Annotated in this window: 190 protein-coding genes and 2 riboswitches (2 of these 192 running past the window's edge); of the genes, 112 read left to right on the forward strand and 78 right to left on the reverse strand. The window is 67.3% G+C overall.

Translation table 11 applies throughout. The features are described 5' to 3' along the window. From GQ674_RS19870 to GQ674_RS19900, 7 genes are all read left to right on the forward strand, one after another. Window positions 1-655, forward strand: the 3' portion of a protein-coding gene (locus tag GQ674_RS19870; protein ID WP_159498654.1) for a TRAP transporter large permease. 629 nt of this gene lie to the left of the window's left edge; 655 of the gene's 1,284 nt are visible here — the last part of the coding sequence; the start codon falls outside the window, past its left edge; its stop codon occupies window positions 653-655. Continuing rightward, entirely contained in the window at window positions 628-1,785 is a 1,158-nt protein-coding gene (gene pelA / locus GQ674_RS19875; RefSeq protein WP_159498656.1) for a pectate lyase, read from the forward strand. The genes GQ674_RS19870 and pelA overlap by 28 nt, the downstream gene beginning before the upstream one ends. 83 nt (window positions 1,786-1,868) lie before the next feature. After that, complete coding sequence (locus GQ674_RS19880; protein WP_201290291.1) at window positions 1,869-3,404, forward strand: family 43 glycosylhydrolase; 1,536 nt, start codon at window positions 1,869-1,871, stop codon at window positions 3,402-3,404. Window positions 3,405-3,447: 43 nt separating this feature from the next. Continuing rightward, the gene (locus tag GQ674_RS19885) at window positions 3,448-4,506 is read left to right on the forward strand and encodes a LacI family DNA-binding transcriptional regulator (protein ID WP_128095341.1); all 1,059 of its coding nucleotides are present in this window, start codon (window positions 3,448-3,450) and stop codon (window positions 4,504-4,506) included. 219 nt (window positions 4,507-4,725) lie between these two features. Then, window positions 4,726-5,574 (forward strand): 5-dehydro-4-deoxy-D-glucuronate isomerase, encoded by an 849-nt coding sequence (gene kduI, locus GQ674_RS19890; protein ID WP_159498660.1) that lies wholly within the window; start codon window positions 4,726-4,728, stop codon window positions 5,572-5,574. 66 nt (window positions 5,575-5,640) lie between these two features. After that, window positions 5,641-6,396, forward strand: a complete 756-nt coding sequence (gene kduD / locus GQ674_RS19895) for a 2-dehydro-3-deoxy-D-gluconate 5-dehydrogenase KduD (protein WP_038691455.1) — start codon at window positions 5,641-5,643, stop codon at window positions 6,394-6,396. Between the two features lie 178 nt (window positions 6,397-6,574). After that, window positions 6,575-7,678: a GDSL-type esterase/lipase family protein gene (locus GQ674_RS19900; protein WP_159498662.1), complete on the forward strand. Its 1,104-nt coding sequence runs from the start codon at window positions 6,575-6,577 to the stop codon at window positions 7,676-7,678. A gap of 30 nt (window positions 7,679-7,708) precedes the next feature. On the opposite strand, the gene GQ674_RS19905 is transcribed toward GQ674_RS19900, so the two are convergent. Then, on the reverse strand, window positions 7,709-8,398 hold the full coding sequence (locus GQ674_RS19905) for a DUF4375 domain-containing protein (RefSeq protein ID WP_236546134.1): 690 nt from the start codon (window positions 8,396-8,398) through the stop codon (window positions 7,709-7,711). A gap of 429 nt (window positions 8,399-8,827) precedes the next feature. Next, a complete protein-coding gene (phhA, locus tag GQ674_RS19910) occupies window positions 8,828-9,724 on the reverse strand; it encodes a phenylalanine 4-monooxygenase (RefSeq protein WP_128095351.1) in 897 nt (298 codons plus the stop codon). 127 nt (window positions 9,725-9,851) lie between these two features. Here phhA and GQ674_RS19915 point away from each other — a divergent pair, with 127 nt between their 5' ends. Then, window positions 9,852-10,334, forward strand: coding sequence for an Lrp/AsnC family transcriptional regulator (locus GQ674_RS19915; protein WP_038691453.1), 483 nt, complete (start codon window positions 9,852-9,854; stop codon window positions 10,332-10,334). 191 nt (window positions 10,335-10,525) lie between these two features. Here the strand turns inward: GQ674_RS19915 and GQ674_RS19920 are convergent, their stop codons facing one another. Both GQ674_RS19920 and GQ674_RS19925 read right to left on the reverse strand, forming a co-directional pair. Continuing rightward, window positions 10,526-11,524, reverse strand: coding sequence for a patatin-like phospholipase family protein (locus GQ674_RS19920; RefSeq protein WP_159498664.1), 999 nt, complete (start codon window positions 11,522-11,524; stop codon window positions 10,526-10,528). Between the two features lie 117 nt (window positions 11,525-11,641). Further along, window positions 11,642-12,667 (reverse strand): TIGR00266 family protein, encoded by a 1,026-nt coding sequence (locus GQ674_RS19925; RefSeq protein WP_159498666.1) that lies wholly within the window; start codon window positions 12,665-12,667, stop codon window positions 11,642-11,644. Between the two features lie 223 nt (window positions 12,668-12,890). On the opposite strand from GQ674_RS19925, the gene GQ674_RS19930 reads away from it, so the two are divergent. Continuing rightward, window positions 12,891-15,158, forward strand: a complete 2,268-nt coding sequence (locus GQ674_RS19930) for a TonB-dependent receptor (protein ID WP_159498668.1) — start codon at window positions 12,891-12,893, stop codon at window positions 15,156-15,158. 127 nt (window positions 15,159-15,285) lie between these two features. Here the strand turns inward: GQ674_RS19930 and GQ674_RS19935 are convergent, their stop codons facing one another. Beyond that, entirely contained in the window at window positions 15,286-16,128 is an 843-nt protein-coding gene (locus GQ674_RS19935; protein ID WP_159498670.1) for a phosphatase PAP2 family protein, read from the reverse strand. Between the two features lie 259 nt (window positions 16,129-16,387). On the opposite strand from GQ674_RS19935, the gene GQ674_RS19940 reads away from it, so the two are divergent. Beyond that, window positions 16,388-17,269, forward strand: a complete 882-nt coding sequence (locus tag GQ674_RS19940; protein WP_159498672.1) for a hypothetical protein — start codon at window positions 16,388-16,390, stop codon at window positions 17,267-17,269. A 10-nt stretch (window positions 17,270-17,279) separates the two neighbouring features. Continuing rightward, window positions 17,280-18,485: a DUF4785 domain-containing protein gene (locus GQ674_RS19945; protein ID WP_159498674.1), complete on the forward strand. Its 1,206-nt coding sequence runs from the start codon at window positions 17,280-17,282 to the stop codon at window positions 18,483-18,485. A gap of 71 nt (window positions 18,486-18,556) precedes the next feature. Here the strand turns inward: GQ674_RS19945 and GQ674_RS19950 are convergent, their stop codons facing one another. Then, a complete protein-coding gene (locus GQ674_RS19950; protein WP_201290189.1) occupies window positions 18,557-19,387 on the reverse strand; it encodes an ATP-binding cassette domain-containing protein in 831 nt (276 codons plus the stop codon). Between the two features lie 149 nt (window positions 19,388-19,536). Here GQ674_RS19950 and GQ674_RS19955 point away from each other — a divergent pair, with 149 nt between their 5' ends. The 6 genes from GQ674_RS19955 (at window position 19,537) to GQ674_RS19980 (ending at window position 27,202) form a co-directional block, all read left to right on the forward strand. Then, a complete protein-coding gene (locus tag GQ674_RS19955) occupies window positions 19,537-20,739 on the forward strand; it encodes a fatty acid desaturase (protein WP_159498676.1) in 1,203 nt (400 codons plus the stop codon). A gap of 84 nt (window positions 20,740-20,823) precedes the next feature. Continuing rightward, window positions 20,824-21,111: an EF-hand domain-containing protein gene (locus GQ674_RS19960; RefSeq protein WP_159499603.1), complete on the forward strand. Its 288-nt coding sequence runs from the start codon at window positions 20,824-20,826 to the stop codon at window positions 21,109-21,111. Window positions 21,112-21,164: 53 nt separating this feature from the next. Next, a complete protein-coding gene (gene mutM, locus GQ674_RS19965) occupies window positions 21,165-21,977 on the forward strand; it encodes a bifunctional DNA-formamidopyrimidine glycosylase/DNA-(apurinic or apyrimidinic site) lyase (RefSeq protein ID WP_159498678.1) in 813 nt (270 codons plus the stop codon). 65 nt (window positions 21,978-22,042) lie between these two features. Next, window positions 22,043-22,606, forward strand: a complete 564-nt coding sequence (locus GQ674_RS19970; protein ID WP_159498680.1) for an ECF-type sigma factor — start codon at window positions 22,043-22,045, stop codon at window positions 22,604-22,606. Between the two features lie 67 nt (window positions 22,607-22,673). Then, window positions 22,674-25,505, forward strand: coding sequence for a serine/threonine-protein kinase (locus tag GQ674_RS19975; RefSeq protein ID WP_159498682.1), 2,832 nt, complete (start codon window positions 22,674-22,676; stop codon window positions 25,503-25,505). Window positions 25,506-25,600: 95 nt separating this feature from the next. Next, complete coding sequence (locus GQ674_RS19980; protein WP_128096474.1) at window positions 25,601-27,202, forward strand: glucan biosynthesis protein D; 1,602 nt, start codon at window positions 25,601-25,603, stop codon at window positions 27,200-27,202. Window positions 27,203-27,730: 528 nt separating this feature from the next. Here the strand turns inward: GQ674_RS19980 and GQ674_RS19985 are convergent. Continuing rightward, window positions 27,731-28,351 carry a thymidine kinase gene (locus GQ674_RS19985; protein WP_159498684.1) on the reverse strand — a complete coding sequence of 207 codons (621 nt, stop codon included), beginning with the start codon at window positions 28,349-28,351 and terminating at the stop codon, window positions 27,731-27,733. A 130-nt stretch (window positions 28,352-28,481) separates the two neighbouring features. On the opposite strand from GQ674_RS19985, the gene GQ674_RS19990 reads away from it, so the two are divergent. Together GQ674_RS19990 and GQ674_RS19995 are read left to right on the forward strand one after the other, a co-directional pair. Continuing rightward, window positions 28,482-30,458, forward strand: a complete 1,977-nt coding sequence (locus tag GQ674_RS19990) for a UvrD-helicase domain-containing protein (RefSeq protein ID WP_159498686.1) — start codon at window positions 28,482-28,484, stop codon at window positions 30,456-30,458. 220 nt (window positions 30,459-30,678) lie between these two features. Continuing rightward, entirely contained in the window at window positions 30,679-31,212 is a 534-nt protein-coding gene (locus tag GQ674_RS19995) for a GNAT family N-acetyltransferase (protein WP_159498688.1), read from the forward strand. A gap of 56 nt (window positions 31,213-31,268) precedes the next feature. Here GQ674_RS19995 and GQ674_RS20000 read toward each other — a convergent pair whose 3' ends face one another. Further along, on the reverse strand, window positions 31,269-31,931 hold the full coding sequence (locus tag GQ674_RS20000) for a DUF480 domain-containing protein (protein ID WP_159498690.1): 663 nt from the start codon (window positions 31,929-31,931) through the stop codon (window positions 31,269-31,271). A gap of 111 nt (window positions 31,932-32,042) precedes the next feature. Here GQ674_RS20000 and GQ674_RS20005 point away from each other — a divergent pair, with 111 nt between their 5' ends. The 5 genes from GQ674_RS20005 (at window position 32,043) to plsB (ending at window position 38,710) form a co-directional block, all read left to right on the forward strand. Next, window positions 32,043-32,972 (forward strand): 5'-nucleotidase, lipoprotein e(P4) family, encoded by a 930-nt coding sequence (locus GQ674_RS20005; protein ID WP_128097641.1) that lies wholly within the window; start codon window positions 32,043-32,045, stop codon window positions 32,970-32,972. Next, window positions 32,969-33,700 carry an orotidine-5'-phosphate decarboxylase gene (gene pyrF, locus GQ674_RS20010; protein WP_159498692.1) on the forward strand — a complete coding sequence of 244 codons (732 nt, stop codon included), beginning with the start codon at window positions 32,969-32,971 and terminating at the stop codon, window positions 33,698-33,700. The genes GQ674_RS20005 and pyrF overlap by 4 nt, the downstream gene beginning before the upstream one ends. 260 nt (window positions 33,701-33,960) lie before the next feature. Beyond that, window positions 33,961-34,788, forward strand: coding sequence for a serine protease (locus GQ674_RS20015; RefSeq protein WP_159498694.1), 828 nt, complete (start codon window positions 33,961-33,963; stop codon window positions 34,786-34,788). Between the two features lie 242 nt (window positions 34,789-35,030). Continuing rightward, on the forward strand, window positions 35,031-36,008 hold the full coding sequence (locus GQ674_RS20020; RefSeq protein WP_159498696.1) for a hypothetical protein: 978 nt from the start codon (window positions 35,031-35,033) through the stop codon (window positions 36,006-36,008). After that, window positions 36,008-38,710, forward strand: a complete 2,703-nt coding sequence (plsB, locus tag GQ674_RS20025) for a glycerol-3-phosphate 1-O-acyltransferase PlsB (RefSeq protein WP_159498698.1) — start codon at window positions 36,008-36,010, stop codon at window positions 38,708-38,710. The genes GQ674_RS20020 and plsB overlap by 1 nt, the downstream gene beginning before the upstream one ends. A gap of 293 nt (window positions 38,711-39,003) precedes the next feature. Here the strand turns inward: plsB and GQ674_RS20030 are convergent, their stop codons facing one another. Further along, window positions 39,004-39,207: a YdcH family protein gene (locus tag GQ674_RS20030; protein WP_038691406.1), complete on the reverse strand. Its 204-nt coding sequence runs from the start codon at window positions 39,205-39,207 to the stop codon at window positions 39,004-39,006. A 96-nt stretch (window positions 39,208-39,303) separates the two neighbouring features. Here GQ674_RS20030 and ttcA point away from each other — a divergent pair, with 96 nt between their 5' ends. The 3 genes from ttcA to GQ674_RS20045 all read left to right on the forward strand — a co-directional run bounded on the left by ttcA (window position 39,304) and on the right by GQ674_RS20045 (window position 42,160). After that, entirely contained in the window at window positions 39,304-40,218 is a 915-nt protein-coding gene (gene ttcA, locus GQ674_RS20035) for a tRNA 2-thiocytidine(32) synthetase TtcA (protein WP_159498700.1), read from the forward strand. 46 nt (window positions 40,219-40,264) lie between these two features. Continuing rightward, window positions 40,265-41,170 carry a recombination-associated protein RdgC gene (locus GQ674_RS20040; RefSeq protein ID WP_128097633.1) on the forward strand — a complete coding sequence of 302 codons (906 nt, stop codon included), beginning with the start codon at window positions 40,265-40,267 and terminating at the stop codon, window positions 41,168-41,170. A gap of 201 nt (window positions 41,171-41,371) precedes the next feature. Next, window positions 41,372-42,160, forward strand: coding sequence for a SprT family zinc-dependent metalloprotease (locus GQ674_RS20045; RefSeq protein WP_159498702.1), 789 nt, complete (start codon window positions 41,372-41,374; stop codon window positions 42,158-42,160). A 207-nt stretch (window positions 42,161-42,367) separates the two neighbouring features. Here GQ674_RS20045 and GQ674_RS20050 read toward each other — a convergent pair whose 3' ends face one another. Next, window positions 42,368-43,240, reverse strand: a complete 873-nt coding sequence (locus tag GQ674_RS20050) for a methylglyoxal synthase (protein WP_159498704.1) — start codon at window positions 43,238-43,240, stop codon at window positions 42,368-42,370. A 167-nt stretch (window positions 43,241-43,407) separates the two neighbouring features. Between GQ674_RS20050 and GQ674_RS20055 the strand changes: the two genes are divergently transcribed. Then, window positions 43,408-43,698 carry a hypothetical protein gene (locus GQ674_RS20055; RefSeq protein WP_159498706.1) on the forward strand — a complete coding sequence of 97 codons (291 nt, stop codon included), beginning with the start codon at window positions 43,408-43,410 and terminating at the stop codon, window positions 43,696-43,698. 102 nt (window positions 43,699-43,800) lie between these two features. On the opposite strand, the gene GQ674_RS20060 is transcribed toward GQ674_RS20055, so the two are convergent. From GQ674_RS20060 to GQ674_RS20070, 3 genes are all read right to left on the reverse strand, one after another. Next, window positions 43,801-45,246 (reverse strand): FAD-dependent oxidoreductase, encoded by a 1,446-nt coding sequence (locus GQ674_RS20060; RefSeq protein WP_159498708.1) that lies wholly within the window; start codon window positions 45,244-45,246, stop codon window positions 43,801-43,803. A gap of 160 nt (window positions 45,247-45,406) precedes the next feature. Then, window positions 45,407-49,861: a glutamate synthase large subunit gene (gene gltB, locus GQ674_RS20065; RefSeq protein ID WP_159498710.1), complete on the reverse strand. Its 4,455-nt coding sequence runs from the start codon at window positions 49,859-49,861 to the stop codon at window positions 45,407-45,409. 177 nt (window positions 49,862-50,038) lie between these two features. Further along, window positions 50,039-50,440 carry an I78 family peptidase inhibitor gene (locus GQ674_RS20070; RefSeq protein WP_128097637.1) on the reverse strand — a complete coding sequence of 134 codons (402 nt, stop codon included), beginning with the start codon at window positions 50,438-50,440 and terminating at the stop codon, window positions 50,039-50,041. 135 nt (window positions 50,441-50,575) lie between these two features. On the opposite strand from GQ674_RS20070, the gene GQ674_RS20075 reads away from it, so the two are divergent. Continuing rightward, a complete protein-coding gene (locus tag GQ674_RS20075) occupies window positions 50,576-51,640 on the forward strand; it encodes a DNA topoisomerase IB (protein WP_159498712.1) in 1,065 nt (354 codons plus the stop codon). A 9-nt stretch (window positions 51,641-51,649) separates the two neighbouring features. Here GQ674_RS20075 and GQ674_RS20080 read toward each other — a convergent pair whose 3' ends face one another. Then, window positions 51,650-51,991, reverse strand: a complete 342-nt coding sequence (locus tag GQ674_RS20080; protein WP_159498714.1) for a hypothetical protein — start codon at window positions 51,989-51,991, stop codon at window positions 51,650-51,652. Between the two features lie 158 nt (window positions 51,992-52,149). Here GQ674_RS20080 and GQ674_RS20085 point away from each other — a divergent pair, with 158 nt between their 5' ends. Next, window positions 52,150-53,259: an SDR family oxidoreductase gene (locus GQ674_RS20085; protein ID WP_201290190.1), complete on the forward strand. Its 1,110-nt coding sequence runs from the start codon at window positions 52,150-52,152 to the stop codon at window positions 53,257-53,259. Between the two features lie 111 nt (window positions 53,260-53,370). On the opposite strand, the gene GQ674_RS20090 is transcribed toward GQ674_RS20085, so the two are convergent. Then, entirely contained in the window at window positions 53,371-54,549 is a 1,179-nt protein-coding gene (locus GQ674_RS20090) for a serine hydrolase domain-containing protein (protein WP_159498716.1), read from the reverse strand. Between the two features lie 201 nt (window positions 54,550-54,750). Here GQ674_RS20090 and GQ674_RS20095 point away from each other — a divergent pair, with 201 nt between their 5' ends. Together GQ674_RS20095 and GQ674_RS20100 are read left to right on the forward strand one after the other, a co-directional pair. After that, window positions 54,751-55,137, forward strand: coding sequence for a BlaI/MecI/CopY family transcriptional regulator (locus GQ674_RS20095; RefSeq protein WP_038691382.1), 387 nt, complete (start codon window positions 54,751-54,753; stop codon window positions 55,135-55,137). Between the two features lie 15 nt (window positions 55,138-55,152). Then, window positions 55,153-56,943 (forward strand): M56 family metallopeptidase, encoded by a 1,791-nt coding sequence (locus tag GQ674_RS20100; protein ID WP_236546135.1) that lies wholly within the window; start codon window positions 55,153-55,155, stop codon window positions 56,941-56,943. 60 nt (window positions 56,944-57,003) lie between these two features. On the opposite strand, the gene GQ674_RS20105 is transcribed toward GQ674_RS20100, so the two are convergent. The 3 genes from GQ674_RS20105 to GQ674_RS20115 form a co-directional block, all read right to left on the reverse strand. Next, a complete protein-coding gene (locus tag GQ674_RS20105; protein ID WP_159498720.1) occupies window positions 57,004-57,324 on the reverse strand; it encodes an I78 family peptidase inhibitor in 321 nt (106 codons plus the stop codon). A 78-nt stretch (window positions 57,325-57,402) separates the two neighbouring features. Continuing rightward, complete coding sequence (locus GQ674_RS20110) at window positions 57,403-58,518, reverse strand: ribonuclease H-like domain-containing protein (RefSeq protein WP_159498722.1); 1,116 nt, start codon at window positions 58,516-58,518, stop codon at window positions 57,403-57,405. Continuing rightward, a complete protein-coding gene (locus GQ674_RS20115) occupies window positions 58,515-60,992 on the reverse strand; it encodes a DEAD/DEAH box helicase (RefSeq protein WP_159498724.1) in 2,478 nt (825 codons plus the stop codon). The genes GQ674_RS20110 and GQ674_RS20115 overlap by 4 nt, the downstream gene beginning before the upstream one ends. A gap of 204 nt (window positions 60,993-61,196) precedes the next feature. On the opposite strand from GQ674_RS20115, the gene GQ674_RS20120 reads away from it, so the two are divergent. After that, a complete protein-coding gene (locus GQ674_RS20120; protein WP_159498726.1) occupies window positions 61,197-61,634 on the forward strand; it encodes a hypothetical protein in 438 nt (145 codons plus the stop codon). A gap of 38 nt (window positions 61,635-61,672) precedes the next feature. Then, window positions 61,673-62,350: a hypothetical protein gene (locus GQ674_RS20125; protein ID WP_159498728.1), complete on the forward strand. Its 678-nt coding sequence runs from the start codon at window positions 61,673-61,675 to the stop codon at window positions 62,348-62,350. A 226-nt stretch (window positions 62,351-62,576) separates the two neighbouring features. Here GQ674_RS20125 and GQ674_RS20130 read toward each other — a convergent pair whose 3' ends face one another. From GQ674_RS20130 to GQ674_RS20170, 9 genes are all read right to left on the reverse strand, one after another. Continuing rightward, window positions 62,577-64,409, reverse strand: coding sequence for a hypothetical protein (locus GQ674_RS20130; RefSeq protein ID WP_159498730.1), 1,833 nt, complete (start codon window positions 64,407-64,409; stop codon window positions 62,577-62,579). Then, window positions 64,406-66,586: a hypothetical protein gene (locus GQ674_RS20135; protein WP_159498732.1), complete on the reverse strand. Its 2,181-nt coding sequence runs from the start codon at window positions 66,584-66,586 to the stop codon at window positions 64,406-64,408. Before GQ674_RS20135 ends, GQ674_RS20130 begins: the two co-directional genes overlap by 4 nt. Then, window positions 66,583-67,710 (reverse strand): BatA domain-containing protein, encoded by a 1,128-nt coding sequence (locus GQ674_RS20140; RefSeq protein ID WP_159498734.1) that lies wholly within the window; start codon window positions 67,708-67,710, stop codon window positions 66,583-66,585. The genes GQ674_RS20135 and GQ674_RS20140 overlap by 4 nt, the downstream gene beginning before the upstream one ends. Next, complete coding sequence (locus GQ674_RS20145; RefSeq protein ID WP_159498736.1) at window positions 67,707-68,603, reverse strand: DUF58 domain-containing protein; 897 nt, start codon at window positions 68,601-68,603, stop codon at window positions 67,707-67,709. Before GQ674_RS20145 ends, GQ674_RS20140 begins: the two co-directional genes overlap by 4 nt. Window positions 68,604-68,610: 7 nt before the next feature. Continuing rightward, on the reverse strand, window positions 68,611-69,594 hold the full coding sequence (locus GQ674_RS20150; RefSeq protein WP_159498738.1) for a MoxR family ATPase: 984 nt from the start codon (window positions 69,592-69,594) through the stop codon (window positions 68,611-68,613). 62 nt (window positions 69,595-69,656) lie between these two features. Beyond that, entirely contained in the window at window positions 69,657-70,358 is a 702-nt protein-coding gene (locus GQ674_RS20155) for a DUF4159 domain-containing protein (RefSeq protein WP_159498740.1), read from the reverse strand. 7 nt (window positions 70,359-70,365) lie between these two features. Continuing rightward, on the reverse strand, window positions 70,366-71,700 hold the full coding sequence (locus GQ674_RS20160; protein WP_159498742.1) for a TldD/PmbA family protein: 1,335 nt from the start codon (window positions 71,698-71,700) through the stop codon (window positions 70,366-70,368). A 21-nt stretch (window positions 71,701-71,721) separates the two neighbouring features. After that, a complete protein-coding gene (locus GQ674_RS20165; protein ID WP_159498744.1) occupies window positions 71,722-73,356 on the reverse strand; it encodes a TldD/PmbA family protein in 1,635 nt (544 codons plus the stop codon). 134 nt (window positions 73,357-73,490) lie between these two features. Continuing rightward, window positions 73,491-75,119 carry a TldD/PmbA family protein gene (locus GQ674_RS20170; RefSeq protein ID WP_201290191.1) on the reverse strand — a complete coding sequence of 543 codons (1,629 nt, stop codon included), beginning with the start codon at window positions 75,117-75,119 and terminating at the stop codon, window positions 73,491-73,493. Window positions 75,120-75,261: 142 nt separating this feature from the next. Between GQ674_RS20170 and GQ674_RS20175 the strand changes: the two genes are divergently transcribed. After that, window positions 75,262-75,912: a DUF938 domain-containing protein gene (locus GQ674_RS20175; RefSeq protein ID WP_159498746.1), complete on the forward strand. Its 651-nt coding sequence runs from the start codon at window positions 75,262-75,264 to the stop codon at window positions 75,910-75,912. A gap of 29 nt (window positions 75,913-75,941) precedes the next feature. On the opposite strand, the gene GQ674_RS20180 is transcribed toward GQ674_RS20175, so the two are convergent. Continuing rightward, complete coding sequence (locus GQ674_RS20180) at window positions 75,942-79,643, reverse strand: indolepyruvate ferredoxin oxidoreductase family protein (RefSeq protein ID WP_159498748.1); 3,702 nt, start codon at window positions 79,641-79,643, stop codon at window positions 75,942-75,944. 161 nt (window positions 79,644-79,804) lie between these two features. Between GQ674_RS20180 and GQ674_RS20185 the strand changes: the two genes are divergently transcribed. Further along, window positions 79,805-80,467, forward strand: coding sequence for a tetratricopeptide repeat protein (locus tag GQ674_RS20185; RefSeq protein ID WP_128095318.1), 663 nt, complete (start codon window positions 79,805-79,807; stop codon window positions 80,465-80,467). A 104-nt stretch (window positions 80,468-80,571) separates the two neighbouring features. After that, window positions 80,572-81,486 (forward strand): AEC family transporter, encoded by a 915-nt coding sequence (locus GQ674_RS20190; RefSeq protein ID WP_159498750.1) that lies wholly within the window; start codon window positions 80,572-80,574, stop codon window positions 81,484-81,486. Between the two features lie 968 nt (window positions 81,487-82,454). Here the strand turns inward: GQ674_RS20190 and GQ674_RS20195 are convergent. After that, on the reverse strand, window positions 82,455-83,939 hold the full coding sequence (locus tag GQ674_RS20195; protein ID WP_159498752.1) for an AAA family ATPase: 1,485 nt from the start codon (window positions 83,937-83,939) through the stop codon (window positions 82,455-82,457). 130 nt (window positions 83,940-84,069) lie between these two features. On the opposite strand from GQ674_RS20195, the gene GQ674_RS20200 reads away from it, so the two are divergent. The 9 genes from GQ674_RS20200 to GQ674_RS20240 all read left to right on the forward strand — a co-directional run bounded on the left by GQ674_RS20200 (window position 84,070) and on the right by GQ674_RS20240 (window position 93,085). After that, complete coding sequence (locus tag GQ674_RS20200; RefSeq protein ID WP_159498754.1) at window positions 84,070-84,702, forward strand: ParA family protein; 633 nt, start codon at window positions 84,070-84,072, stop codon at window positions 84,700-84,702. A gap of 17 nt (window positions 84,703-84,719) precedes the next feature. Further along, window positions 84,720-85,196: a histidine phosphatase family protein gene (locus tag GQ674_RS20205; RefSeq protein ID WP_038691340.1), complete on the forward strand. Its 477-nt coding sequence runs from the start codon at window positions 84,720-84,722 to the stop codon at window positions 85,194-85,196. 3 nt (window positions 85,197-85,199) lie between these two features. Next, window positions 85,200-85,790, forward strand: coding sequence for a YceI family protein (locus GQ674_RS20210; RefSeq protein ID WP_128096989.1), 591 nt, complete (start codon window positions 85,200-85,202; stop codon window positions 85,788-85,790). After that, the gene (locus GQ674_RS20215; RefSeq protein WP_159498756.1) at window positions 85,787-87,853 is read left to right on the forward strand and encodes a phospholipase D family protein; all 2,067 of its coding nucleotides are present in this window, start codon (window positions 85,787-85,789) and stop codon (window positions 87,851-87,853) included. The genes GQ674_RS20210 and GQ674_RS20215 overlap by 4 nt, the downstream gene beginning before the upstream one ends. Before the next feature lie 25 nt (window positions 87,854-87,878). After that, a complete protein-coding gene (locus GQ674_RS20220) occupies window positions 87,879-88,316 on the forward strand; it encodes a hotdog fold thioesterase (protein WP_159498758.1) in 438 nt (145 codons plus the stop codon). A 181-nt stretch (window positions 88,317-88,497) separates the two neighbouring features. Further along, window positions 88,498-89,289, forward strand: a complete 792-nt coding sequence (locus tag GQ674_RS20225; protein WP_128096991.1) for a lysophospholipid acyltransferase family protein — start codon at window positions 88,498-88,500, stop codon at window positions 89,287-89,289. Window positions 89,290-89,345: 56 nt separating this feature from the next. Beyond that, complete coding sequence (locus GQ674_RS20230) at window positions 89,346-90,335, forward strand: alpha/beta fold hydrolase (protein WP_201290293.1); 990 nt, start codon at window positions 89,346-89,348, stop codon at window positions 90,333-90,335. Window positions 90,336-90,393: 58 nt separating this feature from the next. Next, entirely contained in the window at window positions 90,394-92,463 is a 2,070-nt protein-coding gene (locus GQ674_RS20235; protein WP_159498762.1) for a tetratricopeptide repeat protein, read from the forward strand. A gap of 10 nt (window positions 92,464-92,473) precedes the next feature. Further along, a complete protein-coding gene (locus GQ674_RS20240; protein ID WP_159498764.1) occupies window positions 92,474-93,085 on the forward strand; it encodes a YbhB/YbcL family Raf kinase inhibitor-like protein in 612 nt (203 codons plus the stop codon). Window positions 93,086-93,228: 143 nt separating this feature from the next. Here the strand turns inward: GQ674_RS20240 and GQ674_RS20245 are convergent, their stop codons facing one another. Next, a complete protein-coding gene (locus tag GQ674_RS20245; RefSeq protein ID WP_236546136.1) occupies window positions 93,229-94,065 on the reverse strand; it encodes an META and DUF4377 domain-containing protein in 837 nt (278 codons plus the stop codon). Between the two features lie 72 nt (window positions 94,066-94,137). Then, the gene (locus tag GQ674_RS20250; protein WP_159499609.1) at window positions 94,138-94,932 is read right to left on the reverse strand and encodes an undecaprenyl-diphosphate phosphatase; all 795 of its coding nucleotides are present in this window, start codon (window positions 94,930-94,932) and stop codon (window positions 94,138-94,140) included. Between the two features lie 221 nt (window positions 94,933-95,153). Here GQ674_RS20250 and glnA point away from each other — a divergent pair, with 221 nt between their 5' ends. The 8 genes from glnA to GQ674_RS20290 all read left to right on the forward strand — a co-directional run bounded on the left by glnA (window position 95,154) and on the right by GQ674_RS20290 (window position 103,721). Then, window positions 95,154-96,563 (forward strand): type I glutamate--ammonia ligase, encoded by a 1,410-nt coding sequence (gene glnA / locus GQ674_RS20255; protein ID WP_038691327.1) that lies wholly within the window; start codon window positions 95,154-95,156, stop codon window positions 96,561-96,563. 376 nt (window positions 96,564-96,939) lie between these two features. Then, entirely contained in the window at window positions 96,940-97,278 is a 339-nt protein-coding gene (locus GQ674_RS20260) for a P-II family nitrogen regulator (RefSeq protein ID WP_026070924.1), read from the forward strand. 18 nt (window positions 97,279-97,296) lie between these two features. After that, window positions 97,297-98,739 (forward strand): ammonium transporter, encoded by a 1,443-nt coding sequence (gene amt, locus GQ674_RS20265; RefSeq protein WP_159498768.1) that lies wholly within the window; start codon window positions 97,297-97,299, stop codon window positions 98,737-98,739. A 286-nt stretch (window positions 98,740-99,025) separates the two neighbouring features. Next, window positions 99,026-99,763 carry an N-acetylmuramoyl-L-alanine amidase gene (locus tag GQ674_RS20270; RefSeq protein WP_159498770.1) on the forward strand — a complete coding sequence of 246 codons (738 nt, stop codon included), beginning with the start codon at window positions 99,026-99,028 and terminating at the stop codon, window positions 99,761-99,763. 888 nt (window positions 99,764-100,651) lie between these two features. Beyond that, window positions 100,652-101,803 (forward strand): MltA domain-containing protein, encoded by a 1,152-nt coding sequence (locus tag GQ674_RS20275; RefSeq protein WP_159498772.1) that lies wholly within the window; start codon window positions 100,652-100,654, stop codon window positions 101,801-101,803. A 93-nt stretch (window positions 101,804-101,896) separates the two neighbouring features. After that, window positions 101,897-102,802: an NAD(P)/FAD-dependent oxidoreductase gene (locus GQ674_RS20280; RefSeq protein ID WP_159498774.1), complete on the forward strand. Its 906-nt coding sequence runs from the start codon at window positions 101,897-101,899 to the stop codon at window positions 102,800-102,802. Between the two features lie 79 nt (window positions 102,803-102,881). Further along, on the forward strand, window positions 102,882-103,232 hold the full coding sequence (locus GQ674_RS20285; RefSeq protein WP_159498776.1) for a VOC family protein: 351 nt from the start codon (window positions 102,882-102,884) through the stop codon (window positions 103,230-103,232). Window positions 103,233-103,238: 6 nt separating this feature from the next. After that, window positions 103,239-103,721, forward strand: coding sequence for a hypothetical protein (locus GQ674_RS20290; RefSeq protein ID WP_159498778.1), 483 nt, complete (start codon window positions 103,239-103,241; stop codon window positions 103,719-103,721). A 132-nt stretch (window positions 103,722-103,853) separates the two neighbouring features. Here the strand turns inward: GQ674_RS20290 and GQ674_RS20295 are convergent, their stop codons facing one another. Genes GQ674_RS20295 through GQ674_RS20305 form a run of 3 tightly spaced genes read right to left on the reverse strand, consistent with a single transcriptional unit; the run spans window position 103,854 to window position 106,950 of the window. After that, window positions 103,854-104,918: a PoNe immunity protein domain-containing protein gene (locus GQ674_RS20295; RefSeq protein ID WP_201290192.1), complete on the reverse strand. Its 1,065-nt coding sequence runs from the start codon at window positions 104,916-104,918 to the stop codon at window positions 103,854-103,856. Window positions 104,919-104,926: 8 nt separating this feature from the next. Next, on the reverse strand, window positions 104,927-106,375 hold the full coding sequence (locus GQ674_RS20300) for a hypothetical protein (RefSeq protein ID WP_159498780.1): 1,449 nt from the start codon (window positions 106,373-106,375) through the stop codon (window positions 104,927-104,929). Beyond that, window positions 106,372-106,950 carry a hypothetical protein gene (locus GQ674_RS20305; RefSeq protein WP_159498782.1) on the reverse strand — a complete coding sequence of 193 codons (579 nt, stop codon included), beginning with the start codon at window positions 106,948-106,950 and terminating at the stop codon, window positions 106,372-106,374. Before GQ674_RS20305 ends, GQ674_RS20300 begins: the two co-directional genes overlap by 4 nt. 48 nt (window positions 106,951-106,998) lie before the next feature. Between GQ674_RS20305 and GQ674_RS20310 the strand changes: the two genes are divergently transcribed. From GQ674_RS20310 to GQ674_RS20330, 5 genes are all read left to right on the forward strand, one after another. Then, a complete protein-coding gene (locus GQ674_RS20310) occupies window positions 106,999-107,679 on the forward strand; it encodes a hypothetical protein (protein ID WP_159498784.1) in 681 nt (226 codons plus the stop codon). Window positions 107,680-107,749: 70 nt separating this feature from the next. After that, window positions 107,750-108,823: an ATP-binding protein gene (locus tag GQ674_RS20315; RefSeq protein ID WP_159498786.1), complete on the forward strand. Its 1,074-nt coding sequence runs from the start codon at window positions 107,750-107,752 to the stop codon at window positions 108,821-108,823. Further along, the gene (ntrC, locus tag GQ674_RS20320; protein WP_159498788.1) at window positions 108,813-110,261 is read left to right on the forward strand and encodes a nitrogen regulation protein NR(I); all 1,449 of its coding nucleotides are present in this window, start codon (window positions 108,813-108,815) and stop codon (window positions 110,259-110,261) included. The genes GQ674_RS20315 and ntrC overlap by 11 nt, the downstream gene beginning before the upstream one ends. A 92-nt stretch (window positions 110,262-110,353) precedes the next feature. Beyond that, window positions 110,354-110,920, forward strand: a complete 567-nt coding sequence (locus tag GQ674_RS20325) for a superoxide dismutase family protein (RefSeq protein ID WP_159498790.1) — start codon at window positions 110,354-110,356, stop codon at window positions 110,918-110,920. Between the two features lie 50 nt (window positions 110,921-110,970). Further along, window positions 110,971-111,606: a superoxide dismutase family protein gene (locus tag GQ674_RS20330; RefSeq protein WP_159498792.1), complete on the forward strand. Its 636-nt coding sequence runs from the start codon at window positions 110,971-110,973 to the stop codon at window positions 111,604-111,606. Between the two features lie 135 nt (window positions 111,607-111,741). On the opposite strand, the gene GQ674_RS20335 is transcribed toward GQ674_RS20330, so the two are convergent. Further along, on the reverse strand, window positions 111,742-112,629 hold the full coding sequence (locus tag GQ674_RS20335) for a hypothetical protein (RefSeq protein WP_128095465.1): 888 nt from the start codon (window positions 112,627-112,629) through the stop codon (window positions 111,742-111,744). Between the two features lie 92 nt (window positions 112,630-112,721). Between GQ674_RS20335 and GQ674_RS20340 the strand changes: the two genes are divergently transcribed. Then, a complete protein-coding gene (locus tag GQ674_RS20340; RefSeq protein WP_102100653.1) occupies window positions 112,722-114,017 on the forward strand; it encodes an acetyl-CoA C-acetyltransferase in 1,296 nt (431 codons plus the stop codon). A 203-nt stretch (window positions 114,018-114,220) separates the two neighbouring features. On the opposite strand, the gene GQ674_RS20345 is transcribed toward GQ674_RS20340, so the two are convergent. The 3 genes from GQ674_RS20345 to GQ674_RS20355 form a co-directional block, all read right to left on the reverse strand. After that, the gene (locus GQ674_RS20345) at window positions 114,221-115,591 is read right to left on the reverse strand and encodes a heme biosynthesis HemY N-terminal domain-containing protein (protein WP_159498794.1); all 1,371 of its coding nucleotides are present in this window, start codon (window positions 115,589-115,591) and stop codon (window positions 114,221-114,223) included. Further along, complete coding sequence (locus GQ674_RS20350; RefSeq protein ID WP_159498796.1) at window positions 115,588-116,571, reverse strand: uroporphyrinogen-III C-methyltransferase; 984 nt, start codon at window positions 116,569-116,571, stop codon at window positions 115,588-115,590. The genes GQ674_RS20345 and GQ674_RS20350 overlap by 4 nt, the downstream gene beginning before the upstream one ends. A 108-nt stretch (window positions 116,572-116,679) precedes the next feature. Further along, complete coding sequence (locus GQ674_RS20355; RefSeq protein ID WP_159498798.1) at window positions 116,680-117,456, reverse strand: uroporphyrinogen-III synthase; 777 nt, start codon at window positions 117,454-117,456, stop codon at window positions 116,680-116,682. Between the two features lie 103 nt (window positions 117,457-117,559). Here GQ674_RS20355 and GQ674_RS20360 point away from each other — a divergent pair, with 103 nt between their 5' ends. The 5 genes from GQ674_RS20360 (at window position 117,560) to GQ674_RS20380 (ending at window position 120,618) form a co-directional block, all read left to right on the forward strand. Continuing rightward, window positions 117,560-117,970, forward strand: a complete 411-nt coding sequence (locus GQ674_RS20360) for a YiiD C-terminal domain-containing protein (RefSeq protein ID WP_236546327.1) — start codon at window positions 117,560-117,562, stop codon at window positions 117,968-117,970. Between the two features lie 30 nt (window positions 117,971-118,000). Beyond that, complete coding sequence (locus tag GQ674_RS20365; protein WP_159498802.1) at window positions 118,001-118,435, forward strand: hypothetical protein; 435 nt, start codon at window positions 118,001-118,003, stop codon at window positions 118,433-118,435. A 79-nt stretch (window positions 118,436-118,514) separates the two neighbouring features. Further along, window positions 118,515-118,952, forward strand: coding sequence for a rhodanese-like domain-containing protein (locus tag GQ674_RS20370; RefSeq protein WP_128095482.1), 438 nt, complete (start codon window positions 118,515-118,517; stop codon window positions 118,950-118,952). Window positions 118,953-119,056: 104 nt separating this feature from the next. Continuing rightward, complete coding sequence (secB, locus tag GQ674_RS20375) at window positions 119,057-119,572, forward strand: protein-export chaperone SecB (RefSeq protein ID WP_128095471.1); 516 nt, start codon at window positions 119,057-119,059, stop codon at window positions 119,570-119,572. Window positions 119,573-119,592: 20 nt separating this feature from the next. After that, complete coding sequence (locus GQ674_RS20380) at window positions 119,593-120,618, forward strand: NAD(P)H-dependent glycerol-3-phosphate dehydrogenase (RefSeq protein ID WP_128095472.1); 1,026 nt, start codon at window positions 119,593-119,595, stop codon at window positions 120,616-120,618. A gap of 330 nt (window positions 120,619-120,948) precedes the next feature. Here the strand turns inward: GQ674_RS20380 and GQ674_RS20385 are convergent, their stop codons facing one another. Continuing rightward, a complete protein-coding gene (locus GQ674_RS20385; RefSeq protein WP_201290294.1) occupies window positions 120,949-121,521 on the reverse strand; it encodes an Ax21 family protein in 573 nt (190 codons plus the stop codon). A gap of 585 nt (window positions 121,522-122,106) precedes the next feature. Here GQ674_RS20385 and GQ674_RS20390 point away from each other — a divergent pair. Further along, the gene (locus tag GQ674_RS20390; RefSeq protein ID WP_159498806.1) at window positions 122,107-123,288 is read left to right on the forward strand and encodes a hypothetical protein; all 1,182 of its coding nucleotides are present in this window, start codon (window positions 122,107-122,109) and stop codon (window positions 123,286-123,288) included. A gap of 465 nt (window positions 123,289-123,753) precedes the next feature. On the opposite strand, the gene GQ674_RS20395 is transcribed toward GQ674_RS20390, so the two are convergent. The 3 genes from GQ674_RS20395 to GQ674_RS20410 form a co-directional block, all read right to left on the reverse strand. Further along, window positions 123,754-125,016, reverse strand: coding sequence for a hypothetical protein (locus tag GQ674_RS20395; protein WP_159498808.1), 1,263 nt, complete (start codon window positions 125,014-125,016; stop codon window positions 123,754-123,756). Between the two features lie 154 nt (window positions 125,017-125,170). After that, window positions 125,171-125,707, reverse strand: coding sequence for a 3'-5' exonuclease (locus GQ674_RS20400; protein WP_159498810.1), 537 nt, complete (start codon window positions 125,705-125,707; stop codon window positions 125,171-125,173). A gap of 1,296 nt (window positions 125,708-127,003) precedes the next feature. After that, a complete protein-coding gene (locus GQ674_RS20410) occupies window positions 127,004-128,026 on the reverse strand; it encodes an AAA family ATPase (protein WP_159498814.1) in 1,023 nt (340 codons plus the stop codon). Window positions 128,027-128,507: 481 nt separating this feature from the next. On the opposite strand from GQ674_RS20410, the gene GQ674_RS21680 reads away from it, so the two are divergent. Next, the gene (locus GQ674_RS21680) at window positions 128,508-128,663 is read left to right on the forward strand and encodes a hypothetical protein (RefSeq protein ID WP_236546137.1); all 156 of its coding nucleotides are present in this window, start codon (window positions 128,508-128,510) and stop codon (window positions 128,661-128,663) included. A 3,101-nt stretch (window positions 128,664-131,764) separates the two neighbouring features. On the opposite strand, the gene GQ674_RS20420 is transcribed toward GQ674_RS21680, so the two are convergent. The 4 genes from GQ674_RS20420 to GQ674_RS20435 all read right to left on the reverse strand — a co-directional run bounded on the left by GQ674_RS20420 (window position 131,765) and on the right by GQ674_RS20435 (window position 136,731). Continuing rightward, window positions 131,765-132,307 (reverse strand): GIY-YIG nuclease family protein, encoded by a 543-nt coding sequence (locus tag GQ674_RS20420; protein ID WP_159498818.1) that lies wholly within the window; start codon window positions 132,305-132,307, stop codon window positions 131,765-131,767. A gap of 140 nt (window positions 132,308-132,447) precedes the next feature. Continuing rightward, a complete protein-coding gene (locus GQ674_RS20425) occupies window positions 132,448-134,685 on the reverse strand; it encodes a restriction endonuclease (protein ID WP_159498820.1) in 2,238 nt (745 codons plus the stop codon). A 672-nt stretch (window positions 134,686-135,357) separates the two neighbouring features. Beyond that, window positions 135,358-136,146, reverse strand: a complete 789-nt coding sequence (locus tag GQ674_RS20430; RefSeq protein WP_159498822.1) for a hypothetical protein — start codon at window positions 136,144-136,146, stop codon at window positions 135,358-135,360. Between the two features lie 105 nt (window positions 136,147-136,251). Next, entirely contained in the window at window positions 136,252-136,731 is a 480-nt protein-coding gene (locus GQ674_RS20435; RefSeq protein ID WP_236546138.1) for a hypothetical protein, read from the reverse strand. A gap of 599 nt (window positions 136,732-137,330) precedes the next feature. On the opposite strand from GQ674_RS20435, the gene GQ674_RS20440 reads away from it, so the two are divergent. From GQ674_RS20440 to GQ674_RS20455, 4 genes are all read left to right on the forward strand, one after another. Further along, window positions 137,331-137,792, forward strand: coding sequence for a hypothetical protein (locus GQ674_RS20440; protein ID WP_159498824.1), 462 nt, complete (start codon window positions 137,331-137,333; stop codon window positions 137,790-137,792). A 755-nt stretch (window positions 137,793-138,547) separates the two neighbouring features. Beyond that, window positions 138,548-138,829, forward strand: a complete 282-nt coding sequence (locus GQ674_RS20445) for a hypothetical protein (RefSeq protein ID WP_159498826.1) — start codon at window positions 138,548-138,550, stop codon at window positions 138,827-138,829. 107 nt (window positions 138,830-138,936) lie between these two features. After that, window positions 138,937-139,410: a lysozyme inhibitor LprI family protein gene (locus GQ674_RS20450; protein ID WP_201290193.1), complete on the forward strand. Its 474-nt coding sequence runs from the start codon at window positions 138,937-138,939 to the stop codon at window positions 139,408-139,410. A 109-nt stretch (window positions 139,411-139,519) separates the two neighbouring features. Next, window positions 139,520-139,918, forward strand: a complete 399-nt coding sequence (locus tag GQ674_RS20455; RefSeq protein WP_159498827.1) for a hypothetical protein — start codon at window positions 139,520-139,522, stop codon at window positions 139,916-139,918. Between the two features lie 36 nt (window positions 139,919-139,954). On the opposite strand, the gene GQ674_RS20460 is transcribed toward GQ674_RS20455, so the two are convergent. Together GQ674_RS20460 and GQ674_RS20465 are read right to left on the reverse strand one after the other, a co-directional pair. Further along, complete coding sequence (locus GQ674_RS20460) at window positions 139,955-140,704, reverse strand: EAL domain-containing protein (RefSeq protein ID WP_236546328.1); 750 nt, start codon at window positions 140,702-140,704, stop codon at window positions 139,955-139,957. Between the two features lie 142 nt (window positions 140,705-140,846). Further along, entirely contained in the window at window positions 140,847-141,890 is a 1,044-nt protein-coding gene (locus GQ674_RS20465) for a hypothetical protein (RefSeq protein WP_159498831.1), read from the reverse strand. A gap of 150 nt (window positions 141,891-142,040) precedes the next feature. Here GQ674_RS20465 and GQ674_RS20470 point away from each other — a divergent pair, with 150 nt between their 5' ends. The 6 genes from GQ674_RS20470 (at window position 142,041) to GQ674_RS20495 (ending at window position 152,497) form a co-directional block, all read left to right on the forward strand. Then, entirely contained in the window at window positions 142,041-142,673 is a 633-nt protein-coding gene (locus GQ674_RS20470; RefSeq protein ID WP_159498833.1) for a TetR/AcrR family transcriptional regulator C-terminal domain-containing protein, read from the forward strand. A 50-nt stretch (window positions 142,674-142,723) separates the two neighbouring features. Further along, window positions 142,724-143,824, forward strand: coding sequence for an efflux RND transporter periplasmic adaptor subunit (locus GQ674_RS20475; protein ID WP_159498835.1), 1,101 nt, complete (start codon window positions 142,724-142,726; stop codon window positions 143,822-143,824). Beyond that, window positions 143,821-146,898 (forward strand): efflux RND transporter permease subunit, encoded by a 3,078-nt coding sequence (locus GQ674_RS20480; RefSeq protein WP_159498837.1) that lies wholly within the window; start codon window positions 143,821-143,823, stop codon window positions 146,896-146,898. Before GQ674_RS20475 ends, GQ674_RS20480 begins: the two co-directional genes overlap by 4 nt. Window positions 146,899-147,096: 198 nt before the next feature. Next, entirely contained in the window at window positions 147,097-147,927 is an 831-nt protein-coding gene (locus GQ674_RS20485; protein WP_159498839.1) for a dienelactone hydrolase family protein, read from the forward strand. A 74-nt stretch (window positions 147,928-148,001) separates the two neighbouring features. Next, a complete protein-coding gene (locus GQ674_RS20490; protein ID WP_159498841.1) occupies window positions 148,002-150,362 on the forward strand; it encodes a TonB-dependent receptor in 2,361 nt (786 codons plus the stop codon). Window positions 150,363-150,379: 17 nt separating this feature from the next. Continuing rightward, a complete protein-coding gene (locus GQ674_RS20495; RefSeq protein WP_159499617.1) occupies window positions 150,380-152,497 on the forward strand; it encodes a phospholipase C, phosphocholine-specific in 2,118 nt (705 codons plus the stop codon). 79 nt (window positions 152,498-152,576) lie between these two features. On the opposite strand, the gene pnuC is transcribed toward GQ674_RS20495, so the two are convergent. From pnuC to GQ674_RS20520, 5 genes are all read right to left on the reverse strand, one after another. Continuing rightward, window positions 152,577-153,161: a nicotinamide riboside transporter PnuC gene (pnuC, locus tag GQ674_RS20500; RefSeq protein WP_159498843.1), complete on the reverse strand. Its 585-nt coding sequence runs from the start codon at window positions 153,159-153,161 to the stop codon at window positions 152,577-152,579. Beyond that, the gene (locus GQ674_RS20505; protein WP_159498845.1) at window positions 153,158-155,329 is read right to left on the reverse strand and encodes a TonB-dependent siderophore receptor; all 2,172 of its coding nucleotides are present in this window, start codon (window positions 155,327-155,329) and stop codon (window positions 153,158-153,160) included. Before GQ674_RS20505 ends, pnuC begins: the two co-directional genes overlap by 4 nt. Before the next feature lie 65 nt (window positions 155,330-155,394). Next, window positions 155,395-155,491, reverse strand: a riboswitch (TPP riboswitch). 39 nt (window positions 155,492-155,530) lie between these two features. Then, complete coding sequence (locus GQ674_RS20510) at window positions 155,531-156,667, reverse strand: phosphotransferase (protein WP_159498847.1); 1,137 nt, start codon at window positions 156,665-156,667, stop codon at window positions 155,531-155,533. A gap of 113 nt (window positions 156,668-156,780) precedes the next feature. After that, on the reverse strand, window positions 156,781-157,185 hold the full coding sequence (locus GQ674_RS20515; protein ID WP_159498849.1) for a glycine zipper 2TM domain-containing protein: 405 nt from the start codon (window positions 157,183-157,185) through the stop codon (window positions 156,781-156,783). Window positions 157,186-157,348: 163 nt separating this feature from the next. After that, entirely contained in the window at window positions 157,349-157,987 is a 639-nt protein-coding gene (locus GQ674_RS20520) for a response regulator (protein ID WP_159498851.1), read from the reverse strand. Window positions 157,988-158,065: 78 nt separating this feature from the next. Between GQ674_RS20520 and GQ674_RS20525 the strand changes: the two genes are divergently transcribed. After that, entirely contained in the window at window positions 158,066-161,656 is a 3,591-nt protein-coding gene (locus GQ674_RS20525; protein ID WP_159498853.1) for a transporter substrate-binding domain-containing protein, read from the forward strand. A gap of 16 nt (window positions 161,657-161,672) precedes the next feature. On the opposite strand, the gene GQ674_RS20530 is transcribed toward GQ674_RS20525, so the two are convergent. After that, on the reverse strand, window positions 161,673-162,062 hold the full coding sequence (locus GQ674_RS20530) for a c-type cytochrome (protein WP_159498855.1): 390 nt from the start codon (window positions 162,060-162,062) through the stop codon (window positions 161,673-161,675). Window positions 162,063-162,151: 89 nt separating this feature from the next. Then, on the reverse strand, window positions 162,152-163,828 hold the full coding sequence (locus tag GQ674_RS20535; protein ID WP_159498857.1) for an electron transfer flavoprotein-ubiquinone oxidoreductase: 1,677 nt from the start codon (window positions 163,826-163,828) through the stop codon (window positions 162,152-162,154). A gap of 293 nt (window positions 163,829-164,121) precedes the next feature. On the opposite strand from GQ674_RS20535, the gene GQ674_RS20540 reads away from it, so the two are divergent. After that, complete coding sequence (locus GQ674_RS20540) at window positions 164,122-165,285, forward strand: acyl-CoA dehydrogenase family protein (protein ID WP_159498859.1); 1,164 nt, start codon at window positions 164,122-164,124, stop codon at window positions 165,283-165,285. Between the two features lie 380 nt (window positions 165,286-165,665). On the opposite strand, the gene trmL is transcribed toward GQ674_RS20540, so the two are convergent. Together trmL and GQ674_RS20550 are read right to left on the reverse strand one after the other, a co-directional pair. Next, the gene (gene trmL, locus GQ674_RS20545; protein WP_159498861.1) at window positions 165,666-166,142 is read right to left on the reverse strand and encodes a tRNA (uridine(34)/cytosine(34)/5-carboxymethylaminomethyluridine(34)-2'-O)-methyltransferase TrmL; all 477 of its coding nucleotides are present in this window, start codon (window positions 166,140-166,142) and stop codon (window positions 165,666-165,668) included. A 43-nt stretch (window positions 166,143-166,185) separates the two neighbouring features. Beyond that, window positions 166,186-166,653, reverse strand: coding sequence for a hypothetical protein (locus GQ674_RS20550; protein ID WP_159498863.1), 468 nt, complete (start codon window positions 166,651-166,653; stop codon window positions 166,186-166,188). Between the two features lie 403 nt (window positions 166,654-167,056). Between GQ674_RS20550 and GQ674_RS20555 the strand changes: the two genes are divergently transcribed. The 4 genes from GQ674_RS20555 (at window position 167,057) to GQ674_RS20570 (ending at window position 172,424) form a co-directional block, all read left to right on the forward strand. Beyond that, complete coding sequence (locus GQ674_RS20555) at window positions 167,057-169,924, forward strand: pitrilysin family protein (RefSeq protein WP_159498865.1); 2,868 nt, start codon at window positions 167,057-167,059, stop codon at window positions 169,922-169,924. A gap of 99 nt (window positions 169,925-170,023) precedes the next feature. Continuing rightward, the gene (locus tag GQ674_RS20560) at window positions 170,024-170,341 is read left to right on the forward strand and encodes a DUF4156 domain-containing protein (protein ID WP_128096979.1); all 318 of its coding nucleotides are present in this window, start codon (window positions 170,024-170,026) and stop codon (window positions 170,339-170,341) included. 114 nt (window positions 170,342-170,455) lie between these two features. Continuing rightward, entirely contained in the window at window positions 170,456-171,472 is a 1,017-nt protein-coding gene (locus GQ674_RS20565) for a 3-oxoacyl-ACP synthase III (RefSeq protein ID WP_038691210.1), read from the forward strand. Between the two features lie 61 nt (window positions 171,473-171,533). Then, on the forward strand, window positions 171,534-172,424 hold the full coding sequence (locus tag GQ674_RS20570; RefSeq protein WP_159498867.1) for an alpha/beta fold hydrolase: 891 nt from the start codon (window positions 171,534-171,536) through the stop codon (window positions 172,422-172,424). Window positions 172,425-172,639: 215 nt separating this feature from the next. On the opposite strand, the gene GQ674_RS20575 is transcribed toward GQ674_RS20570, so the two are convergent. Further along, window positions 172,640-173,065 (reverse strand): YkgJ family cysteine cluster protein, encoded by a 426-nt coding sequence (locus tag GQ674_RS20575; protein WP_038691207.1) that lies wholly within the window; start codon window positions 173,063-173,065, stop codon window positions 172,640-172,642. A gap of 103 nt (window positions 173,066-173,168) precedes the next feature. Here GQ674_RS20575 and oleC point away from each other — a divergent pair, with 103 nt between their 5' ends. The 3 genes from oleC (at window position 173,169) to GQ674_RS20590 (ending at window position 176,048) form a co-directional block, all read left to right on the forward strand. Beyond that, the gene (gene oleC / locus GQ674_RS20580) at window positions 173,169-174,824 is read left to right on the forward strand and encodes an olefin beta-lactone synthetase (protein ID WP_159498869.1); all 1,656 of its coding nucleotides are present in this window, start codon (window positions 173,169-173,171) and stop codon (window positions 174,822-174,824) included. After that, window positions 174,821-175,831 (forward strand): 2-alkyl-3-oxoalkanoate reductase, encoded by a 1,011-nt coding sequence (gene oleD / locus GQ674_RS20585; RefSeq protein ID WP_159498871.1) that lies wholly within the window; start codon window positions 174,821-174,823, stop codon window positions 175,829-175,831. Before oleC ends, oleD begins: the two co-directional genes overlap by 4 nt. A gap of 61 nt (window positions 175,832-175,892) precedes the next feature. Then, on the forward strand, window positions 175,893-176,048 hold the full coding sequence (locus tag GQ674_RS20590; protein ID WP_038691201.1) for a DUF1328 domain-containing protein: 156 nt from the start codon (window positions 175,893-175,895) through the stop codon (window positions 176,046-176,048). 81 nt (window positions 176,049-176,129) lie between these two features. Here the strand turns inward: GQ674_RS20590 and ddlA are convergent, their stop codons facing one another. After that, complete coding sequence (gene ddlA / locus GQ674_RS20595) at window positions 176,130-177,236, reverse strand: D-alanine--D-alanine ligase (RefSeq protein WP_159498873.1); 1,107 nt, start codon at window positions 177,234-177,236, stop codon at window positions 176,130-176,132. A gap of 143 nt (window positions 177,237-177,379) precedes the next feature. On the opposite strand from ddlA, the gene GQ674_RS20600 reads away from it, so the two are divergent. From GQ674_RS20600 to GQ674_RS20615, 4 genes are read left to right on the forward strand one after another with little or no spacing between them, the layout of a single operon-like run. Next, entirely contained in the window at window positions 177,380-178,021 is a 642-nt protein-coding gene (locus GQ674_RS20600; RefSeq protein WP_159498875.1) for an SCP2 sterol-binding domain-containing protein, read from the forward strand. Then, entirely contained in the window at window positions 178,018-179,676 is a 1,659-nt protein-coding gene (gene ubiB, locus GQ674_RS20605; protein ID WP_159498877.1) for a ubiquinone biosynthesis regulatory protein kinase UbiB, read from the forward strand. Before GQ674_RS20600 ends, ubiB begins: the two co-directional genes overlap by 4 nt. 1 nt (window position 179,677) lies before the next feature. Further along, a complete protein-coding gene (locus tag GQ674_RS20610; protein WP_159498879.1) occupies window positions 179,678-180,262 on the forward strand; it encodes an O-methyltransferase in 585 nt (194 codons plus the stop codon). A 10-nt stretch (window positions 180,263-180,272) separates the two neighbouring features. Next, window positions 180,273-181,046: a pseudouridine synthase gene (locus tag GQ674_RS20615; RefSeq protein WP_236546139.1), complete on the forward strand. Its 774-nt coding sequence runs from the start codon at window positions 180,273-180,275 to the stop codon at window positions 181,044-181,046. 207 nt (window positions 181,047-181,253) lie between these two features. On the opposite strand, the gene GQ674_RS20620 is transcribed toward GQ674_RS20615, so the two are convergent. Further along, entirely contained in the window at window positions 181,254-181,814 is a 561-nt protein-coding gene (locus GQ674_RS20620) for a DUF2059 domain-containing protein (RefSeq protein ID WP_159498883.1), read from the reverse strand. A gap of 139 nt (window positions 181,815-181,953) precedes the next feature. On the opposite strand from GQ674_RS20620, the gene arfB reads away from it, so the two are divergent. The 3 genes from arfB (at window position 181,954) to dcp (ending at window position 185,292) form a co-directional block, all read left to right on the forward strand. Then, a complete protein-coding gene (gene arfB / locus GQ674_RS20625) occupies window positions 181,954-182,385 on the forward strand; it encodes an alternative ribosome rescue aminoacyl-tRNA hydrolase ArfB (RefSeq protein WP_128095353.1) in 432 nt (143 codons plus the stop codon). Window positions 182,386-182,431: 46 nt separating this feature from the next. Then, entirely contained in the window at window positions 182,432-182,992 is a 561-nt protein-coding gene (locus GQ674_RS20630) for a lysophospholipid acyltransferase family protein (protein ID WP_236546331.1), read from the forward strand. Window positions 182,993-183,135: 143 nt separating this feature from the next. After that, complete coding sequence (gene dcp / locus GQ674_RS20635; RefSeq protein WP_159498887.1) at window positions 183,136-185,292, forward strand: peptidyl-dipeptidase Dcp; 2,157 nt, start codon at window positions 183,136-183,138, stop codon at window positions 185,290-185,292. A 419-nt stretch (window positions 185,293-185,711) separates the two neighbouring features. On the opposite strand, the gene GQ674_RS20640 is transcribed toward dcp, so the two are convergent. Beyond that, complete coding sequence (locus GQ674_RS20640) at window positions 185,712-186,161, reverse strand: 3-dehydroquinate dehydratase (RefSeq protein WP_128095356.1); 450 nt, start codon at window positions 186,159-186,161, stop codon at window positions 185,712-185,714. 3 nt (window positions 186,162-186,164) lie between these two features. Continuing rightward, a complete protein-coding gene (locus tag GQ674_RS20645) occupies window positions 186,165-186,572 on the reverse strand; it encodes a hypothetical protein (RefSeq protein ID WP_159498889.1) in 408 nt (135 codons plus the stop codon). Window positions 186,573-186,751: 179 nt separating this feature from the next. Here GQ674_RS20645 and lepB point away from each other — a divergent pair, with 179 nt between their 5' ends. Then, window positions 186,752-187,387, forward strand: a complete 636-nt coding sequence (lepB, locus tag GQ674_RS20650; RefSeq protein ID WP_159498891.1) for a signal peptidase I — start codon at window positions 186,752-186,754, stop codon at window positions 187,385-187,387. A gap of 131 nt (window positions 187,388-187,518) precedes the next feature. After that, entirely contained in the window at window positions 187,519-188,793 is a 1,275-nt protein-coding gene (locus GQ674_RS20655) for an MFS transporter (protein ID WP_159498893.1), read from the forward strand. Between the two features lie 21 nt (window positions 188,794-188,814). Here GQ674_RS20655 and GQ674_RS20660 read toward each other — a convergent pair whose 3' ends face one another. The 3 genes from GQ674_RS20660 to GQ674_RS20670 are packed head-to-tail and all read right to left on the reverse strand — an operon-like array spanning window position 188,815 to window position 191,208. Further along, complete coding sequence (locus GQ674_RS20660) at window positions 188,815-189,273, reverse strand: hypothetical protein (protein WP_159498895.1); 459 nt, start codon at window positions 189,271-189,273, stop codon at window positions 188,815-188,817. 50 nt (window positions 189,274-189,323) lie between these two features. Continuing rightward, window positions 189,324-190,229: a LysR substrate-binding domain-containing protein gene (locus GQ674_RS20665; protein WP_159498897.1), complete on the reverse strand. Its 906-nt coding sequence runs from the start codon at window positions 190,227-190,229 to the stop codon at window positions 189,324-189,326. Between the two features lie 13 nt (window positions 190,230-190,242). After that, a complete protein-coding gene (locus GQ674_RS20670) occupies window positions 190,243-191,208 on the reverse strand; it encodes a LysR substrate-binding domain-containing protein (protein ID WP_159498899.1) in 966 nt (321 codons plus the stop codon). A 106-nt stretch (window positions 191,209-191,314) separates the two neighbouring features. Between GQ674_RS20670 and aceB the strand changes: the two genes are divergently transcribed. The 4 genes from aceB (at window position 191,315) to GQ674_RS20690 (ending at window position 198,522) form a co-directional block, all read left to right on the forward strand. Further along, complete coding sequence (gene aceB, locus GQ674_RS20675) at window positions 191,315-192,964, forward strand: malate synthase A (protein ID WP_159498901.1); 1,650 nt, start codon at window positions 191,315-191,317, stop codon at window positions 192,962-192,964. 435 nt (window positions 192,965-193,399) lie between these two features. Beyond that, the gene (aceA, locus tag GQ674_RS20680) at window positions 193,400-194,692 is read left to right on the forward strand and encodes an isocitrate lyase (RefSeq protein WP_159498903.1); all 1,293 of its coding nucleotides are present in this window, start codon (window positions 193,400-193,402) and stop codon (window positions 194,690-194,692) included. Between the two features lie 259 nt (window positions 194,693-194,951). Beyond that, window positions 194,952-195,995 (forward strand): GGDEF domain-containing protein, encoded by a 1,044-nt coding sequence (locus tag GQ674_RS20685; RefSeq protein WP_159498905.1) that lies wholly within the window; start codon window positions 194,952-194,954, stop codon window positions 195,993-195,995. Window positions 195,996-196,011: 16 nt separating this feature from the next. Beyond that, window positions 196,012-198,522: a putative peptide modification system cyclase gene (locus GQ674_RS20690; protein WP_159498907.1), complete on the forward strand. Its 2,511-nt coding sequence runs from the start codon at window positions 196,012-196,014 to the stop codon at window positions 198,520-198,522. Window positions 198,523-198,534: 12 nt separating this feature from the next. Here GQ674_RS20690 and GQ674_RS20695 read toward each other — a convergent pair whose 3' ends face one another. Further along, on the reverse strand, window positions 198,535-198,840 hold the full coding sequence (locus tag GQ674_RS20695) for an NHLP-related RiPP peptide (protein WP_159498909.1): 306 nt from the start codon (window positions 198,838-198,840) through the stop codon (window positions 198,535-198,537). A gap of 144 nt (window positions 198,841-198,984) precedes the next feature. Here GQ674_RS20695 and GQ674_RS20700 point away from each other — a divergent pair, with 144 nt between their 5' ends. Beyond that, entirely contained in the window at window positions 198,985-200,157 is a 1,173-nt protein-coding gene (locus tag GQ674_RS20700; RefSeq protein WP_159499619.1) for a putative peptide maturation dehydrogenase, read from the forward strand. A gap of 31 nt (window positions 200,158-200,188) precedes the next feature. On the opposite strand, the gene GQ674_RS20705 is transcribed toward GQ674_RS20700, so the two are convergent. The 3 genes from GQ674_RS20705 to GQ674_RS20715 form a co-directional block, all read right to left on the reverse strand. After that, on the reverse strand, window positions 200,189-202,177 hold the full coding sequence (locus tag GQ674_RS20705) for an acetyl/propionyl/methylcrotonyl-CoA carboxylase subunit alpha (protein WP_159498911.1): 1,989 nt from the start codon (window positions 202,175-202,177) through the stop codon (window positions 200,189-200,191). Between the two features lie 63 nt (window positions 202,178-202,240). Next, window positions 202,241-203,851 (reverse strand): carboxyl transferase domain-containing protein, encoded by a 1,611-nt coding sequence (locus GQ674_RS20710; RefSeq protein ID WP_159498913.1) that lies wholly within the window; start codon window positions 203,849-203,851, stop codon window positions 202,241-202,243. A gap of 9 nt (window positions 203,852-203,860) precedes the next feature. Beyond that, window positions 203,861-205,024: an isovaleryl-CoA dehydrogenase gene (locus tag GQ674_RS20715; protein WP_159498915.1), complete on the reverse strand. Its 1,164-nt coding sequence runs from the start codon at window positions 205,022-205,024 to the stop codon at window positions 203,861-203,863. A gap of 139 nt (window positions 205,025-205,163) precedes the next feature. On the opposite strand from GQ674_RS20715, the gene GQ674_RS20720 reads away from it, so the two are divergent. From GQ674_RS20720 to GQ674_RS20730, 3 genes are all read left to right on the forward strand, one after another. Next, entirely contained in the window at window positions 205,164-205,769 is a 606-nt protein-coding gene (locus GQ674_RS20720; RefSeq protein ID WP_159498917.1) for a TetR/AcrR family transcriptional regulator, read from the forward strand. 114 nt (window positions 205,770-205,883) lie between these two features. After that, window positions 205,884-206,402, forward strand: a complete 519-nt coding sequence (locus tag GQ674_RS20725; RefSeq protein ID WP_159498918.1) for a c-type cytochrome — start codon at window positions 205,884-205,886, stop codon at window positions 206,400-206,402. Window positions 206,403-206,685: 283 nt separating this feature from the next. Continuing rightward, window positions 206,686-208,131: an ExeM/NucH family extracellular endonuclease gene (locus GQ674_RS20730; protein ID WP_159498920.1), complete on the forward strand. Its 1,446-nt coding sequence runs from the start codon at window positions 206,686-206,688 to the stop codon at window positions 208,129-208,131. A 42-nt stretch (window positions 208,132-208,173) separates the two neighbouring features. Here GQ674_RS20730 and GQ674_RS20735 read toward each other — a convergent pair whose 3' ends face one another. Continuing rightward, window positions 208,174-209,043 (reverse strand): EamA family transporter, encoded by an 870-nt coding sequence (locus GQ674_RS20735; protein ID WP_159498922.1) that lies wholly within the window; start codon window positions 209,041-209,043, stop codon window positions 208,174-208,176. 55 nt (window positions 209,044-209,098) lie between these two features. Here GQ674_RS20735 and GQ674_RS20740 point away from each other — a divergent pair, with 55 nt between their 5' ends. After that, entirely contained in the window at window positions 209,099-209,773 is a 675-nt protein-coding gene (locus tag GQ674_RS20740) for an alpha/beta hydrolase (protein WP_159498924.1), read from the forward strand. Beyond that, window positions 209,770-210,870 carry a cell division protein ZapE gene (zapE, locus tag GQ674_RS20745; protein ID WP_128095430.1) on the forward strand — a complete coding sequence of 367 codons (1,101 nt, stop codon included), beginning with the start codon at window positions 209,770-209,772 and terminating at the stop codon, window positions 210,868-210,870. The genes GQ674_RS20740 and zapE overlap by 4 nt, the downstream gene beginning before the upstream one ends. Before the next feature lie 31 nt (window positions 210,871-210,901). Here the strand turns inward: zapE and GQ674_RS20750 are convergent, their stop codons facing one another. Then, window positions 210,902-211,720, reverse strand: a complete 819-nt coding sequence (locus tag GQ674_RS20750) for a DUF2884 family protein (protein ID WP_159498926.1) — start codon at window positions 211,718-211,720, stop codon at window positions 210,902-210,904. 584 nt (window positions 211,721-212,304) lie between these two features. On the opposite strand from GQ674_RS20750, the gene GQ674_RS20755 reads away from it, so the two are divergent. The 5 genes from GQ674_RS20755 to GQ674_RS20775 all read left to right on the forward strand — a co-directional run bounded on the left by GQ674_RS20755 (window position 212,305) and on the right by GQ674_RS20775 (window position 218,670). Beyond that, window positions 212,305-214,716, forward strand: a complete 2,412-nt coding sequence (locus GQ674_RS20755) for a ribonucleoside-diphosphate reductase subunit alpha (RefSeq protein ID WP_159498928.1) — start codon at window positions 212,305-212,307, stop codon at window positions 214,714-214,716. A 236-nt stretch (window positions 214,717-214,952) separates the two neighbouring features. Next, the gene (locus GQ674_RS20760) at window positions 214,953-215,972 is read left to right on the forward strand and encodes a ribonucleotide-diphosphate reductase subunit beta (protein ID WP_128095433.1); all 1,020 of its coding nucleotides are present in this window, start codon (window positions 214,953-214,955) and stop codon (window positions 215,970-215,972) included. 212 nt (window positions 215,973-216,184) lie between these two features. After that, window positions 216,185-216,598 (forward strand): acyl-CoA thioesterase, encoded by a 414-nt coding sequence (locus GQ674_RS20765; protein WP_038691150.1) that lies wholly within the window; start codon window positions 216,185-216,187, stop codon window positions 216,596-216,598. Between the two features lie 41 nt (window positions 216,599-216,639). Next, on the forward strand, window positions 216,640-217,461 hold the full coding sequence (locus GQ674_RS20770) for an NAD-dependent protein deacetylase (RefSeq protein ID WP_159498930.1): 822 nt from the start codon (window positions 216,640-216,642) through the stop codon (window positions 217,459-217,461). Between the two features lie 99 nt (window positions 217,462-217,560). Continuing rightward, window positions 217,561-218,670: an NADH:flavin oxidoreductase/NADH oxidase gene (locus GQ674_RS20775; protein ID WP_236546140.1), complete on the forward strand. Its 1,110-nt coding sequence runs from the start codon at window positions 217,561-217,563 to the stop codon at window positions 218,668-218,670. A 43-nt stretch (window positions 218,671-218,713) separates the two neighbouring features. Here GQ674_RS20775 and GQ674_RS20780 read toward each other — a convergent pair whose 3' ends face one another. Next, window positions 218,714-219,646, reverse strand: coding sequence for a LysR family transcriptional regulator (locus GQ674_RS20780; RefSeq protein WP_181393875.1), 933 nt, complete (start codon window positions 219,644-219,646; stop codon window positions 218,714-218,716). A gap of 180 nt (window positions 219,647-219,826) precedes the next feature. Here GQ674_RS20780 and aceE point away from each other — a divergent pair, with 180 nt between their 5' ends. Next, on the forward strand, window positions 219,827-222,499 hold the full coding sequence (gene aceE, locus GQ674_RS20785) for a pyruvate dehydrogenase (acetyl-transferring), homodimeric type (RefSeq protein ID WP_159498933.1): 2,673 nt from the start codon (window positions 219,827-219,829) through the stop codon (window positions 222,497-222,499). An 80-nt stretch (window positions 222,500-222,579) separates the two neighbouring features. After that, window positions 222,580-223,431, forward strand: a complete 852-nt coding sequence (gene purU, locus GQ674_RS20790; RefSeq protein WP_159498935.1) for a formyltetrahydrofolate deformylase — start codon at window positions 222,580-222,582, stop codon at window positions 223,429-223,431. Window positions 223,432-223,479: 48 nt separating this feature from the next. On the opposite strand, the gene pncA is transcribed toward purU, so the two are convergent. From pncA to GQ674_RS20820, 6 genes are all read right to left on the reverse strand, one after another. Further along, on the reverse strand, window positions 223,480-224,109 hold the full coding sequence (gene pncA, locus GQ674_RS20795) for a bifunctional nicotinamidase/pyrazinamidase (protein ID WP_159498937.1): 630 nt from the start codon (window positions 224,107-224,109) through the stop codon (window positions 223,480-223,482). A gap of 57 nt (window positions 224,110-224,166) precedes the next feature. Beyond that, on the reverse strand, window positions 224,167-224,853 hold the full coding sequence (locus tag GQ674_RS20800; RefSeq protein WP_159498939.1) for an epoxyqueuosine reductase QueH: 687 nt from the start codon (window positions 224,851-224,853) through the stop codon (window positions 224,167-224,169). A gap of 69 nt (window positions 224,854-224,922) precedes the next feature. Continuing rightward, window positions 224,923-227,220, reverse strand: coding sequence for a 5-methyltetrahydropteroyltriglutamate--homocysteine S-methyltransferase (gene metE / locus GQ674_RS20805; RefSeq protein WP_159498941.1), 2,298 nt, complete (start codon window positions 227,218-227,220; stop codon window positions 224,923-224,925). Window positions 227,221-227,433: 213 nt separating this feature from the next. Beyond that, window positions 227,434-227,665: riboswitch (cobalamin riboswitch) on the reverse strand. Window positions 227,666-227,811: 146 nt separating this feature from the next. Then, window positions 227,812-229,236 carry a nicotinate phosphoribosyltransferase gene (locus GQ674_RS20810; RefSeq protein ID WP_159498943.1) on the reverse strand — a complete coding sequence of 475 codons (1,425 nt, stop codon included), beginning with the start codon at window positions 229,234-229,236 and terminating at the stop codon, window positions 227,812-227,814. A gap of 63 nt (window positions 229,237-229,299) precedes the next feature. Further along, the gene (locus GQ674_RS20815) at window positions 229,300-230,355 is read right to left on the reverse strand and encodes a bifunctional nicotinamide-nucleotide adenylyltransferase/Nudix hydroxylase (RefSeq protein WP_128095511.1); all 1,056 of its coding nucleotides are present in this window, start codon (window positions 230,353-230,355) and stop codon (window positions 229,300-229,302) included. Between the two features lie 72 nt (window positions 230,356-230,427). After that, on the reverse strand, window positions 230,428-230,686 hold the final stretch of the coding sequence (locus GQ674_RS20820; protein WP_159498945.1) for an AAA family ATPase. Its footprint extends 806 nt past the window's final position; the window shows 259 of its 1,065 coding nt (coding positions 807-1,065); its start codon lies beyond the right edge, outside the window; it ends in the stop codon at window positions 230,428-230,430.

Here is a 230,686-nt window from a genome sequence, read left to right on the forward strand (position 1 = left end):
GCTGCTGCGGCTGGTGTCGGCCCTGCCCGGCCTGGGCCTGGTGGCGCTGATCTTCATCGGTATCCGCGCCGGTATCTTCACCGCGGTGGAAAGCGCGGCCATCGCAGTGGTCTACGCGCTGCTGGTCACCACCGTGCTGTACCGCCAGCTCAACTGGCGCGAGTTCATGGGCACGGTGACCCATGCGGCGCGCAGCACCGGTGTGATTCTGTTCGTAATCGCCACCGCGGCGGTGTTCGGCTGGCTGCTGGCGTACCTGGAGGTGCCGGCGGCGGCGGTGGATTTCCTGCGGTCCTTCGCGCACAGCCAGTTCATGGTGCTGCTGATGATCGTGGTGATGCTGTTGCTGCTGGGTACCTTCATGGACCTGGCGCCGATGATCCTGATCTGCACGCCGATCTTCCTGCCGGTGGCCAAGGCCTATGGCATCGATCCGATCCACTTCGGCCTGGTGCTGGTGCTGACCGGTGGCCTGGGCCTGGTGACGCCGCCGGTGGGCTCGGTGCTGTTCATCGGTACCGCGATCGGCAAGATCAGCGTGGGCGAGAGCATGCGCTCGATCTGGCCGTTCTGGTTCGCCGCACTCGGCGTGCTGCTGATCGTCACCTTCTTCCCGGAACTGTCGCTGTGGCTGCCCGCCCTGCTGCGCGCGTAAGCGTGCGGCGGCTCGCGGTCCTGCTGTGGATCGCCCTACCCTGCGCCGTGATGGCGCAGGGCCAGGACATCCCGCTGCGCGGCTTCCAGGACGGCATCAACCACTGGCAGAGTGGGCACGGCACGGACTACCCGCGCTATTCCCCCGATCAGTACCGGCAGATCGCCGACAACCTGGTCGCGCTGCAGCGTCGTGGTGGCGGCTGGGCGGTCAACCAGGATCCGCAGCGCATCCTCGATGACACCGCCCGTACGCAGGCGCTGGCCGACCAGGCCACGCCCGGCGGCAGCTTCGACAACCGCAACGTCTACACCCAGGTGGCCTACCTGGGCGAAGCGTTCGCGCGCAGCGGGGACGTACGCTATCGCGACGCGGCCGTGCGCGGGCTGGACTTCATCCTTGCCGAGCAGATCGACAGCTGTGGCGGCTGGCCGCATTCGGTGCCATCGCGCACCGCGTACCACGGCCACATCACCTTCGCCGACGACGTCACCAGCGGGGTGCTGACCACGCTGCGGCGCGTGCTGCGCGAGCCGGTGTTCGGTTTCGTCAGTGCCGGGCAGCGGGCCCGCGTGCAGGCCGCCGTGGCCGCCGGCGATGCCTGCCTGCTGCGCCTGCAGGTGCGCCAGGACGGCGTGCCCACGATCTGGGCCGGGCAGTACGACCGCACCACCCTGCAGCCCGCACAGGGCCGGAAATTCGAGCTGCCGGCCCTGGTCACCGACGAGAGTGTGGGCGTGGTGCGCTACCTGATGTCGATCCCGGATCCGCCGCCGGCGGTGGTCGCCTCGGTCAACGCCGCCATGGCGTGGTTCCAGGCGCATGCGTTGACCGGCTGGCGGCTGGAGACGTTCGAGACGGCCCCGGCGCAGTTCCAGTTCCATCGCACCACCGTCGACCGCCGCCTGGTCGCCGATGCCGGCGCGCCGCTGCTGTGGGGGCGCTTCCACGACCTGCACGACAGTTCGGTGCTGCTGGCCAACCGCGAGGGCGAACGGGTGGCCCGTTTCGACGCGATTCCGCGCGAGCGCCGCACCGGCTACCACTGGTACGGCACCTGGCCGCAGGCCCTGATCACCACCGACTACCCGCGCTGGCAACAGCGCACTGCCGGGACCCGGGCGCGCTGAGCGCGGCCGGCCCACGCTACGTTCAAGGGAGACACACGATGCGTTTGAGGACGACCCTGGCCAGCTTCGCCACCGCCTGCCTGATGCTGGCGGGCGCCGGCCACGCCGCCGAGCCTTCCACCGCCTGGAAGCGCGGGATCGAAAACCAGCGCCAGGCCGACCTCGGCAATGGCACCTTCCTCAACCCGGTGTTCGCCGGTGATCGCCCGGACCCCTCGGTGCTCAAGGATGGGCAGGACTACTACCTCACCCTGTCCTCGTTCGACGCCTACCCCGGCCTGCCGATCTGGCACTCGCGCGACCTGGTCAACTGGCAGCCGCTGGGCCATGCCATCACCAGGAACGTGGGGGCGATCTGGGCGCCGGACATCGTCAAGCACGGCAGCCGCTACTACATCTATTTCCCGGCCCGTACCGGTGAAACCCGCAGCAACTTCGTGGTCTGGGCCGACAGCATCAAGGGCCCCTGGAGCGAGCCGATCGACATCGGGCTGGGGGCGTACATCGACCCGGGCCACGCGGTGGGCGAAGACGGCAAGCGCTACCTGTTCCTCAGCGGCGGCGACTACGTGCAGCTGGCCGACGACGGGTTGAGCGTGGTCGGCACGCCCAGGCACGTATACGACGGCTGGAAGTACCCGGAAAGCTGGGACGTGGAGGCCTACGCGCAGGAAGGCCCGAAGATCAACTTCCGCGATGGCTGGTACTACATGACCACCGCCGTGGGCGGTACCGCCGGCCCGCCCACCGGACACATGGTGATCACCGCCCGCTCGCGCTCGATCCACGGCCCGTGGGTGAACGCGCCCAACAACCCGATCATGCGCACCCGGTCGGCCGCCGAGCCGTGGTGGTCGCGCGGCCATGCCACCGTGATCGAGGGCACCGACGGGCGCTGGTGGATGATGTACCACGGCTACGAGAACGGGTACTGGACGCTGGGCCGCCAGGCCCTGCTGGAGCCGATCGAATGGACCGCCGATGGCTGGTTCGTGGCCAAGGGCGGCGACCTCGGCCAGCCGCTGGCCAAGCCCTCGGGTACCTCGGCGGGCCAGCACGGCATGGCGCTGTCCGATGACTTCCGCGGCACGCGCCTTGGCCCGCAGTGGTCGTTCTTCAACCCGGCCCAGGACGAGTACGCGCGGCTGGACTTCACCGGCACAGGCATGGTGCTGCAGGGCAAGGGCGAGACCCCCCGCGACAGCTCGCCGCTGACCGCCATCGCCGGCGACACGGCCTACCAGTTCGAGGTCGAAATGCACGTCGCCCCGGGCGCGGTGGGCGGTGCCCTGCTCTACTACAGCGACCGCCTGTACGTGGGCGTGGGCAGCAACGGCGGGAAATTCATCATGCACCGCTACGGCGAGGAGCGCCCCACCCGGCTGGCCCCCAGCGCCACCGGCGGCACGCTGTGGCTGCGGGTGACCAACAACCGCCATATCGTCACCTTCCACTCCAGCACCGATGGCAAAACCTGGCAGAAGTACCCGGTTCAGATGGAAGTCTCCGGCTACCATCACAATGTGGCGGGCAAGTTCCTGGCCCTGAAGCCGGCCCTGTACGCCGCCGGCCAGGGCAAGGTGGAGTTCCGCAACTTCCGCTACCGCGCCCTCGATTGAGCTGCCCGCTAGAATCCCCTGACTCATCCCCGGTTTGAACGACATGTCATTGCGCAGCAAAACCGATCCGTCGCCGCACGGATTGACCAAAGGCAAGGCCGCCACGATCAACGACATCGCGCGCCTGTCCGGGGTGTCCAAGAAGACTGTCTCGCGCATCATCAACAACTCGCCGCTGGTGCGCAAAGACACCCGCGACAAGGTGGAAGCACTGATGCGCGAGGTGGGCTACACGCCGGATCCGCTGGCGCGTGGCCTGGCGTTCCGGCGCTCGTTCCTGATCGGCATGGTGTACGACAACCCCACCGCGCAGTACATCGTGGACATGCAGTACGGCGCGCTGGACGCGCTGCGCGGATCCAGTTTTGAACTGGTGGTGCACCCCTGCGATTCGCGCAGCCCCGGCTATATCGAAGGGGTGCGCCGCTTCGTGCAGCAGCAGAAGCTGCACGGCGTGATCCTGGTGCCGCGTGCGTCCGAAGACCAGGCGCTGGTGGACATGCTCGATGAGATCGGCGTCCGCTTCACCCGCATCGCCTCGCTGCCACTGGACGACACCTCGCAGATGGTGGTCACCCACGACCGCGACGGCGCCGCCGAAGCGGCCGACTACCTGCTCTCGCTGGGCCACCGCGACATCGCCCTGGTCACCGGCCCGAGCGCCTACCGTTCGGCGCACGAGCGCACCGCCGGCTTCATCGATGCGCTGGCCAAGCGCGGCATCGAGCTGCCCCCGGCGCGCATCGTCGAGGCCGGCTACACCTTTGAATCGGGCGTGGCCGCCGCCGAAAAGCTGCTGCTGGGCAAGCAGCGCCCCACCGCCATCTTCACCGGCAACGATGAAATGGCCGCCGGCATCTACAAGGTCGCCCTGCGCGCCGGCATCAACATCCCGCGCCAGCTGTCGATCATCGGCTACGACGACAGCCCGCTGGCCTCGCGCCTGTGGCCGTCGCTGACCTCGGTGCGCCGCCACACCCGCGACACCGGGCGTACCGCCGCGGCCATGCTTATCCAGCCCGATGGCCAGGCCGCGCTGCAGATCGCCAGCGTGCGCCCGCACCTGATCGTGCGCGACTCCTGCCAACCGCCCGAGGATTGACCCGCGCCGCGATGGCAACGACGGGCGTTCATGATGAACGCGTCGCCACGCGCCCGTGCAATCGGTTGCCGATCGCACGGCTTTTCTGACATGGACACCACGCCGGGCCCGCCCTGGCCTATCGTGCGCTGCAAAATGACACCGGTTTACCAACTCGCTACACTTTGACCAAATCGCGCCGGGGCCGACCTGTTGCCCCACCCCTGCTCTGGAGACGCCATGTACTGCAAGACCCACTACGCCACCCATCCCGACGCCATCAAGGGCGCCAGCAATGACGACCTGCGCGAGCTGTACCTGCTCGACGGCCTGTTCAACGCCGATGCGGTGACGCTGAAGTACACCCACTACGAGCGCTTCGTGCTCGGCGGCGCTGCCCCGGTCAACGGCCCGCTGTCGCTGCCCACGCAGACCGAGCCGGCCTCGGCCGCCGGCCATCCGTTCCTGGAGCGTCGCGAGCTGGGCATCATCAACGTCGGCGCCGGCAGCGGCACCGTCACCGTGGACGGCACCGTGTTCCAGCTCGGCCCGAAGGACGGCCTGTACGTGGCCATGGGCAGCGTGGACGTGGTGTTCGCCTCCGACGCCGCCGCCACCCCGGCGCAGTTCTACCTGGCCTCCACGCCGGCGCATGCACGCTTTGAAACCAAGCAGCTGTCGATCAAGGACGCCGTGGCGCTGGATCGCGGCGCGCTGGAAACCAGCAACGAACGCACCATCTACCAGTACATCGTGCCGGCCACCTGCCAGTCCTCGCAGCTGCTGCTGGGCCTGACCGTGCTCAAGCCGGGCAGCGTCTGGAACACCATGCCGCCGCACCTGCACGACCGCCGCAGCGAAGTCTATTTCTACTTCGACCTGGGCCAGAACGACCGCGTGTACCACTTCATGGGCGAGCCCGACGCGCAGCGCCACATCGTCATCCAGAACAACGAAGCGGTGGTGTCCCCGCCGTGGTCGATCCACATGGGCGCCGGCACCAGCAACTACGCCTTCATCTGGGCGATGGGCGGCGAAAACCTGGATTACACCGATATGCACGTGCTGGACATCTGCCAGCTCAAGTGACCCTCGCACGCCGCCCGCATCGCGCGGGCGGCGTCTGTGCCGCATTGGAAAAGGACCGCATACGCAATGGCTAATCCGTTCAGTCTGGAAGGCAAGGTCGCCCTGGTCACCGGTGGCAACACCGGCCTGGGGCAGGGTATCGCCGTGGCATTGGCGCAGGCCGGTGCCGACGTCGCCGTGGCCGGCATCCAGCCGCCCACCGAGACCATCGCCGCCATCACTTCGCTGGGCCGTCGCTGCCTGGCCATTGAAGCCAACCTGATCAGCATCGAGCCGGTCGAGCGGGTCATCCGCGAAACCATCGAAGGCCTCGGCGGCCTGGACATCCTGGTCAACAACGCCGGCCTGATCCGCCGCGCCGACGCGGTGGACTTCAGCGAGCAGGACTGGGACGACGTGATGAACGTCAACATCAAGTCCGCGTTCTTCATCTCGCAGGCCGCCGGCCGGCATTTCATCGCCCAGGGCCGCGGCAAGATCATCAACATCGCCTCGATGCTGTCTTTCCAGGGCGGCATCCGCGTGCCGTCGTACACGGCCAGCAAGAGCGGCATCGCCGGCATCACCCGGTTGCTGGCCAACGAGTGGGCCAGCAAGGGCATCAACGTCAACGCGATCGCCCCGGGCTACATGGCCACCGACAACACCGCCGCGCTGCGCGCCGACGAGGACCGCAACAAGTCCATCCTCGACCGCATCCCGGCCGCGCGCTGGGGCACGCCGGAAGACCTGGGCGGCACGGCCGTGTTCCTGGCGTCCAGCGCCTCGGATTACGTCAACGGCGCCGTCCTGCCGGTTGATGGCGGCTGGCTGGCTCGGTAACACCATCGCTACGCGCTGGCGCTCCCACGATCTGCGCTGCAGATCGTGGGCCCCGAGCAATCGTTGCATCCAGACCCCCACCGCTTCGCGGTCGCCCCCTGACTCAGGGGGCTTTCGACCAGATGCACGCCGGTAGTGCCGGCCGCTGGCCGGCTTCTCTTCACCCAGGAGCACGACCATGCTGCGCTTGCTGTTGTCCCTGTCCCTGCTGCTCGCCGCCCCCAGCGCGCTGTGCGCCCCACACCGCATCTTCATCGCCGGGGATTCCACCGCGGCCGCGTACGGCCCGGAGCGTGCGCCACAGGCCGGTTGGGGCCAGGCATTGCAGAGCTATCTCGATCCCACCGTGTGGGAGGTCCGCAACCACGCCAAGGGCGGCCGCAGCACGCGCAGCTTCATCGACGAGAAACGCCTAGACGCCATCGCCGCCGAGCTCCAGCGCGGCGATGTGCTGCTGATCCAGTTCGGCCACAACGACGCCAAGTTCGAAGACCCCACGCGCTACACCGAGCCCGTCAGTGCGTACCCGCAGCACCTCATGCGCTACGTGCAACTGGCCCGCGACAAAGGCGCCACGCCGGTTCTGATCACCCCGGTGGCGCGGCTGCTGTACGACTTCGGCTCACTGCTGGACACCCATGCGCTGTACACCCAGGCCATGAAGCAGCTGGCCACGCGCGAGCAGGTCGCGTTGATCGACCTCAACGACAGTTCCACGCGCTGGATCCGCGGGCTGGGCGAGCAGGGCGCGCGGCCGTACTTCCTGTTCGTGCCCGAACAGAACAAGGCCGATGGCACGCACTTCAGCACCGCCGGCGCAAACGCCGTGGCATGCCTGGTCATGCGCGACTGGGTTGGGTTGCAGCCCACGCTGAAACCCGCGCTGAAACGCGATATCGATTGCGACGTGCGCAGTGCAGGGCAGGGCGCGGAGGCATCCAAACCCTCGCGCGTGGTGCACGAGCGCGACATCGCGATCACCCAGCCTGGTCCGCATGGCGGCGCCGGCCCCACCACCGCGTATCCGTTCTTCGCCGACGACAGCGACCTGCCGTTCGTGCTGCGCAAGCGCGTGCTGCACAAGGGCGCCGGCATCGGCCTGCACCCGCAGCACAAGGACGAGATCTACTACATCGTCAGCGGGCGTGGCAGCTATGTACTGGACGGCAAACAACACGACGTGGCGGCAGGCGACGCGCTGCTGACCCGCACCGGCAGCCTGCACGCGCTGCAGCAGGTGGGCGACGATGATCTGGTGGTGCTGCTGGCCTATCCCCGGTAGGTACCGACCGTTGGTCGGCACCGGCCGTGCTCACGGCTGCGGGCCGGCATCCGGCTCCGGCCCGAAATGCAGCACGCCGAGCCTGGCCAGGTCCTCGGGGCGTGCGTAGTACGCCTCTTCAAACTGCTCCAGCGCGTCCTGCTCCGCAGGCGTCATCGCCGCGTACAGATCGCTCAACTCGGTCACCGCCGGATCATCCTCAAAACGATCCAGCAGCCCGCGCATGCCGGCCAGCGCCGTATGCGTCTGGTCCGCACCCATGGCACGCAGCCCCTGCAGGGCCAGCTGGCAGGTGGGGTCGCCCCAGTTGCACAGGAACTGCATGAAGCCGCCGTTGTTGATGTCCGCTTCCATCCGCCACAACGCGACCAGCAGCTGGTCCTGGGCTGACAGCGCGTCCAGTCTCCAGTCCAGAGCATGCAGCCGCTGCATGGCATGGTCGTAGCGCGCATCCCACAGCAGGTCCAGCACGTAGACCATGCCGGTGGCCGACGCCGGCGACAGCGCCGGCCAGTTCGCGCCAAGGCCGTCGTCGGTCAACACCCACTGCGCACGCTGCTCCGCCGCCGCCTTCTCCAGCCGCGGGTTGCGCGTGAGGAACTCACCCACCTGCGCGCCGTTGGCCAGCAGCATGTGCACGTGGGTGGCGTCGAAGTGAATGGATTGGATGCGGAACGCGGACAGGGCCATGGCGTTGGACAGCGGCACGGGAAGGGCCAAGACCTTAACAGAGCTCAATCCATCCCCCGGTAGAGCCAACCGTTGGTCGGCTGCTCCAGATCCATGCCGCCCGCGGCACTGTCGCGCGAACGGTAGCCGACCAACGGTCGGCTCTACCGACCAGACATCGCCGCCGTCTTCCGGCCTTTGCCGGATTCCTTCTGAAGCAGGCCCCCGCCAGCGGGTAGAGCCGACCGTTGGTCGGCTGCTCCACATCCAACCCGCCCGCGGCAATGGCGCGCGAACGGCAGCCGACCAACGGTCGGCTCTACCGACCAGGCATCGCCGCCGTATTCCAGCCTTCGCCGGTTCCCTTCTGAAGCAGGCCCCACCAGCCGGTAGAGCCGACCGTTGGTCGGCTGCTCCATCTCCACGGCACCCGCCGCGACGCCGCGCGAACGGCAGCCGACCAACTGTCGGCGCTACCGATCAGACGTCGCCGCCGTCTTCCCAGCCTTCGCCGGTGCCCTTCTGGAACACCGTGTCGCCGTCCTGCACGTCACCGGCCGGCAGATGCTCCTTGGCCTCCAGCGCCGCATAGATCGGGGTGAAGTCCGGCGCGGTCGCCTCCATCAACTGCTCGAAGCTGTCGATGACGAAGTAGGTCTTCTGGAAGGTGTCGATGCGGTAGCGGGTACGCATGATCCGCTCCAGGTCGAAGCCGATCCGGTTGGGCGCGGCCGACTCCAGCGAGTACAGCGATTCGCCCTTGGACGACACGATGCCGGCCCCGTAGATGCGCAGGCCTTCGTCGGTGTTGATCAGCCCGAACTCCACCGTGTACCAGTACAGGCGGGTGAGGTGCTGCAGCGCTTCGGGGCCGATCGCATGCGCCTTGACGCCACCGCGGCCGTAAGCGGCCATGTAGTCGGCGAACACCGGGTTCATCAGCAGCGGCACATGCCCGAACAGGTCATGGAACATGTCCGGTTCGGCGATGTAGTCGATCTGGTCGGGGCGGCGGATCCACCAGGTCACCGGAAAGCGGCGGTTGGCCAGGTGGTCGAAGAAATCCAGTTCCGGCAGCAGCCCTTCCACCCCTACCAGCGTCCAGCCGGTGGCGGCCCCCAGCACCTCGTTGAGCTGGTCGAAGCGCGGAATCATGTGCGCGCTCATGCCCATCTCGTCCTGCGCGTGCAGGAACTCCTTGCTGGCACGCCCTTCCAGCAGCGCACGCTGGCGCTGGTACAGCGTGCTCCAGGTGGCGTGGTCGTCGGCGGTGTAGGTGTCCCAGGGCTGTTCCACGATCGCGGTGGTATACACCGGGACGTACCCCTTGTCGGTCTGCTGGTGTTCGACGCGGCGCGGGGCGGTGGCGGTTTCCATCGTGGTGGTCTCCTGGGACGTCATCTGACGATGCTAGGGCAGGGGGCGCGCAAGAGGTTTGCAAAGTTGCGCGGATATGCCCAACTGGCGCAATATCATTGCGTCCACCTCATGTTGCGGAGCAGCAATGGCCGGAGAACCCCAGTTCGACCGCACGGATCTGCGCCTGTTGGCTGAAATCCAGCAGCACGGCCGTGCCACCAACGCCGAACTGGCCGCCCGGGTGAACCTGTCCCCGTCGGCCTGCCTGCGCCGCGTGCAGCGCCTGGAGAACGAGGGCGTGATTGCCGGCTACGGCGCGCGGCTGGAACCCCGGCGCATCGGCCTGGGCCTGCAGGCGTTCGTCCGCGTGCAGCTCGAAAAGCACGACCAGCACGCCATCGGCGTGTTCGCCGACAGCGTGGTGGAGTGGGACGAAGTAGTCGCCTGCCACGCCCTCACCGGCGACATGGACTACCTGCTGCACATCTACGTGCGCGACCTGGAGCACTTCTCCAGTTTCCTGCTGGACAAACTGCTCAACGCCGCTGGCGTGGCCGACGTCAATTCCAGCTTCGTGCTGCGCACGGTGAAAGATTTTCGCGCGCTGCCGCTGTCGCAGCTGGAATAACGCGGATCGCAAACACGATCACGTGGTGGAACCAACCGTGGGTCGCCCACACCACCATTCCATCACGGTAGAGCCGACCGTTGGTCGGCTGCGCGACCCACCCAACGCGGTAGAGTCGACCGTTGGTCGACTGCGCGGAGACCAAAACCAGGAGCAGCCGACCAACGGTCGGCTCCACCGGCGGCGGGGCCTCAGCCCTCGCACTTTTCCTTGCGCCCCATCAGCCGGCCCACGCGCGACGGTTCATCGCACTTGGGCTTCGGCGGCGGCGGCGCAACAGCGGCCGCACGCGCCCGCTGCAGTTGCTGCACCTTCGCGCGGATCTGCGGCATCGCCGCCATTGCGGCCTTCTCGCCTTCCAGGATCGCGTAGCCTCGCTGGCTGAAATCGGCCGCGCCGATCTCCAGCACCTTGGGGCGGATGATGATGTCCGCGCGCGCCAGTTCCTGCTCGCCCAGGCGCTGGCCCATGATCGAGATGGACTGGTTGACGATGCCCAGCATGCCGGTCGGCGACTTGCCGCTGGCCTTGCTGGAAATGTCCACGGCGATGACGAAGTCCGCGCCCAGCTGGCGCGCGGCGTCCACCGGCACCGGGCTGACCACGCCGCCGTCAACGAAGCTGTTCTTGCCGATCTTCACCGGCTCGAACACGCCCGGGATGCTGCTGGAGGCGCGCACCGCCTGGCCCACGTTGCCGCGCACGAACACGGCGCGGTCGCCGGTGTCCAGGTTGGTGGCCACGGCCGCGAACGGCTTCTGCAGTTTTTCGGCAGGGCGGTTGCCCACCTGCGCGTTTACGTAGTCCTGCAGCTTCTGGCCCTGCACCAGGCCGCCGGAGAACAGTCGCACGTCGCGGATGCTGGCTTCGTCCAGGGCCACGGCCTTGGACTGCATCTGGAACGCGTCCATGCCGCTGGCGTACAACGCGCCGACCACGCTGCCGGCGCTGGTGCCGGACACCACCACCGGCTCGAAGCCGTTGGCTTCCAGCATCTTGATCACGCCGATATGCGCAAAGCCCTTGGCCGCGCCGCCGCCCAGGGCGATGCCGATCTTGACCGGCTTGGCCTGCACCACCGGGGTGGCGACCGGCGGCGGGGTCGGGCGCACGGGGTCACCGCCGCAGCCGGCGAGCAGGCCGAGAGCGGCAACAGACAGCGTCAGGCGAATACAGTGCAGTGATTTCATCGGCGTGGCAGAAAGTGAATGGGCATCGAGGGCGTCAGCATACCGGTACTGCCGGCGGTTGGCCGGCAATGACAGGGCGCCGGTTTATATCGGGTTGCCGGCCACGGGCCGGCCCCGTCAGAACCGGTTGTCGCCGTCCAGGATCCGGCCGATGCCGCCCAGCACCGAACCCTCGCCACGGCTCTGCCCGCCGGCCTGGGGCGCGGCCATCCACATGCGCCCGGCCAGGCGCGAGAACGGCAGCGACTGCAGCCACACCTTGCCCGGGCCGGTCAGGGTGGCCAGGAACACGCCTTCGCCGCCGAACACCATGCTCTTGATGCCGGCCACGCGGCGCACGTCCATGTCCACGCTGGCGTGGTAGGCCACGATGCAGCCGGTGTCCACGTCCAGCCGCTCGCCGGCGGCCAGTTCGCGCTCCACCACGCAGCCGCCGGCATGCACGAACACCCAGCCGTCGCCTTCCAGCTTCTGCATGATGAAGCCCTCGCCGCCGAACAGGCCGGTCATGATCTTGCGCTGGAACTGCACGCCGATCTGCACGCCGCGCGCGCCGGCCAGGAAGCTGTCCTTCTGGCAGATCAGGCGGCCGCCGTGCTGGTCCAGCTTCATCGGCAGCACGGTGCCGGGGTAGGGCGCGGCGAAGGCGACCTTGGCCTTGCCGTGGCCGGTATGCGTGTACAGCGTGGCGAACAGGCTTTCACCGGTCAGCACGCGCTTGCCGGCGCTCATCAGCTTGTCCATGAAGCCGCCGCCCTGGCCGCTGTGCGAGCCGTCGCCGAACACGGTGTCCATCTGCACCGCAGCATCCTTGAACATCAGCGCGCCGGCCTCGGCGATGGCGCTTTCGCCCGGGTCCAGCTCGATCTCCACGAACTGCATTTCATGGCCGACGATGCGGAATTCGATGTCGTCGGCGCGCTGGCTGCGGCCGCCCGGGCCGGGCAGCGGCGGCGGCGCGCCCTGCGGGGCAACGCTGCCGGCCAGCAGTTCGGGCACCTCGCTGATCGCCATCCAGCCGCTCATGCCCTCGCACCAGACCAGTGCCCGCGGGTTGAGGTGGGCGTACTGGCGGGCGGCGGCATCGTCGAGGGGACCGGTGCGGTCGGCCTGGCCGGACGTATGGAAATACCACTGGGTCATGGCGGTGTGCCTGGCAGACGGAGGAGGGAGCCAGTCTAGGGCGGTCGACGGAGGGCTGAGTGGGCCGGAAGTCGTGATCGGCGTCGAAAACCGCGACCCGCCTTCACATCCGGGTGGCCGGATCTTGGTAATGAATGACCGGAATTTGCGACGCTGTTGCTGTACTGCAACAATTGTCTGGTAGCGCCGGTCCACCACCCCTCCCAACACAGCCTAAAACGCCATGTTCCCGAACCGCACTGCCCACGGCCGGTTTCCGTCCGTGCACCCGCTCGTCATCGCCCTTGCCGCCCTGCTGCCATTGACGGCCGCAGCCCAGGACGCCCCCGCCACCAAGGATCCGGTCGCCCTGGACACCCTGCAGGTGACGGCCCAGCGCCGTGTGGAAAACGCCAAGGACGTCCCGGTGTCGATCTCGGCCATCCAGGGCGAGAAGCTCGACGTGCTCGGTTCGGCCGGCGACGACATCCGTTTCCTGTCCGCGCGCGTGCCCAGCCTGAACATCGAATCGTCCTACGGGCGTGCCTTCCCGCGCTTCTACATCCGCGGCCTGGGCAATACCGACTTCGATCTCAACGCTTCGCAGCCGGTGTCGCTGGTGTATGACGACGTGGTGCAGGAAAGCCCGCTGCTGAAGGGCTTCCCGCTGTTCGACCTGGCCGGCGTGGAAGTGCTGCGCGGCCCGCAGGGCACCCTGTTCGGCCGCAACACCCCGGCTGGCGTGGTCAAGTTCGATTCGGCACGCCCGTCGCAGGACGCCGATGGGTACGTCAAGGTGGCCTACGGCAGCTACAACACCTGGAACACGCAGGGCGCCTACGGCGGCCCGCTGACCGACCGCTGGTCGGCACGCGTGTCGGCCCTGTACCAGCGCCGCGATGATTGGGTCACCAACACCCGCGCCAATGCACCGGCGCAGGGCTTTGAAGGCTACGACGAAGCCGCCGCCCGCGTGCAGTTCCTGTACGAAGGCGACGATCTCGAAGCGCTGTTCAACGTGCACAAGCGCAAGCTCAACGGCACCGCCCGCCTGTTCCGCGCCAACATCCTCAAGCCGGGCACCAACCAGCTGGTCGAGAACTTCGACCGCGACGAGGTCTCCACCGATGGCCAGAATTTCTCCGAACTGGAAACCTGGGGCGCCAGCGCGCGCCTGAAGTGGGACCTGGGTCGGGTGACGCTGCACTCGATCACCGGTTATGAAACCGCCGAATCGCTCAACCATGGCGACATCGACGGCGGCTACGGCGCCAGCTTCCTGGGCGCGGGCAACTACGGCCCGGGCAACATCCCGTTCGCCTCCGAGTCGGCCGACGGCCTGCCGCACCACCGCCAGTGGACCCAGGAATTCCGCATCGAATCCAACGAATGGGGCCGCTTCGACTGGCAGGCGGGGCTGTTCTACTTCGATGAAGATGTCACCATCGACAGCTTCAACTACGACTCGCTGGCGCCGGGCAATCCGCAGAACGGCCATGCCGTGCAGAGCCAGCGCAACAAGGCCTGGGCGGCGTTCGTGTCCGGCGATTTCGACGTGACCGAGCGCTTCAAGCTGCGCGGTGGCGTGCGTTACACGCAGGACAAGAAGGACTTCAGCGCCAGCGTGCTGCAGGCGGTGCCGTTCGGTACGCCGGTCAGCGGCCCGTACCTGGCCAACACCGACGTCAACGACGTCAGCTGGGACCTGAGCGGCGTCTACCAGATCACCGACAACCTCAACGCCTATGCACGCGTGGCCAAGGGCTTCCGCGCGCCGTCGATCCAGGGCCGGCTGGCCTTCGGTGGCGTCTCCCAGGCCGACTCGGAGAAGGTGATTTCCTATGAAGCCGGCATCAAGGCCGACCTGTTCGACCGTCGCGCCCGCCTCGGCTTCAACGTGTTCCGCTACAACGTCGATGGCCAGCAGCTGATCGCGGTGGGCGGCAGCAACAACACCGCCACCCTGCTCAACGCCGACAAGACCCTGGGCCAGGGCGTGGAACTGGACTTCGAGGCGTACCTCACCGACCACGTGCTGCTCACCCTGGGCAGCAGCTACAACGACACCGAGATCAAGGACCGCGATCTGGCGGTGGCGATCTGCGGTGGTGGCTGCACCATCACCGACCCGACCACGGTCATCGACGGCGCCACCTTTGCCCTGGTCAACGGCAATTCGCTGCCGCAGGCGCCGAAGTGGATCCACAACCTGACCCTGCGCGCCGGTTTCCCCATCAACGACGCCAGCGAGCTGTACGTCTACACCGACTGGGCCTACCGCAGCCCGGTCAACTTCTTCCTGTACGAGTCGCCGGAGTTCCGCAGCCGCTCGTCGCTGGAAGGCGGCCTGCGCCTGGGCTACAACTGGGATTACGGCCAGTACGACGTGGCCGTGTACGGCCGGAACCTGACCGACCAGGTGCGCGTGGTGGGGGCGATCGACTTCAACAACCTCACCGGCTTCCTCAACGAACCGCGCACGTTCGGCGTGGAATTCACCGCGAAGTTCTGATGCACGTCATGCGGTAGGTGCCCACCATTGGTGGGCACGCCCCTGAAAACGAAAACGGCGCGGAGAAATCCGCGCCGTTTTCCGTCATACGCGGTAGAGCCGACCGTTGGTCGGCTGCCCAACGCGCCTACAACGCGCTCTCGGGCCGTACCTTCAACACCGCTTCCTCGGCCGCGCAATCGCGGCTGGAATGCAGCCCGGCCTTGCGCGCGGCAACGATCTCCTTGCGTGCAGCCAGCAGGTCCTTGTTGAACGCGGCGTTGTCATGCAGGCGTGCCACGGCTGCTGCGCCCATGAAGCGGCCTTCCAGGATGTCGCTCTGCCAGTGCACGTTGCACACCAGGCGGCTTTCACCGTAGTTGCGGCCGCGCAGCTGGATCGCATCGGCGCGGTCGGGCGCGATCTCCGACAGGATCAAGGCCCATGCCCAGCCGATGGAGGTGTGGCCTGACGGGTACGACCCGTTGCCGCGCAGGCCTTCTTCATCCTCGGGCGTGCAGGTGGGTTCGCCGTTGACCATGAACGGGCGCGCGCGCTGGTAGTGCTTCTTGGCGGTGCGCGTGGCCGCACTGGCATCGATCCGGCTGCGCTCCAGCAGGCGGTACAGCGCGGGCGTCTTCACCGCGTCCACGTCCATGTCGATGGCGCAGGAGAACTGGTTGGCACCGGCCGGGAAGCCGAGCTCGGCATCGGTGTGGGCCTGGGCGAAGCGCGGACTGCCACGCAGCGCACGCGCCTCACGGCTGACCTGTTCGTCCAGCGCGAAACCTGCAGAGCCGGCGGCCGGCGGCGCCGGTACCAGCGCCAGGCTGGCGGGCACCGCGTCGGCCTGCAGGTAACCAACCGCCTTGGTCGTCACCGAGGCCTCCACGGCCGTGGTGCGCGCACCGGACGTCGTACAGCCCGCCAACGCCACCAGCACGGCAGCGGTCAGGAAGGGGCGCAGGACGGGGGCGGCGGACGACGACATCGGCTGGTCTCGCAAAGAGGGGAGGTGGCATGATCGCAGCTTCACCCGGGCGCGACAGTGGCCGTTGGTCATGCGGCCAGATCCGGCATGGCCGGCCGTTGGATGACGGAAACCCGCTACTGGTTCACGGAATTCGACCGCCGCGCGACATAGCTTCGCCAAAGGCGCCATCACTCGTCATATCTCTATGGATAGATGGACTGCATGGCAACGCGATAGCGCCGGTCATCAGGGGGATCACCTGCAAGGGAGCAAACGGATGCGAAGCAACGCGGGATGGACGGGCGGCGGACTCGCCCTGGGCTTGATGCTGGCGTGCGGCACCACGCACGCGGCCGATGTGGTGGGCGTGGCGTTCGTGCACGGCACCGGCAAGCAGACCGACGCACGCACGGACTACTGGCAGCCGGGCATCATCGACACCGTGCGCCAGGGGCTGCCCAACAGCAGCAACTACACGGTCATCAACTGCGATTTCGAACAGTACATGTGGAAGCCCGAGGCGGCCGGTTGCCTGGCCGGGCAACTGACCACCTTCATCAACACCAAGGGCATCACCAAACTGGTGGTGATCACCCACTCCAACGGCGGCAACGTGGTGCGCTGGATCCTGTCCAACCCCACCTACGACAGCCGCTACCCGAAGATCATCCAGACCATCGGCAAGGTCACCGCGCTGGCACCGTCCTCGGCCGGTACGCCGCTGGCCGATGCCGTGCTCAACGGCAATACCTTCGAGACCTCGGTGGGCTGGCTGCTGGGCTACAAGAGCGATGCCGTGCGCCAGCAGCAGGTGGGCCACATGGCCACCTACAACGCGCAGAACCTGTATGGCACCGCCGGGCGCCCGGCGCTGCCGAAGCCGTTCCGCGCGGTGGTCGGTTCGGATGTGGAGTCGGCGGTGTGGGACAGCAACAGCTACTGCGGCGGGTACGCGCAGAACGTGGGGCTGGAGTTCACCCAGAACTGGTTGAACAGCTGCTCGGACGGGTTCCTGGAGTGCAGCAGCCAGAAGGCCGCCGGCACCCTGTGGTTCACCGACAAGGCGCGCACCCAGGGCGCCGAGCCGCTGAGCCACAACCAGAGCCGCCGCGAGTGCTTCGGCCTGGGCACGATCCTGCGCAACGACCTGACCCTGTGAGGAGCACGCCATGACTTCAAGACTGACGATTGCCGCCGCTGTTGCCGCGGCGCTGGTGGCCCTCCCGCTGCACGCCGCGCAGCCGCTGTTGGCCCGCAGCAGCGACCAGCTGGCGCCGCGCGTGGAGAGCGCACCCCTGCAGGCCGACGGCATCGAGCGGGCCCCGGTGAGTTTTGCCTGGGCACTGGATCCCACCGCTACGCTGACCGCGCCCGCGCCCTTCGTGGCCACCAGCCGCAGCTACTGGGAAATGGTGGACGCGGCCACCCTGCAACGCGGCCTGGACCTGCCGCTGACCGCACCGGATGCGGTGATCCAGGTCAGCCCGGCGCCAGGTGCCCGCGCGCTGGCACCGCAGCAATGGCAGGTGCGCGACCCGGCCGGCGCGCTGGCGGTGGACAAGGTCGTGGATGACCAGCAGCTGCGTGCGGCCGGCATGGCAGTGGGGCAGGGCAGCGCCATGGTGCGCACCGGGCGCAGTGCGGCGGTGGGCACCTACCGCCTGCAGAGTGCCCAGGCGCAGGGCCGCTACGTGGTGCAGGTGCTGGAGCCCAACAGCACGGTGGCATTGCAGCTGCAGGCCAGCCGCCAGCAGGTGCTGGCCGGTGGCAGCGTGGAGCTGAGCGCGCGGTTGGTGGATGACCGTGGCACGGCCACGCTGGCCGGCGCCACGGCGGCGGCGCGCACCCTGCCGGCCGGCGGCGAGGCGTTGCTGGTGGCCCCGGATGGCCGCAGCTGGCCGGTGCCGCTGGTGGCCGGCAAGGAAGGCCTGCGCGCACGCGTGACGATTCCGCAGGACATTGGCCCGGTGCAGGGGCTGTGGGAACTGCAGGCCTTCGTCAGCGCCAACGGGGTGCAGCGCGATGGCAAGGTGGCCTTCGCGGTGGCCCAGCCCACCGCGCGCTTCACCGGCCAGGCCGAGGTGGACCTCGCCCGGCGCACGGTGACGTTGCCGCTGCAGATTGGTGCGCCCGGTCGCTACGAGGCGCGCGGCACGCTGTACGCCACCGGCCCGGACGGCCAGCTGCGGCCGGTGGCGCAGGCGCACAGCGCGGCGTGGTTCGACCGCGCCGGCAGCGGCGCCATCGCGCTGCCCTTCGCCAGCGTGGCGTTGCCGCGCGGGTATGCGGCCCCGTTCGAGCTGCGCGACCTGCAGCTGCAGGACCAGGGCCGGATGGCCCCGATCGAGTCACGCGCGGTGGCGTTGACGTTCTAGGCAAGGCGGGCGGCGGAGGCGATACCCTCCGTCGCCCGGCGGTAGAGCCACCCCATGGGTGGCTGCGCGACCTATCCGGCAAACGCGCTCAGCCGACCCTCATGCTCCACCACTCGGATCGGGCCGCCGAACACGTCCGACAGCGGCGCGTCGCGCAGCAGGTCGTCGCGGGGGCCATCGGCGATGATCCGGCCGCTGCGCAGCAGCACCACCCGCGCGATTTCCGGGATGACCTCCTCGATGTGGTGGGTCACCAGCACCAGGGTGATGCCTTCGGCGGCCAACCTGCGCATGGTGGCGATCAGGTGCTGGCGGGCGATCAGGTCCAGACCGGTGGAGGGTTCGTCCAGCAGCAGCGCCTGCGGCCGGTTGACCAGCGCCCGGGCGATCAGTACGCGCCGGGTTTCACCGGCCGACAGTTCGGCATAGCCCCGCGCCAGCAGCGGCAGCGCGCCGGTCAGGGCCAGGGTTTCACGCACACGCTGCCGCATGTCCTCGGTGACCTCGCGGAAGGCCGGTACCACGAAGCTGGCGAAGAAGCCCGACAGCACCGCTTCCTCCACGGTCAGCCCGGGCATGTCGGCCAGGTTGCTGCTCAGATCGCCGGTGACGATGCCCAACTGCGAGCGCAGCCGGTCCACCTGCCAGCGGTTCTGCCCCAGCACCCGTACCGCCACGCTGCCGTCGGCATGCGCCAGCGGGTACAGCTCGCGGGTGATCAGCTTGATGAAGGACGACTTGCCGCAGCCGTTGGGGCCCAGCAGCGCAGTGTGCTGGCCCTGGGCGATGCGCAGGCTGAGGTCGTGCAGAACCCGGACCTGGCCGCGGATCACGCAGGCGCGGTCCAGCTCGATCAGGGGGACGTTGGCGGCCAGGGGCGCCGAAGAGGCTGCGACTGTCATGAATGCGCGGGCATGCTCACGAAGGAGGAAAACAACTGAATGACTGCGCAAAAATCGCACCAGACGGATGAAGTTTGCAACTGCAGGCCCCATCATGTCCGAAGGTGTACCTGTTCCCTTGCTGGCCGTCCGCGGCCTGGAGTCCTGCGATGCTCGATACGCTCCTCAACTTCCTGACCGGCGGTGTCGTCGGCCTCGGCTGGTGGGGCATGGCACTGGTGCTGCTGGTGTTCACCCAGCTCACCATCTTCGCCGTCACCCTGTACCTGCATCGCAGCCAGGCGCACCGTGGCGTGGATTTCCACCCGGTCATCGCGCATTTCTTCCGCTTCTGGACTTGGCTCACCACCTCCATGATCACCAAGGAGTGGGTGGCCATCCACCGCAAGCACCACGCCAAGGTGGAAACCGACGAAGACCCGCACAGCCCGGTCACCAAGGGCATCGGCATGGTGTTCTGGCGTGGCGTGGAGCTGTACCGCGAAGCCCGCGCGATGCGCGCGGACATCGAGCAGTACGGCCGCGGCGCACCGGACGACTGGATCGAACGCACGCTCTACACCCCGCACGCCAACCTCGGCCCGGTCGCGCTGCTGGCCATCAACAGCCTGCTGTTCGGCCTGCCGGGCGTTGCCCTGTGGGCGATCCAGATGGCGTGGATCCCGTTCTGGGCCGCCGGCGTGGTCAACGGCCTGGGCCACTGGTGGGGCTACCGCAACTTCGAATCTGCCGACACCTCCACCAACCTGACCCCGTGGGCGTTCTGGATCGGCGGTGAAGAGCTGCACAACAACCACCACGCCTTCCCCAGCTCGGCCCGCTTCTCGATGCGCCGCTGGGAGTTCGACATCGGCTGGGCCGCCATCCGCGGCCTGCAGGCCGTGCGCCTGGCCAAGGTGCTGCGCGTGGCGCCGTCCATGGACGTGCGCCCGAACATCGCCGTGCCGGATGCTGAAACCCTCAAGGCGCTGCTGTCGCACCGCTTCCAGGCCATGACCGACTACCAGCGCAACGTGTTCGTGCCGGCCCTGCGCGAAGAGGCGGCGATGGCCGGTGCCAAGCTGCGCAAGCTGCTGCCGCGTCGCATGCGCCGCGGGCTGGTCAACGATGGCCGCTGGCTCAAGCCGGACTGCCGCGCCCAGCTCAGCACCTGGGTGGAACAGCGCCCGCGCATCCGCGTGCTGGTCGAACACCGCGCGCGTCTGGCAGCCTTGCTGGAAGCGCGGGGCAACGATGCCGCCGAGCGCCTGAAGCTGCTTCAGGCGTGGTGCCACGAGGCCGAAGCCAGCGGCATCGCCGCGCTGCAGGCTTACGCCGCCCGCCTGAAGGGCTACGCGCTGACGGCGCACTGACCGGTGCGCCCGGGCGTGATGAAGCGTGAAAAACGCCGCCCTGTGCGGCGTTTTTCCTGCGTGGCCCTGCTGGTGGCCGCCGGCATGGCGCAGGCGCAGGTGGCCGACACCGGCAGCTACCTGCAGCGCATGGATACCGACGGCGATGGCCGGGTCAGCGTCGAGGAATACGTGCAGTGGATGATGTACGCCTTCGAGCGCATGGACCGCAATGCCGATGGCGTGCTCAGTGCCGACGAACTGCCCGGCGGCAAGGGCGCCTCGATCACCCGCGAACAGCAGCGGCGGACCCTGGTGCAGCGTTTCCACAAGCAGGATGCCAACGGCGACGGGTACCTGAGTGCGAAGGAACTGGCCGCGCCGCCGCGGTGAGCGTGACGTTCGGACAGGCAGCGGTTCACCGGGGGACGGCTTAGAATCGCGCCATGCCTGAACTGCCCGAAGTAGAAACCACCCGCCGCGGCCTGTCCCCGCACCTGGAAGGCCGCCGCGTGCATGGCGTGATCCTGCGCCGGCCGGACCTGCGCTGGCCCATTCCCGATGAGATCGGCGCGCTGCTGCCCGGCCAGGCGATCGAGGGCGTGCGCCGCCGCGCCAAGTACCTGCTGTTGGATACCGCCATCGGCAGCGCCCTGCTGCACCTGGGCATGTCCGGCAGCCTGCGCGTGTTGCCCGGCGATACCCCCGTGCGCGCGCACGACCACGTCGACATCAGCCTGGACAATGGCCGCCTGCTGCGCTTCAACGATCCGCGCCGGTTCGGCAGCCTGCTGTGGCAGCCCGCCGGGGAAACCCATGAACTGCTGGCCGGGCTGGGTCCGGAGCCGCTGGAGGAGGCCTTCAACGGCGATTACCTGTTCCAGCGCAGCCGGGGGCGCAAGGCACCGGTGAAGACCTTCCTGATGGACCAGGGCATCGTGGTCGGGGTGGGCAACATCTACGCCGCCGAAAGCCTGTTCATGGCTGGCATCAACCCGCTGCGCGAGGCCGGGAAGATCTCCCGCGCGCGCTACCAGCGCCTGGCCGATGCCGTGAAGCAGATCCTGGCCTACGCCATCACCCGCGGCGGCACCACCCTGCGCGATTTCATCAACCCGGACGGGGCGCCGGGCTATTTCGAGCAGGAACTGCTGGTCTACGGCCGTGAAGGCGAGCCGTGTCGCCAGTGCGGCCGGCTGCTCCGCCACGCCACCATCGGCCAGCGCGCCAGCGTCTGGTGCGGCTACTGCCAGCGCTGACCCCTCGCACGCCCGTCGCCTTGGCGGCGGTATAGTCCGCCCAATGTCACCGGCGGGGGTGTGCGATGGACGAAGCACCGGATATCACCGTATGGCTGGATTCAGCCCGCGCGGGCGACCGCGCTGCCCTGGACCGGGTGCTGACCCTGCTCTACCAGGAGCTGCACAGCATGGCCCGGCGCCAGTTGGCCGGCCAGCAGGGGCGCACGCTGGATGCCACCTCGCTGGTCCACGAGTCCTACCTGAAGCTGCTCGGCGCACGCGGTGCGGCCCGTTTCGAGGACCGCGCGCACTTTTTCGCCTATGCCGCCTCGGCCATGCGCAGCGTGGTCGTGGATTACGCGCGCAACCGGCTGGCGCGCAAACGCGGGGGCGACCTCAAACGGGTGGACCTGCCCGAGAACAGCAGCAGCGGCGTGCGCCTGGATGAAGACCTGCTGGCGCTGGATGTGGCGCTGGCCCGGCTGCAGGCGGTGGATGCCCACCTGGCCAAGGTGGTGGAGCTGCGCTATTTCGCCGGGTTGTCCGAACAGGAGATCGCCGACCTGTGCCAGCGCTCGGAACGCAGCATCCGCCGCGACTGGCAGAAGGCGCGCATGTTCCTGCTGGCCTCGGTGCGCGACGACTGAACACGGCGGGCAATGACGGTCCCGCGTGGCGGCGCGGGCGGTGGTACATCGTTCGGGGAGCAGATCGATGGAAGCGTCGCGCTGGCGGCAGGTGTCTTCGCTGCTGGACCAACTGCTGGAACTTGCCGACGGGCCGCGCGCGCAGCGGCTGGCGCAGCTGCGCCTGACTGATCCGACGCTGGCCGACGACCTGGAGCGCCTGTTGGAACACGAGCGCGCCAGCCACGAGTTCATGGCCCAGCCGTTGTGGACCGCCGCCCCGCAGGACAGCCGTGCCGGCACGCTGATCGGGCCGTATCGGCTGCTGCGCGCGCTTGGCGAGGGCGGCATGGGTGAAGTCTGGCTGGCCGAACGCGCCGATGGCCTGTACCAGCGCCAGGTGGCCCTCAAGCTGCTGCGCAGTGGTTATGCCGACCCGGGCCTGCGCCAGCGCTTCAGCCGCGAGCGCGACATCCTGGCGCGGCTGCAGCATCCCAACCTGGCCGAACTGCTCGATGCCGGCGTCGACCTGCAGGGCCAGCCTTACCTGGCGCTGGCGTACGTGGAAGGCGAACCGATCACCGACTACTGCCAGCGGTTGCAGCTGCCGCTGGAACGCCGGCTACAGCTGATGCTGCAGGTGTGCGCCGTGGTCACCCACGCGCACGCCAACCTGATCGTGCACCGCGACCTGAAGCCCTCCAACATCCTGGTCACCGCCCACGGCGAAGTGAAGCTGCTCGACTTCGGCATCGCCAAGCTGCTTGATGCCCCGGAGAAGCGCGACGACGCCCAGCACCCGGCCACCGAGGCGCGCGCGTTCACCCTCCACTACGCTGCCCCCGAACAGGTACGTGGCGAACCGGTCACCACGCTCACCGATGTGTACTCGCTGGGTGTGGTGCTGTTTGAAGTGATCACCGGGCGCAAGCCCTACCGATTGCGCCGACACAGCGACGCCGAATGGGAGCGCTCGATCCTGGAGGTGACCGCGCCGCGCGCCTCGGTGGTGGTGCTGCGCGGCAGCGGCGGGAGTCCGGCCACGCTGGCCGATCGGCGGCTGGCCCGGCGCCTGCGCGGCGATCTGGACACCCTCCTGCTCAAGGCGCTGCAGAAGGAGCCGGCACAGCGCTATGCCTCGGCCGAAGCGCTGGCGCAGGACCTGCGCCGCTTCCTGGAAGGCCGCCCCATCCACGCGCGACCGCAGCGCACGCTGTACCGCCTGCGCAAGTACATCGGTCGGCACCGCTGGGGCGTGGCGGTGGGCTCGCTGGGGGCCGTGGCGCTGGCCGGCCTGGCGGTGGTGGCGCTGTGGCAGATGCAGCAGGCCCGGCGCGAAATCGCCCGCGCCCAGGCCATGCAGGAGTTCACCGTGGGCCTGTTCGACCGCGCCGCCGGCGCACGCCATGGCAGCTTCGACGTGCGCCAGTTGCTGGCCACCGGGCAGCAGCGCGGCGAGGCCGAACTGGCCGACCAGCCGTTGTCGCTGGCCGATCTGCAGGGCGTGATCGGACGTCTGCGGATCGGCATGGGCGACTATCAACTTGCGCTGCAGACGCTGGATCGCCAGCGCGCACTGCTGGAGCAGGCCGGCGAGGTGCCGCCCACGCTGCAGCTGGAAGCGGTCACCCAGCGCGGACGCGCGCTGCGCATGCTGGGCCGCTCGCGTGAGTGCGTGGCGCACATGACCCCGATGCAGTCGTTGGCCGCGCAACAGCGCAGCGCGCTGCCCGGCCTGGTGGCCGAGTACCACGCCCAGCTGGGCCGCTGCCAGCAGCTGTTGGGCTACCGCGACGAAGCGCGCACGGCTTTCGCGCTGTCGCTGGCGGTGCGCCGCGAGGTGCTGCACGACACCGCCGGCACCGCCGAGAGCCTGTCCGACCTGGCCGCGCTGGACAGCGACGACGGCCGCCCGCAGGCCGCCCTGGCCGGCTACCAGCAGGCGCTGCAGCTGCTGCAGCTGCGGGCCGGTGAGCGCCTGCCGCAGCTGATTGTCGTGCGCCGCCACCTGGGTGAAACCCTCGCCGCGCAGGGTGACCTGGCGGCTGCCGAGCAGACCCTGCGCATCGCCTGGTCTGACGCGGTCAGCCTGTATGGGCCGGACCACCCGGAGACTCTGTCGATCCGGCGCCTGCGTGGCGTGCTGGCCCTGCAGCGCGGCGACCTGCGCCAGGCGGACGCGACCCTGCAGCAGGTCCATCGCCTGACCCGGCTGGCGCTGGGCGAGCAGCACCGCGACACCGGCCTGAGCTGGCACGCGCTGGGCCTGCTGGCGCTGGAGCGCGGTGACAGCAATGAGGCCGTGGTCGATTTCGAGCATGCCGTGGCGATCTGGCGGCAACCGGACTGCGTGCGGTTGCTGCCGCAGGGCCTGTACGACTACGGCAGTGCCCTGGCCCAGGCCGGGCGCTGGCAGGCCGGGTTGGCCGCCCTGCATGAAGGCCGCCAATGGCAGGCCGCGCAACGCGGCGACCAGGATCCGTCGGTGCAGCAGGCCGACCTGCGGATGGCCGAGATCACCAGTGCCTACGGCGACCCGCGCCAGGCCGGCGACCAGCTGGCGCAGTTGATGCTGCGCCACCGCCAGGGCGGTGCCGAGGCCATGGCCGGGCAACACGCCCTGCAGCTGGCCTGGGGCCGCAACCTGGTCCGCATGGGGCAGGACGTGGAGGCCGAGCGCGTGCTGCTGGCGGTGGCCGACAGCCGCGCGCTGGACCCTGCCAGCACCGCCGTGCGCTGGCAGGCGCGCACCCGCCTGGCCGCGCTCCACTGCGCGCAGACGCCGCTGCGTAGCCGCGAGGCGCTGCTGCGGCTGCAGGGCCAGGCCCGGGTGCAGTGGCCGCAGGGCGGCGCCGCGCTGCGCGACATCGACCAGGCACTGCGGGACTGCGCCAGTGCGACGCTGGCCACCGCCCGCTGAGCGGCGGGCTGGCTGAACGCCACGCGCGCGCCACCTCGGCGATTTAACGTTCGCCTGCCTATGATGTCCGGCCCTTTCCTGCCAGTGCTGCCTGCATGCAACGTCGCGACTTCATCCGCAATGCCTCCCTGGCCTTGGCCGCGATCGGCTTTCCGGCGCTGCCGGCCTGCGCCGCGCAGGGCAGCCAGGTGGGCCTGCGCCGGCTCGGCCAGCCGCAGCCGTTCGATTTCGCCACCCTCAAGGGCCAGGCGCGCGCGCTGTCGCAGGCCGCCTACCAGACCCACAAGCGCACGTTGCCCGGGCCGCTGGAAGCGCTGGACTGGGACCAGTACCAGTCCATCAGCTACCGCCAGGACCATGCGCTGTGGGCCGACAAGCCCGGCAAGTACCAGGCCAAGTTCTTCCACCTGGGCCTGTACTTCCATTCCCCGGTGCGCATGTACGACGTGGTGGATGGCAAGGCGCAGGAACTGGCCTACGACCCGGCCGCGTTCGATTACGGCAAGAGCGGGTTGAAGGGCAGCCACCTGCCGGCCGACCTGGGCTTTGCCGGCTTCCGGCTCAATACCCGCCAGGACACCAACCGTGATTTCGCCGCGTTCCTGGGCGCCAGCTACTTCCGTGCCGTGGGCAAGGAAGGCCAGTACGGCCAATCGGCGCGTGGCCTGGCCATCGACACCGGCATGGGCAAGCCCGAGGAATTCCCGGACTTCATCGCCTATTACCTGGAACAGCCGGCCGCCGATTCCAACACCCTGGTGGTGTATGCGCTGCTGGATTCGCCCAGCGTGGCCGGCGCGTACCGCTTTGCGATCACCAACGGCGACACCCTGCTGATGGACATCGACTGCGCCCTGTACCCGCGCAAAGCCATCGAGCGGCTGGGCATCGCCCCGTGCACCAGCATGTACCAGGTGGGCGAGAACGACCGCCGCATGGCCTGGGACTGGCGCCCGGAAATCCACGACACCGATGGCCTGTCGATGTGGACCGGCAGCGGCGAGTGGATCTGGCGCCCGCTGTGCAACCCGCACAACCTGCGCTTCAACATGTTCGTGGACAACAACCCGCGCGGCTTCGGCCTGCTGCAGCGCGACCGCAACTTCGACCACTACCAGGACGACGGGGTGTTCTACGAGAAGCGCCCGTGCCTGTGGGTGGAACCGAAGGGGCAGTGGGGCAAGGGCTCGGTGCAGCTGGTCGAGATCCCCACCGTGGATGAAACCTTCGACAACATCGTGGCGTTCTGGAACCCGGAGGCCAAGCCGCAGCCGGGCCAGGAACTGCTGCTGGGCTACCGCCTGTACTGGGGCGCGCAGCCGCCGGCCCGTACGCCGCTGGCGCATTGCGTGGACAGCCGCACCGGGTTGGGCGGGGTGATCGGCAAGAAGCGGGCGTATTTCTCGTGGCGCTTCGCGGTGGATTTCGAAGGCGGCGAACTGGCCGCGCTGATCGACAAGGGCGAGGTGGAAGCGGTGGTCCAGGCCAGCCGCGGCCGCGTGGAGATCGTCTCGGCGCGCCCGTTGCGCGAGATCAAGGGCTACCGCGCCATGTTCGACCTGGTCCCGCCCGATGATTCCACCGACCAGATCGACATCCGCCTGTACCTGCGCAGCGGCGGCAAGACGCTGACCGAAACCTGGCTGTACCAGTACAGCCCGCCGCCGAAGGGCGCGCCGGAGCGCACGCTGTACTAGGTGGTTTGGGATTGCAGGGCTTGCAGCCCTGCACCTGCTTCAATCAACTTCAACGTCAAAAGCTGGCTTTCCGTGGGATGGCGGGGTGGGTCCGGTTGAGGGGGACGCCGTAAACCCATCCATGGGGGCTTGGTCGCGCCATCCGTGGCGCTCACACCCCCTCAACCGGACCCACCCCGCCTTCGACCGACCTCCGCGATCTGTCGGAGCACGGGGTCGGATCCCGTTGCTGCGCAACGGGCTCTGACCCCAGATGAATTTCGATAGATGAATTTCGATATCTGACAGATGTGCCGACCAACGGTCGGCACCCACCAACAGCCGCGTGAACCTGTCAGAGGTGGGGCGGTCTGGGTGGGCAGGACCGTTGGCGCCATGGATAGCGCCATCGAGCCCCCATGGATGGGTTTACGGCGTGTCCTGACCACCCACACCGCCCCGCCATCCCACGGAATGCCGCTCTTGCTTTGGCCGTTGCCGTCGCATTGAGCAGGCGCAGGGCTGCAAGCCCTGCAAAAGAATCACCACCTACAGAGGCAGGGGCGCCTGCGCCGGATCAATCCGGCCCTCACCGCGGGTGATTTTCTTGAACTCGGCCCGGCTCACCGACACATAGCGCTCGTTGCCGCCAATTTCCACCTGGGGGCCGTCCTGTACCGCATGGCCGTGCTCGTCCACCCGCACGGTCATGGTGGCCTTCTTGCCGCTGTGGCAGATCGTTTTGATCTCCTGCATCTCGTCGGCCCAGGCCAGCAGGTACTGGCTGCCTTCGAACAGCTCGCCGCGGAAATCGGTGCGCAGCCCGTAGCACAGCACCGGAATGCGCAGCTGGTCGACCACCTCGCTGAGCTGCCAGACCTGGCTGCGGCTCAGGAACTGCGCCTCGTCGACCAACACGCAGCCGAGCTTGCCGTGGGTCTCCAGGTCCTGCGCAATCAGCCGCTGCAGGTCGGTATCGCGGTCGAAGGCCACGCCGTCGGCCTTCAGCCCGATCCGTGAGGCCACCACGCCCCGCCCGGCGCGGTCGTCCAGGCGCGGGGTCAGGATGGCCACGCGCATGCCCCGTTCCCGGTAGTTGTGCGCCGACTGCAGCAGCGTGGTGGTCTTGCCGGCGTTCATCGCCGAATAATAGAAATAGAGCTTGGCCATCGGCCAATTCTAGACGCCCGGCCGGCTCCCGTGGCTGCCCGGCGGGGCCGGCGGACGCAATCGTCCGCCGCGGTCCGGCCCTCCGACCTGGCCGGGCGGCCCGGTACAATGCTCCTCCCCCGGAGATGGCATGCACGGTCTCAACCCCCCCCAAAGCGCTGCAGTGCTGCACTGCGAAGGTCCTCTACTGGTGCTCGCCGGCGCCGGTAGCGGCAAGACGCGCGTGATCGTGGAAAAGATCGCCCAGCTGATCGCGACCAAGCGCTACCCCGCGCGGCGCATCGCGGCGATCACCTTCACCAACAAGTCGGCCAAGGAAATGCGCGAGCGCGTGGCCAAGCGCCTGCACGGCGGGGATGCCGAGGACGTCACCATCTGCACCTTCCATGCGCTGGGGCTGAAGTTCCTGCAGATCGAGCACGCCGCGGTGGGGCTCAAGCGCGGCTTCTCGATCTTCGATGCGGACGACGCCACCTCGCAGGTCAAGGACCTGATGTACGGCGCCAAGCCCGACGACATCGAGGACGTGAAGAACCTGATCTCGCGCGCCAAGAACGCCGGGCTGTCCCCCGAGCAGGCCATGGCGGCGGCGCGCAGCACCCGCGAGAAGGAAGCGGCCAGCGTCTACGAGCGGTACCAGCTGCGCCTGACCGCGTTCAACGCGGTCGACTTCGACGACCTGATCCGGCTGCCGGTGCAGGTGCTGGAAGAGAACCCCGAGATCGCCGTGGCCTGGCGCGAGCGCATCGGCTACCTGCTGGTCGACGAATGCCAGGACACCAACGATGCGCAGTACCGGCTGCTCAAGCAGCTGGCCGGCAGCAAGGGCAACTTCACCTGCGTGGGCGACGATGACCAGTCGATCTATGCCTGGCGTGGCGCGAACCCGGAAAACCTGCAGCAGATGGCGCGCGACTACCCGGCGCTGGAAATCATCAAGCTGGAGCAGAACTACCGCTGCTCCAACCGCGTGCTGCGCGCGGCCAACGCGCTGATCGCCAACAACCCGCACGAACACTTGAAGAAGCTGTGGAGCGACCAGGCCGACGGCGAGCGCATCCGCGTATGGGAGTGCCGCAACAGCGAACACGAAGCCGAAAAAGTGGCGGCCGAGATCTCCTTCCTGGCGACGTCGAAGAAGATTCCGTGGAGCGATTTCTGCATCCTGTTCCGCGGCAACTTCCAGTCGCGGCCACTGGAAAAAGCGCTGCAGCTGGTGCGCGTGCCGTACCACATCACCGGCGGCACCGCGTTCCTGGAGCGCCAGGAGGTCAAGGACACGCTGTCATGGCTGCGCCTGCTGGTGAACCCCGACGACGATACGGCGTTCATGCGTGCGGTGCAGTCGCCCAAGCGCGAAGTGGGCGCCGGCACCCTGGCCAAGCTGGCTGAACTTGCGTCGGAGAAAGAGCTGCCGATGGCGTACGCGGCCGAGGCCATTGGCGCGTTGTCGCAGCTGCCACCGCGCGCGGCCAACGGCCTGAGCCGCTTCACCGACATCCTGCGCGACCTGCGCGCGGAAATGCCCAAGCTCAGTTCCGGCGACCTGGTCCGCAAGCTGGTGAAGGAGTCCGGGCTGGTCTCCGAACTGCGCAGCGCGTGCAAGGAAGAATCGGTCTACCAGCGCCGGCTGGGCAACCTGGAGGAGCTGGCGCAGTGGTTCGAAGGCGGCCCGCGTGGCGCCACCACCGCCGACCTGGCCGCGCAGCTGGCGCTGTTGTCGCGCAACGACAAGGATGACGGCGGCAACCAGGTGCGGATGATGACCATGCACGCGTCCAAGGGCCTGGAATTCCCGTATGTGTTCATCATCGGCTGCGAGGACGGCGTGCTGCCGCACCAGGTCAGCCTGGACGAAGGCAACCTGCAGGAAGAACGGCGCCTGCTGTACGTGGGCATCACCCGTGCCAAGGTGCAGCTGTGGATGAGCTACAGCAAGCTCACCCGCAAGTTCGGCGAGCACGTGCGGCTCAAGCCCAGCCGGTTCTTCGATGAAATTCCGGCCGAGGAAATGCAGCGCGACGGCGCCGACCCCGTCGCCGACGCCGCGCGCAAGAAAGAGCGCGCCAGCGCGGGCCTTGCCGCGATCCAGGCACTGTTCGACTGACCCACCGCACGGGTAGAGCCGACCGTTGGTCGGCTGCCCGAAGCGCGTCGGTTGCCCTATCCCGGCTCGAAGAGCAGCCGACCAACGGTCGGCTCTACCGTGTTTCGGCAGCCGACCAACGGTTGGCTCTACCGTGTTCCGGCAGCTGACCAACGGTTGGCTCTACCGTGTTCGGGGCGCCCATTGCACAATCGGTGTATCGCTTTCTACCGGTACCCGCATGTCCGCCGTGATCCAGACCGAACGCCTGCACCTGCGCCTGATCGATCCCGATCACGATGCGGCCGACATGCTGGCCTTGCTCAACGAGCCGGGCTTCATCCGCAACATCGCCGACCGTGGCGTGCGCACCCTGGCGCAGGCGCGCGACTACACCGCCGAGCGCGTGCTGGGCAGTTACACCCTCAATGGCTTTGGCATGTACGCGATCATCCGCCGCAGCGACGGCGCGTGGCTGGGCAATGCCGGGCTGGTACGCCGCGATGGATTGCCGGCACCGGACATCGGCTACGCGTTGCTGGCCCAGTACGAAGGCAACGGGTACGCATTCGAAGCCGCGCGCGGGGTGATGCACTACGCGCGCGACGTGCTGGGGTACACCGACCTGTACGGCATCGTCTCGCCGGACAACCTGCGTTCGGCCGCGCTGCTGCGCAAACTGGGCATGGAAGACCGCGGCGACCTGCTGCTGCCGCCGCCGCATGGCGGTGACGTGGTGCTGCTGTTCGCCACCCCGGGCGCCCCGGCCCCCTGACGCCGACAACCGGGCACGCACCAAGGGGGTAGAGCCGACCGTTGGTCGGCTGCCTTTCAGTCCCCCAACTGCGCGCGCAACGCCGCCAACTGTTCCTGCAATTCGGCCACGGTGGCCTCCAGCTGCTGCACGCGCGCTTCCAACGCCGGGCTGCCACCGCCACCGCTCGACGAAGACCCCTTGTAGCTCTCCGCCAACGCCTGCACGTCCACCGGGCCACCCAGCAGGTGCATGTAGCGGTCCTCGCGCTGGCCACTGGCGCGCGGCAGCTGCACCGCCAGCCCGCGCTGGATCATGCGCTCGATGTGGTGGCGCACTTCCTCGGCGTCCTGGAACTGGAACAGGCGCTCGCTGCGGGTCAGCAGCTCGTTCACCGTCTGCGGGCCGCGCAGCAGCAGCAGGCCCACGATGGCCAGCTGTTGCCGGGTCAGGTCCAGCGCACTACCGGCGCGGTGCTCGTAGCGTTCGGCCCGCGAGGAGAACTGCTGGCGGGCCAGGCCCATGCTTTCCAGCTGGCGCAGCGCGTGGTGCACATCGCCGGCCGACAGTGCCATCACCGGCTCGCGGGCGGTCTTCTGGTTGGCGGCCACCTGGGCGGCGTTGACCGTCAGCGGGTAGGCGTCCGGTGTGGTTGCCTCCTTCTCGATCAGGCAACCCAGGGCGCGGGCCTGGGCCGCGCTCAGCACGGGCAGGGCGGGGGTCTGGGTGTCGTCGGTCATGGCGCGCTCCGGGGTGTTTCAGGGGCGTGCAGCATAGCCGAGCCCCGCGGGCGGCATGAACCGGGGCGGACAAGCCGGTAAACTGGCGCGACTTTGTTGCTGGTGATCCCGATGCGCCGTACTGCTGCTGTTTCCCTGTCCGTGCTTGCCTGCGCCGTGATGGCGTTGAGTGCCTGCAAGCGCACCGAAGCCCCGGCCGATGCCGCCCCGCCGGCCGCCGCCGCAGCGCCCGCAGGCGCGCCCGCTGCCAGTGGCGATGCCGCCGTGTCGGCCAACGACAACCTCAACGCGGTGCTGTGGATGCAGCGTGCGCAGGAGTACCGGGCCATCACCGAGCAGACCTACCGCGCCGCCGCCGACCACCTGGACAAGGCGCTGAAGGAACCCAACTGGGACGCGCTGGTGTCCGAAGAGCGCGGCAACGCCGCCAAGGGCCTGAAGCCGGCCGTGGTGCTGGACGTGGATGAAACCGTGCTGGACAACTCGCCCTACCAGGCGCGCCTGGTGCGCGACGGCAAGGAATACGACGAGATGACCTGGGACCAGTGGGTGGCCGAAAAGAAGGCCAAGGCGATCCCCGGCGTGGTCGATTTCGCCAAGGCCGCCAATGCCAAGGGCGTGACCCTGCTGTACATCTCCAACCGCGCCGTGCACCTCAAGGAGGCCACCCTGGCCAACCTGCGCGCCGAAGGCCTGCCGGTGGCCGACGACAGCGTGTTCCTGGGCCTGGGCACCGTGGTGGAAGGCTGCGAGCAGGCCGGCAGCGAGAAGAACTGCCGCCGTCGCCTGGCCGGCCAGAAGTACCGCGTGCTGATGCAGTTCGGCGACCAGCTGGGCGACTTCGTGGAAGTCACCGCCAACACCAACGACGGTCGCGACGCACTGCTGCAGCAGTACCACGACTGGTTCGGCGAGCGCTGGTGGATGCTGCCCAACCCGACCTACGGTGGCTTCGAGCCGGCTCAGTTCAACAACGACTACAGCCAGTCGCGCCAGGCCCGCCACGACGCCAAGCGCGCCGCGCTGGACTACGCCCCGTGAGCCGCGCCCCGCTGCCGCTGCGCGATGACGAGCGCCTGATCTTCGCGCTCGATGTGCCGGGCCGCGACGAAGCGCTGGCGTGGGTGGACCGGCTGGGTGACAGCGTGTCGTTCTACAAGATCGGCATGGAACTGCTGGCCTCCGGCGAGTACTTCCAGGTGCTCGAGACGCTGGCCGCGCGCAACAAGCGCGTGTTCGTCGACCTGAAGTTCTTCGATATCCCAGCCACCGCCGCGGCGGTGATCAAGCGCCTGTCGCAGTGGCCGGTGAGCTACGCCACCATCCACGGCTGGCACCCGGCCATGATGGAGGCCTGTGCGGCCGCCAACGGCAGCGACATGCGCCTGCTCGCGGTCACCGTGCTGACCTCGATGGGCCATGAGGATCTGCGCGGCATGGGCATCGACCGCGAACCGGTGGACGTGGTGGTCGAGCGTGCACTGGCCGCCCAGGCCGCCGGCATCGACGGCGTCATCGCCTCCGGGCAGGAAGCCGGGCCGATCCGCGCCGCCACCGGTGCCGGTTTCTCCATCGTGTGCCCGGGCATCCGCCCCGGCGGCCCGGTGGGCGACGACCAGAAGCGCACGGTGGGCGTGGCCCAGGCGTTCGCCGACGGCGCCGATGCCATCGTGGTGGGCCGCCCGATCCGCCTGGCCGGCGACCCGCGTGCCGCCGCCGACGCCATCCAGCTGGAAATCGCCACCGCCTGGCGCGCCCGCCAGGCCTGAGCCCACGGGCCGCCGACCCGTCGCCGCGCGTTGTGCGGCGGGTGGCGGCCACCCGCCGGGCACGCCCCACGTGCGATGGCGGCATGACCCCTGAACAACACCGACGGCCTTCCCGGACGCCGCGCCCACGCATCAGGAAACGCCGCACTCCTGGTGAACTGGGATTACGCACCCGTTCCGCTGCCCCTGCCTGCGATGGAATCGATCCTGCCGGTGCATTCCTGCCCGGCCTGTTTCCATCAACGCAATGGAGGTGCCGCATGCATGTCTTACCCCGACTGGCCCTGGCCGCCGGTTTCCTTGCCCTGTCCCTGGCCGCACACGCAGCCCCTGCGCTGCCCGGTAGCGTGCCCGCACGCCCGCTGATCATCGGCGGCGAAGACGCACTGCCCGGGCAATACCCGTTCATGGTCAGCCTGCAGCGGCTGGACGTCGGCAACTCCGACCACACACGGCACTGGTGCGGCGGCACGCTGATTTCCCCCTCCTGGGTACTCACCGCCGCCCACTGCGTCGAGCGTGCCCAGCCCGGCGGGTATGCGGTGCTGGGCGGCGCCACGACGCTGGACACCGCGATCGGCAACCGGGCATCGAACATCCGCGCCATCCATGTGCATCCGGCGTTCGACCGCAACACCCTGGTCAACGATGTGGCCCTGATCCAGTTGCGCGAACCCCTGGCCGGCGTCACCCCGGCGCAGTTGCTGGAGGGCAGCGACGCCGGCTACCTCCGAACCGGACGCCGGTTCGATGTGATCGGCTGGGGCGACACCGGCCTGGAGGGTGACGCTGCCTCGCCCACGGTGCTGCAGACCGTCAAGACGCCGTTCGTGCCGTTCCGCACCTGCCAGCAGGCCTATCCCGAGCTGCAGGCGGGTGCGGTCATCTGCGCCGGGGAGGAAGGCATCGACAGCTGCCAGGGCGACTCGGGCGGGCCGTTGCTGGCGCAGCGGCGCGGCGCCTGGACGGTGCTGGGCGTGGTCAGCTGGGGGCAGGGCTGCGCCCAGGCCGGCTACCCTGGCGTGTACGCGCGGCTGGGCGACGGCTACATCAAGGACTTCATCGCCGCGACCTGGCTGGGGGACTGACACCGGCGGGAAACACGCGGCGCGGTACTGTGGGCCGATGTACCGTGGCAGTGAGAGGGCGACGCAGCGGCGTCGCCCTCCCCCGTGTTCCGGCACGAAGAGCGCCTGATCGCCACGAATCGCCACTGATCGGGCCCCGTTCGGTTCCATTTCAGGGGGCTGGGCCGGGTTGGCGGGTGGGTGGCTTGCCGCCTCAGGGGCGTAGGCCGCAAGATGCGATCCGGTCCGGGGAGTCCGAATTCATGTCCATGTCGTCCAAGTCGTGGCAGTACCGGGGGCAGGCAATGGCCCTGGTCCTGTGTGGGGCGCTGTTGGTGGGGGCCTGCAAGCGGGACCGGATCGATCCGGATGCGCCGGCCGCCGAACCGGTGGCCGCACTGCAACAACTGGCCCGGCATGTGGCCGACAACGACCTGCTCGGCTACGCCCGCGCCTCGGTACCGCCGGCCCACTACACGCGCCTGCAGGCCGCCTGGGCGCAGGGGCACAGCCGTTGGCCGCTCACAGAGCTGCCGCTGGATGGCCAGCTGTTGCCGATGCTGGCCTCGCTGTCGCGGCCGGACGCACCGCAGCGCCTGCAGCGCTCGTTCGATACCCAGATTGCCGGCCAGGCCACCGGCGTGCGCCAGGCGGCGCATTCGATGGGCCTGTTCGGCGTGCAGTACCTGCGCAACCAGAGCGACTACACCGATGCCCAGCGCGCCCATTACAGCCAGGTGGTGGACGCCCTGAGCAAATGGGCGGCGGCCGCGCCGTTGACCGACAAGCAGCGCGCCCGCACCACCATCACCCTGCTCACCGCCACCGCGCGTACCGCCGGGCTGTCCACCGATGCGCAGCTGCAGGCCGCCGGCATGGAGGAGTCGCTGCGCCGCCTGGCGCCGTTCTTCAAGGCGTTCAAGACCGCGCTGGCCAGCTACGGCCTGGCGCTGGATGAGGCCTTGACCGGCCTGCGCGGGGAGCTGGTGTCCGAACTGGGCAACGACGCGGTAGTGCGGGTGCAGTACCCGCTGGCAGGCGAACAGATCGAGGCGCAGGTGCGCATGACGCGCCGTGATGGCCACTGGTACGTGGCCCGCACGCTGGAACAGGCCGACGCGCTGCTGCAGGCCGCCGACGCTGCGCAGGCGGCGCAAGCTGAACATGACGCCGCCGAGGCGGCCAAAGCAGAGGCCGCCGCGCAGGTCAAGGACGGTGCTTCTGCACCGGCTAAGCCATAATGAAGCCGATGCCGAACCAGAATCCCCTGCCTTTCCCCGGCGAAGAGCCGCCCAAGACGCCGGACGCTTCGTCCGCGTCGCCCGACAGCGTGGCCGCCACCGGCGCCCCGGCCGATCCCGGCCAGGCGACGGCTGCCTCCTCTGCCGAGGTCGACCCGGCCAGCGTGGCGCCGGCCGCGATCGTGCCCGGCACCCGCGCGCCGGTTGGCCGCCGCCCGTGGTGGGCGCGCCTGCTGGGCCGCCTGGTCGAGCCGTGGCTGTCGCTGAAGATCGAACCCGAACACCCGGGCCAGTACAACGACGGCCGCCCGGTGGTCTACGTGCTGGAAGACTACGGGTTGTCCAACGCGCTGATCCTGGACAAGGCCTGCCGCGAGGCCGGGCTGCCCTCACCGCTGGTGCCCATCGCCGGCGACCCCACCGGGCGCAGGCGCGCCTACGTGGCGCTGTCGCGGCGGAGCAGCAGCAACTCGCTGATTCCCGAGCAGCGTGGTGCCAAGACCCATTCCGACTCGCTGGCCAAGGTGCTGCAGGCCCATCGTGCGCGCGATGAGCTGGACGTGCACCTGGTGCCGGTGTCGATCTTCGTCGGCCGCGCCCCGGACAAGCAGAGCGGCTGGTTCGCGGTGCTGTTCTCGGAAAACTGGGCACTGGTGGGCCGCTTCCGCCGCCTGCTGGCGGTGCTGCTGAACGGCCGCAGCACCATCGTGCGGTTCGCCCCGCCGATCTCGCTGCGCAGCACGATCGACGAGGGGCTGGACCCCGAGCGCACCGTGCGCAAGCTGCAGCGCGTGCTGCGCACCCATTTCCGTCGCATCCGCGAGTCGGTGATCGGGCCGGACCTGTCCACCCGCCGCCTGCTGGTGGACAAGGTGCTGGACGCGGACACCGTGCGCGAGGCCATCGCCTCGCAGGCCAAGCGCGACAACTCCAAGCCGGCCGATGCCTGGAAGAAGGCGCATGCGTACGCCTGGGAAATCGCCGCGGACTATTCCAGTCCGGTGGTGCGCTCGGCCAGCTTCATGCTCAGCCATGTCTGGAACCGCATCTACGCCGGCGTGCTGGTCCATCACCTGGACAAGTTCAAGGCCGCCGCGCCGGGGCACGAAGTGGTCTACGTGCCCAGCCACCGCAGCCACATGGACTACCTGCTGCTGTCCTACCTGCTGTACGACCGCGGGATCGTGCCGCCGCACATCGTGGCCGGCATCAACCTGAACCTGCCGGTGGTCGGCACGCTGCTGCGCAAGGGCGGCGCATTCTTCATCCGCCGCTCGATCCGTGGCAACGCGCTGTACTCGGCGGTGCTCAGCGAATACGTGGCCCAGCTGGTGGCCGGCGGCTATTCGATCGAGTACTTCGTCGAAGGCGGTCGCTCGCGCACCGGGCGCCTGCTGCAGCCCAAGGGCGGCATGATCTCGATGACGCTGCGCGCGTTCCTGCGCCAGCCGCGCAAGCCGGTGCTGTTCCAGCCTGTCTACATCGGCTATGAAAAGCTGATGGAAGGCGGCAGCTACCTGGACGAACTGTCCGGCCGGCCGAAGGAAAAGGAATCGATCTGGCAGCTGCTGTGGTCCATTCCTAAGGTGCTCAAGCAGAACTACGGGCAGGTGGTGGTCAACTTCGGCGAGCCGATCGCGCTCAACGACGTGCTGGCCCAGCAGGCGCCGGACTGGAACGGGCAGCCGGTCAGCGAAGACGAGAAACCGTCGTGGCTGTCGGGCACCGTCGACCACCTGGCCGAACGCATCCAGGTGCACATCAACGGTGCCGCCGACGTCAATCCGATCAACCTGCTGGCGCTGGCGCTGCTGTCCACGCCCAAGCACGCGATGGGCGAGGCCGACCTGATCGCGCAGATCGAGCTGTGCAAGACCCTGCTGGTTGAAATGCCGTATTCGGACCGGGTGACGGTGACCCCGCACTCGCCGGACCGCATCATCGCCCATGCCGAGGAAATCAACGTCCTCACCCGCATCAAGCACCCGCTCGGCGACGTGCTCAGCGTCAGCGGCGACACCGCGGTGCTGCTCAGCTACTTCCGCAACAACGTCATCCACCTGTTCACCGCATCGTCGTGGGTGGCGTGTTGCTTCCAGAACAACCGCCGCATGAGCCGCACCGGCCTGGTCCAGCTGGGCCGCACGGTGTACCCGTTCCTGCAGGCCGAGCTGTTCCTGCCGTGGACCGAGGACGAGTTCGCCCAGCGCATCGAGCAGACCATCAACGTGTTCGTGCGCGAAGGGCTGCTGCAGAACGTCAACGAAGACGACGGCGGCATCCTGGCGCGCAACACCGGGCAGACCGACGAGGTATTCCGTCTGCGTGCGATCGGCCACTCGCTGCAGCAGGCATTCGAGCGCTATTACATCGCCATCTCGGTGCTGGTGAAGAACGGCCCGGGCACGCTGGGTGCGGCCGAGCTGGAAAGCCTGTGCCAGCAGGCTGCCCAGCGCCTGAGCCTGCTCTATGCGCCGGCCGCGCCGGAGTTCTTCGACCGCACCCTGTTCCGCGGCTTCATCCAGAAGCTGCGCGAACTGCGCCTGGTGTGGCCGGACGAGAACAGCAAGCTGCTGTTCGACGACCGCCTGGACGCATGGGCCAAGGACGCCAAGTTCATCCTGGGCCGCGAGCTGCGCCACACCATCGAACGGGTGAGCCCGGAAGCGGCCAAGCCGGAAGAGCCGGTCAGCACGGATTGACGGAAGCGGATGCGCCCAGGCGCATCCGGACGTGTCCCCACGTATCCGGATCTTATTGCGTTCGCCAGCAATTCGTAGGTACCGACCGTTGGTCGGTACCCGCGCGCAAGCGCGGCACAAGCGTCCGGAGACCAAGCAACACGGCGTGCACCGGTTGACCGGCGCTGACCACCGTCCGAAGCCGCATGACAGGGTTCATGCCGCAGGGACGAACGGCAGCCGACCAACGGTCGGCTCTACGCCCGGAACACGCGCGGTGATCGTGACGAACGGCAGCCGACCAACGGTCGGCTCTACGCGGGTTCGTCCGGAATCAGCATGTCCGCCAGCTTGGCGATGCAGTCCTTCAACTGCAGCTTGCGCCGCTTCAGGCGCTTGGCCTCCAGTTCGTCTTCGCCGTTGGCGGCCATGCGCTGGATCTGCTCGTCCAGCACGCGGTGTTCCTGCCGGAGTTCGGCAAGGCGGACGCTGATCTGCTCGGGTGTGAGGGTATCCACAGCTGTCGAGCATACACATCTGCGATGACGCCCGGGAGTGAACGCAGTCACGTCGGGGTCCCTGTGAGGGTGCCCCCCAGCCGGTAGAATGACACCATGAATTCCGCCGTCATCCGCCTGCCCGATCCCGTCCCGCGCGCCCGCGATCCGCGCGCGGCCGACGCCGCGCAGGACAAGCTGGCGCGGCGCCTGCGCCGCCAGGTGGGCCAGGCCATCGCCGACTTCGGCATGATCGCCGACGGCGACAAGGTGATGGTGTGCCTGTCCGGCGGCAAGGACAGCTACACCCTGCTGGACGTGCTGCTGCAGCTGCAGAAGAAGGCGCCGGTGCGCTTCGAGCTGGTGGCGGTGAACCTGGACCAGAAGCAGCCGGGCTTCCCCGCGCACGTGCTGCCGCAGTACCTGGAATCGATCGGCGTGGCGTACCAGATCATCGAGCAGGACACCTATTCGGTGGTCAGCCGGGTGATTCCGGAAGGACGCACAATGTGTTCGCTGTGCTCGCGGCTGCGGCGCGGCGCGCTGTACCGCCACGCGGCGGAAAACGGCTTCAGCAAGATCGCCCTGGGCCACCACCGCGATGACAGCGTGGCCACCTTTTTCCTCAACCTGTTCCACCACGCCAAACTGTCGGCCATGCCGCCCAAGCTGCGCAGCGACGACGGCCAGCACGTGGTGATCCGCCCGCTGGCCTACGTGGCCGAGGACGACATCCGCGCGTATGCGCAGGCCCGCGCGTTCCCGATCATTCCGTGCAACCTGTGTGGCAGCCAGGACAACCTGCAACGCCGCCAGGTGAGCCAGATGCTGCAGCAGTGGGAGCAGCAGCACCCCGGTCGCATCGACCAGATCGCCCGCGCGCTGGGCACCGTCGAGCCGTCGCAGCTGGCCGACCCGGCGCTGTTCGATTTCATGGCGCTGGCCCGAAGCCCGGCCACCGCCGTGCCGTCCCCGCCGTCGGCCTGGGCCGACGCCACCCCCGACATCGGCGGCGCGCCCGGGCCGGCCTGAGCCGCCCGACGCCCCGCCTTCCCTTCACGACCTACTTCGGACTTCCATGTTCTTTCGCAACCTGACGCTGTTCCGCTTCCCGACCGCCACCGATTTTTCCGAAGTAGACACCCTGCTGCCGCAGGTGCTGCTCAAGCCGGTGGGTCCGCTTGAAATGAATTCGCGTGGTTTCATCTCGCCGTTCGGCCGCGAGGAAAAAGCCGTGTTCTCGCACCGCATCGGCGACGCGCTGTGGCTCACCGTGGGCGGCGAGGACAAGATCCTGCCGGGCGCGGTGGTCAACGACCTGCTGGCGCGCAAGCTCGAGGAGATCGAGGAGAAGGAAGGGCGCAAGCCCGGCGGCCGCGAGCGCAAGCGCCTCAAGGACGACCTGCTGCACGAACTGATGCCGCGCGCCTTCGTGAAGAGCTCGCGCACCGACGCGCTGATCGACCTGACCCACGGCTACGTGGCGGTGGACAGCTCCAGCCGCAAGACCGGCGAGAACGTGATGTCCGACATCCGTGGCCTGCTCGGGAGCTTCCCGGCGATGCCGCTCAACGCCGAAGTGGCGCCGCGCTCGATCCTGACCGGCTGGATTGCCGGCGAGGAACTCCCGACCGGGCTGAGCCTGGGCGAAGAATGCGAGATGAAGGACCCGGCCGAGGGCGGTGCGGTGGTCAAGTGCCAGCACCAGGAGCTGCGCTGCGACGAGATCGACAAGCACCTGGATGCCGGCAAGCAGGTGACCAAGCTGGCGCTGGTATTCGAGGACAACCTGTCCTTCGTGCTGGGCGACGACCTGATCGTGCGCAAGCTGAAGTTCCTGGACGGCGCGCTGGACCAGCTTGAACACGCCGACGATGACGGCCGCCGCGCCGAACTGGACGCCCGTTTCGCCCTGCAGAGCGGCGAAGTACGGCGCCTGTTCCTGCTGCTGGAAGAGGCCTTCAAGCTCAGCAAGGCTGACTGAGCCAGCGCCGCCATCGTGTACAGCGGGGCTCTGCCCCGCTGGTTCACGTACGTGGCATCGCACCGGGAAGGCAGCGGGGCAGAGCCCGGCTCTACGTGCACGTTGCCCGACCGGTAGGCAGCGGGGCAGAGCCCCGCTCTACGTGCTGGCCTGAACAGCGCGCAGTCATGCGCCGGTCACTGCCGGCGCTATGCTGTACCCATGTCCGGATTCCTCCGCCGCCTCATTTCGCCGGCTGCCCCCACCCTGCAGCGCGACACGGTTCGACTACGGCTGGAAGATGCCGAGATCGACGTGCTGCGCGTGCGCGATCCGCGTGCGCGGCGGATCAAGCTCAGCGTCGACGAGCGGGGCGTGCGCCTGACGCTGCCGCCGCGGGCCAGCCTGGTGATGGGCGAACGCTTCCTGGAGCTGCACCGCGACTGGTTGTCCACGCAGCTGCGCAGCTACCAGGCGCAGAACCTGCCGCCACCGCTGGTGATCGGCGAGCCGGGCGTGCTGCCGTTGCGCGGTGCGCTGTTGCCGTTGCGGTGGGAAAGCGGCCGCTTCGCGACCATGCGCATCGACAGCGAGGGCGCCTGCCTGCACTGGCCGGCGCGCGGTACCGATGCCACGCTACGCCGCACCCTGCGCGAGTTCTACGAGGCACAGACCCGTGCCGATGTGGGCCAGTGGCTGCCGCGCTACCTGCCCGGCCTGCCGCGTGCACCGGCGCGGTTGCGCCTGAAGGTGATGTCCTCGCAATGGGGCTCGCTGGCACCCGACGGCAGCATGGCGCTGGACCTGGCGCTGGTGCTGGGCCGGCCATCGGCCTTCGAGTACGTGCTGGTGCACGAGCTCTGCCATTTGATCCAGGCCAACCATTCGCCGGCCTTCTGGGCCGAGGTGGAGCAGCGTTTTCCGGCGTGGCGGCAGGAGCGCGATTATTTCCAGGCCGAAGGACGGCGGTTGAAGGCCATGCTGCGGCAGCTGCTGACCCCCACCCCGTAGAGCCGACCGTGGGTCGGCTGCGCAGCCTGGTGTGTAGAGCCGACCGTTGGTCGGCTGCCCATGACATCCAGGCCCGCGAGGTTGCCGGCCAGCGGCCGGCACTACCGGTATCTTCCGTACCGACCAACGGTGGGTACCTACCGGTGTTTGGCGCATCGGCCGACCGGCGGTTCACCGGTGTTTGGCGTACCGACCAACGGACGGTACCTACCCGGTGGCGCGGGCGGTGGCGGCCTGTGCCCAGCGGGTCGCCACGCGCGGGGCGGTGATGCACACGGCCTGGTCGGTCACGGTGGTGACGGCGCGTTCCAGCAGCTGGATGTCGGCCTCGTGCTGGCGGGCCACGTGCGGGTCCTCGAAGAAGATCGCGCGCTGGCAGTCGCCTTCCAGCACGCGGTCGGCGATCTGCGCGTCGCCGCCCATCGGGCCGCTCTGGTAGCGCTGCACCCACGCCTGGTCCTGCGGCCAGCCGCGGCTCCAGGCCAGCTCGTTGAGGCGCTGGCCGGTGGTGCCGGTGCCCACGCGATGGGCGAAGCGTGAAAGCAGGTCGAAGTGCTCGTCGGCAAAGGCCAGGATCGCCGGCTTCATGGCGTCGTGCGCAATCAGGGCCAGGGTCTGCCGTTCGAACGCATACAGGTCGTCAGCGCCCGGATCGGCGGGCAGCCCGGCGTGCAAGCGCTCCACTTCAACCCAGTCGCGCGCGGTGGCCACTGTGGAAATGAACGGCTTGCCGTGGATCACGCACTGGCGCTTGAGCGCGGTGGCCTCGGGGAAGATCGACGACGGGTCCACCGGATCCATCAGGTAGATCGCCCCGTCCAGGGTGCGCTCAGGCGAGCCCATCCCAACCACTTCGGCCACCAGCTTCATCAGGCCGCCCTCGCGCCCGTTGGGATAGCGCTTGAGCGGGGCGAAATCGGGCAGGAAGCCCAACCGCTGGATCGCATCGAAGGTGCGCCCGACCGCATGCAGCTCCACCCCCAGCTCGCGCAGGCCACCGTCGCAGGCGCGCAGCCAGCGGAACAGGGCGGCGTGCTTGTCGTGGTGGTGCAGGCGGTTGGCGGCCAGGCCGATGCGCATGGGGATCATCCGGTAGGGAGGTGAGCAACCGGCATTCTATGTCGCTTCCCGGGCTCCGGAACTGCGAACTCGGGCACGCGTCTTCACGCATTTTCGTATTAGTTGCATAGCCTGGAAGTGGGCCATAACCGACAGTGGGTGCCATCAGTCAATCAGGAAAAACCGCCATGGCGCTCTCCCAGGTTCCCAAGGACATGTCGGTCCAGTCCCTTGCTGCCGACCGCAGTGCCCGTATCCGCGCGCTGGGCCGGCTGCTGCGGCATGCCGCCAGCGGCGACGCCGACGTGCTGCTGGTCGGGCTGGCACGCATGCTCGACGCACATATCGACAACGATCATGCCGATGACGCCAGCAACGGGCGCATCCGCGATCAGCTGGACGAGATTGAGCTGTTGCTGGCGCTGGAGATCGAGCGGGCCGGGGTGCGGGCCGCCCCAGTGTTGTCGAACGCGGCGTAAGGGCAGCCGGGCAGAGCCCGGCTCTACGGCGCCGCGCGTTTCGTGGCCTGCCGGGCCACGTTCGGCAACCGCGCGCGGCGCGGCCGCCCCATCCCGCCGACGTCAGACCGCCAGCAGCTGCGCGATGCTGGCCGCCGCATCGCGGCCTTCGGCCACGGCGGTGACCACCAGGTCGGCACCGCGCACGGCGTCGCCGCCGGCGAACAGGCGCGGGTGCGCGGTCTGGAACGGCAGGCGGTCCTTGCCACCGGCGATGATGCGGCCGTTGTGGCCGGCTTCCACGCCGCGCTCGGTCAGCCAGGCCGGGGTGCTGGGCGAGAAGCCGAAGGCGATGATCACTACGTCTGCTTCCAACAGCGATTCGCTGCCTTCGACCGGCACCGCGTTGCGGCGTCCCTGCGCGTCGGGTTCGTCCAGGCGGGTTTCCACCACCATCACCCCGATCACCTCGTCGTCCGCGCCGGCTTCAATGGACAGCGGCTGGCGGTTGAACAGGAAGCGCACGCCTTCCTCGCGCGCGTTGGCCACTTCGCGTGCCGAGCCGGGCATGTTGGCTTCGTCGCGGCGGTAGGCGCAGGTCACCTTGGCCGCGCCCAGGCGCACCGCGCTGCGCACGCAGTCCATGCCGGTGTCGCCACCGCCCAGCACGACCACGCGCTTGCCCTCCAGGTCGGGCAGGGCGATCTGGTCTTCCCAGCCGGCAATGGGCCGGCCATGCGCGTCGCTGCCGCCGACGATGCGGCTGTTCTGCACCAGGAACGGCAGCGCCGGCAGCACGCCCTTCAGGTCCTGGCCGAGCAGGCCGCCATCGGTGTAGCGGTAAGCGCCGGTGCCGACGAACACCGCGTCGTACTCGGCCAGCAGCTGGTCCACGCTGACGTCGCGACCGATCTCCACGCCCAGCCGGAACTGCACGCCCATGCCTTCGAGCACGTTGCGGCGGCGGCTGATCACCGCCTTGTCGAGCTTGAAGCTGGGGATGCCGAACTGCAGCAGCCCGCCGATCTGTTCGTAGCGGTCATACACCACCGCCTGGATGCCGGCATGCGCCAGCTTGTCGGCGCAGGCCAGGCCGGCCGGGCCGGCACCGATCACCGCCACGCGCTTGCCGGTGGGTTCCACGGCGGTCATGTCCGGGCGCCAGCCGGTGGCCAGCGCGGTGTCCACGATGTACTTCTCGACCGCGCCGATGGTGACCGCGCCGAACTCTTCCAGCGTGCAGCTGCCTTCGCACAGGCGGTCCTGCGGACACACCCGGCCACACACTTCCGGCAGCGGGTTGGTGGAGTGGCACAGCGTGGCTGCTTCGTGGATGCGGTTTTCCTGCACCAGCTGCAGCCATTGCGGGATGGCGTTGTGCACCGGGCACTTCCAGCTGCAGTACGGGTTGCCGCAGTCCAGGCAGCGGCCGGCCTGGAACTGGGCGTCTTCCTTGCCGAACTTGCCGTACAGCTCGCCCCAGTCGCCGGACGTGCGCAGTTCGACGGGAATGCGCTGCGGCATGGTCCGGGGCAGGTCGAGGAACTGGAAGGCTTGCTTGCGGCTCATGGGTGGGCCCTGCGTTGTTCGGTCGCCGGGCAGAGCCCGGCGCTACGGAATGTTCGGGTTGCCGGGCAGAGCCCGGCACTACGGAATGTTCGGGTTGCCGGGCAGAGCCCGGCACTACGATTTTTGGGTTGCCGGCCAGCGGCCGGCACTACGTGGACGGTCAGGCGGCGCGGCGCAGCGAGTCGGTAAGCGATTCGATGCTGGCGGCCTTGGGTTTGACCAGCCAGAACTTGCCCACGTAATCGCGGAATTCGTCGAGGATCTGCTGCGCCCAGATACTGCCGGTCAGTTCGCGGTGGCGGCTGATCAGCGTGTGCAGGTGCTGGCGATGGTTCTCGAAGCCTTCGGCGGAAATGCGGTGGATGTCGATGAGCTCGTGGTTGTAACGGTCCACGAAGTCACGGTCGATATCCAGCACGTAGGCCAGGCCGCCGGTGAAGCCGGCACCGAAGTTCAGGCCCACCTTGCCCAGCACCAGCACGATGCCGTCGGTCATGTATTCGCAGCAGTGGTCACCGGCGCCCTCGATCACCGCCAGCGCGCCGGAGTTGCGCACGCCGAAGCGCTCGCCGGCCCGTCCGGCCGCAAACAGCTCGCCGCCGGTGGCACCGTACAGGCAGGTGTTGCCGATGATCGCGGTGTTGCGCGCCTCGAAGCGCGCGCCACGCGGCGGGCGCACCACCAGCCGGCCACCGGCCATGCCCTTGCCGACGTAGTCGTTGGCTTCGCCTTCGACCTCCAGCTGCAGGCCGCCCACGTTGAACGCCCCGAAGCTCTGCCCGGCGGTGCCGCGGAAACGCAGGGTCAACGGCGCATCGCTCATGCCCTGGTTGCCGTGCACGCGGGCGATCGCACCGGACAGGCGGGTGCCGATCGAGCGGTCGGTGTTGTGGATCAGGAAGCGGTGTTCGCCGCCGAGCTTGCCGGCAATGGCCGGGGCCAGCAGGCCGTCCATCTGCGTGGCCAGGCTGTCCGGCGATTCGTACAGGCGCTGCGCGGCGCAGTGGCTGCCTTCGTACGTGGCTGGGTTGAGCAGGCGCGACAGGTCGACCTTGACCCCCGGGCGCGGGGAAACGTCCAGCTGCTGCAGCAGGTCGGTGCGGCCCACGATCTCGTCCAGCGAACGCACGCCCAGGTAGGACAGCCAGCCACGCACTTCCTCGGCCAGCAGGCGGAAGAAGTTCTCCACGCGCTCGGGCAGGCCGGTGAAGTACTGTGCGCGCAGGCGCTCGTCCTGGGTGGCCACGCCGGTGGCGCAGTTGTTGAGGTGGCAGATGCGCAGGTACTTGCAGCCCAGCACGATCATCGGCGCAGTGCCGAAACCGAAGCTGTCCGCGCCCAGCAGCGCGGCCTTGATCACGTCCAGGCCGGTCTTCAGGCCACCATCGGTCTGCAGCAGGGTGCGCCCGCGCAGGTCGTTGGCCACCAGCGCCTGGTGCGACTCGGCAACGCCCAGTTCCCACGGCACGCCGGCATAGCGGATCGAACTGACCGGGCTGGCACCGGTGCCGCCGTCGTGGCCGGATACGGTGATCAGGTCGGCGCCGGCCTTGACCACGCCAGCAGCAATGGTGCCCACGCCGGCATGGCTGACCAGCTTCACCGACACCAGCGCGTCGGGGTTGACCTGCTTGAGGTCGTAGATCAGCTGGGCCAGGTCTTCGATGGAGTAGATGTCGTGGTGCGGCGGCGGCGAGATCAGGCCGATGCCCGGCTTGGCATAGCGCAGCCGCGCGATCAGCTCGTTGACCTTGTGGCCGGGCAGCTGGCCGCCTTCACCGGGCTTGGCGCCCTGCGCGACCTTGATCTGCAGCACTTCGGCGTTGACCAGGTACTCGGCGGTGACGCCGAAGCGGCCCGAGGCCACCTGCTTGATCTTGCTGCGCTTCTCGGTCCCGTAGCGCACCGGGTCTTCGCCACCTTCGCCGGAGTTGCTGCGCCCACCGAGCCGGTTCATGGCAATCGCCAGCGCTTCATGTGCTTCCGGCGACAACGCACCCAGGCTGATCGCGGCGGTATCGAAGCGGCGGAACAGGTCTTCGGCCGGAGCCACCTGGTCCAGCGGCGTGGGCGTGGGCGCGGCCTTGAGCTGCAGCAGGTCGCGCAGCGCCGACACCGGGCGACCGTGCACGGCCTCGCAGTAGCGCTGCCAGTCCGCGGCATCGCCACTGCGCGCGGCGCGCTGCAGGGTCATGACCACGTCCGGGTTGTACATGTGGTATTCGCCGCCGTGCACGTACTTGAGCACGCCGCCCACGTCCGGGCGCAGCAGGTCGTTCCAGGCACGCACGGTGAGTTCGCGGGCTTCGTCGTCCAGGCGCGCAAAGCCCACGCCGGCCACGCGCGAGGCGGTGTCGGGGAAGCACAGGCCGACCACGTCGTCATCCAGCCCGACGATCTCGAACAGCTGCGCGCCGCGGTAACTGGCCACGGTGCAGATGCCCATCTTGGAGATGATCTTGGACAGGCCCTTGTAGATGCCCTTGCGGTAACGGCGGCCGATCTGCGACTGCTCGCCGCCCTTGCTCAGCTGCAGGATGCCGCGCCGGCCCAGGTCGAACAGCGTCTGGTAGGCCAGGTACGGGTACACCGCGGTGGCACCGAAGCCGAGCAGGCACGCCATGTGGTGCGCATCGCGTGCGGTGCCGGTTTCCAGGATCAGGTTGACGTCGCAGCGCAGCCCGGCGTTGGACAGGTGGTGGTGCACCGCGCTGGTGGCCAGCAGCGCATGCACCATCGGCCGGTCGGCGACCGGGTAACGGTCGCTCAGCAGCAGCATCACGATGCCCTCGCGGGCGGCCGCCTCGGCCTCGGCGCAGATGCGCTCGATGCCCGCCTTCAGGCCTTCGTCCAGGCTGTAGGACAGGTCGATCAGGCGGTTCTTCTCGACGTACTGCTCCATCTTGATCAGCTGGCGCAGCTTGCGCTGGCTGAGCACCGGCGAATTGAGGATGACGTGGTTCACCGTCTCCGCGCCGGCATGGAAGATGTTGGTCTCCTTGCCGAGCTGGGTGGTCAGCGACATGACGCAGTCTTCGCGCAGCGGGTCGATCGGCGGGTTGGTGACCTGCGCGAACGCCTGGCGGAAATAGTCGTACAGCGGGCGACTGTGCTGGCTGAGCACGGCCATGGGCGTGTCGTCGCCCATCGAACCGGTGGCTTCCTGCTCGGTCTCGGCCAGCGGCCGCAGGATCTGCTCGACCTCTTCGGTGCTCAGCTGGAACAGCTTGTGGTAGCTGCGCAGGGTGCGCTCGTCGAACGGTTCCTCGACCAGCGACGGATCGATCAGCTCGGTCTGCAGGTAGGTTACGCCCTGCTGCAGCCACTGCTTGTACGGCGCGCGGCCGCGGTTGATGCGGTCGATGGCATCGGAGTCGAGCAGGTCACCGCGCTTGAGGTCGATGGCCATCATCTCGCCCGGTCCCAGCTTGCCCTTGCGCACCACGCGCTCGGCCGGCACTTCCCACACGCCCGCTTCGGAAGCCACCAGGAAATGGCGGTCGGAGGTGAGCATCCAGCGCGCGGGGCGCAGCCCGTTGCGGTCCAGCGTGCAGGCCGCATAGCGACCGTCGCAGGCCACGATGCCGGCCGGGCCGTCCCACGGCTCGCTGTTGAGCCCGTAGAACTCGTAGAACGCGGCCAGATCGGGGTCCTTGAACTCCAGCGACTGGGTCGCCGGCGGCACCAGGATGCGCAGCGCCTGGATCAGGTCCATGCCGGCGCTGACCATCAGCTCGAGCATGTTGTCCAGGCTCTGCGAATCCGAGCCGTGCATGGAGATCACCGGGTCGAACTGGCCGATGTCGAAGCGCGGCGTCTTCCACACCTTGCTGCGCGCCTGCGCCCAGCGGCGGTTGCCCTCGATGGTGTTGATCTCGCCGTTGTGGGCGAGCATCCGGAACGGGTGCGCCAGCGGCCAGCGCGGCAGGGTGTTGGTGGAGAAGCGCTGGTGGAACACGATGGCGCTGGAGGCCAGGTCGTTGCGCTGCAGATCCACGTAGAAGCGGCTCAGCTTGTCCGGCAGCACCATGCCCTTGTAGCTGATCGCATTCGGGCTGAGCGTGGTGACGTAGTAGTCGGCGTGCTCGCGCAGCTGCTGTTCGCTGCGGCGGCGGGCCAGGAACAGGGCCAGGGTGAAGGTGGCCTCGTCCTGCTCGGCGCCGGCATCGACGAACACCTGTTCGATGCGCGGCAGGGTGTCACGGGCCAGTTGTCCGCATACGCTGGGGTCGGTGGGTACCAGGCGCCAGCCGACCGGTCGACAGCCGGCATCGCGCAGCTGCTGTTCCAGGATGTCGCGGCAGGTCTGGGCGGCCGCATCGTCGTGCGGCAGGAACACCACGCCGGCGGCGAATCGCGCCCCCAGGCTGAGCCCGGCTTCGGCGGCAAGCGCCTTGAGGAACACGTCGGGGCGGCGCAGCAGCAGGCCGCAGCCGTCGCCGGTGATGCCATCGGCGGCCACGCCACCGCGGTGGGTCATGCGCGAAAGCGCTGCAATGGCGGTATCCACCAGCAGTCGGGACGGTTGGTCGTCGAGCTGGGCAACCATGCCGAAACCACAGGCATCGCGCTCATCTTGCGGGTCGTAAAGCCCTTGGCGGTTGCGGGGGGCCATCTCTGCCTCAATGTCGGGTGAGCGGCGACACTCGTCCCCGCTCAATCCGTTGAGCGCATCTGGAGGCACCGGATGACTCGACTAGATCACAGTTGCTGCAACGCCGCAATACACGGTTGCAGCCGCAACCAAACCCCTTCAAAAACCGCCTGGAACCGCGGTTCCAGGCGTCCCTGTTCAGCCGCAGCGCAGGCCGCTGATCGCGCCCTTTTCGTCCACTTCGATGTTCAGTCGTTCACCGACGAACTCCATCGTGGTCATGTCGTTGGGCTTGAGCACCCGCAGCTGCTTGGCGCTGGCGTCCTGCTGGGCCTGGCTGCCGATCTTGTCGCTGTAGGCCTGGCCGACCAGGCTCTGCACCTGGGTGGCATCGCAGGTGCCAACCGGCGGCGCTTCCAGCGCCTTGCCCGCTTCATCGGTCGGGGCGGCGGCGGCTTCGGCGGCCTTCTGGGCATGGGTGCCCACGGCTTCCTGCTCGTCCATGGGCGGCGCCTGGCAGGCGGCCAGTACGAGCAGGGCGGGAATGACGGCCACAAGGCCAATGGAACGCCGCAGGCGGCGGAACGACAAGGATGGCATCGAAACTCCAGACATCGAACCAGGAAACCCTGGAGGATATCGCCAAGCGGGGTGTGAGGTGTTCGTGTTGTGTTATTGACGCGCCCTCGCACCCGCACCGGGTATCACTGCAGGCCCTTACCGCCGCGTCCTCCGATGAGCCCCAGTCGTCGCGTTACCCCCGAAGTCGCCGCCGCCCGCGAGGCCGGCCTGCGTTACGTCAGCGATGAAATGCCGGGCCTGCAGCGGCGGCGCGCCGGCAAGGGCTTCAGCTACCGGGACGCCGACGGCGCGGCGGTGCGCGATGCCGCCACCTTGGCCCGGATCCGCGCGCTGGCCATTCCCCCGGCCTACACCGATGTGTGGATCTGCGCGCTGCCCAATGGCCACCTGCAGGCCACCGGGCGCGACGCCCGCGGCCGCAAGCAGTACCGCTACCACGCCGACTGGGCGCGGGTGCGCGGGGACGGCAAGTTCGACCGCATCATCGCCTTCGGTACCGCACTGCCCGTGCTGCGCCGCCGCCTGCGGCGCGACCTCAAGCTGGCCGGCTTCCCGCGCGACAAGGTCCTGGCCATCGTGGTCGCGCTGCTGGCGCAGACGCTGGTGCGCGTGGGCAATGAGGTATACGCCCGCGACAACCGCTCCTACGGCTTGACCACGCTGCGCAACCGGCACCTGGCGCTGGTCAAGGGCGGGCGTGCGCAGATGCGCTTCCGCGGCAAGTCCGGACAGGCGCATGAGGTGGACGTGGATGATCGCCGCCTGGTGACGCTGATCCGCGGCTGCCAGCAGCTGCCCGGGCAGGCGCTGTTCCAGTACCGCGATGATGAAGGTGCGGTGCAGCCGGTGGATTCGGGCATGGTCAACGACTACCTGCACGACGCCATGGGCGAGGATTTCAGTGCCAAGGACTTCCGGACCTGGGGCGGAACGCTGGAAGCCATCCGTCAGTTGGCCATCACCGAACTGCCCGAACCTTCGAGCGAACGTGCGCTGGCGGCGTTGCAGAAGCAGGTGGTGTGCGAGGTGGCGACCCTGCTGGGCAATACGCCGTCGGTGTGCAGGAAGTCCTACATCGATCCGTGCGTGTTCGATGGCTGGCGCGCCGGCTCGCTGAAGGCGCTGGCAGGCCTGCGCGGCGAGCGGCAATGGGAGCAGGCGACATTGAAGGTGCTCAAGGCCGCACGGCGCACGGTCAAGCGCGCGCGGGCGGCCTGAGCGGGTCGATCAGCCGCAGTAGAGCGCGGTGATGTTGTTGGTGCGGCCGGTTTCGATGGTCAACCGCTCGCCGCCGGTTTCCGCGCCCGGGGTCGGGTTGGCCGCGCCACTGGCGGTGGGGCCGCTCTCGGCGTGCTGCCCACGCACCACGTTCACCTGCAGGCTGTCGCTGTCCACGCGGGCGCGCTCGACGGTCGCCGCCGATGCGGCCAGGCCGACCGCACCGCGCACCTTGTCCACGTGGCACTGCCCGGAGATCACCCCGTCGATGGGCTGCACCTGCGCCACCGGGGTGCTGCTGCAGGCAGAAAGGGTGGCCAGGGCGGCCGCGGCGAAAAGGGTGCGGTACATGGGGTGACTCCAGCAGGTTTTCCGGCCTGCAGCGTGCCCCGGCGCGCGTATGCGGCGGATGAAGCCTGCACGGTTTGCCCACATTGCACTCACTTTGCGTGGCCGCGCGGTTGGCCACACTGCCTGTGCACTTGAACGCTTTCGCAAAGGAGCCGCAGATGGCCACCCGCAAGACACGCACCCCCGCCGCTTCCGCCGCCGCCGACAAGGCTGCCAAACCCCAGGCCGAGCGCACGCCGGTGGTGAAGACCGCTACCCGCAAGGCGGCGGCCAAGGACCCGCGCGCCGCCCGCGTGGCCGCGCGCCAGCGCCGCCTGCAGGACCAGGAAAAGGCCAAGGATGCACGCGTGGCCAAGCAGGCCGCCAAGAAGCAGGGAGCGAAAAAGGCGACCAAGAAGGCCACCCAAGCCGGCGCGCGCAAGCAGCCGGAGACGATGCCGGCGCAGCAGATCGCCAAGCCGGGCAACGAGCACGAACTGGCGCTGGCGCCGCGCTTTCTTGCCCCTGACTACAAGGGCAGCGGCAAGCTCGCCGGCAAGCGCGCGATCATCACCGGCGCCGATTCGGGCATCGGCCGCGCGGTGGCCGTGCTGTTTGCCCGCGAAGGCGCCGACGTGGCCGTGCTGCACCTGGACGAAGCGGCCGACGCCAAAGTCACGCGCCAGCATGTGGAAGCCGAAGGCGGTCGCTGCCTGGTGATCGCCGGCGACGTGCGCGACCCCGCGTTCTGCAACAAGGCGGTCAAGCAGGTGGCCAAGGCCTTCGGCGGGATCGACATCCTGGTCAACAATGCCGCCTTCCAGCTGCATTGCGAGCGCCTGGAAGACCTCGAAGACGCGCACCTGCAGGAGACCCTGCAGACCAACATCGGCGGCTACATCCAGATGGCCCGCGCGGTGCTGCCGCATTTGAAGGAAGGCGACTGCATCATCAACACCGGGTCGGAAACGGGGTTGTTCGGCAGCAAGGCCCTGATCGACTATTCGGCTACCAAGGGCGCCATCCATGCCTTCACCAAGGCGTTGGCCAGCCAGCTGCTGCCGCGTGGGATCCGGGTCAACGCGGTGGCACCGGGACCGGTCTGGACGCCGCTCAACCCGGCCGACAAACAGTCCGCCGACGTAGCCGAGTTCGGCAAGGACAGCGACATGGGCCGCCCGGCGCAGCCGGAGGAGTTGTCCCCGGCCTACGTGTTCCTTGCCTCGCCGGTGACCGCCAGCTACATCAGCGGGGTGATCCTGCCGGTGATGGGCGGGCCGCGCGGCTGAGTCCGGCGCGACCGCGCTGCAACGCTGGCGCGTGCGCTTCCTGGGCCTGCGCAGTGCCTGCACACGGCAGCACCAGGCGCTGAGCCTGCTGGTCACCTCACCGACGCGGAGCTAGGGGGTTGCCGTGCGCTTCGTCGATGGTCGGCTGGCATCGGTGGTCGGCACGCCGGACCGCGCAGCGCCCCGAGGGTTGGGCGCGCTGCCGTAGAACGCGGCGATCGGCGTAATGAAGTCCTGCGGGTTGGCGCCGACCAGGTTGGTCAACACGACCACCGCCAGCTGGCGCTCGGGATACACGATGAACGCTGCGCGTGCGCCGCCCATGCCACCGACCTGCAGGTCGGGTGTGGTACCCATGATCGGCCAGCCGGCCGACCAGGCGCCGGGCTCACCGTTGTTCAGGCGTTTGGGCGTCCACATGCGGCGCACGCCCGTGGTCCTGAGCAGCTGCCCCTGCGACAGCGCGATGATCCAGCGGCCCACCTCGTCGGCGGTGGTGAGCATGCCCGCACCGGCCCACAGACCCGGTGACAGGTCGTAGAACCAGTGCGACAGCCGTTGCGGTGCATCGGCGGCGTCGGTCTTGCGGGGGAACCAGCTGTAGATGGTGGCCGCGTCGCCCACCAGGTCGTAACTGTCGCCGAAGGTGGTGCGTGGCATGCCCACCACGTCGAACTGATGCCGGGCCATGTACTGCGGGTACGGCATGCCGGCCTGCCTGGCGATGATCCGCGCCAGCAGCACGTAGTTGGTCTGGTTGTACCGGTGACGCTCGCCCGGCGCTGCCTCCACCGGCAAGGCGGTTACCTGCGTCCACGCCGCCTGTTCGGTGCTGCCGCCCAGCAGCCCCTGCGCATCGAGGATGTCCGGCAGGCCGGAGGTGTGGTCGAGCAGCTGGCGTACCTGCACCTTGCCCCACGCCGGCGGCAGATCGTCGAGGTAGCGCGACACCGGTGCCTGCAGATCCACGCGCCCGGCCTGGGCCAGCTGCGCCATCGCGACCCCGGTAAACGACTTGGTGGCCGAGTTGAGCGGGAACCGCGTGTTTCGCGTGGCGGCTACGCCGTTCTCCACGTTGGCCAGGCCATAGGCCTCGGACAACACCAGCTGGCCGTCCTTGACCACCGCGATCTGCAGGCCGGGAATATGCCTGGCCTGCATCGTGTCCTGCACGAACCGCCGGGCCTGCGCGTTGGCGGGCTCCCAGGCGGTGGAGGGGGCGGCGAAACCCGCCAAGGGCACAACGAGCGCGGCCACCAGGACGGTGGTGCGGAGGGCGCTGAAACGCATGCAGCTTTCCTTGGGCAGATGCACCGGTCGCCGCGCGCCGGTGGAGCGGGGACAGTCCGGGCTCGCAGGTTTGGATGCGGCGGCGGGCGAAAAGGTTTAACCGGCGGGCACGCGACCGTTCGTCGGCACGCGCCGTCCGGCACTTGACGACAGTTGTAGTCACTGGCACCGTGGCGACACGTGTAGTCATCGGAGTGTGTCATGCGCGGCAAAACCATCGGGGACCAGGAATTGGCCCTGTTGCAGTACGTAGCAGAACAGGGCGGCGCCACCGTAGGCGAGGTAGCGGCGGGGTTTGGCGAAGAACGCGGGCTGGCCCGCTCGACCGTGCTGACCATGATGGAACGCCTGCGCGGCAAGGCCTACCTGCAGCGCAAGCAGGTGCAGGGCGTGTACCGCTATGCCGCCACCAGCGGCCAGGACAGCGTGGTGCAGGGCGCGGTGGCCAGCTTCGTGGAAAAGACCCTGCAGGGCTCGGTATCGCCGTTCGTGGCCTTCATGTCGCACAAGGCCGAGGTCAGCGACCAGGAACTGGCCGAGCTGGAAGCGCTGGTCGCGCAGTTGCAGTCACGCAAGCGGGAGGGCTGAGCCATGGAGACGCTGATGATGGAACTGCTGGTGCGGCTGGGCTGGACCAGCGTGCAGAGCGCGGTGCTGGTGGGCCTGGTGTGGGGCGTGTGCCGGCTGCTGCCGGGCCTGCCGCCGTCCACGCGGGTGCGTTTGTGGTGGCTGGTGGCCCTGCAGGCGGTACTGGGCCTGGTCTGGAGCAGTCCGCTGGAACTGGCCGTGCTGCCCGCGCCCGCGGCGCAGACCACGCAGGTGATCGCACTGCCTGCCATGGATGCCGCCGTTGCGGTGGCACCTGCGGCCGCCGATACGGTTGCGATGGCCGCGCCGGCCTCGGTGCTGTGGTCGTGGCCGGCCGTGCTGCTGGCGATGTGGGCGGCGGGCGTGCTGGTGATGCTGCTGCACAGCCTGCGTGGCTATCGCCACAGCCGCGCGCTGGTACGCGATGCAGTGGAGTGCACCGATGCCTCGCTGCAGGACGCGTTGCAGCTGGCGGCCGAAGCACACGGCCTGCGCCGCGCGCCCGCCTTGAAGATCTCCGCGCAGATCCGCTCGCCGCAGCTGATCGGACCGTGGGCCCCGGTGTTGCTGTTGCCCGCGCGCGAACTGCCGGCCATGTCGGCCGATGACCTGGACATGGCGCTGACCCATGAGCTGGTGCACCTGCAGCGTCGCGATCTGTGGTGGGGCCTGCTGCCGGCGTTGGCGCAGCACCTGTTCTTCTTCCATCCGCTGGTGCACCTGGCCGCCCGCGAATACGCGCTGGCCCGCGAAGAGGCCTGCGATGGTGCGGTGGTGGCCGGGCATGGCCACTGCCGACACGACTACGGCCGGTTGCTGGTGCAGCTGGGCGTGGCCCCGCGCCCGGCGGTGGGTGTGGCCAGTGCGTCGCCGAACTTCCGCAGCCTCAAGCGTCGGCTGTTGAGCCTGCAGCAGACCCGTCGGGTCCCGCGCATGGCGGCGCTGGCGATCACCGCGGTGTTCGTGCTGGTCGGTGTGGCGCCGCTGCGGCTGGTGGCGGCGGTTGCGCCCCCGCCGCCGCCGCCGGCTACACCTCGCGCCCCGGCCACGCCGCCGCCTGCGCCCTCTGCGCCCGTCCCGTCTCCGGCCCCGGAACCGATGGCGGCCCCTGCGCCGCCGTCGCCGCCGGCACCGCCGATGGCACCGCAGGCCCCGCGCGCGCCGACCTCACCGCAGGCGCTGGACGATGGCATGCCGCTGGTCACCCACGGCCAGCTCACGCTGTCCCGGCAACCGGCGCAGGCCTTCGTGCTGATGGGCGACGGCGACAACTTCGTCAATGCCTCGTTGGCCGACCTCAAGCAGGCGCGGCGCGATGCCCGCGATGACGAACCGGTGCTGTGGGTACGGCGTGGGCAGGCACGCTACCTGATCCGCGATCCGGCCGTGCTGCGGCAGCTGGGGCGCAACCAGAGCGAGGTGGCCGCGCTGGGCGACGCGCAGGCGGAACTGGGCGATCGCCAATCGGAGATCGGCGAGCAGATGGCCAAACTGAGCATGCAGGTCACCGCGGACGTCATGGCGCATCTGGATGTTGACGCGGTAAGCCACGCGGCCGTGCGGCAGACCACCCTGGATGCGGCCGCCGAGGCCAACCAGGCAGCGCGTCAGGCGCGCACCGCATCGGCCAAGGCCGTGGATGCGCAGCGCATCGCCCGGGTCGCCCGTGAACAGGCCGAACTTGGCCGCGAGCAGGCGCGCCTGGCGCAGCAGCAGAGCATGGCGTCGGCCCGCGCCGCACGTGACGTGCGCGCGGCGATCGACCAGGCATTGTCCAGCGGCAAGGCCGAGCGCCTGCGCGACTGACCGCACGGAAACGGCGGCCTGCGTAGCACCGCAGGCCGCCGTCTTCATCGGCTCAGGCGATCAACCGCAGTTGGCGCGCACGATCCTGTTCTGTTCGTCCACTTCAATGCTGACGCGGTCTTCGCGGTAGTCCATGGTCATGGCCATGCCGGGCTTGAGCACGCGCGCATGGCGGGCGCCGCTGTCCTTGACGGCCTTGGCGAGTACCGCCTCGCTGGCGGTCTGGCCCACCAGGCCGTTCAACTTCTCCGCATCGCAGCGGGCGGCACTGTCGGCGCCGGCGGCCATGGGTTCGGAGGTGGGGGCGTTGGTTTTCGGCGGCTGGCTGCAGGCGGCCAGTGGCAACGCACAACCTAGGGTCAACAACAGGGCAAGGCGCATGCGGTACTCCTCCCGGGATCAGTAGGGGCAGTGTGGTGGGCGCGTGCTTCACACCGCGTCAAAAGCCCACCGCTGCGTTCATTCACCCTGCAGTGCCAGTGTTTCCCGCGCGCGCTGTTCCTCGGCCACCAGCCGCAGCATCAACAGCGACAGCGTCACCACGTCCTGGTGGTTGTGCTCGGCCACGCGGCGCAGGTTCACCGCACTGCCGCCGCGCAGGTAGTTCAGCCATGCCGCCGGGGCTTCCGAACCGGGCAGGTCGTCTTCGCGCACGATCCGCAGCAGCTGCCGTTCGATGGTGGCCAGCCGGCAGTTTTCCCAGGTGCCGCGGTAGCGGCGGCGGGTGGGGAACAGCAGGTCCACGTGGTCCAGCGGGGTGATCGGGCAGCGCTGCCGGGCCAGCCGGTAGCGGGTCTTCAGCAGCGGCGCATCGTAGCAGCGCCCGTTGTAGCTGGAGAACACGGTGCTGGGCTGCAGCCAGCCGGCAAACTCGCGCAGCATCGCGGTCTCGGCGGCCATGGTGGTCATCAGCAGCTGGCGGATGCGCAGGCCGTCGCCCTGCTCGGGATGGGCGTGCCAATCGGCGGCCCCGATCATGAAGGCGCGGGTGCCGGTACCGCCGGCCAGGCCGGTGGTTTCGGTGTCGAAGAACATCAGGTCCTGCGGCTGCACCTGTTCGCCTTCGCGCTTGGCAAATGCCAGCGACAGCGGCTGGGTGGGGATGGGCTGCGGCAGGAACGATTCAATCAGGAACAGCCCGGGCGCGATCTCCTCGCCGGGCACATGGCGGTCCTGCGCGTTGGTGCGTGGTCCGGGCGCGGCGGCGCTGCCGCGACCGCGCAGGCCCAGCAGCCGGTGCAGGCTGCCTACGTCGGGCGTGCGCAGCGCCGGTGCGGGCGCTGCCGGTGTGCTGCTGGCCGCACCAGTGGGCTTGTGGCGGATCTCCTGTTCGACCCAGGCAAACACCGAGGCCGGCGCAGAAGTCCGTGCGCGCGCATCGTTGGCGGCAGCGGGGAGCACGGCGGCGTGTGTCGGCCGACGGTCGGCACACGCCGTTTCGCTGGGGGCGGCCATGCCCGTGTCAGCGGCGCGCGGCGCACCCTCGGTCGCCTTCATCCGCTCCCCCGCAGGCGCGGGGGTAGCGTCACCGGCCTGCCGGCGCAGCAGGCGCAGCTTGTCCAGGCTCAGGCTCACTGCGGCACCACCTCGGCATACGCGGGGTCTGCCTCCGTGGCTGGCAGCGCCTGCGCATCGAACAGGTCCAGTACCTTCATCGCCAGCGCCCGGGGCGTGGTGGCATCGTCTTCCTGCCCGGCCAGCACCGGGCCCACGCAGGCCGGGCAGCCGGCCTTGCAGTCGCAGCGCTGCACCAGCTCGCGCGCGCGCTGCAGCAGTTCGGCCTGGCGCAGCCACAACGGCTCGCTCAGGCCTACGCCACCGGGGAAGTTGTCGTACAGGTACACGGTGGGTACGAACTGCTGCTGCAGTTCGATCGCGCTGGCGTCGAACTCGGCGCCGCGCAGCTGGCCACGGCCGCTCTGGTCGGCCACCGCGAACCACGCACCGTCGCCGTTGCCCACCGCCTTCTGCAGGTCGCGCGCGTCGGCCATCACCGCCACGGTGGCCACAATGTGCAGCGCATATGCCGCGCCCAGGAAACCATCCAGCGCTTCCTGCTTGCTCTCGAACGCGGTCAGCAGCAATGCCTGCGGCAGCTGCCACCACACCGCGGTGGTGTGCAGTTCCTGGTCGGGCAGGTTGACCGGGCCGTAGCCGATGTTTTCGTGGGTGTAATAGCGGATCTTCTTGTAGCCGGCCACGCGCCGCACCACATGCACTTCACCGTGGTGGGCGTCGCCTTGCCCGGCCAGACAGCCGTCGAAACGGTCCAGCACCTTGAGCTTGGTGAAGTCGATGCTGTCGGTGTAGTAGTCCACGTGGGTGCGGGTGACGTAGGCTTTGCGGCCGTCCCAATCCAGCCGCTCCACCTGGTACGGCGTGGACTGCACCATGTGGATGGCGCCTTCGTACAGGGTGAGTGCGGCGGCCGAGTAATCCACCTCGGCGATGATCTGCTGCTTGCCGTCGCTGCGGTCCACCACCACGAAGTTGCCGTCGGCCACCGAACGCAGGCTCACCGCGTTGGCCGGGTAGCTGTCGGCGATCCACTCCCAGCGGTCGCCTTCGCGGTGGATCACCTCGGTTTCGGCCAGCGCTTCCAGGAACACCAGCGGGTCGATAGGCCCGAACGGGTCGCCGGCCAGGAACGGCAGTTCGAAGGCGGCGCAGCGGATGTGGTCGAACAGGATCAGTGGCTGGTCCGGGGCAATGCGCGCGTGTTCGGGGGAGGCATCGGCGAAGAAATCCGGATGCCGCACCACGTACTGGTCCAGCGGCTGCGAGCTGGCCACCATTACGCCCAGCGCGGGCTGCTGGCGGCGCCCGGCACGGCCGAAGCGCTGCCAGGTGGCGGCCACGCTGCCGGGGTAGCCGTTGAGCACCACCACGTCCAGGCTGCCGATATCCACGCCCAGCTCCAGCGCCGAGGTGCTGACGATGCCGTCGATCAGCCCGGCCCGCATGGCGCGCTCGGTCTCGCGGCGCTCGGTGGGCAGGTAGCCGCCGCGGTAGGCGCGGATGCGCGCGGGCTTGCGCGGGTCGTGGTCGAAAATGTCCTTGAGATACTTGGTGAGCACTTCAACCATCAACCGGCTCTGCGCGAAGATCAGCGTCTTCAGCCCGGACTTGATCGCGATGCGGGCGATGCGGTTGCTCTGCGAACGCGCCGAGGCACGCAGGCCCAGGTCGGCGTTGACCACCGGCGGGTTCCACAGCAGCACGTGCTTGGGCCCGCTGGGCGCGCCGGACTCGGTGATGGCGGTGACCGGCGCTTCGATCAGCGCCTGCGCATGCGCCTGTGGGTTGCCGATGGTGGCCGAGCACAGGATGAACTGCGGCTCCACGCCATAGAACGCGCAGATGCGCTTGAGCCGGCGCAGCACGTTGGTGACATGGCTGCCGAACACGCCGCGGTAGGTGTGCACTTCATCGATGACCACATAGCGCAGGTTCTCGAAGAACTGCGCCCACTTGGTGTGATGGGGCAGGATCGCCTGGTGCAGCATGTCCGGGTTGGACACCACGATGTCGCCATGCAGGCGGATCGCCTGGCGCGCGTCGCCGGGCGTATCGCCGTCGAAGGTGAAGGCCTTCACCCCCAGATCGCCGGCGCGGTTGAGTTCCAGCAGCTCGGCCACCTGGTCCTGTGCCAGCGCCTTGGTCGGGAACAGGTACAGCGCCTTGGCCTTGCCCTGCATGGCCGCACTCACCACCGGCAGGGTGTAGCACAGCGACTTGCCGCTGGCGGTGGGGGTGACGATGGCCACGTGCTCGCCGCGCTGGGTGGCATCCCAGGCCTCGGCCTGGTGGCTGTACAGCTGCTCGATGCCGCGCGCCTTCAGGGCGGCGGTGAGCGCGGTCGGCACGTCGGCCGGGATCGGCGCATAGCGCCCTTCGCGGCCGGGAATGGTGAAGCTGCCGGTGATGCGGTCGGCGTAGCGCTGCTGCAGGCGCGCGGTGAGCAGCGCGCCGTTGCGCGAGGGCAGCCCGTCGGTGGTGGACAGGCGGCGCTCGGCATCTTCGGTGCGCTTGGCGAGTTCGTAGGCCATGGGAACAACGGTCTGCAAAGGACGCCATGGAACCACAGCGGCGTCTCAATGTTTGAGACACGCCGGACCCGCGGGTGAATCATTCAGTGCGGTGGCCGCCCAACGAAATCTGAAGGCGGCACCCGTATCCTTGGCGCCGTACGCAACGGACCAGGATGGACAGCTGTGGCACGTGTGGGATATCAAGCAGCCGTATTGGCCGGCATGATGCTGGCCGCCCGGGCACAGGCCCAGCAGCCCCCGGTACCCGAGCCGGCCCCGGAACCGCCCGTGGCGCCGTCTGCGGCCGCGGGCGACGTGACCACGCTGGGCGAAGTACGCGCCATCAAACCCGATGAAGACGTGCCGCTGGATCTGTACCGGTTCAAGAGCCCGGTGCAGGCCGAAAACAACCGCTTCAGTCGCTCCTGGCGCGAACCGCCCAGTCCCGAGCAGGTGGGCATGAGTGGCGGCTACGTGATGATGGGGATTGTCTACGGCATCGTCAAAACCGCGCAGGGCATCAACAAGATCACCGGCGCACCGGACCAGATCCAGTCGGCCATCGCCCGCCCGCCGCCGCAGCTGACCGAACAGCAGCAACTGCGCGCGCTGCAGTTCTGCGATCCGCAGCAGGGCTGCGTGGCACCGCCGCAGAAGTGACCGGCTATCCTGTCGCCCCACCACGCCCGCTTACCGCCATGTCCCTGCGCTCTGTGTTCCTGTTTGCCGCACTGCTTCCCGTCACGGCCATGGCCAGCGGCAGCGCCGACGACGGCAGCTGCCGCAACGGCGGCTTTCCCTCGGAACAACGCGGCTTCGCGCTGGCCAAGGTGGTGGGTGCATCGCGTCTGTACCTGTTGAGCGACACGGAGGGCTGCCCGGCGCGCGGCGAACCGGCGTGTCGCCAGCGCAGCTACGTGGTGCCCGGCGATACGCTGATCACCGGGCGCGACAAGAGCGGGTACCGCTGTGCGTTCTTCCCCAACAAGGTGGGCGGCAGTGCCGGCTGGGTCGCCAGCTCGCGGCTGCAGCCGCAGCCGCTGCCACCGCCGACGCTGCAGGCTTGGATCGGCGACTGGCGCGATGGCGATGACCAGCTGGTCATCGGCGTGCGGGGTGGCCAGTTGCACGTGGAGGGCGATGCCTACTGGCCATCAGCCAATCCCGACCCGGAAGTGCGCCCGTACGGGCCGAACATGGGCCAGGTGGAGGCGCTGGCGGCGCCGACGGGGAACACGGTGGTGTTCCACGACGCCACCTGCACGCTGCGCGCCCACCTGCTGGGCGACTACCTGATCGTGGCCGACAACAGCGAATGCGGTGGCATGAACGTGCGTTTCAACGGTGTGTACCGGCGTACCCGCCCGCAGCGGTAACGCCGGACAGGGCCCGGCGCGAGGGTGGCCAGCCGGGCGAGTACACGAAAACCACGTGTGTCAGGTGGCCAGCCCGGGTGCCGGGCGGGTCTGCATGTCCGCGTCCAGCGTATGCGTGACCTGTCCTTGGTGTGCAGTGCGCAGGTAGTTTGCACGCGGCAGTCATGGCGTACACAAACGGAGCGCACGTTGTGATGACTGGTGGCTGTGCGGGCAGCGTGCCGGGTTACGGTGTGCCGCGCGGGCGCGGGCGCCAACGCTCCAACCACCACAGCAGGCCGGCCACCACGAGGAAGCCAAGCAGCCACGGCCAGCGCGGGCCGGGCACGGGAACGACCGCGCCGGTCGATGCGGCGATGTCAGTGCCCAGCCGCAGCGCGGTGGCGTCGCGGGTCTGTTGGCGGTGCATGGCCTGCGCGCGCGCCGGGTCGAACACGTAGAAGGCCTGGGTGCGCGTGCCCATCTGCACCTGGTGCCAGCCTGCCTGCTGCGGCCAGTAGCCGGCACAGCGGTCGCCGGTGGTGGCCGGATCGATGTGCAGCGCCACCGTGGCGCCCTGCGGGCTGCGTACGGTAGTGCCGTCGGCCAGCGCGCACAGCGCGATGCGTTCGCCTGCCCATGCCGTGGCACTGCCCAGGCGCACCGATGCGGCGGTTGCCAGCGGACGCGCCAGGGTGGCCACCACGCTGCTCCACAGCTCGGCATGACGATCGTCGCGGCCGGCCAGCACCAGGCGGTAGCTGTCGGTAAGGGGCAGCAGCGCGAGGCGACCACGGCCTACATCGCGCCAGCCGCCCAGCGCGGCACCGCTGGCATCGTGCAGCAGCGGCGTGGCATCCAGGGCACGCAGGTTGAACTGCTCCAGCGCAGGCAACGGGGCGTTGTGCGAGGTGCTGTCCGCTTCGTCGATGGCGGCGGTGGGTGTGCTGGCAGCACGCTGCGGCCCACGCCGCGCCTGCAGCAGCGCAGGATCCGGATCGGCGGCCAGGCGCAGCGGCAGGCTCTGGTTGCCGCCGTTCGTCGCCAGGCCCCAGCTACGCAGTGTCTGCCGCGTGCCATCCGTAAGCGGGCCGCTGCTGCGCACCAGTACGCCGAGGCCATCGCGCAGTGCCTGCTGCACGGCCGTGCGCTGGGGCGGTCCAAGCGCGGCCACGCTGCGCTCATCGAGGATCAGCACATCGGTGGCGGCCAGACGCGCGGCGGTCAGGGCCACGGGTGCGTCGCCGAGTATCACCCCGGCGCCCGCGCTGGCCTGGGCATGCAGCTCCAGGCCGGTATCGGTTGCCCATCGGCGCAGGTATTTCAGCTCCGGCGTGGGGGCGCCGGCCAGCACCAGTACCCGCACGACGGGGGCGTCGTCGGTCTGCAACGGCACGGGCACGGTATCCACGACGTGGCTGTCGGCGTCGAGCAGGCGCAGGCTGAACTCACTGCGGCCGCTGGCACGGGCAACGCCGTCCAGCGCGACGCTGCCATCGCGGCCGGGCGCGGCGCGGTCCACGACGATGCCGGCCGGATCAAGCAGTTCGGCGCGCGCACCGGTCACGCCCTGGGCCCGCGCCCGCACCGTGAACAGTGCGCCGGGGACGGTGCTGGCCGGTGGTTGCAGAGCGACCCAGCCGCGGGGCGCGGCGGCAGGCTGCAGCGTGACCTGCCGGGGCAGCGCGATGTCGCGGTCACGCGCCGCCAGCCCATCGCCCTGCAGTACCAGCGCCTGCGTGCCGGGGTGCTGGCGCAATGCCGTGGCCAGGTCGGGCGCGACGCGGGCGTCGCTGCGCGACGGCGCTTCCGGCAGTGCAATCACGCTGGCGTCGGCAGCCGCGTTCGATGTGGCGGCCGCGTGGCCGGTGAGGATGGTCAGGCGCTCGGCGGCGATGTGCACCGGTGGCGGCAACAGGGTGAAGTACAGCAGCGCGGTCGCGCATAGCTGCAGCACCAACAGCGCGAGGATACGCGCGGTAGTGCGTGTGTCGCTGCGACGCTGCTGCAGCAGCGTGCGAACGCTGCCGACCAGCACGATGGCCAGCAGTGCCGACGCGATCCAGGCGGCGTCATTCATCGCGAGGCCTCCAGCGCATCCAGGTAGGCCTGGCCCATGCGATCGGGCGGCGTGCGCCGCGACACCTGTGGCGTGGGCCGCGACAACGCCCGCCACAGACGCGCGCGCAGTACCGCACGGCACGCGCCACAGTCCGGCGCGACCCGCAGCTCTTCGATGGCCGCGGCCAGGCTGAGCGGATCGGGCAGGCGGCGGTCGTTGCGCTGCAGCCACTGCGCGATGGCATCCAGGTCGGGCGTGCTGGCCGGGTCGGCAAGCTGTTGCCAGGCGCTCACGATGGCTGGCTCCGGCGCGGGCACCGCGGCGATGGGCAGGGTGCGGCTGGCCAGGTCCGTGCGGTCGCCGCTGAGCCGACGGCTTTCATCGATGGGCGGCAGTTCCGGACCTACCCGCGCCAGATAGATGCGCTCGGCCTGCTGCACCTGCTTGATGAAGGCCAGGGCCTTGTTGGCGTACGGCAGCGCAGCCTCGGGCCGGCCCTGGCGCAGTTCGCCTTCGGACGACCACATCTGGTCCAGTGCGGCTTTCAGCGTGGCGCGGGTCTGCGGGTCGAGCAGCGTGGCCGCCTCGGCGTGGTCGTGGGTGTGGCCGTACTCGGACAGCACGTCGGTGGCGCTGCCGAACACCGGCGGTGCCTCCGGCGTGGCGCCTGCATGGTCATGACCGTCATGGTCGGCGTGTGCGGGGTCGCTTGTTTCGGCCGGCGCATGGGCGTGCGCATCGGTGTCGTCGTGCGCATCGGCCGGTGGGGTGTCGCTGGTGGGCAGGGCGTCGCTGGTCGGCGGGGGCTTGGCGCCGCCTTCGCTTTCCTCGCCCAGGAACTGGCCGTAGCGCAGGCGCAGGATGCGCTGGTCCACGCCGATGGCATCGGCGCGCTTGATGAATTCTTCGGCAGGCAGCTGGCGACGCAGTTTGATCAGCGCCTCGGCGTCGATGATGATCTGGCGCTGGCTGCGGAAGTAGGCGGGCAACGTCTTCTTGACCATGCCCTCCAGTTCCGCGCCCTGCACCTGCTCCACGCTGGGCAGGCGCAGGATCACGCTGGTGCTCTGTGCGGTCTGTGGCGTGGGCGCACGGTAGTCACGCACCTGCAGTTGGGCGATCACGTCGTTGCCGGGCTCGGCCCCCAGCGCGGCCAGATCCAGCGTGCGCGCGAAGCGGCGCAGCGTGGGCGTGCCGCTGCCGACCAGGCTGAGGGTGTGTTCGCGGAAGGTGATGTTCTCGCCGCTGCCCTGGGCCAGGGTGATCTTCAGCTGGGCATCGGCGGACACGCCGTGGTCGTCGCTGGCCTCGAACTGCAGCGTCCACTGCCGTTGCCCGGGCGTGCCCAGCACCAGCGTGCGGTCCGGGGCGAGCACGCGCACGCGCGGCGGCTGGTCGGGCAGCACATCCAGGCGGTACAGGCGTGGCGCTGCCAGCGCCGGTACGGTGACCACGCGGTACAGCGCGGGGCGGTCGGCGGTCCATGTGCCGGTCCAGCTGTCGTCCTCGCGACGCAGGGCGACACGGCGGCCATCGTGGAACTGCAGCACGGCCTCGCTGGGCTGCGCGCTGAAGCGCAGCGACCACTGCAGCGCGCTGCCCTGCGCGACCTTTGCATCCAGTGTGCTCTGCACGCGCGCTGGCTGCCCGGTGTAGGCCGGGGCGTTGATTGCCAGCCGGCTGGATTGCAGGCGGGGCGGGTGTGCGGGCGTGGCACGCGGCGTGGTGGCCAGGGCTGGCAGCGCCGTGCCGCCGCTGCTGCGCGGCCATCCCAGTGCCAGCGCGATCACCACCAGTGCACCCAGCCAGGCCACCAGCAAGGCGCGGCGCGACCACGCCGCGCGCAGGTCGGGCGTCTGTGTCTGCAACGCGGCGTGCACACGCGCGCGCTGGCGGTGCTGCAGGGGGTTGAGCGCATCGTCGGCCGCGAACAGCAGGTCGGCACTGTCCTGCAGCGCGGCGTGGCGGTCGAGCTGGCGGACCAGCCAGCGTCGGTCCAGCTGTCGGCTGCGCCACGTGGCCAGCGCGGCACCGGCCAGCAACGCCACCAGCAACACCCCCGTGGCGATATCGAATCCGCCCAGGCGCAACGCCACGGCCGTGGCGCCCAACGCGAGCGGCAACGCCAGCAGCAGCGTTGACCACCACCGGCGTCGGCGGGCCTGCCGCCAGCGCTGCAGCAGGGCGGCGATCATGCCGTCCCCCCGCGCCGGGGCGACGTGGCCAGCCAGCGTTCAAGGGCGAACAGCAGCACGATCAATCCGAGCAGCCACGGCGCGAGGTCGCGTGGTTGCGGCGTGGGCGCGCGGGCACCGCGCACGGGTGCGTGCGCGCTGGCGGCAACCCACTGCGGCGCGGCAACGGGGCGCACCAGGTGAAGCAGCTGCCGGGGGAAGTCCGGGTCGCGCAGGCCTGGCGACGCCGCGGGCGATACCGCTGCGTGGAAGCGCAGCAGACGCCCGCGGCCGACCCGGTACTCGCTGAGGACTGGGTCGCCCTGTGCGTCGCGCAGCACCACCGCACCGGTGGCGTCGTGCGGTACCGATGGCGTGCCCAGCAGCGTGCCACCGCGCTCCAGCCAGGCCTGCCATGCCGGCGGCAGCGGGGTGGTGGACGGCCACACGCCGATGTCGCCGGTGCCGGGTACCGCTGCGGTGGCCGGTGCGAGCGGCGTTGCGTTCCAGGCGCGCTGCACCGCACTGAACACGCGCTGCGCCTGTGCATCGGCATCGACGCCCAGGTGCAGGCGCGGCGCGCTCGTCGGGGGCCGGGCTGCGGTCGGTGGCGCCACCGCCAGCGGTTGCCACCGCACGTTGCGCGACAGCCGCGGGCGTTCGGCGTCCGCGCCCGGCATCGGGTCGGGCACGTAGACGGTCAGCGGCGCACCGGCCGGCAGCTGCTGATCCAGCTCGCGCAGCAGGCTCGCCAGCGGCTGCGCGCCGGTGGGGGCGGGCCGATCCAGCGGCGGGAAGCCCGGCGCCAGCCAGCGCCAGTCCGCGTTCGGCTGCCGTGCCTGCTGCGCGCTAACGTCCAGCCCGGGGGCCACGACAACCACCGGATGCGTATCGGCAGCGCTGCCCTGCAGTACCGGGCGCGCCAACAGCAGCGCCAGGGCGGCCAGCAGTGCCAGCCGCACCAGCAGCAGCGGCCACTCGTCGAAACGCACGCGTTGGCGCGGCCGTACCTTGGCGCGCAGCCAGCGCAGCGCGGCGAAATCCAGCGGTGCGTACTGATGGCGGCGCGCCAGGTGGACCAGCAGCGGCACCAGCCACGCGGCCAGCGCCAGCAGGCCCAGCGGGAACAGCAGCGCAAGGCTCATGCGCCGCCGCCCGCGCCGAACAGCGGGCGCAGCGGTGCATCCAGCGGTTGGTCAAGGTAGCCCACCGCATGGGCGATGCCGCTGGCATGCAGGCGCGCCTGCAGTTCGCGCTGGGCCTGCGCGAAGCGGGCCAGGTAATCGGCACGGATGGCACGCCCGTCGCCCAGCAGTTCGTCGCCGGTTTCCGGATCGCGGAAGCGATGGCCGTCGGTGAACGGAAAGTCGCGCTCGTCGGCGCTCAGCAGCTGCACCTGCAGCACCTCGCGACGCGCGGCCGCCAGGCGTTCCAGCAGCACGGTGCCGGCCGCGTCGAAGCCATCGCCAAGGGCCACCAGCAGGTCGCCGGGCTGCACGCGCTCCCATACCGGGCGCAGCATGTCCATGGACGGCCAGCCGCCGCGCGCGCGCAGCTGGCGCAGCAGCAGGTGCACACGGTCGCGCTGGCGTGGGCCGCTCCCGGCCGGTACCAAATGCACGCCCTCGCCATTGACGGCGATCACGCCGAAGCGGTCGCCCTGCTGCAGGGCCAGTTCGACCAGGCAGGCGGCCGTGGCGCAGGCGTGGTCCAGGCGCGACCAGTCCGGGCGGGCACGGTCGTACTGGGCCGCCGAGGCGCTGGCGTCCACCAGCACCCAGCTGGTGATCGGGCTCTCGCGTTCGGACTCGCGCACGAAGAAGCGGTCCGAGCGGGCGTACAGCTTCCAGTCGATCTGGCGCAGTTCGTCACCCGGCTCATAGGCGCGGTACTGCGCGAACTCCAGCCCGGCACCGCGGCTGCGGCTGGCATGCTGGCCGATGCCGTGCGCGCCCCGCGCACGCCGCGGCAACAGGCGCAGCGCCTTCAGGCGGCTGCGCACGTCGGCGGGAATGGCGATGGGGGCGTGCAGCGTCACGGCGGGCTCAGGCGGGGAACGGCACGGCCTGCAGCAGCGCGGCGATCACATCGTCGGCACTCTTCTGCTCGGCCTCGGCGGCGAAGGACAACAGCAGGCGATGACGCATCACCGGGGGCACCAGCGCCTGCACATCCTCGCGTGTGGCGGCGAAGCGGCCCTGCAGCAGGGCGCGCGCCTTGGCGGCCAGCACCAGCGACTGCCCGGCACGCGGGCCGGCGCCCCACTTGATCCACTGGTTGATCGCCTCCGGCGCGGCGGTGCCCGGACGGCTGGCGCGCACCAGCCGGGTGATCCAGGTGAGCACGTCATCGCTGACATGCACCTGGCGCACGGCGGCCTGCAGGGCCAGCACGTCGTCGGCGTCCATCACCTTGGACACGCTGCCCGTCGCGCTGCCGGTGGTCTGCAGCAGGATGTCGCGCTCTTCCTGTTCGGTGGGGTAATCCACGCGCACGTGCAGCAGGAAGCGGTCCAGCTGGGCCTCGGGCAGCGGGTAGGTGCCGGCCTGCTCGATCGGGTTCTGCGTGGCCAGCACGAAGAACGGGGCAGGCAGGGTGTAGGTGGTACCGGCGTAGCTGACCGTGCGTTCCTGCATGGCTTCCAGCAGCGCGGCCTGGGTCTTGGGCGGGGTGCGGTTGAGCTCGTCGGCCAGCAGCAGGTGGGTGAAGATGGGGCCTTTCTGGAAGCGGAAGATGCGGTGGCCGGTGCCGTGGTCTTCCTCCAGCAGCTCGGTGCCCAGAATGTCGCTGGGCATCAGGTCCGGGGTGAACTGCACCCGCCGGAACTGCAGTTCCAGCGCCTGGCCCAGCGAGCGCACCAGCAGGGTCTTGCCCAGCCCGGGCGCACCTTCAAGCAGGCAATGGCCGCCGGCCAGCAGGCCGATCAGCAGCTGCTCCACCACCGCGTGCTGGCCCACCACGGCCTGGCCCAGCGCGGTGCGCAGGTGCTGCAGTTTGGGGAGAAGGTCATCCAGGCGGTCGGTGGTCATAAGGCGCTCGCATCAATCGGCGGAGAGCCACGCCATGCGTGGCTGGAGAATCAGGAAGAAAGCTAGTTGTTCAACGCGTACATCACGATGTTGACCGCGAAACGGGTGTTGTCTTCGGCCAGGAATCGCTTGTTGCGCCAGTCGTAGTCCCACTCGCAGCCGTAATCCTTGTTGCTGTAGAGCAGGCCCAGCCGGCCATCCACCTCGATGCCCTTGAGGTAGTCATGCACCAGGTCATCGCCCCAGCCATTGAGCTCGAAGCCGGTGGCGGGTGGCCCGTCGGGGAAGCGGAAGAAGCTGCGGTACAGCGCGTGGTTGTTGGGCAGTCTGCTCAGCGCCTTGGGGCCGAACAGCCTGGCCATCTGCGCCTCGAACGATTTCGCAAACAGCCCGTCGATGTCGTGGTTGCAGTCATCCACGAACACGAAACCCCCGTTGCGTACATAGCGCACGAAGTTCTGCCGCTCTGCGGCGTTGAACTCCACCAGCTTGTGCCCGGCCAGGTAGCAGAACGGCGCTTCCAGCATGCGCGGATCGGACAAGGCGATGACATGCTCGGTCGGGTCCACGCGCAGTGAGGTGTAGTCGATCAGCGAGGTGATCACGTTGGACGGCATGCGCGCATCCACGTCCCAGTCGCCGGAGTCGTACTTGAGGCGGGTGAACCAGAAGTCGTAGCGTCCGGCCTGGGGGCGCGCCGGTGAGGGCAACGCCGCGAATGCGGCGCTGCCCAGCAGCAGGCGCAGGAACTGCGCGCGGTTCATCCGTGCATCAGACCGCGTCGGACAACGAGGTGAAGGTGAAATCGCGCAGCTTCATCGGCGGAATCATCATCACGAAGTTCGACTCGTCACCGGCCACGCGCACCGGCTTGCCCAGCTCTTCGATGTTGTTGAGCATGATCACCGGCGATTCGTTGAAGCGGAAATTCTTCACCGGGTACTTGATCTGGCCGTTCTCGATGTAGAAGGTGCCGTCGCGGGTCAGGCCGGTCAGCAGCACGGTCTGCGGATCGACCATGCGGATGTACCAGGTGCGGGTGACCAGGATGCCCTTCTGGGTACCGCGCACCAGATCGGCGGTGCTCTTTTCGCCGCCGCTCATCAGCAGGTTGCCCGGGGTGGCATTGGCGGTCTTGCCCTGCTTCTGCGCCCAGAACCGGGTGTATTCCAGGTTGGCGACCTTGCCGTTCTCGATGATCGGCAGCTTGCCGCGCGGCATGCCTTCGCCATCCCACGGCAGCACCGGGGCTTCGGGGTGCCACGGGTCGGCATGCATGTTCACACGCGGGTCGTAGACCTGCTCGCCCAGCTTGTTGCCGCCGCCCTTCTTGGACAGGAAGCTGCGGCCTTCATCGGCCGAGCGCGCGCTGAAGAAGTTCATCATGAAGCTGATCAGGCCGGCGGCAGCGGCCGGCTCCAGGATCACCGTGTACTTGCCCGGTTCCAGCGCCTTGGCTTCCTGCGATTCGGTCGCCTTGCGCATCGCGATCTGGATGTCCTGGTCGGCCTTGAAGTCGGCCGCATCCTTGAGGTTGCGACCGACCCAGCCCGAACCGCGGCCATCTTCGGTGCGCACGGTGCAGGTGTAATCGAAGTTGGTGCTGCGCTGGTAGCCGAAGTTGCCGTTGCTGTTGGCGGTGGCGTAGAAGCCCTGGCCGTCTTCCAGGAAGCCGGCGGCGATCAGGCCCTTGCCACGGCACGGGGCGATCGAGTCGGCGGCGACCTTGGCGCGGAACGCCGGGTCGATGGCGGCGGTGGACGCGCTGAAGGTGGGGCTGGGGGTGTAGGTCTGCTTGCCGATGGCCGGCATGAACTCCGGATTTTCCGGGGCCAGGCGGGCCAGGTCTTCGGCGCGGCGCACCACGCGTTCCAGCGCGGCATCGTCGAACTCGTTGATCGAGGCGGTGCCCACGCGCTTGCCAAAGGCAACGGTGACGGCCAGTTCGGTGTTGTCCACGATGCCGCTGGTGGACACGTTGTTCAGCGCGAAACGGATGTTGCCGTTGATCGAGCCGGCCAGCACGGCGGTGCATTCATCGGCCTTGGACAGCGCGATGACCTTGTCGAGGATGGCCTTGGCTTGTGCTTCGGTGAAGATACTCATGATTCGTAGGCTCCTGACCGGTCAGCCGAGGCTGCGCGCGGTGTTGATGACGTTGATGCCGTTGAAGCGCGCGGTGGACGACCCGTGCGAGACCGCCGAGACCTGGCCCGGCTGGCCCTTGCCGTCGAAGAACGAACCGCCCAGGCGGTAGTCGCGTTCGTCGGCCACGGCGCTGCAGGCGTTCCAGAATTCCGGCGTGCGGATCTGGTAGGCCACGTCTTCAAGCATGCGGGTGATCTTGCCGTTCTTGATCTCGTAGAACAGCTGGCCACCGAACTGCGCGTTGTAGCGCTGCTGATCGATGGAGAAGGAGCCGTCACCGATGATGTAGATGCCGTTTTCCACGTCCTTGACCAGGTCGGCCACGCTCAGCGGCGTCTTGCCCGGCGCCATCGACACGTTGGCCATGCGCTGGAACTGCACGCTGGACCAGGAGTCGGCATAGCAGCAGCCGTCCGAGGCGGTCTTGCCCAGAATGTGGGCCTGGTCGCGGATGGTCTGGTAGTCCACCAGCTTGCCGTCGCTGATCAGATCCCAGCGCTTGGTCTTGACGCCTTCGTCGTCGTAGGCCACCGCGCCGAGGCTGCCCGGCTGGGTCTTGTCGGCGAAGATGTTGACCTTGTCGCTGCCGTACTGGAAGTGCTGTTCGCGCTTGTCCAGGGTGGCGAAGCTGGTGCCGGCGTAGTTGGCTTCGTAGCCAAGCACGCGGTCCAGTTCCAGCGGATGGCCTACCGACTCATGGATGGTCAGCCAGGTGTGCGACGGGTCCAGCACCAGGTCGTATTTGCCCGGCTTCACCGACGGCGCCTTCAGCTTCTCCTGCGCCTGCCTGGCCGCCGCGATGGCGTCTTCCTTCATGTCGTAGGAGGAGCTGTAGTTGACCACCCCGTTGGGGGTGAGCACCTTGCCGGCGGCGGCGCCATCGAGGTATTCGTAGCCCATGCCCATCGGCGCGGACAGACCCTCGCGGGTGCGGAACTTGCCGCTGGCCTTGTCGATGGCGGTGATGGTCATCGGGGTCCAGATGCGGTGCACGTCCTGGTCGATGTACGAGCCATCGGTGGAGGCGAAGTACTTCTGTTCGTTCACCAGGAACAGCATCGAGTTGACGAAGCTGGCGCCGGCGGCCATTGCCGCGGCATTGACGTCCAGCAGCAGGTCCACCTTCTCCTTGATCGGCACGTCCATCGCATTCTTGCGGATGGGGGTCTTCCAGCTCACTTCCCCCACACCGGGCGTGGCGGCCAGCTGTACCGGCGCAGTCTGCACACCCGCATTGGCCTTGGCGATGGCGGCCGCCTGCTGCGCGGCGCGCGCCACGTCGGCGGTGCCCAGCTGGTTGGTGGCGGCAAAGCCCCAGGCGCCGTTGACGATCACGCGGATGCCCACACCGGTGGATTCGGTGTTGACCACGTTCTGCACCTTGTCTTCGCGGGTGATCACGAACTGGCGCAGGTAGCGCCCGATGCGGACGTCGCAGTAGGTGGCGCCGGCCTGGCGGGCAGCGGCCAGCGCAGCGTCGGCCAGGCGCTTCTTCAGCCCCAGGTCCAGCGTGCTGTGCAGCTGCTCGGCGGCGATCACCTTGCCGAAGAATGACGGCACGATCAGTCCGCCAGCGGTAAGCCCGGTGAGGGCGAGGAAGTCACGTCTTTGCAAGGCAGCTCTCCACGTCGGTGTGGGGGTGGCAGGGAAACGGCGACATCACAGCGACCGCCGGGGCGGTGGCCCCGATTCTTGCGGCCATCGGAAGGGGGCGTCAAATGACGGAACGCACGGTGGGCAGGGCATGCTCATCCCAGGCTGCGCGCGGTGTTGATGATGTTGATGCCATCAAAGCGCGTGGTCGACGAGCCATGCGACACCGCCGAGACCTGGCCGGGCTGGCCCTTGCCATCGAAGAACGAGCCGCCGAAGCGGAAATCACGTTCGTCGCAGATGGCGCTGCAGGCATTCCAGAATTCCGGCGTGCGGATCTGGTAGGCCGCGTCTTCGACCATGCCGGTGATCTGGCCGTTCTTGATCTGGTAGTACAGCTGGCCGCCGAACTGCGCGTTGAAGCGCTGCTGGTCGATGGAGTACGAGCCGCGGCCGTGGATGTAGATGCCGTTCTCCACGTCCTTGATCATGTCGGCCACGCTCAGCGGGGTCCTGCCCGGGGCCAGCGAGACGTTGGCCATGCGCTGGAACTGCACGCTGGACCAGGAATCGGCGTAGCTGCAGCCGTGCGATTCGGTTTCGCCGAGGATGTGCACTTCGTCGCGGGTGGCCTGGTAGTTCACCAGGATGCCGTCCTTGACCAGATCCCAGCGCCTGGTCTTGACCCCTTCATCGTCGTAGCCCACCGCACCCAGGCTGCCGGGGGCGGTCTTGTCGGCGAAGAAGTTGACCCGCTCGCTGCCCCAGCGGTAGCCGGCATCGCGCTTGTCCAGGGTGGCAAAGCTGGTGCCGGCGTAGTTGGCCTCGTAGCCCAGCACGCGGTCCAGCTCCAGCGGGTGGCCGACGTTCTCGTGGATGGTCAGGAACAGGTTGGACGGGTCCAGCACCAGGTCGTACTTGCCCGGCTTGACCGACGGGGCCTTGAGCTTCTCGCGCGCATGCCGCGCCGCGGCGATGGCATCTTCCACCGGGTCGTAGGAATCACGGTAGGCGGTGATGCCGCCGGGCAGGGCGATCTTGCCGCTGGCGTCGCCATCCAGGAATTCGTAGCCCATGCCCATCGGCGAGGACAGCCCGGCGCGCGTGCGGAACTTGCCGCTGCTCTTGTCGATCGCGGTCGCGGTGAATGGCAGCCAGATGCGGTGCACGTCCTGGTCGATGAAGGAGCCGTCGCTGGAGGCGAAGTACTTCTGTTCGTTGACCAGGAACAGGGTGGAGTTGATGAAGTTGGCGCCGGCATTGAGCGCGGCAGCGTTCAGGCTCAGCAGCAGGTCCACCTTGTCCTGGATCGGCACGGCCATCGCGTTCTTGCGCAGCGGCGTCTTCCAGCTCACCTCGCCCACGCCCTGCACGGGTGCCAGCTGCACCGGACGGGTCTGGACGCTGGCGTTGGCCCGGGCGATGGCCGCCGCCTGTTCCACCGCGGCCTTCACCGCGGCCGGCGTCTGCTGGTGCGTGGCGGCAAACCCCCAGGCGCCGTTGACGATCACCCGGATGCCGATGCCCGACGATTCGCGGTTGGTGATGTTCTGCACCTGCGCCTCGCGGGTGATCACCGCCTGGTTGAGGTAGCGCCCGATGCGTACGTCGCAGTAGCTGGCCCCCAACCGTTTGGCGGTCCCCAGTGCCGCCTCGGCCAAGGCCTTTTTGCGGGCCACGTCGCCCGGCTCGAGCAGCTGCTCGGCGGCGATCAGGCGGGAGTGCGGCAGCATCAGGCCAGCCAGGCCCATTCCAGACAGCGTCAGAAACTCACGGCGTTGCACAGCTTGCGATTCCCCGGGTACGGTCGCGGGCAAGACGCCGGCGACAGTGGACAAGTCCTCGACTTTCGGTGGCAGGCGGCAGTGGCACAAGTGACTGCGGTCATGGTTGGATGTGTCTTGTCCAATTCATCTTGAGCACTGCATGAGCCAGCAACGGTGGTCCGAGGCCTGCGAACGCAACCGTGAGCCGATCCTGGCCGTGCTGCGGCGGCACCTGCACGACCGCACGCGCGTACTGGAGATCGGCAGCGGCACCGGGCAGCACGCCGCGTACTTCGCCGCACGACTGCCGCACCTGCAGTGGCAGGCGAGCGACCACCCGGACTACCTGGCGGGCATTGCCGAGCGTCTCGCCGAGGCGGCGCTGCCCAATGCACCCGCACCCTGGCCGCTGCAGGCGGTGCTGTCGCCGCGCCCCGGCCTGGCCCCCCTGCCGACGGCGCCGGTGGGCTTCGATGCGGTGTTTACCGCCAACACCCTGCACATCATGAGCTGGGCGCACGTGCAGGCGTTGTTCGCCGGGTTGCCGGCGGTGATGGCGGACAACGCGCTGCTGTGCATCTACGGGCCGTTCAACTACCACGGTGCGTTCAGCAGTGAGAGCAACCGCCAGTTCGACGCGTGGTTGAAGGCGCGCGATCGGGATTCGGGCATCCGCGATGCGGAGGCGGTGGACGCGCTGGCGGCTGCGCAGGGGCTACGGCTGGTGGAGGACGTGGCGATGCCGGCCAACAACCGGCTGCGGGTGTGGCAGGTAGCCGACCAACGGTCGGCTCTACCCCCGGGGTGCTAACGGTTGCCGGTGCGGTGCGGCCGTAGTCCTCATGCCACCTGCACGATGTGCAGGGCGCGCGGGTTCTTCCATTGCGCCAGCAGCGTGGCTTCGCGGGCCTTGGCCTTGTGCAGGTGCGCTTCCTTGACGTGCCCGTAGCCGCGGATGTGTTCGGGGATGCTGGCGATCTCCACCGCCAGCGCCACGCGGTCATCGCGCAGTCCGTCCAGCAGCAGCGCCACGGTCTGTTCGTAGTCGGCGATCAGCTGGCGCTCGCTCCGGCGTTCGGCAGTGCGGCCGAACACGTCGAAGGTGCCGCCGCGCAGGAACTTCATCCTGGCCAGCAGGCCGAACGCCTTGAGCATCCACGGGCCGTATTCCTGCTTGATCAGGCGGCCCTGCTCATCCTTCTTCGCAAACAGCGGCGGGGCCAGGTGGAAGCGCACCTGGAAATCGCCCTCGAACTGCTGCTGCAGGCGGCGCTGGAACTCGCCGCTGGTGTACAGCCGCGCCACTTCGTACTCGTCCTTGTAGGCCATCAGCTTGAAGTAATAGCGCGCCACGGTTTCGGTCAGCGCGGTGCTGCCCACCGCGTCCCACTCGGCGGCCCGCACCTTGTCCACCAGCGCGCGGTAACGTGCGGCGTAGGCGCTGTCCTGGTAGTCGGTGAGGAAGCGCACGCGGCGCTCGACCAGCTCGTCCAGCGAACGCGACAGGCGCTCGTCGTCCAGCGGCAGGAACGCCACCTCTTCGCCCACGCCATGGCCGGGCAGGCCACGCAGCTCGCGCTCGTCGCCGGTATCGCGCGGGGCTGCGTTGGCCCCCCATTCGTTGCCTTCCCACTCACCCGGCGGCAGGTCATGCAGCGGGCCGGGGGTGCGCTCGGCATCGGTGTGGCCGTTGCGGACCAGGCCAGCGGCCTGCTGCACGGCCTGTGGGTCCACCGCAGCCAGGCGGCCCCAGGCGAACGCCTGCTGGTTCATCTGTACGGCCGCGCCGTTGAGTTCGATCGCGCGCATCAGTGCCTCGAACGAGATCGGCACCAGCCCCTGCTGCCAGGCATAGCCCAGGATGAACAGGTTCGACGCGATGGCATCGCCGAGCAGGGCGGTGGCCAGCTGGGTGGCATCGAGCAGCAGCGGCTCGCGCCCGCCCAGCGCCACGCGGATGCCGGCAATGATGTCCGCCGCCGGGAACTGCATGTCCGGGCGCGTGGTGAAGGTGCCCGGCATCGCTTCATAGGTGTTGAGCACCACCTGCGAGCGCTCGGCGCGCACCTTGGACAACGCCCAGTAGTCGTTCACCACCACCATGTCGCAGCCCACCACCAGGTCGGCTTCGCCCGCGGCGATGCGCACCGCGTGGATGTCTTCGGGCGTGCGCGCGATGCGGATATGGGTGGTCACCGCGCCGCCCTTCTGGGCCAGCCCGGTCTGGTCGAGCACGCTGGCGCCCTTGCCCTCCAGGTGCCCGGCCATGCCCAGCAACGCACCGATCGTGACCACGCCGGTACCACCGACGCCGGTGATCAGGATGTTCCAGGGCTGGTCCAGCGTGGTCCGGAAGGTCGGCGGCGGCAGGTTGTCCAGCAGCGCGGTCTTCGAACTGCGCGCACCCTTGCGCGGCTTGCCGCCGTGCACGGTGACAAAGCTCGGGCAGAAGCCGGTGGTGCAGCTGTAGTCCTTGTTGCAGTTGGACTGGTCGATGTCGCGCTTGCGCCCGAACTCGGTTTCCTTGGGCAGCACCGACACGCAGAAGCTCTTCTGCCCGCAGTCGCCGCAGCCTTCGCAGACCAGTGAATTGACCACCACCCGCTTGGGCGGGTCGACCAGCTTGCCGCGCTTGCGGCGGCGGCGTTTTTCGGTGGCGCAGGTCTGTTCGTAGATCAGGATGCTGGTGCCTTTCACCGCGCGCAGTTGCTTCTGCACCGCATCCAGTTCGGCGCGGTCATGGAACTCCACGCCCTCGGGGAACAGCTCGCGCTTGTTCCACTTGCCGATCTCATCGCTCACCAGCACGATCGTCTGCACGCCTTCGGCGCGCATCTGGTGGGCGATCTGCGGCACGCTCAGGGTGCCGTCCACCGGCTGCCCGCCGGTCATCGCCACCGCGTCGTTGTAGAGGATCTTATAGGTGATGTTGACCCCGGCCGCGATGGCCTGGCGGATCGCCAGCGAACCACTGTGGAAGTAGGTGCCATCCCCGAGGTTCTGGAACACGTGCTCGGTGTCGGTGAACGCGGCCTGCCCGGCCCAGGTGACGCCTTCGCCGCCCATGTGGGTGAAGGTGTCGGTGCTGCGGTCCATCCAGGTGACCATGTAATGGCACCCGATCCCGCCCAGCGCGCGCGAGCCTTCCGGCACGCGGGTAGAGGTGTTGTGCGGGCAGCCGGAGCAGTAGTGGGGCACGCGCGGGAAGCTGGCGCGCGGCAGGGCCAGCTCGGCTTCCTTCTCGTCCATCCAGCGCAGGCGCTGTTCGATGGATTCATTGGTGAAGAAACGCTGGATGCGGCGGCCGATCACGCCGGCGATGGTGGCCGGGGTCAGCTCGTTGGTGGACGGCAGGATCCAGGTGCCGGCCTCGTCGTACTTGCCCACGATCGACGGGCGCGGACCGGCGCTGGCCGGCCAGTTGTAGAACTGTTCCTTCATCTGGCGCTCGATGAAGGCACGCTTTTCCTCCACCACGACGATGTCTTCCAGGCCCTGCGCGAAGCGCGCGATGCCCACCGGCTCCAGCGGCCAGGTCATGCCGACCTTGTACACGCGGATGCCGATGTCGGCGCAGGCCTGCTCGTCCAGCCCCAGGTATTCCAGCGCCTGCAGCACGTCCAGGTAGCTCTTGCCGGTGGTGACGATGCCCAGCCGCGCACGCGGCGAATCCATCACCACCCGGTCGATGCTGTTGGCACGGGCGAAGGCCTGCGCGGCGGCAACTGCATACCGGTGCAGGCGCATTTCCTGATCCAGCGGCGGATCCGGCCAGCGGATGTTGAGGCCACCGGCCGGCATCTCGAAGTCCTCGGGCAGCAGGATTTTCCGCGCGAACGGATCCACCTGCACAGAGGCCGAGGATTCCACGGTCTCGGCGATGGTCTTGAAGCCGATCCAGCGGCCGGTATACCGGCTCATCGCCCAGCCGAGCAGGCCCATGTCCAGGATGTCCTGCACCCCGGCCGGATTCAGCACCGGCATCATCGCGCTGACGAACTCGTCCTCGCTGCCATGCGGCAGGGTCGAGCTGCGGCAGGCATGGTCGTCGGCGGCCAGCGCCAGCACGCCGCCATGCACCGAGGTGCCGGCCGCGTTGGCATGCTTGAACACGTCGCCGCAGCGGTCCACGCCGGGGCCCTTGCCGTACCACATGCCATACACGCCCTGGACCTTGGCGCCCGGGAACAGGTTGGTCTGCTGGGTGCCCCAGACCATGGTGGCACCCAGGTCCTCGTTGAGGCCGGGGGTGAACTTCACCCGCGCCGCGTCCAGGTGTTGGCGGGCCCGCCACAGTTCCAGGTCGAAACCGCCCAGCGGGCTGCCGCGGTAGCCGCTGATGAAGCCGGCGGTGTCCAGCCCGGCCGCCTCGTCGCGCAGGCGCTGCATCAGCGGCAGACGCACCAGCGCCTGCACCCCGCTCAGGTAGATGCGGCCATCGGTACGGGTGTACTTGTGGTCCAGCGTATAGCTGGCGTCCAGGCCACCGGCGTCGGGCTGGTTGGCGGAGGAGGGCGAGGTGAGTTCGGCGGTACTGGTCATGGCTGGCCCGGAAAGTCGGCTGGCACGGCCGCAGCAAACACGACCGGAAAGGCGCGGATTGTAACAGTGGCGCCGAAATGGACCTCGGGCACTCGCGTCCGGGCGCACGCTGGGGTTAGGATCGGGATGGGAGGTTGTTGTGACAACCCGGGGGAGTTTGCATGGCAGTGGCAAGACAGGGGCGCGCCGGCGTGACGCTGGCGGCTGGTTTGGCTGCGGCATTGATGGCCGCAATGACGACATTCGGGGTGGCGGCGCAGCCGCTGCCTGCAGTGCAGGAGTTCTACTTCGACACCGACCCCGCCGCCGTTCCGATGGTGGTGGTGCCGGCCGGCAGTGGCGACCTGGTGGACCAGCTCATGAAGCAGCGCGAGCGCGGGCGCAAAGCGCTCGATGCCACCGTGCAGCTGGCCGGCGTCGCGTTTTCGCAGGGACGTCCGGAGCTGGGCCGCACCCTGTATGCGGAAGCAGGCGGCAGCGCGCCGCCGACCACGGCGGCGGGGCGCGCGGTGCGCTGGAACTACGGCTGGGACCTGTTCCGGCTGGGCGAGGTAGAGGCGGCACTGGCGCAGTGGAGCACGGCCCAGGGCGGCATGCGCGGCAACCCGTCCTGGGTGCCGGCCACCTATGCGCTGGCGTTGTGGACCTTGGGGCGCAAAGACGAGGCCGTGCAGTGGTACGCCGCGGCGGTACGCACCGAGCCGCAGCAGTGGGGCAGTCCGGCGCGCTACGCCGACCTGCTGCCCAGCTGGCGCGACAGCGAGCGCGCCACCCTGGCCGAGGTGCAGCAGGCCTGGGCGGCACAACCGCCGGCCTGGCCCTGAGCCCGCGGGCGGCGCCTGCGGCGGCCGCCCGGACCGGCCCTCTGGCACGTCGCTTCGACCAAGGTCGGGGCGGCGGCGGCCTGCGCATCGGCTAGGCTGCTGCGATGGCTTTCGATGCGTTCGCCCTGATCCTGACCATGCTTGGCCTGGGCATGCTGTTTGCACGCCTGCGTGCGCTGCCCGACACCAGCGCCGAGGTGCTCAACCGCGTGGTGTTGTATGTGTGCCTGCCCGCGGCGGTGCTCACCTACGTGCCGCGGCTGCACCTGGATGCCAGCCTGATCGGGCTGATGGTCACGCCCTGGCTGCTGATGCTGGCCAGTTGGGCGCTGGTGTCCCTGGCCACGCGCCTCTGCGGGTTTGCCCGCGACGTGCACGCGGTACTGCTGATCTGCGTGACCCTGGCCAACTCCAGCTTCATCGGCTACCCGATGGTGCGCGCCCTGCTGGGCGACGCTGCACTTCCCTATGCGGTGGTCTATGACCAGTTCGGCACGTTCCTGCTGCTGTCCACCTTCGGCCTGTACGTGATTGCCCGTTACAGCGGCGACACCCCACCCACGGCGGCTCAGGTGCTGGCGCGCATCGCACGGTTCCCACCGCTGTGGGCGCTGCTGTTCGCGCTGCTGCTGATGCCCGAACAGCCGCCCGCGTGGATCGGCAACGGCCTCAGGCAACTGGCCGATGCCATGCTGCCGCTGGTGATGCTGGCGGTGGGCCTGTCGATCCGGCTGCGGCTGTCGCGCGAGGAACTCACCCCGCTGGGCATCGGGCTGGTCTTGAAGCTGCTGGTGATGCCCGCCCTGGCGGTGCCGATCTCGTGGCTGCTGGGCCTGCAGGGCCAGATGCTGCAGGTGAACGTGCTGGAATCGGCGATGCCGACCATGATCACCGCCGCCGCCCTGGCGATCTCGCACCGGCTGGCCCCGCGGCTGGCCGCGGCAATGGTGGGGTACGGCATTCTGTTGTCGCTGCTGACGCTGCCGGCCTGGGTTGCAGTGCTGCAACACCCCGCATAAGAACCGGTAGAGCCGACCGTTGGTCGGCTGCCCTCCCCAGGGCCACCGACACCGCCGTGCGCGTCAGCCGACCAACGGTCGGCTCTACGTCGGCGGGCCGGCGAACGTTTACCGGATAAGAACCGGTAGAGCCGACCGTTGTTCGGCTGCTCTCCCCAGGGCCACCGACGCTGCCGGTGCGCGTCAGCCGACCAACGGTCGGCTCTACGTTGGCGGGTCGGCGAACGTTTACCGGATAAGAACCGGTAGAGCCGACCGTTGGTCGGCTGCTCTCCCCGGGGCCACCGACACCGCCCGTGCGCGTCAGCCGACCAACGGTCGGCTCTACGTTGGCGGGCCGGCGAACGTTTACCGGATAAGAACAGGTAGAGCCGACCGTTGGTCGGCTGCTCTCCCAGGCCACCGACACCACCCGTGCGCGTCAGCCGACCAATGGTCGGCTCTACGTCGGCGGGCCGGCGAACGTTTACCGGATAAGAACAGGTAGAGCCGACCGTTGGTCGGCTGCTCTCCCCAAGGCCACCGACACCGCCCGTGTGCGTCAGCCGACCAACGGTCGGCTCTACGTTGGCGGGGCGGCGAACGTTTACCTGATAAAAACCGGTAGAGCCGACCGTTGGTCGGCTGCCCTCCCCAGGGCCACCGACACCGCCGTGCGCGTCAGCCGACCAACGGTCGGCTCTACGTTGGCGGGCCGGCGAACGTTTACCGGATAAGAACCGGTAGAGCCGACCGTTGGTCGGCTGCTCTCCCCAGGGCCACCGACACCGCCCGTGTGCGTCAGCCGACCAACGGTCGGCTCTACGTCGGCGGGTCGGCGAACGTTTACCTGACGAGAACCGGTAGAGCCGACCGTTGGTCGGCTGCTCTCCCCAGGGCACCGACACCGCCCGTGTGCGTCAGCCGACCAACGGTCGGCTCTACGTTGGCGGGTCGGCGAACGTTTACCCGTCGGCGGGCGGCGGGCATTACCCGTCGGCGCTTACCGTGCGGCCTCGCGCCCAGTCGCGCAGTGCGGTGACCTGTTCGGCCATCAGCACCGACAGCGGCCGGCTGCTGCGGATCTCAGCCATCAGCAGGTCGGTGTCCAGCATGCGCTCCTCGGCATGGGCCGCGTACAGCCCGGCCACCACCGCCTGTTCGATCTCGGCGCCGGAGAAGCCGTCGGCGGCGGCGGCCAGGGCCGGCAGCGCGAAATCGTCGGCATTGAGCTGGCGCCGGCCCAGGTGCAGGCGCAGCAGCTCCACCCGCGTGTTGGCGTCGGGCAGGTCGACGAAGAAGATCTCGTCGAAGCGGCCCTTGCGCAGCAGTTCGGCCGGCAGTTCGTGCACCTGGTTGGCGGTGGCCACGATGAACACCGCGCCCTTGCGCTCGGCCAGCCAGGTCAGCAGGTAGCCCAGCACGCGCCGCGACACCCCGCCGTCCTCGCCACCGCTGGCCAGGCCCTTCTCGATCTCGTCGATCCACAGCACGCACGGCGCCAGCTGCTCGGCCGACGCCAGGGCGTCGCGCAGGTTCTTCTCGGTCTCGCCGTGGTACTTGTCATACAGGCTGCCGAAGTCCAGCCGCAGCAGCGGCACCCCGAAGCCGGCGGCCGTGGCCTTGGCCAGCATCGACTTGCCACAGCCCTGTACCCCGAGCAGCAGCATCCCCTTGGGCGGGTCCAGCCCGGCCGGGCCTTGCCCGCCGAGGAACACCGGACGGCGCTGGTTGACCCAGCGCTTGAGCCGGTTGGCCCCGGCCACGTCGGCAAAGCGGGTGGTGTCGTATTCAAAGTGAAGGTGGCCGGCGCGGTTGAGCAGCTCGAACTTGAGCCGGGCCAGTTGCGGCAGGTCGTCCTGGCTGAGCGCGCCGTCGGCGAAGATCAACTGCCGGCCGATGCGGCGCGCGTCCACCATGCTCAGGCCGCGCAGGTTGTGCAGGATCTTCTTGACCGCCTCGTTGTCCACCTCCACCCGCCGCCCGCCGTTCTCGCGGGCGTAGGCTTCAGCCTCTTCGCGCAGCATCTTCAGCAGCGCGTTGAGGTCGGGCAGGCGCGGGTTGAAGCGGGTGGCCAGGGCTTCCAGCTCGGCCGGCAGCTCCACCTTGGCCCCGATCAGCACCAGTACGTGGGCTTCGCAGTGGCGGCGCTGGATCAGGTCGCGCAGCGCGCGCTGGTGGCTGGCATAGCCAAGGTAGGGGTGGAAATCGAGCAGCAGGTAGATGCCGCGCTGTTCGGCCTGGCGGATCATCTGCAGCGCCGAACTGGCATCGGGGGGGCCGACCGCGTCGTCCTCGCGGTCCATGTCGATGCGGCGCAGGCCTTCGGTGATGGACCAGCGGTGCAGGGCTCGCCAGACATGCATCAGGGTCTGCCGGAACAGCTCCACGATGCGACCCTCGTCCTGGGTCTCGATGATGATCAGCGGGGTGTTGGCGCGGATCAGCGCGCTCAGGTCCTGTAACTCGCTCATGCCGGCTTGCAGTCCATTGGATCGCGCACGATAGCAAAGCGCCGCCCGGTGCAGGGGTTCAGCAGCGCGACTATCTCCGTCACGGACGGCGGTGTACGCTGCGACGACGTTCCCCGGAAGCGAGGCTGGCATGAAGACGATCCTGGTAGCCGGTTCCAAGGGTGGGGTGGGCAAGACCACCGTCGCCACCCACCTGGCGGCGCATGCCGCATTGGACGGCAAACGGACCGTGCTGGCCGACGCCGACCCGCAGGGCTCCAGCACCCGCTGGGCACAGCGCCGCGCGGTGCTGGAAAGCGCCGTGCTGCCGGTGGACGTCTACCGCAAGAAGGGCTGGGAGAAGCTGATCCCCGACGGCACCGACGAAGTGGTCATCGACGCACCGGCCGGGGCATTGGCCGACGATCTGGGCCACTTCCTTGACGTTGCCGATGCCGTGGTGGTGCCGGTGCTGCCCTCGGCGCTGGACATCGAAGCCATCGTCGGCTTCCTCAACAGCCTGTCCAAGGTGCCGCGCGTGCACCGTCGCGCGCTGCCGGTGGGGCTGATCCTCAACCGTACCAAGCCGTGGACCCAGACCTCCCAGCAGGCCATCCAGATGCTGGCCGAGTGGCCGTATGACGTTGTGGCGCAGCTGCGCGACAGCCAGAGTTACGTGGTGATGGTCGGGCTGGGACGCAGCCTGTTCGATTACCGCTCCGCGCAGGTGCGCGAGCACCAGAGTGACTGGGAGCCACTGTTGAAGTGGCTGAAGAAAGCCTGATCCGGAAGAGAGCCTTTATGCGAGAACTGATCCTGCTGCGCCATGCCCACGCCGAAGCCGCCAGTACCGGCCAGGCCGACCTTGACCGTCCGCTGTCACCGATCGGCCTGGCCGAAGCGGAAGCGGCCGGCCGCTGGTTGAAGGAGAACAACCTGCTGCCCGATTGCGTGCTGTGCTCGCCGGCGCGGCGCACCCGCGAAACCCTGGAGGCCGTGCTGGGCATCACCGGCTTTGTCGAAAAGCGCCTGGAAGATGCCGTCTACGACGCCACCCCGGGCACCCTGATGGGCCTGATCGAGGCCCGTGGGGATGTCGACCGGCTGCTGGTGGTCGGGCACAACCCCGGCCTGGAACAGCTGGTGGCCCTGCTCAGTGAAGGCACCAGCAGCGATTACCGCGGCATGCCGCCGGGCGGCATCGCGGTGCTGTCGGTGGACGGCAAGGCCAGCATCGAGCCAGGCGTGGCCACCCTGACCGCCTTCTGGTGGCCGTAGCCCATGGCGGTAGTGCGCGCGTTGTTGGGCTGCCTGCTGGCACTGGCAGCCGAAGCGGCCTGCGCTGAACCGCCGGCGCCTGCCCCGCGCCAGGTGCTGGAATTCGATACCGCGCGTTCGCGCTTCGGTTTCGAGATCCGCACCCGGCTGGGGCAGCGCATCGAAGGGGTGTTCCCGCGCTTCGAGGGACGTATCGAGGTGCTGTCCGACGGGCGCCACCAGGTGCACCTGCGGATGTTCACCCGCTACGTGGAAATACCCGGCAAGACCCGCTACACCGGCTGGATGCGCGGCGAAGAGTTCTTCGATTCGGCGCGCTATCCGGTGGTCGAGTTCGACTCGGTGCCTTACTGGCCCGAGGTCGTGGACAAGGGCGGCGGGGTGGAGGGCCGGTTGATCCTGCGCGGGGTGAGCCACCCGGAGACCCTGCGGGTGGAGCCGGCGGAGTGCCCCCGGGCCGGGTATGATTGCGACGTGGTCAGCCGCGGCAATGTGCAGCGAGGCCGGTATGGAATGGACAGCTGGCAGCTTGCCTTGAGTGATCGAGTGACCTTCGTATTGCGAGCGCGTCTGAGCGAGGCGCCGAAACCGTGAACCCATTGTTGAAGATCGGGCTGCTGGCACTGCTGTTGCTGGTCAGCGGCTGTGCCTCGCTGTCCAACGCCGAGCGTGACCGCGCGGCCGGCATTGCCGTGCAGGCGCGTTCAACCGTGGTCGAGTGCAGCCAGGCGGACCGCTGCGCGCTCGATTCGCCGCTGCGCGGACTGGGCGGCAAGGCGTTTGCTGCCTCCACCGAGGCCGCCCCGCAGCACTACGCCACCATCATCGATGAGGGCGAGGTGTCGCTGGTGGCGCGGCTGAACCTGATCCGCAGCGCCACCCGCAGCATCGACCTGCAGACCTACATCTTCGACAAGGACGACAGCGCCCGGCTGGTGCTGGATGAACTGCTCGGCGCGGCCCGGCGCGGGGTCAAGGTCCGGGTGCTGATCGACCAGCTCTCGGCGATTTCCGACCTGGAGATCCTGGGGGCACTGGCCAGCAGCCACCAGAACTTCGAGCTGCGGGTGTACAACCCGACCTTCGGCAAGGCGCGGTTGAACTACTTCGATTACGCCGGCAGCGTGCTGTGCTGCTTCCGCCGCTTCAACCAGCGCATGCACAACAAGCTGCTGGTGATCGACGACGCACTGGGCGTGGTCGGTGGCCGCAACTACCAGGACGACTATTACGACTGGGACAGCGAATACAACTTCCGCGACCGCGACGTCCTGGTGGCAGGCCCGGAAGTGCGCGAAATGGCAGCCAACTTCGATGCGTTCTGGCGCGCGCCGCGCAGCGTGCCGGCCGAACGCCTCAACGACGTCGGCGGCCTGCTGCTCAAGCACGGCGCACCGCCGATGCCCCCGGCCGAGTTCCGCCACCCGCAGCGGATCGCGCGGGTCAGCGATGAAGCCAACGACCCCGCCTACGTCACCCGTGCGTTTGTCGACACCGCCCTGCCGGTGGCGTCGGTGCGCTATGTGGCCGACCTGCCGCGAAAGCACCGCCGCGAACGGCCCAGCCAACCGGCCAACGGCCAGCACGTCACCGAGCCACAGCTGGACGCACTGATTTCCAGCGCGCAGACCGAAGTGCTGCTGCAGACGCCCTACCTGGTGCTGTCCAAGCCCGCCCGCAAGCTGTTCTCCGACCTGCGCAAGCGCGCGCAGCCGCCGCGCATCGTGGTGTCGTCCAACAGCCTGGCCGCCACCGACAACCCGATCGTCTACGCGCTTTCCTACAAGTACAAGCGGCGCAACCTGCGCGAACTGGGCTTCAACATCTACGAGTACAAGCCCTTCCCGCTCGATGCCCCGGTCGACTACCGCAACCTGCTACCGGCCCCACTGGGCGAGGCGCCGCCGTCGGACGGCAAGCGCAGCAGCCTGATCGGTGGCAGCGCGGCGGGCAGCAATGCGCGCGGCAGTGCCGGCAACGGCGACCGCCGGCGCACCGAGCCCGACGCGGTCGTGGACGCCGATACCACGGCCAGCGCCAGCCCGCGGCAGGCAACCCCCGGCCCGGCGGCGCGCCGCCGCACCGACGGCAGCGTGGTCGAGCGCCGCGTGCTGCGCGCCGAAACCCGGCCGTCGTTCCTGGGCACCAAGGCCGTCAACAAGCCGCTGCCGGTCACCCGCACCGGCGCGCGCATGGGCCTGCATGCCAAGTCGATGGTGGTGGACCGCCGCATCGGCGTGATCGGCACGCACAACTTCGATCCGCGCAGCGAGAACTACAACACCGAAGGCGCGGTGATCATCGATGACCCGGTGTTTGCCGAAGCGCTGGCGCAGAGCATCCTGCGCGACATCCACCCGCAGAACTCCTGGACGGTGGCGCCGCGTACCAAGCCGCCGGTGTTGTCCGGGTTGAACTACAGCGTCGGCAAGGCGTCCGAGGCACTGCCCGTGCTGGACTTCTGGCCGTGGCGCTACGCCACCGATTACGAGTTCCAGCCCGGTCCGGACTGCCCCGCGCCGCTGCGTCGGCAGCACGAGGACTTCCATAAGTGCTACGTGGCCGTTGGCGATTTCCCCGAGGTCAACGTCGGCCCGAAATGGCTGCTGGTGCGCATGCTGACCGCTTTCGGCGCCGGCCTGGTACCCATCCTGTAATCCCTTGGTTCCACGGAGCTGCTGCATGTCCCAGGTATTCCGCGAGGCGGTGTCGATCGAGGCACTCAACGCGCTCAGCCGCAACACCCTGATCGACCACCTGGGCATCGTCTTTACCGCCGCCGGTGAGGACTGGGTCAGCGCCACCATGCCGGTGGACGCACGCACCCGCCAGCCCTACGGCATCCTGCACGGTGGCGCGTCGGTGGTGCTGGCCGAAACGCTCGGCAGCAGCGCCGGCAATCTGTGCGTGGATACCACCCAGCAGGTGTGCGTCGGCCTGGAGATCAACGCCAACCACATCCGCGCCATGCGCGGCGGTGTGGTCACCGGCACCGCGCGTGCGGTGCACGTGGGCCGCAGCACCCATGTCTGGGACATCCGCATCGAAGACGAGGGCGGCCGCCTGGTGTGCACCTCACGGCTGACGTTAGCCGTGGTGCCGGCGGTCGCCCCGGTCTGATCGCTGCACTGCATGGATGCTGTGTTGCGTCGGTCGCCACAGTGCGCCGGCGCACTGTGGGTGTGGGCGCTGTGCCGCAACCGGGCAGCGGCTTGACCCCTTGCGGTCGCTGGCCCTCCCGCGTTATCGATTTGGCCGGTTGCGGCTGGCAGACCCTGCGGCGCTCGGGTATCGTGCGCGGATGAATTCCCCCACCCCGGCCTCACGTGGCGGCGTGGCGCGTGTGTGCCGATACCTGTACCGCGTACCGCTGCTGCTGGTCCACCTGTTGCTGTTCCTGCCGATGCTGCTGATCGCCATGCTGCCCCCGTGGGGACGCGTGCTCGTGGGCAACCGTCCGTTCGAGCACGTCGCGGTCAATGCATGGTCCAGCGGCCTGATGTGGATCTTCGGTTTCCGCCTGCACCGGATCGGTACGCCGCTGCCCGGTGCGGTGCTGTTCGTGGCAAATCACGTCAGCTGGGTCGACATCAACATGCTGCACAGCCAGCGCATGATGGGCTTCGTGGCCAAGCGCGAGATCGCCAGCTGGCCGGTGGTGGGCTGGTTGGCCGCCCGCGGCCAGACCATCTTCCACCAGCGCGGCAGCACCGAGTCGCTGGGCGGGGTGATGCAGGAAATGGTCGTTCGCCTGCGCGAGGGCAAGGCCGTGGGCGTGTTCCCCGAGGGACGCACCCGGGGCGGCCATGAAGTGGGCCCGTTCCACGCCCGCATCTTCCAGGCCGCGGTGGAAGCCCAGGTCCCGGTGCAGCCGGTGGCGCTGCGCTATGGCTGGCGCGGCGACGCCCAGACCATCGTGGCGTTCGGCCCGGGCGAGAGCTTCTTCGCCAATTTCCTGCGCCTGCTGGGTGAGCCGGCCCGCCGCGCCGAGGTGCATTTCCTCGCGCCCATTGGTACGCACGACCTGGAAGGCCGTCGCCGCATCGCTGAAACTTCGCGGACGCGCATCCTGGCGGCGATGAACGCCGAGTAGCGCATGTCGGCTCTTCACGCGCCAGCGTCGCAACCGGGAGCAGGCTGCCGCCCATGTTGACCGCTGCCGACTACCGCCCGCCGCGTTGGCTGCGCAATCCGCACCTGCAGTCGATGCTCAGCTCCAGCCGCATGCGCATGCAGCGCGGCCTGATGCTGCTTGCTGCCACCGGGGCGATGACCGAAGAGCTGATCCTGGACGGTGGCCAGGGCGTGCGCCTGCAGGGCTGGCACAGCCACGTGGAAGGCCGCGAGCCGATCGGCATGGCGCTGCTGTTGCACGGCTGGGAAGGCAGTGCCGAGTCCAGCTACATGCGCATGACCGCCGCGCGCATGCTGGAGGAAGGGTTCGACGTGGTGCGGCTCAACTTCCGCGACCACGGCAACACCCACCACCTCAACCCCGGCATCTTCCACTCCAACCGCATCGACGAAGTGGTCCATGCCGCGGGCGACATCGCCCAGCGCTGGCCGCAGCTGCCGCTGGTCGCGGCCGGTTACTCGCTGGGCGGCAACTTCGTGCTGCGCCTGGCGCTGCGTGCGCCATCGGCCGGAGTGCCGCTGCGCCGGGTGGCGTCGGTCTGCCCGGTGCTGGACCCGGCCATCACCATGGAGAGCATCGAGAACGGCCCGGCGATGTACGACTGGTATTTCCGCCGCAAGTGGGCCGGCTCGCTGCGCCGCAAGCGCGACCTGTTCCCCGAGCTGAGCGACTGGGACGACCAGGTGCTCAAGCTCGACATCCGGGCCCTCACCGCCTGGCTGGTCGAGCACCACACCGACTTCGGCTCGCTGCAGGCGTACTTCGACGGGTATTCGATTGCCGGCGACCGGCTGGCCGGGCTGGACGTGCCGGCCGACATCCTGATGGCCCAGGACGACCCGGTGATCCCGTTCGCCACCTTTGACGGCTGGCGCCTGCCGGCCCACGCCCACCTGGAGATCGCTCCGTGGGGCGGCCATTGCGGCTTCCTGGAAAACTGGCGCGGCGACGGCTTCTCCGAACGCTGGGTGTCCCAGCGGCTGCGCGCCGAAGCCGTGCGCTGAGCCAGCGTGGCCCGGCGGGCGTGCTCTACAATCGGGGTTTGACCCACGCTGGACCGTCATGCAAGACAAGATCCTCCAAGCCCTGCGCCGCAATGCGGCCGACGATGCCGTGCAGCTTGCGCGCCAGTGGACCGCCGACGAGCCGGAGCAGCCGCAGGCGCACCGCTGGCTGGCGCTGTCGCTGCAGCAGCAGGGCCAGTTCGATGCCGCCCTGGACAGCCTGCAGCAGGCGCTGGCGCTGGCCCCCGACAACGCCGACCTGCACCTGCAGCACGCCGGCCTGCTGCTGGCCCTGCGCCAGTTCGAGGCCGCCGGCTCGGCGCTGGACCGCACCGCCTCGCTCAATCCCAATGAGCTTGCCGCCTACCTGATGCAGGCGCACATGGCGCTGCTGCGCAATGACGTCGACGAAGCCGAGCGCATCACCCGCATCGCCACCCGCCTGGACGAGGACAGCCCCGAGCTGGCCGCGTTGAACGGCATGATCGCGCTGCGCCGGGGCGAGGGCGACCGCGCGCTGGCCTTGCTGTCGGCGGCCGCGCGGGCGCTGCCGGACGACCCGCGGGTACTGTATGCGCTTGGGTTCGCCTACATGAGCAAGGACATGCTGGCCTTTGCCGAGCAGGCGTTCCGGCGCGTGCTGGAGCTCAACCCGGCTGTGACCTCGCTGCGTGCGCTGCTGGTGCAGCTGGCGCTGCGCCAGGGCAACAGCGAATCGGCCGCAGCCACGCTGCGCCAGGTGCTGGCCGAGCCCGACGGCGACACCCCGGCCATGCGCCGCCTGGCCGGTGAGCTGGAACTGCAGTCCGGCCAGCCGCTGCAGGCCGTAGAGCACCTGTTGCCGGTGCTGGAACAGGCGCCCGGCGATCGCCACACGCTGCAGCTGCTGCTGATGGCCTGGCAGCGCCTGGGCCGCGAACAGCAGGCTCGCGACACCCTGGACGCGTTGCTGGACACCCACCCGCAGCTGCACGACCTGTGGCTGGCACGGTTGTCCATCGAAGTCGTGGGCGCCGCCGAGGCGGTTGCCGTGGGCGAGCGTTGGCTGCAGGCAATGCCCGACCACCTGCCGGCGCTGGAAACGCGCATGCGCCTGCACGACATGGCCGGCGAAGGCGAGGCAGCCGAGGCGATGGCACGTCGCATCGTGGCGCTTGAACCGGGCCGCGTCCGCGGTGAAACCCGCATCGTCGGTGGCCTGCTTGAGCGCGACCCGCAGGCGGCGATCGCCCATGTGCAGGCGATCCATGACAGCGCACCGGACACGGCCAAGGCGAGCCTGCGTGCGTGGCTGGGCGCGGTGCAGGACCAGGCCGGGCAGCATGCCGATGCCCTGCGCACCTGGGTAGCCGCGCACGCGTTGGAAGCCGGCCAGCGCCTGCCGCTGCCGCCGCAGGCCAAGGCACCGCTGAGCTGGCCGGACATGGGCACCATCGGCGAGGACACCGTGGCCCGCCCGATGCTGGTCTGGGGTGCACCCGGGTCGGGCGTGGAGCGTGTGATCGCGGCCATTTCCGCGGCCAGCACCGTGCTGCGCGGCGATCGTTTCGGTGAAACCCCGCCCAACGACGCCTTCCAGAATTACCACACGCTGCAGGACCTCTCGACCGGCGCGCTCAGCCCGGAACAGCTGGTGGCGCAATGGCGCGAACAGTTGCCGTCGCGCGGTCTGGCCGACGCCAACGTGATCGATTGGCTGCTGTGGTGGGACAACGCGCTGTTGTGGGCGCTGCGCCCGCAGCTGCCCGAAGGCCGCCTGCTGGTGGTCCTGCGCGACCCGCGCGACATGCTGCTGCATTGGCTGGCGCATGGCGCGCCGGCGCCGTTCGCGGTCAACGGGATCGATGAAGCGGCCGAGTGGCTGGCGCGTTCGCTGGCCCAGGTGGCCACCCTGCACGAGCAGGATCTGTACCCGCACGCGCTGGTCAACATCGACGGCATCGGCAACGACCCGGCGGTGATGGCCGAGCACCTCGGCCGCCTGTTCGGCATGCGCTTCCCGCCGGCGCCCACGCTGGGGCCGGCGCGCCTGCCTGCCGGCCACTGGCGCCAATACCGCGACGTGATGGCCGCGCCGTTCGCCCTGCTGACGCCGGTCGCGGTCCGCCTTGGCTACCCGGAAGAGTGAGGATTCCCAGATGCGCCTGAGCAGTACCAGCCTCCAGAACGGCCACCCGATCGCGGCGGAATTCGCCGCGGGCGACGCCGCCGGCTTCGCCCCCAACCGCAATCCCCAGCTGGCCTGGAGCGAGGTGCCCGAGGGCACCCGTTCGTTCGCACTGCTGTGCGTCGACCCGGATGTGCCGACCGTACCGGACACGGTGGGTCGGCAGGACTGCACGGTGCCCCGTGACCAGCCGCGCGCGGACTTCGTGCACTGGGCCATGGCGGACATTCCGGCCGCGCTGCGCGAGATCGCAGCCGGCAGCTGCAGCGAAGGCTTCACCGTCAAGGGCAAGACCACGCCGGCCGGTCCGGCCGGGTCGCGCCAGGGCCTGAATGACTTCACCGGCTGGTTTGCCGGCAACCCGGACATGGCTGGCCAGTACCTGGGCTATGACGGCCCGTACCCGCCGTTCAACGACGAACGCGTGCACCGGTATTTCTTCCGGCTGTTCGCACTCGACGTGGCGCAGCTGGACCTGCCGACGCCGTTCACCGCCGCCGATGTGCACCGGGCGATGCACGGCCATGTGCTGGCCGAGGCGGCGTTGCATGGGACGTATACCTTGAACCCGGCGCTGGGTTGATCAACGTTCTGGTTGGCGCGTGCTTCCGGTACCGACCAACGGTCGGTACCTACCGATGACGAAGAAGGGCGGCCCATGGCCGCCCTTCTTCATTGTTGGCGCATACGGCGCCCCGGGGGCGTGTACCGACCAACGGTCGGTATTTACCGGACCGTTTCCGACTCGACGACCATGTCCAGCACATAGGCCAGCGACGAGCCGTCGGCCGGCGGGTTGGCGATCTTGTAGCGCTTCACGCGCACCACGTTGCGCACGCCGTCTTCGTGCGTGTAGCCCTCGATGGTGCCGTAGAAGTTCTCGAACGCGCCCGGGGTGCCCTGCTTCAGGCCCTTGTCGTCGAACGACACTTCGCGGGTCTGCAGGCACTGCATGTCCGGGATCATCGGGTGCGAGCACGGCTTGGTCTGCGCAGCCACTTCCAGGAACACCGTCTCGCCTTCGCCGCCGTAGCGGGTCTCGGCGGTGGGCTCGGGGGTGAAGACCAGCACGTCGCCGGCGGCGGTGCGCAGGGTGAGCTGGCCCTGGCCGGCCAGTTCGGCCTTGAGCGCGCCTTCCAGCCGCGACCCCACGGCCTGGTCCAGCGCCATCAGCGCCTTGTCGGTGCAGGCCATCATGGTCGAGGCCATCGGCGACACGGTCAGGGTGCCGTCAGCCAGGGTATAGCCGCCGCCCATGCGGTTGCAGGTGTTGCTGACCGACAGGCGGCCATCGGTGAAGTCCAGCGTCACCGGCTTGTCGGCACGGGCAAACAGGGCGTCCACACGCTTGCCGCTGGCATCGGTGGCGCTGTCCAGCAGCCAGTGGTTGCCCTGCAGGCGCTGTACGTCCAGCTTGGCTGCGGCCTGGGTAGTGGCGGCGGCCGTCGGCGCGGGGGCGAGGTCGTCGCTGCCGGTGCCGGCCGGTGCGTTGGTGGACGGGTTGCTGCAGGCGGCCATCAGGGCCAGCGGCAGGATCAGCATCAGGGTGCGGGTGCGGTTCATGGACATCTCCTTGGGAACCCGGGGAAAAACGGTGCAGCGTATGAAACGGGGTCAGGCCAGCACCGGCGGTGTTCAGTTGCCAGCAGGCAACCACAGCAGCAGGGCCGCGCCCAGTGCGATGCGATAGAACGCAAACGCGGTGAACTTGTGCGACTTGATGTAGCCCAGCAGCCACTTCACTACGACGAAGCCGGTGACGGCGGCGGCAAGGAAGGCCACGCCCACGTCGGTCCAGTTCTCGTTGCCGAGCTTGCCGTCCTTGGCCATTTCCAGGAACGCGTAGGCACTGGCGGCGAACATGGTGGGAATGCCGACCAGGAACACGAACTCGGTGGCTGCCGCGCGTCGGCTCAGGCCAAACAGCATGGCCACGAAGATCGCCGCCGCCGAACGTGAGGTGCCCGGGAACACCCCGGCCACCACCTGCGCCAGGCCGACCAGGATGGCTACCTTCCAGGTCACCTCGTCGCGGTCGGGCAGGCGGGCGGTGTAGGTTTCCACCAGGATCATCCAGATGCCGCCGATGATCAGCGCCCAGGCCACCGGGGTGACCGTCTCGGGCAGTTCCCAGCCCGCCAGGCGCACCGGCAGGCCGACCACGGCCGTGACCAGGAAGGCGGTGCCCAGCTTCATCACGTAGTCGCGGTTGGCGCGCTCGTGCAGGCCGGTGGCCAGCGACCACAGTCGCTGGCGGAATACCAGGGTGATGGCCAGGATCGCACCGGCCTGGATCACGATGTTGAAGAAGTCCGAGCGCGCGCCCAGCCAGTGCTGGGCAATCAGCAGGTGGCCGGTGCTGGAGATCGGGAGGAATTCGGTGAGGCCTTCAAGGATGCCCAACAACAGGGCAGAGAGCAGATCGGACATCGGGTGCTGGGACTCGGAATGGATGAAATCGCGGTAGAGCATAAAACATCAAACGCCGCACCAAATGTGTGCGTGGTGCGGCCGTTGCACCGATGTGGTGCGGCCGCTTCCGCGGCGGGCAAGGTGCGCTGCCAATGAAATCAACGACTTGTGAAGATTCAAAAGTTGGCACGGCGATTGCTCTATTCCCTTACGCAATCATCCATCCGAGGGTTTCACCGATGTCCGTGGAAAACGTTGAGAAGCTGATCAAGGACAACCAGATCGAGTTCATCGACCTGCGATTCGTCGACATGCGCGGTATCGAACAGCACGTCACCTTCCCGGTGAGCATCGTCGAGCCGTCGCTGTTTGAAGAAGGCAAGATGTTCGATGGCAGCTCGATCGCTGGCTGGAAAGGCATCAACGAATCGGACATGGTCCTGCTCCCGGACCCGGCCAGCGCCTACATCGACCCGTTCTACGCCGACCCGACCCTGGTGATCAGCTGCGACATCCTCGACCCGGCCACCATGCAGCCGTATGGCCGCTGCCCGCGCGGCATCGCCAAGCGCGCCGAGGCCTACCTGAAGTCCTCCGGCATCGCCGAGCAGGCCTTCTTCGGCCCGGAGCCGGAGTTCTTCATCTTCGACTCGGTCCGGTTCGCCAACGACATGGGCCACACCTTCTTCAAGATCGATTCCGAAGAAGCCGCGTGGAGCACCGGTGACAAGTACGACGGCGCCAACAGCGGCTACCGTCCGGCGGTGAAGGGCGGGTACTTCCCCGTGCCGCCGACCGACTCGCTGCACGACCTGCGCGCGGAAATGTGCAAGACCCTGGAACAGGTCGGCATCGAAGTGGAAGTGCAGCACCACGAAGTGGCCACTGCCGGCCAGTGCGAGATCGGCACCAAGTTCAGCACCCTGGTGCAGAAGGCCGACGAACTGCTGCGCATGAAGCACGTCATCAAGAACGTCGCCCACCGCAACGGCAAGACCGCCACCTTCATGCCCAAGCCGATCGTTGGTGACAACGGCAGTGGCATGCACGTGCACCAGTCGCTGTCCAAGGGCGGCACCAACCTGTTCTCCGGCGACGGCTACGGCGGCCTGAGCCAGATGGCGCTGTGGTACATCGGCGGCATCTTCAAGCACGCCAAGGCCATCAACGCCTTCGCCAACTCCGGCACCAACAGCTACAAGCGCCTGGTCCCGGGCTTCGAAGCCCCGGTGATGCTGGCCTACTCGGCCCGCAACCGCTCGGCATCGTGCCGCATTCCGTGGGTGTCCAACCCGAAGGCACGCCGCATCGAAATGCGTTTCCCCGATCCGATCCAGTCCGGCTACCTGACCTTCACCGTGCTGATGATGGCCGGCCTGGACGGCATCCGGAACCAGATCGACCCGGGCGCACCGAGCGACAAGGACCTGTACGACCTGCCGCCGGAAGAAGAGAAGCTGATCCCGCAGGTCTGCTCCTCGCTGGACCAGGCCCTGGAAGCGCTGGACAAGGACCGCGAGTTCCTCAAGGCCGGCGGCGTGATGAGCGACGACTTCATCGACGGCTACATCGCGCTGAAGATGCAGGAAGTGACCCGCTTCCGCGCCGCCACGCACCCGCTTGAGTACCAGATGTACTACGCCAACTGAGCAACCGGTGACGATGACGAAGGACCTCCCTCCCACCTTCGTCATCGTCACTGCTTTTCCGGCTGGGGAGCCGGCAAGGCACGCCGCAAAGCGGACCGTCGGTCCGTTGCAAGGTAGAGCGGACCGTTGGTCCGCTGCAGAAGGTAGAGCGGACCGTTGGTCCGCTGCACCACCAGGGGCAAGAGAGACCGGACGCGTGCCATGGGCCCCTCCTCCCTCCCGCGTCACCGCTACCGTGACCCGCAAGGGCCCCGGCAGTGGCGAGGCCCATGCATCGTTCGGCGCACCAGGGGGCGGCCATGTGCAAGTGGCCGCCCGCTGACCTGACACCGGCCAGCAACACACCGCCGGTTCCATCCACCATCGGGACATGCGCATGAAACTGATCTCCGCCATCATCCGGCCGTTCAAGCTCGACGAGGTCCGCGAGGCCCTCTCCGATGCGGGCGTGTCGGGCATCACCGTGACCGAAGTCAAAGGCTTCGGGCGCCAGAAGGGCCACACCGAGTTGTATCGCGGCGCGGAGTACGTCGTGGATTTCCTGCCGAAGATCAAGATCGAAACCGTGGTCACTGACGACCGCCTGGACGCGGTGGTTGAAGCGATCCAGAACGCGGCCGGCACTGGCAAGATCGGCGACGGCAAGATCTTCGTGACTGCGGTCGAACAGGTCGTCCGCATCCGCACCGGCGAAATCGGCGCTGACGCGCTCTAACCCCACTCGGAGCCCACAATGAAGACCTCTTTGTTCACCGGGTGGCAAGCCCGGTTCCATGCCGTGTGCCTGATGATGCTGATCAGCGCGCTGGCCGTTGGTGCGTTCTCCAGCAGCGCGCAGGCCCAGGCGCAGGTCACCCCGGCACCGTCGGAGACGGTCGCGGTCGAGCCGCTGCCCGTTGCCGCCGCGCCGGCTGCACCGGTCGCCGACGCCGCGGCCGCTGCCGCTGCCGCGCCCAGTTTCGATCACGGCGACGTCGCCTGGATGCTCACCTCCACCCTGCTGGTGCTGCTGATGGTGGTGCCCGGGCTGGCCCTGTTCTACGGCGGCCTGGTGCGCTCCAAGAACGTGCTGTCCATCCTGAGCCAGATCCTGGTGGTGTTCTCGCTGATCCTGATCCTGTGGGTGGCCTACGGCTACAGCGCGGTGTTCAGTGAAGGCAACGCCTTCTTCGGCTCGTTCACCGAGTTCGCCTTCCTCAAGGGCTTTACCCCCGATTCGGTCGGCAACACCCCGATCAAGGGCCTGCCCGACTACCTGTTCGTCGCCTTCCAGTCGACCTTTGCCGGCATCACCACCGCGCTGATCGTCGGCGCCTTCGCCGAGCGCATCAAGTTCAAGGCAGTGCTGCTGTTCTCGGCGCTGTGGTTCACCCTGAGCTACATCCCGATGGCCCACATCGTGTGGGGCGGCGGCTATCTGGGCGCGATGGGCGCGATCGATTTCGCCGGTGGCACCGTGGTCCACATCAACGCCGGCGTGGCCGGCCTGGTCGGCGCGTACTTCGTTGGCAAGCGCATCGGCTACGGCCAGACTGCGTTGAAGCCGCACAACGTGCCGTTCACCTACATCGGCGCGATGCTGCTGTGGGTGGGCTGGTTCGGCTTCAACGCCGGATCGGCCGCCGCCGCCGACACCGTGGCCTCGCTGGCCTTCCTCAACACCATCCTGGCCACCGCCGCAGCGGTGCTGGGATGGACGCTGGTGGAAGCGGTGAGCAAGGGCAAGCCGTCGGCGCTGGGCGCCGCGTCCGGCGCGGTGGCCGGCCTGGTCGGCATCACCCCGGCCTGCGGCACGGTCGGCCCGCTGGGCGCGATCGTGATCGGCCTGGTGGCCGGCGTGGTCTGCGTGTGGGGCGTGACCGGTCTCAAGCGCCTGCTGCGCGTGGATGACACCGCCGACGTGTTCGGCGTGCACGGCATCGGCGGCATCGTCGGCGCGTTGCTCACCGGCGTGTTCAGCGCGCAGTCGCTGGGCGGTACCAAGGCCGATCTCGACATCGGCCACCAGGTCTGGGTGCAGCTGGTCAGCGTCGGCTTCACCATCGTCTGGTGCGCCGTGGTCACCGCGGTGATCCTGCTGGTGGTACGCATGGTGTTCGGCCTGCGCGTCACCGAAGAAGCCGAGCGCACCGGCCTGGACGTCACCTCGCACGGCGAATCCGCCTACGAGGCCTGACCGCCCGCAATGTAACGCCGGGCTCTGCCCGGCAACAAACCAACGTAGCGCCGGGCTCTGCCCGGCAACCGACCACCGTAGTGCCGGGCTCTGCCCGGCAACGAAAGAAACAAGAAACGCGAGAGAGAAGCAGTACCTTCGCCGGCGGCCTTCGGGTCGCCGGCTTTTTGTTGGGCGATCACCGCAACCCCAGCCACGCATGGCGTGTCTCTACTCCACACGCAAACACACCCGCCCGGCACACGCACCACCGGCACCCGCGCGCAGAATCCCGCACAATGCGGTCATGCGCCCGATCCGCACCGTACTGCCGCTGTTCGCCTGCCTGCTGCTCGCTGCGTGCACCAGCACCAGCACCGGCATCCGCAGCCCGCTCGCCAGTTGGGTGCCGTCGCCCAACTACAACGCGCGCAGCCCGGTCATCATCGTGCTGCACCACACCGACCAGCACTCGGTCCAGGAAAGCCTGGACACCCTGCGCAGCGCCAACAGCGGGGGCAAAGTCAGCGCGCACTATCTGGTCGGTGCCGACGGCCACATCTACCAACTGGTGGGCGACGACCGCCGCGCCTGGCACGCCGGCCCGGGCCGCTGGGGCACCATCACCGACCTCAACTCGGCCTCGATCGGCATCGAGATCGACAACGACGGCGACACCCCGTTCGCACCCGCGCAGATCGACGCCGTGATCCGCCTGCTGGACGACCTGTGCACGCGCTTGCGCATTCCGCGCACGCAGGTCATCGGTCATGCCGACCTCGCGCCCACCCGCAAGCAGGATCCCAGCCGCTTCTTTCCGTGGCAGCAGCTGGCCCAGGCCGGCTTCGGCGTGTGGCCGCGCGACAGCGACGGCCCCGCACCGGCGGGGTTCGATGCGTACCTGGCGCTACAGACCTTCGGCTATCCCCTCGACGATCGCGATGCCGCCGTCGGCGCATTCCATCGTCGCTTCCGCGGCCGCGACGACCTGCCCGCCACACTGGATGCCGAAGACGCCCGCATCCTGCACTCGCTGCTGCGCTAGACGCCATAACGGCCGCGCGATCCCAGGACCAATGACGATCCCACGCCTCATCGCCGCACGCCGACGTCCAGTGGCACTGGCCCTCACGCGCACCGGTGAACCGGTAGAGCCGACCGTTGGTCGGCTGCTCTCCCTCACACCGCGCGCGGTCGCACCGCCAGCCGACCAACGGTCGGCTCTACCATTTCAGGACCATCGCCCATGACGATCACACGCCTCACCGCCGCCTGCCGACGTCCGGCGGCCGGCTCATGCGTCTCGCCTGCACACGGCCATGCACGCCCGTGAACCGGTAGAGCCGACCGTTGGTCGGCTGCTCTCCCTCACACACCGCGCGCGCTCGCACCGCCAGCCGACCAACGGTCGGCTCTACGATTCCAGGCGCGCCAGCCGACCAACGGTCGGCTCTACCATTTCAGGACCCTCGCCCATGACGATCACACGCCTCACCGCCGCCTGCCGACGTCCGGCGGCCGGCTCATGCGTCTCGCCCGCACACGGCCATGCACGCCCGTGAACCGGTAGAGCCGACCGTTGGTCGGCTGCTCTCCCTCACACACCGCGCGCGGTCGCACCGCCAGCCGACCAACGGTCGGCTCTACGATTCCAGCCGCGTCAGCCGACCAACGGTCGGCTCTACCATTCCAGGACCATCGCCCATGACGATCACACGCCTCACCGCCGCCTGCCGACGTCCGGCGGCCGGCTCATGCGTCTCGCCCGCACACGGCCATGCACGCCCGTGAACCGGTAGAGCCGACCGTTGGTCGGCTGCTCTCCCTCACACACCGCGCGCGCTCGCACCGTCAGCCGACCAACGGTCGGCTCTACGATTCCAGCCGCGCCAGCCGACCAACGGTCGGCTCTACCATTTCAGGACCCTTGCCCATGACGATCACACGCCTCACCGCCGCCTGCCGACGTCCGGCGGCACTGCTCATGGGCCTGGCCCTGCTGACCAGCTGCGCCGTGTCCCCGCAGCGCCCCAGCGCGCCCGGCAACACCTACGTCAAGGCCGCCTGGACCGCGTTGCCCGCCGTCTCCGATGCTGACCTGCAGGCCGGCTTCGCCGCGTGGCGCAGCAGTTGCCCGCGCCTGAAGACCGACGCCACCTGGGCGTCCACCTGCACGGTGGCAGCGACGGTCGATCCCTCGCCGGCCGCTATCCGCCAGTTCCTGCAGGAGCGCCTGGACGTCTACGCGTTACGCGCCGTCGGCAACCGCGCCGATGGCCTGATCACCGGCTACTACGAACCCATCTACCCCGGCAGCCTGACCCGCACCGCGCAGGCCACCGTGCCGGTCTATGGCGTGCCTGGCGACATGGTCAGCGTGCAGCTGGACAGCCTCTACCCCGAGCTCAAGGGCAAGCGCCTGCGCGGCCGCGTCGACGGCCGCGTGCTCAAGCCCTACGACGATGCCGCGACGATTGCCGCGCAGGGCGTCAAGGCACCGGTGCTGGCCTGGCTCACCCACCCGATGGACCTGCAGTTCCTGCAGATCCAGGGCTCGGGCCGCATCGTGCTGGCCGACGGCCGCCACCTGCGCATCGCCTACGCCGACCAGAACGGCCACCCCTACCGCCCGATCGGGCGCTGGCTGGTGGAGCAGGGCGAGCTGAAAAAGGACGACGTCACCATGGACGCCATCCGTGCCTGGGCCATCGCGCATCCCGCGCGCGTGCCCGAGCTGCTGGCCAGCAATCCCAGCTACGTGTTCTTCACCAAGGGCCCCGACGGCGACGAAGGCCCACGCGGTTCGTTGAATGTGCCGCTCACCGCCGGCTACAGCGTCGCGGTGGACCGCAACGTGGTGCCGCTGGGCAGCCTGCTGTGGCTGTCCACCACGCGCCCGGACGGCAGCGCAGTGGTGCGCCCGGTGGCCGCGCAGGACACCGGCGGCGCGATTGCCGGCGAGGTGCGCGCGGATCTGTTCTGGGGCACCGGCGACGCCGCCGGCAAGCTTGCCGGTGACATGAAACAGAGGGGCTTCATCTGGATGCTGTGGCCCAAGGGCGCGGCGTTGCCGAAGGCACCGTAGGGACCGGTGCGTGAGGCCTGCTTCACGCACCGGTCCTATGCTCGCCGTTCGCATCCCGCCCGGGGGTGCTCCCTGGCAAGGTGAACCGGTTCCATGAGCGCATTCCCCGACCGTTTCGACGTCATCATCGTGGGCGGCAGCTATGCGGGCATGTCCGCGGCCCTGCAACTGGTGCGCGCCCGGCGCAGCGTGCTGGTGATCGACAGCGGCACCCCGCGCAACCGCAACGCGGTCGTCGCCCATGGCTTTCTGGGCCGCGAAGGCATGGCCCCGGCCGACATCGCCGCGCAGTCGCGTGGCGAACTGATGCGTTATCCCACCCTGGCCTGGCTCACCGGGCGCGCCATACGTGCCGAGGTCCTGGGTGGCGGCAAGCGCTTCGACATTCATTGCGAAGGCGGCCAGCGCTTCTCGGCACGCCGGCTGATTCTTGCCTACGGCGTCACCGATACGCTCCCCGCCATCGACGGCCTCGCTGAGCGCTGGGGCAGGAGCGTGCTGCACTGCCCGTACTGCCACGGCTATGAGCTGCAGGAAGGCCGCATCGGGGTGGTCGGCTGCTCCGATGACGGCGGGGCCGCGCAGGCGTTGCTGTTGTGCGATTGGGGTAACGTCACCCTGTTCTGCAGCGATGCCGCGCGCATCGATCCGGCGCAGAAGGCGCGTCTGGACGCCTGTGGCGTGCTGATCGAAACCACGCCTGTGCTGCGCGTGGATGAGCAGGCCACGGTCGTGCTCACCGATGGCCGCCGCGTCGTCACCGATGCGCTGTTCGTCGCCCCGGTGTCGCGCCTGTCCTGCGACCTGGCCCAGCAGTTGGGGTGTGAATTGCAGGACGCCGGCTGCATCACTGCCGATTCGGCCAAGCAGACCACCGTGGAAGGCGTGTTCGCCTGCGGCGACGCGGCCCGCATGGCGGGCAACATAGCCCTGTCGGTCGGCGAGGGCGCGCTGGCCGGTGTGGCCGTGCATCATTCGTTGGTCGGCCTGTTGGACTGAGGGGCCTTTGGCGCTACATTCGCGCAAGCGGCCCTGCAACCGCGGACGTCCGGCCGAAAGAAAATGGAGGGGAACGTCCATGCAGGTCAAACGCATCATCGCCAACATCCGCACCGAGGACCCCACGCTCGCCGATCGGTTCTACCGGGACATCCTCGGTCTGGAGCTGGCGATGGACCATGGCTGGATCCGTACCTATGCCAGCCTGAGCCACATGACCGTGCAGCTCAGCGTTGCGCAGGAGGGCGGCTCGGGGACCGACGTGCCCGACCTGTCCGTGGAGGTGGATGACCTGGAGGAAGCGCTGCGCAGGGTGAAGGCAGCGGGCATTCCACTGGTCTACGGGCCGACCAGTGAACCCTGGGGCGTGCGACGGTTCTCCGTGCGCGACCCGTTCGGGCGGCTGGTCAACATTCTGAAGCACGCGTAGATGGTCATGGACGCGACGTATCCGACGTGCCTGGACACCGCCGATGACGCCACCGCCTGCGCCTTCTTCTGGACGGGCCTGGCGCTGGGCACCCTGCACGTGGATGCCAGCAAGGAATGGGCATACGCCAGGATCGACGCGTGGGACGCGCCGGCCATCGAGATCATCGAGATGGCCACGGCGCGTGACCGCAATGCGGCCATGGACGCGCTGCAGGCCGCTACGGGTGACGCGGATTGGCAAACCGCTGGACGCTCGCTTTTACGGGAGCTGCTGGTGCAGTTCCGGTCGGGTGGGCTTTCAGCGCACGAAGCATCCCTCACTGCCATGCGGGTAGCAAGCACTGCCCGGCTTCTCGCGGAGGTCTACTACGCCTTCGACGGTCTCGATGACGAACGGGTACTGGTAGCCAATGGCATCTTTGGCACCGCTGCGGGATTTGAAGCTGACCTTGTTGAGACACTTGAGCGGTATTCGTCCGCTGCCTGACAGATCTCGCATCTGTCAGGGCCGTTGGCACCCTGCACCCGAACCATGCCGATCCTCCACACCCTCTTCTTCAATGGATCAGGCAAGGCAATTCACGAACGCGAAGTGCTGGTTGGCGGGAAGCGCCCGATCTCAGATCAACGACCGGGGCGTCTGATCCCGATCCCATATCCAGAACGTGTCGCCGTAATCCGAATTCACGATCTGCGGAAACACCTCACCCTGCTTGAAATAGCGACGTGAGTCGACCTTCGCCGGGGTGTACCACCACCCACTCTTGGGGACAGCTTCGTCGGCGGGTACGCGTTCGGGGGCGGCTTCCGCCTGTGCGGTGACATCGGCAGCAAGGGCCCGCGCGAAGTCGGCCAGATCCTTGGGGTAAAACGCCATGTCCCGGTAGCTGCTGTCGTCGATGCCCAGCGCCACCGTAGTGGCGGCAGCTTCCCAGGACCAATACCCGTAGAAGTCAACGTCGCCCTCGCCGTGCTGGTTTACGTACGGCTCGCGACGACTGGCGTGGTACCACTCGTCCAGATACGTCGCCATCAGGGCAGGTCGCTGCTCAGGTTGTGCGGCGAACACCTTGAACAGCTTGCGATACGGAAGGTGGCGTGTAGCAGTGTCAGGTGGCGTCGGGCGCCCACTGACGTACGGAGCAACCAACCGCTCCAGTAGACCGTCGTAAGTTTCCAGATCGGCATTGGCGTAGTCCAGGACCTTCATGACCTGCGGCATCCGCGCGGCATGGCCGGTCAACAGACCGAAGCACACCAGACGTAGAGCAACGATCCAGTATTCCTCGGACACCAGTGACACGTGCGGGGTGATATCGCCGGAGGAGTTCTCTGCAGAAGCGTGATACGCGGCATGGAGCCTGCTGTACTCTTCAGCCCACTCCAGCACGTGAGGCCACACTTCAGCCCACTGCTGCACAGAAGCGCCTGCTGAATACTGCAGACTCATCCAATCCAAGGTGCTCCAGAGTCTTCGTCGAGTGGATGTCATAAGTCCCCCGGCACGTGCCTTCAGCATGTGCTTCGGAAGATCCGTTGTGACCATGGCAACGCCACCAAGGTGTTCGTCAAACAATTGCGGATACGTGGCATAGCGTAGGTACGGTTCGCGCCGCCGATCAAAATCGGCCTCTGAGACTTTCCAGGCGAACCACTGTTGCCAATCAGGCATAGAAAGGGCCATGTAGGTTGTCACTCCAGAAGAAGGGTATTTGGCAACACGAATTCGGTGCCGATCTGGTGACTGACAACGGCCTTTGCACACTTCCCCGTAGTACTGCCCTGCGCAGATTCATGCTTGTTATGGTTTGGCCCTACCACCGTGATCAGACTGCGATCATAAGGGCATCTAACCAACTCATGCTTAAGCTTACCGTCGGTGAACGAGGACCCTTGTCCCAATTTGAAGTCGTTGAACTCCCAAGCTCTAATCTTGGGCACCAGATATGTCGACGCAGCTGAGGTCAGTCCCGCTGTTCGGATTTTCGCGGCCACCCACCGATGACTTAACTGCTTCCCATCAAGGGTAGTCCGAGAGTTGACTGCGCCCCGCGCCTTCTTCTCGTCCTCCTCTCCCAAGTACGCATCAATGCCGTACTCCAACCCCTGCCAGACAGCCTGCGCCGTCTCAAGTGTGCGATGGAAAGGTTTGCCGGAACCTTTGGTATCGCTGACTCGATACCCTAGAGGCAGCTTGCTGCTGTGCCACACATGGTCGATGCCATTATGGCCCAAAGCCGTCTTCCCATTGGGTTGTGTCATTTCGTACAAATGACCACCGTGACTAACCTTCTTGCGGGTGTGCTGGCGCCGAACGTAGTAGTAATCGGCGATATGCTCCCCAGAGACACCGATCTTGTGTTTGCTTTGTGTCGACCGCTGGCTTTGACGCTTGGTGCCACTCGCCTGTCCAGACGCAGGCGTGGGTGTACCACTGGTGTTCTTCGGTACCGATGTGGGTGCCTGCGTCCCAGGCGTCGGGCGCGCACCGGCCTTGGGCTTGGGAAGTGCGGGCGTATGACCGGACGTTGAGGGCAGCGGATCCTGGAGGGCGCGCTGGTGCATTTGCCGCAGCGAATCCATGGCCTCATTGATCTTGCGGGCAGCCATCTGCTTCAAGTTGCGTAGCTGTTGAATGAGCTTCTGCACGCCTTCGCGGCCGAGCACCCACTTGGTCACGCGATACTCCAGCACGTCGATCATGCCGGCGAGAATATCGTCCACCGAACGGGACAACTCGCGGGCGTACTGCACCCAGTTCAGCTCCCGGAACCACTTTTCGATATTGCCCCGTACCTTGTTGGGCAAGCTATCGAGGATGCGCCCCATCTTTTTGCCGTTGCGCATCATCATGAATACGTTCTTCAGCGCATCGCCGAACAGCGGCACGATGGCAATCAATGCAAGCACAAGGGCAATCCAGCTCTCTGTGCTTGAGGGTGCCTTGGTCAACCCGTAGATGCAGCGAAGAATGTTGTAGACGTCCACCGCCTGGCCCACATAGGGAATGCAACCCAGCACCACAGTCACGATCATCTGCGCGGCAGAGTCACCGCGTCCTTCGACTACTTCCTGCACCCAGGACAGGATCTCGGCCAAGGCATCATCTTCGGCCTTCTGAAGCGCTACGTTGGTGCTCATGCTGGTGCTCCTGGCCTGCCTTCATTACCGGTGAGCACTACCTCGTCATGCGTGCCTGGGCTCTCGTCGTGATCGTGGCGGTCCGGTGCGAACTCTCCGACGTATTCGTAGTCACCGGACAGGTCGTCGTAGTCTTCGTCGCCGCTGTAGATGGCCGCCACTTCGTCCGGAAAGTAGTTGTCTTCCATGTAGTCTGCTTCCGCCTTCGCGTAACGCTCCAGTGCCTCCCGGGCGTCTTCAGGGCTGGTCGGTCTGAAGCCGAAGATGGGATTTCTGGGGCGTTCGGGATAGGCAAACGCGTCGCGCTGGTCATAGCCGAAGAAAACCTTCCCCGGCCCGGGTGGATTCTCGATGCGTGCCTCGCCTTTGTCGTCCAGCGTTCCCTCCAGCTGGGTGCCGTTCTCAAACATCACCCGATACGGGGCATTCACGACAGGCTTCAGGTCGGCGTAGGCGTACTTTATGTCGAGGACGCCACGTACCTGGCCCTGCGGTAGGGCCGTCAACGCGGCCGGTAGGCTGTCTCCCGCAAGAAACGGGTGCTGGGACGCCTTGACGATGAAATTGCCCGGCATATAGATAGTTCCTTTATCTTGAATGCACTTTCAGGGAGCTCGCCAGCAATGACGCTGATTATCGCCGCCGACGTGCAGGATCATCTGATCCTGGCCGGAGATCATTGCGCGGTAATGTCGCGGGTGTCAATTGAATCCGATTCTGATGTCGTAATCAGCAATTATCGAAAGGTTTACCCGTGGAAGTATGGTGCCGTCACGGCATCGGGCGACGTACTTCTGGCGATGTGGTTCTGTCGTTTATTCCTCCACCAGGAACAGCAGGGCGGGGCAGTTGATCTGCTGCAGGTGGCCAGCGAGGCGAAGCAGATGCGCGCCCGTCATGGGATTCCGCGCACCCACTCCATGGCGAACATCTATTTTTCGTTGCCGGGAGCGGATGGTTTTGCCTTGCATGGGCTTTCCATCAGGGAGCGCACGATCGACTACGAGAAGGTCGAGCCGATCAGCACACGCTTCTCGATGCGGGAAGAGCGATCACCGGATGAATCGGTATGCCAAGCCTTCAATACGCTGCTACGCCCGTCCTTGTTCTTCCAGACAGCTGATGCGTGCGACCGCCACCACCTTGATCTGCTGGCCGCGTTCTATACCGCCCAAAGCGCGGTTGATGATCGGGTAACGGCCACCTTTGATGTGTTCATGCTTGACAAGAGGACCGGAACGGGGACGTTCTGGCACGGATCCCCCGCGCCCCGCCGGCTGACCAGGATGAATGGAGACGCGTGAGACGCGGTGTCGTCCCGGTTGCCCGCTGTTTGTGATTCAACCCCTTTCGCTTTTGCACTACATTGGTGCAATGACCTCCGCACTTGCGCCCCCCGCCCTTGACGTCCTCGGCACCCCGGTTGCCTGGGCCGACGCCAGTGGCCGCGTGGTGGGCTGCAACCCGGCGTTCGCCCGCTGGCTGGGCGTCAGCGTGCGCCGCTTGATTGGCCAGCCGCTGGCCTCCTTGGAAGTGCAGGGCGAGGCGCTGGCCCACTTCCTGGCCCGTGACGAGCGCGACACCCTGCGCCTGCACCGCCTGGCCCTGGCCCTGCCGGGCGACGCCCCGCGTTTCGCCGAAGGCTGGCTGAGCCGGTGGGACGAAGGCGGCTGGCTGCTCGAAGCGCATCCGGTGGACGAGTTCCCCGGCCTGGACCCGACCCAGGCCCTGCCCAGCGCGCTCAGTGCGGCGCTCAAAGGGCTGGCGCACGAGCTGCGCAATCCACTGGCGGGGCTGAAGGGCGCGGCCCAACTGCTGGCCAAGCGCAATGCGCAGCGGGCCCCCGATGAGCGCGACCCGGACGAACGCGAGCTGATCGAACTGATCGGCTCGGAGATCGAGCGCCTCAACGGCCTGCTCGAACAACTGCTGTCGCCGGCTCCGGCCGCGCCGCACGCGCCGCTCAACATCCACGCCTCGCTGGAGCGCGTGCTGCGCCTGGCCGAAAGCGAAGGCGGCTGGGCGGTGCGGCTGCAGCGCGATTACGACCCCAGCATTCCCGAATTCGACGGTGACGCCGACCGCCTCACCCAGGCGGTGTGGAACCTGGTGCGCAACGCGATCCAGGCCGGCGCCGGCAGCGTGACCCTGCGCACCCGGGTAGAGCACGGCGTGCGCATCGGCGACCAGGTGCACCCGCTGGCGCTGCGCCTGGAGATCGCCGACGACGGCCGCGGCGTACCTGAGCAGCTGGCCGAGCACCTGTTCCTGCCGCTGGTGAGCGGTCGCGCCGAAGGCACCGGGCTGGGCCTGGCGCTGGCGCAGCAGGTGGCGCGCGAACACCGCGGCACGCTGACCTATCGTTCCCGACCGGGGCATACCGTCTTCACCGTGCTGCTGCCGATCGGCCACGGCACGCCCGCCGAGGAGACCGCCCATGGCGGATGACACCGACAGCACCGCCCAGCGCGTCTGGGTGGTCGATGATGACCGCGCGGTCCGCTTCGTGCTGTGCACCGCGCTGCGCGACGCCGGCTACCGCGTGGAAGGCTTCGACGGCGCCGCTTCGGCGCTGGCCATGCTCGATACCCAGCCGCCACCGGACCTGCTGTTCACCGATGTGCGCATGCCCGGCGACGATGGTCTGGTGTTGCTGGACAAGCTCAAGGCCGCGCACCCGCAACTGCCGGTGATCGTGATGTCAGCCTATACCGACGTGGCCAGCACTGCCGGCGCATTCCGCGGCGGTGCACAGGAATTCCTGTCCAAGCCGTTCGACCTCGACGATGCGGTGGCGCTGGCCCAGCGCGTGCTGCCCGCGCCCGATGCACTGGCCGATGCGCCTACACCGGCTGCGGTGGAGCCCACGCCCGACCAGCGCCCACAGCTGGTGGGCGACACCCCGGCCATGCGCGCGCTGTTCCGCGCGATCGGGCGGCTGGCGCAGGCGCCGCTGTCGGTGCTGATCAACGGTGAAACCGGCACTGGCAAGGAGCTGGTCGCACATGCGCTGCACCATGAATCGCCGCGCGTGCAGGGGCCGTTCGTGGCGCTCAACACCGCAGCCATTCCCTCCGAATTGCTGGAAAGCGAGCTGTTCGGCCACGAGGCCGGCGCGTTCACCGGCGCGCAACGACGCCACGTCGGCCGCTTCGAGCAGGCCAATGGCGGCACCTTGTTCCTGGATGAGATCGGCGACATGCCGCTGCCGCTGCAGACGCGGCTGCTGCGCGTGCTGGCCGAGGGTGAGTTCTTCCGCGTGGGCGGCCGCGAGCTGATCCGGGTGGACGTGCGCGTGATCGCCGCGACCCACCAGGACCTGGAATCGCTGGTGGCACAGGGCCGCTTCCGCGCCGACCTGCTGCACCGGCTGGACGTGGTGCGGTTGCGGCTGCCGCCGTTGCGCGAACGGCGCGACGACATCGCCCAGCTCACCGACACTTTCCTCGCCGCCGCCGCGCGCAAGCTCGACACCCCACCCAAACGGCTCACTGCGGCCGCACTGCAGGCGCTGCGTGAACATGACTGGCCCGGCAACGTACGCGAGCTGGAGAACGTGTGCTGGCGCATGGCGGCCCTGGCCGCCTCGGACACCATCGGCGTGGCCGATGTGGACAGCGCGCTGCATCGCGGCGGTGGTCCGCGCACCCGCGCGGCGGGCGATCCGGGCCAGTGGGAAACCCTGCTGTCGGCCTGGGCGCGCCAACGCCTGGCCGAAGGCGCCGAGGGCCTGCACGCGCAGGTGCGCGACCGAGTTGACCAGGCGCTGCTGGAAGCGGCGCTGCAGATCACCCACGGGCGCCGTGCCGAAGCCGCCGCGCGGCTGGGCATGGGCCGCAACACTCTGACCCGCAAGCTCGGCGCCGGGCGCCGTCGCGGCGGATGAACCGGATGTCCACGGCATGTGTGCACGGCGTCCGTGCCTCTTTCATGGTGCGTGGACGAGCACATCGTTAGTTTGCAACCAAGGAGTTTTCCATGCGCAGTTCCTCTCTCGTCCTCGGTGCAGTGGTTGCCCTCGGCCTGGCGGCTTGCGGCAGCACCCCGCCAGCACGTCCCACCGCACCACCCGTACCGTTGGTGAGCACTGCAAAAATGGCCGAAGCCAATCTGTCGCCGGCGTCGGCCAGCCTGGTCAGTGGGCGTCTGGCGCTGGTGCCGGATGCGCAGGGCGTGCACATCACCGGCGTCATCGGTGGACTGCAGCCGTTGCAGACGGCAGCGTTCCACGTGCATGAGCGAGGCGATTGCAGCGCGGTGGATGCCAGCAGCGCGGGCGGACATTTCAATCCGGGCGCGCAGCCGCATGGCCGCAACAGCGCCGGCGCGCACCACGCCGGCGACATGGACAACCTGCGCGCCGATGCGCAGGGTCGCGTCAACGTGGATGTGCGCCTGCCAGCGGTTACCGTTGGCGGCGGCGCAGCCACCGATATCGCCGGGCGTGCACTGGTGGTGCATGCCAACGCCGACGATTACCGCAGCCAGCCCGCCGGCAATGCCGGCGCCAGAATCGCCTGCGGCGTCATCCGGGTCACGCGCTGATCGCGCAACCCGACGCCGCTTTTTCCATCGCTACCCGCAAGGAGTTCCACATGCGCCTGATCCACACCTCGCTGTTTGCCGCCATTGCCGCGCTCGGCCTGACCGCCTGCAACAAGCCGGCCGACACCACCCCCGAAGCGACCCCGGCCGCCGAAGCCACGGCCGCCCAGCCGACCGCCGAATCCACCTCGGACGCGCCGCCGGCCATGACCAGCGAAGCGCACGCCAACCACGGCGCCGCTGCCGAACTGGCGCCCACCAAGGACAGCACCGTCAAGGGCAACGTCACCTTCAGCGTGGTGGACGGCAAGGTGCACGTGAAGGGTGAGGTGAGCGGCCTCAAGCCCAACTCCGAGCACGGCTTCCACATCCACGAGAAGGGCGATTGCAGCGCACCGGACGGCGCCAGCGCCGGCGGCCACTTCAACCCCGGCAAGGAAGACCACGGCAGCGTGGCCGCCACCCCGCACCACGGTGGCGACATGCCCAACATCAAGGCCGACGCCCAGGGCAACGCCGTGGTCGACGCGGATGTGTCCACCAACGTCAATATCGGCAAGGGCGATGATTTCGACATCATCGGTCGTGGCCTGATCGTCCACGCCGACGCCGACGACTACAAGACCCAGCCGACCGGCAACGCCGGTGCCCGCCTTGCCTGCGCAGTGATCAAGGCCGCGCCGTAACCGACGCGATGCAGAATGAAAAACGCCGGCGATTGCCGGCGTTTTTTTTTTGGAACGCGGGTAGAGCCACGCCATGCGTGGCTGCCATGATCGCTATCGATGCCCGGAGGAGCCGGCCAGCGGCCGGCACGACCGTCAGCGGGTGAGCAGCTCGCGCGCGTCCTGGCCGGCTTCGCAATGCACGAACAGGACCGGCAGGCCATGCGCTTCCAGCACGGCGGCCATCTGCCGCTGGCGCATCAGGAACTGGTCGTAGATGCCCTGCAGGCGCTCGCAGTCGCCGGTGCCGTGGTTATAGAACGCACACCAGCCGGCGGGATCGAACAGCGCCATACGCACTTCGCCATCGGCGTATCGAAGCAGCGGCTCCGGGGGCGCGTCCAGCCACTCTTCCGAACGCGGGGCCATCAACGCGGTTTCGATCACCGGCCACAGTGCGGCCAGGCCCTGGTTGTCGTACTGCATCGACATCATCGCGGCGAGGTCGTTCACCGTGAAGAAGCGTGCGTGTTCGATCTGCGCACCGAAAGCCGTTTGCGCCAGCAGTGCGGTGTCCGGTTGGGCCATGCCCTGGGCCAGCAGCACCTCTTCCAGTGCCTCGGCCACGGCCTGGGTCTGCGCCACGTCGGTCCCGGTCAGCAGGAACGGCACCACGCGCAGGCCACCGCCGGTCAACGTGGCCTCGGCCTGGAAGGGCAGTGGCACGTCGCCGTCGGCACCGGCGCCAAAGGCCAGCAGGCGCGGGCCTTCGTTGCGGCCGGGGGCGCGCATCTGCAGTTCTTCCAGCCGGCGGTGCACGGGCCAGCCCGGGCGCAGCACTTCGGCCGGGTCGAAATGCGCGCCGGCGAACACGAAGTCCAGCCCGCTGACGCCGGGGACCAGTTTGGCCAGGTCACGGCCGACGCGTTCGGCCAGCTCGCCGGCCTGTTCGGAAGACAGCGCGGCATGGCGCGGCGCGTCGCCGCCGGCCAGTTCCAATGCCAGGACGCCAAGGGCATTCATGCCGGGGTCGGGTTTGCTCATGGTTTCACGGTTGGCCCATCACAGGGCGGCAGCTACACTTGCCCCCATTATGCCTGCTCCTTCGTGCAGGCCATGTTGCAGACACCCCTCCCATGCCAGGTATCTCCATGCCCAACGCCCGTCCCGTCGCCATTCTCGGTGGCGTCCGCATCCCGTTCTGCCGCCAGAACACGGCTTATTCGGACGTCGGCAACCTCGGCATGTCGGTACGCACGCTCGGTGCGCTGGTGGAACGCTTCGGCCTGCATGGCCAGCAGCTGGGTGAAGTGGCGATGGGCGCGGTGATCAAGCATTCCAGCGACTGGAACCTGGGCCGCGAAGCCACGCTGTCCTCGGGCCTGTCCCCGCTCACGCCCGGCATCACCATGCAGCGCGCCTGCGGCACCTCGCTGGACACCATCATCGCGGTGGCCAACAAGATCGCGCTGGGCCAGATCGACTCGGGGATCGGCGGCGGCTCGGACACCACCTCCGACGTGCCGATTGTGTACGGCAAGAAGCTGCGCGCACGCCTGCTGGCGGCCAACCGCGCCAAGAGCACCGGTGACAAGCTCAAGGCGCTGACCCGCGGCTTCAAGCTCAGCGAGCTCAAGCCCGAGTTCCCCGGCGTGGCCGAGCCGCGCACCGGCAAGAGCATGGGCGACCACTGCGAGGACATGGCCAAGGAATGGAACATCTCGCGCGACTCGCAGGACGAGTGGGCGGTGTCGTCGCACAAGAAGCTGGCCGCTGCCTATGAGCGCGGGTTCTTCAACGACCTGATCGCCCCGTTCCGTGGCGTCGAGCGCGACAACATCCTGCGCGCCGACACCTCGCTGGAAAAACTGGCCACGCTCAAGCCGGCCTTCGACAAGGTATCCGGGCGCGGCACGCTGACCGCCGCCAACTCGACCCCGCTTACCGACGGCGCCTCGGCGGTGCTGCTGGCCAGCGAAGAATGGGCGCGTGCGCACGGCCACGAACCGCTGGCCTACCTGCGCGATTCGCAGGTGGCCGCGGTGGATTTCGTGCACGGTGAAGGCCTGCTGATGGCGCCCACCATCGCGGTGCCGGAAATGCTCAAGCGCAACGGCCTGACCCTGCAGGATTTCGACATCTATGAAATCCATGAGGCGTTTGCCGCGCAGGTGCTGTGCACGCTGCGGGCGTGGGAAAGCGAAGACTACTGCCGCAACCGCCTGGGCCTGGACGCGCCGCTGGGCCGGATCGACCCGGCCAAGATCAACCCGCTGGGTTCCTCGCTGGCCACCGGCCACCCGTTCGCCGCCACCGGCGCGCGCGTGATCGCCACGGCGGCCAAGCAGCTGGCCGAACGCGGTGGTGGCCGCGCGCTGGTCTCGATCTGCACCGCCGGCGGCATGGGCGTGGTGGCGATCGTCGAACGCTGATCCGCGCTGACACGCATACAAAAAAGGCCGCCCAAGGGCGGCCTTTTTCGTTGAGGGAGGTAGAGCCACCCCATGGGTGGCTGCACACCACCCCGAAGCCCGGTAGTGCCGGCCGCTGGCCGGCTCCTCACGGACGTTGGATGGGGTGCGTGGAGCCGGCCAGCGGCCGGCACTACCCGAATGCGTGGATCCGGCGTGCGCGATCAGGGCAGGCGCGGGTTGCCGAATGCGTCGCGGTCATCGCGCACCAGCGGGTCCGCCGGGTCCACCGGATCAAGGCGATCAAGCGGCCGCACCGGCTGCACCGGCAGCGGTTGCGACATCAGCGACTGCTCTTCCACCGTAGCGCGTTCGGGAACCACCGGGCCCAGCGGCGTGACAACCGCGTCGGCCCGCGCCAGCGCGATGCTGTCGTCGCCGCGCTGCTGGCGCAGCGCATTGGCGAAGCACTGTGCGGCCAGCGCCGGTTCGCCACGCTCCACGAACAACTGGCCCAGCGCTTCCCACGCCGCCGGACCGGCACCGGCGGCGATCGCGCGGTGCAGGTAGTCCTCGGCCTGGCTGTGCTGGCGCTGGCGGGTCGCGATACGGCCCAGCGCCAGCAGCAAAGCCGGGCTGGCCGGCTGGTTGGCCAGCCAGCGCTGCAGGTTGGCCTGGCGCGTGGCCAGCTTGTCCACCGGCATCTGGCCGTACAACGTCACCAGCGACTCGTCCCAGCGCGTGTCCAGTGCCTGCTCGATGTTGAGCAGGGCCGGTTCGTCCCAGTCCAGCGCGACCGCACGCAGTGCATAGGCCGACACCACGTCCGGATCGCTGCGCAGCGCCTTCGGCGTAGCCTCCCACTGCGCGGCCAGCGCATTGACGTCGCCCGCTTCCAGCAGCGACTGCGCCGCCAGGCGGGTTTCCAGCTCGGCCACGGCCTCATCGGGCAGGACCTTCTGTTTGCGCAGCGCGCCCAACTGGCCGTACGCCTCATGCGCGCGCTCGGCACGGGCCAGCGCTTCGGTGCGCAGCCACAGGCCGCGCGGCGGCAGCGGCTGGATGGTGGCGGTGTCCAGCAGGTTGATCGCATCCACCGGGCGCTCCTGCACCAGCAGGCGCTCGGCCTGCAGCAGGGCATGCAGGGTGGCGTCTTCACCGGCCAGGCGCTGCAGGTACTGGTTCACGGCCGCCTGGTCGTCGCGCGCCTGCGCGCTGCGGATCGCGGTAACCATCGCAACGGCCGTCACTTCCTTGTCCTCGGCAGCGCTGTCGAGCAGCTTCTCAGCCCGCTGCCACTGGCCCTGTTCGTGTGCCTGGATGCCATCGATCAGACGCGCGCGGCCCTGCTTGCGGCGGTAGCGGCCCCATGCGCGGAACGGCGAGGCCAGCAGGCTCCACAGCAACCACAGCACCAGCAGGCCCACCAGCACCATCAGGGCCACCTGCGGCACCGTGGACCGGTAATCGTTGCCGCCGTAGCGGTAGATCACTTCGCCGAACTGGCGCAGTTGTTCGGTGCCCAGGAACTGCGAGGCGATCACGCCAAGGGCTACCGCCAACAACAGCACCACCAGGGATTGGAAGGGTTTCATCGGTCATCTCCATCGCGCATCGCGCGCAGTTGCTGCAAGGTGCTGCCCAGTTCGGGTACCGCAGGATGCAGCACGCGCGTACGCAGTTGCTGCAGTTCAGCACGACGCTCGCGCAGGGCGGGTGAATCCGGCCACAGTCGCGGCAGCCAGGCGGCGACGCGGTCGACGGACCGGGTGAAGCCTTCCTGGTCGCCACGCTCCACCGCGGCGCGGGCCAGGGTCAGTTCCAGCTGCAGGGAATCCCAGCCGGCCACCCGGTCGGCGTCGGTCAACGGGCCCTGCGTGCGGGTGGGGGTGATGGTCACGAACGGGGCCAACACCTGATGCCACCACGGCGTGCCGGCGGCTGCACCGGCGCCGGCATCCACCTGTTCGGGAACCTGCTCCAGCGCCGTGGCGAACGCGGCCAGCTGCGTGGCGGTGGTGGCACGCACGCCCGGGCCCAGCGCGTCCACGGCATTGCGCTCCTGCATCAGTGCCTGGCGCAGGTTGAGATAGTCGTTGCCCTGCACATCGGCCAGGGTGGTGGCCGCCAACGCGTACAGGCGCTTGGCCCCGTCCACGTCATCGGCGTAGGCCAGGCGCTGTGCGGCCTGGCCGAGCAACAGTTCGGTCTCTTCCAGCTGCAGCGCCTGCGCGCCATGGCGGGTGCTGTCGGCCAGCTTGGCCAGGTTGTCTTCCAGCAGCGCGTTGCGCTGGCTCAGGCCCAGCATTTCATCGCGCAGCACGCGGTTGGTGGCGGCGGCGTCCTGCACCCGCTGAGAGGTCGAGCGCTGGTCGCGGCGCAGCGCTTCCACGCTGTCCACCAGGCCCTGCAGCTGCAGTCCGGCATCGGCCTGCGCCTGCGCGGCGCGCGCCTGTTCGGCCTGCCAGCGGGTCAAGCCCCAGGCCACGCCCACGCCGATCAGCAGCACGACCGCGAGGGGCACGATCCAGCGCAGGGAACGGGGGGCGGGCGGTGGCGAAACGTCGTCAGTCATGCGGGCATCCTTGTCGCGCGCGCCGGGGTGTCCACAAGCTGGCGAGCGACGTGGTGCACAGCATCACCCGCCGCGCGCGCGGCCCGCAAGGCCGGGAACGTCGCCTGTTCAGGAAGATGCGGAAGTGATGATCGCCGCGTGTGCGGCCTGCACCAGTTGGCGTGGTAGGGGGCCATCGGCGACGCAGACCCGGGCGAAGCCGGTCGCGCGGGCCTGGTCCGCCAGCCGCGCGCTGGCCGCCACCACGAGGGAGGCGTGCAGTCGCGGCAGCAGGTCCTGCGGCACCTTGGCCAGCAGCAGCTCCAGCGCTTCGCCACTGCTGAGTGCCACCACCCATGGCGCGGGGCGGCGGCGCAGCCGCTGCAGCGCGCGGGGTGGCAGGGGCAAGGGCACCCGCTGGTAAACATCGGCGCGGTGCAGCGTGGCGCCGCGCGCGACCAAGGTGGCGGCGATGATGCCGCGGCCCCCCGGCGCGGTGACCAGGCCCGCGTCCAGCCCGTCCAGGGCGGCCAGCTCAGGCAGGGCCAGCAGACCCTCGCTGTCCATCCGCGTGGGCGCCAGCACCGGGCCGGCGGTATGGGCGCGCAATGCCGCGGCGGTACCCGCGCCCACCGCCAGCCAGATACCGGCACGGGGCGCGTTCAGGGGCAGCAGGCGCGCCGCCGCGTGCACCGCGGCCGGACTGCTGAACACCACCCGCTGCGCGGCCAGCGCACGCGCCAGCTGGGCGCGGCTGGCATCGTCGTCGCGCACCTGCAGCGCCCACGGCGACAGCGCCACCACGCTGGCGCCGGCGGCCTGCGCGGCACGCCGCAACGGCGCATGCTGGCCACGCGGGCGCAGTGAAATCAGGGTCCATTCCGGCACATGTGCATCGCTGTTCATTGCGGGCATTATGCGAGCCCTTTGCCGTTACGTTGTCGTATCGATGTCCAATCCTGAATCCCTGTCCGCGCACCTGGCCGAACTGCAGCACGTGCTGGACCGCATGCCCCCGGTGGCGGCCATGCAGATCCGCGTGGTGTCCTACCGCGAGGGCATGCTCGACCTGGGCGCGCCGCTGGCGGCCAACGTCAATGACAAGGGCAACGCATTCGGGGGCAGCCTGGCCTCGGCGCTGACCCTGTCCGGGTGGGCGCTGGTGACCCTGCGCCTGCGCCTGGCCGGGTTCGATGCCGACGTCTACGTGGCCGACAGCCACGTGCGCTACCTGGCCCCCGTCTATGAAGACCTGCACGCCCAGGCCCAGGCCGCCGACCCGGCCGACTGGGAGGGCTTCCTGGCCACCTTCGCCCAGCGCGGCAAGGCCCGGATCGGTCTGGTGGCCCGCCAGCCCGGCACCGCAGGCAAGCCGGCCGCTGAACTGACCGGGCGTTTCGTGGCCTTCGCAAGGCGGTAGGATGGGCGCCTTGCCGATTGGGGAATTCGCATGCGCCGTTTGTTTCAGATCCTGCTGCTGACCGTGTTCGCGCTGACCAGCGTGAGCGCACTGGCCGCCGAGCCGAAAACCACCAAGAAGCAGCGCAAGGAGCTGGAAGAGACCCAGGTCAAGTACGACTCCACCATGCGCTGGGGCACCGTCGAGGACGCCCTGCCGTACCTGGACCCGGAATACGCCAAGCTCCACCCGCTGACCGACCTGGAGCTGCGCCGCTACGAGCAGGTGAAGATTTCCAGCTATCGCGCCAGCGACAACGTGCCCCTGCCCGACGGCCGGGTGGGGCGCAACGCCGAGGTGCGGGTGATCAACAACAACACCCAGGCCGAGCGCACCATGCGGGTGAAGGAAATCTGGCGCTGGGACGCCGAGGGCAAGCGCTGGCTGCAGGCCAACGGCCTGCCGGACCTCTGGCAGGAGCGCTGAACCCTGCCGGGATGGGGGCTGGACGCCGATTCGCCCGCATGTGCGACAATCGGCGCCCGATTATCGCCCCGTGATCTTAGTGAATTACGAAGAGCTGCTGGCCTTTGCCGGCCGAAACCCGATGTTGTCGATGGCCCTGGTCGGCCTGACCGTGGCCATCATCGTCACCGAAGTCCGCCGCCTGTTCCGCGGCTTCAAGTCGCTCAAGCCGGCTGAACTGACCCACCTGATCAATGCCGGTGGCGCGATCGTGATCGATCTGTCCTCCAGCAGTGATTTCGAGAAGGGTCACATCGCCGGCAGCCGCAACGTGCAGCCCAGCGCGTTCGGCCCGGAGCACAAGCTGGTGGCCAATGCCAAGCAGAGCCCGGTGGTGCTGCTGTGCCGCACCGGCAACGCCTCGGAAACCGCCGCCAAGGCGCTGAAGAAGGCCGGCTTCGAGCAGGTCAACGTGCTCGACGGCGGCATTCCGGCCTGGCAGCAGGCCGAGTTGCCGCTGGTCAAGGGCCGCAACTGATTCCCGCGCGATTGCGCCCCGTGCCTTGTGCGCGGTGCCACACGCCCGCATAGCAGGGCATGTAACAATCCAACCATTGCACTTAATTTCTGGAGCTACAGGAAATGTCCGAAGAGACCACCAACGGCGCCGTTGCGCCGGCCGACGCCGCCACTGGCCCTGCGTTCACCGTCGAGAAGATCTACGTCAAGGACGTTTCGTTCGAGTCGCCCAATGCGCCGGCCGTGTTCAACGAAGCCGTGCAGCCGGAACTGCAGCTCAACCTCAACCAGCGCGTGCAGCGCCTGGGGGAGAACGCCTTTGAAGTCGTGCTGGCCGTCACCCTGACCTGCAAGGCCGGCGACAAGACCGCCTACGTGGCCGAAGTGCAGCAGGCCGGCGTGTTCGGCCTGGTCGGCCTGGACCCGCAGTCGGTGGACGTGCTGCTCGGCACCCAGTGCCCGAACATCCTGTTCCCGTACGTGCGTTCGCTGGTGAGCGAGCTGATCCAGGCCGGCGGCTTCCCGCCGTTCTTCCTGCAGCCGATCAACTTCGAAGGCCTGTACGCCGAAACCCTGCGTCAGCGCCAGGAGCAGGGTGAAACCTCGCTGGCCGACTCCGAGCCGGCCGGCAACGCCTGATCGGCGCTGCTGTCGTTGCGATGAGCACCCACGCAGAAAAGATCGCGGTTCTCGGCGCCGGCTCCTGGGGCACGGCGCTGGCCAGCCTGCTTGCCCGGCACGGTCATTCGACCGTGCTGTGGGGGCGCGATGCGGCCATGGTCGAGGCCATCGACCAGCGCCACGAGAACACCCGCTACCTGCCCGGCATTCCGCTGCCGGCATCGTTGCGTGCCACCACCGACCTGGCCGCCGCCGTCAGCGACGCCACCTGGGTCCTGGTGGTGGTGCCGTCGCATGCCTTCGGTGAGACCGTGCGCGCACTTGCGCCGCTGCGTCCGGCCAACGCCGGCGTGGCCTGGGCGACCAAGGGCTTCGAGCCCGGGTCCGGCCGTTTCCTGCACGAAGTAGCGCGCGAGGTCCTCGGGCCGGACGTGCCGCTGGCGGTGGTGACCGGTCCGTCGTTCGCCAAGGAGGTCACCGAGGGCCTGCCCACTGCGATCACCGTGCACGGTGACGCACCGGCATTCGCCCAACAGGTGGCCGACGCGATGCACGGACCGGCGTTCCGCGCCTACACCGGTGACGACATGGTCGGTGCCGAACTGGGCGGGGCAATGAAGAACGTGCTGGCCGTGGCCACCGGCGTGGCCGATGGCATGCAGCTGGGCCTGAACGCCCGTGCCGGCCTGATCACCCGCGGCCTCAACGAGATGCTGCGGCTGGCCGCGGCGATCGGGGCCAAGCCGGAAACCCTGATGGGCCTGGCTGGCCTGGGCGACCTGGTGCTCACTTGCACCGGCGACCTGTCGCGCAACCGCCGTCTTGGCCTGGCGCTGGGACGCGGCCAGACCCTGCAGGACGCCGTGCGTGACATCGGCCAGGTGGTGGAGTCGGTGCAGACCGCCGACGAAGTCATGCGCCAGGCCCGCCGCCACGGCATCGACCTGCCGATCTCCGATCGGGTGCGCGCGGTGCTTCACGGGGAGCAGACCCCGGAAGAAGGCCTGCGTGCGTTGCTGGCGCGCGAACAGAAGCCGGAATACCCGGACACGCTGTTCAAGTGACCCACGAAAAACCCCGGCAAACGCCGGGGTTTTTTGTAGGCATCCACGCCCGGACACACCGCCCGGAAACGAAAAAACCCGGCACAAGGCCGGGTTCTTTCGTGGCGTACCGACGAGGGTGTCGCCATGCCAACCGCAAAAAACGCGGCGGCCCTGCAGGTAGAGCCGACCGTCGGTCGGCGGCTGTCCGCGCAAACTATGCGACGGCCCAACACAGGTAGAGCCGACCGTTGGTCGGCTGCTGTAAAAGTGAAGCCCGACCTGAGCCGGGCTTCATGGCGCAGGGGAGAGAGACCGCGCCATCCAACAACGTACCGCGGTGAAACTGTATTACCAGGTGAAGCGCGGACCGACGAACCATTCCTTGTCGCCGCCCTTGGCCAGCTTCACTTCGCCAGCCAGGCCCCAGTTCTGGTTGAACTTGGCCTGGGCGCCGACGCGGCCGTAGAACTCGCCGTCCGGGTTGATGCCGTGCTTCTTGCTGTAGTCCTCGTAGCCGGCCATCACGTAGCCCTCGATGTTCGGGGTGAACGCGCTGCGCACGCCCACCTCGGTCGAGTAGCCATTGAAGTCCAGGCCGTGCTTCGGATCGAACTTCTGGTAGGCCACGCGGGCCACCAGGTCGGTGGTCGGGGCAATACCGTAGTTGTAGCCGACACCCACCTTCCACTGGTCCACGTCATTGCTGCCGCGCTTGGTTTCCTGCGCGTTGTAATCGCCAAAGACATGGAAGTTCGGCGCGACGGCAACCGAGCCCTTCACGGCCCAACCGTCAGCGTCGCCACCCTTGGCATCGGTGTTCACGTAGCCGCCTTCAACATAGTTGTACGACAGGCCCTCGGTTGCAGACGCAGCGAACGGCAGAGCAGCGAGCAGACCCAGGGCAAGCAAGGAAGACTTCATCATCGGGACACCTTTAATTATTTTTGGTTTTGCCGAACCGCCCCCCTTGGGAGGGGGAGAGAAGGGGCGGTCGACAGGTGTTAATTATTCATTTGTCGTCCCAATCGCTCCTGAATATTGAACTGACCGGTACATGAATGAAGCGCCCGTTCAGGGAACTTGGGGGTGGCTTCGTGGGGCGAACACCATAGTTTGTGCAGCTTTGGACAGACTATGGTGTAAGGGCAGCTGCCAAACTATGGTGCTGTGCCCGGCTGGAGTACCCCTGTCGCCTCACTATTGCTCTCAGTCGGTCATCCAAGCGCGGGTTGGAGCCTGAACTAGGTGCGCCGCTGTGCGACCAACTGTGAGATCCACTTAGTTGCAAGCCGATCGACCAGCGCCAGCGTGCTGCACGCCGAACGCAGACCCCCACTAGGTCAGCTCGTCGCAACAGGCGTTATCTCTCGACGACGCGCTAAGATCCTCTGTCGATTCAGTAGTCGGCCCAAGCTGTTGGGGAAATCCGGACGTTACTTGTGAAGGGACAACTACCCGGAAATCTGTTATACGCCTGTGGAACAGGCAAGTTCACTGGGGAGCAGCGTGACTGATCGACCTACACAAGACGATTCGCCGCTAACCGAAGAGTCCTTTCTTACCGCTCGTTTCGCCGGAGGACGCTTCGATGCGCATGCAATTCCCTTTGACGTACTACCCGACCTTGCTGCATATCGTGGCCTGATAGTTGAAGTCGCGAAGATGCTGTTTAAGAAGCGCCACAACGACAGGGTGCGTGTCCCCAAGGGCTTCGGCGATTCATTTCAGATTGGTCTCAAGCGAGTCGTAGGCGGCCACAGCGCAGTGGTAACCGGCGTTCGCCTTCCGCAGCTGAAGGCTGATGTTCAGGGAGACCTCGGGTTCGCTCACTACCCCGAATTCGACGACGCCAAGGCCTACGTAGATGCGCTGATTCGCAAAGTCGCGACCAGTGGGGAGGTCCCCGAAGACTTTCCGCAGGAGTTGGCCGGACGCTTCAACCCATTCGGCCAAAGCCTCAGGGCAGATGAGTACATCGAGCTTGGCTATGACACGGCAGATCCGGTTCGGTATGACACATTCATTCGCAAGCGCATTGTTCTATCTCGCGAGCAAACCTATGAGAATGCAGTAGACGGCCTATTTGTTCTAGATGGCGGCGTGTCAAGCACTGGCACAATTCACGTCAAAGACGCCAACGGCTCCGCATTTGATTTCAGACCTCTATCAGAGTTCGAATTTGATAAGGCCTACTCACGGCATACTCAACAGGTCCGCCTAGTTGGAACTGGGCTCTATGACGGGGCAGAACGGTTGCGCCGCTTGCTCGATGTAAGCGTTGTGTACAGCGAAGACGAACAGCGGCAAGCCTTCGACGACCGACTTGACGAAGTAGCCCAAACTGAACCTGGCTGGTATGACCCTGACACTCCGTCGCCCTCAAAGGAAGCGATCGAGTGCATGAGGGCATTTAGTAAAAAAATAGTCTTAGAGGCCGATATACCAACCCCAAGCATCTACCCGCTGCCGGACGGAGGAGTCGCCGCCGAATGGACAGTAGGGGTGTGGGAGCTGAGCGCAAATATTTATCTCCACACTTCAAGTATCGAACTACATGCGGTCAATACCAGCACTTTGGAAGATATTTCGAAGGAGCTTAACATTCGATCAAGCGACTATGCGGACCAGTTCCGCATGGTTTGGGATGTCGTATCCAGCGGTACGGGGAGTAATGATGCCGGTATCTGACGCTAGTGTTATTGAAGTTTCGGATGAACTTATGATGAGGCAGGTGCATCCCAATCTGATCCAGGAAGGGCGACTCTGGTCCGGCGCGTTTACGCCCACACAGAAAGACTCTGGCCTTCTTTCAGCAGATCGAAGCTCCATCATCACACCTAGGGACGCCTACGAGCGATACCTGAAGACGAAACTGCTGAACCAAGCCGGAGGGACCTGGGCTGTCAGCGTCTCAGAGTTCAAATCGATAGATCTGCTTTGCTATTCTGACCCTGTCCAAGACAACACGGCTCACGCGTTGGTTGACTATTCCTCAAAGGAGCCAGGCGTGAGGAAGATCTTGGGCAAGGCTGCATATGCTAGAGCGAGCGCCAGGGGAAGGCTGCACCCATAGTTGTGCTCATTCGGAGTACGAAGAACCTTCGTGCGACCATCCGCAAAGCAAAAATAGCTGGCCACAGGCCAGGCCGCCAGCTACCCACGTCTCAGGTCTTCTGGACGTGATGAATACCACCGAATACATTGCTCTGCGGCGATGCGCGCACACACAACCAAGCTCGACAGTTGCTCCGGAGGACATTCCTTTCCTGTGCGACGATAGTTTGCTTTGGCATGAGCGAGTTGATTTCTAGTTGCTGTTAAAGCGGCCGACAGATCAAGTAGGGATGCTTGGCGTTGTGCAAGCGTGCTACTTGGCCCGATCTTGGCCAAAGTCCGAAGAAAAACTGGCGCATGCCCCGCCATAGGAATTGGATCGCAACAACGCTCGATAGAAAGCCGTATGGCCTCTGCATCTTTAGTGAGTGTTCGGTTCTCCTCAAACAGCAACAGCAGGCCGTCCATAAATTCTGCATTGGGCTTGAGAGCGTCTCTTGTCAGTAGCCTTTTGCGAAGGTCCTCGTACTGCTTCTCACGCACCACTGTAGCAGCGACGTACTCGATGCATTTTACGTAAGAAAGCAACGACCAGTCGCTTCTATTCGCGCCGTGAGCACTGTTGAATTCCGACAAGACCGATAGGAGACCTTGCCCGATAAGCAAGGGACGCAGCCTTCCTGCCTGGCCCACAAGCTCACCGATATCCTCATCCTCCGGGTACTCAATTTCGTCATCGAGTGGTCTCGGCCATTCAAAGAACTCAAGACCCAAGGTAGTGTGCAACTCAAACAAATAGGCATGGATCAGAGCATTGCAATCAGTAATCGAAGCCCCGTGCGGATGCTCGACCTCGATGAATAGCTCATCTCCCGTCAAAGGGGGATTGTACTTATCGTAAAAATGGTCTCTGGCGACGATGATCGCACCAAAGTGTGCTGAATCATTCTTAATAGAAATATTGCCAGGCTTCCCGCCAACCTCGCTTATCATCTTCAGCTCGTGACTATGAGCCGCGCTCACTCGGTCTGCGAACGCATGCGATCGCAGGTCCGTCGAATTCATCCTGATAATTGTTCGTCGGCTAGAGTGATATGTCAGACCATCGAAGCTAGTAGCGCTGTCGGTCACTTCGAGCGAAAGATCAATCAGATCCTTCACCGGCAGCGACACTCCATCCTCTGTTCGGGGAAAGTCGAGCGTCAGCTCCGTGTCAGAACTGATCAGCCAATCATCATCCAAATCCAACTCAAAATCGGGCGGCAGCGGATAGCCATCCAAGTCAATATAGAACGAGGAACCAAGCCTTCTAATAGCCGAGCGAAGAGTGGCTTCCAGCTCAAGAGGCTCAAATGTGATCATGGGCAAGGCATCGAGTTGTTTGATTCGCAAATGATACAGCCAGTCCCCGTCTGATCGCCGACCCATTTGTCATTCGGGTGCACCTGGTAGACGATATCGCCGCGCTATCCAATTCTATTGACTCGCTCAGCTTCACGGTCCGGTGTGTGCAAGTCTAGACAACGGGTCGGAAGTCCGAGCCCAATCGGCCGGTGGAGACTAGCCAAGCCATTCTGAGTCCGTTTGCATCCACGAGCGCGTGGTGGCGGGAGCGACTCAGCTCGGGGTTCAAGCGGAACCATCTCTCCAAGTGAGAAGTGGTAACGGAATCCCTATCCATCAACGTGCAGGGCAATCTTGGCCGCTCGTCCATTCCCTTCGCTACCGAAGCCCAGGACATCACTTCGCGTAATAAACGAAGGTCGTTGGGATAGTCCGCGATGACATGGGGGGATCGCTGGCCCATAAGGAAAGCGAAGAGCGCCTGCGCAAGGCTGGGGTCTGACAGGGCATGAAAGCCCCTCTGCAGCAGGGGATAGACCGTTGTCTTCACGAACTCCGTTGGCGCCAATGGCAGCGGGTCGCGCTCGGCATAGAAAGTGCTCGCTCCATCTTCGCTGACTAGCGCGATGCTCACGAGCTCGAGTCCTTTTGCATCGGCCCACTCAGTGTCTAGGAAGAGGTATGTGAATGAAGACGCTGTGCTCGGCATACGTGCCGCCTCATGATTGGTCGCAGAGAATTGGCTACAAGATGACGATCTACAAGACTGCGGCTCGGGCCTCGCTCTCTAGCACTAAGACCCTTCCAACACATCTAACGTAGGGCTCGAGTGCCCTGACGCTGATTCGTGTCGACTCGCTCAGATTCTGCACTGCTCTTTCAGTAGTCACGCCGGAATCGAGCATACTGAAGGCAGCGGCGATGATCGGCCTGCTCGTTCTACTGGTCAGAAGGCATTTCTGTAGCTTATGCCTTCTGAGATAGCACTGATAGGAGTTTCGCTCCTTCAGTTGTTTGACCGATGCCGAAAGGCCATATCTCTCGAGCAGGATGGCCAAGGGCGGAACAAGACCATGGCGCTCCCCTGCTAGTGCCTCTAACAGGTACTCCAAACGTCGTAGCTGCAGGTTCCTCGACTCCACAGGTAGAGAAAGCAGTCGGGGTTCCTCCTCGCCATCAACTAGGCGGTCGACAGGCAGATCATCTGGGCACAGCAGCACGTCCACTAGGTGGACTCCCATGTACGCGCAGACGTTAAGCAATGACCTGATACTGGGAGCGCCTCGCCGGAAAGCATGATGACTTTTAGACAGTGCCCCCATCTTTGACAACCGATCGATATATGACTCATATCCCCCTGGTACGACCATTGGCGGATTGGAGCTTAGGAAGCAAACGAGCTCTTCTATGCATCCGTCAGTCCATAGTGCCTGTTTCGAGACACCCTTGGCGGACTCTGCGCTTGCAGCGAGGCTCGCTCCGCACAGCACGCAACTCTGGATGTTTGCATTTCCTGGCACAAACGGTTGCTGCGACTTGCATCTCCAGCAGTAGCTTTCGATTCTCGCGAAGTGCAACGAACAGTGCGACAGATCAGAGAAAACCCAACTAAGTCGCCCGCTGACTCCGGATTGAGAAAATTCATCCAGGCATACAGGACACCAATGACGTGCATTCGCCAGTCCCTCGCTTCCTGGGCGAATAGCTGCGGCAATGGCGTACAGAGTGCCCGGCCTGAGAATCTGGCCGCCAGTAAGCTCTTCCAGGGCAATCAGGCGCGCCATGAACCTCCTGCCCGGGCCAATGAGGGCGCATCGAGCTCGATCATTTCGCAAAGGCCTCTCATTGCAGACCTCGTCGAGAGAGTCCAGGAAGGCCACCGTGCTCTGTCCTTGAGTTGTAGACAGACGGGCGACGTAGCTCGCCATCGACTCGACGTGGGCAGTTCCTAGCCCGCTGAGCGCCAACGGCGGAAAGGTCGACCACTTCCACGCGCGCGCATCGGTCATTGGCCCACCCTCCCTTCTGCAGCTCCCCATTTGAGATTCAGGTAGCCTAGGTCTGCTGCATCCGTATTGATTTCGCAGAGCCCATCAAACGCCTTCGCCTGCTCCCACATGCCGAGCAGATGTTCTCGGCTATAGGACGCTTGATGGAGATCGCACAAATCGATCGTGTGGGAGTCACGTCGAACCCTTGCTTGATCTGCTCGGAGCAAGAACTGCTTTACTTCGCCGTACGACCCTGCTGAGTTCGCTAGCGCCAGTTCCAGATTCTGGACAAGTAGATCAGGCCTTTCCAGCGGCAGATGCTTTCCTAGGGAAGAGACCAGACTGGCAAATGGTCGATGATCCTCAGACCGATCCTCCCTGTACCGCTGCGCCCACACGAAGAGTGACCGCCGGCGTATATCAGGATGGCAGTCCCATAGCGCCGCGGCGCGCGGCGTGCCGAACAGGATGATCGTAAGACCACACTCTTCAGCCAACTGCATTAGGCCGAGGACATAGTTGTGCACGGATCGCCCGCGCGACAATGTGCCTATCGACGCGCACTCTTCTATGAAGATCCACCGGAGTCGGCGAGCTCTCGCATGGCGCTCGAACTCAAATCGAAGCGCGTGCTCGGTGGTTGATCTACGTGCATCTAGCCACGGCTGAGCCTTCTCTGCGATCTCCAGCTTGGCGTGGACTACTTCAGGATCATCTATCTGATCTCTATCGCTCAGCCATGTGAGGTCTGGTACCCGTAGAGCGTGAGCGAGCCGCATAGCAAGATCCTTGGGGTTGAAGAACCCCCGATCCGTAAGCGTCGCTCTGACCGCAATTGCAGGAAGGATGCCCTTGTCCCAACCTGACGGAGCACCGGCAACCGATCTCATGCTCCGATACCGAAGCTCGCTCTTGCCAACGCCAGATATGCCGATCAAGAACACGAGGCTTCCAGGTTGGGCCAACGTGAGCGTCGCCGCTAGATCGCGCTCCGTGGACTGGAACTTTGGATGAAGAAGGACTTGGCTAGATGGCATCTCTACCTCCTTCCCTCAATTCCTGCCCGTAGTCATCCAACCCTTCCAAAGACACGGAGATGCTTCGTGAGGCCGGGCGGTCCTTAGTCGACCTACGCGCGGCTTTCGAAGCTGACGGCTTCTGCTCGCTCGCGTCCGGGTCATTGGTCGTGAGGACTTCTTGGACCTTTCGGTGATGCGATACGTGGGCATCTAGCCTCCTCTCAACGACCTTCGACCCTCGTTGATGCAGGTAGTAGGCAAGGAACTTGAGCTCTATGTCAGGTAATCCGGCTACCTTATTTGCCATTCCCGACCAGGCCTTGCAACGACCAGAAGACATCTGAACGTGCATCACTGTAGGATCTTCGCAGTCTCGACGGACCTCGATGACGTCTCCGCGTCGCGCCGCCTGAAGCAGCTCAGAACTCGCATATCGAGTGCGCTCCGTCTTGATGCCTCGCTTCGGGTCCAAGGCACTGGCGCGGGTAGGTATGGAGCTGTGAAAAAGGAAGTTATCGTCAATTTCCACGGCGTGGCCGGCTCGACCCGTTTCATCAACGAGTCGAGCCTTGCGCTCAATCGGAGACTCGCCATCTGCACCAGGGACGTCACGCAACAGCTCGATAGCGTCGTTTACTACTTCGTGAAGAGCTGAGAACTGCAGCCTTGCGGTTTGACGACTTTTGAACCTTCCGTCGACAGATCTTCCTTTCTTATCTGGAAGCGTGCTCCCAGGCAGAGAATGAAGCCGTGAGTTGATTCGGCCTAGCCAGTTTTCGGCGGCGCTGTTGAAGACTGAGGCCCCCGTGGGGTGAATCAAGAGCGTAATGTGATACTCCCTGCAAAACGCTGACAACCAGCTGGATCTGTTTTCAGACCCCCTATCAACCTGAATGATGCTCGGCAGTGACCCAGTTGTTCGCACATAAGTCCGAAGTAGCGCAGCTAGTGCATCTGATCTTGCTGGCCCAAAAGCTAGTTCGTAGCAAACAGGAAAGCCGGTAGCGCTGTCGACCGCGACGTAGATGATCGGGCGATCGAGTAGGAGCTTGTCTTCAACCCCGGGGAAGACTCGGGCGTCAATCTGGGTAGAGTCAATGTGAATTCGAAGCCCAAGGGCCTGGGACGCCATGGAGCGATACCGAGGGTCGGTTGACTCCCTGTTCTTCTGGTACTCACGCAGGCCGCCGGTTAATAGAGCTCTCCTTGAAGCCTTCGCGGCCGACATCCTCCTATAGAGAGTGGTCCTCGAAACGGGCTCACAGCCAACATCCTGGCAATGAGCAACGTGTCCAGCGTACGCGTGCCCTCTACTATGGGCCTTTCCGGCCTCCCAGTTGCGCACAGCAAGATCTACAGCGAGCGTCTGTGTCTTGGTCAGCCTGGCACTCCTGTTCCCCGAACGGCGGTAGTTGGTCAGGCATGCCTCAAGCTCGCTCACGCCGTCCACGTCCGCCTGGCGAACGACGCGATCCAGTTCTCGATATCGACGAGTGAAGACGCTGTTCCCAAGCCGCATCGCCTTAAGCTTCTCTAGCCGCTGGCGACCGGCGCAAAGGTCTCGGTATGAAGATGTCGACACTGGGTCACAATGCTGACGAAATCGGTGGTCGGTGCGTTGAGCCGCAGTAGCCTCCGCAGCGCTGCACTGCTGGGGATCAAGAAAGAGCCGGAAAGTCTCAGTAAGCGCGATCGGTTGGCTTTTAATGGTGCCGCATACAAGTCCCATTCGAAGGAGCTGATGAACCGCTAGTGGAGTCAGCCCTGAGACACGCCGTGTCAGCTCCCAAATCGTCAATGAAGAGCGCTCTAGTAGCCGTAGGGCTTGCCGGTGCGCCTTGCCCGGCTCATCAGGTGGCTTTACCGAGTACAAGAGCTCCAGATTTGCCAGGAGGCACGCAAATGGGGACGGCTGAACCCACACTGCGTAGTTGAGCCCCCAGTCGGATGCCCAGCTTGTTAGCGCGGGACGCTCAATCACCCCATCGTCGGATCGCACCCACTCAAGTGGCTTCTGTTGCAGCAGTGATTCGATGCGCTGCGCCGCTTTGCATTCCACTATCGTAGCTGAGTCGGCACGAATGACCAGGAAGTCCGCTGTGGCGTTCCCTAAGTGCCGTCTTCCATTTGCGCTACGGCGCTCAATTCCCCGGCAAGGGATTTGTGAGTAGTAGGCCAAGACAGAGGGGTCGAGCTCAAGCTCATAGGCAAACAGACGTTCAACCGTGTGACTTTCGATCCAGATCGACGTTTTGTTCTTATCTGACCAAAATTGCGCGATGACGTTGTTCAGTGCCGCACCGCCTGGCCGGCGGCTCGGTGCCTCTGCGATCATGCCAAGCAGATGCCCTCTCTGCGTTTCGGTTAACCCAGCCCGCTCCAAGCAGGCGCGAAGCTCCAACGCGTGCATTTTGGCTCCTCAGGCAAAGCGATGCCCGCCCTGCCTTGACAAGGGGAAAAATCTGAGAGCAGAATGCACGCGTCGGTCTGTGGAAGACGCGGCAATTAAAGGCCCAGGAGTGTCCAGCTCCTGGGCTTTTCCGTCTCAGCCGTAAGCAGCTTCGCTGCTAGTCCTATGTGTCTCTGCTCATCGTCACTCGTCATAGAGGGTCTGGAATGAGGGTATCCGGCGGGCTACGCAACGTGTACCCCCTCTTATCGAGCAGAATCGCTCGTAAGTGCTAGGCATGGTCCATTTCAGCGCCGATGTTCCATTAAATGGAACATGTGACGAGTGGCCTCGCAGGCCGGGGCATGCGGGCAGAGAGCTGCTGCTTCAGACTCGGACCTTTGTGTGGGCAGTGTTCGTTCATGTAATGCAGCGACAGGCCAAGCGGGACCACTATCGGCATTTCGGCACAGTCATTGGCGCCTTTCCGAAGGGTGTTGAGGTTGCAGACCCCTTCGCTCCAGGCAGCCAGCTGCGTACGCCCCGACGGCAGCGCATAGAGACCATTGACGAGCATGTGATGGGCAGTTCTGCCGTATTCAATCACATGCTATGGAAGGTCCTCGATCCTCAATCGGATCTTCGATCCTGCTATGACCATCATCGGTCTTTGATGAGAGTCTTGGACGAGGCCGAGCAGCACGATCCATTGAGGCTGATGCATGCCTTCGGTGCCAAGCCTTCGCTGGATCCCTTAGGTGCGCTCTGCGCACGTGTGAGGCTGGCAAAGCACGCCGGCGATGACGCGAGGGCCTTTGCCGCGGGGCGCGAAATCACAAAGGCCCTGTGCTACTTATCGCTGTCAAAAGAGTTCCGAAGCTGCATTGAAGAGCTCGTAACCGTTGTCGTACGCACAGTCTTGGCGGGGCTATCCGACGAATCGGTTCACTTTTCCAGCGACGTTGAGAGGTATCAGAATTTTGTTCGAGCTCTTTGGCAAATGCAGAAGAGTGTGGACTCAGCGACGGGCAGATCCCCGCTGGGGTTTGAGCCACATGGGTGGCATGTGTACGTTGAGGTGCTCTCTCAGCTCATTGAGGCCTTTTGTGGGTCGGATGGCGCTAGCCAAGACAAGCTGGAAGAGGCTATGGATACAGCGCTAGGGCCACGTCATCAAGCTGAGGGCAGGCAACGGCTTGGCCCGTTTGAGCAATTCTGACGGACCTGCTTGAACGAAAACAGGGCGCTTCTCTACGGTCGGCCCGGCTGCGCCATACCCCAAGAAATGACGTATGAAATCAGAAAAGGGTCGAGCCGATGCATCAGTTGTTGTTGTCTCCCTCTAAGGCCACCTCACACTGATGATCTTAGCTGAGCTCACCGTACTGAGTCGCGCGCCCTCCGGACAGCACCGATGCAATTCGCTCTGCAGGCAGCGATCTCGCCGAGTCCATAGGGTTGGCACCTCGAACAAGGGGGAGGGAAATTTCGTAGAAGCAAAAGTCATGACGATGCAGCATGATTTCAAACTCCGGTCCGACAAAATCCGGCGTCTCCAGCAGTTCTTCATAGCTGAATCCTCCGGCGTTGATGCGGCGCAGGACTGCGTCTAGGACAGAGAAGAACGTTTCAGTGCCGCTATACCACTCCCCTCGTAGCCTCTGTTCCCTAAGAAGCATATGCAATAGCTTCTCAAGCCCTCTAGCCTCTTCCCAATACTCAGACGGGATGGCGAATGCGTGAGCGATCCGAAACGGACAGCCGGTCTGAACCTCCGATATTCGCCTCTTCAGATTGCATGTCATTCCAACCTTGACATACGTCTCCAGCGCAGCATGACAGGCGATCAAGTATACGTAGTAAATCTTGATGTCATCGAATGCTTCCGGTGCTAGAGGTATATTTATCATGTCAGGAGAGTGGAGGTGATGCCTAATTATCCACAATGTGTGGTGGATAAATACGCTGCAAGCGTCTTACGATGTTCGCTTCTGGCCGATAGCGGACACCGAGTGAGATTGGTGGGTGTCTACTGCATCTTGAGGGTTCACTAGCTTCTATCGAACAAGTCGTCAATGTCTCTTGTCATAGTGTCGCCACCGTAATAGTTCCGCTCATTTTCCTCTTCGCGGCCTCGGTAGTAGCCGTACGCTTGATCATCAAAATCGTAGCTCTCGGCTATTTCCAGCACCAAGTCCTCATCTTCAGAAAATCCAAATTTCTCCAGGCGCAAGCGGAGCTGATCCTTGAGTTGCGACTTGGCTTCCCCCCATCCCTCATCCCAAGAGAGACCTTCGAACACCACCTCGGCGGGGAACTCATCGTAAATCTGGTCAACAAAAACGGCCAGAACCGCCTCTCTGAAAATTCCGTCTGTTGCCGGTACACAGCCGGACGCACCCATCAAGTTGGCGAGCTTGCTAAGCTCGTCCATCGAAGGATCTTTGTCGCATGCCTGTTCAATCAAGGCATCAATCGAGGCTGGTGCAGAGAATCCGTGGCGCCTAGCAATAATGTAGAGATCAATAATTTCTTCAAACTGTCGGGGTAGATTCTCCCCCTCGACAAATGCTGAGGCCCTGCCTATTAGCGCAATGTCACGTTCGGAGACGTTGTGGTTATTTTCATACAAGAAAGAGTATAGGCGAGCAATGTATAGTGATGAGTATCCGACATAAGCTGAGGCATCCGCGTCACCAGCAATTGAACTTAGGAGTGTGCGGGTGAATGCGCTGTCCAAGGTGGAGTTGGCGAGTAGCGATATGGCTGTGGTTAGTGAGTCCGTGGTTCTCAATGAGCGGATGGTATCGCCAATAACTGTCGGGACCGATTGATATCGGCTAAGCAAAAAATCTCGAATTGAAGGATTGAAGAGACTTATAACTTCCTGGTGAGAATTAACCGTCCGATTTAGCATTGACCCGCAAAGTTGCCTGAGATTTCGGATAAAATCTTGTTGACCCTTCGCTGAGGAAAATGCTTGTCGATTTACATGTCTGTAGTAAGCATCTGACAACTCGCCCTGACTAATGGATCGTCCGTTAAGTGCCACCAAGAGAATGAGCGCCCTCCCATAGTCGTCGTGCTGTGCATCGAACGGATGCGACCAAACATCGGCGGGATTGTTCAGCATCCCTAATGTGTGGGGCCAGAACTGAGCGGCCGGAATATCTTCCAGGCGCTGACTGTCGGTTATGTAAGAGATAATTCGCGGATTGTAGTTTTTGTGCTTAATTATCGCCCAGTACCTTTTGTCTTTGTAGATCTCCTCCCTGTATTCGTGGCCTATGTCTGAATGCCACATATGGTTGTAGAGAATTTTCGCCTTCTCGATGGCTGTCATGGATTGAAGCGATATTTCGAACTCATCTTTGGCGGTGTTCTGGTCAGACAAAGCTCCGATCAGCATTTTCCCTTGATTGAGAATGGTGGTTCTCGAGGTAAGGATGAACCGCTTTGATGGGTCTGATTTAACTCTCCTGATAAACTGAGATATCTGCGTCCCGAATCCCCCCGAAATGGCATCCAAGTAGTTGCTTCCCAGAAAATCATCGAAATAGAAAATTTGCTTCTTTCCTTTCTGATAAACGCTTTCGGCTTCGTCAATGCTGTCGGCTATCGAGAAAATTTCATAACCGTCTGACGCGTAGGGCAAGAGTAAGTTTCGAGCAAGGGTAGTCTTCCCAACTCCGGCATCTCCTGTGATTATCACTACATGCTTATGATTAAGTTTAGTGAGGGCTGCAGCGTGACTGCCAGTTTGCACGTAACGGGCCCTATGCTCCGCGATTTCAGAGAGGAGGAAGTCGCTGCGACCATGAATCGCTGAATTGAGCAACGTCTCGAGAACAGCTGTGCTTGCGAGCCACAATTTGTAGTGGCGTCGCTCAACTTCCGACTCCCTGCTGAGGATGTCGTTAAGATCTTCCGCACCTAAGATGTCAGACTCTGATGCGATATGCGGCGCGAATATTCTGAATATTCTACTCTTGTCCGCCCTTGATAATGGGAGTGAAGTCGCGATAAAGTATTGACTTGGTTTTATTTTTGCGACTTTTGCGGCCTCGGACTTTTCAAGATGTCTTATAAGCTGATCAATGGGAGTGTTCACCCAGTGTTTGCACTGAAGAACAACCTCGCCATCTGGAGAAAAATAGCGGCCATCCACTCCGCCATCTCTGCCGGGTTTAAAGCGTTCGAAGTTCCTTGAAAGCTTCCTGCTGAGCAGGTCGCAACACAAGACTTCGAACTCTTTGTCGTTCAGCGTTCTGAAGTCGTAAGCGGCCATATTCTTTGATCTCTTAGTTGTTATCGACGGTCTGACGATGGTTGCTGAGGGTGACTGGCAAGCACTGACTTTATGAGTTCCAGCTCTATAAGCGATGTACCGCTGACTTCTGTGTTTGGCAGTAGTCACGTTGCAGGTAATATTCGCTCATTCGGCTTCTTGCAGTAGCAATCAGTGCTGGGCTGCCGGGAAGATCTGTTCCAAGCCTGAATCGCCCACCTTGCCATAGACAGGCACCACCATCACTACGTGTCCGCTTTTGGCCGGAAGCGGACGTTTCCGCTATCGTCTGTAATCTGTTGACCCATGTCGTCCCGCATGTCAATGGGGGGCCGCGGTCTACGCCTGGACCTAGCGGTCGTCACGTTGGAGCCCTTGAGTAGGTGGGCGGCAGACCTGTGGCAGTACAGGCAGAATGCCTTGCTGCCGCGTCGGCCTGTCGCCCCCTACCACGGGGACGTGGCGTCGCCACTGCACCATGGCCGTTATCGAATCAAGCGAGAGCTTGCGGCCGCGATCTTCCACGCGCGCGAGGCCGACGACCATTCGGGCAACGGCGTCACCCGTATTTGGCCGTAACCCATTGATTCACAGGGGGCGAAAACGTCGTCTTCGGCTGCGAATTGCGAGGGTGAAGCTTCTTTTGCTCTTGGCATCCAGGATCAGGTCTCACTACTTCTCGTTAACGCCGTTCAACCCAAGCAACTCTCTGTCGTCGGCGCTCATTGGGTTGTCAATTGCATGACGAATTCTGCGCTGACACCACGCGTAAAAATCAGGGTGCTCATGCTGCAGTTGCGCCTGTCCTACCTCGTTGAGATGGATCCTGTAGCAGTAGCGGACTGGGCCAATGGTAAGTGTGGAATGGAAAGCCTCGGGCGCGTGAGATTGGGGGTTACCTGTGACGATCAGGCCGCCGTGGGCGGCGTAGCTATGGATTGCACCATTGTCGCGTAGACGGCGGTAGGCGACGTCGGCATCTACGCAAAGCAAAACATAGTTGTTATCACTTATACCTATGGCAAAATCAGCAATCGGCTCGTAGAAAGTAGCGCCCATCTCTGCCAAGTGACAGCACATAAGCTTCGCGAAATACCTGAAAACATCCAAATAAAGTATTCCGCCATTGGCATTGAAGCGGGGGTCTTCATGCACCTTTGCGGGATCATCCCCCGTTCTCAAGAGATCTGACGCCAATACTCTAAATGCATCAAATGCCAAATCGGCCGGCTGAGTTCTCGCGTTATTGCAGGTCTCGCATATGCGAGCGGAAAAATGAAACTGCTTCGAGCTTGGGCTCTGTGCGTGGCGGTAGCGTTCGCCTGGGCGTCCTATAACCATCGGTTGGGCACCAAACTCACTACGAAGCGCTGCGGCCTTGACCTTATGCTCGCCTGAAAGCGCCTCGGTGGACCCGCATAGGCAGCATTGGCCAGTAAGAGGCGGGGCAAATGGATCCATAGCTAATCTCCGATTACTCGCCGGATCACCTCTTTCAAGCTTATCTTGAGGTGAGGGTCGCTCTATTGTCTGGTAAGCCCCGAAATAGAATTGACTGATTTGCCCTTACTGCTCGTTGCTAATCCAGTTCAAGACTGCCAGTAGTTCGCGCTGATCGTAGTACCCGGGTGTCGAACGCGGCTCAAACACACCTTCAGCTATCGCGGCCTCAAATGAGTTCCGAGCCCCTTCGTAGTTTGGAACATGTAGACGCTTGATCAATTCGAGGACCTCATTTGGGTCTGCGAAACGACGGTCTGCGAGAAACGCCAGCAACGTTACCAAACCATCGGGGCCAACGAAGGAAGTCAAGGGAAGATCGCTGACCGTGTATCGCTTGGCGGCGAACCAGTACGCCTCATCGTGGTAGCAGCCGCCTTGGTCTGCGTTTGGCGAAGCAGGCTTGTGGTGCACAAGTCGGAGTTCCCGGAGACCTCCTTCCCATTGCTCAGCAATGGAGCCATTGAGCCATTCAACCCAGCCGTCCTCAACGCTGTTGATCGGATGCCCGCACTGATCGCATTTCCATGGTGGGTTCGCTTCCATATGCCCTCCTGATGATTTGGTTGTTCTAGCGCAGTCGGCGGCCGTCGGCAACAGGTGTGGAGAGCTGGGATTGCTGACTTCTAAGTGATGTTAAGAAGTGGCTAAGTTCTTTCTGTTGAGACTGGCCGATAGTGTGTCAAAAGGCGTGGCAATGTAGTCTAAGTTATTGAAGTGCAAGACAACGAATCGGGTCCCAAGGCCGTCCGCCCGGGACGGCTGGTCCAGGCGTGCTGCTCCAGGTCCTCCAATACACCGGTTCCTTCACCCTATTGATCCGTAACCTATTGATGCGTAAAGGGAGAAATGAGCTATCTCCGTTCCGCGGTTGTGACGCCGAATTCCTTATGCATCAGTCGTATGGCGTGCTCAAAAGCGATGCCTAGGGGGCAGAGGCGGTGGCCTGCCTCTATTTCCGACCGGTTGGGGCACTGCCCTACGGTTTCGGGGTGCGCCGGACAGGATGTGTTCGCCCGGTTCGGAGCCCTTCTCCAGGATCCACACGGACAGCTCGCGGCCGGCCTCGATCGCGAGGTTAGGGAGCTGGGCCTGATCGCCTGCGGCCGAGCTACACTCTCCAAGGATCATGCCAAGGAGGCGATGTGGGTAAACAGTCTGATGCCAAGCGCAAGGCGAAGCTCAAAGAGCGGCAAAGAAGGGCGGAGGCGGCTGCTGCTCGGTCGTCCGGCGTGAATTCAAATGTCGCAGCGTTCTTCAAGGCCTACGATTCAGAGCCGAACGTCATTGCAGAGCTTCTGGATCAGTCCGGGGGGGCTCTCGCTCACGTTGAGGGAAGCGCAGACGGCGAGAACTGGACGATAGTGGTGATGGGCGAAGCTATGGCAGGGACACATGACGAGTTCCTTGCTCTTGGTCTGCTGCTCGGGATGGCGATAGATGATCGAGCTGCGGAGGGTGAGTCCTTCATTCAGTTTTCGCCTTGGCTGGTTGAGCAGATCGAAGAGAGTTGCGATGCCAGAGGGGCCGATCCTGACCAATTCCTTCGCTCGCTGCTGCCCATGGACAAGCGGGACGCAGCATTGCCGCCTGTGCGAATACTCTAATTCCGCCCTTTAGAGGCGGTCGGCGGCACTGGCGGTTGTGGTCCACATACACTGTCGGCGCCCCATAGCGGCATCGAAGAATCCCGTCTCGAGATTGACGACGCCAGGGCTTCCTTGTTCGTGCGAGGGCAAACCGGGTACGAAAGGGCGCAGGTTTGGCACAGTCGGCCGCCAAAGCCCTGCAATTGCTAGCGGCGTCGCCCCCCTCCTAAGGGGAAGGTCGCCCATTCGAATCGGGCCGGGATCACCATAAATCAGTGCCATGGCGAGGCGCTCTCTGGTCTTGATGGCATAAGCGATGACGCTCGGTTCTAGCCGATAGCGGACATGCAGTGAGGGCGGCGCCTATCTACGTCATGTTGGGCGATTCACGGATTAGCTGTCCGCTTCTGGCCGGAAGCGGTTGCTGCAAGGCGGTGCATCGACCGAATCGACCGAAGTGCACAAACTATGCGCTACAGCGGCCACACTTGGAGCTTGGCTAAGCGTCTGATTAAAAAGTGTAAACCTTCGATTTGAACAAACTATGGTGTACATGTACGCCATAGTTCGTGCCTCGAACGCGTCGATTTGCGCAAACTATGAATTCATTTGCTACACGAACTATGGTGTAAGACCCATTCGTGGCACGGGCCAAGATGTGGTGCTTTCTACCCACGCCCGGCACGCGCATGCCCGGATCACAGCTTTTTCACCGATTGGCGTCGTTAATTGGCCGTGGCCAACCGGGCCGCTTCGGAGTGATTGGAGCCCTCATGCGAACCACGTTGATTGGCGCGTCTGCCCTGCTCTCTGGTGCAATGATGCTGGTTGGTTGTGGCACGACCCAGATCAAGGCGTGGAGCAAGCCCGGTGCGGACGAAGCGCAGAAACAGCGCGACCTGGCCGAATGCGATTACGACGCTTCCAAGGCGACGACCGGGGATGGAAAGGCACCAAAAACCACCGGCGATGCAGTGGGGGATGGTGTGGTCCGCGGTATGGAAAAATCGGATCTCATAAAGAAGTGCATGCGCGTACGCGGCTATAGCGGCTGAGCTGGACGCAGACAACCCCGCCACCAACCACTGATCGCCGATACGGATGCGCGCAACGGTCGTCCGTCTGTTGGTCCGCCATGCACGCCCTTGAAGGAGTGACTCGAATGAGAGTGCTTGTCGCGGCAGTTCTTTTTACGTGCGCCCTCGGGGCCCCTGCCCACGCCGCGGACAAGAAGGGCAGCGCAACACCTGCGGCGGCACCGCATACCTCTGATGGCATGGCCTGTGGCAGCCCCGACCAGTCGCAGGCCGGCCTCAACCAGTGTGCAAGTAACAGCGCCAAAGGCGCCGATGTCGAGCTCAACCGGATCTACGCAAAAGTGCTGGCCGCCAATGCAACCGACTCGGCCTTCCTGGAGAAGTTCAAGGCCGCACAACGGGCCTGGCTGGTGTTTCGCGATGCACAGATCGCGGCGCGATACCCGAGCCCCGCCGATTACGGCAGCGTCCTGCCGATGTGCGAAAGTGGAGAGTACGAGCAGCTGACGCGTGATCGGATCAAACAGCTCAATGCGTGGATAGAAGGGACGGAGGAAGGCGACGTCTGCGCGGGTTCCTATCCCATGAGTGGACGGTAGAGCGTCCGCTCTCGGCCTTGGATTTCGAGCGGGCGCCGCCGGGGCGGCGTCGTTGCGCCCGTGGTAGTGTCCGCTTCCGACCCAAACCCCAGCACGCACGCGTACATCCATGGAACCCAGCAAGATCGATCCGGCATGGCCAAACGCCCTTCGTTGGTTTCTCAGTCAGGGACTGACCCGGTTCACGCCATGGCATTTTTTGTCCGACGCCTCCGATTTTGCATTCGCTTCCCGCGCTTTCCAGCGCGAGGACGTAAGCGGCGAGGAGGTCTTTGTTTTTGCTGCCCGGCAAGATCGCGACGACTTCGCGGGTCTATTGATCGTTGATGGCCGCATCACAGATCGGGTTGTGTACTTCCATCCGGTTTTCGCCGACAGCAGCCAGCCATCGCCCAGGACATGGAACATCGTCTGCGACGCCTACGAAGACGTGTTCGAGTTCGTCAAGGCGCGGGTGATTGAGGACATGAAGGATTGCGCGCTCGACGAAGACGCTGCGGATCTTTGAGCGACGATCGCTTCAGGCCGGACGCGAACGCGCCTCTCACATTGCCCAGGGTATGTCCGCCTCGCGCGCCGCACTCTCAAACTGCGGCCGGCCGAACCAGTAGCCTTGCATCAGGCGGATGCCGAGATCGGACAGGCAGTGCGCTTCATCGCGGGTCTCTATGCCTTCGGCAATGACATGGATGCCCAGTTGCGCGCACATGGACACCACGCCGGCCACGATCGCGCGACGCGGCGGGCTCTGGTCGATTCCGCGGATCAAGGCCATGTCCAGCTTGACCATGTCCGGCTGGAAGTCGGCCAGCAGGTTCAGGCCGGCAAAACCGGCACCGAAATCATCAATGGCGGTCTTGAAGCCGATGCGTTTGTACTCGCTCAGGATCTCCGCCAGCCACTTTCCGTCGCTGACCTGCTCTCCCTCGACGGTCTCGAAGATGATGCGCTCAACGGGAAAGCCATACCGTTGTGCTGCCTGAAGCGTGGAGCGTATGCACACCTCGGGCCGGTAGATCGCATTGGGCAGGAAATTGATGGAAAGATGGGACGGCAGATTCAACGAGGCAGCGATCCGAATCGCCTTCTCACGGCAGGCCTGGTCGAACGAATAGCGGTTGTCCGCCGTGATACGTGACAGCACCGTACTGGCGGGTTCGCCGGCCGGGCCGCGTACCAGCGCTTCATGCGCAAACACCTTGCGTGCATCCGTATCGACGATGGGCTGGAACGCGTAGCTGAAGTCGAACGGCAGCGGATCCGCATTGCGGCACTGTGCACATCCAGCACGCATGGCGGGGGAAGGCATGCGGTTGATTCCATGTTCGGGCTGACGCCATGAGAATAGCCGACGCCCATCACGGCCATGTGGACGTCGTCTCAGCCGTAGCCTGCCCGCAGCCCGCATTCAGTACGGTGGTCGCCCGTTCTCCAGGCTACAGCGCCTGCGCCGCACCCGGCTCCTTGCGCAGGAACGCCACCAGCGCGGCCACCTGGCAGTACTCCGCCGCGGCCATGAACGTGGTCGGCACGTGGTCTTCGGTCTGTTGCGCGGTACGCATGCTGTCGATCGGTTCGACGATGGCCGGGAAGTCCTTGCCCTGGTCGTCGAGGACGCGTTTGAGCCGGTCGAACAACGGGCTTGTGTAGCCGAACCCAGGGGCGACGATGCACATCTGCGTGCCCGGGCGCGCGGCGAGCTCGCGCACTGCGCCTTCGAACGCCTCGGCGTGGGCGGCGTCGTCGCGCTGCAGTTCCAGGTTGGCGGACTCCCCGGTCACGCGGTAGTACACACTGCCGGGCTGGAACAGGAACGTATACAGGTGCGCACCCTCCACCTTGCCGGTCTGCGGCGAGCGCTGCCGCTCCCGTTCGCTGCGCAGCGGGGTGGAGCCGCCGTCGGCCAGCAACTGCCGGGCAGTGATGCCGCATCCCTTGCCGTCGGTGCCGAAGGACACTTCGTAATCGGTGCCCGGCTCGGCGGTGAACGACAGCGACGGGCCGGGCGCGAAGCGTAGCGCGTCCCGCGATTGCCCTGCGCCCGCACCGGCCGGGATGCAGCGGCGGTTGCCTTCGAAGTTGGCCGAGATCGAGACCCGCTGGCCGGGCACCACGGCCACTTCGCGGTAGAAGGGCTTGGCACCGAAGCCGGTGTTCTCGTTCAGCGTACGCGTGGCGAACGAGGCGGGCATGCCGATGGCCACGTTCTCGTTCTTGCGGGCCATGGAGAACAGCGCCCCGACCGGGGTGATGCTGTTGGACGCCTTGCCTTCCACCGCGACGTACCCGCCCGTTGCAGCCCCGCCGATGGCGGCGGTGTGCAGGGTCAGGCGCACTTGGTTGCTGCCGAACAGGCGGATGCGCGGCGGTTGCTCGAGGTCGATCGGGGTCACGGCCGGCGCGGGCGGTTCGTCGGCCATGGCCGGGAGGCCGAAACCGAGGCCGAGGGAAAGCGCCAGCGGGGCAAGGCGACATGTCATGGGGCGGTTCTCCGTGTCGGTACAGGCGCTTCATGCGCCATCTGGCAGAGCGTAGCGGCCGGATGACCGGAGTCTTGAGCGGCGGACGCTTGCGGGCGCCTCCCTAACACTGTTAGATTCGCCCCCTAACAGCGTTAGTCCAGGTCCCCCGTGCGCCAACCCATCGCCCGCGAGAACATCGTCGAGGCCGCTTTCCGGATCCTCGACGAAGCCGGCCTGGAAGGCATCACGCTGCGTAAAGTGGCCTGCTCGCTGGGCATCCGTGCGCCGTCGCTGTACTGGCACTTCAAGAGCAAGCAGGCGCTGATCGACGCCATGGCCGACGCGATGATCGGCGACGTCGCCCGTGACATCCCCGCCGGCCAGCCGTGGCGGCAGACCCTGCTGCAGATCGCGCGTGAGTTCCGCCTGGCGTTCAAGGCCCGTCGCGACGGCGCGCGGGTGTATGCCGGCACCTTCCTGGCCACCGAGAACGTGCTGCGGGTGGGCGAGGCCAGCCTGGCCGCGCTGATCGGTGCCGGGTTGCCGGCGCGTTTCGCCGCGACCGCCGCGATGGACCTGGTGTACTACACGATGGGCTTTGTGATTGAAGAACAGTCCTGGCCCGGCGACGGCAGCATGGAAGCCCTCGGTGAGACGTTCATGGCACTGGCCGAGCAGCGTTTTCCGCATTGCTGGTCCGCCCGCGAGTTCTGGAGCGAGGTCGATTTCGACGCGCGCTTCGAACAGGGGCTGGGGCTGATGCTGGACGGCATCGCACTGCGCCTGGCTGCTACCCCCTGAAACCGCTGTTTCCCCGCTGTTCCCGCTGCTCCGACACGGAAGCCCCACCGATGCGTGACCGAATTCTCCGCTGCTCCTCCCTGATCCTGGCTGCCGCGCTGCTCAGCGCCTGTGGCGGCAAGGACGACACCCCGTCGGCCGAGGCCGCCGCCGCGACGTCGGCGTTGCCGGTGTCGCTGGCCACCGCCCAGCAGCAGACCATGGCGCGCACGGTGCTGGTGTCCGGGCCGGTCAGTGCGTACGAAGAGATGCAGCTGGGCGTGGAAATCAGCGGCCAGCGCGTTACCGCGTTGCTGGTGGACGTGGGCCAGTGGGTGAAGAAAGGCCAGGTGCTGCTGCAGCTGGATCACCGCACCCTGGACAGCGAACTGGCCCAGGCCGAGGCGTCGCTGCGCCAGGCGCAGGCCTCGCAGGAACTGGCGCGGCTGAACTACCAGCGCAGCGAGAAACTGGCGGCGCAGCAGCTGATCAGTGCCAGCAGCCTGGACGAACTGCGCGCCACCCGCATCAATGCCGAGGCGCAGACCGCCACCGCGCGTGCGTCGCGCGATGCCGCCCAGCTGCGACGCGACTTCGCCGACCTGCGCGCGCCGGCCGACGGGCAGATCTCCAAGCGCCTGGTGCAGCCCGGCCAGGTGGTCTCGGCCGGTACCGAGCTGCTGCGGCTGATCCGCGATGGCCGCCTGGAATGGCGCGCCGAGCTGCCGGAGAACCAGCTGGCCGACGTGGTGGTGGGCAACACCGTGGAACTGCCTTATGCCGGCCAGGTGGTGCGCGGCCGCATCCGTGCCGTAAGCCCCGGGGTGGATGCGCAGACGCGTACCGGCACCCTGTACGCCGACCTGCCCACGCCGGAGCCGCTCAAGCCGGGCATCTACGTGGAAGGCCGCATCGTCACCGGCGACGGCCAGGTGCTCACCATTCCGACCGCGGCCATCGTGCAGCGTGACGGCCACAGCTACGTCTTCAGCGTGAACGACACGCAGCAGGCCACCCGCCACCGCGTGCGCACCGGCCAGGCCGTGAACGGCCACACCGCGATCCTGGAAGGCCTCAAGGCCGGTGACCGCGTGGTGGTGGATGGCGCCGGTTTCCTCGGCGAGGGCGACCGCGTGCGCGTAGTGGCCAACAACAAGGCCGCCGCCCGATGAACATCTCCGCCTGGGCGATCAAACGCCCGCTGCCGGCGCTGCTGATCTTCTTCGTGCTGTGCGCGGCCGGCCTCTGGGGCTTCTACCAGCTGCCGGTGGCGCGCTTCCCGGACATCGCCTTCCCGATGACCACCGTCACCGTCACCCAGCCGGGCGCGTCGCCCAGCCAGCTGGAGGCGGAAGTCACCCGCAAGGTCGAAGACTCGGTGGCCACGGTCAACAACGTCAAACGCGTGATCTCCTCGGTCAGCGAAGGCGTCAGCACCACCACCATCGAATTCCAGCTCGAAGCCGATCTGGCCACCGCGTTGGACGACACGCGCGATGCGGTGACCCGTATCCGCACCGACCTGCCGCAGGACATCCAGGAACCGGTGATCTCCAAGGTGGACATCGGCGGCTCGCTGATGACCTACGCGCTGGTCGCCCCGCACATGACCCCCGACGAGGCCAGCTGGTTCGTTGACCGCGACGTGTCGCGCGCCATGTACGGCGTACCGGGCGTGGCCCGGGTGACCCGCGTGGGCGGCGTGCAGCGCCAGGTACGTGTGGACCTGGACCCCAACGCGTTGATCGCCATGGGCATCACCGCCGGTGACGTCTCACAGCAGCTGGCCCGCATCCAGGTCGAGCGCGCCGGCGGCAAGGCCGAGATCGAAGGCGCGCAGCAGACCATCCGCACGCTGGGTACCGTGGGCAACGCGCAGGCCCTGCGCGACTATTCCATTGCGCTGCCGGACGGCCGCGCGGTGCGCCTGTCCACGCTGGCCACGGTCGCCGATGCCGCCGCCGACCCCACCGAAGCGGCGCTGCTCGATGGCGGCGAGGTGGTGGCGTTCTCGATGTCGCGCACACGCGGCTCCAGCGAAGTGAAGGTGGAGGCGGGCGTGCATGCTGCGCTCGACATGATCAAGGCCGCCCATCCGGGCATCGACTTCCGCCTGGTCACCACCGCCATCGACGAGACCCACCGGTCCTACGATTCGTCGATGACCATGCTCTACGAAGGCGCGCTGCTGGCGCTGCTGGTGGTGTGGTTGTTCCTGCGCGACTGGCGCGCCACCTGGGTGGCCGCACTGGCGTTGCCGCTGTCGATCATCCCCACCTTCGCGGTGATGTACTTCTTCGGCTTCACCCTCAACATGATCACGCTGCTGGCGCTGTCGGTGGTGGTCGGCATCCTGGTCGACGATGCGATCGTGGAGATCGAAAACATCGTGCGCCACCTGCGCATGGGCAAGCCCCCGCTGGAAGCGGCGCGCGAGGCCGCCGGCGAGATCGGCAACGCAGTGATCGCCACCTCGCTGACCCTGGCGGCGGTGTTCGTGCCGGTGGCGTTCATGCCCGGCATCGCCGGCAAGTTCTTCCGCGAGTTTGGCTGGACCGCGGCCACCGCCGTGCTGTTCTCGTTGCTGGTGGCGCGCCTGCTCACCCCGATGATGGCCGCTTACCTGCTCAAGCCCCACGGCGAAGAGAAGCCCGATTCGAAGCTGATGGTCTGGTACCTGGGCTGGGTGGACGCGGCCCTGCGCCATCGCGGCCGCACGTTGTGGCTGGCCACCGGCCTGTTCGTGGCGTCGCTGGCGCTGGTGCCGTTCATCCCGGCCACCTTCATTCCGCAGTCCGACCTGGGCCGCAGCAACCTGAGCCTGGAACTGCCGCCGGGCACGCGCCTGCAGGACACCGTGGCCGTGGCCGAACAGGCGCGCGCGCTGCTCAAGGACATGCCCGAGCTGAAGCAGGTCTACACCGCCGTGGGCAGCGTGCTTGACCTCGGCGACCCCGGCGCGACCGGTGTGGGCGAGGCACGCAAGGCCACGCTGGTGCTCGACTGGGGCACCACCGACACCCGCGACCGTGACCAGCGCGTGCTCGAACGCGACGCCCGCGCGCGCCTGGCCAACCTGCCCGGCGTACGCGTGAGCTATGTCAGCTCCGAACCGGGCAACCTGCTGCAGCTGGTGCTGTCCGGGGATGATCCGCAGCGCCTGCAGGACGCATCCACCGCACTGGAGCGCGACCTGCGCGGCATCCAGGGGCTGGGCAGCGTCACCTCCACCGCCTCGCTGCTGCGCCCGGAAGTGCAGATCGTGCCGAACGCGGCGCGTGCGGCCGACCTTGGCGTGGCCACGGCCGACATCGCCGAAGCGGCGCGCATCGCCACCGCCGGCGACTACGAACAGCGCCTGGCCAAGCTCAACCTGCCCGACCGCCAGGTACCGATCCGGGTGGGCTTTGCCGAGGCCACGCTGGCCAACCCGGCGCTCATCGGGCAGCTGCGCGTGCCCGGCCGCAACGGACCGGTGCCGCTGGCGGCGGTGGCCGACATCCAGCAGGGCAGCGGCCCCTCGCAGATCTCGCGGTACCAGCGCCAGCGCAACGTCACCCTCACCGCCGAACTCAACGGCCGTCCGCTGGGCGAGGTGATGACCGAGGTGCAGGCGCTGCCCAGCGTGAAGCAGCTGCCGCCGGGGGTGAGTTTCCTCAACACCGGCGATGCCGAGGTGTTCGTCGAACTGTTCATCGGCTTCATGCTGGCCATGGCCGCCGGGTTGATCTGCATCTACATGGTGCTGTTGCTGCTGTTCAACCATGCGCTGATGCCGGTCACCATCCTGGCCGCAGTGCCGCTGTGTGCCGGTGGTGCGTTCGGCGCGCTGCTGATCACCCAGAACATGCTGTCGCTGCCGGCACTGATCGGCTTGTTGATGCTGATTGGCATCGCTACCAAGAACTCGATCCTGCTGGTCGACTACGCGGTGATTGCCGAAGACGAGCACGGCATGAGCCAGCACGATGCGCTGATCGATGCGTGCCGCAAGCGTGCCCAGCCGATCATCATGACCACCCTGGCGATGGGCGCCGGCATGATGCCGATCGCGCTGGGCTTCGCCGGCGATTCCAGCTTCCGCGCGCCGATGGCGATTGCAGTGATCGGCGGTCTGATCACCTCCACGCTGCTCAGCCTGATCGTGATCCCGGCTGCGTTCACGGTGATGGATGACCTGGGCGAATGGCTGTCGCGGAAGTTCCGTCGCCGCTCGACGCACGCGGTGGCCGGGCACACGGAGTAGAGCCACCACCATGGGTGGCTGCGCGGCCCGCTTCCATCCTCCCGTCCATGCCGATGTAGCCCAGGCGAGTAAGCGCGCCCCGGCGGCGGCGGCGTGAGCAGGATGCGTGGGTGGCATGCGGAAATACCGTGGCGGGCGCAGCGCGCCCGCCCCTGCCGCGCCGATACACTGCGTACACGTTCCGATCGGTTGCCCGCCATGCCTCTGCGTACCCCCGTTGTCCTGCTGATGTGTCTGGTGTTCGCGACCAGCGCGCCTGCATCGGCGACGCATGCACCGGTGACGGGCGTCGGCCCACTGGCGGCCGATGCTGTGGCCACGGTGGATACCGAGTTGTTCGCACGCGGCAGCTTCACTGCCGCCGACGGTACGGTGCTGCCGTACCGGATCCTGCCGCCGCGCCACGTGCGCGCGGGCCACCGGTATCCCCTGGTGCTGCAGTTCCACAGCTCCGGTGGCATCGGCGCCGACAACGCCGCGCAGCTCGATCGCCTTGCCAGAAGCTGGGCGATGCCTGCCACGCGCGAACGCTACCCCGCGTACGTCCTGGTGCCGCAGTTCGCCGGGCGCAGCGCGAACTATGGGCCTGCCGCCCCCGACCAGGCCGCCACGGCGGCACCGGCACTGCACGCGGCCCTGGCGTTGGTGCGGTACGTTGCGGCAACGCATCGGGTCGACACCTCGCGCATCTACGCCGTGGGATTCTCGATGGGCGGCTCGGCGGCGTGGCTGTCGCCGACACTGGCACCGGGCCAGTTCGCGGCCATCGTGCCCATCGCGGGTATCGCCCCGCCCAACACTGCAGCATCGGCCTACACCCAACTGCCGGTGCTGGCGATGCACGGCGATACGGATGACGAGAATCCGATCACCGCTGATCGGCGATTCGTGCGCGTGCTCCGTGCGCGCGGTGGTCAGGCGGTGCTCCGCGAGTACCACGGCCTGGCTCATCAACCGCCCGCCGACATCGTGCCGGGTACGTGGTGGCGCGACTGGTTGTTCCAACAGAAACAAATGCCGCCACGCTAACTGCAAGCGCAATGTCATGGGGAAGTCACTGCGGGCACCAATACTCCGCCGGTCCTCCACTACCCCCTCGACCCATGCGCGCTTCCGGCCACGCCCCCCGTGTTTCCCTGCTTGCTGTGTTGCTTACCGCTGCCGTACAGGCCATGGCTGCCGAACCTGCACCGGCCGACGACGCACGCACGTTGGACCAGGTGCAGGTGATCGGCCAGGCCACCAGCTACGCCAAGACCACGGTGAGCCAGGAAACCCTCAACCGCCAGCAGGTCATCAGCAGCGTCAACAACGCGCTCAATGAACTGCCGGGCGTGGTGGTGAGCGAAGCCGATGCCACCGGCTCGTCGGTATGGGGCACGCAGATCAGCATGCGCGGCTTTGTGACCAACCGTGACACGCAGCAGATCGGCACCACCATCGACGGCCTGCCCAACGGGGGCTCCGGCTACGGTGGCGGCTCGCTGGCCAACCGCTACATCGACACGCTCGATCTGGAAACGGTGGAAGTCAGCCAAGGCACCGCCGATATTTCCTCGCGGTCCAACGAGGCGCTGGGCGGCACCCTGAACTTCCTTACCAGCGACCCGCTGGCCGAACAGCGGCTGCGCATGGTGGTTGGTGGTGGCGACCACGACGCGCGCAAGTACTACGTGCGCTACGACACCGGCCTGCTCGGTGGGCATACCCGTGCCTGGGTGAGCGCGTCCTCGGCGCGCGTGAACGACTGGATCGACGGCACCGGCCATGTCAGCAACGACAACCTGGCCGCAAAGTTCGTGACCGAGTTGGACCGCTGGACACTCAGCGGCTACGCGTCCTACAACGACGCCGACGAACCGGAGTACACCAGCGTCACCCCGGCCGCGTTTGCGACCAACCCGGACCGCGACGGCCTCACCGGCACGCTCACCGGCATTCCCTACCTGGACCAGAATTTCCGCTCCGGCTCGCGCGCGCTGCGTGAAAACACCTTCGGTTACCTGCGCGGGGCGTTCGACAGTGGCGACGGCTTCAAGGCCACGCTGACCGGCTACGCGCACAAGATGGAAGGCCGCGGCGACTGGCTGCCGCCGTACCTGGTGCAGGCGCGCAACGATGGCGCCGGCCGGTCCGAATCGGAATACCTGGGCGGCAGCACCGTGTACGGCGGCAGCGCGCTGGGCCAGTTCTACTTCGTCAATCCCGATGGCAGCGCCGCGCAGATGCGCGCCGGCTGTGTACCGCGCGCCGGCTTCAGTGCCGAGTACGACCCCAACTGCTACGCCGCCGGCGTGCAGGGTGTGCAGTCCTACCGCCATTCGCACTACGACAACGACCGCGCCGGTGCCACCGCCGACGTGGAATGGACGCAGACGCTGGGCAGCGTGGACAACACCGTGCGCGGTGGTGTGTGGGTGGAGCAGTACGACCGCAGCGTGCGCCGCGACTGGCACCGCCTGCTCAACGTGGGCACCGACATCGGCTTCGATCACCAGCCGTACTGGGTGCAGTTCGAAGACCGCTACAAGACCCGCGAGCAGATGTACTACGTGGAAGACGTAGCGCGCTTCGGTCCGTTCAGTGTGCGCGTGGGCGTCAAGCAGTTCTTCGTCGACCAGAAGCGCAACCGCGTGATCGGCAACGCCGAGAGCGTGCGGTCGGATTCCAGGTCCGACCCGCTGCTGTCGGCCGGTGCCACCTGGACGCTGCCGGTCGACGGCCTGGAGCTGTTTGGCGGGTACTCGCAGAACTTCGCCGCCATTCCCTCCGGTGTGCTCGGTGAAACCGACGCGCAGCGCTTCGCCCGGGTCGAACCGGAAACCGCCGACAACATCGAGCTGGGCCTGCGCGTGAGCCGCTGGCCCTTGACCGGCTCGCTGACCCTGTACAACATCAAATTCGACAACCGCATCGTCTACCTGCCTGCGCGGCTGGCTGACGGCATCGACTACCTGGACGAAACCGATGGGGTCTACGAGAACTTTGGTGGCGTGGAAAGCACCGGTCTGGAAGCGGCGCTCGGCTATGGATGGGACAACGGCTGGCGCCTCAACGGGGCCTACACCTACAACCGCTCCAAGTACCTGGGCAGCGGCAACGCCGCGCGCGATACCGAGCTGGGCATCGTCGACGGTGCCCAGGTGATCGGCCAGCCCAAGCATGTGCTGGTGGTGTCGGCCGACTGGCAGGGCGACAGCTGGAATGCCGGTATTTCCGGGCGCTATCTGGGCGAGCGGTACCTGGATGCGTCCAACACTGCCAAGCTGCCATCGGCCACGGTGTTCAATGCCAACATCGGTTTCGACCTGCAGAGCCTGTCGCCGAAACTCAAGGGCGTGGGCGCCAGCTTGGTGGTCAGCAACCTCACCGACCGCAAGTATCTGGCGGGCGTGGATGGCAGCAATTCGGCCTTCATCGGCGCGCCGCGCACCGTGGGCGTCTCGGTACGGGTCGACCTGTGAGTCCAGCACGGCCGCCACTGACCGATCCCACACGCCGCCGCCTGCTGCAGGGCGGTCTGGCGGCAGGCGTGGCCGCGCTGCTGCCCAGCATCGCGCGGGCGGCGGCGATCGCTCCGCATGCACGCAGCGGCAGCCTGGAGGATGTGCAGCACATCGTGGTCTTCATGCAGGAGAACCGGTCGTTCGACCACTACTTCGGCACGTTGCCCGGTGTGCGCGGGTTCGGCGACCGATTCGTCGCGCCCGCCCCGCCACTGGCGCCCGGGCAGCCGCCGCGTACGCTGTGGTTGCAGCCCAATGCGGCCGGCACGCGCGGTATAACGCCGTTCGCGCTGGACACCGCTGCGCAGTTCGGCCTGATGCGCGTGGAAGGCACGCCGCACACCTGGCCCGACGCGCAGCGCGCCTGGGACCACGGGCGCATGGCGCACTGGCCGGCCGCCAAGCAGGACCACGCGCTGGGCTACTTCCGCCGCGACGACATGCCATTCCAGTTCGCGCTGGCCGAAGCATTCACCGTGTGCGATGCCTACCACTGCGCGATGCAGGCCGGGACCAATCCCAACCGCCTGTTCCTGTGGACCGGCCACAACGACCCGCACGCCCGCGCGGGCGGCCCGGCCGTGGCCAACTCGCACGACAACTTTCCCGAGCTGGGCGGCCACCCGGCGTCGTATACCTGGACCACCTACGTCGAATGCCTGCAGCAGGCCGGCGTGCGCTGGCAGATCTACCAGGACATGGCCGACAACTTCACCGACAACCCGCTGGCCGGCTTCGCGTCGTTCCGCCAGGCATGGCGTGGCGCGCCGGGGCATGATGCGGCGCTGCGCGCGCGCGGGGTAAGCACGCGCGGGCTGGCCCAGCTGCGCGAGGACGTGCTGAAGGGGCAGCTGCCGCAGGTCAGCTTCATCATTGCCGATGCCGCCGGCAGCGAACATCCCGGCCCCTCCAGCCCTGCGCAGGGCGCGGCCTACACCGCGCGCGTGCTGGACGCGCTCACCGCCGACCCGGCGGTGTGGAGCCGCACCGCGCTGCTGCTGATGTTCGACGAGAACGACGGCTTCTTCGACCACATGCCGCCCCCGGCACCGCCGTCGCGCGATGCCTCGGTGGCCGGTGGCTGGGCCGGTGCATCGTCGGTGTCCACCGACGGCGAATACCACCAGCATCCGTCGCCGGGCAACGAGAAGGCCGATCCGCCGGACCTGCGCGGCCGCCCGTACGGGCTGGGTCCGCGGGTGCCGCTGTATGTGATCTCGCCGTGGAGCCGCGGCGGTTGGGTCGACTCGCAGGTGTACGACCACACTTCGGTGATCCGCCTGATCGAACGCCGCTTCGGCGTGGCCGCGCCGGCGCTGTCGCCGTGGCGCCGCGCGGTGTGTGGCGACCTCACCGGCGCATTCGATTTCTCGCAGCGCGACACGCGGCCCTTCGTGGTCTCGTTGCCGGCCACGGCGGCGGTGGCCGCACGCGCGGCGGCCCTGCCGGGGCGTACCGTGCCGGTGCTGCCCGAGGGCCTGCAGCCGGCGCAGCAGGAACCCGGGGTGCGCCCGGCGCGCGCGCTGCCGTATCGCCCGCAGGTCGATATCGCGCTGGACGACGACCACGTCCGCCTCGACCTGGCCTGCGATGGCGCCGCAGCGGTCCTGCACGTCTACGACCGCACGCAGCTGGGGGCGATCCCGCGCCGCTACACCCTGGCCCCGGGCATGCCGCAGCACGCGCGCTGGGTCATGGATGACCGGCGTGGCTACGACCTGTGGCTGCTCGGGCCCAACGGGTTCCACCGCCACTACCGCGGCCAGCCCGGCACGGCCGCGCCGCTGCAGGCGCGTGTCGACCGCGATGGCGACCGCCTGCAGTTGTGGCTGCACAACCCCGGCTCGGTGGCGCTGGCGGTCAGCGTGCGCCCGGGAGCCTATGTCGATGCCGCCCCGGACCGGCAGCTGCAGCTGGCGCCCGGAGCGCGCACCGCACTGCACTGGGATGCCGCCGCCAGTGGCGGCTGGTACGACCTGCACGTCGAGCAGCCCGGGGCCTCGCAGCGGCTGGCCGGGCGCGTGGAAGACGGCCGGCCGGGCAGCACCGACCCGGCCATGGGCACCGAGCCGATGCGCCTGCTGCTGGACTGAGGGCTACGCCGGCGCGTGGCGCAGGGGCGTTGTCAGGCGGGATCGCGCTCCGACCGGGCGCGTCTGCCAGCAAGGCGCGTCAGCGGCGCTGCATGGCGCCCGGTGCCTCGTCTGCTGCCGTCCAGGCGCGCAGGCCCATCACCGCCAGCCCGACGAACACCAGGTACAGCCCGGCGGTGACGTCCAGCGACTTGACCAGGTACATGCCCACATAGACCACGTCGACGATGATCCACAGCCACCACGTGGCGATATGGCGGCGTGCCTGCCACCACTGCGCCACCAGGCTCAGCGCGGCGAGCATGGCATCCAGCCAGGGCAGCGCGGCATCGGTCCAGGTGTGCATGGCGGCGCCCAGCGCGATGCCGAACACCACGCCCAGACCAAGATCGCGCAGCAGCTGCCGGCGCGGCAGCGGCGCGATCACGATCGCCCCGTCCTGCTGCGCGTGCCGGCGCCAGCTCAGCCAGCCGTACAGCAGGAAGCCGCCGAACACGACCTGCAGCAGCGTGTCCGAATACAGCCGGGCCTCGATGAACACCACCGCATACAGCGCCACCGCCACCAGTCCCACGGGCCAGGCCAGCATGTGCCGGCGCGCCATCAACCACACGCCGAGGATGCTGGCGGCCACCGCCGACCATTCGAGAAGGGCCGCGCTCATAGCCCGAACGTCACCGACAACCGGGCCTGGCGCGGCGCACCGGCAAACAGGTAGTAGTCGCCGGCGGTGCTGCCAGTATCGCGCCAGTAGAAGCGGTCGAACACGTTGTCCACCGACAGGTTCCAGGTCACCGGATGGTCGGCCAGTGCGTGCCTGAAGCGCAGACCCAGGTCGACCACGTGGTAGGCCGGTGCGCGCACGCTGCCGTCCACCGTGGCCGCGTTGGCCGAGGCGTAGCGCCAGCCGCCGGTGATCGACAGCCCGCTGGCGAACGGCAACGCGTAGTCGGCATGCACGCTGGCGCGCAGCTTGGGCACGTTGACCAGCTGGTGGCCTTCGTACAGTGCGGTGCCACTGCTGCGCGCGCGCGCCTGCAGCGCGCTGACACTGGCGTTGAGCACCAGGCCGTCGGCAACACGCCCATTGGCGGTCAGTTCCAGCCCGGTATGGGTCTGCTGTCCTTCGGCCACGAAGGTGTAGCCGGCGTCGCTGGCGTCCGGCTTGGCGTACTGGAACGGCTGCGAAGTGCGGAACAGCGCCGCGCCCAGGGTCAGTGCATCGGCGGCGGCGTACTTGACGCCCACTTCGGTCTGCCGCGACAGCACCGGCGCCAGGAACGCGCCGTCGTTGGACGTCCAGAACGGGGCTTCCTGGCCCAGCGAAATGCCGCGCACGTAGCTGGCATAGACATTCACCTGCTCGGTCGCCTTCCAGACCAGCGCGGTCTGCGGCAGGAAGCGCGACAGCGTGCTGTGGCGCTCGGGGGTGCCGCGCTTGTCGAACGCGCGCTCATCCAGGCGCACGAAGCGGCCACCGGCCAGCCACTGCCAGGCATCGCCGAACTGCATGCGGTCCATCGCGAACACGGCCGTCTGCGCGCTGTCCAGGCGGCGCACCGAGGGGCCGGGCTGCAGCGGCGACGGCGCGAACACCGGCACCTGCGCGTCGTGGATGTTGGCCGTGCCAACGTACTCGTTGACGTTGCGGCGCTTGTCGATGGTGCGCTCGAAGCGGTCCGCGCCGGCAGTGAGTTCGTGGTCGACGCGCCCGGTGCTGAAGCTGCCGCGCAGTTCGGCGCGCCCTTCCAGGTTGCGGCGGGTGTCGTCGGGGCTGCGGTAGTCGTAGATGTCGTAGTCGCCGTTGGGCGCGAAGTAGTTGCCGGGGACGCTGCCATCGGCACACTGCGCGGCGTAGTAGCAGCCGTAGGCGAAGGCCACGTTGTCATCGATCACCGACCGGCTGTAACCGGCCGACACGCGCGACTGCCACTGCGCGTTGAACTGGTAGGTGTGCAGGGCGGTGATGTTGGTGCTGTCGATGCCCACCGGCCGCTGCCACGGCTGGTAGCCCAGCATGTGCTCGCGGTCCACCCCGCGTGGTAGTTCGCGCGCGCCCAGCAGCTGGTAGCCGGAGGCCGAGCGCTGCGAGCTGGTCTGGTAGTTGGCATCCACTTCCAGCTTGCTGCGGTCGCTGATCAGCCAGTCGGTGGCCAGCGAGTAGAAGTTGCGGCGGCCGTCGGCATGTGCGATGTACGACTCGCTGCCGTCCCACGCTGCGTTCAAGCGCACGCCCAGGCGCGGGGTCAGCCAGTGGCCGACATCCACCGCGGCATAACGCGAGCCTTCCGAATCGGTGCCCAGGGTGACATTGCGGACCTCGGTCGGGCGCTTGCCGACGTAGTTGATGATGCCGCCGGGCGCCATCACGCCGGCGGCAAGGCCGGCTTCGCCCTTCAGGATCTCCACCTGCTGCACGTTCTCCAGCGCCAGCCGCTGCTCGCCGGTGGTGCTCAGGCCGTTGAAGCGGTAGCCGGTGCCGGTGTCCAGCGGGAAGCCGCGGATGGCGATGTTCTGGTAGTAGCCCACCGGGGCGTAGCTGTCGCCGAGCGAGGCGTCGTTGCGGGCCAGTTCGGACAGGCTGCGCACCTGGCGGCTGTCGAGCAGGTCGCGGTCGAGCACGGTCAACGCGGCCGGGGTGTCCTTCCAGTCGCCGCTGCCGAAACTGGTGGTCTGCACGGTGTCGGCCACCGCCTGGCGGGCCTGCACGCGGACGGCGGCAAGCTCGGTCGGGGAACGGTCGGGCGCGTCCGGGGCGGCGTCGCTGGCATGCAGCGGCAGGGCGGCGCACAGGGCGACGGTAAGCAGGGCAGGGCGATAGCAGCGGTTCATTCGATTCGTCATCAGCCAGAAGAGACGAAGCGACGGCGCGCACGCACCGACCCATCCGGTCGTTGCGCCCACTGCACAAAGCTCCCTACGCCGGTATCAACCGGATCAGGTTCCAAGGGACTCTCTCAGCCTGGCTTTGCCCAGGCACCCCCGCTTCGGTGCCCATTTCACCACAAAAGGCCCCGCCCTGCCCGCCCCGGTTCAGGCGGCGGCGTGCAGTGCCTGGAGCAGGGCCTGGCCGTGGCGGCCCTTGAACCACAGGGCATGGCCCAGCAGGAAGGTGTGGTAGGCCACATCCGCGTTGGCCGGCGAGGCGGTGATGCCGTTGAAGTACTCCACTTCGGACAGTGCAAAGTCCAGGTGCACTACCGGCAGCAGGTCGGCCAGCAACTGCATCCGCGCCGCCGACAACGGCAGCACCTGGCGGTAGCCCTCGACCAGGGCCAGCGCGATGGTGATGCGCGCCGCATCGGTCTGCTGCTCCAGCGCCAGCCAGGCAATGGCATTGCGCTCGATGGCCGTGGCCAGATCGAACAGCGCGCTGGTGGGCGAGGCCAGGCCGAAGTCGAACACGGTCTGCACCTGCGGGGCATCGCTGCCGGTGTGCCAGAGCAGGTTGGACACGTGCCAGTCGTTGTGGGCCCACAGCCGTGGCTCGGCGTGCAGGCGCCGGGCCAGGCCGGCGTGCCAGGGCAGCACCGCGCGCTGCAGGTCGTCCTGCCAGCGCTGCCGCGCGAGGTAGGCAGCCAGGCCGGGGCGCTGGGCCAGGTCGGCCTGCAGCATCGCCAGCGGGTCGGCGGCGCGGATCAGGTCGTCGCGTGCGACCAGCAGGTGGGTGCTGCGCTGGGGCGCGTGATACCCGGCCGAGGCCTGGTGCAGGGTGGCCAGCATGCGCCCGGCCTCGCGTGCGGCGGCCGGGTCGGCCAGCGGTGTCCAGGACGGCGCATCGCGGTACAGATCCTGGCCGTCGCCCACGCTGTGCAGTTCGTAGGTCCAGCCGTCGTATTCGGGGGCGGTCGCACCGTCGGCATCGCGCAGCACCTGCACCACGGGCACGCCGGCGGCCGCCAGGTGGGCGATGAAGCGGTGTTCTTCGCCCAGGGACGCAGCGTCGCGCACGCTGTGGTGGTGGCGTTTGACGAACACCCGCCCGCGGCTGCTTTCCAGGAGGGCGGCGGCCGACAGGGGGCGCGGGCTGTGCCAGGCCACGCCGACATCCGGGCCCAGCTGCGGGTAGCGCCCACGCAGCCAGGCCACGTCGCGCGCATCGATGGCCGGCCAGTCGGCAGCCACCGCGTCGTTGTCCAGGCCTTGCACGAGGTGGGCGGTGTGGGTCATCGGCGAGCAGACACAACGTGCGTCGGGGTGGGGGAAGACAGGGTAGCCGAACGCACAACGGGCGGGTCATCGACCCGCCCGTTGAAGGCGCTGCATACGGCGTTGGGGTGGTTTTACCAGCCGCGGCCGTGCTGGCGGTCCCAGTTGCGGCGATCGCGCTGTTCGCGTTCCCAGCGTCCACGGTCGTTGCGGCGGTCATAGCCACGGTCGTAGCCGTAGCGGCGGTCGTGGCGACGATCGTCATAGCGGCGGTTGTCGTAGCCACGGTCGTAACGGTGGTCGCGCTTGTCACGGGTGGTCAGGTTGCCGATGGCGCCGCCGGCCACCGCGCCGCCCACGGTGGCGGCGGTATCGCCGTTGGAGAGCAGGTGACCGGCCACGCCGCCCACCACCGCGCCGACCACGGTGCGCTTGTCCTTGCGGGACATCGCGCTGGCGTCGCCAACGGCGGCCATACCGACCGTCAGGGCCAGGGCCACGGCCAGACCACGAAGGCTGAGTGCGGAAATGTTGAGCATGTTCGGTTCTCCAGTCGGGTACAGGCCACGCTGGGGTTCCAACATTGTCGGAACATTGCCGCGCGGCCCGGGTGGGTCTGCGCATTCATCTAGCGGCAATGCGGATGAAGCGAGGCTGAAAGTGCCCGCGCCCGCTCAGGGGCCAGCAAGGTCCGGCGCGGGGTCAGATCTCGCCGTCGCGCAGGTAATCAAACAGTTCGGCATCGCCCTTCAGGCCCAGCTTGAGCATCGCATCGCCCTTCTGGCGGCTGATCGTGCTGACGCTCTTGTGCAGCTGCAGGGCGATCTCCTTCACCGTCTGGCCGCTGCCGAGCAGGCGCAGCACCTCGATCTCACGCGGCGACAGCGGTTTGGTGCCGACGTCATCGACGGTATTGGTGCCGATTGCGTCAATGCGTTCCTTCAACGTGTGGCTCACATAGGGCAAGCCGCGGTGCACGGTCTGGATCGCCAGCGGCAGCTCTTCCATCGAGGAGGTCTTGTCGACCAGTCCCAGCACGCCTGTGGCGGCCACCATGCGCAGGATGGCCAGGTTGTTGGACACGCTCAACATCAGCACCGGCAGGTCGGGAAAGCGGCGCCGGATGAAGCCGATCATGGTGAACCCGTCGGCCTGCTGGCTGCCGGGCATCGAGTAGTCTGTCACCAGCACATCGCAGGGCTGGGCGGTCAGCGCGGCCATCAATTCGTCGACGCTGCTGGCCTCGGCCACCACCACGCCCACGCCGCTGGATTCGATCACCGCCTTGGTGCCGATCCGGACCACCGGGTGGTCGTCGGCAATGATGATGCGAAGTGTCATGGGCTGGTATGGTTGCCGGGGCGGATGGCGCACGGGCTGTGCCGTGGTGGAGACATCATTCTACGGAGATGGGATTGCATGCGTACTCCGGTTGTCCGCTGGCTGCTGCTGATCGTCCTGGCCTGCGTGCCGATGCTGGCCGCAGGGGCCGATGCACCCGCCACCGGCCCGACGCTTTCGCCGCGCCAGAGTGAATGGCTTGGTCGGCACCCTACCATCATCCTTGGCCTTTACGACAGCGGCTGGCCGCCGTTCGAGTCCATTCGGGGCGGTCGGCTGGAGGGGTTGGGCTACGACTACATGACGCTGGTCGCACAACGGCTCGGCGTGCAGGTGGAGGTGCGCCGGTACAACGACTGGAGCGAAGTGCTGGACGCCGCCTGCCGCGGCGAAGTGGATGTGGTGATGAACATCACCCTCACCGCAGACCGCACGCTGTGCATGGTCTACACCCGCAGCTACGTCGATGCGCCACTGGCGGTGGTCGGCCGACTGGACGATACCCGGACCTCGACCGATCCGGACCTGCAGGGTCTGCGTGTGGTGACCGAGCGCGACTTTGTGACCAGCAGCCAGGTACGCGCCCGGTTTCCGTCGGCGCGCCAGATAGACGCAGACGATACGCTGGCCGCGCTGCGGATGGTGGACAGCGAGGATGCCGACGTTTACATCGGCAATGCCTATGTCGCCAGCGCGTTGATCCACAAGCACGGACTCGAACCTGCCACCCTGCTGCGACCGAGCGACTTGCCGCCCGAGCGGCTGCACTTCGGGGTGCCCCACGCCAAGCAGCCGCTGGCCGAGGCAATGGACAGCGTGCTTGGCCAGCTCTCCCAGGCAGAACGCGACGACCTGGCACGGCGTTGGCTGCCAACCCTGACCTGGTCCAGTCAGTCGCGGTTGATCCTGGGCAATGCGGAGAAGCGCGTGTTGGCCCGCTCGCTGCGCATGGGGTTCGCGCCCAATGCGGTCCCGTTGGCCTTCATCGATCGCGGCGGCCAGCCCAGTGGCGTGGCCGGCGACTATCTGCGCCAGTTGCGTCTGGTCGGCGCCCACCTGGTGAACGTTCCCGCCTACGACTGGTTCGAGGTGCGCGAGCAGGCACGCAAGGGCGAGGTCGACGTGATCATGGGCGTTCCCAATGATTCGGCCTATCTGGGCCGCGACTGGGTGTTCAGCCAACCCTTCATCACCGTGCCCAACGTGATCGTGGTGGGCAGCGACAGCCCGGCGGTACTGGGCCTGGATGACCTGGATGGGCGCAGCATCCTGCTGTCCGATCCGGACCGCCTGCGCGGCTATGTGCTGCAGCGTGCGCCGAACGCGCGGATCGTGCCGGCCCGCAGTGCCGAGCAGGCGCTGGCACGGCTGGCCGAAGGCGACGCCGACGCGTATGTCGGCAACCTGGCCATGGTCGACCGGCTCGTGCGCGAACGCTATCCGGCGCAGTTGCATGTCACCGCCCCGGCCGGGTTCAACGACGCGCTGTCGCTGGCGGTGCGGCGTGAATATGCGCCACTGGCGACCACCTTCGATCGCGTGCTGGTGGGCATGACGCCGCGCGAACACGAAGCGATCCGCAGCGACTGGCTTGCCGCCGAATACCGCAATGAACTGGATTGGCGGTCGATCGCGCGCTGGGCCGTGCCGCTGGCCCTGGTGTTGCTCACCGCCATCGTGGTGCACGGCTGGGGGCATTGGCGGCTGCGTCGTGAAGTGGCCATGCGGCGCAGTCTGGAGCAGCGTCTGGCCGAGGTCACCGACAACCTGCCCGCGACGGTCTACCAGGCCCGGCGTGACAGTAGCGGCCGGTTCTCCTTCCCGTATATCGCCGGTGACATGGAAGCCCTGTTCGGGCTGACTGTGGCCGACGCCATGGCCGACGAATCCCGCGTGATGGCGCAGATCGATCCGCAGGATCGGCAGCGTGTGCTGCATACCCTGGAGCAGGCCTCGCGCGACTTCGCGCCACTGGACATGGAGTTCCGTACCAGCCCCCACGGCGACGTGCGCTGGGTGCGGTCGCGCGCCTTGCCCTATGCCATCGACGATGGCGCCATGCTGTGGAGTGGCTATTGGGTCGACGTCACCGAGGCACGCGCGCAGGCCGATGCGCTGGCCGTGGCCAAGGCGGCGGCCGAGCGCGCTGCCGCCGCCAAGGCCGACTTCCTGGCCACGATGAGCCACGAGATCCGCACGCCCATGAGCGGTGTGCTGGGCATGGTGGAAGTGCTCTCGCACACGTCCCTGGATGGCGAGCAGCGGCGCATCATCGCGGTGATCGAGGACTCCGCGCAGATGCTGCGGCACATCCTCGATGACATCCTGGATTATTCGCGCATCGAAGCCGGCGGGCTGCGCCTGGAACTGCAGCCGGTGGGCCTGCGCGGGCTGCTCGACAATGTGCGCCAGCTGCTGTCGCCACAGGCATCGGCCAAGGCCTTGGCACTGCAGCTGCAGGTCGACCCGGCCGTAGCGCCCATGCACTTGGGTGACGGCATGCGGTTGCGCCAGATCGTGTTCAACCTGCTCAGCAACGCCATCAAGTTCACCGAACAGGGACGCGTGTCCATGGCCCTTGCCGTGGTGCGCGAGGAAGACGACGCGCAGTGGCTGCGCCTGGCCGTGACCGACAGCGGAATCGGCATCTCTGACGAACAGCGCGAGCGCCTGTTCAAACCCTTCGCCCAGGCCGACGCGGCCATCTCCCGCCAGTACGGCGGCACCGGGCTGGGCCTGAGCATCTGTCAGCGGCTGGTGGCGTTGATGGGCGGTCAGCTGGACCTGTCCAGCGTGCCTGGCGAAGGCACCGAGGTGGTGGTGCAGCTGCCGCTGCCGGTGGTGCCGGCCGCCGAACCGAGCGACGCAGTGACCGGCAACGACCCTGCGGCGGATGCCCTGCCGGAGACGCTGCGCCGGCGACGCATTCTGGTGGTCGAGGACCACCCCACCAACCAGGCGTTGATGCGATGGCGGCTGCAGCAGCTGGGCCTGGCCCACGAGGTGGCCATGCACGGGCAGGCCGCGCTGGACCTGCTGGAGGATGCCGCCTTCGACCTGGTGATCACCGACTGCCGGATGCCGGTGCTGGATGGCTATGCCATGACCCGGCGGCTGCGCGAACGCGAGCGCGAACGTGGCACCCCGCGCGTGCCGGTGGTGGCGCTCACCGCCAGTGCGCTGGCCGAGGACCTGCAGCGCTGCCGCGAGGCCGGCATGGACGACCTGTTGGCCAAGCCGGTGGCGCTGGCCACGCTGCGCCAGATGCTCCTGCGCTGGCTGCCGGCCGACGGTGACGCACCGGTCGACGCGACGACGGCATCGGCACTTCCCGCCCCGGTACCTGCGGCCCCCAGCCGCGAGGCGATCACCCAGCGTTTCGGCTCGGCGCACGTGGCCGACGTGATGATCCAAAGCATGCTCAGCACCACCGAGGATGACCTGCAGCGCGGCCAGCTGGCCCGCGCCCAAGGGGACAGCGCGACGGTGGGCGACGTGCTGCACCGGATCGTCGGCGGGCTGGGCACGCTGGGCGCCACCACCCTGGCCGAACAGGCACGCGCGCTGATGCGGCATGTCCAGGAGGATGGCGCGGACGCATGCACCGCACAGCTGGATGCATTCGAGCAGGACCTGCGGCGCTATCTGGCGCTGCTGCAATCGGCGTGATTGGCCGCCGCGTCGCTCAGCGCGCCTGCTGCAGGTATTCGATCACCTGCCTGCGCCGTTCCGGATCGGCGGTGGCGTTGAGCATGCGCGAACCGGGCACCACGCTGTACGGGGCGCGCAGGAACGCATCCAGGGTCGTCTCGTTCCAGGTGATGTCGGCCTGGCGCATCGCGTTGGAATAGGGGTAATCGCCCAAGCTGCCGGCACGCCGCCCGATCACCCCGTGCAGGTTGGGGCCGAACCGGTGTACGCCCCCGGGGGCGACGGTGTGGCAGCCGGCGCAGATCGCGAACGCGCGCTGCAACTGCTGCTGGTGCAGTTGTTCGGGCGTCTGCGGCGCGCGCGCGCAGGCGGCCAGCCCCAGGCAGGCAACAACAACACAGCACAGGCGCAGCAGCGGCTTCATCGGAATCGTCCGGTTGGGGCGAGCGCAGATGATAGCCAGCGCCGGCCGCGCGGCTACAGCCTGCGACGCAGGGTCGCAGGCCGGGTGCCCTACATCCCGGTGTAGTTCGGGCCGCCACCGCCCTGCGGGGTCACCCACACGATGTTCTGGGTGGGATCCTTGATGTCGCAGGTCTTGCAGTGCACGCAGTTCTGCGCGTTGATCTGCAGCTGTTCGCTGCCCTGCGCACCCACGAATTCGTAGACGCCGGCGGGGCAGTAACGCGCTTCCGGGCCGGCATATTCGGCCAGGTTGACCTGCACCGGCACGCTGGCGTCCTTCAGCGTGAGGTGGCTGGGCTGGTCTTCGGCGTGGTTGGTGCTGCTCAGGAACACCGAGCTGAGCCGGTCGAAGGTGAGCACGCCATCGGGCTTGGGATAGACGATCTTGGCGTGCTTGTCGGCCGGTTCCAGGCAGGCATGGTCCGGCGTGCTGTGGCGCAGCGTCCACGGCGGGTTGCGGATGCCCAGCTTGGGCAGCAGCCACTGTTCGATGCCGGTCATCAGCGTGGCCATGGTCTGACCCTTCTTGAACCACTGCTTGAAGTTCTTGGACTGCTTGAGCTCGTCATGCAGCCAGCTGCTCTCGAACGCGGCCGGGTAGGCGCTCAGTTCGTCGTGCTGGCGGTCGGCGGCCAGCGCATCGAAGGCGGCGTCGGCGGCCAGCATGCCGGTCTTGATCGCGGCGTGGCTGCCCTTGATCCGGCTGACGTTGAGGTAGCCGGCTTCGCAGCCGACCAGCGCGCCACCGGGGAACACCGTCTTGGGCAGCGACATCAGGCCGCCGGCGGTGATCGCGCGGGCGCCATAACCGATGCGCTTGCCGCCTTCCAGGTGCGTGCGGATCGACGGGTGGGTCTTGAAGCGCTGGAACTCCTCGAACGGGCTCAGCCACGGGTTCTTGTAATCCAGGCCGACCACGTAGCCGATCGATACCTTGCCGCCGTCGGCGTGGTACAGGAACGCGCCGCCGTAGGTGTCGTTGTCCAGGGGCCAGCCGGCGGCGTGCACCACCAGGCCCGGCTCATGCTTGGCCGGGTCGATCTGCCACAGCTCCTTGATGCCGATGCCGTAGGCCTGCGGGTCCTTGCCGGCATCGAGCTGGTAGCGGGCGATCAGCTGGCGGCCGAGATGGCCACGCGAACCTTCGGCGAAGATCGTGTACTTGGCATGCAGTTCCATGCCGCGCTCGAAGTTCGGGCCGGGCTGGCCGTTCTTCTCGATGCCCATGTCGCCGGTGGCCACGCCCATCACCGCGCCGTCGGCGGTGTACAGCACCTCGGCGGCGGGGAAGCCGGGGAAGATCGATACCTCCAGCGCCTCGGCCTGCTGGGCCAGCCAGCGGGTGACCTCGCCCAGGCTGACGATGTAGTTGCCATCGTTATGGAAGCACTCGGGCAGCAGCGCATGCGGGGTGCCGCGCGCACCGGTTTCGCTGAGGAACAGGAACTCGTCGCGGGTGACCTTCTGCTTCAGCGGTGCGCCGCGCTCGGCCCAGTCCGGGAACAGTTCGGTCAGCGCGCGCGGGTCCATGATGGCGCCGGACAGGATGTGTGCGCCCGGCTCGGAGCCCTTTTCCAGGATGCAGACGGACAGTTCGCGGCCGGCTTCGATCGCGCGCTGGCGCAGGCGGATGGCCGTGGCCAGGCCGGCAGGGCCGGCACCGACGATCACCACGTCGAACTCCATGGCTTCACGCGGGGGCAGGGCGGTGGTCTCTTCGCTCATGGGGGTGCGTAACTCTTGGGTAGTGCCGTCGGTCAAAGCCGGCGGCGGTTGCCTGGGAATCGCGCGCGGGACACGGCGCAACTACTGGATCAGATGAGCAGGGTACCGGGACGCGGCGTTTACGCCTAGATCGCCGACGTTGACGGCACGTGAGCACTTCCATCACGCACGTTGATGCTGCGGCGCACCAATGCGGGAGCTGCCACGTCGCCCGTGCTGCGCCCTGCCTTGGCCGCACGCGGCGCAGCGACCACAATGGTCCCCTGATTGATCGCCTTCACACCCGGGTAGCCATGTCACTGAATCCGTATGACCTGTTTGATGTCCGCTCCCTGCTCAGCGACGAGGAGCGCGCCGTGCAGGCCACGGTGGCGCGCTTCACCGACGAGCGCGTGCTGCCGATCATCGGTGACGCGTTCGACCAGGGGCGCTTCCCGGACGAATTGATTCCCGAGATCGCCGCGCTGGGCCTGCTCGGCTGCAGCCTGCCCGAGCAGTACGGCGGCGGTGGACTCAACGCGGTCAGCTACGGGTTGATCTGCCAGGAACTGGAACGCGGCGATTCGGGCCTGCGCAGCTTCGTGTCGGTACAGAGCTCGCTGTGCATGTACCCGATCCATGCCTACGGCAGTGAAGAACAGCGCACGCGCTGGCTGCCCGACATGGCCGCCGGCAAGGTCATCGGCTGCTTCGGGCTGACCGAAGCGCACGGCGGCTCCGACCCGGCGGCGATGAAGACGCGCGCGGTGCGCGACGGCGGCGACTGGCTGGTCAATGGCAGCAAGATGTGGATCACCAGCGGCCCGGTGGCCGACATCGCCATCGTCTGGGCACACACCGAGGACGGCATCCAGGGCTTCGTGCTGGAAAAGGGCATGGCCGGCTTCACCACGCAGGAAATCAAGCACAAGATGAGCCTGCGCGCCTCGCTCACCGGCGCGCTGTTCTTCGACAACGTGCGCGTGCCCGAGCGCAACCGCCTGCCCAACGTGCAGGGCCTGAAAGGCCCGCTGGGCTGCTTGAACCAAGCCCGTTACGGCATCAGCTGGGGCCCGATCGGCGCGGCGGTGGCCTGCCTGGACGAAGCACTGAACTACACCAAGCAGCGCGTGCTGTTCGGCCGGCCGGTGGCGGCCACGCAGAGCGCGCAGATCAAGCTGGCCGACATGGCCCGGCGCATCACCACCGCGCAGCTGCTGGCCCTGCAGCTGGGTCGGTTGAAGGACGCCGGCAAGCTGCAGCCGCAGCAGGTCAGCCTGGCCAAGTGGAACAACTGCCGCATGGCCATCGACATCGCCCGCGAATGCCGCGACCTGCTGGGCGGCGCGGGTATCACCACCGAGCACATGGCGATCCGCCACGCGTTGAACCTGGAATCGGTGATCACTTACGAGGGCACCGAAACCGTGCACCAGCTGGTGATCGGGCGGGAGCTGACGGGCATCAACGCGTTCTAAGGGTGTCGGCGGTGTCGGGAGCCGGCCAGCGGCCGGCACTACCGTTGAAGGGGTCACCTGACCAACGGTCAGGTGCTACCAGTGGGCGATGCTGATGTTCAACTCGGTCGATGCGGACCACCACGTGCCGCTGTAGGTGCCGACCGTTGATCGGTACCGCAGCAGGTGCGGCCGCCGGCAATCCCTTTGTTCCATAAGCACCGGGAACGTGTCAGGCGCTGGGGAGGGTAGGTTGGCGGGACCGTTGGGCGCCATGGATGGCGCCCACGAGCCCCCAAGGATGGGTTTACGGCGTGTCCCGCCAACCGACCCTCCCCAGCGCAGCCGAGAAGCAACCGGCGTGCGGCTTTGCGCTCCGGCTTTGCAGCTTCTGACAGCTCTTATTCCCCGCCGGCAAACCCGTTCTGCCGCCAGGCCTCGTACATCACCACGGCGACCGTGTTGGACAGGTTGAGGCTGCGGTTGTCCGGCTGCATCGGCAGGCGCAGGCGTCGGCCATCGGGGAGCGCGTCGAGCAGGTCCTGGGGCAGCCCGCGGGTTTCCGGGCCGAACAGGAAGGCATCGCCATCGTCGAACTGCGGGGTGTCGTAACGCACGCTGCCGCGGGTACTCAGGGCAAACAGACGCTTGGGTGCAATGGCCTGCAGGGCGGTGTCCAGGTCGGGATGGACCTGCAGTCGAGCGTATTCGTGATAGTCCAGGCCGGCGCGCTTGAGCTGCTTGTCGCTCAGGTCGAAACCGAGCGGCTCGATCAGGTGCAGCCGCGCGCCGGTGTTGGCGCAGAGGCGGATCACATTGCCGGTGTTCGGCGGAATTTCGGGTTGGAACAGGATGACGTGGAACGTGGGCGCGGTCATGGCCGCAGTTTACGCGGCGGCTGCGTGTTACCGCAGCAACCGGTTACGGACGGACCAGCACCTGGGCAGCGGTTTCCAGCGCCAGGGCCTGCAGATCGGCAGACGACGGGCGCACCTGCAGGGCCGGCAGGTTGACGATCACGTCGCGGGCAACGGCGGTGGCGGCGGCGGTCAGCGTGGCCACGTAATCGCGATGGGTCACCTGCTCGGCGGCCAGGGCCTGGTACTGCTCGGCGGTCGGGCGCACTTCGACGGCGGCCAGGGTGGTCACGCGGCGGCTGTCGGCCAGCTCGGCGCGGTAGTCGGCGATCAGGCCGGCGGTCGGGCGGACTTCCACCAGGGCCAGGGTCGGGATGGCGCTGCTGCGTTCCACTGCGGCCTGGGCGATCTGGTCGGCCGACGGGCGCACCTGCACGGTGTCCAGGGTGGTGATGGTGGCGGCCTGCACGTTTGAAGCAAACGCGGTGCCGGCGGCGAGGGCGATGGCGATGGCGATGGTCTTGGTGTTCATGGCGAGGCCTGTTTAGTGTTGGTGGTCAGTGGTGTGGTAGTAAGGTAGTACACCGATTCGGGGCTTGCAAGAACAATTTCAAGGTTTTCGTTTTTGTTCAGCTGGCAGTCATGTTGGTTCTGCTCCTGCGTTTGCCACAGCCAGTACCAAGCAGGCACCGTGCCAACTTTTTCGCATTGATTCGTAAGGTTTTTTTGCCGAGAACGGGGTGTCCGCTGTCCGGACACCTGTCCGCTGACACGGCGCAGGTGTTCGCGCCATGGCGTACAGGTCGCCCGGATCGACCGTTGCCCCGGCCGCCTGCCCGCCACTGCCCCCGCAGGCGCAATGACTGTTGGCCGATGCCGCAGGCGCCCGCCACGCGCTAGGATCGGCCCTTCACCTTCATGACCAAGGAACCGGGATGACCGTCCACTTTCGACCGCGTGCCGCGCTGCTGGCTGTAGCGCTCTCCGCCGCCCTGGGCAGCGTCATGCCGGCGCCCGCATTGGCCCGGCCCGCCGCGCCGGCCAAGGTCGACATTCCGTTCGAGCAGTTCACCCTTCCCAATGGCCTGCGCGTGGTGGTGCACACCGACCGCAAGGCGCCGATCGTGGCGGTCAACGTCTCGTACCACGTCGGCAGCAAGGACGAACCGGCCGGTCGCACCGGCTTTGCGCACCTGTTTGAACACCTGATGTTCCAGGGCAGCGAAAACCACGACGGCGAGTACTTCGAGCCGTTCAAGCAGGTCGGCGTGACCGGCCAGAACGGCACCACCAATACCGACCGCACCAACTACTTCGAGAACGTGCCCACCACCGCGCTGGACATGGCGCTGTGGATGGAGTCCGACCGCATGGGCCACCTGGTCGGCGCAATCGACCAGGCCGCACTCGACGAACAGCGCGGCGTGGTCCAGAACGAGAAGCGCCAGGGCGAGAACCAGCCCTATGGCCAGGTGTGGGACAAGCTGACCCGCGCCATGTACCCGGCGGGCCACCCGTACCACCACGGCGTGATCGGCTCGATGAACGACCTCAACGCCGCCTCGCTGGATGACGTCAAAACCTGGTTCCGCACCTGGTACGGCCCCAACAACGCGGTACTGGTGCTGGCCGGTGACATCGACCTGGCCACCGCCAAGGAAAAGGTCGCCCGCTACTTCGGTGACATCCCGGCCGGTCCGACCATGGCCCAGCCCAAGGTGGACGTGGCCAGGCGCGAGAAGAGCACCCGTGAGGTGATGACCGACAAGGTGCCGCAGGCGCGCATCTACCGCGCCTGGAACGTGGCCGAGGTCGGCACCACCGACATCGACCAGCTGCAGCTGTTTGCCCAGGTACTGGGCGGGGCCAAGTCCTCGCGCCTGGACCAGCGCCTGCTGCACCAGGACAAGCTGGTGGACAACATCAGCGCCGGCGCCTACAGCTCGCAGCTGGGCTCCAACTTCGTGGTGATGGCCACCGTCAAGCAGGGCGTGGACCCGGCCAAGGTGGAGGCGATCATCGATGAAGAGATCAAGCGCCTGGCCAAGGACGGTCCCACTGCCGACGAACTGAGCCGCGGCAAGACCGCCTTCCGCGCCGGCTTCATCCGCGGCATCGAGCGCATCGGCGGGTTCGGCGGCAAGGCCGACGCGCTGGCCGAGTGCACCGTGTTCGAAGGCGACCCGGGCTGCTTCCGCCGGTCGCTGGCCACCATCGATGCCGCCAGCGCCGCCGACGTGCGCGCCGTGGGGGCCAAGTGGCTGGGCGTGGGCGACCACACCATCGTGGTGGAACCGGGCGCGCGCGTGGCGCTGGCCGAACTGCCGTCGCAGTCGCCCAAGCCGTTCACCGTGCCCGCCGTGGATGCCAAGTACACCACCCTGCCCAAGCAGGTGGACCGCAGCACCGGCGTACCGCAGACCAGGACCTTCCCGGAGCTGAAGTTCCCGCAGCTGCACCGCGCCACGCTGAAGAACGGCACCCAGGTGATCCTGGCCGAGCGCCACGACATTCCGGTGGTGCAGTTCAGCTATGAATTCCCCGGTGGCTTCACCGCCGACCAGGGCCGCAAGCAGGGCACCGCCAACTTCACCATGGACCTGATGGGCGAAGGTGCCGGCAAGCTCGGCGCGTTGCCGTTCGCCAACGCTGCCGACGCACTGGGCGCCACCCTGGGCGCCTCGGCGTCGCTGGACAGTGCCAGCGTCTACCTGTCGGCCTTGAAGGAAAACCTGGCGCCCTCGCTGGCCCTGTATGCCGACATGCTGCGCCAGCCGCGTTTCGAGCAGGGCGAGATCGACCGGGTCAAGGCGACCTGGATCGCCGGCATCCAGCAGGAGAAGGTCAACCCCAGCGCAGCCGCGATGCGGGTCATGCCGGCCCTGCTGTACGGCGCCGGGCATCCGTATGCCATTCCGTTCACCGGCAGCGGCAACGAGGCGGACATCCAGTCGCTGACCCGCGAGGACCTGGTGGCCTTCCATCGCGACGCACTGCGCCCGGAGCAGGGCACCCTGATCGTGGTGGGTGACACCACCCTGAAGGACATCGTGCCGCTGCTGGAGCGCCAGTTCGGCGACTGGAAGAGCACCGGCACCGCGCCGCAGGTCAAGGCACCGGCCGACGTGCCCCGTCCCACCCACGCCCGCGTGTACCTGATCGACCAGCCCGGCGCGGTGCAGGCCAACCTGTTCGCCAGCCAGCTGGTGCCCTCGGCGATGGACCCGGGCAGCACCCGCTTCGACATCGCCAACGGCGTGCTCGGCGGCGACTTCACCTCGCGCCTGAACATGAACCTGCGCGAGGAAAAGCACTGGTCCTACGGTGCGGGCAGCAGCGCGCCGGCCACGCTGGGCCAGCGTCCGTGGGGCGCGCGTGCACCGGTGCAGATCGACAAGACCGCCGAGTCGATGCAGGAAATGCAGAAGGACATCCGCGACTTCGCCAGCGGTGCCAAGCCGGCCACGGCGGCGGAAGTGGCGCGCATCCGCAACATCCAGACGCTCAGCCTGCCCGGTGCCTACGAGACCGCCAGCGCGGTGCTCGGGACCATCAGCGGCATCGTGCGTTACCAGCGCCCGGACGACTACGTGTTCAAGCGCAAGGCCGAGATCGAGGCGATGACCCCGGCACAGGTGCAGCAGGCGGCCGCCACGCTGGACCCCAACACCCTCACCTGGGTGGTGGTCGGCGACCTGAAGCAGACCGAGAAGGAAGTCCGGGCGCTGAACATCGGCGAGGTCCACGTGATCGACGCCGACGGCAAACCAGTAGCGCCGGCCGCTGGCCGGCAACCCCGTTGATCTGCCGATGGGGTGCCGGGCCACCGCCCGGTACCCCATCACCCCCGATTCAGCCGTTTCCCGCACACTCCTTTCTCGTCGCCCAGCCAGGTTCCCCACATGCGCGTTCTTCTGCTTTCCCTGCTCACCCTCAGCGCCACTGCCTGCACCTGGGTGCCGATCGAACCGGTGGGCAAGACCGTGCGCGTGCTGCCGGCCGGGCAGGTGCCCAGCGGCTGCCAGACCAAGGGCGAGGTGGTGGTGACGGTCAAGAGCAAGGTGGGCTTCTACAACCGCAACCCCTTGCGCGTGCAGGAAGAACTGGAAACCCTGGCACGCAATGAAGCGCCCAGCGCCGGGGCCAATGCCGTCCAGGCGGCCGGCCAGCCGACCGACGGCAGCCAGCGCTTCCTGGCCTTCCAGTGCCCGCCGCGCTGAACCCTTCAGGGCGCCCGGCCGCACCATACGCCCGGGCGTGAATTCGTAAAGGTGCGGTGAAGGCAACGCCGGCTTACAATAGCGCCCCCTTTGCCTGAGCCTTGGCGCTAACTGATGCTCTTCAAGAATGTCTCTATCGCCGGCCTGGCGCACATCGACGCGCCGCACACGCTGACGTCCAAGGAAATCAACGAACGTCTGCAGCCGACGCTGGATCGTCTGGGCATCCGTACCGACGTGCTCGGCGACATCGCCGGCATCCACGCCCGCCGCCTGTGGGACGCGGACATGCTCGCCTCCGACGCGGCCACCCTGGCGGCCCGCAAGGCGCTGGAAGACGCCGGCATCGGCGCCGACAAGATCGGCCTGCTGGTCAACACCTCGGTGAGCCGCGACTACCTGGAGCCGTCCACGGCCAGCATCGTCTCGGGCAACCTGGGCGTGGGCGACGAATGCATGACCTTCGACGTCGCCAATGCCTGCCTGGCCTTCATCAACGGCATGGACATCGCTGCGCGCATGCTTGAGCGCGGTGAGATCGACTACGCCCTGATCGTCGATGGCGAAACCGCCAACCTGGTCTACGAGAAGACCCTCGAGCGCATGGCCCTGCCGGGCGTGACCGCCGACGACTTCCGCAACGAGATGGCCGCCCTGACCCTGGGCTGCGGAGCCGCGGCCATGGTGATGGCGCGTACCGAACTGGTGCCCGATGCGCCGCGTTACCGCGGTGGCGTGACCCGCTCGGCCACCGAGTGGAACCAGCTCTGCCGCGGCAACCTGGACCGCATGGTCACCGACACCCGCATGCTGCTGATCGAAGGCATCAAGCTGGCGCAGAAGACCTTCGTGGCCGCGCGCGAAGCGCTGGGCTGGGCGGTGGACGAACTGGACCAGTTCGTCATCCACCAGGTCAGCCAGCCGCACACCGCCGCGTTCATCAAGAACTTCGGCATCGACCCGAAGAAGGTCATGACCATCTTCGGCGAGCACGGCAACATCGGTCCGGCTTCGGTGCCGATCGTGCTGAGCAAGCTCAAGGAGCTGGGCCGCCTGAAGAAGGGCGACCGCATCGCGCTGCTGGGCATCGGTTCGGGCCTGAACTGCTCGATGGCCGAAGTGGTCTGGTAAGCAGACCGCTGCGTTGATTCCAAGGGCCGGTACTACCGGCCCTTTTTACAGGTGCGATCCGATGTCCAAGCTTCCCGGTTACCCCGCCCACCCGCAGCGCTTCGAGGTCCGCCCTGGCCTGTCGATGAACTATCTCGACGAAGGCCCACGCGATGGCGAGGTGGTGGTGATGGTCCACGGCAACCCGTCGTGGAGCTATTACTGGCGCACGCTGGTGGCCGGGCTCTCGGATGAATATCGCTGCATCGTGCCCGACCACATCGGCATGGGCCTGTCGGACAAGCCCGATGACGCGCACTACGACTACACGCTGCAGTCGCGCGTGGACGACCTGGACGCGCTGCTGCGGCACCTGGGCATCACCGGCCCGGTCACCCTGGCCGTGCACGACTGGGGCGGCATGATCGGCTTCGGCTGGGCGCTGTCGCACCATGCGCAGGTGAAGCGGCTGGTGGTGCTCAACACCGCCGCGTTCCCGATGCCGGCGGCCAAGAAGATGCCGTGGCAGATCGCGCTGGGCCGGCACTGGACGGTGGGCGAGTGGATCATCCGCACGTTCAACGCGTTCTCCTCCGGCGCCTCCTGGCTGGGTGTGGAACGCAAGATGCCGGCCGACGTGCGCCGTGCCTACGTGTCGCCGTACAACAGCTACGCCAACCGCATCAGCACCATCCGCTTCATGCAGGACATCCCGCTGTCGCCGGCCGACAAGGCCTGGTCGCTGCTGGAGCGCGCCGGTCAGGCGCTGCCGTCGTTCGCCGACCGTCCGGCCTTCATCGGCTGGGGCCTGCGCGACTTCGTGTTCGACCACCATTTCCTGGCCGGCTTCCAGGCCGCGCTGCCGCGGGCCCAGGTGCATGCCTTCGAGGATGCCGGGCACTACGTGCTGGAAGACAAGCACGAGGTGCTGGTGCCGAAGATCCGGGCGTTCCTGGACGCCAACCCGATCTGACCGGGGGTGTGACGACCAACGGTCGTCACCTACCCATCAAGCGGTTGATACCGACGTTGGTTCGGATCGAAACCCATCACCGTGCACGGACGATTGGTCGGATCGAAACCCATCACCGGGTACCGACGTTTGATCGAATCGGAACCCCTCCCCGGTAGAGCCGACCGTTGGCCGGCTGCCCTTCGCTCCGGGCCATCACCCCCGGACACACACCCTCACGCCGCGATCGGCGCCTGCGGGGCCGGCGAACTGCCGTTGTCGTCGGGATGATCATCGTCGTTGTCCGCCGCGTCCCGCCAGCGCCAATCGGCCAGGGTCAGGGCCGGCATGCCGTGCGCCACCCGCGCCTTGTCGCACTGCGGGCTGGCCTTGCCGTACTCCCACGAGGCGTCCACCTCGCGGCACACGCTGGGCCGGTTGGGGTGGATGGTGCAGCGGGAATACACCCCGATCTCCGCATCCAGCGCCACGCAGTACACCGGCTTGGACAGGGTGCCGCGCATGCACAGCCGGTGCGGGTCCAGCACCTGGGTCAGTTCATGCGGCACGCCACCGGGGGTGACCTCGTCCGATTCCATCCAGTGGAATGCCACACGGTACTGGGTGCAGCAGGCGCCGCAGGTGAGGCAGGGATGGGACATGGGGTACCGGCCTTGGGCGGCAATCAAGCGGGAGGGAAGGGCGCGAATTTTCCACGCCGTTGGCCGTCGCGCAAGATTTTTCTGCAGCGGCGACAATGAACGGATGAACAGCCCCGTCAACATCGCCGCCCGCCTGCCCGAGCTGGCCCGTGAGCGCCCCGACCAGATTGCCATCCGCTGCCCGGGAAAGCCCGGTCCCGGCGGCATGGCGGCCTATGACGTCACCCTGGACTACCGCACCCTCAACGCGCGCAGCGACGCCCTGGCCGCCGGCCTGGCCGCCCATGGCATCGGCCGTGGCGTGCGCGCGGTGGTGATGGTGCGGCCGTCCCCGGAATTCTTCCTGCTGATGTTCGCGCTGTTCAAGAACGGCGCGGTGCCGGTGCTGGTCGACCCCGGCATCGACAAGCGCGCGCTCAAGCAGTGCCTGGAAGAGGCCCAGCCGCAGGCCTTCATCGGCATCGGCCTGGCCCACGTGGCGCGGCTGGTGCTGCGCTGGTGCCCGGGGGTGAAGACGCTGGTGACGGTGGGTCGGCGCTGGGGCTGGGGCGGCACCACGCTGGCCCGCATCGAGGCCGACGGCGCGCGTGCGCCCCAGCCGATGGCGGCCACCGACGGCGAGGATGTCGCCGCGATCCTGTTCACCAGCGGCTCCACCGGGGTGCCCAAGGGCGTGGTCTACCGCCACCGCCACTTCGTGGGCCAGGTCGATCTGCTGCGTGCCGCCTTCGGCATGGAGCCCGGCGGCGTCGACCTGCCGACCTTCCCGCCGTTTGCCCTGTTCGACCCGGCGCTGGGCCTGACCTCGGTGATCCCGGACATGGACCCCACGCGCCCGGCCAAGGCCGACCCGCGCAAGCTGCACGACGCCATCGCCCGCTTCGGCATCACCCAGCTGTTCGGCTCGCCGGCGCTGATGCGCGTGCTGGCCGACCATGGCCAGCCGCTGCAGGGTGTGCGCCGGGTCACCTCGGCCGGTGCCCCGGTGCCGCCGGACGTGGTGGCACGGATCCGCCGGCTGCTGCCCGATGACGCGCAGTTCTGGACCCCGTACGGCGCCACCGAGTGCCTGCCGGTGGCGGTCATCGAAGGGCGCGAGCTGGACAGCACGCGCCAGGCCACCGAGGCCGGCGCCGGCACCTGCGTGGGCCGCGTGGTGGCGCCCAACCAGGTGCGCATCATCGCCATCGACGACGCGCCGCTGCAGCAGTGGTCGCAGGTACGCGAACTGGCGGTGGGCGAGGTGGGCGAGATCACCGTGGCCGGCCCGACCGCCACCGACAGCTACTTCAACCGTCCGCAGGCCACCGCCGCGGCCAAGATCAGCGAAGCGCTGGCCGATGGACGCACCCAGGTGGTGCACCGCATGGGCGATGTGGGCTACTTCGACACGCAGGGCCGATTGTGGTTCTGCGGGCGCAAGACCCAGCGGCTGGAAACCGCGCACGGCCCGCTGTACACCGAACAGGTGGAGCCGGTGTTCAATGCGCTGGACGGCATCGCCCGCACCGCGCTGGTCGGCGTTGGCCCGGCTGGCCGGCAGCGGCCGGTGCTGTGCGTGGAGCTGCAGCCCGGCGCGGCCGATACGCCGGCGCTGCGCGAGCGCCTGCGCCACAAGGCCGACGCGTACCCGCACACCACCCGCATCGAACAGTTCCTGATGCACCCGGGCTTCCCGGTGGATATCCGTCACAACGCCAAGATCGGCCGCGAGAAGCTGGCCATCTGGGCCGCAACCCAAGTGGAAACGCACGCATGAAGATCCTGGTGACCGGTGGTGGTGGCTTCCTCGGGCAGGCGCTGTGCCGCGGGCTGGTGCAGCGTGGCCACCAGGTGCTCAGCTTCAACCGGGGCGATTACCCGCCGCTGGCCGCGTTGGGCGTGGGCCAGATCCGCGGCGACCTGGCCGATGCCGATGCCGTGCGGCACGCCGTGGCCGGGGTCGATGCAGTGTTCCACAACGGGGCCAAGGCCGGCGCATGGGGCAGCTATGACAGCTACTTCCAGGCCAACGTGGTGGGCACCGACAACGTGATTGCCGCCTGTCGCGAACACGGCGTGGGCAAACTGGTCTACACCTCCACGCCCAGCGTGACCCACCGCGCCACCCATCCGGTGGAAGGGCTGGGGGCCGACGAAGTGCCCTACGGCGAAGACTTCCAGGCGCCCTACGCAGCCACCAAGACCATTGCCGAACAGCGCGTGCTGGCCGCCAACGATGCCACCCTGGCCACCGTGGCACTGCGCCCGCGGCTGATCTGGGGCCCGGGCGACCAGCAACTGGTGCCGCGCCTTGCCGAACGCGCGCGCGCGGGCCGGCTGCGCTTCGTCGGCGATGGCAGCAACCGGGTCGACACCACCTACATCGACAATGCCGCGCTGGCCCACTTCCTGGCCTTCGAACACCTCGCCCCGGGCGCGGCGTGCGCGGGCAAGGCGTACTTCATCTCCAACGGCGAACCGTTGCCGATGCGCGAGCTGCTCAACAAGCTGATGGCCGCCGTGGGCGCCCCGGCGGTGGAGAAGTCGATCAGCTTCAAGACCGCCTACCGCATCGGCGCGGTGGCCGAACGCCTGTGGCCGCTGCTGCGCCTGCGCGGCGAACCGCCGATGACCCGCTTCCTGGCCGAGCAGCTGTGCACGCCGCACTGGTACAGCATGGAACCGGCGCGCCGCGACTTCGGCTACGTGCCGCAGGTGAGCATTGACGAAGGCCTCACGAGGCTGAAGTCTTCATCGCGCGCAGAGGGCGCCATCACTTCCTGAACACCGCGGTTTGGTGAAGATTGCAGCACGCCAATCCGGCACGCATTACGCGAGGATCGACATGCTGCATTACGCCGTAATCTTTTTCGTCATCGCCATCATCGCGGCGGTGCTCGGCTTCTCCGGCATCGCCGGCGCTGCCAGTAACATCGCCTGGATCCTGTTCGTCGTGTTCCTGATCCTGGCGGTGGTGTCGATGTTCCGCAAGCGAGGGTAGTTCGCCGGGCAGCCCGCGCTACCTCTCTCCAGCGCGGGGTGCCCAGCGGCGCCTGACGACGGCCTGATCCTCGAAAGGGGGTCAGGCCGTCGTCGTGATGGAGCTCTGCAGCGCACGTTCGCGCGCATGCCGCTCCAGCGCCAGTTCCAGCAGGCGGGTGATCAAGGCGGTGTAGCCCAGCCCGCTGGCCGCCCACAGCTTGGGATACATGCTGATCCGGGTGAAGCCGGGCAGGGTGTTGATCTCGTTGATCACCACTTGGCCATCGCGGCCCAGGAACACATCCACCCGCGCCAGCCCGGCGCAGTCCAGGGCCTGGTAGGCGCGCACGGCAATGGCGCGGATGCGCTGCTGGTCGGCGTCGCTGATCGCCGCCGGCACCACGACGTCGGCGCCGTGCTCGCGGATGTACTTGGTGTCGTACGAATAGAATTCGTCGTGCACCACCACCTCGCCGCAGACGCTGGCCTCCGGCGTTTCATTGCCCAGCACCGCGCACTCGATCTCGCGGCCGTCGATGGCCGTTTCCACCAGCGCCTTGTGGTCGTAGGACAGCGCCAGCGCCAGTGCCTCATGGAACTGCTGCGCGGTATGCACCTTGCTCACGCCCACCGACGAGCCCTGGTTGGCCGGTTTGACGAACAGCGGCGCGCCCAGCTGCGCCACCAGGGCCGCGTAGTCGGCGTTGGCTGCGCTGGCGCGGTTGAAGCAGACGAACGGGGCCACGGCCAGGCCGGCATCGCGCAGCAGGCGCTTGGCCACGTCCTTGTCCATCGCCACCGCCGACCCCAACACGCCTGCGCCCACGAACGGCAGGTTGGCCATGCGCAGCAGGCCCTGCAGCGAGCCGTCCTCGCCGAGCGTGCCGTGCACGATGGGGAACACCACGTCGATCTGTTCCAGCGCGGTGGCCGGGTCGGTGGGCACCAGCTGCTGGCGGGCCACGCCCGGATGCACCGCCACCGCATTGCCCGAGGGGTTCAGCGCGATCCGCGCCGGATCCTCGGCATTGAGCAGGAAGGCCTGCGGGTCGCTCACATGCCACTGGCCCTGCTTGTCGATGCCGATCAGGGTGACGTCGAACCGTTCCTTGTCCAGCGCATCGACGATGTTCTTCGCCGACTGCAACGACACTTCATGCTCGGCCGAACGGCCACCGAAAATGATGCCTACCCGCGTCTTGCCCATGCCTGCTGCTGCTCCTGCGTGCGTATGTGGACCCCTAGCATGAACCGGTCCGCCAGCCGTGGCGCACCCGGCCTTCATCCACGCGTCAGGCTGGGCACCGTGGCGACGGTCCCGGCCTGCCGCGGGCCGGTTAGAATGCACCGATGGCCCGTTCCCTCCTCAGTTCCCTCAAGCCGCTGGCCGGCAATGCGCTGCAGCTGGCGCTCAACCGCGCGCTGGCGCTGGACCCGGACACCCGGGGCGCACTGGCCGCGCTGGATGGCCGCCACATCGCCCTCACCCTGGAGTCGCCCGCGCTGGCAATGCGGATCGGGGTGGACGGGGAGCGGCTGACGGTGGGCCAGGTGGACCCGCAGCAGGAACCGGACCTGGCGGTGCGCAGCACGCTGGGTGGGGTGCTGGCGCAACTGCCGTTCCTGGCCAACGCACGCCGTGGCGGCACCGCCCCGGCCGGGCGGGTCAAGGTCTCCGGCGATGCCGAGCTGGCGCGCCGGCTGCAGCAGCTTGCGAGCCGTTTCGATCCGGACTGGCAGCAGCCGTTTGTGCGTGTGTTCGGCGAGGTGCTGGGGGTGCAGGTAGCCAACAGCCTGCGCTCGGCGCTGCAGCATGCGCGCCGCGGCGCGTCCGACCTGGCGCACAGCGCCGCTGAATTTGTCACCGAGGAGTCGCGCGACGTGGTACCGCGAGCAGAACTGGAAGCCTTCCACGACGACGTGGACGTGATGCGCGACGATGTGGAACGCATTGCGGTGCGCGTGCAGCGCCTGCGCCAGGTGCGCGCATGAAGGCGATGTTCCGTGCCACCCGCATTGGTCGCGTGATCCTGCGTTACCGCCTGGACGACCTGCTGGAAGGCACCGTGGCCGAGCGTTGGCTGCGCCTGGCCAAGCCGTTCGTACCGCGCGCGTCGGCCGACATCGCCGTCCAGTCGCGCGGCGCGCGCCTGCGCCTGGCGCTGCAGGACCTCGGCCCGATCTTCGTCAAGTTCGGGCAGATCCTGTCGACCCGCCGCGACCTGATCCCGGCCGACATCGCCAATGAACTCACCCTGCTGCAGGACCGCGTGAAGCCGTTTGACGGTGCTGCCGCGCAGCGCATCGTCGAGCAGGCGCTGGGCCGCCCGGTCAGCGAAGCCTTCGCCAGCTTCGACCTGCAGCCGCTGGCCTCGGCCTCGATCGCACAGGTGCACGCAGCCACCCTGGCCGATGGCCGCCAGGTGGTGGTCAAGGTGCTGCGCCCGGACATCGAAAAGCAGATCGGCGCCGACATCGCGCTGCTCAACTCCGCGGCCGCGCTGGTCGAGCGCACCCACCCGCGCGCGGACAAGATCCGCCCACGCGAAGTGGTGGCTGAAGTAGAGAACACCCTGGCCGCCGAACTGGACCTGCAGCGCGAAGGCGCCAATGCCAGCGTGCTGCGCCGCAACTGGGTCGACTCGGACGACCTGTACGTGCCGGAAGTGATCTGGAGCCACACCGCCGAGCGCGCGCTCACCCTGGAACGGGTGTGGGGCATTCCGTCGGACGACATCGCCGCGCTGGACAAGGCCGGCATCGACCGCAAGGCACTGGCCGCGAAGGGCGTGCGGGTGTTCTACACCCAGGTGTTCCGCGACAACTTCTTCCACGCCGATGCGCACGCCGGCAACATCTGGGTCGACATCGATCCGGCCCGGCGTGACAACCCGCGCTTCATCGCGCTGGATTTCGGCATCATGGGCCAGCTGTCCGAGCAGGATCAGTACTACCTCGCCGAAAACTTCATGGCCATCTTCAACAAGGACTACCGGCGCATGGCCGAGCTCCATGTTGAAGCGGGCTGGATGCCCAACAACGTGCGCATCGACGAGCTGGAAGCGGCGGCGCGGTCGGTCTGCGAGCCGTACTTCACCCGCCCGCTGTCGCAGATCTCGCTGGCCGAAGTGCTGATCAAGCTGTTCCGCGTGGCCCAGCGCTACGAACTGACCCTGCAGCCGCAGCTGATCCTGCTGCAGAAGACCCTGCTCAACATCGAAGGCGTGGGCCGTCAGCTCGATCCGGAACTGGATATCTGGGCGGTCGCACGGCCGGTGCTCGAACGCATCCTGCGCGAGCGCTACAGCCCGCGCCGGGTACTGAAGGAACTGCGCAAGCGGCTGCCGGAAATCATGACCCACACCCCGGACATGCCGCGCCTGGTGCACGCCTGGTTGAAGCAGCAGGTGGAAGGCGGGCACGAGCTGTCGATGCGCTCGCAGGACCTGGTGGCGCTCAACACCAACCTGCAGAAGCTGCAGAAGCGTGCGGTGGCCGCGATCGCCGGCGTTGGCCTGCTGATCGTGGCGGCGGTGCTGTATGGCATGCAGCCGGGTGGCTGGTACTTCGGCGATGCGCCGGTGTGGAGCTGGGTGAGCGGCGCGGCCGGCCTGTTCTCGCTGGCCAGCGCGTGGTGGCGGCGCTGACATGACGCTGCAGGCGCTCAAGGAGGAGCTGGCCCGCTTCGGCGCCGACAACGACGCCACCCACACCGCGCGTGCCCAGCGCATGCTCAACATCACGCCCGACACCGGGGCGTTGTTGGGGGTCCTGGTGCGCGCCACCGGCGCACGCCGGGTACTGGAAATCGGCACCTCCAACGGCTATTCCACGCTGTGGCTGGCCGAGGCCGCCGCCGCGGTCGGTGGCCACGTCACCACGCTGGAATACGCCGCCGACAAGGTCGCGCTGGCGCGCAGCACCTTCGACCGCAGCGGGCTGGGTGCGCATATCGCGCTGGTCCACGCCGAGGGCGGCGCATGGTTGCATGCCGCGGCCGACGACAGCATCGACCTGCTGTTTCTGGATTCCGAACGCAGCCAGTACCTGGACTGGTGGCCGCAGCTGCGCCGGGTGCTGCGGCCCGGTGGCCTGCTGGTGGTCGACAACGCGGTGTCGCACGCCGAACAGATGGCGGCCTTCGATGCCTGCGTGCGTGACGATCCGCAGTTCCAGTGCGTGCTGGTGCCGATCGGCAACGGCGAACTGATCGCGGTACGCAGCGCCGCCTGAATCATCGCCGATGGCGCTGCCCGCGCGCGGCGGGGATAATCGGTCGGTGAACGACACCGACACCGCATTCCCCGCCACCGCCGACGCGGTCCCGCTGCAGCTGCTGCACGTGGACGACCGCCTGGCCGTGGTCAACAAGCCCGCCGGGCTGATGGTCCACGACAGCAAACTGGCCCGTGGCGAAGACGACTTCCTCGCCGACCGCCTGCGCGAGCAGCTCGGCAAGCCGATCTTCCTGGTCCACCGCCTGGACCGCGCCACCAGTGGCTGCCTGCTGCTGGCCTTCGACCGCGAAAGCGCCAGCGTGCTCGGCAAAGCGCTGATGGGCGGCGACGTCACCAAGGACTACCTGGCCATCTGCCGCGGCTGGCCGGCCGAGGAGGCGTTCACCGTCGACCACGACCTGGACGGTGGTCCTGGCAAGCCGGTCAAGAAGCAGGCCATCACCCATTTCCAGCGCGTGGCCGTGGGCGAGATCGCCGTGCCCGTCGGCGAGTTCGAAACCTCGCGCTATGCATTGCTGCGTTGCCAGCCGCAGACCGGCCGCTTCCGCCAGATCCGCCGCCACCTCAAGCACCTGTCGCATCACCTGATCGGCGACACCAGCCACGGCGATGGCCGGCACAACCGCAGTTTCCGCATGCAGGGCATCCACCGCATGCTGCTGCACGCCGAACGCCTGCGCTTCCCGCACCCCGATGGCAGCGCGATGGATGTCAGCGCCCCGGTGGACGGGGAGTTCCGGAAGGCGATGGATGTGTTGGGGTGGGGTCTGACCGCGTAGAGCCGACCGTTGGTCGGCTGCTCCACGCGCGTCTCCTGGGGCATCCGTGGAGCCGACCAACGGTCGGCTCTACCCCCGGAATGGCCTGCGTGTATCCAACTGCCCGTGATCCAACCCGGTAGAGCCGACCGTTGGTCGGCTGCTCTACGCGCGGCACCCGGGTCATCCGTGCAGCCGACCAACGGTCGGCTCTACGCCGGGCGGCGGTTACTTCTTCGCCGGTGCCTGGGCCGGCGCTTCGTTCATGATCGCCTCCAGGTCCTTCTGCAGGTCCACAAACAGCGGCTGCATCTTTTCCTGGATGGCCACCATCACGTTCTGCATCAGTGCCGGGGTCTTGTCGAGCAGGCTCTGGCCGGCCGAGCTCTCGTAGAACTCGGCCATCGCCAGCACGTCTTCCTTGCTGAAGCTCTTCTTGTACAGGTCCACGTACATCGGCCGCAGCTGCTGCCACGACAGTGCCTGGCGGATGGTCTGGGTGGTGCGGGCCTCCATCCGCTTCATCTGCTCCTGCTGCTGCGCATCCAGCTGGCGCTGCTGGGCGACCTGCTGGAACTGCTGGCGCTGCATCGCCTCGATCTGCGGCAGCATGCTGTCCAGCATGGTCTGTGCGCGCGAGGCTGCCAGCAGCCGGTTGATGTCGGCATCGGACGGCGGGGCGGCCAGCGCCGGCGCGATCGAGGCCAGGCCCAGCGCCAGTACAAGGCCGACACGGGTCAGTGCACGGCGGGGAGTGGCGGCAAGGGCCAGGGAGCGGATCAAGAGCATGTGCGGGGCATCCTGCGTGGCATGGAACCCCAAGGATACCTTCGAAGGCGTCAGCAGACCGTAGTTTGCGGACGTTATCGGCGTCATCGGGGATGTTTGCCCCACCCTTGGACACGGTCCTGCCCTTACAATGCCGCCCATGGCTTCCGGACCCGTCACCATCAGCGCGCACCTGTCGATTCCCGATGCGGAACTCGTTGAACGTTTCGTGCGCGCCAGCGGCGCCGGCGGCCAGAACGTCAACAAGGTCTCCACCGCCGTGGAACTGCGCTTCGACGTGGCCGGCTCACCGTCGTTGCCCGAAGCGCTGCGCTCGCGCCTGCTGGCCCGGCGCGACCGGCGCATGACCGGCGAGGGCGTGCTGGTCATCGATGCCCAGCGCTTCCGCACCCAGGACCGCAACCGCGACGACGCCCGCGAGCGCCTGGCCGCCTTCATCCAGGAAAGCCTCAGCGTGCCCAAGCCGCGCGTGGCCACCAAGCCCTCGTATGGCGCCAAGCTGCGCCGCCTGGACGAGAAAAAAGGCCGCGCGCAGATCAAGCGCGGACGCACCACACGCAATTGGGAGTGATTGCTTGAACAACCGAAGTCCGCTGTTGCCGGCCGTTCCGCCCAACATGCCGCAGGTCAAACCAAACCGCTTCCTTCGCTGGCTGGCCCGCTGCACGCTGCGCCTGGGCGGCTGGAAAGTGGTGGGCACCTTCCCCGACGTGCCCAAGCTGGTCTTCATCATTGCCCCGCACTCGTCCAACTGGGACGGGTTCTGGGGCATGGCCGCCAAGATCGCGCTGGGCATGCAGGTCAAGGTGCTGGGCAAGGCCTCGCTGTTCTGGTGGCCGCTGTCGCCGCTGCTGCGCGCGCTGGGCGTGATCCCGCTGGACCGCAGCTCGCCGCAGGGTACCGTCGAGCAGGCGGTCAGCCTGATCCGCGGGTCCGAACGCATGTGGTATGCCATCACCCCCGAAGGCACCCGCAAGGCGGTGACCCACTGGAAGGCCGGGTTCCTGAAGATCGCGCGGATGGCCGACGTGCCGGTGCTGGCGGCGTACTTCCACTACCCCGAGAAGACCATCGGGATCGGCCCCCTGTTCTACTCCACGGGCGACGATGCCGCCGACATGGCCGCCATCCGCGACTACTACCGGCCCTGGCAGGGCAAGAACCGCGGCACCGTCTGAGCGTCGCCAGGCCCCGCCGCCACTGGCGCCGGGGCCTGCACAGCCATACGCCACGTCCGGCACATGCCGGTCCCCGGCAATCGGAGTAGGGTGATCGGCTGCGGTTTTTCCGCAGCCGCATCCCATTCCAAGGAGCCCGTTTCATGTCGCGTACCGTAGTTTTGGCCGCTGCCATCAGCCTGGCGCTGGCGGCCTGTTCCGGCAAGGAGTCCACCCCCGTGTCCGACACCCAGACCCCCGCCGCGCAGCAGCCGGCCGATGCCTCCACCAACCCCCTGTTGAGCGCCAGCACGCTGCCGTTCCAGGCGCCGCCGTTCGACAAGATCAAGGACAGTGACTACCTGCCGGCCTTCAACGAAGGCATGAAGCAGCACCTGGCCGAGATTCGCAAGATCGCCGACAACCCCGAGCCGGCCACCTTCGACAACACCATCGAAGCGCTGGAGCGCAGCGGCGAAACCCTGACCCGCGTGTCGCGCATCTTCTTCGGCCTGGTCCAGGCCGATACCAACGACGCGCGCCAGAAGATCCAGGAAGAAGTCGCCCCGAAGCTGGCAGACCACCAGGACGAGATCAACCTCGACCCGAAGCTGTTCGCGCGCATCAAGACCATCTACGACCAGCGCCAGTCGCTGGGCCTGGACCCGGTGCAGCTGCGCCTGGTCGAGCGTGACTACCAGGAGTTCGTGCGCGCCGGCGCGCAGCTCAACGACGCCGACAAGGCCTCGCTGCGCAAGCTCAACGTGGAAGAAACCACGCTGGCCACCCAGTTCCACACCCGCCTGGTGGCCGCCACCGCCGCCGGTGCCGTGGTGGTGGACGACAAGGCCAAGCTGGCCGGCCTGGACGAGGACGCGATCAACACCGCCGCGGCCGACGCCAAGGACCGCAAGCTGGATGGCAAGTACCTGCTGCCGCTGCAGAACACCACCCAGCAGCCGGTGCTCGCCTCGCTGAGCGACCGTGAGCAGCGCGCCGCCGTGCTCAAGGCGTCGGAAACGCGCGCCGAAAAGGGCGACGCCAACGACACCCGCCAGACCGTCCAGCGCCTGGCCCAGCTGCGTGCGCAGAAGGCCAAGCTGCTGGGCTTTGACAACTACGCCGCCTACAGCCTGGCCGACCAGATGGCCAAGACCCCGGCAGCCGCGCTGAAGCTGCTCACCGACACCGTGCCGGCGGCCACCGCCAAGGCGCGCGGCGAGATCGGCGAGATGCAGAAGGTGATCGACGCCCAGAAGGGCGGTTTCAAGCTCGCCGCGTCCGACTGGGACTTCTACGCCGAGCAGGTGCGCAAGGCGCAGTACGACCTGGACGAGTCGCAGATCAAGCCGTACTTCGAGATGGACAACGTGCTGCAGAACGGCGTCTTCTACGCCGCCACCCAGCTGTATGGCATCACCTTCAAGCCGCGCACCGACATCCCGACCTACCACGCGGACATGAAGGTCTACGAAGTGTTCGACAAGGACGGCACCTCGCTGGCGCTGTTCTACACCGACTACTTCAAGCGTGACAGCAAGTCCGGTGGCGCCTGGATGGACGTGTTCGTCGAACAGGACGGCCTGACCGGTGCCAAGCCGGTGGTCTACAACGTGTGCAACTTCACCAAGCCCGCCGCCGGCCAGCCCGCGCTGCTCAGCTTCGATGACGTGACCACGATGTTCCATGAGTTCGGCCACGCCCTGCATGGCATGTTCTCGAAGGTGAAGTACCCGTCCATCGCCGGCACCAGCACCTCGCGCGATTTCGTCGAGTTCCCCTCGCAGTTCAACGAACACTGGGCGCTGGACCCGAAGGTGTTCGCCAACTATGCCAAGAACTACAAAACCGGCGAGCCGATGCCGCAGGCACTGGTCGACAAGATCCTCAAGGCGCGCACCTTCAACCAGGGCTATGCGACCACCGAGTACCTGTCGGCCGCGCTGCTTGACCTGGCCTGGCACACCCAGCCGGCCGACGCGCCGCTGCAGGACGTGGCCAGCTTCGAAGCGGGCGCGCTGAAGAAGTTCAAGGTCGACCTGCCGCAGGTGCCGCCGCGCTACCGCACCACCTACTTCGACCACATCTGGGGCGGCGGCTATTCGGCCGGGTACTACGCCTACTTCTGGGCCGAAGTGCTCGACCATGACGCCTTCGAGTGGTTCAAGGAAAACGGTGGCCTGACCGCGCAGAACGGCCAGGTGTTCCGCGACAAGATCCTCTCGCGCGGCAACAGCGTGGAGCTGTCGGACCTGTACCGCGATTTCCGCGGCAAGGACCCCTCGGTGGAACCGCTGCTGGTCAACCGCGGCCTGAAGTAACCGCGCGAACCATTGGGGTAGGTACCGACCGTTGGTCGGTACACCGCCTACCGATGCAGGCTGAAAAACGAAAACGGCAGGGGAAACCCTGCCGTTTTTTTTTGCTCGCGGCGCGCGTTGGGGCCCCGTAGCGGCCGGTAGGCCCCTGGCGCAAATGTCCCCCGGCCTGGCGGCCTCCTCCTTTATTTTGCCCAGGCGCCTACCGGCCGCTACGGGGCTCGGCTTTCGGTAAGCAGGTAGAAGCCAGGCCCTTTTGGCGCTGGTCGGTGGGTCGGGCGCTGGGGTCTCCTACCCTTGGAGGCGAAATAAAGGAGGAGGGGGCGGCCGCAGGCCGACGCCGGGGGACATTCGCCGGAAAGGGTAGGGGACCCCAGCGCCCGACCCACCGACCGACCGCCCCAGCGCGGCAGCCGTGTCCCTCACGTCCCCACGTGCACCCCGTCCACGATCTCGCTGCACCCCAGGTGGTCCAGTGCGATCTCCAGCGCATGCATGTAGCTCTGCGCGCAGTACCCGTGTGCCACGCCGATGCGCTGGCCGATGTCCGGCGGCAGGCAGGCTTCGGGGCTGCGGGTGTCATCGTCGTGCACTTCCACGTAGGCATTGCGCAGGTACGGCAGCAGCTGCTGCAGGCGCAGGCTGCCCACGCACGCACCTGGGTCCAGCAAGGTCACCTCGCCACGGCTGTGGTCGGCCACGCGCAGTGCATCCAGCAGTTCCTGTTCGGACCCGCACGCGCGGATGGCCACCGTGGTGCCCGCGTCGATCGCACGGTGCACCAGCGACTTCAGGACCGGCGCCGGCAACGGCTGCGCGGTGCGGATCAGCTGGCCCGCTGCCTCCGGGCCACGGATGATGAAAATCGACATGGCTCAGGCCTCCGCCGCCAGGCGACGCGCGGCGATCGCCAGCGACAACCGGCACGCATCGGCGCGGCCGCTGCTGCACACCACCCGCGCGGTTGGCGCGTGCTGCGGGTGCAGGTGGTCGTCCAGCGCGTCGTCGTCGTTGCTGGCCATCTCGATGTAGGGCGCCGGCAGCGCCTCCAGCGCCGTGCGCAGTGCCTGCCCATAGCGCGCCCATTGCGGCGCATCGACCGTCGTGGTGGCAATCAGCACCAGCGCCGGGCGGCTGCGTTGTGCCCGCTGCAGGCAGCGCACCAGCGCCGGCAGGGAATCGCAATCGCGGCAGGCCACGCGGTGCCCGGCGACCCGTGCAGGCAGCGGCAGGGTGTCCGGTGCCGCGCCAGGCGGCGAGTGCCGGATCATCAGGATGGTCATGCAACACCTCGTTCAAGCGCCTTGCGGCGCGGTGGTGCCACGATGCGACCGGACCGCGTAAAACCGCCATGCCCGCGGTGCCTGCAGCGCATAAATTCCGCGTAGCTTCTGGGCGCGCGGCCGGGGAACTTGGCAGACGCCGCCACGGTCATAGCCCCACACCCCGAGAGAGCCTGGCCATGGATATGCCCGCTACCGACCCCACCGCCGCACCCTCCAACCGCATGCTGCACTGGCTGAAAAAGGAAGCACTGCCGCTGGCGGTGATGCTGGGCCTGCTGTTGGCCGCGCGCGACTCGCTGGCCAACCACTACCAGGTGCCCAGCGGTTCGATGCAGCACACCCTGATGCCGGGCGACCGGGTAGTGGTGGACATGCGCGCCTATGGCCTGCGCCTGCCTTTCACCTCGGTGGAACTGCTGCCTACCGGCCAGCCGCAGCGCGGCGACGTGGCGGTGTTCGACTCGCCGGTGGACGGCATCCGCCTGATCAAGCGGATTGCCGCGGTGGGCGGCGACCGGGTCGAGCTGCATGACGGCCACCTCAGCATCAATGGCCAGCCGTTGGCCGACGCCAGCCAGGGCGAGGTCGAAGACTTCGGCCAGCATGTGGCCCAGCTCGATCTTGGACAAGGTGGTGGGCCGGACATCACCGGCCTGACCGTGCCGGACGGCAAGGTGCTGATGCTGGGCGACCACCGTGGCAACAGCGCCGACGGCCGCTTCTTCGGGCTGGTCCAGGCCAGCGCCTTGTACGGCAAGGCGTCGCACGTCTACTACCGGCGCGGCGATGGCCTGACCTGGCAGGCGCTGTAACCACGGTCGCGATCTGAATCGATACGTGAAACGTCTCGATGCAGACATTCCGGGTTATGGATCGACCTGTCGGCGCTGCCTATCCTGAGGACTGACTTCCCGTCCGGGCCCGCAAGCGCGGCCATATCCCCATGAATGGCGACACCGCAGCGGTTCCCGACCGCAGCTCCTCAGCTCCCGCCACGGCGGGGGCGGCAGACCAGATCCAGCAGGGCACGCCCGCGTTCCGGCGCACGGCGGCCGCGCTGTTCCTGGCCGGGTTCTCCACCTTTGGCCTGCTCTACACGGTGCAGCCGCTGCTGCCCGAGTTCAGCCGGCACTTCGGCGTGTCGGCGGCCAACAGCGCGCTGACCCTGTCGCTGAGCACCGGCCTGCTGGCGGTGTCGATGCTGATCGCCGGGCTGATCTCCGACCGCATCGGCCGCCGCAGCGTGATGGTGGCCGCGTTGCTGGCCTCCAGCGTGTTGTCCGTGGCCACCGCGATGGTCGACGACTGGTCCACGTTGCTGGTGCTGCGCACGTTGCTGGGTATCGCGCTGAGCGGCGTGCCGGCGGTGGGCATGACCTACCTGGCCGAAGAAATGGACAGCCGCGCGCTGGGCCTGGCGATGGGCCTGTATATCGGCGGCAACGCCATCGGCGGCATGAGCGGCCGGCTCATCGCCGGCATCGTGGCCGACCACTGGGGCTGGCGCTGGGGCATCGGCGTGGTCTCGTTGATCGCGCTGCTCAGCACCGTGCTGCTGTGGATCCAGCTGCCCCCGTCGCGCCACTTCCAGCAGCGCCGCAGCGGACTGCGCGAACTGCCGGCGCGCTGGGGCCGGCTGTTTGCCGACCCCGGCCTGCCGTGGCTGTTCGCCACCGCCTTCGTGCTGATGGGCGTGTTCGTCACCCTCTACAACTACCTCGGCTACCACCTGCTCGCCCCGCCGTACCGGCTGAGCCAGACCGTGGTCGGCCTGATCTTCAGCGTGTACCTGGTCGGCACCTTCAGTTCGGCGTGGATGGGGCAGCAGGCCACCCGGCATGGCCGCAGCCGCGTGCTGGCCATCTGCTACGGGCTGATCGCGCTGGGCATCGTGCTGCTGGCGCTGCCGTGGCTGGGCTGCATGGCCGCCGGCATCGCGCTGGTCACCTTCGGCTTCTTCGGCGGGCACTCGGTGGCCAGCAGCTGGGTCGGCAGCCGGGCCGGCACGCTGCGCGCCGAAGCGTCGGCGCTGTACCTGTTCGCCTATTACCTGGGGTCCAGCGTGGCCGGCGTCGTCGGCGGCGTGTTCTACACCCACTGGGACTGGCTGGGCGTGTGCGGTTTCGTCGGCGTGCTGACAGTGGCCGGCGGCGTGATCGCCTGGCGGCTGGGGCAACGTGTGCAACCGGCGGGGGCCACGCTTGCGGTGAGCCGTTGACGGCCGCGTCGTCCAGACCGCCTAGCCAGCATCCACGACGCGATGCTCCTCCAGCAGCACAACGTCTTCGGCCAGGACGTGGAACGCCACATTCTCCGCCATGAATTGAATGCTGAAGTGACGCAGCGACGGCGGCGTATGGGACGAGATCGACTGCCATGCCGCCAGGCTGCCGGCGACCCAGTCGGACCGGGTGAATTCGGTCAGCTCACCCAGCGTGTAGCGCCCTGATCCTGTGTCGAATGCAAACAGCGTGCTGCCCGGAAACGGCTGTTTGATCAGCGAATGCACCCGGCTGAAGCGTATCTCGCGTGTCAGCATCGTGATTGCCGCATCCCGCTCATCGTCCGGCGCGTCTCTTTCGTAGGCCACCTCAAGGACGACATCCATGCCTTCGGAGCGGAAGGACACCGTCGATTCGCCATACCCAGGCAACCACTCGTACGGATTGAAGATGGAACGTGGTGCGCCGATCAACATGGCTGTCCTTGTATGGGGTGTGTCTCTTCCACTGCGGGCCCCGCCCGTGCTCAATCGTGGGCCTGGCCCTGCAGCAGCTGGGTGAAATGTGCGATCAGCGGCGAGGCGGTGCCGCGTCGGCAGGCCACGTGCACTTCCGAACTGGCGGCGCGGTCGCTGAGCGCGACGAAGCGCGCGCCGTCCACCTGGATATGGCTGCACGAGGCCGGCAGCACGGTCACCCCAAGACCGGAGGCGGCCAGGCTGATCAGCGTCGAGGCCTCGCCGGCCTCCTGGATGATGCGGGGGGTGAAGCCCGCGCTGCGGCACAGCGCGATGAAGTGATCGTGGATCCCGGCACCGACCTCGCGCAGGAACCCCACGAACGGTTCGTGCGCGAACAAGCGCAGTGCCACCGACGCATCAGCCGGCAGCGCCCGCACCAGCGGATGCTGGTCGTGCACCACCAGCGCCAGCGGATCGCTGAACAGCTTGCGTGACATCAACGGTGCCGGCAAAGCACGTTTGCGGATCAGCCCGACGTCGAGCTCGCCGGCCATCAACGCGTCGATCTGCTGCAGGGTGTTCATCTCGCGCAGCTTCAACTGCACCTGCGGAAACTGCTGGCGGTAGGCGAAGATCGCGCGCGGAATCTGCGTGGACAGCGGCGTGGCGCGGGTCAGCCCGATGCGCAGCTCGCCGGTTTCGCCGCGCTGCGCGCGCTGGGTGAGGTCGATGGCCTTGTCCATGCGTTCGAGCACCGCCGTGGCCTGTTCCTGCAGCACGCGCCCGGCTTCGGTCAGCTCCACGCGGCGGTTGGCGCGCAGGAACAAGCGGGCGCCCAGCAGCGTTTCCAGCTGACGGATCTGCTGGCTGAGCGGCGGCTGCGACATGCCCAGGCGTTCGGCCGCGCGGCCGAAATGCAGCGTGTCGGCGACGGCCAGGAAGTAGCGCAGGTGGCGCAGTTCGATCGACATGGCAGGGCAGGCGTCAGCGCTCGGAATGACCGCTTTCATCATAGCTGCGCGGACTGAACAGGTCCGGCTGGATCAGCTCGATGAAGGCGCGCGCCTGCGGCGACAGGAAACGCCCGCGGCGCACGATCACCCCGTAGCTGCGCTCGGGGAACCAGGCACTCATCGAGCGCGTCACCAGCCGGTCGCGGTCGGTGTCGTTGAGGCACAGCGCGGGCACGATCGAGATGCCCATGCCCATCGCCACGTACTGCTTGATCACTTCCCAGCCGCCCACTTCCAGCGCCACGGTGTACGGCAGGCGGTGGCGCTGGAACACCTGGTCGACCAGCCGGTAGGTGATCTGGCGCTTCGGCGGCAGCACCAGCGGATGCTGCGAGATCGCCTCCAGGCTGAGCTCGCCCCGCGCCAGCGCGTGCCCGGGCGGGGCGATCAACACCTGCTCGAAGCGGTAGGCCGGGGCGTAGCTGAGATCGGCCGGCACGTCGGTCATCGAACCCACCGCCAGGTCGGCCGCGTCGCTGCGCAGCAGGTCGGTGCCGTCGGCGCTGATCGCGTTGTGCAGGGTCAGGCGCACGTCCGGGTGGCGCTGGCGGAAGCGCTCCACGATGCGCGGCAGCAGGTACAGGATGGTCGAGCTGTTGGCGGCGATGTTGAGCTCGCCGGCATCCAGCCCCTTCACCTTGTCGCGGAAGCTGGCCTCCAGCCCGTCGAGGTTTTCCACCAGCGGCAAGGCCATCTCGAACAGCAGCTGGCCCTCGCGGCTGGGCACCAGGCGGCGCCCGCTGCGCTCGAACAGGTCCACCCCCAGCTCGCGCTCCAGCGCCTGCAACTGCTGGCTGATGGCCGGTTGGCTGACGAACAGCGCCTCAGCCGCACGTGAGACCGACCCCAGACGCACCGTCTGGCAGAACGCCCGCAGCGGCTTGAGCCGGTCGGACTTGTAGGAAAAACGGGGACTTGGCGCGGGCGGTGTGGGCATGGCGTCACGAGTATAAGCACAACTTATGTAAAGCATTGCTATAACTGTTTTGTCATATACGGTACGGCGGCGCACGGTGGGGCCTACCGCAATGCAGGAGCCCGCCATGTCCGCCGTCGCCGCTTTCGCCACTGCCCAGCCCACCCCGGCCGATGCCCCGGCCACCCCCGGGATTGCGCTGACCACCCAGCTCGCCGGCCAGTCCGCGCTGCTGCCGGCAGGGGTACTGGCCTTGCTGGTGTCGCTGCACCGCGCCGTGGAGCCCGAGCGCCAGCGCCGGCTGCAGGCCCGGGTGGCCCGCCAGGCCTTCTTCGATGGCGGCGGGGTGCCGGACTTCCGTGCCGACACCGCGCACATCCGCAGCGAGGACTGGCGCGTGGCGCCGCTGCCCGACGCGCTGCAGGATCGCCGCGTGGAGATCACCGGGCCGACCGACCCGAAGATGGTCATCAACGCGCTGAACTCCGGCGCCAAAGTCTTCATGGCCGATTTCGAGGATTCCACCGCCCCGGCCTGGGCCAACCTGCTGGCCGGCCAACAGGCGCTGATCGGCGCGGTGCGCGGTGACCTCACCCATACCGGCCCGTCGTTGGAGGGCAAGCCCGGCAAGCAGTACACGCTGCGCCCATTCAACGAACAGGCGGTGCTGATCGTGCGGCCGCGCGGCTGGCACCTGGACGAAAAGCATGTGCGCATCGACGGCCAGGCAATTGCCGGCGGTCTGTTCGATGCGGCCGTGTTCGCTTTCCACAACGCCCGCACGCTGATGTGCAAGCAGCGCGGCCCGTATTTCTACCTGCCCAAGCTGCAGTCGATGGAAGAAGCGGCGCTGTGGGAAACCGCGCTGTCGCACATCGAAGGCATGCTCGGCCTGCCGCACGGCCAGATCAAGGTCACCGTGCTGATCGAGACGCTGCCGGCGGCGTTCGAGATGGATGAAATCCTGCACGCACTGCGCGACCGCATCGTCGGCCTGAACTGCGGCCGCTGGGACTATATTTTTTCCTACATCAAGACCTTCCGCCGGCATGCCGACAAGGTGCTGCCCGAGCGTGGCCAGGTGACCATGACCCAGCCGTTCCTCAAGGCCTATTCGGAACTGCTGATCCGCACCTGCCACCGCCGTGGCGCGCATGCCATGGGCGGCATGGCCGCGCAGATCCCGATCAACCACGATGCCGCCGCCAACGAACAGGCGATGGCGCGGGTGCGTGCCGACAAGCTGCGCGAAGTGACTGCCGGGCACGACGGCACCTGGGTGGCGCACCCGGCGCTGATCCCGATTGCCCAGGCGATCTTCGACGAACACATGCCCACGCCGAACCAACACCACGTGCTGCGCAACGACGTGCAGGTGGACCGCGACGCGCTGATCGCCACGCCCACCGGCACCATCACCCGCGCCGGCTTCGAGGGCAACGTCGAAGTCTGCGTGCGCTACCTGGCCGCCTGGCTGGACGGCAACGGCTGCGTGCCCATCCACCACCTGATGGAAGACGCCGCCACTGCCGAGATCAGCCGCAGCCAGCTGTGGCAGTGGCTGCACACTCCCGGGCAGCACCTGGACGACGGCACCGCCATCGACCTGGCGCTGCTCGATGCCACCCTGGCGCAACTGCCCACCCGGCTCGGCGACACCGCCGCGCTGCCCGGCAGTGCCCGCCTGCCCGAGGCCATCGCGCTGCTGGCCGAGCTCAGCCGCCGCGACACCCTGACCGACTTCCTGACCCTGCCTGCCTACGACCGCCTCGCCTGATTCCGCCGCATTGGACCCCGCCAGCCGGGCAGAGCCCGGCTCTACACCAAAACACCCATAGAGCGGGGCTCTGCCCCGCTGCCCTGGACCCCGCCAGCCGGGCAGAGCCCGGCTCTACACCGAAACACCCCGTAGAGCGGGGCTCTGCCCCGCTGCCCTGGACCCCGCCAGCCGGGCAGAGCCCGGCTCTACACCGAAACACCCGTAGAGCGGGGCTCTGCCCCGCTGCCTTGGACCCCGCCAGCCGGGCAGAGCCCGGCTCTACACCAAAACACGCGTAGAGCGGGGCTCTGCCCCGCTGCCCTGGACCCCGCCAGCCGGGCAGAGCCCGGCTCTACACCGAAACACCCGTAGAGCGGGGCTCTGCCCCGCTGCCCTTCCCACCCCGGCCCGGCGCCGCCCGGCGTCCCGCATTCCCTTCCTGGAGAAACCGACATGAGCACCCTGCAGACCGCCGAACAGATCCAGCACGCTTGGAACACCGACCCGCGCTGGGCCGGGATCACCCGCAACTACACCGCCGCCGACGTGGTGCGCCTGCGCGGCACCGTGCACGTGGAGCATTCGCTGGCGCGGCTGGGTGCCGAAAAGCTGTGGACCTACCTGCAGGAAAAGGACTTCGTCAACGCGCTCGGCGCGCTGACCGGCAACCAGGCCATGCAGCAGGTGAAGGCCGGCTTGAACGCCATCTACCTGTCCGGCTGGCAGGTGGCCGCCGATGCCAACCTGGCCGGCCAGATGTACCCGGACCAGTCGCTGTACCCGGCCGACTCGGTGCCGGCGGTGGTCAAGCGCATCAACAACACGCTGCTGCGCGCCGATCAGCTGCACCACGCCGAAGGCAAGGACGACATCGACTTCCTGCAGCCGATCGTGGCCGATGCCGAGGCCGGTTTCGGCGGCGTGCTCAACGCCTTCGAGCTGATGAAGGCGATGATCGAAGCCGGCGCGGCCGGCGTGCACTTCGAGGACCAGCTGGCCTCGGTGAAGAAGTGCGGGCACATGGGCGGCAAGGTGCTGGTGCCCACCCGCGAGGCCATCGAGAAGCTCAACGCCGCGCGCCTGGCCGCCGACGTGATGGGCGTGCCCACCCTGCTGGTGGCGCGTACCGATGCCGAAGCCGCCGACCTGCTGACCAGCGATGTCGATGGCAACGACCAGCCGTTCACCACCGGCGAGCGGACCGTGGAAGGCTTCTACAAGACCCGCAACGGCCTGGACCAGGCGATCAGCCGCGGCCTGGCCTACGCCCCCTACGCCGACCTGATCTGGTGTGAAACCGGCAAGCCGGACCTGGAGTTCGCGCGCAAGTTCGCCGAGGCCATCCATGCCAAGTTCCCGGGCAAGCTGCTGGCCTACAACTGCTCGCCCAGCTTCAACTGGAAGAAGAACCTGGACGACGCCACCATCGCGACCTTCCAGAAGGAAATTGCCACGTACGGCTACAAGTTCCAGTTCATCACCCTGGCCGGGTTCCATGCCCTGAACTACTCCATGTTCAACCTGGCCCATGGCTACGCCCGCCGCCAGATGAGCGCCTTCGTGGAGCTGCAGGAGGCCGAGTTCGCCGCCGCCGACCGCGGCTTCACGGCGGTCAAACACCAGCGCGAGGTCGGCACCGGCTACTTCGACGCGGTCACCCAGGCGATCCAGCAGGGCCAGTCCTCGACCACCGCCCTGAGCGGCTCGACCGAGGAAGAGCAGTTCAACGCCGAACGGGCGGCCTGACGATCACCAAGGGCGGCCAGGGAAGGCCGGGGCGACGGGCGGTCGGGGGACCGCCCGTCGGCTTGTGTGGGTTTCACGGCGGCGCGTGAAGGCGGCCCGGGTGGCCGCTGGCAGGCCGGGATCGCGTCATGAAGAAGGATGTGGCGGGCCGGCCGGGAAATTTCGGCGCCCGTGCTCTGAAATGGGATGAGGCGCACACTTTTTAGGGGTGCTATTCTCCTCGGCTCACCGGGGGAACGCTGGGAAGCGGGTGCACGGGATGACCGGCAAGGTTGCGGCGATTGTGTGCGAACAGGAACCAGGCATCGCCGAGACCGCGATGGCTGAGATCGTGCACGCCATCCTGAGCAACGCCGAGTTCGCGCTGTTTGCCGAATTCGGCAAACAGCAATGCCTGACCAAAGGTGACCTGCTGTTCCAGCGCGGTCAAGCCGGCGACACCATGTATGTGGTCGTGAGCGGCAGCATCGAGCTGGATTTCGGCGACGACCTGGTGGTGAAGTCGCTCGGCCCCAACGAATTCTTCGGCGAACTGGGCCTGTTGATCGGCGACCATCCGCGCAGCGCCGACGCGCGCGCGGTGACCGACAGCGTGGTGCTGGAACTGGGCAATGCCGATTTCCAGCGCCTGGTCGACCGTGACCCCGGCCTGGTGGCGTACTTCCTGCGCCGTACCATCATGCGCGTGGTCAGCAACGAACAGGTCCTGATCCGCCAGCTGCGGCGGCGCAACCACGACCTGGAAACCGCGCTGGACAACCTGTACGTCACCACCCACCAGCTCACCCATACCCGTGAACTGGTGCGCACCGACGAGCTCACCGGCCTGCACAACCGGCGTGGCCTGGCGCTGTACCTGCAGGACTGCCGCAGCCACGCCGATGGCGCGCCGCAGGGGCTGCTGCTGATCGACTGCGACCACTTCAAGCAGGTCAACGACGAGCACGGCCACCAGGCCGGCGACCGGGTCCTGCAGAGCGTGGCCAACATCCTGCGCTCGGTGGCCACCGAAGCCGACCTGGCCTGCCGGCTGGGGGGCGACGAGTTCTGCCTGCTGCTGCGCACCGCAAACGCCGACAGCCTGCAGCACGCGGCCGAGTTCATCCTCAGCGCGGTGCACGGCCTGATGGACCGCGCCCACGGCGTGCCGCACGTCTGCCCGGTCAGCATCGGCGTGCGCCTGCTGGAGCCCCACACCGATTGGAGCGAGTGGTACGCTCGCGCCGACAACGCGCTGTACCAGGCCAAGCGCCTGGGCGGCAACCGGCTGCACTGGTCGCGTGCCGCGACCGCCTCACCCTGATCGGGGGAAGATCGGCATGAACGGCGACAACGGAGCGTCGACCCAGGCCCCCCAGATGCGGGCGCTGTTGTTCACCGATCTGTGCGACTCGATGGTTCTGGTGGAGCGCATCGGTGACGCGGCGGCCGCTGAGCTTTTCCAGCATCACGACCGATTGGTGTTGGGGTTGCAGCAACTGTGGAACGGGCACCAGATTGACCGTTCTGACGGCCTGTTTCTGTTGTTTGATCGTGCGATCGACGCATTGGGGTTCGCGCTGGACTACCAGCGGGGCCTGCAGGCGATCGGCGAGCAGCGGGGGATCGTTCTGCGTGCCCGCGCCGGATTGCATGTTGGCGAGGTATTGACTTGGGAAAACAGCCCCGAGGCGATCAAGGCAGGCGCCAAGTCCGTGGAGGTGGAAGGCTTGGCCAAGCCCATGGCCGCGCGCCTGATGACCCTGGCCAGGCCCGGGCAGCTCCTGCTGTCGGCCGGCGCCGAGTCGTTGACCCACCGGGCCGCGGGCGAGCTGGGCGAACGGGGCACGCGCCTGGTGTGGAAATCGCATGGTCGCTGGCGATTCAAGGGCATACCGACCCGGCAGGAAGTGTTCGAGGTGGGCGAAATCGGATCGGCCCCGCTGCGAATGCCACGCGGAAACGCCAAGGCCCGCCGCGACATACCGCTCTGGCGCCAGCCGACGGCCCTTGCCGCGGAAGCAGCATTGGTGCTGGTGGTAGGCATCTGTGCCTGGATGCTGCTGCGCCCCGAACCGGCCATCGCCTTCGCCGAGCGGGACTGGGTCGTGGTGGGCAAGCTTGAGAATCTGAGCAACAACGTGATGCTCGATGACGCGCTCGACCAGGCGTTCCGCATCAGCCTGGAGCAGTCGCGCTACGTCAACGTCGTCAGTGACGACCGCATCTCCCGCATTCTGGAGATGATGCGCAAGTCGCCTGAAACCGACCCATTGGACAGAAGCAATGCCACCACCGTCGCGGTGCGATCCGGTGCGCGGCTGGTGTTGCTGCCCGTGGTGGCGACCGTCGGGGGGCGCACCCGGTTCTCCGTGGAGGTGGTGGATCCACAGACACGACAGACGCTGGCCGTCCGGTCATCGCTGGCCAGGAAAGGCGCCGTCCTCAATGCGATCGATGACGTGTCGCGCCAGCTGCGTGATGATCTGGGCGAGGAAGCGGCCGTCATCGAACGCAACAGCCAACCCCTGCCCGAGGTCACCACCAGCAGCCTCGACGCGCTGCGCGCGTATGCACTGGGACAGCGCCGCTATGCGCGGGGCGACTACAAGGGCGCGCTGGCGTTTTACCAGCAGGCAACGCAGATCGACGATGCCTTCGCCCTGGCGTGGCTGGGACAGACCCGGGCGCATTTCTCCAGCGCCGACTTCGCCAGTGCGGCCAATGCCCTGGTGCAGGCGCAGCAGCGTTCCAGCCATCTTGCCAGCCGCGAGGAAATCTACGTCCGCAACTGGACGCTGCAGATCACCGACCCGGGCCGTGCCACCGACGGCTGGGTGCGCATGGCCGAGCTCTACCCGGACTACCTGCCGGCCACCTACAACGCCGCACTCAATCTGTTCGTGGAGAACCGGTTCAACGAAGCGCTTCCGCTGGCACATCGCGTCAGTGAGAGTCACGTCGACCTGCCTGCCGTGGCCCTGGATCAGTACGGACGCATCCTGCTGGCATTGGGGCAATACGATGCAGCCGACGTTGCGGCAGGCAAGGCGGCCGCTACGGGCTGGGAGGGCGCACTTATGCGGCAGGCGACGGTGGCAGCCGCCAGGCGGGACTATCCGCGTGCGGCCGTTCTGCTGGACCGCGTCACCGCAGGCAACTTCCACGCCGATGTGTTCCGCACCTCCGTCGCATTGGACCAGGGCGACGCGGACTCGGCGATACGCCTGGCCCAGCGGGGAATGACGCGAAGCGGCACAAAAACCGGTGTAGACCGTTACAACTTCTACGTGCCGCTTGCCGTGGCGCAGATGCAGGCCGGCCGGCGCGCGTCCGCGCTGGCGCTGTTGCGTGAAGCGTCACGGGTGCCCTTGGACGACATCGCCAACATACCGCCGGTGGATCTCATCGATCGCATCGTCACCACCCAGGCGGCCGCGCTGGTCGCCTTGAGACTCGGCGATCGCCAGCTCGCCAAAGCGGTCCCCGAGCGCATCGCGCTGTTGAAAGGGGTGCCACCCAGCCGGTTGATCGATGAAATGAACGCGGTGTTGGCCGCCGAGCGCCTGCGCCTGGACGGGCGACCAAAGGACGCCTTGCATCACCTTGCGCCTTACATCGGTGAGCAGTCGCGTCTGCAGGTACGGGTATCGGCGCTGCAGGCCGCCCGGGATGCCGGCGATACCCTCGGCGTCGCTCAGCACGCCGGCTGGCTGCGCGACAAGGCCGGACTCGCCTATGCCGAGGTGGAATGCAGCTACTGCCTGCAGGCACTCAACGTGCTGGACGTGCGCAGGATAGCGGGCGATCCCGCAACGCTGCCGCCAGCGGCAGCGCGCGGAAGACCGTGATCGACACGACCATCAGCGCAGTGTGCGCGGACCGCCATGGCCGTGTTCGAGCATCGGAACCGTGTACGCGGTGCCACAGGTGAGCATGGCCACGATCTGCTCCTCGGCGGCCGCGATGGCTTCCTTGTCGGCCAACTGCACGTTGGCGCAGCAGAGCGTGACGAATTCTGCCAGCGACGTTTGATCTTCCGGGACATGGCCCGCAGCGATCAGGGCCGCTTCGGTCGCGGTGGCAAACTGCTGGCGGAATGCATCATCGGTGGCCAACAGGTGAACCAGGTGCCGGGCGACGGAGGGTTCGAGCTTCAACGAGGGCATGGCGGATCCTTGGATGGTCGGGACGATGTGCTGGTTTCGGCCCAGCCCGGCACATCTTGAGGCATCGGGAGCAGTCGCCATCAAGTTGTGGGCGGATGGATCGATATGGTGGAACAAGAACGGGTTGCCGAAGGGGAACAGCAGATGCAGGTCAGGCGGTGTGCGGTACTGGTGCTGGAACCACGGGAAACCATCGAGTTCCGTTTTGAAAGCCTTCTACAGGGAGGTGACGGGCTGGTACGTGACCTGGCCTGGTACGCCCTGGCACCCCACCTGGACGCGCCGGTCAGGGTCGACGGCCGCGCCCAGGCGTGGTTGGGCAGCCTGAGTCCCAGCCGCTGGCACGCACTGGAGGAAGGAAGTGCCGAGGCCATGCTGGCTGCCCCACTGCTGGCGGCTGGTCTGGTGATCGCACAGGACCCGGCTGACCCGGTGCACGCCGCGCGTGACGCACGCCTCCGTCAGGCCCATTGGCATCCTCTTGCTGCGGTGCTGCATGCATTCTCGCGCTGGGACGGCGTGGACGCGGTGCGGAACATGAAGGAGTCCGAGACCGAAACGGCGGTCCAGATGCGTCGCACGCTGGGTGCTCCACCCGCTGAGTGCGCCCGCATCGAGGGGAGCGGCCCACCCCAGCAGCTGCCCCGGTCACCCAGCGGCTGCTTCGACGACCTGTTGGCGCGGCGTGTCACCTGCCGGAACTTCGACACCTGGCAGCCGTTGCCGCTGGCGCTGTTTGCCCAGGTTCTGCAGCGGACCTTTGGCAGCACCGCGCAGCAGCGCGTGGGCGAGGATCTCGTCTTCCTCAAGAAGAACGTACCCTCGGGGGGCGGACTGCATCCGATCGAGGCCTATCTGCTGGTGCAGCATGTCGAAGGTGTCGCACCCGGGATCTACCACTACCAGAGTGACAGCCACCAGATCGCGCCGGTCGGTACGGACGCCGTGCTGGACCGCGGCTTTGTCATGGAGGCCGTGGGGCAGCAGCATTGGTTCGCCGATGCGCACGTGCTGGTGGTGTTGGCGCCCCGGTTCAATCGCACTTTCTGGAAGTATCGCCAACATGCCAAGAGCTACCGCGTAGTGGCCATGGAAGCCGGCCACCTTTCCCAGACGCTTTACCTGGCGGCGACCGATGCCGGGTTGGGCGCTTTCATTACCGGCGCCATCAACGAAAAGCACCTCGAACGCGCGCTGGGGCTCGATACCATCGCCGAAGGTGTGCTCGCTGTGTGCGGCTTCGGCTGGCGCGCCGCACAGATGACCACCACCGAACTCGACCCGGCGGGGGTCATCTGGCAAGCGGCGGCAACCTGATCGCCGCCCTTGCGAAGTCGGCAGGCGGGGCTCAGGCCCCGTCCGCCTCAAAATCCACCAGCACCGCCCCATCCCCCACCTGGTCACCGGCCTTGACCCGGTAGCCCTGCACCACGCCATCGGCGGGTGCCTGCAGGGTGTGTTCCATCTTCATCGCCTCCAGCACCAGCAGCGGTGCACCGCGCTTGACCTTCGTGCCGGGCGTCACCACCGTGGCAACGATGCGGCCGGGCATCGGTGCCACCAGGCTGCCGGCATCGGCCACGGCCTGGTCGGCTTCGCTGACCGGGTCATGCAGGATGAAGCGCTGGGCGCCCTCCGTGCCGAACAGGTATATCTCGTTGCCATCGCGGACCACGCGGGCACGGTGCAGGGCATCGCCGACCTGCACGCGCAGCATGTCGCCGTCGAGCGCGCCGTGGACGAGCAGCCGCGCATCACCAACGGTCACCGACCACGTGCCGTTGTGTTCCAGCGCGGTCACCGCCTGCGCGCCACCACGGTATTCAAGGCTGAGCGCATGCGGGGCGCGTGCGCCCAGACGCCAGCCATCCTGCCGCTGCCACGGCGAATGCGGGTCGCGTGTGTCCACGCTGGCGGCGGCCTGGCTGCCGACCGCGGCAATGGCGGCCAGCGCCCACATCGTCGGGCTGCCGCTATCGGCGCTGGGTGCCAGCGCAGCTTGCTCGCGCTCGATCAGCGCCGTGTCCAGGTCCGCGTGGGCGAACGAATCGGTCATCACCAGCCGGCGTAGGAACGCCGCATTGGTGGTCACGCCGACCACTTCGCACTCGGCCAGTGCCTGCTGCATGCGGCGCAGCGCCGCGTCGCGGTCCACGTCCCACACGATCAGCTTGGCAATCATCGGGTCGTAGAACGGGGTGATCGCATCGCCGTGTTCGACACCGGCGTCCACGCGCACGTGCGCGGTGTTGGCCGGCAGGCGCAGGTGGCGCAGGCTGCCGGTGGACGGCAGGAAGCCGCGGTCGGCGTCTTCGGCATACAGCCGCGCTTCCAGCGCATGGCCGCGGATCTGCAGCTGATCCTGCTGCAACGGCAGCGGTTCCCCGCTGGCCACGCGCAGCTGCCATTCCACCAGGTCGGTGCCGGTGATGCACTCGGTCACCGGGTGCTCCACCTGCAGGCGGGTGTTCATTTCCATGAAGAAGAAATCGCCGTTGGGGGCGGCAATGAATTCCACCGTGCCGGCGCCCACGTAGTTCACCGCGCGCGCAGCGTCCACCGCGGCCTTGCCCATCGCCGCACGGCGCTCGGCGGTCATGCCGGGCGCGGGCGCTTCTTCCAGCACCTTCTGATGGCGGCGCTGCACCGAGCAGTCGCGCTCGAACAGGTACACCACGTTGCCGTGGCTGTCGCCGAACACCTGGATTTCGATATGACGCGGGCGCTCGACGTACTTCTCCACCAGCACGTGCGCGTTGCCGAACGCGGCCTGCGCTTCGCGCTGGCAGCTGGCCAGGGCCTCGATGAAATCGGCGCTGTCGTCCACGCGGCGCATGCCCTTGCCACCGCCACCGGCGCTGGCCTTGATCAACACCGGGTAGGTGATCGCATCGGCCTGGGCGCGCAGGAACGGCGGATCCTGGTCATCGCCGTGGTAACCCGGGGTCAGCGGCACGCCGGCCTGTTGCATCAGCGCCTTCGCCGCGCTCTTGTCGCCCATCGCGCGGATCGCATCGGCCGACGGACCGATGAAGACGATGCCCGCCTCGGCACAGGCCTGGGCGAAGCCGGCGTTTTCGGACAGGAAGCCGTAGCCGGGGTGGATCGCCTGCGCGCCGGTGCGGCGGGCGGCGTCCAGGATCGCGTCGCCGCGCAGGTAGCTCTCGCGGGCCGGCGCCGGGCCGATCGCGATGGCCTCGTCGGCCAGGCGCACGTGGCGCGCGTTGCGGTCGGCATCCGAATACACCGCCACGGTGGCGATGCCCAGGCGCTGGCAGGTAGCGATGACGCGGCAGGCGATTTCGCCGCGGTTGGCAATCAGGATCTTGGTGAACATGGGAGTCTCGTTGCGCGGGCCAATGGCGAAGAAGGGGCGGCACCCAGCGGTGCCGCACGTGCCTTACATGCGGAACACGCCGAAGTCGGTTTTCCGTGCCGGTGCGTTGAGGCTGGCCGACAACGCCAGGCCCAGCACGCGGCGGGTATCGGCCGGATCGATCACGCCGTCGTCCCACAACCGGGCGCTGGCGTAGTAGGGATGGCCCTGCTGTTCGAACTGGTCGCGGATCGGCGCCTTGAAGCCGTCCTCTTCCTCGGCCGACCATTGCCCGCCCTTGGCCTCGATGCCGTCGCGCTTGACCGTGGCCAGCACGCTGGCAGCCTGCTCGCCGCCCATCACGCCGATGCGCGCGTTCGGCCACATCCACAGGAAGTTGGGCGAATACGCGCGGCCGCACATGCCGTAGTTGCCGGCGCCGAACGAACCGCCGATGACCACGGTGAACTTGGGCACCTTGGCGCAGGCCACCGCCATCACCAGCTTGGCCCCGTCCTTGGCGATGCCGCCGTGTTCGTACTTGCGGCCCACCATGAACCCGGTGATGTTCTGCAGGAACACCAGCGGAATGCCGCGCTGGGTGCACAGTTCGATGAAGTGCGCGCCCTTCAGCGCGGACTCGGAGAACAGGATGCCGTTGTTGGCGATGATGCCCACCGGGTAGCCGTGCAGGTGCGCGAAGCCGGTGACCAGGGTGTTGCCGTAGCGCGGCTTGAATTCGTCGAACCGCGAGTCGTCGACGATGCGCATGATTACCTCGCGCACGTCGTACGGCTTGCGCGTGTCGGCGGGGATCACGCCATACAGCTCGTTGGCCGGGTAGCGCGGTTCCATCGCGGCCTGCACGGCCAGGGCCGGCTCGGGCTTGCGCCAGTTGAGCTGGGCGATGATCGCGCGGACCCGGGCCAGCGCCTGCAGGTCGTTGTCGGCCATGTGGTCGGCCACGCCGGAAATGCGCGTGTGCACGTCGGCACCACCCAGTTCTTCGGCGGTCACCACTTCGCCGGTGGCGGCCTTCACCAGCGGCGGGCCACCGAGGAAGATGGTGCCCTGCTCGCGCACGATCACCGTTTCATCGCTCATCGCCGGCACATACGCGCCGCCGGCGGTGCAGCTGCCCATCACGCAGGCGATCTGCGGGATGCCCTGCGCGGACAGGTTGGCCTGGTTGTAGAAGATCCGGCCGAAATGGTCGCGGTCGGGGAACACCTCGTCCTGCAGCGGCAGGAACGCACCGCCCGAATCCACCAGGTAGATGCACGGCAGGCGGTTCTGTTCGGCCACTTCCTGCGCGCGCAGGTGCTTCTTGACCGTCATCGGGTAGTAGGTGCCACCCTTGACGGTGGCGTCGTTGGCCACGATCACGCATTCCACGCCTGACACCCGGCCGATGCCGGCCACCACCCCTGCGCTGGGGATGGGGTCGCCGTACATGCCGTGCGCGGCCAGCGGCGCGATCTCCAGGAACGCACTGCCCGCATCGAGCAGCGCATCGATGCGATCGCGCACCAGCAGCTTGCCGCGCGCGGTGTGCTTGGCACGGGCCGCCTCGCTGCCGCCCAGCGCGGTCTGCGCCAGGGTGGCGCGCAGGTCATCGACCACCGCCTGCAGGGCAGTGCGGTTGGCCTCGAAAACATCACTGCCCGGTTGCAGCTGGCTGCTCAATACGCTCATGACCTTCCCTTACTTGGTGCGCTGGAACAGTTCGCGACCGATCAGCATGCGGCGGATTTCCGAGGTGCCTGCGCCGATTTCATACAGCTTGGCATCGCGCCACAGCCGCCCGGTCGGGTACTCGTTGATGTAGCCGTTGCCGCCCAGTACCTGGATCGCCTGGCCGGTCAGCCAGGTGGCCTTCTCGGCCGAATACAGGATCGCACCGGCGGCGTCCTGGCGGGTGGTGCGGCCCTGGTCGCAGGCGCGTGCCACCGCATACACATACGCGCGGCAGGCGTTGAGGCCCACGTACATGTCGGCCAGCTTGGCCTGCATCAGCTGGAAGGTGCCGATGGCCTGGCCGAACTGCTTGCGCTCGTGCACGTAGGGCATCACCACGTCCATGGCCGCGGCCATCAGGCCCAGCGGGCCACCGGACAGCACCACGCGCTCGAAATCCAGGCCGGACATCAGCACGTTGACGCCGCCGCCGACCGCGCCCAGCACGTTTTCTTCCGGCACTTCGCAGTCCTCGAACACCAGTTCGCAGGTGTTGGAGCCGCGCATGCCCAGCTTGTCCAGCTTCTGCGCGGTGGAGAAGCCCTTCATGCCCTTCTCGACCAGGAACGCGGTAATGCCCTTGGCGCCGGCCTCCACGTCGGTCTTGGCGTAGACCACCAGCACGTCGGCATCGGGGCCGTTGGTGATCCACATCTTGTTGCCGTTGAGCACGTAGTGGTCGCCGCGCTTGTCGGCGCGCAGCTTCATCGACACCACGTCCGAGCCGGCGCCAGGTTCGCTCATGGCCAGTGCGCCGACCTTCTCGCCGCTGCACAGGCCGGGCAGGAAACGCTGCTTCTGCGCTTCGTTGCCGTTCTTGCGCAGCTGGTTCACGCACAGGTTGGAGTGCGCGCCGTAGGACAGGCCGATGCCGCCGGAGGCGCGCGAAATCTCTTCCATCGCCACCACGTGGGCCAGGTAGCCGATGCCGCTGCCGCCGTACTCCTCTTCCACGGTCAGCCCGAGCAGGCCCTGCTCGCCGAGCTTGCGCCACAGCGCATGCGGGAACAGATTCTCTTCATCGGCCTGGGCGGCCAACGGTGCGATCTCGACCGAGGCAAAATGGGCCACGCTCTGGCGCAGCAGGTCGATCTCTTCGCCGAGATCGAAATTCATGGTGGGGACGTGCATGGGGCGACTCCGCAACTGCTGGATGGGCGCGCCGGTTGGGGTGGACGGCACCAGCCGTCCCGCGGGCGATATGGCCCAGCGTAGCGGGGTTCGTGGAAGAAGTGAACACAAATTCAAAAATTGAACATAGAATCAACAAATGGCCTACAAACGCTCAGCACTGATGGAAGAACGCCTGGCAGGCGCCCGTGAACGGATCCTGCTGGCGACCCGTGCGCTGGTGGCCGCCGGCGGCTACCGCAATGCGCCGGTGACCGCCGTGGCTGCCGAGGCCGGGGTGTCCACCGGGCTGATCTACCGCCACTTCCCGTCCAAGGCCGAGCTGTTCGTGGAGGTGCTCACCGCCGCGGTCGAGCACGAGCTGCGCATCTTCGAGGCGATTGCCGCCGAGCCGCTGCCGGCGCCCGAGCGCTTGCGTCGGGCCATCACCGCCTTCGTACGGCGCGCGCTGGCCGGCCCCGGGCTGGCCTATGCGTTCATCGCCGAGCCGGTGGACCCGGAGGTGGAGGCCGAGCGCATCCGCTGCCGCCGGTTATTCGGCGAGGTGTTCCGTCGCATCGTCGCCGAGGGCATCGAAGCGGGGACGTTCCCGCCGCAGGACACCCACGTGGCGGCGGCCTGCATCGTCGGTGCGTTCACCGAGGCGCTGGTCGGGCCGACCGCGCCCAGCCGCGACGCGCACGGCGACGAAGACCTGCTGGTGGAGTCGATCTGCATTTTCTGCCTGCGTGCCGCCGGCGCCTGAGCCGTGCCCATGCTGCATTGCGATAGAACGCGGCGGCTTGCAGAGCGCCGCTGACGCTGGTCATACTCGGCCGACAAGCCGTGGTCCAACGACTACCAGCCAGGGGTAAAGAGAGTGCGGAATTACGACCTCGAGTTCCTGAAACGCTTTTCCATGGTCATTGCCTTACTGGTGGCCATCACGCTCGGCCTGATCGTCTTCGCCGCATACCTGCATACCAGCATTCCCGCTGAGGTCTCGCCCATGGCCGCCAAGCGCACCGAACAGCGCATCGCCCCGGCCGGCGCGGTCTATGCCGGCAGCACCGGCGTGGCGGCGCAGGCCGCCGCCAAGGCTGCGGCGCTGGCCAAGTCGGCCTCCCAGGTCGCCTACGGCGGCACCACCGACGGCAAGGTGATCTTCGACAACCTCTGCACCGCCTGCCACACCAACGGCGTGGGCAATGCCCCCACCCTGGACCACAGCCACTGGGATGCGCGCATCGCCCAAGGCAAGGACACCCTCTACAAGCACGCGCTGGAGGGCTACACCGGTCCGGACGGCGGCATCATGCCGCCCAAGGGCGGCAACCCGGCGCTCACCGAAGAGCAGATCCACGCCACCGTCGACTGGATGCTCGCCAACCTCCGGTAGAGCCGACCGTTGGTCGGCTGCCAGAACGCCCGGTAGAGCCGACCGTTGGTCGGCTGCCCGTAACGCCCCGTGGACCCCATCGTTGGCCGGCCACCCGGAGCAGCCGACCAACGGTCGGCTCTACCGGCGTCCACCAATCCCCGGCATCCGCCAACCCACGCATCCACCCACCACACCGCCCCCAGGCGGTGGCGGCGTTGCATTGCTACCATCGTCGCCGGTCGCTGGCGGGTCATCTTTGGCCGCCACACTTGTATCGCCCCTTTCCGGAGTCGCCCCACCGATGCGTCGTTCCCCGCTTGTGTTCGCCCTTGCGCTGGCCTTATCCGGCGTAGTCCACGCCGCCCAGCCGCAGCCCGCTACCGCGCCGCAGGCGCGCCCGGCCGCAGCCACCGCGTCGGCCAGCATCACCCTGACCGCGCCGCCCACCGACTGGCGCACCCTGGACGGCCAGAAGGTGCGCATCGCCGCGCCGCTGACGCTGGCCGGTACCGACGGCCTGGCCCGCTTCGGCGAACTCAGCGTGGCCTTCGATGGCCGCCTCTGGCAGCCCAGCGAAGTGGCCGCGCCGCGCAGCGCCGGCCATGCCCAGATCACGGCCGACAACGCGCACCGCCTCCTGCTGCTCGATGACGGCAGCGACGCACGCGATCCCGGCGCGGTGGCCTACCTGCCGGCCAATGCCGACCTGCGCACCGGCATGGTCCTGCGCAACGTGGAAGGCATCGTGCGCATCGATGCCAAGGGCACCCCGCGCCTGCAGGTGACCGCGCCGCTGCAGGTGCCGGCGGTGGAGCGCCCGACCGTGCCGAAGGTGGCCGGGTCGCTGCATATCGCCGCCTTCAACCTGGAAAACTACTTCAACGGCGATGGCCAGGGGGGTGGGTACCCCACGTTGCGCGGCGCGCGCACGCTGGCCGAACACCAGGCGCAGACCGCCAAGCTGGTGGCCACCATCAACGGGCTGGATGCGCATATCGCCGCGCTGATGGAACTGGAGAACGACGGCTATGGGCCGCACTCGGCCATCGCCGAACTGGTGGACGCCCTCAACGCCCCGCTCGACCCCAAGGATGCCTGGGCCTTCGTGGATGCCGGCCAGGGCCCCGGTACCAACCCGATCCGGGTGGGCATCATCTATCGCAAGGGCGGGTTCAAGCCGCTGGGCCGGCCGGTGACCAAGCTCGACGGCCCGTTCGCCGAACACAGCCGCGCGCCGCTGGCGCAGGCCTTCCAGGGCATGGGCCAGCCGTTCATGGTGGTGGCCAACCACTTCAAGTCCAAAGGCTGCCGCGACACCACCGGTGCCGACGCCGATCAGAACGATGGCCAGGGCTGCTGGAATGCCACCCGGGTCGAATCGGCCCGGCAGTTGAACGCCTGGGTGCAGGGCGAAGCGGCCCGCCTGAAGGTAAAGGACGTGGTGCTGCTCGGCGACTTCAACGCCTACGCGATGGAAGACCCGATCCGCACGCTGCACGACGCCGGCTGGCGCGACGCCTTCGCCGCAGCCAAGGTCGAGCGCCCCTACAGCTATGTCTACAACGGGCTGAGTGGCCGCCTCGACCATGCGTTGCTCAGCCCGTCCATGGCCCAGCGCCTGCAGGGCGCCGCCGAATGGCACATCAATGCCGACGAGGCCGAGGACGTGGGCTACCAGGGCCGCAACGAACCGGGCCCATGGCGCAGTTCGGACCACGACCCGCTGCTGCTGGGCTTCGATCGCTGATCAACGGGGCCGGTTGCCGAGGTATCGACCAACGGTCGATACCTACCCGGCGGTGCCCCACGCGATCAACCCGATCGCCACCACCGCCAGCCCAAGGCCAACGCGGTTCCACACACTGGTGCGTTCGCCGAACGCGAGCACGCCCACCAGGGCGCCCACCACCACCACGCCGATGTTCATGCCGGCAAACACCACCGCCGGGCTGTCCGGCAGGTGCTGGTGCGCGCGCACGTAGAACAGGATGTTGCCGAAGTTGAGCAGCCCGAGCAGCGCGCCGGCCCCCGCGTTGCGCCACTGCAGCGGAGACGCACCGCTGGCATGCCGCCACAGCTGCAGCGCCAGCATCAGCACGAAGGCCAGGCCGAAGCTGGCCGTCAGTGCGGCCATCGACGGCGTGCCCGACAGCGCCACCTGCTTGAGCATGATGTCCACCAGCGCGTAGCCCACCCACACCGCCAGCAGCCACGGCCAGGCACGCTCGCCGCCGGGCGCGGCGGCGGTGGCGCGTGGGCGCGCGCTGATGCCCACGATCGCCAGCAGGCCCAGCGCCAGCCCGGCCAGCTTCCAGCCGTTGGCGGTCTCGCCGAACACCAGGAAGGCCGCCAGCAGCGACAGCAGCAGCGACAACCGCTGGGCCACGTCGCTGCGCACGATGCCGGCGCGGGTGACCGCACGGGCCATCACCAGGAAGATGGTGGGCAGCGTCACTGCGAGGCCCAACAGGGCCAGCCACGGCGCATGCGCGGTCTGCAACGACGCCAGCGACGGCCGCAGCAGCACCAGGCTGAGCACGCTGGCCAGCAGGTAATTCCAGGTCACCACCTGCGCCATGTCCAGGCGCTGGCGCGGCGCCAGCTTCAGCAGCACCGACACCAGCACACTGCAGCACACACTGAAAACCAGATAGAGCATGACGCACCCGGCAAGCGCGGCCGTGCAGGCCGCGGAGGAGCGGTATTATGACGCCATGCACAATCCCCCTTTCCCCCCCACCAGTGCCGCCCTGGTGCTGGACGGCCCGGTCGGGCCGCTGGACGTTGCCGTCGACCTGCCCACCGGTGACGCGCCGGCCCAGCCGATCGTCGCGGTGATCTGCCACCCGCTGTCCACCGAGGGTGGCACCATGCACAACAAGGTGGTGACCATGGTCGCCACCAGCCTGCGCGCGCTGGGCATCACCACGGTGCGCTTCAACTTCCGCAGCGTCGGCACCTCGGCCGGCAGCTTCGACCACGGCAACGGCGAGCAGGACGACCTGGCGGCCGTGGTGGCCTGGGTCCGTGCGCAGCGCCCGGGCGAGCGCCTGTGGCTGGCCGGCTTCAGCTTCGGTGCCTTTGTGTCGCTCAAGGCGGCTGCCGCCCTGCAGCCGGACGCGCAGATCTCGATCGCGCCGCCCGCCGGCCGCTGGGACTTCGACGGCATCCAGCCGCCGACGCAGTGGTTGGTGATCCAGGGCGAAGAAGACGAAATCGTCGACCCGCAGGCGGTCTACGACTGGCTCGGCAGCCTGCAGGCGCCGCACGAACTGGTGCGCATGCCCGATACCAGCCACTTCTTTCACCGCAAGCTGATCGACCTGCGCGGGGCCATCACCCACGGCGTCAAGCATTGGCTGCCTGACGCAGGCGCCACGGGCGCATGAGTGACGGTGCACTGACCCCGTCGCAGCGCTACGCCGAGGGCGTGGCCCGGGGCGAATGGCAGAACGACCCGGCCCAGCATGCCGCGCTGGCCGAGCTGGATCGCATCCATGTGGCGCTGGTGGACAGCGCCCAGGACGGCTGGCTGGACCGCCTGTCGGCATTCTGGAAGAAGCCCGAGCCGGTCAAGGGCCTGTATTTCTGGGGCGGGGTGGGGCGCGGCAAGACCTTCCTGGTGGACCTGTTCTATGACGGGCTGCCGATCGAGCAGAAGTACCGCACCCACTTCCACCGCTTCATGCGCGGCATCCACGAGCGCCTGCGCGAGCACCAGGGCCAGAGCGACCCGCTGGCGCGCATCGCCCAGGAATGGCGGGCCAAGCTGCGGGTGCTGGTGCTGGACGAGTTCTTCGTCACCGACATCGGCGATGCCATGCTGCTGGCGCGGCTGCTGGAGCGGCTGTTCGCCGAGGGCGTGACCCTGGTGACCACCTCCAACACCGCGGTGGAGAACCTCTACCTCAACGGCCTGCAGCGCGACAGCTTCCTGCCGGCCATCAGCCTGCTGCAGACCTACTGCGTGGAGCTGTACGCCGAAGGCACCGAAGACTACCGGATGCGCGCGCTGACCCGCTCGCCGGTGTACCAGTCCCCGCGCGACCCCGGCAGCGATGCCTGGCTGGGCACGCGCTGGGCCGAGCTGAGCGGTGGCCAGCCTGCCAAGCCGGGCAACATCGAGATCGAGGGCCGCAAGATCCCGGTGCGGGCGCGCGGCAAGAGCATCGCCTGGTTCGATTTCAAGGCGCTGTGCGAAGGCCCACGCGGCCCGTCGGACTACATCGAGATCGCGCACGAGTTCAACACGGTGCTGCTGGGCGACATCCCGCACTTCGACACCCTCAACGAAGATGCCGCGCGCCGCTTCGTCAACCTGATCGACGAGCTGTACGACCGCCACGTCAACCTGGTCTGCACCGCCACCGATACCCCGGTGGCGCTGTACTCGGGCGTGCGTCTGCAGGGCGCGTTCGAGCGAACCGCCTCGCGCCTGATCGAAATGCAGAGCGCCGAGTACCTGGGCACCCCGCACAAGGCGTGAGGGTGCCGGGGGCGCCGGGGCCTGCCCGCCGCTACGGGGTGGGCAGGGCGATCGCCCTGGTGCGCGGCTGTTCGCGCGGGGGCGGGGCGTCGTCGTCGCGGTCCACCACCAGCATTCCCAGCGGCTTGCCCTGGTAGCGCACCTCCAGCGCCTGCTGCAGCTGGTCCAGCGCCAGCACCTGGGTGCACAGCGACTGCGCATGGGCCTCCAGTGCCTGGGCGCGGGTTTCCATGGTCCGCTCCAGCTGCGCCTCCACCTTGTCCGCACGCGCCTCCATGCGCTGCGCACCGCCGGTGAACATCGACCACATCACGCCCCGGGCCAGGGAATCGGCCATGGATTCGGCCGCCTGCTCCACGCGCTGCTCGAAGCCGTCGCCGAAATCGGCCTGCTCCCAGATCCCGCGGCCGAGGGTGCGGTCCACGTACTGGTGGGCGTCGTCGCGCAGCCGGGCCACTTGGCGCGCCTTGCCCTTGCTGCCACTGAGGATCTCCACCGTGGCACCGAATGCATCGAAGGTGATGTCCACCACCTCGCTGGCCAGTCCGGCCACGGCAGGCACCAGCTGCCGGGTGCCCCATTCCAGCTGGCGCAGGCGCTGGGCGTCGGCGGCGCTCACCGGCACCGGGGTGCGGTCGATGTTGAGCTCGCCGTCGTGGAAGAAGATCTCCGCCGGCACCTGATCGGGGTGGCGCAGCCAGATCCCGCCGCTGTCCACCAGCACGTTGTAGGGCGTGCTTACCCCGCATTGGCGCGACGACAGCGCCGGCACCGCGTCCTTTTCGTCGGCGTGGGCGGGCGCGGCCACGGCCAGGCCCAGCAGCAGACATCCGGTCAGGGGCAGGCGCATGGGGCGGGCTCGGCAAAGGGGACCCCTGCAGGCTCGCACCCCCCGCCCGTGCCGGCGCGGGTCGGAAGTCACCCCGACCAGCGGCGATGCGCCGAGTTTGTTACGTTGGTGTGAGAGTCGCTGTTCTGTTTTCGGGTTCCTGTTTCTCACCCGATGCGGCTGTTCCGGCCTTGACTGCGCACTCGGTTTCGACGGGTCCGGACCGTTCGTCGGACGGCCTTCCAGGCGGATCGTTGCGCCGCAAGGGATTGCTCATTTTCCCCAGATTTGGCGTTGACGATCCCCGGTACCCCCACTATCTTGTGGCCGTCGGCCCCGCCGACCACAAGTCGACGGGTGAATCGCCTTCACGCCGATGGCCTGAAAACCTACTGACAACCGCACGACACGTACAGCGTTGAGGTATCGGTCGCACCACTCTGAGGGGAGAGGACCGGTGACGCAGGGGAACCGCCCGCAGGCCAGCCTGCGCAGTCGCGGCCCATGCGACGCCCCAGGTCCACTCTGAGAGTCCGAGCGCCGGTCCAGCACCTGCCCAGCAGGCAACGTTGTGCCACCCCAAATCACGCCAAGAGGAAAACGCCGTGAGCACCGAAACCAGCGCAGCCACCGAGCAGGAAAGCGAGTTCCTTCTGACCTCGCCGCCCACGGCCAACGCCATGAGTGTCACCAAGCGCAACGGCACTACCGAACTGGTGGATCTGAACAAGATCGTGCGCGCGGTGCAGCGTTGCTGCGAGGGCCTGCACGCGGTGGACCCGATGCGCGTGGCCACCCGCACCATCTCCGGCCTGTACAACGGCGCCACCACGCAGGAGCTGGACGAGCTGTCCATCCGCACCGCCGCCCTGCTGATCGGTGAAGAGCCCGAGTACGGCCGCCTGGCCGCGCGCCTGCTGGCCAACTTCATCGCCAAGGAAGTGTCCGGCCAGGAAATCCACGCGTTCTCGCAGTCGGTGGGCCGTGGCCACGAAGTGGGCCTGATCAACGCGCGCCTGCTGGACTTCGTGCAGATCAACGCACGCAAGCTCAACGACGCCATCGATCCGTCGCTGGACCTGCATTTCGATTACTTCGGCCTGCGCACCCTGTACGACCGCTACCTGCTGCGCCATCCGCACACCCGCAAGGTGATCGAGACCCCGCAGCAGTTCTTCCTGCGCATCGCCAGCGCCCTGAGTGAAGACGTGCCGGAAACCCTGGCGCTGTACAAGCGCATGGGCAACCTGGACTACCTGCCGTCCAGCCCGACCCTGTTCAACTCCGGCACCACCCACGAGCAGCTGTCCTCGTGCTTCCTGCTGGACTCCCCGCAGGATTCGCTGGAGTCGATCTACGCCAAGTACGGCGACATCGCCCAGCTGTCCAAGTTCAGCGGCGGCATCGGCGTCAGCTACAGCCGCGTGCGTTCGCGTGGCTCGCTGATCAAGTCGACCAACGGCCATTCCAACGGCATCGTGCCGTGGCTGAAGACCATGGATTCGTCGGTGGCTGCGGTCAACCAGGGGGGCAAGCGCAAGGGCGCGGCCTGCGTGTACCTGGAAACCTGGCACGCCGACATCGAGGATTTCCTCGAACTGCGTGACAACACCGGTGACGAGTCGCGCCGTGCGCACAACCTGAACCTGGCCAACTGGATCCCCGACCTGTTCATGCAGCGCGTGGAGACCGACCAGGAATGGTCGCTGTTCGATCCCAGCGTGGTGCCCGAGTTCACCGACCTGTTCGGTGAAGCCTTCGAGCAGGCCTACCTGCAGGCCGAAGCCCAGGGCAAGGCCCAGCGCACCATCCCCGCGCGCAAGCTGTACTCGCGGATGATGCGCACCCTGGCCGAGACCGGCAACGGCTGGATGACCTTCAAGGACAAGTGCAACCGCGCCAGCAACCAGACCCTGCGTCCGGGCAACGTGATCCACCTGTCCAACCTGTGCACCGAAATCCTGGAAATCACCTCGGCCGAAGAGACCGCGGTGTGCAACCTGGGCTCGATCAACCTGGGCAACCATTTCGACGCCCACGGCGAGTTCGATTTCGACAAGCTGGCCAACACCGTGCGCCTGGCCGTGCGCCAGCTCGACCGCGTGATCGACCTGAACTTCTACCCGATCGAAACCGCCCGCCGCGGCAACCTGCGCTGGCGTCCGGTCGGCCTGGGCTGCATGGGCCTGCAGGACGTGTTCTTCCGCAAGCGCCTGGCCTTCGACAGTGCCGAAGCCCGCGCGCTGTCGAAGAAGATCGCCGAAGCGATCTACTTCCACGCCCTGGAAACCTCGTGCGAACTGGCCCAGGAACGCGGCAAGCACCCGTCCTTCGCCGACACCCGTGCGGCCAGCGGCGAGCTGCAGTTCGACGCCTGGAACGTGGTGCCCGAAGACACCGCCCGTTGGGATGCCCTGCGTGAGCGCATCAAGGAACATGGCCTGCGCAACTCGCTGCTGATCGCCATCGCCCCGACCGCGACCATCGCCTCGATCGCCGGTTGCTACGAGTGCGTCGAGCCGCAGGTGTCCAACCTGTTCAAGCGCGAAACCCTGTCCGGCGACTTCCTGCAGGTCAACCGCTACCTGGTGAACGAGCTGAAGAAGCTGGGCCACTGGACGCCGGAAATGCGCGACGCGATCAAGATGGCCGAAGGCTCCATCCAGGGCATCGCCCAGATCCCGGAAACCCTGCGTCACATCTACCGCACCGCGTGGGAACTGCCGATGCGTTCGCTGATCGACATGGCCGCCGACCGCGGCGCGTTCATCGACCAGTCCGCCTCGCTCAACCTGTTCATGGAAAGCCCGAGCATCGGCGCGATGTCCTCCATGTACATGTACGCCTGGAAGCAGGGCATCAAGACCACCTACTACCTGCGTTCGCGTCCGGCCACCAAGATCGCCAAGACCACGATCAGCCAGGGCTCGCATGCCGCGCCGGAAAAGGTGTTCACGCCGGACGAAGCCGTGGCGTGCTCGCTGGAGAACCCGGAAAGCTGCGAAGCCTGCCAGTAAAAGGCGTGCCGGCCCGATGGGCCGGCGCCCCGGTCGGTACCCACCGTTGGTGGGTACGGAAAATGATCGACACCGCTTGAACGCCGGGCCCAGCCCGGCGGCTTCACCGCTCCACCCCAAACACGCTGACACCGGCGGGCACAGACTGCCCGCGGTGCCGGAAGCCCGCCGCGCACACGCGCGGGTCTTTCGACGCTTCCCCCCCGGAAGCCGCCAACTGAACCAAGGAACCCCCCATGGCAGACACGCCGCGCCAGATGTTGCTCGATCCAGGTTTTGAACTGACCCTGCGCCCGATGCGCTACCCGCAGTTCTATGACATGTATCGCAACGCGATCAAAAACACCTGGACTGTCGAGGAAATCAATTTCCAGATCGACATCAGCGACCTGCACAGCAAGATGTCGCCGGGCGAACGCCACTTGATCCACCGTCTGGTCGCGTTCTTCGCCACCGGCGATTCGATCGTGTCCAACAACCTGGTGCTGAACCTGTACCAGCACTTGAACGCGCCCGAAGCCCGCATGTACCTGTCGCGCCAGTTGTATGAAGAAGCGCTGCACGTGCAGTTCTACCTGACCCTGCTCGACAACTACCTGCCCGATCCGGATGAGCGCGTCAAAGCGTTCGCCGCGGTGGAGAACATCGACTCGATCAAGAAGAAGGCCGATTTCTGCTTCAAGTGGATCGACTCGATCCAGGACCTGCGCCGCATCGAAACCCGCGAGGAGCGCCGGCAGTTCCTGCTCAACCAGATCTGCTTTGCCGCGTGCATCGAAGGCCTGTTCTTCTTCGCGGCCTTCGCTTACGTGTACTACTTCCGTTCGCGCGGCCTGCTCAACGGCCTGGCCTCGGGCACCAACTGGGTGTTCCGCGACGAAAGCGCGCACATGGAGTTCGCCTTCGAGTGCGTGGACGTGATCCGCGAGGAAGAGCCGGACCTGTTCGACGATGCGATGAAGCAGCAGGTCTATGACATGCTGGCCGAAGCCATCGAATGCGAAGTGCAGTTCGCCGAAGACGTGCTGTCCGGCGGCGTGGCGGGCATTTCCACCCGCGACATGCGCCAGTACCTGCAGCACTGCGCCGACAACCATTTCCACCGCCTGGGCATGGAGCGCAAGTACAACGTGCGCAACCCGCTGAGCTTCATGGAACTGCAGGACGTGCAGGAACTGACCAACTTCTTCGAACGCCGCTCCTCGGCCTACCAGGTAGGCGTGAAGGGCGAAGTCTCGTTCGACATGTCGTTCTGATTCCCGCGCCACACGCATCAACGAAAACCCCGGCCCCGCGCCGGGGTTTTTCGTTCCCGCGCGACGGTAGAGCCACCCCATGGGTGGCTGCGCGCGGTGCCGGTGCCAGGCGCAGCCACCCATGGGGTGGCTCTACCCGGATAACGCGACACCACCACACCACCCCCTGCCGTATCATCCGCGCCGACCCCACACCCCAACCGGCCACCCCCATGTCCACCACCCCAGACCCCATCCCGCCCACTGAAATCAGCATGGCCGAGATCGTCTTCCCCAACCACACCAACCACCTGGGCACCCTGTTCGGTGGCCAGGCGCTGGCCTGGATGGACAAGGCGGCCTTCCTCGCCGCGGCCCGCTACTCGCGCCGCACCGTGGTCACCGCGCGCTCGGACCAGGTCGATTTCAAGCTGCCGATCCGCATCGGCCAGATGGTGGAAACCATCGGTCGCATCGTCGAAGTGGGTCGCAGCTCGATGAAGGTGGAAGTGGAACTGATCGCCGAAGACCTGCACAGCGGCGAGCGCAAGCTCTGCACCCGCGGGCACTTCGTGATGATCGCGCTGGACGCCGATGGCCATCCCATTGCCGTGCCGCCGCTGCCCGACGCCATTCCCGGCCCGTAACCGCGATTGCGTTGCCCGCCGCGCGCCCCCACCTGTAGACCATGACCCGCCCGCTCGCCGACTTCATCGACCGCGCCCAGCGCCTGTTCGTGCTCACCGGCGCCGGCTGCAGCACCGACTCGGGCATCCCGGACTACCGTGATGCCGACGGCCAGTGGAAGCGCACCCCGCCGGTGACCTACCAGGCCTTCATGGGCGAGCTGGCGACCCGCCAGCGCTACTGGGCGCGCAGCCTGCTGGGCTGGCCGCGCTTCGGCCATGCCCGCCCGAACGGCACCCACGCCGCGCTGGCGGCGCTGGAAGCCCGCGGTCGGCTGGAAGTGCTGCTCACCCAGAACGTGGACCGGCTACACCAGCGCGCCGGCAGCCGTGACGTCATCGACCTGCACGGACGGCTCGACCAGGTGCGCTGCATGGGCTGCGAAGCCCGCACCCCGCGTGAAGATTTCCAGCACGTGCTGCTGGCCCACAACCCCGGCTGGGACCAGCTCGACGCGGCCCTGGCCCCGGACGGCGACGCCGACCTGGACGGGGTGGACTTCAGCCCGTTCCAGGTGCCGTCATGCCCGCACTGCGGCGGCATCCTCAAGCCGGATGTGGTCTTCTTCGGCGAAAACGTTCCCCGCGAGCGGGTGGCTGCCGTCCACGCGCACCTTGCCCGGGCCGACGCCGTGCTGGTGGTGGGCTCCTCGCTGATGGTCTATTCGGGCTTCCGCTTCGTCCAGGCCGCGGCCAACGCCGGGATCCCGGTGGCCGCGCTCAACCTCGGCCGCACGCGCGCCGACGACCTGCTCAGCCTGAAGATCGAGCAGCCGTGCGCGGCCGCACTGGCCTTCCTGCTGCCGTCGGCCAGCACCGCCTGAGCGTCGTCGCGAAACACTGATCCACCGATGCGGTTGCCTTGCGCGCGCAGCAGGAGTGCAATAACGCCCGGTTTTCCCGTTTCTGCCAGAGTCCCCCACTTGAGCCAGCTCTTTTCTTCCGTTTCCTTTGGCCCGCTGTCGCTGGCCAACCGCATCGTCATCGCCCCGATGTGCCAGTACTCCTCCACCGATGGCCTGGCCAACGACTGGCACCAGATCCACCTGGGCCAGCTGTCGCAGTCCGGCGCCGGCCTGCTGATCCTGGAAGCCACCGCCGTGCTGCCCGAAGGCCGCATCAGCTGGGCCGACCTGGGCTTGTGGAACGATGACACCGAAGCGGCGCTCAAGAAGGTGATCGACGCGGTGAAGCGCTGGTCGCCCATGCCGATCGGCATCCAGCTGGGCCATGCCGGGCGCAAGGCATCCTCGGCCCGGCCGTGGGACGGCGGCGGCGCACTGCCGGCCACCGACCCGCGCGCCTGGACCACGCTGGCGCCGTCGGCGATTCCGTTCCACCCCACCGACCCGACCCCGCAGGCGCTGGACGCGGCCGGCATCGATGCGATCGTGGACGCCTTCGTGGCGGCCGCCCAGCGCGCCGAACGCATCGGCCTGGACCTGATCGAACTGCACGCCGCGCATGGCTACCTGCTGCACCAGTTCCTGTCGCCGCTGAGCAACAAGCGCGATGACGAATACGGCGGCTCGCTGCAGAACCGCATGCGCCTGCTGGTGCGCGTGTTTGACGCAGTACGCGAAGCGGTCAGCGACGGTATCGCGGTGGGCGTACGGATCTCGGCCAGCGACTGGGTGGCCGGCGGCTGGGATATTGAACAGACCACCACCCTGGCGCACGTGCTCGATGGCCGTGGCTGCCAGTTCCTGCACGTGTCCAGCGGCGGCAACGACCCGCGCCAGCAGATTCCGCTGTCGCCGGGCTACCAGGTGCCGTTCGCCGAGGCGATCAAGGCGCAGAAGCTGCGCATGCCGGTGATTGCGGTGGGCCTGATCACCGACCCGGCCCAGGCCGAGTCGATCCTGCGCCACAGCCATGCCGATGCCATCGCGCTGGCCCGCGGCATCCTCTACGACCCGCGCTGGCCGTGGCACGCCGCCGCCGCCCTGGGCGATTCGCTGGAACCGGCACCGCAGTACCTGCGCTGCGAACCGCGCGAAGCACGCGGCGTGTTCATCGCACCGCCGCGCTGACCCCAACCGCAGGCGGTGGCCCCGTGCCATCGCCTGCGTGCGGTCAGGCCACGTCCACCCGCCACTCGGCCGGCAGCCCCTCGACGATGTGCGTCATCAACGCGCGCACCTTCGGGGTCAGGTCGCGGCGGTCGCTGACACACAAAAACAGCCGCATCGGCTCGGGCAACGCCTGTGCATCGCCGGCTTCATTGCCTTCGAACAGGGCCTGCAGTTCACCGCGCGCCAAATAGGGCGCGGCCACGAACGCCGCCAGGCGGGTGATGCCGCCGCCGGCCAGCGCCATCGCGGCCAGCGCATCGATATCGTCGCTGACCAGCGCCGGACTCACCTCGGCATCGAAGCGCAGCCCGTCGCGCACGAACCCCCAGCGAAGGTGCCGACCGTCCTTGGGGTGCCGGAACAACAGGCAGCGGTGCTCACGCAACGCCTCGGGCGTGCGCGGCACGCCGGTGCGCGCCAGGTACGACGGCGCCGCACAGAACACGAACGGCACCTGCGCGATCGGCCGCGCCACGAGCCCTTCTTCCAGCTGCGGTTCGATGCGGATGCTCACGTCCACGTCTTCGCGCGCATGGTCCACCGCCCGGTCGGCCAGCAGCAGTTCGATCGCCAGCCGAGGGTAGCGTGCCTTCAGCGACGGCAGCAGCGGGGCCAGCTTGTGCCGCCCGAACGAGGTGCTGCAGGCGATCCGCAGCCGGCCCTCGGGGGTGGCGTCCAGGTCGGTCACCGCTGCCTGCGCGCGTTGCAGGTCGCGTTCGATGTAGCGCACCTGGGCCAAGTACAGCGCGCCGCGCTCGGTCAGCGCCAGCTGGCGGGTGGTGCGGTTGAACAGGCGCACGCCCAGGTGCGCCTCCAGCCGGGCGATGTTCTGCCCGACCGCCGCCGCGCTGATGCCCAGCGTGCGCGCCGCCGCGGCCAGGCTGCCGGCGTCGGCGGTGCGGATGAAGCTGCGGATTGACTGGAGAATATTCATGGTGACCGCCATTCTCGCCTGTGATTGCAAAGTTTGTCTTTCTAAAGAGCCAACAGGGCCCGATCTACCGGCAGCCCCGGCCCGCTCCTAAGGTGTTTGTCCCCGCCAGCCCCGGGGCAGCGCCGCCCCCTCCGGCGTGCGCAGCGCCCCGGGCCTGGCCGCCTTTGCCGGAGATGGACCATGAACCCTGCGCTCGCCCCCCTCGACACCGACCCCCAGGAAACGCAGGAATGGCGTGAAGCGCTGCAGGCGGTCACCCAGGTGGCCGGGCGGCCGCGTGCGCACTACCTGCTGGACCAGCTCAGCGACCAGGACGTGGCCCACCACGGCGACCTGCATGCGCGCGCCTGGACCGCCTACGTCAACAGCATCCCGGTGGAGCGCCAGCCGGCCTACCCGGGTGACCTGGCGATCGAGCGCCGCCTCAACGCGATGATCCGCTGGAACGCGATGGTGATGGTGCTGCGCGCCGGCAAGCACTCCAACGTGGGCGGCCACATCGCCACCTACCAGTCGGCCGCCGTGCTGTACGACGTGGGCTTCGACCACTTCTTCCGTGGCCGCACCGACACCTTCGACGGCGACATGATCTACATCCAGGGCCATTCGGCGCCGGGGATCTACGGCCGTGCCTTCGTCGAAGGCCGCATCGCGCCCGAGCGCATGGACAACTTCCGCCGCGAATCCGATCGCGACGGCCTGTCGTCCTACCCGCACCCACGGCTGATGCCCGATTTCTGGCAGTTCCCTACGGTGTCGATGGGCCTGGGCCCGCTGACCGCCGCCTACCAGGCGCGCTACATGCGCTACCTGGAATACCGCGGCCTGAAGGAACATCAGGGCCGCAAGGTGTGGGCGTTCCTGGGCGATGGCGAAATGGACCAGCCCGAATCGCTGGCCGCCATTTCCGTGGCCGGGCGCGAGCGCCTGGACAACCTGGTGTTCGTGGTGAACTGCAACCTGCAGCGCCTGGACGGCCCCGTGCGCGGCAATGCCAAGGTCATCCAGGAACTGGAAGGCACCTTCCGTGCCGCCGGCTGGAACGTCATCAAGGTGATCTGGGGCGGCGGCTGGGACGCACTGCTGGCCAGGGACCACAGCGGCCTGCTGCGCCAGCGCATGATGGAATGCGTGGACGGCGACTACCAGACCTTCAAGTCGCAGAGCGGCGCGTACGTGCGCGAGCACTTCTTCGGCACCTCGCCGGAACTGCTCGCCCTGGTCGCAGACATGAGCGATGACGACATCTGGGCGCTGGCCCGCGGCGGCCACGACCCGCAGAAGGTGTATGCCGCCTACGCGCAGGCGGTGGCCGGCAATGGCCGCCCGAGCGTGATCCTGGCCAAGACGGTCAAGGGCTTCGGCATGGGCGAGGCCGGCGAGGGGCAGAACATCAACCACCAGCTCAAGAAGATGAGCCTGGATGCGGTGCGCGCCTTCCGCGACCGCTTCGACCTGCCGGTAAGCGACGCAGAGCTGGAGGACATGCCCTACCTGCGCCCCGCACCGGGTAGCGCGGAAGAGCGTTACTTCGCCCAGCGTCGCCAGGCCCAGGGCGGCCAGCTGCCGGCGCGCGTCACCCACGTCGCGCCACTGCCGGTGCCGCCGCTGTCGGCCTTTGCCACCCAGCTGCAGGGCAGTGGCGAGCGCGGCCAGTCCACCACGATGGGCTTCGTACGCATCCTCGGCACGCTGCTCAAGGACCCGGCACTGGGCAAGCGGGTCATTCCGATCGTGCCCGACGAGTCGCGCACGTTCGGCATGGAAGGCCTGTTCCGCCAGATCGGCATCCACTCCTACCTGGGCCAGCTCTACACCCCGCAGGATGCCGGCCAGCTGAGCTACTACAAGGAAGCCAAGGACGGCCAGATCCTGCAGGAAGGCATCAACGAATCCGGCGCGATCTGTTCTTGGATCGCCGCCGGCACCGCCTACAGCAACCACGGCCTGGCCACGATTCCGTTCTACATCTTCTATTCGATGTTCGGCCTGCAGCGCGTGGGCGACCTGGCCTGGGCGGCGGCCGATGCCCGCACCCGCGGCTTCCTGCTGGGCGCCACCTCCGGCCGCACCACGCTGATGGGCGAGGGCCTGCAGCACGACGATGGCCACAGCCACGTGCTGTCCTCGGTGATTCCCAGCTGCATCTCCTATGACCCCACCTACAACTTCGAACTGGCGGTGATCATCCATGACGGCCTGCGCCGCATGTATGTGGACCAGGAAGACATCTACTACTACATCACCGTACTCAACGAGAACTACCCGCACCCGGCCATGCCGGAGGGCGCCGAGGAGGGCATCCTCAAGGGCATGTACCTGCTGCACCCGGCCGCGACCGACAGCGACCCCGGCTTGCGGGTGCAGCTGATGGGCAGCGGCGCGATCCTGCGCGAAGTGGAAGCGGCCGCCACGCTGCTGCAGCAGGATTTCGGCATCGCCAGCGACGTCTGGAGCGCCACCAGCCTGACCGAACTGCGCCGCGACGGCCTGGCCGCCGAGCGCTGGAACCTGCTGCACCCGGCCGCCGAACCGCGCGTGCCCTACGTGCAGCAGCGCCTGGCCGCACACGCCGGGCCGCTGGTGGTAGCCACCGACTACATGAAGATCGTGGCCGACCAGATCCGCCCGTTCGTCGACGGCCGCCGCTTCACCGCACTGGGTACCGACGGCTTCGGTCGCTCGGACACGCGCGAGTCACTGCGTACGTTCTTTGAAGTGGACCGCCACTTCATCGTGCTGGCCGCGTTGAAGGCACTGGCCGATGACGGGCGCATCGCGCGCAGCCAGCTGCAGGTGGCGATCGAACAATACGGCATCCACGTGGACAAGGTGGATCCGGCGGCGGTGTAACGGGAGAGGGACTTCGCGCCGGCTTGGTTGCATCTGAGAGCATCGTCCCCGCACGGGCGGTGCTCGCTTAAACTGGCTGGATGCGCCCTGATTCCATTCTTACCCTGTCATGCCCGGACCGTACCGGGATTGTCTACCGCGTGTCCGGCCTGCTGTTCGAGCTGGGCTGCAACATCCTGGACGCCCAGCAGTTCGGCGACGAAGAGAGCGGCCGGTTCTTCCTGCGCGTGCACTTCGATCGCGCCGCCAGCCAGGCGCTGGCCGATATCGAAGCGCGCATGGGCACGCTGGCGGCCGAGTTCCAGATGGACTGGCAACTGCACGATGCGCGCCGCCGCGCGCGGCTGCTGGTGCTGGTGAGCAAGCAGGGGCATTGCCTGAACGACCTGCTGTTCCGTGCACACAGCCGGCAGCTGCAGGTGGATATCGCCGCGGTCGCCTCCAACCACGAGGACTTCGCCGCGCTGGCGGGTTCGTACGGGGTGCCGTTCCACCACCTGCCGGTCAACGCCGACAACCGCGCCGTGCAGGAGCAGCAGATCATCGACCTGGTCGAGCGCGAACAGATCGACCTGGTGGTGCTGGCGCGCTACATGCAGATCCTGTCGCCGCGCCTGTGCAAGGCATTGGCGGGGCGGGCGATCAACATCCACCACAGCTTCCTGCCCAGCTTCAAGGGCGCGCAGCCTTACCACCAGGCGCACGCGCGCGGGGTCAAGATCATCGGCGCCACCGCGCACTACGTCACCGAAGACCTGGACGAAGGCCCGATCATCGAACAGGACGTGGCCCGCGTGGACCATGCCATGACCCCGCGCGACCTGGTGCGGCTGGGCAGTGACACCGAATCTCAGGTGCTGGCGCGCGCCGTGCGCCGGCATGTGGAGCACCGCATCCTGCGCAACGGGCATCGCACGGTGGTATTCCGCTGAGCGGTAGGTACCCACCGTTGGTCGGTACGTCTTTCCGGCCGACGCCCGTCAGACAACCGCGATCTTCGCCTTCGCCAACGCCTCGCGCACCATGCCGTCATTGGCTTCGGTCACCGGCCGGGTCAGGTCCCACAGGAACTTCACCCGGAACCCGGATTTGACCGCGTCCTGTGCGCTCCACAGCACGCAGTAGTCGCGTGCCAGCCCGCATACGTGCACTTCGCGGATGCCGCGCTCGTGCAGCCAACCGGCCAGGCCGGTGGCCGGGCGGGTGCCATCGGGGCCGTGGTTCTCGCGGAAGGCGCTGTAGGAGTCCACCTGCTGCCGGGTGCCCTTGCGCAGGATCAGGTCGGCCACGGCCCAGTCCACGCCCGGGTGCAGCGCTGCGCCGTCACTGCCCTGCACGCAGTGGTCCGGCCACAGCGTCTGCGGCTGCGCATGCAGCAGGATCGCCTCGAACGGCAGGTGCCCCGGGTGCTGGCTGGCGAAGGAGGCATGGTCGGCCGGGTGCCAGTCCTGGGTGGCCACCACCGTGGGGTAGCGGCGCTGCGCGAGCAGGGCGGCCATCGGGGCCACCAGCGCATCGCCCTGTTCGCAGGCCAGCGCGCCACCGGGCATGAAGTCCGGCTGCAGGTCGATCACCAGCAGGGCCACATCGGCGGATAGGGCGGTGGTCATGGCAGATCCAACACAACGGAAGCGGGGCAACCAGCGTGGCGGCCCCGCGTGCGAACGTCAATCGCCCTTGGGCGCGTCGTTGTCCTGGCCGTAATACAACAGGCCGATCTTGATGCGCTCGCGGCCGGTCTCGCGGCGGTGGCGGTTGGCATCGCGCAGCGAGTACACGCAGCCGCAGTACTCCTGCTGGTAGAACTGCTCGCGCTTGCTGATCTCCACCATGCGCGCGGCACCGCCGCCCTTGCGCCAGTTGTAATCCCAGTAGTGGATGCCGGGGTAATGCGCGGCGGCGCGGTGGCCGCAGTCGTTGATCTGGTTCATGTCCTTCCAGCGCGAGATGCCCAGCGAGCTGCTGATCACCGGAAAGCCATGTTCGTGTGCATACAGCGCGGTGCGCACAAAGCGCATGTCAAAACACATCGTGCAGCGGATACCACGCTCGGGCTCGGCTTCCATGCCGCGGGCGCGTGCGAACCAGTTGTCGGTGTCGTAGTCGGCGTCGACGAACGGCACGCCGTGCTTCTCGGCGAAACGGATGTTCTCCTGCTTGCGCAGTTCGTATTCCCTGGCCGGGTGGATGTTGGGGTTGTAGAAGAAGATCGTGTAGTCGATGCCGGAGGCGGTGATGGCCTCCATCACTTCGCCCGAGCACGGCGCGCAGCACGAATGCAGCAGCAGCCGGGTGTGGCCGTCGGGCAGGGACAGGGTGGGGCGGTCGATCGGGGTAACGGTGGGCGGGGTCATGTACGTCTCGTCGACCGCACCGCCGGCAACGGCGGCGGTGCGGTCCTTGGGTCATCTTTACAGGGGGGATCAGGCGGCGTTGGCGTCGGCGGTTTCCTCGCGCAGCTGGCGCGCGGCGGCCACCAGCGCTTCCAGCGCGGCGCGGGTTTCCTTCCAGCCGCGGGTCTTCAGGCCGCAGTCGGGGTTGACCCAGATCTGCTCGGGCCGGAGGACTTCGGCGGCCTTGCGCAGCAGCGCGAGCATCTCTTCCTTGTCGGGCACGCGCGGGGAGTGGATGTCATACACGCCCGGGCCGATCTCGTTGGGATACTGGAAACGCACGAACGCGTCCAGCAGCTCCATGCGCGAGCGCGAGGTCTCGATCGAGATCACGTCGGCGTCCATGGCCGCCACGGAGTGGATGATGTCGTTGAACTCGGAATAGCACATGTGGGTGTGGATCTGGGTGGCATCGCGCACCCCGCTGGCACTGATCCGGAATGCTTCCACCGCCCAGTCCAGGTACTCCCGCCACTGCGCGCGACGCAGCGGCAGGCCTTCGCGGATGGCCGGCTCGTCGATCTGGATCACGCCGATGCCGGCCGCTTCCAGGTCCAGCACCTCGTCGCGCAGGGCCAGCGCGATCTGCCGGCAGGTGTCCGCGCGCGACTGGTCATCGCGCACGAACGACCACTGCAGCACCGTCACCGGGCCGGTCAGCATGCCCTTCATCGGGCGGTCGGTCAGCGACTGCGCGTACTGCGACCAGCGCACCGTCATCGGCCGTGGGCGGGTCACGTCGCCGAAGATCACCGGCGGCTTCACGCAGCGCGAGCCATAACTCTGCACCCAGCCGTTCTTGGTGAACGCGAAGCCGTCGAGCTGCTCGCCGAAGTACTCCACCATGTCGTTGCGCTCGAACTCGCCGTGCACCAGCACGTCCAGCCCGATCTGCTCCTGCACGCGCACGCAGTGCTCGGTCTGGGTGGCCAGGAACGCATCGTAGTCGGCGTCGGACAGCTTGCCGGACTTGTTGCTGGCACGTGCCTCGCGCACTTCCAGGGTCTGCGGGAAGGAACCGATCGTGGTAGTGGGGAAACGTGGCAGCTGCAGCGCGCCGGCCTGGGCCAGGTGCCGCTGCGGGTAGGGGCTGTGACGCTGCGCGTCGGCAGCAGTCAGGGCGGCCAGGCGCGCGGCCACCTCGGCCTTGTGCACGCGCGGCGAGCGCCGGCGCGATTCGATGCACGCGCGGGAGTGCGCCAGTGCATCCTCGGCGCGGGCCGGGGCGTCAATTGCATCGGCCAGCACGCGCAGCTCCTGCAGCTTCTGCTTGGAGAACGCCAGCCAGCTGTGCAGTTCCTCATCCAGCTTCTTTTCCAGGTCCAGGTCGACCGGGCTGTGCAGCAGTGAACACGACGGGGCCAGCCACAGCAGGCCGCCGCCCACGTGGCCGTGCGTGTAGCGGGCCAGCACCAGTGCGTTGTCCAGGTGGGTGCGCCAGATGTTGCGACCGTTGACCAGACCGGCCGACAGCACGCGGCCCGGTGGCAGCGCCTTGATCACCGCGTCCAGCTGCTCGGGCGCGCGCACCAGGTCCACGTGCAGCCCATCCACCGGCAGCGCGGCGGCCAGCGGCAGGTTGTCGTCCAGCGCGCCGAAGTAGGTGGCCACCAGCACCTTCGGCCGCGCCGCTGCGGCCAGCACCGCGTAGGCGTGGGTGAACGCGGCGCGGGTGGCCTCGTCCAGGTCCTGCACCAGTGCCGGCTCATCCAGCTGCACCCACTGCGCGCCGGCCTCCTTCAGCTGGCCCAGCAGCTGCACGTACACCGGCAGCAGGGCGTCGAGCAGGTCCAGCGCACGGCTGCCGTCGGTGGTCTTGGACAGCAGCAGGAACGTCACCGGGCCGAGGAGCACCGGGCGGGTCTCGATGCCCAGTGCCTTGGCCTGGCGGTATTCGGCCAGCGGCTTGTCGCCGCGCAGCGCGAAGCCCTGGCCGGCCTGCAGTTCGGGCACCAGGTAGTGGTAGTTGGTATCGAACCACTTGGTCATTTCCAGCGCATGCAGGTCATAGCCGTCGCGCTGCACGCCCCGGGCCATGGCGAAATAGCCGGCCAGCGGCTCGGCGTCGGCCAGGGCGCGGTAGCGCGCGGGGATCGCGTCGAACAGGAAAGCCGCATCGAGCACCTGATCGTAAAAGCTGAAGTCGTTGCTCGGCGGCACATCGACGCCGGCCTCGCGCTGCAGCTGCCAATGGCGCTCGCGCAGGCCGCTGGCGGTGTGCTGCAGCGACGCAGCGCTGCTTTGGCCGGACCAGAACGCTTCCAGCGCACGCTTGAGTTCGCGCTTGGCGCCGATGCGGGGAAACCCCAGGTTGGTAACAGTGGTCATGGAACGTGTCCTCATTGCAGTAGCGGCATTGAGGAACGAAGGAACCGCGCGCCGTGCACGACATGGCTGCCGTGTCCGCCCCGCCAGCGACCTTCGCCCCCGCGGGCGAACCGGATGTCGTGGAGCGGACGCACGGGGGCAGCGCCACGCGGACGGCATGGCGGCAGGCCCCGGCAACCTCCCCGCGGACGTTCCAGGTCGAATCAGGGGACGGTCGTGTCCCCCGGCCGGGGCCGGTATTCGGGCTGATGGACACGGGCGCGAACGCCCACCTAGTACCTGCCGCTTCCCAGGCCGGGGCCCAGTGCTGTTGGCAGGATTCGTTTCCATTCACCGCTGCGGGGCAGCTCCGGAATGGGCGCACGAGGCGCCTTCACCGGATTCCCGTTTAAACCCATCCCTTCATCTGCATAAAGAGATGGATACCTTCGGCGAGCACAAAGTAGGCCGAAGCCGGGCGATGGTCAAGGGGGCGTCAAACCGCAGCCGCCCGTGGGACCCATTGGAGTTGTGCCGCCCCGGCACCGGTGCAACCGACATAGGGACCCCGGCGCGGGTTGCATGAAGGATGGCGACGGTGAGGTCGGCCGATTACGGCCGTGCAGTGTCCGCCCGGCTGCGGATCTCAGCCAACGTATCGTCCCGCAGCAACCGGCCGTTCTCCCAGACCGTGAGCATCGCATCCACGTAGCCCGGCGGCAGCGTGGCGGATGTCAGCGATTCGGCGTCGGCCGGCACCGACACCGTCCGGAACTGGCCGTACTCGCGATGGCGCAGCAGGCGCATGCGGCCGCGCTTGCTCTGCTTGCCGCTGTCGGTCACCGGGTCTTTGTAGACGTCGATCCACTTCCCGTCCACGCGCGCGGCCGAGCACTTCAGCGCGAACTTCTGGGTGTCGCGGTCCAGCCGCTGCAGCAATGCACCCCCCATGCCGAAGGCGACGTTGTCGGCGGCGTAGCCGGCGGTGGTGATGCTGGCCAGGATCTGGCCGATGCTGGTCGGGTTGACGCCGTCACCCTGGATCACGCGCACGTGGTTGAGCACCTTGTAGCCCTTGCCGTTGACCACGTGGCCGAAGGCCTCATCGAGTAGCTGCAGGCACTGCAGCACCACCGCCACCGGGTCGCCCGAATCCGGGCGGATCACCACGGTGGCGCCCGAGTCGATCACCTGCTGGCGCAGGGTGGTGCCCCAGTGCCGGGTGATCGCGTGGAAGATGTCGTAGCTGTCCGACACCACCGCCACCAGTGCACCCGGGGTGGCGAAGCGGGCGAGCATGTTGCGGTAGGCCTCCACTTCGTTGTCGCGGCCCCAGCTGGTGATGGTGCTATGTTCGGCGGCCGGGATCGAACAACCGGCCATGGCCTCGTGGTAGAAGGCACGGGCGTACAGCAGGGCCGAGACGGTATCGGTGCCGAGGAAGTTGACCAGGTGCGCCGCGCCACCAATGGCGGCCGATTCCAGGCTCGACACGCCACGGCTGCCGAAGTCGTGCAGCTTGAACGGCAACTGGCCTTCCGGGTCATCGCTGGTGCGTTCCAGGTACTGGCGGATCGTCTGCTTGGCGTGCCAGCTGGTGGTGGCCACCGTGACCGGGTACCACACGCGCAGCAGCATCGTTTCCAGATACGACGGCACCCAGAACGCCTGCGGGTCGGTCGATTCGATCGTCATCAGCGCATTGTGCACCGGCACCACGGTGCCCTCGGGCACGGCGCGGATAAGGATCGGCAGCAGGCCGCCGTGCGTATCGACGATGTAGCGCCAGCCGGCCTCGTTGAAGGGCTCGCCGTGGGCGGCGAAGAGATCGCGCGCCACGTCGATGTCGGCGTGGGTGATCGGCTTGGCCAGGTAGTCCTTCAGCAACGCCTGCAGGCCGAAAAACAGCGTGCGGTCGTAGTGGCCACCACGCGACTCCACGTAAAAGAAGGTGGCGTCGGTGCCCGGCGGATACTGCAGCCAGTGGCTGGCCTTGTAGCTGTCGGTGTTGAGGAGAAGATTGTCGAGGTAATGCATGACGGGAAGCTCCTTCGCGTCGGGTGACACCGGCGGTCTATCCGCCGGCGGGAAAAGCCGGGATCAGCCCCGGCCCAGGAAGAACTCCAGGATGTGCAGGTGGTCTTCGTACAGCTTGGGGCCCATGTCCAGCGCTTCGCTGACCGGGATCCAGCGCGCCTTGTCGGCATCGTCGCCGCCGCGCACGGCCGGCAGTTCGCCGGCGGGAAAATCGAAGTGGAAGGCGTGGGTGATGGTGCGGCCGCGCTGGCTGCGTTCGGGGTGGTCGAACACATGCTGGCCCTTGAGCGAGCCCTTGAGGACCGGCGCCGGGATCTTCAACCGGGTTTCCTCGCGCAGTTCGCGCAGGCAGCTGTCGAGCAGGCCCTGCTGCTGGCCGACGAAGCCACCGGGCAACGCCCACAGGCCCTTGCCGGGTTCGGCACGGCGACGCACCAGCAGCACGTGCCCCGAATGCACCACCACCGCGTCGGTGGTGACGAACGTGGGCGCATACGGTGCGTCTTTCCAGGCGGCCTTGTACTGCTCGATGAACTGGTACTCGGCCACCAGCTGGGCGTAGGCCGGGCCGCTCTTGCGGAACGCCTCGAGCATGGCATACACCGGCGCCGGCACGTTCCCGCGCAGCATCAGCAGCGCACCGTGGAAATCCACGCTGCCGGCTTCAAACAGATAGCGGCGCAGCTCGGTGGCCGACAACGTCTCGGTGTGCTGCACATCCACCAGCGGCCACTGCGGGAATTCGCGGAGGTAGTAGCTCGAATCGTCCTTGTCCATCCCGACCAGGCCGATCTTCGCTTCGCCCGCATGCCCATCGGCGCGTATTGCCTCGGCCACCGTGCGTTGCACGCCGGCGATCCACTGCGCTTCGTTGTACAGGTGGTCCTTGAGCGGACGGATCAGCAGGCGCTCGCCCGCACCCTCAAGCGCGGCCTGGATCATCACGGCGCGTTCGGCCACGGTCCAGGGGTTGCGGAGGCTGCGGGGGGTATCGGCAGAGCCGACCAGGAAGATCAGCTTCTTGGCCCGGCTCAGTGCGAGGCGGGCAACGGCGGCATGGCCGTTATGGAAGGGCTCGAAACGCCCGATGAACACCAGATAGTCATATTCCATGAGAATCCCCCATGTCGTTGCAGGTGCCGTGGGTCTATCCCTTGGCTGGTGCCAATGCTACTCCTCTGTCCTGCGCCGTCAACATCGGTCGCGCGTGCCGTCGAGCACGGCCACCACCTGCGCCACGCGCTGCTGCAGCGGGCCGACCAGCACGGTGAACGGCATCCCGTGAGCGTCCAGCGCCTGCAGATACGCGCGGTGCTGCGCGTGCCGGAACGCGTCATCGCGCCGGGTGCCGTCCTGTACGAACGGGAAATCCGGCGCGCACAGGAACAGGTGGGTGTAGCGCCGTTGCGCCAATGCATGCAGTGCCGGTTCGGCGCGACCGAACATGGAC

Origin of the sequence: Stenotrophomonas sp. 364 (genome assembly GCF_009832905.1) — a bacterium.
GTDB lineage: Bacteria > Pseudomonadota > Gammaproteobacteria > Xanthomonadales > Xanthomonadaceae > Stenotrophomonas > Stenotrophomonas maltophilia_AP.

Coding starts and splice junctions, on each gene's coding strand:
- GQ674_RS19925 (WP_159498666.1), bottom strand. CDS start 12,667: ATGACCCAGTGGTATTTCCATACGTCCGGCCAGGCCGACCGCACCGGT.
- GQ674_RS20665 (WP_159498897.1), bottom strand. CDS start 190,229: ATGTCGATCGAACTGCGCCACCTGCGCTACTTCCTGGCCGTCGCCGAC.
- oleD (WP_159498871.1), top strand. CDS start 174,821: ATGAAGATCCTGGTGACCGGTGGTGGTGGCTTCCTCGGGCAGGCGCTG.
- amt (WP_159498768.1), top strand. CDS start 97,297: ATGAAGACCTCTTTGTTCACCGGGTGGCAAGCCCGGTTCCATGCCGTG.
- aceB (WP_159498901.1), top strand. CDS start 191,315: ATGTCCGCCGTCGCCGCTTTCGCCACTGCCCAGCCCACCCCGGCCGAT.
- GQ674_RS20180 (WP_159498748.1), bottom strand. CDS start 79,643: ATGACCAGTACCGCCGAACTCACCTCGCCCTCCTCCGCCAACCAGCCC.
- GQ674_RS20190 (WP_159498750.1), top strand. CDS start 80,572: ATGGCTTTCGATGCGTTCGCCCTGATCCTGACCATGCTTGGCCTGGGC.
- GQ674_RS20670 (WP_159498899.1), bottom strand. CDS start 191,208: ATGCCCACACCGCCCGCGCCAAGTCCCCGTTTTTCCTACAAGTCCGAC.
- GQ674_RS20455 (WP_159498827.1), top strand. CDS start 139,520: ATGGAACCCAGCAAGATCGATCCGGCATGGCCAAACGCCCTTCGTTGG.
- GQ674_RS20430 (WP_159498822.1), bottom strand. CDS start 136,146: ATGGATCCATTTGCCCCGCCTCTTACTGGCCAATGCTGCCTATGCGGG.
- GQ674_RS20310 (WP_159498784.1), top strand. CDS start 106,999: ATGACGCTGATTATCGCCGCCGACGTGCAGGATCATCTGATCCTGGCC.
- GQ674_RS20525 (WP_159498853.1), top strand. CDS start 158,066: ATGCGTACTCCGGTTGTCCGCTGGCTGCTGCTGATCGTCCTGGCCTGC.
- GQ674_RS19975 (WP_159498682.1), top strand. CDS start 22,674: ATGGAAGCGTCGCGCTGGCGGCAGGTGTCTTCGCTGCTGGACCAACTG.
- GQ674_RS20100 (WP_236546135.1), top strand. CDS start 55,153: ATGATGGAACTGCTGGTGCGGCTGGGCTGGACCAGCGTGCAGAGCGCG.
- GQ674_RS20490 (WP_159498841.1), top strand. CDS start 148,002: ATGCGCGCTTCCGGCCACGCCCCCCGTGTTTCCCTGCTTGCTGTGTTG.
- gltB (WP_159498710.1), bottom strand. CDS start 49,861: ATGGCCCCCCGCAACCGCCAAGGGCTTTACGACCCGCAAGATGAGCGC.
- GQ674_RS20700 (WP_159499619.1), top strand. CDS start 198,985: ATGCAGGTCAGGCGGTGTGCGGTACTGGTGCTGGAACCACGGGAAACC.
- GQ674_RS20615 (WP_236546139.1), top strand. CDS start 180,273: ATGGCGCTGCCCGCGCGCGGCGGGGATAATCGGTCGGTGAACGACACC.
- GQ674_RS20720 (WP_159498917.1), top strand. CDS start 205,164: ATGGCCTACAAACGCTCAGCACTGATGGAAGAACGCCTGGCAGGCGCC.
- GQ674_RS20345 (WP_159498794.1), bottom strand. CDS start 115,591: ATGAAACCCTTCCAATCCCTGGTGGTGCTGTTGTTGGCGGTAGCCCTT.
- GQ674_RS20050 (WP_159498704.1), bottom strand. CDS start 43,240: ATGCGCATCGGCCTGGCCGCCAACCGCCTGCACCACCACGACAAGCAC.
- GQ674_RS20355 (WP_159498798.1), bottom strand. CDS start 117,456: ATGAACAGCGATGCACATGTGCCGGAATGGACCCTGATTTCACTGCGC.
- GQ674_RS20570 (WP_159498867.1), top strand. CDS start 171,534: ATGTCCAAGCTTCCCGGTTACCCCGCCCACCCGCAGCGCTTCGAGGTC.
- GQ674_RS20380 (WP_128095472.1), top strand. CDS start 119,593: ATGAGCACCCACGCAGAAAAGATCGCGGTTCTCGGCGCCGGCTCCTGG.
- GQ674_RS20735 (WP_159498922.1), bottom strand. CDS start 209,043: ATGCTCTATCTGGTTTTCAGTGTGTGCTGCAGTGTGCTGGTGTCGGTG.
- GQ674_RS20115 (WP_159498724.1), bottom strand. CDS start 60,992: ATGGCCTACGAACTCGCCAAGCGCACCGAAGATGCCGAGCGCCGCCTG.
- GQ674_RS20160 (WP_159498742.1), bottom strand. CDS start 71,700: ATGAGTATCTTCACCGAAGCACAAGCCAAGGCCATCCTCGACAAGGTC.
- GQ674_RS20240 (WP_159498764.1), top strand. CDS start 92,474: ATGCGCCTGAGCAGTACCAGCCTCCAGAACGGCCACCCGATCGCGGCG.
- pncA (WP_159498937.1), bottom strand. CDS start 224,109: ATGACCACCGCCCTATCCGCCGATGTGGCCCTGCTGGTGATCGACCTG.
- GQ674_RS20765 (WP_038691150.1), top strand. CDS start 216,185: ATGTCCACCACCCCAGACCCCATCCCGCCCACTGAAATCAGCATGGCC.
- GQ674_RS20020 (WP_159498696.1), top strand. CDS start 35,031: ATGTCCATGTCGTCCAAGTCGTGGCAGTACCGGGGGCAGGCAATGGCC.
- GQ674_RS20750 (WP_159498926.1), bottom strand. CDS start 211,720: ATGCGCCTGCCCCTGACCGGATGTCTGCTGCTGGGCCTGGCCGTGGCC.
- GQ674_RS20780 (WP_181393875.1), bottom strand. CDS start 219,646: ATGAATATTCTCCAGTCAATCCGCAGCTTCATCCGCACCGCCGACGCC.
- GQ674_RS20565 (WP_038691210.1), top strand. CDS start 170,456: ATGCTCTTCAAGAATGTCTCTATCGCCGGCCTGGCGCACATCGACGCG.
- GQ674_RS20560 (WP_128096979.1), top strand. CDS start 170,024: ATGCGCGTTCTTCTGCTTTCCCTGCTCACCCTCAGCGCCACTGCCTGC.
- GQ674_RS20340 (WP_102100653.1), top strand. CDS start 112,722: ATGCCAGGTATCTCCATGCCCAACGCCCGTCCCGTCGCCATTCTCGGT.
- GQ674_RS20300 (WP_159498780.1), bottom strand. CDS start 106,375: ATGAGCACCAACGTAGCGCTTCAGAAGGCCGAAGATGATGCCTTGGCC.
- GQ674_RS19955 (WP_159498676.1), top strand. CDS start 19,537: ATGCTCGATACGCTCCTCAACTTCCTGACCGGCGGTGTCGTCGGCCTC.
- GQ674_RS20620 (WP_159498883.1), bottom strand. CDS start 181,814: ATGCTCTTGATCCGCTCCCTGGCCCTTGCCGCCACTCCCCGCCGTGCA.
- GQ674_RS19995 (WP_159498688.1), top strand. CDS start 30,679: ATGTCCGCCGTGATCCAGACCGAACGCCTGCACCTGCGCCTGATCGAT.
- GQ674_RS20235 (WP_159498762.1), top strand. CDS start 90,394: ATGCAAGACAAGATCCTCCAAGCCCTGCGCCGCAATGCGGCCGACGAT.
- GQ674_RS20350 (WP_159498796.1), bottom strand. CDS start 116,571: ATGACTGACGACGTTTCGCCACCGCCCGCCCCCCGTTCCCTGCGCTGG.
- GQ674_RS20510 (WP_159498847.1), bottom strand. CDS start 156,667: ATGACCCACACCGCCCACCTCGTGCAAGGCCTGGACAACGACGCGGTG.
- GQ674_RS20435 (WP_236546138.1), bottom strand. CDS start 136,731: ATGGAAGCGAACCCACCATGGAAATGCGATCAGTGCGGGCATCCGATC.
- GQ674_RS20800 (WP_159498939.1), bottom strand. CDS start 224,853: ATGACCCCGCCCACCGTTACCCCGATCGACCGCCCCACCCTGTCCCTG.
- GQ674_RS20475 (WP_159498835.1), top strand. CDS start 142,724: ATGCGTGACCGAATTCTCCGCTGCTCCTCCCTGATCCTGGCTGCCGCG.
- GQ674_RS20420 (WP_159498818.1), bottom strand. CDS start 132,307: ATGATAAATATACCTCTAGCACCGGAAGCATTCGATGACATCAAGATT.
- ddlA (WP_159498873.1), bottom strand. CDS start 177,236: ATGGGCAAGACGCGGGTAGGCATCATTTTCGGTGGCCGTTCGGCCGAG.
- GQ674_RS20715 (WP_159498915.1), bottom strand. CDS start 205,024: ATGCACGTCCCCACCATGAATTTCGATCTCGGCGAAGAGATCGACCTG.
- kduD (WP_038691455.1), top strand. CDS start 5,641: ATGGCTAATCCGTTCAGTCTGGAAGGCAAGGTCGCCCTGGTCACCGGT.
- GQ674_RS20335 (WP_128095465.1), bottom strand. CDS start 112,629: ATGAGCAAACCCGACCCCGGCATGAATGCCCTTGGCGTCCTGGCATTG.
- GQ674_RS19885 (WP_128095341.1), top strand. CDS start 3,448: ATGTCATTGCGCAGCAAAACCGATCCGTCGCCGCACGGATTGACCAAA.
- GQ674_RS19970 (WP_159498680.1), top strand. CDS start 22,043: ATGGACGAAGCACCGGATATCACCGTATGGCTGGATTCAGCCCGCGCG.
- trmL (WP_159498861.1), bottom strand. CDS start 166,142: ATGACCGCGCCCACGTTCCACGTCATCCTGTTCCAACCCGAAATTCCG.
- GQ674_RS20810 (WP_159498943.1), bottom strand. CDS start 229,236: ATGCATTACCTCGACAATCTTCTCCTCAACACCGACAGCTACAAGGCC.
- GQ674_RS20685 (WP_159498905.1), top strand. CDS start 194,952: ATGACCGGCAAGGTTGCGGCGATTGTGTGCGAACAGGAACCAGGCATC.
- GQ674_RS20095 (WP_038691382.1), top strand. CDS start 54,751: ATGCGCGGCAAAACCATCGGGGACCAGGAATTGGCCCTGTTGCAGTAC.
- GQ674_RS20445 (WP_159498826.1), top strand. CDS start 138,548: ATGCGAACCACGTTGATTGGCGCGTCTGCCCTGCTCTCTGGTGCAATG.
- ntrC (WP_159498788.1), top strand. CDS start 108,813: ATGGCGGATGACACCGACAGCACCGCCCAGCGCGTCTGGGTGGTCGAT.
- GQ674_RS20075 (WP_159498712.1), top strand. CDS start 50,576: ATGAGCCCCAGTCGTCGCGTTACCCCCGAAGTCGCCGCCGCCCGCGAG.
- GQ674_RS20710 (WP_159498913.1), bottom strand. CDS start 203,851: ATGAGCGTATTGAGCAGCCAGCTGCAACCGGGCAGTGATGTTTTCGAG.
- GQ674_RS20480 (WP_159498837.1), top strand. CDS start 143,821: ATGAACATCTCCGCCTGGGCGATCAAACGCCCGCTGCCGGCGCTGCTG.
- GQ674_RS20645 (WP_159498889.1), bottom strand. CDS start 186,572: ATGACCATCCTGATGATCCGGCACTCGCCGCCTGGCGCGGCACCGGAC.
- GQ674_RS20000 (WP_159498690.1), bottom strand. CDS start 31,931: ATGACCGACGACACCCAGACCCCCGCCCTGCCCGTGCTGAGCGCGGCC.
- GQ674_RS20270 (WP_159498770.1), top strand. CDS start 99,026: ATGCGCCCGATCCGCACCGTACTGCCGCTGTTCGCCTGCCTGCTGCTC.
- GQ674_RS19935 (WP_159498670.1), bottom strand. CDS start 16,128: ATGTCGTCGTCCGCCGCCCCCGTCCTGCGCCCCTTCCTGACCGCTGCC.
- GQ674_RS20460 (WP_236546328.1), bottom strand. CDS start 140,704: ATGCGTGCTGGATGTGCACAGTGCCGCAATGCGGATCCGCTGCCGTTC.
- GQ674_RS20200 (WP_159498754.1), top strand. CDS start 84,070: ATGAAGACGATCCTGGTAGCCGGTTCCAAGGGTGGGGTGGGCAAGACC.
- GQ674_RS20760 (WP_128095433.1), top strand. CDS start 214,953: ATGGCAGACACGCCGCGCCAGATGTTGCTCGATCCAGGTTTTGAACTG.
- pnuC (WP_159498843.1), bottom strand. CDS start 153,161: ATGAGCGCGGCCCTTCTCGAATGGTCGGCGGTGGCCGCCAGCATCCTC.
- GQ674_RS20155 (WP_159498740.1), bottom strand. CDS start 70,358: ATGAACCGCGCGCAGTTCCTGCGCCTGCTGCTGGGCAGCGCCGCATTC.
- GQ674_RS20305 (WP_159498782.1), bottom strand. CDS start 106,950: ATGCCGGGCAATTTCATCGTCAAGGCGTCCCAGCACCCGTTTCTTGCG.
- GQ674_RS20105 (WP_159498720.1), bottom strand. CDS start 57,324: ATGCGCCTTGCCCTGTTGTTGACCCTAGGTTGTGCGTTGCCACTGGCC.
- GQ674_RS20120 (WP_159498726.1), top strand. CDS start 61,197: ATGATGCTGGCCGCCCGGGCACAGGCCCAGCAGCCCCCGGTACCCGAG.
- GQ674_RS20220 (WP_159498758.1), top strand. CDS start 87,879: ATGTCCCAGGTATTCCGCGAGGCGGTGTCGATCGAGGCACTCAACGCG.
- GQ674_RS19900 (WP_159498662.1), top strand. CDS start 6,575: ATGCTGCGCTTGCTGTTGTCCCTGTCCCTGCTGCTCGCCGCCCCCAGC.
- GQ674_RS20045 (WP_159498702.1), top strand. CDS start 41,372: ATGTCCGGATTCCTCCGCCGCCTCATTTCGCCGGCTGCCCCCACCCTG.
- glnA (WP_038691327.1), top strand. CDS start 95,154: ATGTCCGTGGAAAACGTTGAGAAGCTGATCAAGGACAACCAGATCGAG.
- arfB (WP_128095353.1), top strand. CDS start 181,954: ATGGCTTCCGGACCCGTCACCATCAGCGCGCACCTGTCGATTCCCGAT.
- GQ674_RS20575 (WP_038691207.1), bottom strand. CDS start 173,065: ATGTCCCATCCCTGCCTCACCTGCGGCGCCTGCTGCACCCAGTACCGT.
- metE (WP_159498941.1), bottom strand. CDS start 227,220: ATGACCACTGTTACCAACCTGGGGTTTCCCCGCATCGGCGCCAAGCGC.
- GQ674_RS20275 (WP_159498772.1), top strand. CDS start 100,652: ATGACGATCACACGCCTCACCGCCGCCTGCCGACGTCCGGCGGCACTG.
- purU (WP_159498935.1), top strand. CDS start 222,580: ATGCGCCCTGATTCCATTCTTACCCTGTCATGCCCGGACCGTACCGGG.
- GQ674_RS20555 (WP_159498865.1), top strand. CDS start 167,057: ATGACCGTCCACTTTCGACCGCGTGCCGCGCTGCTGGCTGTAGCGCTC.
- GQ674_RS20730 (WP_159498920.1), top strand. CDS start 206,686: ATGCGTCGTTCCCCGCTTGTGTTCGCCCTTGCGCTGGCCTTATCCGGC.
- GQ674_RS20705 (WP_159498911.1), bottom strand. CDS start 202,177: ATGTTCACCAAGATCCTGATTGCCAACCGCGGCGAAATCGCCTGCCGC.
- ubiB (WP_159498877.1), top strand. CDS start 178,018: ATGAAGGCGATGTTCCGTGCCACCCGCATTGGTCGCGTGATCCTGCGT.
- GQ674_RS20085 (WP_201290190.1), top strand. CDS start 52,150: ATGGCCACCCGCAAGACACGCACCCCCGCCGCTTCCGCCGCCGCCGAC.
- aceA (WP_159498903.1), top strand. CDS start 193,400: ATGAGCACCCTGCAGACCGCCGAACAGATCCAGCACGCTTGGAACACC.
- GQ674_RS20135 (WP_159498732.1), bottom strand. CDS start 66,586: ATGATCGCCGCCCTGCTGCAGCGCTGGCGGCAGGCCCGCCGACGCCGG.
- GQ674_RS20175 (WP_159498746.1), top strand. CDS start 75,262: ATGAGCCAGCAACGGTGGTCCGAGGCCTGCGAACGCAACCGTGAGCCG.
- GQ674_RS20280 (WP_159498774.1), top strand. CDS start 101,897: ATGAGCGCATTCCCCGACCGTTTCGACGTCATCATCGTGGGCGGCAGC.
- GQ674_RS20540 (WP_159498859.1), top strand. CDS start 164,122: ATGTCACTGAATCCGTATGACCTGTTTGATGTCCGCTCCCTGCTCAGC.
- oleC (WP_159498869.1), top strand. CDS start 173,169: ATGAACAGCCCCGTCAACATCGCCGCCCGCCTGCCCGAGCTGGCCCGT.
- GQ674_RS20140 (WP_159498734.1), bottom strand. CDS start 67,710: ATGAGCCTTGCGCTGCTGTTCCCGCTGGGCCTGCTGGCGCTGGCCGCG.
- aceE (WP_159498933.1), top strand. CDS start 219,827: ATGAACCCTGCGCTCGCCCCCCTCGACACCGACCCCCAGGAAACGCAG.
- GQ674_RS20600 (WP_159498875.1), top strand. CDS start 177,380: ATGGCCCGTTCCCTCCTCAGTTCCCTCAAGCCGCTGGCCGGCAATGCG.
- GQ674_RS20295 (WP_201290192.1), bottom strand. CDS start 104,918: ATGGCCCTTTCTATGCCTGATTGGCAACAGTGGTTCGCCTGGAAAGTC.
- GQ674_RS19950 (WP_201290189.1), bottom strand. CDS start 19,387: ATGACAGTCGCAGCCTCTTCGGCGCCCCTGGCCGCCAACGTCCCCCTG.
- GQ674_RS20150 (WP_159498738.1), bottom strand. CDS start 69,594: ATGACCACCGACCGCCTGGATGACCTTCTCCCCAAACTGCAGCACCTG.
- phhA (WP_128095351.1), bottom strand. CDS start 9,724: ATGGAAACCGCCACCGCCCCGCGCCGCGTCGAACACCAGCAGACCGAC.
- GQ674_RS20590 (WP_038691201.1), top strand. CDS start 175,893: ATGCTGCATTACGCCGTAATCTTTTTCGTCATCGCCATCATCGCGGCG.
- dcp (WP_159498887.1), top strand. CDS start 183,136: ATGTCGCGTACCGTAGTTTTGGCCGCTGCCATCAGCCTGGCGCTGGCG.
- GQ674_RS19930 (WP_159498668.1), top strand. CDS start 12,891: ATGTTCCCGAACCGCACTGCCCACGGCCGGTTTCCGTCCGTGCACCCG.
- GQ674_RS20485 (WP_159498839.1), top strand. CDS start 147,097: ATGCCTCTGCGTACCCCCGTTGTCCTGCTGATGTGTCTGGTGTTCGCG.
- GQ674_RS20005 (WP_128097641.1), top strand. CDS start 32,043: ATGCGCCGTACTGCTGCTGTTTCCCTGTCCGTGCTTGCCTGCGCCGTG.
- GQ674_RS20740 (WP_159498924.1), top strand. CDS start 209,099: ATGCACAATCCCCCTTTCCCCCCCACCAGTGCCGCCCTGGTGCTGGAC.
- GQ674_RS20245 (WP_236546136.1), bottom strand. CDS start 94,065: ATGAACCGCACCCGCACCCTGATGCTGATCCTGCCGCTGGCCCTGATG.
- GQ674_RS20015 (WP_159498694.1), top strand. CDS start 33,961: ATGCATGTCTTACCCCGACTGGCCCTGGCCGCCGGTTTCCTTGCCCTG.
- GQ674_RS20450 (WP_201290193.1), top strand. CDS start 138,937: ATGAGAGTGCTTGTCGCGGCAGTTCTTTTTACGTGCGCCCTCGGGGCC.
- GQ674_RS20250 (WP_159499609.1), bottom strand. CDS start 94,932: ATGTCCGATCTGCTCTCTGCCCTGTTGTTGGGCATCCTTGAAGGCCTC.
- GQ674_RS20550 (WP_159498863.1), bottom strand. CDS start 166,653: ATGAACACCAAGACCATCGCCATCGCCATCGCCCTCGCCGCCGGCACC.
- GQ674_RS20640 (WP_128095356.1), bottom strand. CDS start 186,161: ATGTCGATTTTCATCATCCGTGGCCCGGAGGCAGCGGGCCAGCTGATC.
- GQ674_RS20505 (WP_159498845.1), bottom strand. CDS start 155,329: ATGAACCGCTGCTATCGCCCTGCCCTGCTTACCGTCGCCCTGTGCGCC.
- GQ674_RS20225 (WP_128096991.1), top strand. CDS start 88,498: ATGAATTCCCCCACCCCGGCCTCACGTGGCGGCGTGGCGCGTGTGTGC.
- GQ674_RS20125 (WP_159498728.1), top strand. CDS start 61,673: ATGTCCCTGCGCTCTGTGTTCCTGTTTGCCGCACTGCTTCCCGTCACG.
- GQ674_RS20530 (WP_159498855.1), bottom strand. CDS start 162,062: ATGAAGCCGCTGCTGCGCCTGTGCTGTGTTGTTGTTGCCTGCCTGGGG.
- GQ674_RS20330 (WP_159498792.1), top strand. CDS start 110,971: ATGCGCCTGATCCACACCTCGCTGTTTGCCGCCATTGCCGCGCTCGGC.
- GQ674_RS20520 (WP_159498851.1), bottom strand. CDS start 157,987: ATGACACTTCGCATCATCATTGCCGACGACCACCCGGTGGTCCGGATC.
- GQ674_RS20205 (WP_038691340.1), top strand. CDS start 84,720: ATGCGAGAACTGATCCTGCTGCGCCATGCCCACGCCGAAGCCGCCAGT.
- GQ674_RS19940 (WP_159498672.1), top strand. CDS start 16,388: ATGCGAAGCAACGCGGGATGGACGGGCGGCGGACTCGCCCTGGGCTTG.
- GQ674_RS20060 (WP_159498708.1), bottom strand. CDS start 45,246: ATGAGCCGCAAGCAAGCCTTCCAGTTCCTCGACCTGCCCCGGACCATG.
- GQ674_RS20080 (WP_159498714.1), bottom strand. CDS start 51,991: ATGTACCGCACCCTTTTCGCCGCGGCCGCCCTGGCCACCCTTTCTGCC.
- GQ674_RS20395 (WP_159498808.1), bottom strand. CDS start 125,016: ATGATCACATTTGAGCCTCTTGAGCTGGAAGCCACTCTTCGCTCGGCT.
- GQ674_RS19880 (WP_201290291.1), top strand. CDS start 1,869: ATGCTGGCGGGCGCCGGCCACGCCGCCGAGCCTTCCACCGCCTGGAAG.
- GQ674_RS20695 (WP_159498909.1), bottom strand. CDS start 198,840: ATGCCCTCGTTGAAGCTCGAACCCTCCGTCGCCCGGCACCTGGTTCAC.
- GQ674_RS20285 (WP_159498776.1), top strand. CDS start 102,882: ATGCAGGTCAAACGCATCATCGCCAACATCCGCACCGAGGACCCCACG.
- GQ674_RS20055 (WP_159498706.1), top strand. CDS start 43,408: ATGGCGCTCTCCCAGGTTCCCAAGGACATGTCGGTCCAGTCCCTTGCT.
- GQ674_RS20185 (WP_128095318.1), top strand. CDS start 79,805: ATGGCAGTGGCAAGACAGGGGCGCGCCGGCGTGACGCTGGCGGCTGGT.
- mutM (WP_159498678.1), top strand. CDS start 21,165: ATGCCTGAACTGCCCGAAGTAGAAACCACCCGCCGCGGCCTGTCCCCG.
- GQ674_RS19915 (WP_038691453.1), top strand. CDS start 9,852: ATGGCCGGAGAACCCCAGTTCGACCGCACGGATCTGCGCCTGTTGGCT.
- GQ674_RS19990 (WP_159498686.1), top strand. CDS start 28,482: ATGCACGGTCTCAACCCCCCCCAAAGCGCTGCAGTGCTGCACTGCGAA.
- GQ674_RS20260 (WP_026070924.1), top strand. CDS start 96,940: ATGAAACTGATCTCCGCCATCATCCGGCCGTTCAAGCTCGACGAGGTC.
- GQ674_RS20410 (WP_159498814.1), bottom strand. CDS start 128,026: ATGCCATCTAGCCAAGTCCTTCTTCATCCAAAGTTCCAGTCCACGGAG.
- lepB (WP_159498891.1), top strand. CDS start 186,752: ATGGATATGCCCGCTACCGACCCCACCGCCGCACCCTCCAACCGCATG.
- GQ674_RS20770 (WP_159498930.1), top strand. CDS start 216,640: ATGACCCGCCCGCTCGCCGACTTCATCGACCGCGCCCAGCGCCTGTTC.
- GQ674_RS20535 (WP_159498857.1), bottom strand. CDS start 163,828: ATGAGCGAAGAGACCACCGCCCTGCCCCCGCGTGAAGCCATGGAGTTC.
- GQ674_RS19945 (WP_159498674.1), top strand. CDS start 17,280: ATGACTTCAAGACTGACGATTGCCGCCGCTGTTGCCGCGGCGCTGGTG.
- GQ674_RS20515 (WP_159498849.1), bottom strand. CDS start 157,185: ATGCTCAACATTTCCGCACTCAGCCTTCGTGGTCTGGCCGTGGCCCTG.
- GQ674_RS20090 (WP_159498716.1), bottom strand. CDS start 54,549: ATGCGTTTCAGCGCCCTCCGCACCACCGTCCTGGTGGCCGCGCTCGTT.
- GQ674_RS20465 (WP_159498831.1), bottom strand. CDS start 141,890: ATGACATGTCGCCTTGCCCCGCTGGCGCTTTCCCTCGGCCTCGGTTTC.
- GQ674_RS20660 (WP_159498895.1), bottom strand. CDS start 189,273: ATGTTGATCGGCGCACCACGTTCCATCTTCAATCCGTACGAGTGGTTG.
- GQ674_RS19980 (WP_128096474.1), top strand. CDS start 25,601: ATGCAACGTCGCGACTTCATCCGCAATGCCTCCCTGGCCTTGGCCGCG.
- GQ674_RS19920 (WP_159498664.1), bottom strand. CDS start 11,524: ATGAAATCACTGCACTGTATTCGCCTGACGCTGTCTGTTGCCGCTCTC.
- GQ674_RS20690 (WP_159498907.1), top strand. CDS start 196,012: ATGAACGGCGACAACGGAGCGTCGACCCAGGCCCCCCAGATGCGGGCG.
- GQ674_RS20040 (WP_128097633.1), top strand. CDS start 40,265: ATGTTCTTTCGCAACCTGACGCTGTTCCGCTTCCCGACCGCCACCGAT.
- GQ674_RS20655 (WP_159498893.1), top strand. CDS start 187,519: ATGAATGGCGACACCGCAGCGGTTCCCGACCGCAGCTCCTCAGCTCCC.
- kduI (WP_159498660.1), top strand. CDS start 4,726: ATGTACTGCAAGACCCACTACGCCACCCATCCCGACGCCATCAAGGGC.
- plsB (WP_159498698.1), top strand. CDS start 36,008: ATGAAGCCGATGCCGAACCAGAATCCCCTGCCTTTCCCCGGCGAAGAG.
- GQ674_RS20400 (WP_159498810.1), bottom strand. CDS start 125,707: ATGCCGAGCACAGCGTCTTCATTCACATACCTCTTCCTAGACACTGAG.
- GQ674_RS20425 (WP_159498820.1), bottom strand. CDS start 134,685: ATGGCCGCTTACGACTTCAGAACGCTGAACGACAAAGAGTTCGAAGTC.
- GQ674_RS20325 (WP_159498790.1), top strand. CDS start 110,354: ATGCGCAGTTCCTCTCTCGTCCTCGGTGCAGTGGTTGCCCTCGGCCTG.
- GQ674_RS20385 (WP_201290294.1), bottom strand. CDS start 121,521: ATGAAGTCTTCCTTGCTTGCCCTGGGTCTGCTCGCTGCTCTGCCGTTC.
- GQ674_RS20210 (WP_128096989.1), top strand. CDS start 85,200: ATGGCGGTAGTGCGCGCGTTGTTGGGCTGCCTGCTGGCACTGGCAGCC.
- GQ674_RS20610 (WP_159498879.1), top strand. CDS start 179,678: ATGACGCTGCAGGCGCTCAAGGAGGAGCTGGCCCGCTTCGGCGCCGAC.
- zapE (WP_128095430.1), top strand. CDS start 209,770: ATGAGTGACGGTGCACTGACCCCGTCGCAGCGCTACGCCGAGGGCGTG.
- GQ674_RS20195 (WP_159498752.1), bottom strand. CDS start 83,939: ATGAGCGAGTTACAGGACCTGAGCGCGCTGATCCGCGCCAACACCCCG.
- secB (WP_128095471.1), top strand. CDS start 119,057: ATGTCCGAAGAGACCACCAACGGCGCCGTTGCGCCGGCCGACGCCGCC.
- ttcA (WP_159498700.1), top strand. CDS start 39,304: ATGAATTCCGCCGTCATCCGCCTGCCCGATCCCGTCCCGCGCGCCCGC.
- GQ674_RS20070 (WP_128097637.1), bottom strand. CDS start 50,440: ATGCCATCCTTGTCGTTCCGCCGCCTGCGGCGTTCCATTGGCCTTGTG.
- GQ674_RS20315 (WP_159498786.1), top strand. CDS start 107,750: ATGACCTCCGCACTTGCGCCCCCCGCCCTTGACGTCCTCGGCACCCCG.
- GQ674_RS19985 (WP_159498684.1), bottom strand. CDS start 28,351: ATGGCCAAGCTCTATTTCTATTATTCGGCGATGAACGCCGGCAAGACC.
- GQ674_RS20360 (WP_236546327.1), top strand. CDS start 117,560: ATGCCCCCGGTGGCGGCCATGCAGATCCGCGTGGTGTCCTACCGCGAG.
- GQ674_RS20290 (WP_159498778.1), top strand. CDS start 103,239: ATGGACGCGACGTATCCGACGTGCCTGGACACCGCCGATGACGCCACC.
- GQ674_RS19960 (WP_159499603.1), top strand. CDS start 20,824: ATGGCGCAGGCGCAGGTGGCCGACACCGGCAGCTACCTGCAGCGCATG.
- GQ674_RS20365 (WP_159498802.1), top strand. CDS start 118,001: ATGCGCCGTTTGTTTCAGATCCTGCTGCTGACCGTGTTCGCGCTGACC.
- GQ674_RS20130 (WP_159498730.1), bottom strand. CDS start 64,409: ATGAATGACGCCGCCTGGATCGCGTCGGCACTGCTGGCCATCGTGCTG.
- GQ674_RS20630 (WP_236546331.1), top strand. CDS start 182,432: ATGCCGCAGGTCAAACCAAACCGCTTCCTTCGCTGGCTGGCCCGCTGC.